The sequence below is a fragment of the Jatrophihabitans sp. genome (assembly GCA_036389035.1).
Classification (GTDB): domain Bacteria; phylum Actinomycetota; class Actinomycetes; order Mycobacteriales; family Jatrophihabitantaceae; genus Jatrophihabitans_A.
Map to the genome: position 1 here is coordinate 56,309 of DASVQQ010000039.1, position 224,272 is coordinate 280,580.

At 70.4% G+C, this 224,272-nt stretch carries 220 protein-coding genes and 2 tRNA genes (1 of these 222 only partly in view); 161 read left to right on the plus strand and 61 right to left on the minus strand.

The genetic code is table 11. The annotated features are described in order from the left end of the window. Nucleotides 1-622, plus strand: the 3' portion of a protein-coding gene (locus tag VF557_18970; GenBank protein ID HEX8082298.1) for a phenylalanine--tRNA ligase beta subunit-related protein. The gene continues 95 nt to the left of window position 1, outside the view; the window shows 622 of its 717 coding nt (coding positions 96-717); its start codon lies beyond the left edge, outside the window; its stop codon occupies nt 620-622. A 7-nt stretch (nt 623-629) separates the two neighbouring features. On the opposite strand, the gene VF557_18975 is transcribed toward VF557_18970, so the two are convergent. Continuing rightward, a complete protein-coding gene (locus tag VF557_18975; protein HEX8082299.1) occupies nt 630-1,892 on the minus strand; it encodes a PQQ-dependent sugar dehydrogenase in 1,263 nt (420 codons plus the stop codon). A 78-nt stretch (nt 1,893-1,970) separates the two neighbouring features. Here VF557_18975 and VF557_18980 point away from each other — a divergent pair, with 78 nt between their 5' ends. Next, the gene (locus tag VF557_18980) at nt 1,971-2,927 is read left to right on the plus strand and encodes a 2-hydroxyacid dehydrogenase (GenBank protein ID HEX8082300.1); all 957 of its coding nucleotides are present in this window, start codon (nt 1,971-1,973) and stop codon (nt 2,925-2,927) included. A 9-nt stretch (nt 2,928-2,936) separates the two neighbouring features. Here VF557_18980 and VF557_18985 read toward each other — a convergent pair whose 3' ends face one another. After that, nucleotides 2,937-3,338, minus strand: coding sequence for a PH domain-containing protein (locus tag VF557_18985; GenBank protein HEX8082301.1), 402 nt, complete (start codon nt 3,336-3,338; stop codon nt 2,937-2,939). A 32-nt stretch (nt 3,339-3,370) separates the two neighbouring features. Between VF557_18985 and ilvD the strand changes: the two genes are divergently transcribed. Beyond that, nucleotides 3,371-5,068 (plus strand): dihydroxy-acid dehydratase, encoded by a 1,698-nt coding sequence (ilvD, locus tag VF557_18990; protein HEX8082302.1) that lies wholly within the window; start codon nt 3,371-3,373, stop codon nt 5,066-5,068. A gap of 30 nt (nt 5,069-5,098) precedes the next feature. Here ilvD and VF557_18995 read toward each other — a convergent pair whose 3' ends face one another. Beyond that, nucleotides 5,099-5,965, minus strand: a complete 867-nt coding sequence (locus VF557_18995; GenBank protein ID HEX8082303.1) for a CAP domain-containing protein — start codon at nt 5,963-5,965, stop codon at nt 5,099-5,101. Between the two features lie 487 nt (nt 5,966-6,452). On the opposite strand from VF557_18995, the gene VF557_19000 reads away from it, so the two are divergent. The 6 genes from VF557_19000 (at nt 6,453) to VF557_19025 (ending at nt 14,128) form a co-directional block, all read left to right on the plus strand. Further along, nucleotides 6,453-8,240 (plus strand): acetolactate synthase large subunit, encoded by a 1,788-nt coding sequence (locus VF557_19000; protein ID HEX8082304.1) that lies wholly within the window; start codon nt 6,453-6,455, stop codon nt 8,238-8,240. A gap of 85 nt (nt 8,241-8,325) precedes the next feature. Next, nucleotides 8,326-8,850, plus strand: coding sequence for an acetolactate synthase small subunit (gene ilvN / locus VF557_19005; protein HEX8082305.1), 525 nt, complete (start codon nt 8,326-8,328; stop codon nt 8,848-8,850). Between the two features lie 83 nt (nt 8,851-8,933). Then, nucleotides 8,934-9,968, plus strand: coding sequence for a ketol-acid reductoisomerase (ilvC, locus tag VF557_19010; GenBank protein ID HEX8082306.1), 1,035 nt, complete (start codon nt 8,934-8,936; stop codon nt 9,966-9,968). Nucleotides 9,969-10,009: 41 nt separating this feature from the next. After that, nucleotides 10,010-11,032: a 3-isopropylmalate dehydrogenase gene (locus tag VF557_19015; protein ID HEX8082307.1), complete on the plus strand. Its 1,023-nt coding sequence runs from the start codon at nt 10,010-10,012 to the stop codon at nt 11,030-11,032. 86 nt (nt 11,033-11,118) lie between these two features. After that, nucleotides 11,119-12,690, plus strand: coding sequence for a citramalate synthase (gene cimA / locus VF557_19020; GenBank protein ID HEX8082308.1), 1,572 nt, complete (start codon nt 11,119-11,121; stop codon nt 12,688-12,690). 115 nt (nt 12,691-12,805) lie between these two features. Next, nucleotides 12,806-14,128, plus strand: coding sequence for a DUF222 domain-containing protein (locus tag VF557_19025; GenBank protein ID HEX8082309.1), 1,323 nt, complete (start codon nt 12,806-12,808; stop codon nt 14,126-14,128). Nucleotides 14,129-14,193: 65 nt separating this feature from the next. Here VF557_19025 and VF557_19030 read toward each other — a convergent pair whose 3' ends face one another. After that, nucleotides 14,194-15,216, minus strand: a complete 1,023-nt coding sequence (locus VF557_19030; protein HEX8082310.1) for a zinc-dependent alcohol dehydrogenase family protein — start codon at nt 15,214-15,216, stop codon at nt 14,194-14,196. Nucleotides 15,217-15,354: 138 nt separating this feature from the next. Here VF557_19030 and VF557_19035 point away from each other — a divergent pair, with 138 nt between their 5' ends. Continuing rightward, nucleotides 15,355-16,224, plus strand: coding sequence for a helix-turn-helix transcriptional regulator (locus VF557_19035; protein ID HEX8082311.1), 870 nt, complete (start codon nt 15,355-15,357; stop codon nt 16,222-16,224). 427 nt (nt 16,225-16,651) lie between these two features. Continuing rightward, entirely contained in the window at nt 16,652-16,804 is a 153-nt protein-coding gene (locus tag VF557_19040; GenBank protein HEX8082312.1) for a hypothetical protein, read from the plus strand. A gap of 586 nt (nt 16,805-17,390) precedes the next feature. Here the strand turns inward: VF557_19040 and VF557_19045 are convergent. Beyond that, on the minus strand, nt 17,391-17,846 hold the full coding sequence (locus VF557_19045) for a hypothetical protein (GenBank protein HEX8082313.1): 456 nt from the start codon (nt 17,844-17,846) through the stop codon (nt 17,391-17,393). Nucleotides 17,847-17,918: 72 nt separating this feature from the next. Between VF557_19045 and VF557_19050 the strand changes: the two genes are divergently transcribed. From VF557_19050 to VF557_19065, 4 genes are all read left to right on the plus strand, one after another. Beyond that, nucleotides 17,919-18,713, plus strand: coding sequence for a fumarylacetoacetate hydrolase family protein (locus VF557_19050; protein ID HEX8082314.1), 795 nt, complete (start codon nt 17,919-17,921; stop codon nt 18,711-18,713). Nucleotides 18,714-18,821: 108 nt separating this feature from the next. Then, nucleotides 18,822-18,893, plus strand: a tRNA-Gln gene (locus VF557_19055). A 62-nt stretch (nt 18,894-18,955) separates the two neighbouring features. After that, a tRNA-Glu gene (locus VF557_19060) sits at nt 18,956-19,031 on the plus strand. Nucleotides 19,032-19,173: 142 nt separating this feature from the next. After that, nucleotides 19,174-20,163: a peptidoglycan-binding domain-containing protein gene (locus tag VF557_19065; GenBank protein ID HEX8082315.1), complete on the plus strand. Its 990-nt coding sequence runs from the start codon at nt 19,174-19,176 to the stop codon at nt 20,161-20,163. Between the two features lie 59 nt (nt 20,164-20,222). Here the strand turns inward: VF557_19065 and VF557_19070 are convergent, their stop codons facing one another. Beyond that, on the minus strand, nt 20,223-20,786 hold the full coding sequence (locus VF557_19070) for a flavin reductase family protein (protein HEX8082316.1): 564 nt from the start codon (nt 20,784-20,786) through the stop codon (nt 20,223-20,225). Between the two features lie 204 nt (nt 20,787-20,990). On the opposite strand from VF557_19070, the gene VF557_19075 reads away from it, so the two are divergent. From VF557_19075 to VF557_19095, 5 genes are all read left to right on the plus strand, one after another. Further along, nucleotides 20,991-21,869, plus strand: a complete 879-nt coding sequence (locus VF557_19075) for a Gfo/Idh/MocA family oxidoreductase (GenBank protein HEX8082317.1) — start codon at nt 20,991-20,993, stop codon at nt 21,867-21,869. Nucleotides 21,870-21,957: 88 nt separating this feature from the next. Next, nucleotides 21,958-22,518, plus strand: coding sequence for an adenylate kinase (locus tag VF557_19080; protein ID HEX8082318.1), 561 nt, complete (start codon nt 21,958-21,960; stop codon nt 22,516-22,518). A gap of 240 nt (nt 22,519-22,758) precedes the next feature. Beyond that, nucleotides 22,759-23,046 carry a hypothetical protein gene (locus VF557_19085; GenBank protein ID HEX8082319.1) on the plus strand — a complete coding sequence of 96 codons (288 nt, stop codon included), beginning with the start codon at nt 22,759-22,761 and terminating at the stop codon, nt 23,044-23,046. A gap of 45 nt (nt 23,047-23,091) precedes the next feature. Further along, nucleotides 23,092-23,349, plus strand: a complete 258-nt coding sequence (locus VF557_19090; protein HEX8082320.1) for a CsbD family protein — start codon at nt 23,092-23,094, stop codon at nt 23,347-23,349. A 118-nt stretch (nt 23,350-23,467) separates the two neighbouring features. Then, nucleotides 23,468-23,746, plus strand: coding sequence for a GlsB/YeaQ/YmgE family stress response membrane protein (locus VF557_19095; GenBank protein ID HEX8082321.1), 279 nt, complete (start codon nt 23,468-23,470; stop codon nt 23,744-23,746). Nucleotides 23,747-23,934: 188 nt separating this feature from the next. Here the strand turns inward: VF557_19095 and VF557_19100 are convergent, their stop codons facing one another. Further along, nucleotides 23,935-24,654 carry an IclR family transcriptional regulator gene (locus VF557_19100; protein ID HEX8082322.1) on the minus strand — a complete coding sequence of 240 codons (720 nt, stop codon included), beginning with the start codon at nt 24,652-24,654 and terminating at the stop codon, nt 23,935-23,937. A 70-nt stretch (nt 24,655-24,724) separates the two neighbouring features. Between VF557_19100 and leuC the strand changes: the two genes are divergently transcribed. Genes leuC through VF557_19115 form a run of 3 tightly spaced genes read left to right on the plus strand, consistent with a single transcriptional unit; the run spans nt 24,725 to nt 27,684 of the window. Continuing rightward, nucleotides 24,725-26,122, plus strand: a complete 1,398-nt coding sequence (gene leuC, locus VF557_19105) for a 3-isopropylmalate dehydratase large subunit (GenBank protein ID HEX8082323.1) — start codon at nt 24,725-24,727, stop codon at nt 26,120-26,122. Nucleotides 26,123-26,135: 13 nt separating this feature from the next. Beyond that, a complete protein-coding gene (gene leuD / locus VF557_19110; protein HEX8082324.1) occupies nt 26,136-26,732 on the plus strand; it encodes a 3-isopropylmalate dehydratase small subunit in 597 nt (198 codons plus the stop codon). Next, on the plus strand, nt 26,686-27,684 hold the full coding sequence (locus tag VF557_19115; protein ID HEX8082325.1) for an HU family DNA-binding protein: 999 nt from the start codon (nt 26,686-26,688) through the stop codon (nt 27,682-27,684). The genes leuD and VF557_19115 overlap by 47 nt, the downstream gene beginning before the upstream one ends. Before the next feature lie 76 nt (nt 27,685-27,760). Here VF557_19115 and VF557_19120 read toward each other — a convergent pair whose 3' ends face one another. The 3 genes from VF557_19120 to cofC form a co-directional block, all read right to left on the minus strand. Further along, nucleotides 27,761-28,648, minus strand: coding sequence for an NUDIX domain-containing protein (locus VF557_19120; protein HEX8082326.1), 888 nt, complete (start codon nt 28,646-28,648; stop codon nt 27,761-27,763). Further along, entirely contained in the window at nt 28,645-30,813 is a 2,169-nt protein-coding gene (locus VF557_19125) for an RNA degradosome polyphosphate kinase (protein HEX8082327.1), read from the minus strand. The genes VF557_19120 and VF557_19125 overlap by 4 nt, the downstream gene beginning before the upstream one ends. 141 nt (nt 30,814-30,954) lie before the next feature. Beyond that, complete coding sequence (gene cofC, locus VF557_19130) at nt 30,955-31,587, minus strand: 2-phospho-L-lactate guanylyltransferase (GenBank protein ID HEX8082328.1); 633 nt, start codon at nt 31,585-31,587, stop codon at nt 30,955-30,957. A gap of 138 nt (nt 31,588-31,725) precedes the next feature. Between cofC and VF557_19135 the strand changes: the two genes are divergently transcribed. From VF557_19135 to VF557_19145, 3 genes are read left to right on the plus strand one after another with little or no spacing between them, the layout of a single operon-like run. Continuing rightward, nucleotides 31,726-32,460 (plus strand): lysophospholipid acyltransferase family protein, encoded by a 735-nt coding sequence (locus VF557_19135; protein HEX8082329.1) that lies wholly within the window; start codon nt 31,726-31,728, stop codon nt 32,458-32,460. After that, on the plus strand, nt 32,457-33,455 hold the full coding sequence (locus VF557_19140; protein ID HEX8082330.1) for an NAD(P)H-dependent glycerol-3-phosphate dehydrogenase: 999 nt from the start codon (nt 32,457-32,459) through the stop codon (nt 33,453-33,455). Before VF557_19135 ends, VF557_19140 begins: the two co-directional genes overlap by 4 nt. Nucleotides 33,456-33,477: 22 nt before the next feature. Further along, entirely contained in the window at nt 33,478-34,554 is a 1,077-nt protein-coding gene (locus tag VF557_19145) for a D-alanine--D-alanine ligase family protein (protein ID HEX8082331.1), read from the plus strand. 53 nt (nt 34,555-34,607) lie between these two features. Here the strand turns inward: VF557_19145 and VF557_19150 are convergent, their stop codons facing one another. Next, complete coding sequence (locus VF557_19150; protein HEX8082332.1) at nt 34,608-35,156, minus strand: DUF3515 family protein; 549 nt, start codon at nt 35,154-35,156, stop codon at nt 34,608-34,610. Nucleotides 35,157-35,239: 83 nt separating this feature from the next. Further along, a complete protein-coding gene (locus tag VF557_19155; GenBank protein HEX8082333.1) occupies nt 35,240-35,482 on the minus strand; it encodes an Lrp/AsnC ligand binding domain-containing protein in 243 nt (80 codons plus the stop codon). A 109-nt stretch (nt 35,483-35,591) separates the two neighbouring features. Here VF557_19155 and VF557_19160 point away from each other — a divergent pair, with 109 nt between their 5' ends. Beyond that, nucleotides 35,592-36,614: a thiamine-phosphate kinase gene (locus tag VF557_19160; GenBank protein ID HEX8082334.1), complete on the plus strand. Its 1,023-nt coding sequence runs from the start codon at nt 35,592-35,594 to the stop codon at nt 36,612-36,614. A 94-nt stretch (nt 36,615-36,708) separates the two neighbouring features. Here the strand turns inward: VF557_19160 and rpmB are convergent, their stop codons facing one another. Beyond that, nucleotides 36,709-36,900 carry a 50S ribosomal protein L28 gene (gene rpmB, locus VF557_19165; protein HEX8082335.1) on the minus strand — a complete coding sequence of 64 codons (192 nt, stop codon included), beginning with the start codon at nt 36,898-36,900 and terminating at the stop codon, nt 36,709-36,711. A gap of 190 nt (nt 36,901-37,090) precedes the next feature. Between rpmB and VF557_19170 the strand changes: the two genes are divergently transcribed. Together VF557_19170 and recG are read left to right on the plus strand one after the other, a co-directional pair. After that, a complete protein-coding gene (locus VF557_19170) occupies nt 37,091-38,704 on the plus strand; it encodes a DAK2 domain-containing protein (GenBank protein HEX8082336.1) in 1,614 nt (537 codons plus the stop codon). A gap of 32 nt (nt 38,705-38,736) precedes the next feature. Further along, nucleotides 38,737-40,923: an ATP-dependent DNA helicase RecG gene (gene recG / locus VF557_19175; protein ID HEX8082337.1), complete on the plus strand. Its 2,187-nt coding sequence runs from the start codon at nt 38,737-38,739 to the stop codon at nt 40,921-40,923. Nucleotides 40,924-40,932: 9 nt separating this feature from the next. Here recG and VF557_19180 read toward each other — a convergent pair whose 3' ends face one another. Both VF557_19180 and VF557_19185 read right to left on the minus strand, forming a co-directional pair. Further along, nucleotides 40,933-42,285 carry a hypothetical protein gene (locus VF557_19180; protein ID HEX8082338.1) on the minus strand — a complete coding sequence of 451 codons (1,353 nt, stop codon included), beginning with the start codon at nt 42,283-42,285 and terminating at the stop codon, nt 40,933-40,935. 87 nt (nt 42,286-42,372) lie between these two features. Next, on the minus strand, nt 42,373-42,747 hold the full coding sequence (locus tag VF557_19185; protein HEX8082339.1) for a VOC family protein: 375 nt from the start codon (nt 42,745-42,747) through the stop codon (nt 42,373-42,375). A 118-nt stretch (nt 42,748-42,865) separates the two neighbouring features. On the opposite strand from VF557_19185, the gene rsmD reads away from it, so the two are divergent. The 17 genes from rsmD (at nt 42,866) to VF557_19270 (ending at nt 62,111) form a co-directional block, all read left to right on the plus strand. Next, nucleotides 42,866-43,423: a 16S rRNA (guanine(966)-N(2))-methyltransferase RsmD gene (gene rsmD / locus VF557_19190; protein ID HEX8082340.1), complete on the plus strand. Its 558-nt coding sequence runs from the start codon at nt 42,866-42,868 to the stop codon at nt 43,421-43,423. A gap of 60 nt (nt 43,424-43,483) precedes the next feature. Further along, complete coding sequence (gene coaD, locus VF557_19195; GenBank protein ID HEX8082341.1) at nt 43,484-44,005, plus strand: pantetheine-phosphate adenylyltransferase; 522 nt, start codon at nt 43,484-43,486, stop codon at nt 44,003-44,005. After that, nucleotides 44,002-44,643 (plus strand): hypothetical protein, encoded by a 642-nt coding sequence (locus VF557_19200; GenBank protein HEX8082342.1) that lies wholly within the window; start codon nt 44,002-44,004, stop codon nt 44,641-44,643. The genes coaD and VF557_19200 overlap by 4 nt, the downstream gene beginning before the upstream one ends. 228 nt (nt 44,644-44,871) lie before the next feature. After that, a complete protein-coding gene (locus VF557_19205) occupies nt 44,872-45,339 on the plus strand; it encodes a DUF177 domain-containing protein (GenBank protein HEX8082343.1) in 468 nt (155 codons plus the stop codon). Nucleotides 45,340-45,344: 5 nt separating this feature from the next. Beyond that, entirely contained in the window at nt 45,345-45,524 is a 180-nt protein-coding gene (rpmF, locus tag VF557_19210) for a 50S ribosomal protein L32 (GenBank protein ID HEX8082344.1), read from the plus strand. 47 nt (nt 45,525-45,571) lie between these two features. Then, nucleotides 45,572-46,402 carry a ribonuclease III gene (gene rnc / locus VF557_19215; protein ID HEX8082345.1) on the plus strand — a complete coding sequence of 277 codons (831 nt, stop codon included), beginning with the start codon at nt 45,572-45,574 and terminating at the stop codon, nt 46,400-46,402. 1 nt (nt 46,403) lies between these two features. Next, the gene (gene mutM, locus VF557_19220; GenBank protein HEX8082346.1) at nt 46,404-47,273 is read left to right on the plus strand and encodes a bifunctional DNA-formamidopyrimidine glycosylase/DNA-(apurinic or apyrimidinic site) lyase; all 870 of its coding nucleotides are present in this window, start codon (nt 46,404-46,406) and stop codon (nt 47,271-47,273) included. Beyond that, a complete protein-coding gene (locus VF557_19225; GenBank protein ID HEX8082347.1) occupies nt 47,270-47,599 on the plus strand; it encodes an acylphosphatase in 330 nt (109 codons plus the stop codon). The genes mutM and VF557_19225 overlap by 4 nt, the downstream gene beginning before the upstream one ends. A 194-nt stretch (nt 47,600-47,793) precedes the next feature. Beyond that, nucleotides 47,794-47,982 (plus strand): hypothetical protein, encoded by a 189-nt coding sequence (locus tag VF557_19230; protein ID HEX8082348.1) that lies wholly within the window; start codon nt 47,794-47,796, stop codon nt 47,980-47,982. A 129-nt stretch (nt 47,983-48,111) separates the two neighbouring features. Then, on the plus strand, nt 48,112-51,804 hold the full coding sequence (gene smc / locus VF557_19235; GenBank protein HEX8082349.1) for a chromosome segregation protein SMC: 3,693 nt from the start codon (nt 48,112-48,114) through the stop codon (nt 51,802-51,804). Nucleotides 51,805-51,816: 12 nt separating this feature from the next. Next, complete coding sequence (gene ftsY / locus VF557_19240; protein HEX8082350.1) at nt 51,817-53,007, plus strand: signal recognition particle-docking protein FtsY; 1,191 nt, start codon at nt 51,817-51,819, stop codon at nt 53,005-53,007. A 75-nt stretch (nt 53,008-53,082) separates the two neighbouring features. Beyond that, nucleotides 53,083-54,126 (plus strand): L-threonine 3-dehydrogenase, encoded by a 1,044-nt coding sequence (gene tdh, locus VF557_19245; GenBank protein HEX8082351.1) that lies wholly within the window; start codon nt 53,083-53,085, stop codon nt 54,124-54,126. Nucleotides 54,127-54,153: 27 nt separating this feature from the next. Continuing rightward, on the plus strand, nt 54,154-55,398 hold the full coding sequence (locus VF557_19250; GenBank protein HEX8082352.1) for a glycine C-acetyltransferase: 1,245 nt from the start codon (nt 54,154-54,156) through the stop codon (nt 55,396-55,398). Nucleotides 55,399-55,652: 254 nt separating this feature from the next. Further along, the gene (locus tag VF557_19255; protein HEX8082353.1) at nt 55,653-57,359 is read left to right on the plus strand and encodes a hypothetical protein; all 1,707 of its coding nucleotides are present in this window, start codon (nt 55,653-55,655) and stop codon (nt 57,357-57,359) included. Continuing rightward, nucleotides 57,356-59,152, plus strand: a complete 1,797-nt coding sequence (locus tag VF557_19260) for a hypothetical protein (protein HEX8082354.1) — start codon at nt 57,356-57,358, stop codon at nt 59,150-59,152. The genes VF557_19255 and VF557_19260 overlap by 4 nt, the downstream gene beginning before the upstream one ends. Then, nucleotides 59,149-61,392, plus strand: coding sequence for an SAM-dependent methyltransferase (locus VF557_19265; protein ID HEX8082355.1), 2,244 nt, complete (start codon nt 59,149-59,151; stop codon nt 61,390-61,392). Before VF557_19260 ends, VF557_19265 begins: the two co-directional genes overlap by 4 nt. After that, complete coding sequence (locus tag VF557_19270; protein HEX8082356.1) at nt 61,389-62,111, plus strand: hypothetical protein; 723 nt, start codon at nt 61,389-61,391, stop codon at nt 62,109-62,111. Before VF557_19265 ends, VF557_19270 begins: the two co-directional genes overlap by 4 nt. Before the next feature lie 39 nt (nt 62,112-62,150). Here the strand turns inward: VF557_19270 and VF557_19275 are convergent, their stop codons facing one another. Further along, the gene (locus tag VF557_19275; protein HEX8082357.1) at nt 62,151-62,525 is read right to left on the minus strand and encodes a VOC family protein; all 375 of its coding nucleotides are present in this window, start codon (nt 62,523-62,525) and stop codon (nt 62,151-62,153) included. Continuing rightward, the gene (pepN, locus tag VF557_19280) at nt 62,518-65,094 is read right to left on the minus strand and encodes an aminopeptidase N (GenBank protein ID HEX8082358.1); all 2,577 of its coding nucleotides are present in this window, start codon (nt 65,092-65,094) and stop codon (nt 62,518-62,520) included. The genes VF557_19275 and pepN overlap by 8 nt, the downstream gene beginning before the upstream one ends. 232 nt (nt 65,095-65,326) lie before the next feature. On the opposite strand from pepN, the gene VF557_19285 reads away from it, so the two are divergent. Genes VF557_19285 through VF557_19295 form a run of 3 tightly spaced genes read left to right on the plus strand, consistent with a single transcriptional unit; the run spans nt 65,327 to nt 69,382 of the window. Beyond that, the gene (locus tag VF557_19285; protein ID HEX8082359.1) at nt 65,327-66,709 is read left to right on the plus strand and encodes an ammonium transporter; all 1,383 of its coding nucleotides are present in this window, start codon (nt 65,327-65,329) and stop codon (nt 66,707-66,709) included. After that, a complete protein-coding gene (locus tag VF557_19290; protein ID HEX8082360.1) occupies nt 66,706-67,038 on the plus strand; it encodes a P-II family nitrogen regulator in 333 nt (110 codons plus the stop codon). The genes VF557_19285 and VF557_19290 overlap by 4 nt, the downstream gene beginning before the upstream one ends. Further along, nucleotides 67,022-69,382: a [protein-PII] uridylyltransferase gene (locus VF557_19295; protein ID HEX8082361.1), complete on the plus strand. Its 2,361-nt coding sequence runs from the start codon at nt 67,022-67,024 to the stop codon at nt 69,380-69,382. The genes VF557_19290 and VF557_19295 overlap by 17 nt, the downstream gene beginning before the upstream one ends. A gap of 23 nt (nt 69,383-69,405) precedes the next feature. Here the strand turns inward: VF557_19295 and VF557_19300 are convergent, their stop codons facing one another. The 3 genes from VF557_19300 to VF557_19310 form a co-directional block, all read right to left on the minus strand. After that, nucleotides 69,406-70,329, minus strand: a complete 924-nt coding sequence (locus tag VF557_19300) for an alpha/beta hydrolase (GenBank protein HEX8082362.1) — start codon at nt 70,327-70,329, stop codon at nt 69,406-69,408. Further along, nucleotides 70,326-71,597 carry an MFS transporter gene (locus VF557_19305; GenBank protein ID HEX8082363.1) on the minus strand — a complete coding sequence of 424 codons (1,272 nt, stop codon included), beginning with the start codon at nt 71,595-71,597 and terminating at the stop codon, nt 70,326-70,328. Before VF557_19305 ends, VF557_19300 begins: the two co-directional genes overlap by 4 nt. A 498-nt stretch (nt 71,598-72,095) precedes the next feature. Then, nucleotides 72,096-72,449, minus strand: a complete 354-nt coding sequence (locus VF557_19310; GenBank protein HEX8082364.1) for an SH3 domain-containing protein — start codon at nt 72,447-72,449, stop codon at nt 72,096-72,098. 244 nt (nt 72,450-72,693) lie between these two features. Here VF557_19310 and VF557_19315 point away from each other — a divergent pair, with 244 nt between their 5' ends. The 6 genes from VF557_19315 to ffh all read left to right on the plus strand — a co-directional run bounded on the left by VF557_19315 (nt 72,694) and on the right by ffh (nt 79,409). Then, nucleotides 72,694-73,752 carry a phosphotransferase family protein gene (locus VF557_19315; protein HEX8082365.1) on the plus strand — a complete coding sequence of 353 codons (1,059 nt, stop codon included), beginning with the start codon at nt 72,694-72,696 and terminating at the stop codon, nt 73,750-73,752. Continuing rightward, entirely contained in the window at nt 73,753-74,994 is a 1,242-nt protein-coding gene (locus tag VF557_19320) for an acyl-CoA dehydrogenase family protein (GenBank protein ID HEX8082366.1), read from the plus strand. Further along, a complete protein-coding gene (locus tag VF557_19325; protein HEX8082367.1) occupies nt 74,991-76,067 on the plus strand; it encodes an LLM class F420-dependent oxidoreductase in 1,077 nt (358 codons plus the stop codon). The genes VF557_19320 and VF557_19325 overlap by 4 nt, the downstream gene beginning before the upstream one ends. Next, the gene (locus VF557_19330) at nt 76,064-76,999 is read left to right on the plus strand and encodes an SDR family oxidoreductase (GenBank protein ID HEX8082368.1); all 936 of its coding nucleotides are present in this window, start codon (nt 76,064-76,066) and stop codon (nt 76,997-76,999) included. Before VF557_19325 ends, VF557_19330 begins: the two co-directional genes overlap by 4 nt. Then, complete coding sequence (fabG, locus tag VF557_19335) at nt 76,999-77,754, plus strand: 3-oxoacyl-ACP reductase FabG (GenBank protein HEX8082369.1); 756 nt, start codon at nt 76,999-77,001, stop codon at nt 77,752-77,754. The genes VF557_19330 and fabG overlap by 1 nt, the downstream gene beginning before the upstream one ends. A 110-nt stretch (nt 77,755-77,864) precedes the next feature. Beyond that, on the plus strand, nt 77,865-79,409 hold the full coding sequence (gene ffh, locus VF557_19340; protein ID HEX8082370.1) for a signal recognition particle protein: 1,545 nt from the start codon (nt 77,865-77,867) through the stop codon (nt 79,407-79,409). A gap of 88 nt (nt 79,410-79,497) precedes the next feature. On the opposite strand, the gene VF557_19345 is transcribed toward ffh, so the two are convergent. Further along, nucleotides 79,498-80,514 (minus strand): EAL domain-containing protein, encoded by a 1,017-nt coding sequence (locus VF557_19345; GenBank protein ID HEX8082371.1) that lies wholly within the window; start codon nt 80,512-80,514, stop codon nt 79,498-79,500. A 221-nt stretch (nt 80,515-80,735) separates the two neighbouring features. Here VF557_19345 and VF557_19350 point away from each other — a divergent pair, with 221 nt between their 5' ends. The 4 genes from VF557_19350 (at nt 80,736) to VF557_19365 (ending at nt 86,105) form a co-directional block, all read left to right on the plus strand. Beyond that, entirely contained in the window at nt 80,736-82,334 is a 1,599-nt protein-coding gene (locus VF557_19350; protein HEX8082372.1) for a helicase HerA-like domain-containing protein, read from the plus strand. Then, on the plus strand, nt 82,331-83,404 hold the full coding sequence (locus tag VF557_19355; protein HEX8082373.1) for an amidohydrolase family protein: 1,074 nt from the start codon (nt 82,331-82,333) through the stop codon (nt 83,402-83,404). The genes VF557_19350 and VF557_19355 overlap by 4 nt, the downstream gene beginning before the upstream one ends. Nucleotides 83,405-83,484: 80 nt before the next feature. Next, a complete protein-coding gene (locus tag VF557_19360; protein HEX8082374.1) occupies nt 83,485-84,798 on the plus strand; it encodes an MFS transporter in 1,314 nt (437 codons plus the stop codon). A gap of 11 nt (nt 84,799-84,809) precedes the next feature. Beyond that, nucleotides 84,810-86,105: an amidohydrolase gene (locus VF557_19365; protein HEX8082375.1), complete on the plus strand. Its 1,296-nt coding sequence runs from the start codon at nt 84,810-84,812 to the stop codon at nt 86,103-86,105. Here the strand turns inward: VF557_19365 and VF557_19370 are convergent. From VF557_19370 to VF557_19400, 7 genes are all read right to left on the minus strand, one after another. After that, the gene (locus tag VF557_19370) at nt 86,060-86,476 is read right to left on the minus strand and encodes a S26 family signal peptidase (protein HEX8082376.1); all 417 of its coding nucleotides are present in this window, start codon (nt 86,474-86,476) and stop codon (nt 86,060-86,062) included. The genes VF557_19365 and VF557_19370 overlap by 46 nt on opposite strands. Continuing rightward, nucleotides 86,473-88,287: an ABC transporter ATP-binding protein gene (locus VF557_19375; protein ID HEX8082377.1), complete on the minus strand. Its 1,815-nt coding sequence runs from the start codon at nt 88,285-88,287 to the stop codon at nt 86,473-86,475. The genes VF557_19370 and VF557_19375 overlap by 4 nt, the downstream gene beginning before the upstream one ends. Next, nucleotides 88,265-88,822 (minus strand): hypothetical protein, encoded by a 558-nt coding sequence (locus VF557_19380; protein HEX8082378.1) that lies wholly within the window; start codon nt 88,820-88,822, stop codon nt 88,265-88,267. The genes VF557_19375 and VF557_19380 overlap by 23 nt, the downstream gene beginning before the upstream one ends. 1 nt (nt 88,823) lies before the next feature. Continuing rightward, the gene (locus tag VF557_19385; GenBank protein HEX8082379.1) at nt 88,824-89,372 is read right to left on the minus strand and encodes a MauE/DoxX family redox-associated membrane protein; all 549 of its coding nucleotides are present in this window, start codon (nt 89,370-89,372) and stop codon (nt 88,824-88,826) included. A gap of 51 nt (nt 89,373-89,423) precedes the next feature. After that, entirely contained in the window at nt 89,424-89,621 is a 198-nt protein-coding gene (locus VF557_19390) for a hypothetical protein (GenBank protein HEX8082380.1), read from the minus strand. Between the two features lie 164 nt (nt 89,622-89,785). Beyond that, nucleotides 89,786-89,983 carry a hypothetical protein gene (locus VF557_19395; protein ID HEX8082381.1) on the minus strand — a complete coding sequence of 66 codons (198 nt, stop codon included), beginning with the start codon at nt 89,981-89,983 and terminating at the stop codon, nt 89,786-89,788. Between the two features lie 94 nt (nt 89,984-90,077). After that, on the minus strand, nt 90,078-91,502 hold the full coding sequence (locus VF557_19400; GenBank protein ID HEX8082382.1) for a beta-glucosidase: 1,425 nt from the start codon (nt 91,500-91,502) through the stop codon (nt 90,078-90,080). Between the two features lie 232 nt (nt 91,503-91,734). On the opposite strand from VF557_19400, the gene VF557_19405 reads away from it, so the two are divergent. The 10 genes from VF557_19405 (at nt 91,735) to VF557_19450 (ending at nt 100,483) form a co-directional block, all read left to right on the plus strand. Beyond that, a complete protein-coding gene (locus VF557_19405) occupies nt 91,735-94,758 on the plus strand; it encodes a S8 family serine peptidase (GenBank protein HEX8082383.1) in 3,024 nt (1,007 codons plus the stop codon). Nucleotides 94,759-94,927: 169 nt separating this feature from the next. After that, nucleotides 94,928-95,527, plus strand: a complete 600-nt coding sequence (gene rpsP, locus VF557_19410) for a 30S ribosomal protein S16 (GenBank protein ID HEX8082384.1) — start codon at nt 94,928-94,930, stop codon at nt 95,525-95,527. After that, complete coding sequence (locus VF557_19415; protein HEX8082385.1) at nt 95,528-95,767, plus strand: RNA-binding protein; 240 nt, start codon at nt 95,528-95,530, stop codon at nt 95,765-95,767. Between the two features lie 20 nt (nt 95,768-95,787). Beyond that, nucleotides 95,788-96,333 (plus strand): ribosome maturation factor RimM, encoded by a 546-nt coding sequence (rimM, locus tag VF557_19420; protein HEX8082386.1) that lies wholly within the window; start codon nt 95,788-95,790, stop codon nt 96,331-96,333. Next, nucleotides 96,330-97,088, plus strand: a complete 759-nt coding sequence (trmD, locus tag VF557_19425; protein HEX8082387.1) for a tRNA (guanosine(37)-N1)-methyltransferase TrmD — start codon at nt 96,330-96,332, stop codon at nt 97,086-97,088. The genes rimM and trmD overlap by 4 nt, the downstream gene beginning before the upstream one ends. Before the next feature lie 179 nt (nt 97,089-97,267). After that, nucleotides 97,268-97,624: a 50S ribosomal protein L19 gene (rplS, locus tag VF557_19430; protein ID HEX8082388.1), complete on the plus strand. Its 357-nt coding sequence runs from the start codon at nt 97,268-97,270 to the stop codon at nt 97,622-97,624. Nucleotides 97,625-97,650: 26 nt separating this feature from the next. Continuing rightward, nucleotides 97,651-98,778, plus strand: a complete 1,128-nt coding sequence (gene lepB / locus VF557_19435) for a signal peptidase I (GenBank protein ID HEX8082389.1) — start codon at nt 97,651-97,653, stop codon at nt 98,776-98,778. After that, nucleotides 98,778-99,248 carry an NUDIX domain-containing protein gene (locus tag VF557_19440; protein ID HEX8082390.1) on the plus strand — a complete coding sequence of 157 codons (471 nt, stop codon included), beginning with the start codon at nt 98,778-98,780 and terminating at the stop codon, nt 99,246-99,248. Before lepB ends, VF557_19440 begins: the two co-directional genes overlap by 1 nt. After that, nucleotides 99,249-100,163 (plus strand): ribonuclease HII, encoded by a 915-nt coding sequence (locus VF557_19445; protein ID HEX8082391.1) that lies wholly within the window; start codon nt 99,249-99,251, stop codon nt 100,161-100,163. Beyond that, nucleotides 100,160-100,483: a DUF2469 domain-containing protein gene (locus VF557_19450; protein ID HEX8082392.1), complete on the plus strand. Its 324-nt coding sequence runs from the start codon at nt 100,160-100,162 to the stop codon at nt 100,481-100,483. The genes VF557_19445 and VF557_19450 overlap by 4 nt, the downstream gene beginning before the upstream one ends. A 19-nt stretch (nt 100,484-100,502) precedes the next feature. On the opposite strand, the gene VF557_19455 is transcribed toward VF557_19450, so the two are convergent. Then, nucleotides 100,503-100,640 (minus strand): YegP family protein, encoded by a 138-nt coding sequence (locus VF557_19455; protein HEX8082393.1) that lies wholly within the window; start codon nt 100,638-100,640, stop codon nt 100,503-100,505. 236 nt (nt 100,641-100,876) lie between these two features. Continuing rightward, on the minus strand, nt 100,877-102,121 hold the full coding sequence (locus tag VF557_19460; GenBank protein HEX8082394.1) for an ATP-grasp domain-containing protein: 1,245 nt from the start codon (nt 102,119-102,121) through the stop codon (nt 100,877-100,879). 456 nt (nt 102,122-102,577) lie between these two features. Between VF557_19460 and VF557_19465 the strand changes: the two genes are divergently transcribed. The 5 genes from VF557_19465 (at nt 102,578) to VF557_19485 (ending at nt 108,224) form a co-directional block, all read left to right on the plus strand. After that, nucleotides 102,578-103,879 carry an ATP-grasp domain-containing protein gene (locus VF557_19465; protein HEX8082395.1) on the plus strand — a complete coding sequence of 434 codons (1,302 nt, stop codon included), beginning with the start codon at nt 102,578-102,580 and terminating at the stop codon, nt 103,877-103,879. 136 nt (nt 103,880-104,015) lie between these two features. Beyond that, complete coding sequence (locus VF557_19470; protein ID HEX8082396.1) at nt 104,016-104,372, plus strand: YraN family protein; 357 nt, start codon at nt 104,016-104,018, stop codon at nt 104,370-104,372. Beyond that, nucleotides 104,372-105,901: a YifB family Mg chelatase-like AAA ATPase gene (locus VF557_19475; GenBank protein HEX8082397.1), complete on the plus strand. Its 1,530-nt coding sequence runs from the start codon at nt 104,372-104,374 to the stop codon at nt 105,899-105,901. The genes VF557_19470 and VF557_19475 overlap by 1 nt, the downstream gene beginning before the upstream one ends. A gap of 95 nt (nt 105,902-105,996) precedes the next feature. Further along, nucleotides 105,997-107,217, plus strand: a complete 1,221-nt coding sequence (gene dprA / locus VF557_19480; protein ID HEX8082398.1) for a DNA-processing protein DprA — start codon at nt 105,997-105,999, stop codon at nt 107,215-107,217. 32 nt (nt 107,218-107,249) lie between these two features. Then, a complete protein-coding gene (locus tag VF557_19485) occupies nt 107,250-108,224 on the plus strand; it encodes a tyrosine-type recombinase/integrase (protein ID HEX8082399.1) in 975 nt (324 codons plus the stop codon). 96 nt (nt 108,225-108,320) lie between these two features. Here the strand turns inward: VF557_19485 and VF557_19490 are convergent, their stop codons facing one another. Next, nucleotides 108,321-108,788 carry a M23 family metallopeptidase gene (locus VF557_19490; GenBank protein ID HEX8082400.1) on the minus strand — a complete coding sequence of 156 codons (468 nt, stop codon included), beginning with the start codon at nt 108,786-108,788 and terminating at the stop codon, nt 108,321-108,323. A 504-nt stretch (nt 108,789-109,292) separates the two neighbouring features. Here VF557_19490 and rpsB point away from each other — a divergent pair. The 7 genes from rpsB to VF557_19525 all read left to right on the plus strand — a co-directional run bounded on the left by rpsB (nt 109,293) and on the right by VF557_19525 (nt 116,235). Further along, the gene (gene rpsB, locus VF557_19495) at nt 109,293-110,309 is read left to right on the plus strand and encodes a 30S ribosomal protein S2 (GenBank protein ID HEX8082401.1); all 1,017 of its coding nucleotides are present in this window, start codon (nt 109,293-109,295) and stop codon (nt 110,307-110,309) included. Between the two features lie 150 nt (nt 110,310-110,459). Beyond that, nucleotides 110,460-111,284 (plus strand): translation elongation factor Ts, encoded by an 825-nt coding sequence (gene tsf / locus VF557_19500; GenBank protein HEX8082402.1) that lies wholly within the window; start codon nt 110,460-110,462, stop codon nt 111,282-111,284. Nucleotides 111,285-111,375: 91 nt separating this feature from the next. Further along, complete coding sequence (pyrH, locus tag VF557_19505; protein HEX8082403.1) at nt 111,376-112,200, plus strand: UMP kinase; 825 nt, start codon at nt 111,376-111,378, stop codon at nt 112,198-112,200. Between the two features lie 46 nt (nt 112,201-112,246). Continuing rightward, on the plus strand, nt 112,247-112,810 hold the full coding sequence (frr, locus tag VF557_19510; protein ID HEX8082404.1) for a ribosome recycling factor: 564 nt from the start codon (nt 112,247-112,249) through the stop codon (nt 112,808-112,810). Beyond that, nucleotides 112,810-114,147, plus strand: coding sequence for a phosphatidate cytidylyltransferase (locus tag VF557_19515; GenBank protein HEX8082405.1), 1,338 nt, complete (start codon nt 112,810-112,812; stop codon nt 114,145-114,147). Before frr ends, VF557_19515 begins: the two co-directional genes overlap by 1 nt. A gap of 67 nt (nt 114,148-114,214) precedes the next feature. Beyond that, nucleotides 114,215-115,312, plus strand: coding sequence for a 23S rRNA (adenine(2503)-C(2))-methyltransferase RlmN (rlmN, locus tag VF557_19520; protein ID HEX8082406.1), 1,098 nt, complete (start codon nt 114,215-114,217; stop codon nt 115,310-115,312). A gap of 89 nt (nt 115,313-115,401) precedes the next feature. Next, nucleotides 115,402-116,235 (plus strand): helix-turn-helix domain-containing protein, encoded by an 834-nt coding sequence (locus VF557_19525; protein ID HEX8082407.1) that lies wholly within the window; start codon nt 115,402-115,404, stop codon nt 116,233-116,235. A gap of 63 nt (nt 116,236-116,298) precedes the next feature. Here the strand turns inward: VF557_19525 and VF557_19530 are convergent, their stop codons facing one another. The 3 genes from VF557_19530 to ald are packed head-to-tail and all read right to left on the minus strand — an operon-like array spanning nt 116,299 to nt 119,555. Further along, nucleotides 116,299-116,988 carry a pyridoxamine 5'-phosphate oxidase family protein gene (locus VF557_19530; protein HEX8082408.1) on the minus strand — a complete coding sequence of 230 codons (690 nt, stop codon included), beginning with the start codon at nt 116,986-116,988 and terminating at the stop codon, nt 116,299-116,301. A 57-nt stretch (nt 116,989-117,045) separates the two neighbouring features. Then, nucleotides 117,046-118,443 (minus strand): FAD-binding oxidoreductase, encoded by a 1,398-nt coding sequence (locus VF557_19535; GenBank protein HEX8082409.1) that lies wholly within the window; start codon nt 118,441-118,443, stop codon nt 117,046-117,048. Next, nucleotides 118,440-119,555 carry an alanine dehydrogenase gene (ald, locus tag VF557_19540; GenBank protein ID HEX8082410.1) on the minus strand — a complete coding sequence of 372 codons (1,116 nt, stop codon included), beginning with the start codon at nt 119,553-119,555 and terminating at the stop codon, nt 118,440-118,442. Before ald ends, VF557_19535 begins: the two co-directional genes overlap by 4 nt. Nucleotides 119,556-119,746: 191 nt before the next feature. Between ald and VF557_19545 the strand changes: the two genes are divergently transcribed. Further along, nucleotides 119,747-120,313, plus strand: coding sequence for an Lrp/AsnC family transcriptional regulator (locus tag VF557_19545; protein ID HEX8082411.1), 567 nt, complete (start codon nt 119,747-119,749; stop codon nt 120,311-120,313). 25 nt (nt 120,314-120,338) lie between these two features. Here the strand turns inward: VF557_19545 and VF557_19550 are convergent, their stop codons facing one another. Together VF557_19550 and VF557_19555 are read right to left on the minus strand one after the other, a co-directional pair. Further along, entirely contained in the window at nt 120,339-121,745 is a 1,407-nt protein-coding gene (locus tag VF557_19550; GenBank protein ID HEX8082412.1) for an aspartate aminotransferase family protein, read from the minus strand. Next, the gene (locus tag VF557_19555; protein ID HEX8082413.1) at nt 121,742-122,218 is read right to left on the minus strand and encodes an Lrp/AsnC family transcriptional regulator; all 477 of its coding nucleotides are present in this window, start codon (nt 122,216-122,218) and stop codon (nt 121,742-121,744) included. The genes VF557_19550 and VF557_19555 overlap by 4 nt, the downstream gene beginning before the upstream one ends. A gap of 248 nt (nt 122,219-122,466) precedes the next feature. On the opposite strand from VF557_19555, the gene VF557_19560 reads away from it, so the two are divergent. The 7 genes from VF557_19560 to VF557_19590 all read left to right on the plus strand — a co-directional run bounded on the left by VF557_19560 (nt 122,467) and on the right by VF557_19590 (nt 129,342). Next, nucleotides 122,467-123,687 (plus strand): spermidine/putrescine ABC transporter substrate-binding protein, encoded by a 1,221-nt coding sequence (locus VF557_19560; protein ID HEX8082414.1) that lies wholly within the window; start codon nt 122,467-122,469, stop codon nt 123,685-123,687. After that, a complete protein-coding gene (locus VF557_19565) occupies nt 123,680-124,888 on the plus strand; it encodes an ABC transporter ATP-binding protein (protein ID HEX8082415.1) in 1,209 nt (402 codons plus the stop codon). Before VF557_19560 ends, VF557_19565 begins: the two co-directional genes overlap by 8 nt. Continuing rightward, entirely contained in the window at nt 124,885-125,832 is a 948-nt protein-coding gene (locus VF557_19570; GenBank protein ID HEX8082416.1) for an ABC transporter permease, read from the plus strand. The genes VF557_19565 and VF557_19570 overlap by 4 nt, the downstream gene beginning before the upstream one ends. Beyond that, nucleotides 125,832-126,710, plus strand: a complete 879-nt coding sequence (locus VF557_19575; GenBank protein HEX8082417.1) for an ABC transporter permease — start codon at nt 125,832-125,834, stop codon at nt 126,708-126,710. The genes VF557_19570 and VF557_19575 overlap by 1 nt, the downstream gene beginning before the upstream one ends. Before the next feature lie 37 nt (nt 126,711-126,747). Beyond that, on the plus strand, nt 126,748-127,764 hold the full coding sequence (gene speB / locus VF557_19580) for an agmatinase (GenBank protein HEX8082418.1): 1,017 nt from the start codon (nt 126,748-126,750) through the stop codon (nt 127,762-127,764). 4 nt (nt 127,765-127,768) lie between these two features. Continuing rightward, nucleotides 127,769-128,989, plus strand: a complete 1,221-nt coding sequence (locus VF557_19585; GenBank protein ID HEX8082419.1) for a saccharopine dehydrogenase C-terminal domain-containing protein — start codon at nt 127,769-127,771, stop codon at nt 128,987-128,989. Between the two features lie 71 nt (nt 128,990-129,060). Further along, nucleotides 129,061-129,342, plus strand: a complete 282-nt coding sequence (locus VF557_19590; GenBank protein HEX8082420.1) for a hypothetical protein — start codon at nt 129,061-129,063, stop codon at nt 129,340-129,342. On the opposite strand, the gene VF557_19595 is transcribed toward VF557_19590, so the two are convergent. The 5 genes from VF557_19595 to VF557_19615 all read right to left on the minus strand — a co-directional run bounded on the left by VF557_19595 (nt 129,339) and on the right by VF557_19615 (nt 132,526). Beyond that, nucleotides 129,339-129,626 (minus strand): DUF3892 domain-containing protein, encoded by a 288-nt coding sequence (locus VF557_19595; GenBank protein HEX8082421.1) that lies wholly within the window; start codon nt 129,624-129,626, stop codon nt 129,339-129,341. The two genes, VF557_19590 and VF557_19595, sit on opposite strands and share 4 nt — an antisense overlap. Nucleotides 129,627-129,669: 43 nt before the next feature. Beyond that, nucleotides 129,670-130,662, minus strand: a complete 993-nt coding sequence (locus VF557_19600; protein ID HEX8082422.1) for an IS1595 family transposase — start codon at nt 130,660-130,662, stop codon at nt 129,670-129,672. Between the two features lie 128 nt (nt 130,663-130,790). Continuing rightward, nucleotides 130,791-131,390, minus strand: a complete 600-nt coding sequence (locus VF557_19605; GenBank protein ID HEX8082423.1) for a hypothetical protein — start codon at nt 131,388-131,390, stop codon at nt 130,791-130,793. A 76-nt stretch (nt 131,391-131,466) separates the two neighbouring features. Beyond that, nucleotides 131,467-131,862 (minus strand): hypothetical protein, encoded by a 396-nt coding sequence (locus VF557_19610; GenBank protein ID HEX8082424.1) that lies wholly within the window; start codon nt 131,860-131,862, stop codon nt 131,467-131,469. A gap of 508 nt (nt 131,863-132,370) precedes the next feature. Next, nucleotides 132,371-132,526: a hypothetical protein gene (locus tag VF557_19615; GenBank protein ID HEX8082425.1), complete on the minus strand. Its 156-nt coding sequence runs from the start codon at nt 132,524-132,526 to the stop codon at nt 132,371-132,373. A 221-nt stretch (nt 132,527-132,747) separates the two neighbouring features. On the opposite strand from VF557_19615, the gene VF557_19620 reads away from it, so the two are divergent. Next, complete coding sequence (locus VF557_19620; GenBank protein ID HEX8082426.1) at nt 132,748-133,254, plus strand: hypothetical protein; 507 nt, start codon at nt 132,748-132,750, stop codon at nt 133,252-133,254. A gap of 125 nt (nt 133,255-133,379) precedes the next feature. On the opposite strand, the gene VF557_19625 is transcribed toward VF557_19620, so the two are convergent. Next, nucleotides 133,380-133,616 (minus strand): hypothetical protein, encoded by a 237-nt coding sequence (locus tag VF557_19625; protein HEX8082427.1) that lies wholly within the window; start codon nt 133,614-133,616, stop codon nt 133,380-133,382. 84 nt (nt 133,617-133,700) lie between these two features. Here VF557_19625 and VF557_19630 point away from each other — a divergent pair, with 84 nt between their 5' ends. Next, a complete protein-coding gene (locus tag VF557_19630) occupies nt 133,701-134,012 on the plus strand; it encodes a contact-dependent growth inhibition system immunity protein (protein HEX8082428.1) in 312 nt (103 codons plus the stop codon). Nucleotides 134,013-134,040: 28 nt separating this feature from the next. On the opposite strand, the gene VF557_19635 is transcribed toward VF557_19630, so the two are convergent. Next, on the minus strand, nt 134,041-134,310 hold the full coding sequence (locus tag VF557_19635; protein ID HEX8082429.1) for a DUF2631 domain-containing protein: 270 nt from the start codon (nt 134,308-134,310) through the stop codon (nt 134,041-134,043). Between the two features lie 119 nt (nt 134,311-134,429). Between VF557_19635 and dxr the strand changes: the two genes are divergently transcribed. The 7 genes from dxr (at nt 134,430) to VF557_19670 (ending at nt 141,715) form a co-directional block, all read left to right on the plus strand. Next, the gene (gene dxr / locus VF557_19640) at nt 134,430-135,629 is read left to right on the plus strand and encodes a 1-deoxy-D-xylulose-5-phosphate reductoisomerase (protein HEX8082430.1); all 1,200 of its coding nucleotides are present in this window, start codon (nt 134,430-134,432) and stop codon (nt 135,627-135,629) included. 145 nt (nt 135,630-135,774) lie between these two features. Further along, nucleotides 135,775-137,061 carry a site-2 protease family protein gene (locus VF557_19645; protein HEX8082431.1) on the plus strand — a complete coding sequence of 429 codons (1,287 nt, stop codon included), beginning with the start codon at nt 135,775-135,777 and terminating at the stop codon, nt 137,059-137,061. A gap of 32 nt (nt 137,062-137,093) precedes the next feature. Next, nucleotides 137,094-137,462, plus strand: a complete 369-nt coding sequence (locus VF557_19650) for an FKBP-type peptidyl-prolyl cis-trans isomerase (GenBank protein ID HEX8082432.1) — start codon at nt 137,094-137,096, stop codon at nt 137,460-137,462. A 124-nt stretch (nt 137,463-137,586) separates the two neighbouring features. Then, nucleotides 137,587-138,723 carry a flavodoxin-dependent (E)-4-hydroxy-3-methylbut-2-enyl-diphosphate synthase gene (ispG, locus tag VF557_19655; GenBank protein ID HEX8082433.1) on the plus strand — a complete coding sequence of 379 codons (1,137 nt, stop codon included), beginning with the start codon at nt 137,587-137,589 and terminating at the stop codon, nt 138,721-138,723. 58 nt (nt 138,724-138,781) lie between these two features. Continuing rightward, nucleotides 138,782-139,987 carry a GNAT family N-acetyltransferase gene (locus tag VF557_19660; GenBank protein HEX8082434.1) on the plus strand — a complete coding sequence of 402 codons (1,206 nt, stop codon included), beginning with the start codon at nt 138,782-138,784 and terminating at the stop codon, nt 139,985-139,987. Between the two features lie 100 nt (nt 139,988-140,087). Further along, nucleotides 140,088-140,939 (plus strand): GNAT family N-acetyltransferase, encoded by an 852-nt coding sequence (locus VF557_19665; protein HEX8082435.1) that lies wholly within the window; start codon nt 140,088-140,090, stop codon nt 140,937-140,939. Between the two features lie 62 nt (nt 140,940-141,001). Beyond that, on the plus strand, nt 141,002-141,715 hold the full coding sequence (locus VF557_19670; protein ID HEX8082436.1) for an HAD family hydrolase: 714 nt from the start codon (nt 141,002-141,004) through the stop codon (nt 141,713-141,715). Nucleotides 141,716-141,757: 42 nt separating this feature from the next. On the opposite strand, the gene VF557_19675 is transcribed toward VF557_19670, so the two are convergent. Together VF557_19675 and VF557_19680 are read right to left on the minus strand one after the other, a co-directional pair. Next, on the minus strand, nt 141,758-142,330 hold the full coding sequence (locus tag VF557_19675) for a DUF4439 domain-containing protein (GenBank protein HEX8082437.1): 573 nt from the start codon (nt 142,328-142,330) through the stop codon (nt 141,758-141,760). Then, nucleotides 142,327-142,872 (minus strand): hypothetical protein, encoded by a 546-nt coding sequence (locus VF557_19680; GenBank protein HEX8082438.1) that lies wholly within the window; start codon nt 142,870-142,872, stop codon nt 142,327-142,329. The genes VF557_19675 and VF557_19680 overlap by 4 nt, the downstream gene beginning before the upstream one ends. Before the next feature lie 114 nt (nt 142,873-142,986). Between VF557_19680 and rimP the strand changes: the two genes are divergently transcribed. From rimP to nusB, 9 genes are all read left to right on the plus strand, one after another. Further along, nucleotides 142,987-143,634, plus strand: a complete 648-nt coding sequence (gene rimP / locus VF557_19685; GenBank protein HEX8082439.1) for a ribosome maturation factor RimP — start codon at nt 142,987-142,989, stop codon at nt 143,632-143,634. Between the two features lie 3 nt (nt 143,635-143,637). Then, entirely contained in the window at nt 143,638-144,732 is a 1,095-nt protein-coding gene (gene nusA, locus VF557_19690; GenBank protein ID HEX8082440.1) for a transcription termination factor NusA, read from the plus strand. Nucleotides 144,733-145,251: 519 nt separating this feature from the next. Next, the gene (gene infB, locus VF557_19695) at nt 145,252-148,110 is read left to right on the plus strand and encodes a translation initiation factor IF-2 (protein HEX8082441.1); all 2,859 of its coding nucleotides are present in this window, start codon (nt 145,252-145,254) and stop codon (nt 148,108-148,110) included. A 109-nt stretch (nt 148,111-148,219) separates the two neighbouring features. Next, complete coding sequence (rbfA, locus tag VF557_19700; protein HEX8082442.1) at nt 148,220-148,657, plus strand: 30S ribosome-binding factor RbfA; 438 nt, start codon at nt 148,220-148,222, stop codon at nt 148,655-148,657. Next, entirely contained in the window at nt 148,635-149,180 is a 546-nt protein-coding gene (locus VF557_19705; GenBank protein ID HEX8082443.1) for a GNAT family N-acetyltransferase, read from the plus strand. The genes rbfA and VF557_19705 overlap by 23 nt, the downstream gene beginning before the upstream one ends. 7 nt (nt 149,181-149,187) lie before the next feature. Beyond that, entirely contained in the window at nt 149,188-150,531 is a 1,344-nt protein-coding gene (locus VF557_19710; GenBank protein ID HEX8082444.1) for an MATE family efflux transporter, read from the plus strand. A 61-nt stretch (nt 150,532-150,592) separates the two neighbouring features. After that, nucleotides 150,593-151,495: a tRNA pseudouridine(55) synthase TruB gene (gene truB / locus VF557_19715; protein HEX8082445.1), complete on the plus strand. Its 903-nt coding sequence runs from the start codon at nt 150,593-150,595 to the stop codon at nt 151,493-151,495. A gap of 147 nt (nt 151,496-151,642) precedes the next feature. Continuing rightward, a complete protein-coding gene (efp, locus tag VF557_19720; protein ID HEX8082446.1) occupies nt 151,643-152,206 on the plus strand; it encodes an elongation factor P in 564 nt (187 codons plus the stop codon). Nucleotides 152,207-152,215: 9 nt separating this feature from the next. Then, complete coding sequence (gene nusB / locus VF557_19725) at nt 152,216-152,638, plus strand: transcription antitermination factor NusB (GenBank protein ID HEX8082447.1); 423 nt, start codon at nt 152,216-152,218, stop codon at nt 152,636-152,638. A 62-nt stretch (nt 152,639-152,700) separates the two neighbouring features. On the opposite strand, the gene VF557_19730 is transcribed toward nusB, so the two are convergent. Then, a complete protein-coding gene (locus VF557_19730; GenBank protein HEX8082448.1) occupies nt 152,701-153,210 on the minus strand; it encodes a transcriptional regulator in 510 nt (169 codons plus the stop codon). A gap of 354 nt (nt 153,211-153,564) precedes the next feature. On the opposite strand from VF557_19730, the gene pyrR reads away from it, so the two are divergent. The 10 genes from pyrR to gmk all read left to right on the plus strand — a co-directional run bounded on the left by pyrR (nt 153,565) and on the right by gmk (nt 164,944). Next, nucleotides 153,565-154,224 (plus strand): bifunctional pyr operon transcriptional regulator/uracil phosphoribosyltransferase PyrR, encoded by a 660-nt coding sequence (gene pyrR, locus VF557_19735; GenBank protein ID HEX8082449.1) that lies wholly within the window; start codon nt 153,565-153,567, stop codon nt 154,222-154,224. Continuing rightward, nucleotides 154,221-155,234: an aspartate carbamoyltransferase catalytic subunit gene (locus VF557_19740; protein ID HEX8082450.1), complete on the plus strand. Its 1,014-nt coding sequence runs from the start codon at nt 154,221-154,223 to the stop codon at nt 155,232-155,234. The genes pyrR and VF557_19740 overlap by 4 nt, the downstream gene beginning before the upstream one ends. Then, complete coding sequence (locus tag VF557_19745; GenBank protein HEX8082451.1) at nt 155,231-156,565, plus strand: dihydroorotase; 1,335 nt, start codon at nt 155,231-155,233, stop codon at nt 156,563-156,565. Before VF557_19740 ends, VF557_19745 begins: the two co-directional genes overlap by 4 nt. Before the next feature lie 68 nt (nt 156,566-156,633). Further along, nucleotides 156,634-157,740 (plus strand): glutamine-hydrolyzing carbamoyl-phosphate synthase small subunit, encoded by a 1,107-nt coding sequence (gene carA / locus VF557_19750; protein ID HEX8082452.1) that lies wholly within the window; start codon nt 156,634-156,636, stop codon nt 157,738-157,740. Next, nucleotides 157,740-161,075 (plus strand): carbamoyl-phosphate synthase large subunit, encoded by a 3,336-nt coding sequence (gene carB / locus VF557_19755; GenBank protein ID HEX8082453.1) that lies wholly within the window; start codon nt 157,740-157,742, stop codon nt 161,073-161,075. The genes carA and carB overlap by 1 nt, the downstream gene beginning before the upstream one ends. Next, a complete protein-coding gene (locus VF557_19760; protein ID HEX8082454.1) occupies nt 161,072-161,962 on the plus strand; it encodes a dihydroorotate dehydrogenase electron transfer subunit in 891 nt (296 codons plus the stop codon). Before carB ends, VF557_19760 begins: the two co-directional genes overlap by 4 nt. Continuing rightward, nucleotides 161,963-162,934, plus strand: a complete 972-nt coding sequence (locus tag VF557_19765; GenBank protein ID HEX8082455.1) for a dihydroorotate dehydrogenase — start codon at nt 161,963-161,965, stop codon at nt 162,932-162,934. Beyond that, on the plus strand, nt 162,931-163,806 hold the full coding sequence (gene pyrF / locus VF557_19770) for an orotidine-5'-phosphate decarboxylase (GenBank protein HEX8082456.1): 876 nt from the start codon (nt 162,931-162,933) through the stop codon (nt 163,804-163,806). The genes VF557_19765 and pyrF overlap by 4 nt, the downstream gene beginning before the upstream one ends. Nucleotides 163,807-164,027: 221 nt before the next feature. Further along, the gene (gene mihF, locus VF557_19775) at nt 164,028-164,363 is read left to right on the plus strand and encodes an integration host factor, actinobacterial type (protein HEX8082457.1); all 336 of its coding nucleotides are present in this window, start codon (nt 164,028-164,030) and stop codon (nt 164,361-164,363) included. Further along, nucleotides 164,360-164,944: a guanylate kinase gene (gene gmk / locus VF557_19780; protein ID HEX8082458.1), complete on the plus strand. Its 585-nt coding sequence runs from the start codon at nt 164,360-164,362 to the stop codon at nt 164,942-164,944. Before mihF ends, gmk begins: the two co-directional genes overlap by 4 nt. Nucleotides 164,945-164,961: 17 nt before the next feature. Here gmk and VF557_19785 read toward each other — a convergent pair whose 3' ends face one another. Genes VF557_19785 through VF557_19795 form a run of 3 tightly spaced genes read right to left on the minus strand, consistent with a single transcriptional unit; the run spans nt 164,962 to nt 167,875 of the window. After that, nucleotides 164,962-166,356 (minus strand): NAD(P)(+) transhydrogenase (Re/Si-specific) subunit beta, encoded by a 1,395-nt coding sequence (locus tag VF557_19785; protein HEX8082459.1) that lies wholly within the window; start codon nt 166,354-166,356, stop codon nt 164,962-164,964. Beyond that, complete coding sequence (locus tag VF557_19790) at nt 166,353-166,679, minus strand: NAD(P) transhydrogenase subunit alpha (GenBank protein HEX8082460.1); 327 nt, start codon at nt 166,677-166,679, stop codon at nt 166,353-166,355. The genes VF557_19785 and VF557_19790 overlap by 4 nt, the downstream gene beginning before the upstream one ends. Beyond that, nucleotides 166,676-167,875 carry a Re/Si-specific NAD(P)(+) transhydrogenase subunit alpha gene (locus tag VF557_19795; GenBank protein HEX8082461.1) on the minus strand — a complete coding sequence of 400 codons (1,200 nt, stop codon included), beginning with the start codon at nt 167,873-167,875 and terminating at the stop codon, nt 166,676-166,678. Before VF557_19795 ends, VF557_19790 begins: the two co-directional genes overlap by 4 nt. A gap of 290 nt (nt 167,876-168,165) precedes the next feature. Between VF557_19795 and rpoZ the strand changes: the two genes are divergently transcribed. Genes rpoZ through metK form a run of 3 tightly spaced genes read left to right on the plus strand, consistent with a single transcriptional unit; the run spans nt 168,166 to nt 170,932 of the window. After that, nucleotides 168,166-168,429, plus strand: a complete 264-nt coding sequence (gene rpoZ / locus VF557_19800; GenBank protein HEX8082462.1) for a DNA-directed RNA polymerase subunit omega — start codon at nt 168,166-168,168, stop codon at nt 168,427-168,429. A gap of 31 nt (nt 168,430-168,460) precedes the next feature. Then, nucleotides 168,461-169,693 carry a bifunctional phosphopantothenoylcysteine decarboxylase/phosphopantothenate--cysteine ligase CoaBC gene (gene coaBC / locus VF557_19805; protein ID HEX8082463.1) on the plus strand — a complete coding sequence of 411 codons (1,233 nt, stop codon included), beginning with the start codon at nt 168,461-168,463 and terminating at the stop codon, nt 169,691-169,693. A gap of 33 nt (nt 169,694-169,726) precedes the next feature. Next, a complete protein-coding gene (gene metK, locus VF557_19810) occupies nt 169,727-170,932 on the plus strand; it encodes a methionine adenosyltransferase (GenBank protein ID HEX8082464.1) in 1,206 nt (401 codons plus the stop codon). 89 nt (nt 170,933-171,021) lie between these two features. On the opposite strand, the gene VF557_19815 is transcribed toward metK, so the two are convergent. Continuing rightward, nucleotides 171,022-171,759, minus strand: coding sequence for a class I SAM-dependent methyltransferase (locus VF557_19815; GenBank protein ID HEX8082465.1), 738 nt, complete (start codon nt 171,757-171,759; stop codon nt 171,022-171,024). 221 nt (nt 171,760-171,980) lie between these two features. On the opposite strand from VF557_19815, the gene VF557_19820 reads away from it, so the two are divergent. Continuing rightward, a complete protein-coding gene (locus tag VF557_19820) occupies nt 171,981-174,023 on the plus strand; it encodes a primosomal protein N' (protein ID HEX8082466.1) in 2,043 nt (680 codons plus the stop codon). 5 nt (nt 174,024-174,028) lie between these two features. Here the strand turns inward: VF557_19820 and VF557_19825 are convergent, their stop codons facing one another. Next, the gene (locus VF557_19825) at nt 174,029-174,664 is read right to left on the minus strand and encodes a M15 family metallopeptidase (GenBank protein HEX8082467.1); all 636 of its coding nucleotides are present in this window, start codon (nt 174,662-174,664) and stop codon (nt 174,029-174,031) included. A 660-nt stretch (nt 174,665-175,324) separates the two neighbouring features. Between VF557_19825 and VF557_19830 the strand changes: the two genes are divergently transcribed. Then, complete coding sequence (locus tag VF557_19830) at nt 175,325-176,677, plus strand: hypothetical protein (GenBank protein HEX8082468.1); 1,353 nt, start codon at nt 175,325-175,327, stop codon at nt 176,675-176,677. Between the two features lie 125 nt (nt 176,678-176,802). Beyond that, a complete protein-coding gene (locus VF557_19835) occupies nt 176,803-177,192 on the plus strand; it encodes a VOC family protein (protein HEX8082469.1) in 390 nt (129 codons plus the stop codon). Between the two features lie 56 nt (nt 177,193-177,248). On the opposite strand, the gene ligD is transcribed toward VF557_19835, so the two are convergent. Both ligD and VF557_19845 read right to left on the minus strand, forming a co-directional pair. Continuing rightward, the gene (gene ligD, locus VF557_19840; GenBank protein HEX8082470.1) at nt 177,249-178,259 is read right to left on the minus strand and encodes a non-homologous end-joining DNA ligase; all 1,011 of its coding nucleotides are present in this window, start codon (nt 178,257-178,259) and stop codon (nt 177,249-177,251) included. A 48-nt stretch (nt 178,260-178,307) separates the two neighbouring features. Continuing rightward, entirely contained in the window at nt 178,308-178,694 is a 387-nt protein-coding gene (locus VF557_19845; GenBank protein HEX8082471.1) for an MmcQ/YjbR family DNA-binding protein, read from the minus strand. A 78-nt stretch (nt 178,695-178,772) separates the two neighbouring features. Between VF557_19845 and VF557_19850 the strand changes: the two genes are divergently transcribed. Further along, the gene (locus VF557_19850) at nt 178,773-179,186 is read left to right on the plus strand and encodes a DUF1801 domain-containing protein (GenBank protein ID HEX8082472.1); all 414 of its coding nucleotides are present in this window, start codon (nt 178,773-178,775) and stop codon (nt 179,184-179,186) included. A gap of 28 nt (nt 179,187-179,214) precedes the next feature. Continuing rightward, the gene (gene pip, locus VF557_19855) at nt 179,215-180,174 is read left to right on the plus strand and encodes a prolyl aminopeptidase (GenBank protein HEX8082473.1); all 960 of its coding nucleotides are present in this window, start codon (nt 179,215-179,217) and stop codon (nt 180,172-180,174) included. A 77-nt stretch (nt 180,175-180,251) separates the two neighbouring features. Here the strand turns inward: pip and VF557_19860 are convergent, their stop codons facing one another. Next, a complete protein-coding gene (locus VF557_19860) occupies nt 180,252-180,713 on the minus strand; it encodes a hypothetical protein (protein HEX8082474.1) in 462 nt (153 codons plus the stop codon). Nucleotides 180,714-180,960: 247 nt separating this feature from the next. Here VF557_19860 and VF557_19865 point away from each other — a divergent pair, with 247 nt between their 5' ends. The 16 genes from VF557_19865 to VF557_19940 all read left to right on the plus strand — a co-directional run bounded on the left by VF557_19865 (nt 180,961) and on the right by VF557_19940 (nt 195,114). Then, nucleotides 180,961-181,524: a GNAT family protein gene (locus VF557_19865; protein HEX8082475.1), complete on the plus strand. Its 564-nt coding sequence runs from the start codon at nt 180,961-180,963 to the stop codon at nt 181,522-181,524. 118 nt (nt 181,525-181,642) lie between these two features. Continuing rightward, nucleotides 181,643-181,885, plus strand: coding sequence for a hypothetical protein (locus tag VF557_19870; protein HEX8082476.1), 243 nt, complete (start codon nt 181,643-181,645; stop codon nt 181,883-181,885). 104 nt (nt 181,886-181,989) lie between these two features. After that, nucleotides 181,990-183,015, plus strand: coding sequence for an ABC transporter ATP-binding protein (locus VF557_19875; protein ID HEX8082477.1), 1,026 nt, complete (start codon nt 181,990-181,992; stop codon nt 183,013-183,015). Further along, entirely contained in the window at nt 183,012-184,061 is a 1,050-nt protein-coding gene (locus VF557_19880) for a hypothetical protein (GenBank protein ID HEX8082478.1), read from the plus strand. Before VF557_19875 ends, VF557_19880 begins: the two co-directional genes overlap by 4 nt. Nucleotides 184,062-184,109: 48 nt before the next feature. Further along, nucleotides 184,110-184,793, plus strand: a complete 684-nt coding sequence (locus VF557_19885) for a hypothetical protein (GenBank protein HEX8082479.1) — start codon at nt 184,110-184,112, stop codon at nt 184,791-184,793. A 127-nt stretch (nt 184,794-184,920) separates the two neighbouring features. Beyond that, nucleotides 184,921-185,295 (plus strand): DUF485 domain-containing protein, encoded by a 375-nt coding sequence (locus tag VF557_19890; GenBank protein ID HEX8082480.1) that lies wholly within the window; start codon nt 184,921-184,923, stop codon nt 185,293-185,295. Next, nucleotides 185,292-186,938 carry a cation acetate symporter gene (locus VF557_19895; GenBank protein ID HEX8082481.1) on the plus strand — a complete coding sequence of 549 codons (1,647 nt, stop codon included), beginning with the start codon at nt 185,292-185,294 and terminating at the stop codon, nt 186,936-186,938. The genes VF557_19890 and VF557_19895 overlap by 4 nt, the downstream gene beginning before the upstream one ends. 89 nt (nt 186,939-187,027) lie before the next feature. Then, complete coding sequence (def, locus tag VF557_19900) at nt 187,028-187,591, plus strand: peptide deformylase (GenBank protein ID HEX8082482.1); 564 nt, start codon at nt 187,028-187,030, stop codon at nt 187,589-187,591. Further along, nucleotides 187,588-188,538 (plus strand): methionyl-tRNA formyltransferase, encoded by a 951-nt coding sequence (fmt, locus tag VF557_19905; protein HEX8082483.1) that lies wholly within the window; start codon nt 187,588-187,590, stop codon nt 188,536-188,538. Before def ends, fmt begins: the two co-directional genes overlap by 4 nt. Continuing rightward, complete coding sequence (locus VF557_19910; protein HEX8082484.1) at nt 188,531-190,081, plus strand: transcription antitermination factor NusB; 1,551 nt, start codon at nt 188,531-188,533, stop codon at nt 190,079-190,081. Before fmt ends, VF557_19910 begins: the two co-directional genes overlap by 8 nt. A 96-nt stretch (nt 190,082-190,177) precedes the next feature. Continuing rightward, complete coding sequence (gene rpe, locus VF557_19915; GenBank protein ID HEX8082485.1) at nt 190,178-190,882, plus strand: ribulose-phosphate 3-epimerase; 705 nt, start codon at nt 190,178-190,180, stop codon at nt 190,880-190,882. After that, on the plus strand, nt 190,879-191,958 hold the full coding sequence (gene ribD, locus VF557_19920) for a bifunctional diaminohydroxyphosphoribosylaminopyrimidine deaminase/5-amino-6-(5-phosphoribosylamino)uracil reductase RibD (protein HEX8082486.1): 1,080 nt from the start codon (nt 190,879-190,881) through the stop codon (nt 191,956-191,958). The genes rpe and ribD overlap by 4 nt, the downstream gene beginning before the upstream one ends. Nucleotides 191,959-191,960: 2 nt before the next feature. Then, nucleotides 191,961-192,647 (plus strand): riboflavin synthase, encoded by a 687-nt coding sequence (locus tag VF557_19925; GenBank protein HEX8082487.1) that lies wholly within the window; start codon nt 191,961-191,963, stop codon nt 192,645-192,647. Between the two features lies 1 nt (nt 192,648). Beyond that, the gene (locus VF557_19930) at nt 192,649-193,902 is read left to right on the plus strand and encodes a bifunctional 3,4-dihydroxy-2-butanone-4-phosphate synthase/GTP cyclohydrolase II (GenBank protein HEX8082488.1); all 1,254 of its coding nucleotides are present in this window, start codon (nt 192,649-192,651) and stop codon (nt 193,900-193,902) included. 55 nt (nt 193,903-193,957) lie between these two features. Next, on the plus strand, nt 193,958-194,440 hold the full coding sequence (gene ribH / locus VF557_19935) for a 6,7-dimethyl-8-ribityllumazine synthase (protein ID HEX8082489.1): 483 nt from the start codon (nt 193,958-193,960) through the stop codon (nt 194,438-194,440). Between the two features lie 5 nt (nt 194,441-194,445). After that, complete coding sequence (locus tag VF557_19940) at nt 194,446-195,114, plus strand: nucleotidyltransferase family protein (protein ID HEX8082490.1); 669 nt, start codon at nt 194,446-194,448, stop codon at nt 195,112-195,114. Here the strand turns inward: VF557_19940 and VF557_19945 are convergent. Next, entirely contained in the window at nt 195,093-196,514 is a 1,422-nt protein-coding gene (locus tag VF557_19945; GenBank protein ID HEX8082491.1) for a DUF1116 domain-containing protein, read from the minus strand. The genes VF557_19940 and VF557_19945 overlap by 22 nt on opposite strands. Beyond that, a complete protein-coding gene (locus tag VF557_19950) occupies nt 196,511-197,986 on the minus strand; it encodes a hypothetical protein (protein ID HEX8082492.1) in 1,476 nt (491 codons plus the stop codon). The genes VF557_19945 and VF557_19950 overlap by 4 nt, the downstream gene beginning before the upstream one ends. 82 nt (nt 197,987-198,068) lie before the next feature. On the opposite strand from VF557_19950, the gene VF557_19955 reads away from it, so the two are divergent. The 15 genes from VF557_19955 (at nt 198,069) to VF557_20025 (ending at nt 211,147) form a co-directional block, all read left to right on the plus strand. Then, a complete protein-coding gene (locus VF557_19955; GenBank protein HEX8082493.1) occupies nt 198,069-199,784 on the plus strand; it encodes a PucR family transcriptional regulator ligand-binding domain-containing protein in 1,716 nt (571 codons plus the stop codon). Nucleotides 199,785-200,010: 226 nt separating this feature from the next. After that, nucleotides 200,011-200,385, plus strand: a complete 375-nt coding sequence (locus VF557_19960; GenBank protein HEX8082494.1) for a hypothetical protein — start codon at nt 200,011-200,013, stop codon at nt 200,383-200,385. 352 nt (nt 200,386-200,737) lie between these two features. Then, nucleotides 200,738-201,076, plus strand: coding sequence for a metalloregulator ArsR/SmtB family transcription factor (locus VF557_19965; GenBank protein ID HEX8082495.1), 339 nt, complete (start codon nt 200,738-200,740; stop codon nt 201,074-201,076). A gap of 55 nt (nt 201,077-201,131) precedes the next feature. Then, the gene (locus tag VF557_19970; protein HEX8082496.1) at nt 201,132-201,620 is read left to right on the plus strand and encodes an SRPBCC family protein; all 489 of its coding nucleotides are present in this window, start codon (nt 201,132-201,134) and stop codon (nt 201,618-201,620) included. Nucleotides 201,621-201,630: 10 nt separating this feature from the next. Continuing rightward, the gene (locus VF557_19975) at nt 201,631-202,194 is read left to right on the plus strand and encodes a TIGR00725 family protein (protein ID HEX8082497.1); all 564 of its coding nucleotides are present in this window, start codon (nt 201,631-201,633) and stop codon (nt 202,192-202,194) included. A gap of 31 nt (nt 202,195-202,225) precedes the next feature. Beyond that, complete coding sequence (speB, locus tag VF557_19980; GenBank protein HEX8082498.1) at nt 202,226-203,191, plus strand: agmatinase; 966 nt, start codon at nt 202,226-202,228, stop codon at nt 203,189-203,191. A 131-nt stretch (nt 203,192-203,322) separates the two neighbouring features. Then, nucleotides 203,323-203,508 carry a hypothetical protein gene (locus tag VF557_19985; protein HEX8082499.1) on the plus strand — a complete coding sequence of 62 codons (186 nt, stop codon included), beginning with the start codon at nt 203,323-203,325 and terminating at the stop codon, nt 203,506-203,508. A 34-nt stretch (nt 203,509-203,542) separates the two neighbouring features. Further along, a complete protein-coding gene (locus tag VF557_19990) occupies nt 203,543-203,764 on the plus strand; it encodes a hypothetical protein (GenBank protein ID HEX8082500.1) in 222 nt (73 codons plus the stop codon). Nucleotides 203,765-203,766: 2 nt separating this feature from the next. Continuing rightward, the gene (locus VF557_19995; GenBank protein HEX8082501.1) at nt 203,767-204,144 is read left to right on the plus strand and encodes a type II toxin-antitoxin system VapC family toxin; all 378 of its coding nucleotides are present in this window, start codon (nt 203,767-203,769) and stop codon (nt 204,142-204,144) included. 127 nt (nt 204,145-204,271) lie between these two features. Continuing rightward, nucleotides 204,272-205,708 (plus strand): solute carrier family 23 protein, encoded by a 1,437-nt coding sequence (locus VF557_20000; protein HEX8082502.1) that lies wholly within the window; start codon nt 204,272-204,274, stop codon nt 205,706-205,708. Next, nucleotides 205,705-206,589 carry an FAD binding domain-containing protein gene (locus VF557_20005; GenBank protein ID HEX8082503.1) on the plus strand — a complete coding sequence of 295 codons (885 nt, stop codon included), beginning with the start codon at nt 205,705-205,707 and terminating at the stop codon, nt 206,587-206,589. Before VF557_20000 ends, VF557_20005 begins: the two co-directional genes overlap by 4 nt. 82 nt (nt 206,590-206,671) lie before the next feature. Beyond that, nucleotides 206,672-207,205 (plus strand): (2Fe-2S)-binding protein, encoded by a 534-nt coding sequence (locus VF557_20010; protein ID HEX8082504.1) that lies wholly within the window; start codon nt 206,672-206,674, stop codon nt 207,203-207,205. Beyond that, entirely contained in the window at nt 207,202-209,604 is a 2,403-nt protein-coding gene (cutA, locus tag VF557_20015; GenBank protein HEX8082505.1) for an aerobic carbon-monoxide dehydrogenase large subunit, read from the plus strand. The genes VF557_20010 and cutA overlap by 4 nt, the downstream gene beginning before the upstream one ends. Next, on the plus strand, nt 209,601-210,248 hold the full coding sequence (locus VF557_20020; GenBank protein HEX8082506.1) for a carbon monoxide dehydrogenase subunit G: 648 nt from the start codon (nt 209,601-209,603) through the stop codon (nt 210,246-210,248). The genes cutA and VF557_20020 overlap by 4 nt, the downstream gene beginning before the upstream one ends. Next, nucleotides 210,248-211,147, plus strand: a complete 900-nt coding sequence (locus VF557_20025) for a carbon-nitrogen hydrolase family protein (GenBank protein ID HEX8082507.1) — start codon at nt 210,248-210,250, stop codon at nt 211,145-211,147. Before VF557_20020 ends, VF557_20025 begins: the two co-directional genes overlap by 1 nt. Before the next feature lie 5 nt (nt 211,148-211,152). Here VF557_20025 and VF557_20030 read toward each other — a convergent pair whose 3' ends face one another. Then, nucleotides 211,153-211,464 (minus strand): hypothetical protein, encoded by a 312-nt coding sequence (locus VF557_20030; protein HEX8082508.1) that lies wholly within the window; start codon nt 211,462-211,464, stop codon nt 211,153-211,155. 282 nt (nt 211,465-211,746) lie between these two features. Then, complete coding sequence (locus tag VF557_20035; GenBank protein HEX8082509.1) at nt 211,747-215,325, minus strand: hypothetical protein; 3,579 nt, start codon at nt 215,323-215,325, stop codon at nt 211,747-211,749. Between the two features lie 189 nt (nt 215,326-215,514). On the opposite strand from VF557_20035, the gene VF557_20040 reads away from it, so the two are divergent. Next, a complete protein-coding gene (locus tag VF557_20040) occupies nt 215,515-216,633 on the plus strand; it encodes a TerD family protein (GenBank protein HEX8082510.1) in 1,119 nt (372 codons plus the stop codon). A 24-nt stretch (nt 216,634-216,657) separates the two neighbouring features. On the opposite strand, the gene VF557_20045 is transcribed toward VF557_20040, so the two are convergent. The 3 genes from VF557_20045 to VF557_20055 all read right to left on the minus strand — a co-directional run bounded on the left by VF557_20045 (nt 216,658) and on the right by VF557_20055 (nt 218,606). Then, nucleotides 216,658-217,089: a type II toxin-antitoxin system VapC family toxin gene (locus VF557_20045; protein HEX8082511.1), complete on the minus strand. Its 432-nt coding sequence runs from the start codon at nt 217,087-217,089 to the stop codon at nt 216,658-216,660. Further along, complete coding sequence (locus VF557_20050; GenBank protein ID HEX8082512.1) at nt 217,086-217,340, minus strand: type II toxin-antitoxin system prevent-host-death family antitoxin; 255 nt, start codon at nt 217,338-217,340, stop codon at nt 217,086-217,088. The genes VF557_20045 and VF557_20050 overlap by 4 nt, the downstream gene beginning before the upstream one ends. A gap of 180 nt (nt 217,341-217,520) precedes the next feature. Then, nucleotides 217,521-218,606: a hypothetical protein gene (locus tag VF557_20055; protein ID HEX8082513.1), complete on the minus strand. Its 1,086-nt coding sequence runs from the start codon at nt 218,604-218,606 to the stop codon at nt 217,521-217,523. Nucleotides 218,607-218,836: 230 nt separating this feature from the next. On the opposite strand from VF557_20055, the gene VF557_20060 reads away from it, so the two are divergent. The 4 genes from VF557_20060 to VF557_20075 form a co-directional block, all read left to right on the plus strand. After that, the gene (locus VF557_20060) at nt 218,837-220,936 is read left to right on the plus strand and encodes a hydantoinase/oxoprolinase family protein (protein ID HEX8082514.1); all 2,100 of its coding nucleotides are present in this window, start codon (nt 218,837-218,839) and stop codon (nt 220,934-220,936) included. After that, complete coding sequence (locus tag VF557_20065; GenBank protein HEX8082515.1) at nt 220,933-222,864, plus strand: hydantoinase B/oxoprolinase family protein; 1,932 nt, start codon at nt 220,933-220,935, stop codon at nt 222,862-222,864. The genes VF557_20060 and VF557_20065 overlap by 4 nt, the downstream gene beginning before the upstream one ends. A 230-nt stretch (nt 222,865-223,094) precedes the next feature. Further along, complete coding sequence (locus VF557_20070; protein ID HEX8082516.1) at nt 223,095-223,946, plus strand: hypothetical protein; 852 nt, start codon at nt 223,095-223,097, stop codon at nt 223,944-223,946. Between the two features lie 233 nt (nt 223,947-224,179). Beyond that, on the plus strand, nt 224,180-224,272 hold a 93-nt coding region (locus VF557_20075), incomplete at its 3' end, for a leucine zipper domain-containing protein (protein ID HEX8082517.1).

The window sequence follows — 224,272 nt, forward strand, 5'->3', positions numbered from 1 at the left end:
TGCCTGGCCAGAGGCCGAGGCGGCCCTGCGCGGTCTGGAGGAGGATCTGGCAGCTGGCAAGTGGGCGCCGTTCGGCGAGGATGACCCGCAGGTCCTGTCATGGCACGAGGCCTTCCGCAAGTTCGGCACCAACCCGCGGCGGTCTCGCTCCAGCGTGGACGCGCTCAGCCGCAGAATGGCCAAATCGGGGGTGGCCCCCCGGATCAACGGCGCGGTGGACGCCTACAACTACGTGTCCATCGGCTTCGGGACGCCCGCGGGCGCCTTCGACCTGAGCCGGCTGACCGGCGAGGTGATGATCCGGACCGCCACTGCCGGGGACACCTTCACGCCGCTGGGTGAACCCGATGTCACCGAGGAGCCCCGGCCCGGGGAGGTCGTCTACGCGATGGGCTCGCAGGTGCTCACCCGGCACTGGAACCATCGCGACTGCGACCAGACCAAGGTCGACGTCGGCTCCGATGAGGTGGTCTTCGTCATCGAGCGCATCTCGGCCGAGGCAGTGCCTGACGACGTGCTGGAGTCGGCCCAGCAGGCGCTCGTCGAGCTGGTCTCCGGGCACGCCGAGTCGGTCTCGGCGGCCACCCTGGACGCCGGGAATCCCGGCGTCACCGTCGGCTGAGCGCTGCTCAGGTGATCGGGCTGGCCTCGCCGTCCTCCGGCGAGATCCGGATCACCCGGTCATCCTCGGCGACCGGTCGACCCTGGCCGTCCCGGTTGCGGGTGGTCAGCCACAGCGCTCCATCCGAGCCGGCCACCGCCCCGGCCAGCCGGCCGTACCTGTTCTGCAGGGTGGGGTTGAACACGCCCACGTTGCCGCTGCGGCTCACGTCGCCGACCGCGAGGGACTTGCCGGTCGAGGCGGCCACGAACAGCCGGTTCGCCGCCAGCCCGCAGCCGCCGCCCCCGGCGCTGGCTGCCGGCAGCGTCTTGACCGGCGGCGCCGCGGCCGGCCCGTTGCCGGGCCAGCCGTAGTCCGCGCCGGCCTTGATGACGTTCACCTCATCGGCCGAGGCCGCGGCTCCGGGCGAGGCCGGCGAGGCGGCCGAGATGGCGATCCGCAGCCCCGAGCGCGGATCCACGCAGAGCCCGTTGACGCTGCGCAGGCCCCGGGCGAAGATCGGCGAGCTGGGCGTCGGGTTGTCGGGCAGTGGCCGGCCGATGTCGCTGGTGCGCAGGATCTTTCCGGCCAGGCTGGTGGTCGAAGCCGCCAGCGCGGGCCGGCCGGCGTCGCCGGTTCCGGTGAGCAGCGCGCCGGTGGCGTCGAAGGCGATCCGGCCGGCGTTGCCGGTCCGGCCCTTCGGGATGCCGGTGAGGATCGCCGATGGCTGCGATCCGGGGGCGAAGTGCACGACCCGGTTGTCGGTGGCAGTGCTCAGGTAGGCATAGATCAGGCCGTCCTCGGCGAAGGTCGGCGAGATCGCCAGGTCCATCAGGCCGCCGTCGCCGCTGCCGTCCACCCCGGCCAGCCGCTGGACCAGGGTGGCCGGCCGGCCCGGCACCGGCTGCACCCGCAGGATCCGGCCGGTGGTGCGCTCGCCGACCAGCGCGGTTCCGTCGGGCAGCACCACCAGCCCGGTCGGCTGGTTCAGCTTGGTCGCCACCACGCTCGGGTCACCCGCGGGCGCGGTGGTGGTCGGACCGGGCCGGGGCGCGCCCGGGGTGGAGCCGGGGACGGACGGGCTGGTGGACTCCGACGGCGCCGGCACCCCAGGCCGGGGCAACTGCGGCCTCGGGTCGTTGTTGCCCTGGTAGTTCGGCTTCGGCACCCAGGTCGGTTCACTGCCGGCCGCACCGGCCGTGCAGCCGGTGCTGACGGCCAGCGCGAGGACGGCGGCGGCGACCGCTGAACGGGTCAGCACCGCTGAACGGGTGAGGACGGTGGGCAACACCGTTCCAGTCTGCCTGCTCCGGAGCCGACTGCGGGCATCGGGCGCTCAGCTCGGGCCGGCTCAGGCTAGTTTGGTGGCGTGAGCCGACTGTGCGTGCCCTCCACCGCCGTCCGGGATCGCGGGCTGGCCATGGCCAGGCGGCAGCCGGATTCCGAGCCCGAGCTGATCCAGATCCTCGCCGACGCGGTGATCCACGAGCCGGCCAGCAAGCCGTCGGAGCGGCTGTCCGGCGTCCAGTTCTGGGTGCCGGACTTCCTGGGCGCGAACCCGGCGGTCTACCGGGAGATCGTGGCGGCGATGCCCGCACTGCGGGTGATCCAGGCGCAGACCGCGGGGGTGGACGTCCTGCTGCAGGTGGTGCCGGACGGCGTCGAGCTCTGTGACGCCCGGGGGGTGCACGGTTCCTCCACCTCCGAGTGGGCCTTGACGGCGTTGCTGTCGGTGTTCCGGGAGTTCCCCCGGTTCGAGCGGGCCCGCCAGCAGCGCCGCTGGGACTACTCGATGACCGACGAGCTGGCCGGCAAGCGGGTGCTGATCATCGGCGCCGGCGACGTCGGCCAGCAGCTGGCCCGCCGGATCACCGCCTGCGACGCGAGCCCGGTGTTCGTGGCCCGCACGGCCCGCGAGGGAGTGCACTCGATCGCTGAGCTGCCCGACCTGCTGCCCGGCGCCGATGCGGTGGTGCTGATCGTGCCCAAGACCCCCGAGACGGTCGGCATGGTCGATGCCGCGTTCCTGGCCGCGATGGGAGACGGCGCGATTCTGGTCAACGCCGCCCGCGGGCCGGTCGTGGACACCGGCGCGTTGCTGGCCGAGCTGACCTCCGGCCGGCTGCGGGCCGCCATCGACGTCGTCGACCCTGAGCCGTTGCCCTCGGACCACCCCCTGTGGACGGCGCCGAACCTGCTGCTCACCCCGCACGTGGCGGGCTCGGTGCTCGGTTTCGGTGACCGGTTTGCGGCGCTGCTGGTGGGACAGCTGGGACGCCACCTGCACGAGCAGCCGCTGCAGAACACCGTGACCGGCCAGTACTGAGCCGCCGCCTCAGCTGTCCGGACGCCGATCGGCCGTGGCCGCGGGGTCCGGTATCCGGCCGGCCCCGGCGGCGATCAGGGCGTCGAGCCTGGTACTGCGCACGCAGGGCAGCTTCAGCTGGCCCCCGCCCGAGTCGACCGCGTACACCGCTCCGGAGCGGTCCAGCCGCAGCCCGGCCAGCTCGTGCCAGCCGACCGTGTGCGAGCCGAACATCGCTCGGGCGTGCAGGCCCCGGTCATCGATCACGGTTGCGGTCCGGGCGATGTAGAGCGCGCCGGTCAGCGGCACCAGGTACACCAGGGCCAGTGGCGGGGACTGCACCACCGCCGTGCAGCACAGCGCGGTGAACGCCACGATCAGGTAGGCCAGGGCCGAGTGCTTGATCACGGTGCGCCGCATTGCCGTCGTCATGGTTGCCCAGCCTAAGTCGTAGGCTCATCGCTGTGACGACGGAACAACCCAGCAGTAAGCCACGCCACCGCAAGCCGCACTCCGGGGCAGTCACCGACGGCATCGAGCGGGCCGGCTCGCGGGGCATGCTGCGCGCGGTGGGGATGGGCGACGACGACTGGCGCAAGCCGCAGATCGGGGTCGCGTCGTCCTGGAACGAGATCACCCCCTGCAACCTGTCACTGGACCGGTTGGCCAAGCAGGCCAAGGTGGGCGTGCGGGGCGCTGACGGTTTCCCCCTCGAATTCGCCACCATCTCGGTGTCCGACGGCATCTCGATGGGCCATGAGGGCATGCACTACTCGCTGGTCTCGCGTGAGGTGATCGCCGACTCGGTCGAGACGGTCTTTCGGGCCGAGCGGCTGGACGGCGCGGTGCTGCTGGCCGGCTGTGACAAGTCGTTGCCCGGCATGCTGATGGCGGCCGCCCGGCTCGACGTCGCGGCGGTGTTCCTGTACGCGGGATCGACCCTGCCGGGCAAGTTGCACGGCAACGACGTCACCATCATCGATGCCTTCGAAGGGGTCGGCGCCTGCCTGGCGGGCAAGATCACCCGCGCAGAGCTGGACGAGATCGAGCGGGCCATCTGCCCCGGCGAAGGCGCCTGCGGCGGGATGTACACCGCGAACACCATGGCATCGGCGGCCGAGGCGCTGGGCATGTCACTGCCCGGCTCGGCCGCCCCGCCCGCCCCGGACTCCCGGCGCGACGCCTACGCCGAGCGCTCCGGCGAGGCCGTCGTGCACCTGGTGGACGCCGGCGTCACCGCGCGGCAGATCCTCACCCGGCAGGCCTTCGAGAACGCCATCACGGTCGTGATGGCGCTCGGCGGCTCGACCAACGCCGTGCTGCACCTGCTGGCGATCGCCCGCGAGGCCGAGGTCGAGCTGAGCCTGGCCGACTTCAACCGGATCGGCGACAAGGTCCCCCACCTGGCGGACATGAAGCCGTTCGGCCGGTTCGTGATGACCGACATCGACCGGATCGGCGGTATCCCCGTCGTCATGCGCGCGCTGCTGGACGCCGGCCTGCTGCACGGTGACGTCCCTACCGTCACGGGTGCGACCCTGGCCGAGAACCTGGAACTGCTGGCCCCGCAGGCGCCTGACGGCGAAGTCATCCGGTCGATGTCCAGTCCGATCCACCGCACCGGCGGCATCACCATCCTGCACGGCTCGCTGGCGCCTGAAGGCGCGGTGGTCAAGACCGCGGGTTTCGACGCCGAGGTCTTCGACGGCACCGCTCGGGTCTTTGACCGCGAGCAGGCGGCGATGGACGCGGTGGCGGCCGGCGACCTGAAGGCCGGTGACGTCCTGGTGATCCGGTGGGAGGGCCCCAAGGGCGGACCGGGGATGCGCGAGATGCTGGCGATCACCGGGGCGATCAAGGGCGCCGGCCTGGGCAGGGACGTGCTGCTGCTGACCGATGGGCGGTTCTCCGGTGGCACCACCGGGCTGTGCGTCGGCCACGTCGCGCCCGAGGCCGCGGTCGGCGGCCCGATCGCGCTGGTGGCCGACGGGGACCGGGTCGTGGTCGACATCGCCAACCGGAGCCTCGAGTTGCACGTCGATGAGGCCGAGCTGCGACGGCGCAGGGCCGAGTGGCAACCGCTGCCACCGCGGTTCAACACCGGCGTGCTGCGCAAGTACGCCCAGCTCGTCGGCTCCGCGGCCCAGGGCGCTATCTGTTAGCGGTGGCTCAGCCGCTCAGGGTTCAGCCGCTCAGCTGTTCAGCTGCGCGAAGTCCTGAGTGATCCACATCCGACCGTTCGCGGGGTCGAGGAGCACGTGGATGCCGACCGCGTTGACCGCGGGAGACAGCAGGTTCTGCCGGCGGCTGTCATCGGGTGCCTGCTCGGTGAGCATCTGCTGGTGGACTGCCAGGGCGCCGGCCAAGCCGGTTGCCCGCGTGCTGCCGACGTTCTCAGCGGTGTAGCTGCCGAGCACGCCCTGATTCGCCTGGCGGACTCCCAGCGCCGGCTCGTCGCCGATCCGGAACGCCAGCTCGTTGGCCGACGCCATCTGCTCGTTATGCCCGGCGGCGCTGCGCTGCAGTTCGGCGCTCCAGCTCAGCTCAGGCAGTCCGGCCCGCTGGCGGGCGTCGTTGAGAGCGGTGAACAGCGCCTGCGCCAGGGCGCTGGCGCTGGTTCCGGCGTCCGGCACGGTCGGAGCGCCGGTCCGTGGCGTGTGGGGCTTGCCCGACGGTTTGGCGGCCGGCCCGGCGATTGCCGCCGGCGAGGACGGCGGGGCGGCAGTGGGCGCGCTCGTGCTGGTGGGGCCGTGCTGGACCGGGATCACCGCGGGCATGGAGGCCGAGTACCCGGCAGTGCTGGCCGCGGTGGGTGAAGGACTCGGGCGGGTGGTCGAGGTTCGCGGGCGGGTCGGTGACGCGCTGGGCCGGCTGGCCCGGGTGGCGGCGCCGGCGGCCGGTGCGGGGGCGCTGGGTGGGCCGCCGGGCAGCAGCACCGCGCCGGCGAAGGTCAGCGGCCGGCGCGGGCCGTCCGAGGTCGCCATGGCCGCAACGGTGACGGCGCACACCGCGGTCGCGGCAGCCGACAACCACAGCGCTGGGCCCTGGACGGCTGGCATGCCGGAATGGTGCCATGCGCCGAGGGTGAAAGTCTGCAATGAATCGAGGTAAACCCTCATTTTGGCCGACAATGCAGCCCAATCGTCATCATTGCCGAGGTTGTGGCCGAATACCCGTCGTCACCGGTCGCCAATCCGCCGTGTTTCCTGGCTGTCCGGCCACTTGACGACGAATCACCTTGTGTTGGCTGGGTGAAGTCATGGTGCTCTCACGGTGATGGCCCCGAGCGACTAATCCCACGATCCGGGACATCGATCCCGAAATTTTGAACGGTCCCGAAAACCCGGTGTAGGGTTCCAGTTGTGCAACACCTGGTACTTATCGACTAGCGCGTCTTCTTCCGGCCATAGCCGCAAGCAGACGCGCAGACCCTTCGTGCAATCGCATGAAGGGTTTTTTGTTGCCCGAACGAGAAGTCGGACGTCCTAGTAAGCACAAAGGGGATCACAGCATCCCGAGCCGAAGCCGCCAGAAGGGGATCGAGCGATGACATCGACGCGCGACTGCGAGCAGGTCAGCGGGGCACAGTCGCTGGTTCGGTCGCTGGAAGAGGTGGGCGCCGAGGTGGTTTTCGGCATACCTGGCGGAGCGATCCTGCCCGCTTACGACCCGCTGTATGACTCCACGAGGGTTCGCCACATCCTGGTCCGCCACGAGCAGGGCGCCGGGCACGCGGCAGAGGGTTACGCCCAGGTCACCGGAAAGGTCGGGGTCTGCATGGCGACCTCTGGGCCGGGCGCCACCAACCTGGTCACCCCGATCGCCGATGCCTTTCTCGATTCGGTCCCCATCGTCGCCATCACCGGCCAGGTCCCGTTCCCGGCGATCGGCACCGATGCCTTCCAGGAGGCCGACATCTCCGGGATCACGTTGCCGATCACCAAGCACAACTTCCTGGTGCAGCACGCCGAGCAGATCCCGCAGACCATCGCAGAGGCATTTCACCTGGCCCGGACAGGGCGTCCCGGCCCGGTGCTGGTCGACATCCCCAAGGACATCCTGCAGAACCAGACGGTGTTCAGCTGGCCGCCGACCCTGGACCTGCCCGGCTACCGGCCGGTGATCAAGCCGCACGGCAAGCAGATCCGCGAGGCCGCCAAGCTGATCGCCGGCGCCCGGCGCCCGGTGCTCTATGTCGGCGGCGGCGTGCTCAAGGCCCGCGCCACCGCCGAGCTCAGGCGGCTGGCCGAACTGAGCGGCATCCCGGTGGTCACGACGCTGATGGCACGCGGGGCGTTTCCCGATTCGCATCGTCAGCACCTGGGCATGCCGGGAATGCACGGCACGGTGGCCGCGGTGACGGCGCTGCAGAAGGCGGATCTGCTGATCGCGCTGGGCGCCCGTTTCGATGATCGGGTGACCGGCCGGCTCGACTCGTTCGCCCCGCACGCGACGGTGATCCACGCCGACATCGACCCTGCCGAGATCAGCAAGAACCGGGTCGCCGACGTTCCGATCGTGGGTGACGCCCGCGAGGTGATCGGCGACCTGATCGCCGCGGTGCAGTCGGAGTACGCCACCGGCAACCGCTGCGACCTGACCGGCTGGTGGCAGGAGGTCGACGGCTGGCGACGGACCTACCCGCTGGGCTATGACGAGCCCGTCGACGGCAGCCTGGCCCCCCAGTACGTGATCGAGCGGCTGGGCAGGATTGCCGGTCCCGACACGGTGTTCACGGCGGGGGTGGGACAGCACCAGATGTGGGCGGCGCAGTTCATCTCCTACGAGAAGCCCTATACCTGGCTGAACTCCGGCGGCGCCGGAACGATGGGTTACGCGGTGCCGGCGGCGATGGGAGCCAAGGTCGGCGCCCCGGACACCCTGGTGTGGGCGATCGACGGCGACGGCTGCTTCCAGATGACCAATCAGGAGCTGGCGACCTGCGCGATCGAGGGCATCCCGATCAAGGTCGCGGTGATCAACAACGGCAATCTCGGCATGGTGCGGCAATGGCAGACGCTGTTCTACGACCAGCGCTACTCCAACACCGAGCTGGGGACCCACACGGTGCCGGGCGCGGCCGAGGCCCGGGTGCGCATTCCCGATTTCGTGAAGCTGGCCGACGCGCTCGGCTGCGTCGGCCTGCGTTGCGAGTCCGCCGATGAGGTCGATGCCACCATCGAGAAGGCGATGTCCATCGACGACCAGCCGGTGGTGGTGGACTTCACGGTGGGCAAGGACGCCATGGTGTGGCCGATGGTCGCGGCCGGCACGTCCAATGACGAGATCATCGCGGCCCGCGGCATCCGGCCCAACTTCGACTCCGGAGTGTGAATGTCATGAGCGAGCATCGCAGCCAGGCACGAGCGAGCAGCGCAGCGAATCTTGCGATGAGCGCTTGCGCGAAGAGCGGTATGTCATGAGCGTCCATACCCTGTCGGTGCTGGTCGAGAACAAGCCTGGCGTGCTGGCCCGGGTGTCGGGGCTGTTCAGCCGCCGCGGCTTCAACATCGAATCGCTGGCGGTCGGGCCCACCGAGCATCCGGAGGTCTCTCGGATGACGATCCTGGTCTCGGCCGAGGGCAATGCCCTGGAGCAGGTCACCAAGCAGCTCAACAAGCTGGTCAACGTGTTGAAGATCGTCGAGCTCGAGCCGGGCCAGGCGGTGCAACGCGAGCTGCTGCTGGTCAAGGTCCGGGCGGACGAAGGCAGCCGCAGCGCGGTGCTCGACATCGTGGAGCTGTTCAACGCCAAGGTCGTCGACGTCAGCCCGGAGGCGCTCACGGTAGAGGTCATCGGCCCGCCTGCGAAGCTGGAGGCCGTGTTGAAGATGATGGAGCCGTACGGGATCCGTGAGATGGTCCAGTCCGGCATGGTGGCACTGGGCCGCGGCCCGCGTTCGATGAGGCAGGCGGCGCTGCGGGCGGTGGAACGAGCCGGTTGACAACGCAGCACAGGATCGGATAGCTCAGCACGACAGCGGCCGTCGCCCGGACGGCTCGCCCCGAAGGAGAGGGACGCCATTTCATGGCCGTGGAGATGTACTACGACGACACCGCCGACCTGTCGATCGTGCAGGGACGCACGGTTGCCGTGCTCGGGTTCGGCAGCCAGGGCCACGCCCACGCGCTGAGCCTGCGCGATTCCGGCGTCGACGTCCGGGTCGGACTGCCCGAGGGCTCCAAGAGCTGGGGCAAGGCCGAAGACGCCGGGCTGCGGGTGCTGACTCCGGCCGAGGCTGCCGCCGAGGCCGACCTGATCATGATCCTGGCGCCGGACCACAAGCAGCGAGCGCTCTACACCGAGTCGGTCGAGCCGCACCTTCAGGACGGTGACGCGATCTTCTTCGGGCACGGCTTCAACATCCGGTTCGGTTACATCAAGCCGCCACCGAACGTCGACGTCGCGATGGTGGCGCCCAAGGGCCCCGGGCACCTGGTACGGCGGCAGTTCGCCGACGGCAAGGGCGTGCCGGTGCTGGTCGCCGTGGAGCACGACGCCACCGGCAAGGCCTTCGAGCTGGCGCTGTCCTACGCCAAGGCCATCGGCGGCACCCGGGCCGGCGCGATCAGGACCACCTTCACCGAAGAGACCGAGACCGACCTGTTCGGCGAGCAGGCGGTGCTGTGCGGCGGTGTCTCACAGCTGGTGCAGTACGGCTTCGAGGTGCTCACCGAGGCCGGCTACGAGCCCGAGATCGCCTACTTCGAATGCCTGCACGAGCTCAAGCTGATCGTCGACCTGATGTATGAGGGCGGAATCGCCAAGCAGCGCTGGTCGATCTCGGACACCGCCGAGTACGGCGACTACGTCTCAGGCCCCCGGGTGATCGACGCGCGCGTCAAGGAGAACATGAAGGCGGTCCTCAGCGAGATCCAGGACGGCTCGTTCGCCGCGCGCTTCATCGCCGACCAGGATGCCGGCGCTCCGGAGTTCACAGCGTTGCGGGCCAAGGGCGAGCAGCATCCGATCGAGGAGACCGGGCGCAAGCTGCGTGGCCTGATGAGCTGGGTGAACAGCGACGCCGACGCCGACTATCACGAGGGCACCGCCGCCCGTTAGGCGTCACCCGCGGTCAGGTACGAGCGAAACAGGGTAGATCCATGAAATTGGCTGTGGTCCCCGGTGACGGGATCGGCGGCGAGGTCATCGCGCAGGCGCTGAAGGTGCTGGACGCGGTGCTGCCTGGTGTCGAGAAGACCCGGTTCGACCTGGGCGCGATCCTGTGGCACCGCACCGGCGAGGCACTGCCGGACTCGGTGCTCGCCGAGCTGCGCCAGCACGACGCGATCCTGCTCGGCGCGGTCGGCGACCCGTCCGTGCCGTCCGGGGTGCTCGAGCGCGGTTTGCTGTTGCGGTTGCGGTTCGAACTCGATCACTACGTCAACCTGCGCCCGGCCAAGCTGTACCCAGGCGTCAGCACCCCGCTGGCCGGCCGGCCCGACATCGACTTCGTGGTCTACCGGGAGGGCACCGAGGGGCCCTACGCCGGCAACGGCGGCGCCTTGCGCAAGCACAGCCCGCACGAGATCGCGACCGAGGTGAGCATCAACACCGCCTTCGGCGTCGGGCGAGTGGTGCGGGCCGCGTTCGAAGGCGCCACCCGGCGGCCACGCAAGCACCTGACCCTGGTGCACAAGAACAATGTGCTGGTGCACGCCGGTGATCTGTGGTTCCGGACGGTGCGGCAGGTGGCTGAGGAGTACCCGCAGGTCACCGTCGCCTACCACCACGTGGACGCGGCGACGATCTACCTGGTGACCGATCCCGGACGTTATGACGTGATCGTCACCGACAACCTGTTCGGTGACATCCTCACCGATCTGGCGGCGGCCATCGCGGGCGGAATCGGCTTGGCCGCAAGCGGGAACATCAACCCGGCCAGGACCAGCCCGTCGATGTTCGAGCCGGTGCACGGCTCGGCTCCTGACATCGCCGGTCAGGCCAAGGCCGATCCGACCGCGGCGATCCTGTCAGTCGCGATGTTGCTCAGTCACCTCGGCCAGGACGAGGCGGCGGCCCGGGTGGAGGCGGCGGTGGCCGCCGATCTGAGCGCCCGCGATCCGGCCGGGCCGGGCAGCACCGATGAGATCGGCGAGCGGATCGCGTCCGCCACCGCACCCTGATCCTCGCGCGCCTGATATCCGGTCGCGCACTGATCCCAGCCGCGCCCGACCCAGCGACGCATCCCCTGTCCGGAAAAGAGACCGCCATGCTCAGCGACGACTTCCACGTCTTCGACACCACCCTGCGCGACGGCGCCCAACGTGAGGGCATCAGCTATTCGGTGACGGACAAGCTGGCGATAGCCCGGCTGCTCGACTCGCTGGGAGTCGGCTTCATCGAGGGCGGTTGGCCCGGCGCGGTTCCCAAGGACACCGAGTTCTTCACCCGGGCCGCCGGAGGTGAGTTGCTGCTGCGGCACGCCACCCTGGTGGCCTTCGGCGCCACCCGCAAGCCCGGCGTCGCGGTGGCCGAGGATTCCCAGGTGCGGGCCCTGCTCGACAGCGGCGCCCCGGTCATCACGCTGGTGGCCAAGTCCGATGTCTGGCACGTCGAACGCGCCCTGCGCACCAGCCGGCAGGAGAACCTGGCGATGGTGTCGGACACCGTCGGCTACCTGACAGCGGCCGGTCGCCGGGTGTTCCTCGACTGCGAGCACTTCTTCGACGGCTACTCCCATGACCGGGACTACGGGCTGCGGGTGCTCGAGGCCGCCGCGGCGGCGGGTGCGGACGTAGGGGTGCTGTGCGACACCAACGGCGGCATGCTGCCGATGGGCATCGCCGAGGTGGTGTCGGCGGTGTCGGCTCGCACCGGCATCCGGCTGGGCATCCACACCCAGGACGACACCGGCTGCGCGGTCGCCAACACCCTCGCCGCGGTGGCTGCCGGGGCGACTCACGTGCAGGGCACCGCCAACGGCTACGGCGAGCGGGCCGGCAACGCCGACCTCTTCTCGGTGATCGGGGGCCTGGTGTTCAAGATGGGCCTGGACGTGCTGCCGCCGGGCGCGATCGCTGAGAGCGTTCGGGTGTCGCACGCGATCGCCGAGATCGCCAACCTGGCGCCGGACACCCACGCTCCCTATGTCGGCAGTTCCGCCTTCGCGCACAAGGCCGGCCTGCACGCCTCGGCGATCAAGGCCGGTCCGGAGCTGTACAACCACCTGGAGCCGGAGCGGGTCGGCAACAGCCAGCGGATCCTGATCACCGAGATGGCCGGCCGGGCCTCGGTCGAGTTGAAGTCGGCGGAGCTTGGCGTGGACGTCAGCAGCCGGGCGGACGTGGTCGGCAAGGTGGTGGAACGGGTCAAGGAGCGCGAATCGGCCGGATGGTCCTACGAAGCCGCGGACGCCTCGTTCGAGTTGCTGGTCCGCGAGGAATTGCACACCGCGCCCACCCAGTTCACCGTCGAGTCCTATCGGGTGATCATCGACCGCCGGGAAGACGGCAGCGTGATGACCGAGGCGACGGTCAAGGTGCATGCCGGCGACCGCCGGATGATCACCACCGCGGAGGGCAACGGCCCGGTCAACGCCCTGGACCTGGCGCTTCGCTCAGCGTTGGAGGAAGTCTTTCCGAGGCTGGCGGGCCTGGAGTTGTCGGACTACAAGGTCCGCATCCTGCCGGGCAAGCACGGCACCGACGCGACTACCCGGGTGCTCATCGAGACCTCTGACAAGGCCGAGGAGTGGACGACGGTCGGGGTGCATCCCAATATCGTCGAGGCGTCCTGGCTGGCATTGGCTGACGCCGTGCGGTTCGGCCTGCTGGAGCGCTGAGACTGAGGTCGGCTGGGGGTCGGCTGGGGGTCGGCTGGGGGTCGGCTTCCCTGCTGAAACACAATCCCTTTATGTACCAGCACTATTGTCAGACCCTCCCCGTAGTGTCTGATACATGGACAAGCTGACTGACGGGGTGGCATCGGCGGCACTTGCCGATGTCGCGGGTGAGCTGTCGTCCTATCTCGGCGATGTCTCGGCCGGGCTGCTCGGCAAGCTGACCGATGCCGACGTGCTGGCCGAGCTACGAGAATTCGAGGTGCTCCGGCGCCGGCTCGCGGTGGTCGATCACGCCCTTGTCGCCGAACTCGGGCGGCGCGCGCTGGCCGGGCGGTTGGTCCTGGGGTCCACCTCGGCGCTGCTGCAGGCGGCGTTGCGGCTGTCGCCGCGCGAGGCTGGCCAGCGAGTGGCCGCGTCGCAGGTGTGCGGGCCGCGATGGGGGCTGACCGGTGAGCAACTTGAGACGCTGTTGCCCGAGGTGGCGGCTGCCCAAGCTGCCGGAATGGTGTCACCCGAACATGCGCGGGTGATCGCGGCGACACTGGACGAGCTGCCCGGCTCGGTCGACCCGTCCGAGGTCTCGAGCGCGGAGCGGCAGTTGGTGAGGGCGGCGGCGCAGCTGCGGCCTCGCCAGGTCGGCGTGCTGGGGCAGCGGATCCTGGCCCACCTGAACCCGGACGGCGTGCTCGCCTCTGATGAGGAGCACGCCCGGCACCGGACGTTCGCGCTGATCCCCGAGGCCAATGGCGGTTACCGCGCGGCTGGGCGGTTGACGCCGGCGTGCGGTGCGCTGTTGCTGTCCTGGCTGACTCCCCGTTCGGCGCCGCGACCGGCTGCTGATGCGGCTGACCAGCCCTCGTCGCTCCTCGCCGATTCCCGCAGCCATGGCCAGCGGATGCACGACGCGCTGGAAGAGCTGGCAGGACTCGCGGTCCGTCGCACCGAGCTGGCCGACTCCGGAGCGCCGGCTCAGGTGATCATCAGCATGACGGCCGACCAGCTGGAAAGCCGCGCCGGTTGGGCCGAGACCAGCTTCGGCCAGCTGATCACCGTGAGCCAAGCGCTGAAGCTCGCCGACGAGGCATCGATCAGCTTGCTGCTACGTGATGCCAGGGGAGTGGTGTTGAGCCATGGCCGGACGAAGCGAATCGCGACCCGAAGCCAGACCATTGCCCTGATTGCCAGGGATCGGGGCTGCACCTTTCCAGACTGCGACAAGCCACCCGAGTGGTGCCAGCGTCACCACCTGGTGGCCTGGGCCGACGGCGGAAGCACCGACCTGGACAACCTCACCCTGGTGTGCGGGTACCACCATCGCGAGTTCGAACGCGGCGGCTGGAGCTGTCAGATGTCTGACGGCCGGCCTCACTGGATCCCGCCCACCTGGATCGACCCCACCCGGACGCCCAGGCGTAATCACCGCATCGACAGGCACTAGCCAGCTAGGGCTGTCCGAAGATCCACCGGGTTGATCAGGGATGCAGGTGATCAGGACGCAGTCGATCAGGGACGCAGCAGCACCTTGACGGCGCGGCGCTCGTCCATGGCCCGGTAACCCTCAGCCACCCGCTCCAGCGGTAGCTCCAGGTCGAACACCCTGCCGGGGTCGATCTTCCGATCCCAGATCATCTGGATCAGCTCGGGCAGGAACCGGCGCACCGGCGCCGGTCCGCCCAGGGTGTGGATGCCGGCGAAGAACAGCTCGATGCCCGGAATCTTCACGTCATGGTTGACGCCGACGTAGCCGAGGTGGCCACCCCCGCGGGTGGCGCCAATGGCCTGCATGAAGGACTCCTGGGTGCCCACGGCCTCCACCACCGAGTGCGCCCCGAGACCACCGGTGAGCTCCTTGATCTTCGCCACGCCCGCGTCGCCGCGCTCCTCAACGATGTCCGTCGCGCCGTAGAAGCGGGCCAGCGCCTGCCGGTCGGCGTGCCGCGACATGGCGATGATCCGCTCCGCGCCGAGCTGCTTGGCCGCGAGAATCGCCATGAGGCCCACCGCGCCGTCACCGACGACCGCGACCGTCTTGCCGGGGCCGGCCTCGGCGGCCACCGCGGCGAACCACCCGGTGCCGAGCACGTCGGAGGCCGCCAGCAGCGACGGAATCAGATCCGGGTCCGGCTGTCCCGGCGTGGCGACCAGCGTCCCGTCCGCATGCGGAATGCGGGCCTTCTGCGCCTGGGTGCCACTCGTTGCCGCCACGAACTCGGCGTGCACGCATTTGGACTGGAACCCGGCCTGGCAGATCTCGCAGGTGTTGTCCGAGATCACGAACGAGCCGACCACGAAGTCGCCGACGGCGACGGTCTTCACCTGCTCGCCGACCTGCTCGACGATGCCGACGTACTCGTGCCCCATCGGAGTGTGCTCGACCGGCTCAACGCCGCGGTAGGGCCACAGGTCCGACCCGCAGATGCAGGTCGCCGACAGCCGGATGATCGCGTCCGTGGGCTCGATGATCTGCGGGTCCTCGCGCTCCTCGACACGGACTTCGCCGGGAGCGTGCATGACCACACCAAGCATGTCTTGTTCTCCATTCCATGGGTGGGACTTGCTGGCAAGAACCACTCAACTCCCCACGACTGCGGCCCGACAGGGCCGGTCTATCCAGGTCTTGGCAGGACCCCCCTCGACGCGCCAGGTCGCCGTAGCGTGGACGACATGGACAATCGGGTTGAGGTGCGTGACTTCCTGACGACCAGGCGGGCCAAGATCACGCCGGAGCAGGCGGGAGTGCCGCTCTACAGCCGGCGCAGGCGCGTCCCGGGCCTGCGCCGCGAAGAGGTCGCCCAGCTCGCCGGGGTCAGCACCGATTACTACACGCGGCTGGAGAAGGGAAACCTGGGCAGCGCCTCCGACAGCGTCCTGGAAGCGATCGCCCGCGCGCTGCACCTCGACGACGCCGAGCGGGCGCACCTTCTCGACCTGGCCCAGGCTGCCCGCGGCGGCGCGCAACCGCTCCGGCGACGCAAGCAGGCGCGGGAGCTTCGGCCCAGCCTGCAACACATGCTCGACGCGATGAGCACCGTTCCGGCGTTCATCAACAACGGCCGGCTCGACCTCATCGGCGCCAACGCCCTCGCCCGCGCCTTCTACGCCGAGGTCCTCGACAGCCCCGTCAAGCCGGCGAACTTCGCCCGCTACTGCTTCCTCGACCCCAGGGCCCGAGAGTTCTACCCGAACTGGGAGCAGGCCGCTGACACGGTCGCCGCCCTGCTGCGCACCGAAGCCGGGCGCGATCCGCACAGCCGGGCACTCACCGACCTCGTCGGCGAGCTCGCCACGCGAAGCGACGCCTTTCGCACTCGTTGGGCCGCGCACAACGTCCACGTCCACGTGACGGGCTCCAAGCTGTTCCGCCACCCCGTGGTCGGCGAACTCCACCTCGCCTTCAACACCATTCCCCTGCCGGGTGACCCCGGATTGTCGCTCACCGTCTACACCCCCGAGCCCGGGACCGGCACCGACGAGCGGCTGGGCCTGCTCGCCAGCTGGGCAGCGACGCCGGTAGCGCAAGGCGGCAGCGGGTAAGTGCCGTGTGCCAGCCAACGCATTCTTCAACCACACGAGGCCCTATGAAGCAGCCAACTCTGTACTTGATCGTCGGGCTTCCGGGGATCGGTAAGACGACCGCCGCACGACGGATCGAGGAAGAGCAAGGAGCCCTTCGCCTCACCAAAGATGAGTGGATGAAGGCCCTTTACGGCCGCGACAACCCGGTTGCGGCGTCGGATGTGATCGAGGGCCGGCTGATCCAGATCGGGATGCGTGCCCTGCGACTGGGCATCAACGTCGTCATCGACTACGGCCTGTGGGGTCGGGACGAACGGTCCGCCCTGCGACAAGCCGCAGCAGACGCGGGTGCGGCTGTCGTGATCTGCTACTTCGAGCTCACGGTCGCCGAACAGCGGAACCGCTTGGACAAGCGCCAAGCCGAAGCCTCACACAGACCTGGCCGATGTCTGACCACGAACTCGTCGAATGGGCTGCCAAGATCGACATCCCGACGCCGGGTGAACTCGACGGGAGCGAACCTATCGGTGAGCCGCCCGTTGGATTCGCGACCTGGCGCGAGTGGACCGTCTACCGCTGGCCGCCGGCCTTGTCGTGAGTACGCCGGATGCCGGAGTGAGCCAAGCAGCTGACCCCGCAGCCGCCTTCCGTGCCGCGGGAGCCGCAGACCAGACCGGTAGAGCCACAGGTCGTGTCTTCTGAACCGGTCGCGCCTTATCGCCAGTTCGAACGCGGCGGCTGGAGCTGCCAGATGACCGAGGCCAGCCCCACGCGTGCCACGTAGAACGGCAACGCCTTAGCCCTACGTTCCTAAGACGCCGATAGCATGCCTGCCTATCGGCTAATAAGGGAGTACACCTTGGCACTGGCAGGCGGGATCTTCGCCTTGGAATCGGCCCTTATGATCCTCGGCCTAGTCCAGGGCTGGGATATGTGGTTGGTCATTTTCCTTGCCGTTATGGCCCTATGGAGTCTCGCAATGTTCGTGGTGGCCCTACGAAAGCGCGCCATGCCTACCGTGAGTTCCGGCGAGACAAGCACACCCAGCTGAACCGGCTTTTACGCACAGTGCTCAACGACCGAGAACACACAGCCCCCGTCCTAGCCGCGCGGGTATTCGGTATGACAGATGGCCGCGTGCAGACCTGTCAGTTGAACAATGGATTGTTCGAATGCGGGTCTGCTCAGCGGGCGCGGGTCAAGCAGATGGCGCCGCAGCCACCGTTCGCGCTGCTGGAGCTGCAAACCAGGCCGGTAGAGCCACAGGTCGAGCCTTCCGGACTGGCGGCGCCTTGCGAGCTGACCGAGCCATCCGAACCGGCCGAGCCGTGGGCTGCGCTTCGCGAAGCGGCCGAGCCACAGGTGACGCCACTGGAGTGGGCGGCGGCGGCCAGCACCTCGTCCAGTCGCCGCTCAGCCTCGGCGGCTTCGGTCAATGACACCGAATGCCACAGACCCCACGCCACTCCGAGCAGCGCCACGGCCAGCACCGCGACGAGCAAGCCGGCCAGCTTCCAGCCGACGCCGTCCAGCGTGACCACCAGGATCGCGGCGACCAGCAGCGCCAGGCCGAGAGGCGCCAACACCAGCGCCATCCGCCGCCGCCGGGCCGGCGCTATCGCGTACAGTTCCTCGCTCACCCTTCGAGTATCCGCCATGCCCAGTCGCACCGACGCCGCAACCGCCGACCGACGACCGGTAGCCTCGGGTCCGTGCGTATCGCGAGATTTGTTCACCCCGGCGGAATCGCGTGGGGAGTGGTGGAAGCTCCGGCCACGGCCGGCGCCAACCCGCCCTTCGAGGCCCTCACCGTCGCCGTCATCAAGGACCACCCGATGGGCCCGATCGAGTTCACCGGCGAGCGCTACGCCATCGGCGACGTTCGGCTGCTGGCCCCGATCCTGCCCAGCAAGGTGGTCGCCGTCGGCCGCAACTACGCCGCGCACGCCGCCGAGTTGGGCAATGAACTTCCCGAGCGGCCGCTGATCTTTCTCAAGCCGTCCACCTCGGTGATCGGCGCCCACGACCTGATCCGGCTGCCGATCGACTCCGACCAGGTGGAGCACGAGGCAGAACTGGCCTTGGTGATCGGCCGGGTAGCCAAGGACCTGCCGCGCGAGCAGGCGCTGGGCGCCGTGTTCGGATACACCTGCGCCAACGACGTCACCGCCCGCGACCAGCAACGCGCGGACGTCCAGTTCACCCGCGCCAAGAGCCACGACTCGTTCTGCCCGATCGGGCCCTGGATCGACACCAGCTTCGACCCGAGCGCGGCACGGGTCCGGGCCCTGGTCAACGGCCAGACCAGGCAGGACGGCAACACCAGCGACATGATCTTCGACGTGGCCACCCTCGTCTCGTTCATATCCCACGTGATGACGCTGGTTCCCGGTGACGTGATCCTGACCGGCACCCCCGACGGCGTCGGACCGATCACCGACGGCGACACGGTCACCATCGCGATCGACGGCCTCGGCGAGCTCACCAACCCGGTCCGCGCACGGTAGGCCCACTGCGCCCCTGCGACAGGCCGACCCAAAGCCCGATTTCGATAGCGCGCTCGCCGTCGGGTAGAGTTCCGTCTCGGCCCGCTTGGCGACAGGTTCGGGCAGTAGTGGGGTATGGGGTAATTGGCAGCCCAACTGATTCTGGTTCAGTTAGTCTAGGTTCGAGTCCTGGTACCCCAGCGCGAAAGCTGGAAGAGCGGTTTTTGCAGCAAGCAGTACAGCGGTTAGCGTGTTCTACCTAGGGCCCCGTCGTCTAGCGGCCTAGGACGCCGCCCTCTCACGGCGGTAGCGAGGGTTCGAATCCCTTCGGGGCTACCAGTCAAGAGCCTCCGGACTAGATCTGGAGGCTCTTTCGCATCCGGGTACCACCAGTTGTGGTCGCGGCCTTCAGTGCCGCCCAGCCCCGCCGATAGGCAAAGAACCCGGGCATAGAGGTCTCGGACTTGCTGTGGAGATGCCGATGCCCCGCACCGCCCCGTTCCGTCTGCTGGCCAAACCCGTCCGGATTGCAGCCGCGCTGCTGCTGACGTCCGCGCTGAGCGGCGGTGTGCTGGTGGCCTCCGCCCCGGCCGGCACGGCCGCGGTGCCGAGCCTGAAGGCGCCGGCCGGCCTGCTCAGCCCGATCGAGCCGCTGGCCGCCTACGTGGAGCAGGTCGCCTGCCAGCCGGTATGGCGTCCGGGCACCCTGGCCCTGGGCCAGTTGCTGGTCAAGACCTATCCCAACACCAGCTTCGGCAACCCGCGCGACTGCACCGCCGACACCAGCGAGCACTACGACTCCCGTGGCCTTGACTGGATGAACTCGGTTCGCGACAAGACCCAGGCCGCCCAGGCCGCCTCGGTGATGACCTTCCTGCTCAGCACCGACCGCTGGGGCAACAAGTTCGCCAACGCCCGCCGGATGGGCATCATGTACATGATCTGGAACAACAAGATCTGGAGCACCTGGAGCGGCGGCAAGTGGGAGCCCTACCACAACTGCGCCAGCACCCCGTCGCCGGCGCTGGACAGCTCCTGCCACCGCAACCACGTGCACTTCTCGCTGTCCTGGAACGGCGCCATCGGCCGGACGTCCTTCTGGAGCCGGCACGTCTTCGCCGCCACCGACTACGGGCCCTGCCGTCCGAGTGACCTGAACTGGTCGGGCAACTACGGCACCCACAACCCCAACCGGTGCCCCCGCTACCCCCAGGTCAGCCCCCCGGCCGGATCCTCGGCGGTCATGAAGGGCCTGGTGACGTTCTCTGGCGCCACCACGTTCCCCGGCATGCGCGGCGGGCCGATCTCGGCCGTCCAGCGCGCCTTCAACAAGACGGTCACCGGGCACTACGACCTGGCCACGGTGGGCGCGGTCAACCGGTTCAAGGTTCGGCACGGCCTGCCCGCCAACGGCGTCATCGACGCCAAGACCTGGCGTGCCCTGCTGGCCTTCTACAAGCCCCGGGTCTAGCCGCTCAACGCTCGGGCCTGGTCGGACGGCTCAGCCGGTCAACCGGCCGGCTCAGCCGGTCAACCGAACGGCTCAGCCGGCTCAGGCGCGCGGTCACCGCGTTCCGGGGCCGCCGTGAGGTACCGGCCACGGCGGTGGATCAGCGGCGGTTGCTCGTCGCCGAACTCGGTGTGCACCACCTCAAGCTGCACCAGCAGCCCCCAGCCGAGCTGAACCGGTGGCCGGTCGCTGAGCCGGCACCCGGCCCAGCTGCCCGCGCCCCGCAGGGCCGGACCCCAGTCGGTCTCGGTCCACTCGGCCAGCCGGAACGGGCCGCCCGGCGCGGGCGCCACGTAGCCGAAGGCGTCGGCCAGCTGACGATGCTGCCAGCTGAGCAGCGTGATCACCGCGGCGCCGGTGCCGCGCAGCCCGTCCCACAGCTCTGACAGCGGGTCCAGGACGCCGGCGACATAGCCCGGCTCGCCATCGGCGACCAGCAGCGAGGACACCGTCAACCCGCACCACTCGTCGCCGGAGCCCGCGGTCCACAGCGTCACCGGTGACGGCAACCGGCCCCGCAGCCGCCGGATCGGGCTGCGCTCAGCCTCCGGCGGCAGGAACGGATGCTGGCCGGACATGCTCATGGCCCCAGTCTGGCACCGGGAGTCCGCAGCAGGAGTCTGGCACCGGGAGTCTGGCGTCGGCGCGCCGTGTCAACGGCTGCGTTCAAGCCGGTCAGCCACTGATGGCAGAGTTGAGGCACTGGGCGGCTGCTGGCCATCTCACGTCACATGCCAGCTGCGAGCGTCGACTCACGGCGCGGCGGGCGGCTCACCGGGGGAGCGGCGATGAGCATGCGAGTGGGGCTGGTCGGCAACGGTCACTGGGCCCGGGTCACCCATGCGGCCGGCCTGAACCGCGAACCGGCCGTCGAACTCAGCGGAATCTGGGGCCGCGACCAGGCCAAGACAGCAGCCCTGGCCGCCGAGCTGGGCGTCACCGGCTATGACGCGGTGGACCAGATGTTCGCCGAGGTGGACGCGGTCGCCTTCTCGGTGCCGCCCCAGGTGCAGGCCGAGCTGGCGTTGCGGGCTGCCCGGGCGGGCAAGCACCTGTTGCTCGAGAAGCCGATCGCCGTGTCGGTGGCTGAGGCTAACCGGCTGGCCGAGGCGGTGGCCGAGGCCGGCGTGGCCTCGGTGGTCTTCTTCACCGCCCGCTTCGACGCCGGCCAGCGGCAGTGGCTGGAGCAGATCGCGGGGCGCTCGGACTGGGACGGCGCGGCCGGGCTCTGGCTCGGCTCGGCCTTCGCGGCCGGCAGCCCCTTCGACACCCCCTGGCGCCATGACAAGGGCGGCCTGTGGGATGTCGGCCCGCACGCCCTGGCGATCCTGACCGGGGCGCTCGGGAAGATCGTCGAGATCACGGCCCGGCCCGGCCGGCGTGACCTGGTGCACCTGATCATGCGGCACGAGTCGGGAGTGAGCAGCAGTTACGCGGTCAGCATCGACACCCCTGAAGCCGCTTCGGAGGTGAGTCTCACGGTGTGGGGACCGGCCGGTCGCTCGCTGATGCCGCGATCCCCGGCCGATGCCAGCCACGCGCTCGCGACGGCGGCTCGCGAGCTGGCAGCCGCGGCCCAGAAACCGGCGCCCAGCCATCCCTGCGACGTGCGGTTGGGCAGTTCGGTGGTCCGGTTGCTCGCCGAAGCCGAACGGCAGCTCGGATGAACCTGAGCCCGAACGGCAGAAAGGGGCTGAGTCGGCAATGAGGCTGAGTCGGCAATGAGGCTGAATCCGCGATGAGGGGAGCTCCGCTGTGAGGTTGGTGATGCTGGGCGCGCCCGGTTCGGGCAAGGGAACCCAGGGTGCTCGACTGGCCGAGCGTCTTCAGGTGCCCCACATCGCCTCGGGGGACTTGCTGCGTGCCCAGGTCCGGGACCGGACGGAGCTCGGCCGGCTCATCGCCGGTTGCCTTGATTCCGGAAAGCTGGTGCCTGACGAGCAGGTCCTCGATCTGGTGCTGCCCGTGGTGCTCGCCGCCGCGGCCGGAGCCGGCGGCTACGTTCTGGACGGCTTTCCCAGATCAGTGGCGCAGGCTGTCAAAGCCGAGAGCGTGCTTGCCGAGTCCGACGCCGGTGTCGAGCGGGTGATCTTTCTCGCCGTCCCGGAGCCCGTGCTCGTCGAGCGCTTGCTGGAACGAGCCGGCGCGGCCGGGCGCAGCGATGACACCCCTGAGGTGATCGGTGACCGGCTGCGGGTGTTCCAGGCCGAGACCCGCCCGCTGATCGATCACTACCGGGCTCGCGGCCTGCTGCTGGAGGTGGCCGCGGACCGACCCGCGGAAGAGATCACGCAAGCAATCGTCACGATCCTGTAGCGATTACAACCAAGTTATGATAATCACAGTTTACAACTACAAATCGGACTGGTGTTCGACATTTCTATCGCCACAACAAGCCAGCACCGGTTAGAATACCTAGATCGGCTATACAGCCAGCCGTGAACGATTCCCGTTCAAAGCAGGTCGACGTCGCTTGCGGGGCACGCTGAGCCACTCTGGCTCGAGGGCTGGTGCCGCTGGTTGCGTTTCACCTCTTGGTTGATCACTGAGGTCCGCATGACCACACTGCCGGATACCCGAATCTCGCCGGACGGCGAGCCCGACTATCACGACCGTTCCTTCGCCGACATCGTGGAGCGCTTGTTCCGCGAATTCGAGGATCGATTGTCCCTCACCGCCATCGTTGAGGTGGTCCGGGAGTCCCGGCAGCATCTACGGGGTTCACCGGTCGGCGCGCTGCCCGAGCTGACCGAACGGCTCGCGCACGAACGGCTCGAACGACTTGTCCAAGCCGCCGCGAACGACCAGGGGCCGGCTGCTCCGTATTTGACCGTGCTGTCCTGACTGTGCTGTCCTGACTGCGAGTCCACAGACCCGGCCACTGGGCGAATGCTCCAACCAGAGCCTTCGTCCTGGCCGTTGCAAGAACCGGTGATGCCCGCTGGGTATCCCGTCGATGGTGAGGAGAATCCATTGAGTGCACTGGACAAAGCAAAGAACAAGGCCGAAGAGGTCGGCGGCATGGCCAAGGAGCGGGCAGGCGACGCCACCGGCGATGACAACTTGAAGGCTGAAGGCCAGGTCGACCAGACCAAGGGCAACCTCAAGCAAGCCGGTGAAAAGGTCAAGGACGCTTTCAAGGACTGAGTAGTTCCGTCTCGTCCCCGCCGGAGCATTCCGGCGGGGACCTGCCGTACCTGGGTGCTATCCACCCGCACGGTTCGTTCCACGTCATCACAATGTCATTCACGAAAGGAGCGTTCTCATGTTCGGTTTGATCATCACCCTTCTCATCGTCGGCCTTATCGCCGGTGCGCTCGCCAGGCTGCTGGTTCCCGGCCGCCAGCAGATGAGCATCTTCGCGACCATCCTGCTGGGCATCGTCGGCTCGTTCATCGGCGGCTTCCTGGGCTACCTGCTCTTCGGCAAGGACGGTGACGAGGGCGCCTTCCAGCCGTCCGGCCTCATCGGCTCGATCATCGGCGCGATCATCGCCCTGCTGATCTGGCAGGCCGTCGGAAACCGTCGGTCCGCCGTTCGCTGACCCAGCGGGCGGGCCGGTTGCTGATCCGTCAGCCCCGGCACACCGAGATCTGACGAAAGGGGCAGTCGCGACGCGACTGCCCCTTTCGGCTTGTCCGGTCGGCTTGTCCGGTCGGCTTCTGGCTGTTGGACGCCGGATGAGCGTGGGCCGGGATGGGTCAGACTTCGTGAGCCACGGCTTGTCGCTGGTCAGGACCGTGGCGAGTCGGGACGCGGGTCATGCAGGCGCTGAGCGGCAGCCGTCAGGATCGGGGCGAATCGCGGACCGGGCGAGCGACCCAGCCGCTCGATCGGCCCGGAGATCGAGATCGCCGCGACCACCCGACGGCCCCGGCCGAAGACCGGCGCCGACACCGACGCGACGCCGGCCTCGCGCTGACCGACGGACTGCGCCCAGCCGCGCCGGCGGACTTCGGCCAGCACCCGGTCGGTGAACTCCGCCTCCCGCAGCAGCGTGGCGACTGTCTCGGCCGGTTCCCAGGCACAGAGCACCTGCGCGCCGGAGCCTGCGGTGAGCGGCAGCCGGGCGCCCAGCGGCACCGTGGTGCGCAGGCCGGCGGCTCGCTCGGCCGCTGCCACGCAGACCCGGTCCAGGCCGTCGCGGCGGTAGAGCTGGGCACTCTCACCAGCCGTGTCGCGCACCCAGGCCAGCACCTCGCCCGCCCGTTCGAGCAGCGGGTCGGCCGCGGCCGCGGCGAGCTCGGCCAGCCGCGGGCCGGGCACGAACCGGCCGGCGGCGTCGCGGACCAGTAGCCGGTGCACCTCGAGCGCGACGGCCAACCGGTGCGCGGTCGCTCGCGGAATCGTCGTGCGTTCAACGAGTTCAGCAAGCGAGGCCGGACCGGTCGCCGTGGCGGCGAGGATGGCCACCGCCTTGTCGAGCACGCCGATCGCGCTATGCTGTCCCATAGTTCGATACTATCTTCTCATATTCTGAGACACAACGGCCCGGCCACATCCGGGTGCGCGGGGAGTGGGCATGGCCAAGACGCTGGCGGAGAAGCTCTGGGAAGGCCATCTGGTGCACAGCGCGGCCGGTGAGCCTGACCTGCTCTACATCGACATGCATCTCATCCACGAGGTCACCAGCCCGCAGGCTTTCGACGGCCTGCGGCTGGCCGGGCGTCCGGTGCGCCGGCCCGAACTGACTCTGGCGACCGAGGATCACAACGTCCCGACCACCGACATCTTCGCCCCGATCGCTGACCCGGTCAGCCGCGTCCAGGTGGAGACACTGCGCCGCAACTGCGAGGAGTTCGGCGTCACCTTGTACCCGATGGGGCATCGCGATCAAGGCATCGTGCACGTGATCGGTCCGCAGCTCGGGATCACCCAGCCCGGCATGACCATCGTCTGCGGCGACTCGCACACCTCTACCCATGGCGCGTTCGGAGCGCTGGCGTTCGGCATCGGGACCAGCCAGGTGGAGCACGTGCTGGCCACCCAGACGCTGCCGCTGGAGCGACCCAAGACCATGGCGGTGACGGTCGAGGGCCGGCTGCAGCCCGGCGTCACCCCGAAGGACGTCATCCTGGCAGTGATAGCCCAAACCGGCACCGGTGGCGGCCAGGGGCACATGGTGGAGTACCGCGGCGAGGTCTTTCGGCAGATGAGCATGGAAGGCCGGATGACCGTGTGCAACATGAGCATCGAATGGGGCGCCCGGGCCGGCATGATCGCACCGGACGAGATCACCTTCGACTACCTGCGAGGCCGCCCGCACGCCCCGGCCGGCGCCGACTGGCACGCCGCGGTGGCGTACTGGAAAAGCCTGGCCACCGATCCGGACGCTGAGTTCGACGCGGAGGTGCGCCTGGACGCCGCCGAGATCAGCCCGTTCGTCACCTGGGGAACCAACCCCGGCCAGGGAGCGCCACTGTCGGCAAGCGTTCCCGACCCGGCCGGGTACGCCGAGGAGTCCGACCGGGTCTCGGCCGAGAAAGCCCTGGCCTACATGGGCCTGGCGGCCGGCACCCCGCTGCGCGACATCAAGGTGGACACGGTGTTCGTCGGCTCGTGCACCAACGGCCGGATCGAGGACCTGCGGGCGACCGCGGCCGTGTTGCGTGGTCGCAAGGTAGCCGACGGGGTGCGGATGCTGGTGGTGCCCGGCTCCATGCGGGTCCGCGAGCAAGCCGAACGGGAGGGCCTGGACGAGGTGTTCATCGCGGCCGGAGCGCAATGGCGCCAGGCAGGTTGCTCGATGTGCCTGGGGATGAATCCCGATCAGCTCGGCGCCGGCGAGCGCAGCGCCTCGACCTCGAACCGGAACTTCGAAGGGCGGCAGGGCAAGGGCGGGCGCACTCACCTGGTGTCACCGCCGGTCGCCGCGGCCACCGCTATCACCGGGCGCCTGGCCAGCCCGGCCGATCTGTGAGGCAGGACGAGCAATGGACAAGTTCACCGTGCACACCGGCCGGGCAGTGCCGTTGCGGCGAAGCAATGTCGACACCGATCAGATCATCCCCGCCGTCTACCTCAAGCGGGTCACCAGAACCGGCTTCTCCGACGGGCTCTTTCAGGCCTGGCGGGCCGACGAGCCTGACTTCGTCCTGAACCAGCAACGCTATGCGGGCGCGTCGGTGCTGGTCGCCGGTCCGGACTTCGGCACCGGCTCATCGCGGGAGCACGCCGTGTGGGCGCTCTGGGACTACGGCTTCCGGGTGGTGATCTCACCACGTTTCGCCGATATCTTCCGGGGCAATTCGCTCAAGGCCGGACTGTTGACCGTGGTGCTGCCGGAGAAGACCGTCCAGCGGCTGCTCGATGACATCTGCGACGATCCACGGATCGAGGTCACCGTCGACCTGCCGGAGCGGCAGGTGCGCTGGCCTGGTGAGGTGCACGGGTTCGAACTCGATGACTACACCCGCTGGCGGCTGCTCGAAGGCTTGGACGACATCGCGGTGACGTTGCGCGACACCGCGGCAATCGACCGCTATGAACAAGGTCGCAGACCGTGGTTGCCGGTGGCGCGGCAGGGCTGAGCCGGCTCGGATCGCCCGCCGCGCGCCCCCGCGCGGAGTGCGGGTTCGCCGCGCGCGGTCAGATAGTGCTTGCGACACAAGCCGATTGCGTTGTTTCTGGAGCAACCACGCCTTACCGTTCCTGCGGGAGGGTTGGCCACGGTGGCCGACCGGCGTCCTGGGAGGACACGTGAACAAGGCTCAGTTCATCGAGGCGCTGGCAACTCGTCTCGGCTCCGACAAGAAGGCGGCCGGTAACGCACTCGACGCCGTGCTCGATGAGATCTACTCCGTCGTGGTCAAGGGCGAGAAGCTGGCGCTGACCGGGTTCGGCTCGTTCGAGAAGCGAGACCGTGGGGCTCGGGTCGCGCGCAACCCCGCGACCGGGGCCAGCGTCCGGGTCAAGAAGACCTCGGTGCCCGCATTCCGGGCAGGCGCTGAATTCAAGGCCGTGGTCAGTGGCGCGAAGAAGCTGCCCAAGCCGGCCAAGAAGGCTGCCGCGGCTGTCAAGGCCACTCCGGCCAGGCGAAGCGCCGCCGCCCCGGGAGGCAGCTCGGCGAGCAACGGCGCCTCGGGCGGCAACGCCACCCCCGGCAAGGCGAGCGCCACCAAGGCAACCACGAGCAAGGCAACCGGCGCCAAGGCGGCCGCTACCAAGACGGCTCCGGCGAAGTCGGCAGCCACCAAGGCAGCACCGGCGAAGCGGCCCGCCGCCAAGGCGAGCGCGTCGGGCGCCGCCAAGTCCGCACCGGCCAGCAAGGCGACCGCGGGCAAGGCGACTGCCGGTAAAGCCACTACCGGCAAGGCCACCGCCAGTAAAGCCACCGCCGGTAAAGCCACCGCCGGCAAGGCCACTGCCGGCAAGGCCACTGCCGGTAAGGCGACCGCTGCCAAGGCGACGGCCGCTCCGAACGGCGCCGGCGAGCCGGCCAAGAAGACGGCCAGGCGCGCTCCCGCCAAGCGCTCCGGCTGATCTGCTCGAGCAGGGCCGCCGTCCCCGCGGCGGACCTCCTCGCCGACCGGTGGCTTTCCCTTGCCCTGATGGACCTTCAGGTGCCGAGCCGCGGGTAGTAGTCGGCCGCGATCACGCCGCGATCAGCGATCGACAGCACCCATAACGATCCCTTGCGCGTCGGATACGGCGCGCCAGGTGCGCCGAGTTGCTTCAGCAGCGCCGGAATCGTCTCGCCCTGGCTGCAGATCACCGTCGTGCCCGGCTGCTCCAACGCCTCCCGCACGGTTGCCCGGCCGGCGTCGGGCTCCTTGTTATAAGCCTCATCCGACAACGTGGGCGCGCTGAGCACCGGCAGGCCCAGGTGCTCGGCCAGCGGCTGGACGCTCTGCTCGCAGCGCACCCGGTCCGCGGCCAGCAGCTGCCGCGGATGGAATGCCGCCAGCACCGGCACCGCCTCGCGGGCCTGCCTGCGCCCGGCCTTGTCCAGCGGCCGTAACCGGTCATCGCCGCTGAACGCGGATCGCTTGCCGGCCCTGGCATGGCGGAGCAGCAGCAGGGTCCTGGTGGGGACGGGCAGCCGGGCGAAGTCGGCCAGCACACCGCGATCGGCCGGGTAGCTCAGCTGCTGGGTCGCCTCGGCCACCGTGGCCCAGCGCAGCTGATCGACCTCGTTTCCGGCGACGTGCTCGCCGCCGCGATAGCGCATCGCCCAGTAGGAGACCCGCTTGATCGCATCGTCGCCGAACGGGTACTCCACCGAGGACAGCCGCCGGCCGACCTCGACCTCGGCGCCGGTCTCCTCCTCGACCTCTCGGACGGCAGCCAGCAGCGGATGCTCACCGGAGTGCAGCTTGCCCTTGGGCAACGTCCAATCCTCGTAGCGGGGCCGGTGCACCACCGCCACCTGCAGCCGGTCATCGTCCTGGCGCCACAACACCCCGCCGGCCGCGGGAGTGGCTTGGCCCTGGACCGTGCCGTTCACGCGCCCCGCGCGGCCAACCGCGTGAGCAGCACCTGCTGGTAGTCCACCGATCTCCCTCCGCCGCGACGCACCCACTGGTCATCGGCCTGCAATTCCCAGGCAGTGGTGTCGGGGTCGAAGGCCAGATCCAGCGTCGCGCGCAACTGCTCGGCGTTGCTGCCGGTGACCTGGGTGAGCACCTCCACCCGCCGATCGAGGTTGCGGTGCATCAGGTCGGCCGAGCCGATCCAGTACTCGGGATCGCCGTCGTTGGCCACGTAGAAGATCCGGGAGTGCTCCAGGAACCTGCCGAGTATCGAGCGCACCGTGATGTTCTCGCTCAGCCCGGGGACTCCGGCCTTGATGGTGCAGAAGGTCCGCACCATCAACTCGACCTTCACCCCGGCCGCCGAGGCCCGGTACAGCGCGTCGATCAGGGTCTCGTCCACCAGGTGATTGCACTTGATCTGGATGTGCGCGCTCTTGCCGGCCTTGGCGTTGTCGATCTCTCGCTCGATCCGCGTCAGCAGCCCCGGCCGCAGTCCCTGCGGAGCGACCAGCAGCGTCCGGTACTCGGTCTGGCGCGAGTAGCCGGTCAGCACGTTGAACAGGTCGGTCAGGTCCGCGCAGATCCTCTCATCGGCGGTGAACAGCCCCAGATCCTCGTACAGCCGCGCGGTCTTGGGGTGGTAGTTGCCGGTGCCGATATGGGCGTAGCGGCGCAGCGAGCCACCTTCCTGGCGTACCACCAGCGAGGTCTTGCAGTGCGTCTTGAGCCCCACCAGCCCGTAGACGACGTGGCAGCCGGCGCGCTCCAGCGCCCTGGCCCACTTGATGTTGGCCTGCTCGTCGAAACGCGCCTTGATCTCGACCAGCGCCATCACCTGCTTGCCGGCCTGGGCGGCGTCGATCAACGCGTCCACGATCGGCGAGTCACCGGAGGTGCGGTACAGCGTCTGCTTGATGGCGAGCACATTGGGATCGGCCGCGGCCTGCTCGATGAAGCGCTGCACGCTGGTGGCGAAGGACTCGTAGGGATGGTGCACCAGCACGTCGCCGTCGCGCAGGGTGGCGAACACCGACTTCGGCGTCTCGCCGTCGACGAAGCGCGGATGGGTGGCCGGCACGAACGGCTTCTCCTTCAACGCCGGCCGGTCCACGTCATAGACCTGCCACAACGAGGTGAGGTCGAGCAGACCCGGTACCCGCAGTACCTCTTCGGGCTGGACGTCGATCTCGCTGGTCAGCAGGTCGAGCACCTCGTCGGCGATGTTCTCGGCTACTTCGAGCCGGACCGCCGGGCCGAACCGGCGCCGGACGAGTTCGCGCTCCAGAGCCTGCAGCAGGTCCTCGTCGCGGTCCTCGTCGACCTCGAAGTCGGTGTTGCGGGTGACCCGGAAGAGGTGGTGCTGGACGATCTGCATGCCCGGGAACAGCGCGGACAGGTGCGCCGCGATCAGCTCCTCGATGGGCAGGAATCCGGCCTCCTCGGAGGTCTTGCGCACCGTCACGAACCGCGCCACGTTGTTGGGCACCTTCACCCGGGCGAACTTGTCCAGCTCGGATCCGGGCTCGCGGACCAGCACCGCCAGGTTGAGCGAGAGCCCGGAGATGTAGGGGAACGGGTGCGCCGGGTCGACCGCCAGCGGGGTGAGCACTGGAAAGATCTTGGAGTGGAAGTACTGCGTCAACTCCTGCTGCTGGTCGGCGTCCAGGTGTTCCCAGCTCAGGATCCGGATTCCCTCGGCGGCCAGCGCCGGCTCGATGTCGGAGCTGAAGCAGCGGGCATGCCGGGCCACCAGCTCGCGGCTGCGCTCACCGATCAGCACCAGCGACTCCCGGGTGGTGAGCCCGTCCGGCGCGCGGACCCCCAGCCCCATCTCCAGCCGCCGTTTCAGCCCCGCCACCCGCACCATGTAGAACTCGTCGAGGTTGCTGGCGAAGATCGCCAGGAACTTCATCCGCTCCAGCAGCGGCTGCCGCCGGTCCTCGGCCAGCGCCAGCACCCTGGCGTTGAAGTTCAGCCAGGACATCTCGCGGTTGGAGAACCGGCCCTCCGGCAGCTGGTCCTGGTCCTGGTCCGCTGGCGCAGCCGAGCCGGCCGTGGACTCTTCGGCCGTGGACTCTGCGGACTCTGCGGACTCCGGGGACTCTGCGGACTCCGGGGTGGCAAGTGTTTCGGTCATAGGGCCATTCTGCCCGCCTAAACCCGATCAGCCGACCGGTTGCCCTCGGCTGCTCGGACTCAGCCCGTTCAGACCCTTGCCGTTCAGACCCTTGCCGGTCAGACCAGCCAGTCAGACCAGCCAGTCAGTCAGACCAGCCGGTCAGACCAGGCCGGCCACCAGCTGCGAGGTCAGCATCCCGACGCCCAGTTCCAGGCACCGCCGCAGGTCCGCTGCCGAGTCCACGTCGCAGCGCAGGCTGGCCGCCGCGTCCAGCTCCCGGGCGCCGGAGGCCAGGTGCCGGCGCGCCGAGTCCGGGCCGAACAGCGGCATCAACCGCGAACGCGGCCCGGCGGCCAGCAGCGTGGTGCCGCTGCCGTCGACGTCGCGGACGAAGCTGCGCCCGACGGCCGGCGCCTGATGCAGCACCGCCAGCAGATCTGCGGCCCGCAACGCCGGCAGGTCACCGACCATCGCCACCACGCCGTCGGCCGGAAAGCGCCGGCTCAGCTCGGCAGCGGCCGCTTCCAGCGCCGGGTTCAGACCGCCGCCGGCGTCGGGAAGGATCTCGATCCCGGCCGGCAGCGCCGGAGCCGGCTGAGCGGGGTCCGGGCCGGTGACCACGAACAACCCACCCAGCAACGGATGGGTGCGCAGGGCGAGCACCGCGTCCAGGGTGTCGAGCTGGATGGCCCGGACCAGTTCGGCGTGCTGAGCCTGCTCCGAGGTGGCGGCGCGCAGCCGGGTCTTGGCCAGCGTCGAGTGCTTGATCGGAACCAGAACTCGCCATTGCACTCTCCAGATGCTGCCACTAGGGCACGGCGGTGGCAGACTCGCACCCGCCGGCGCCGCTCGCCCGGCCGTGAGCTCAACAGCAAGCAGGTGGAGGGAACTCGGTTGGCGCGACGGCACGCGGAGAAGGTGGGACCGTACATGAGGTTCGCCGTGATCCTGGTCTACCCGACGATCAGCCTGCTGTTCCGGCGGCGTTGGGCCGGCCTGGACCGGATTCCGGCAACCGGGCCTGCCATCGTGGCGGTCAACCACATCTCCTACGCCGACCCGCTGATCTTCGCCCGGTTCATCTGGGACGCCGGCCGGGTGCCGCGGTTCCTGGCCAAGATCAGCCTGTTCCAGTTGCCGTTCCCGCTGGGCCGGATCGTCACCGGGGCCGGTCAGATCCCGGTGCGTCGCGACACGGCTGACGCTGCCCAGGCGCTGCAGGCCGCCGTGGAGGCGCTGGGGCGTGGCGAGGTCGTGCTGATCTACCCAGAGGGCACCGTGACCAGGGATCCCGACTTCTGGCCGATGCAGGCCAAGACCGGAGTGGCCCGGCTGGCGCTGCTGGCGCCCGGCGTGCCGGTGGTGCCGGTGGGCCAGTGGGGCGCCCAGCGGTTCCTCGACGTCTACTCGCGCCGGTTCCGGCCCTGGCCGCGCAAGCAGGTCACGATCTGGGCCGGTCCGCCGGTGGACCTGTCCGACTTCGCCGGCAGCGCGCCGGACTCGGAGGTGCTGCACCAGATGACTGACCGGGTGATGCTGGCGATCCGTGACCTGGTGGCCGAGATCCGCGGCGAGCAGCCGCCGGCCGAGTTCTACCAGCGGCCGGTCGCCGGCCAGCTCGCCTCCCGCCCGCGACGGCGGCTCAGCGGCCGGGGCCGTCGATGACCCGCGCCGCGGTGCTGGGCTCCGGCTCATGGGGAACCGCGTTCGCCAAGGTGCTCGTCGACGCCGGCACCGACACCGTGATGTGGGCCCGCCGGCCGGAGCTGGCCCGGACCATCAGCCGCGAGCACGTCAATCCCGACTACCTGGCCGGGCTGGCCCTGCCGCCGTCGCTGCGGGCCACCGCCGACGCGGCCGAGGCATTGGACGGCGCGGACCTGGTGGTGCTGGCGATCCCGTCCCAGGCGCTGCGGGAGAACCTGGCCGGCTGGACCGACCTGATCCCGTCCGAGGCGACCCTGGTGAGCCTGATGAAGGGCATCGAGCTGGGCACCGTCAAGCGGATGAGCGAGGTGATCAGCGAGGTGGCCGGGGCCGAGGCCGCCCGGGTGGCGGTGGTGTCGGGACCGAACCTGGCGCGCGAGATCGCCCTGGAGCAGCCCACCGCGACGGTGGTGGCGTGCACCGACACCGACCGCGGCGCCCTGGTGCAGCAGGCCTGCAGCGCCCCGTACTTCCGGCCCTACACCAACATCGACGTGGTCGGCACCGAGCTGGGCGGGGCGGTGAAGAACGTCATCGCGCTGGCCTGCGGGATGGCCGCCGGAATGGGCTTCGGAAACAACACCATCGCCTCGCTGATCACCCGCGGGCTGGCTGAGACGTCCCGGCTCGGGCTGGCGCTCGGCGCTGACCCGGTGACCTTCGCCGGGCTGGCCGGGCTGGGGGACCTGGTGGCCACCTGCGCCTCGCCGCTTTCGCGCAACCGCAGCTTCGGCGAGCGGCTGGGCAAGGGCGAGAGCCTGGAGCAGGCCCAGCAGGCCACCCACGGCCAGGTCGCCGAAGGGGTGAAGTCCTGCCGGTCGGTGCTGGAACTGGCCAGCCGGCACGGGATCGACGTTCCGATCACCCGGGTGATGGACTCCGTCTGCTACGGCAGCCTCGCGCCGGTGGACGCGGCCCGGCTGCTGATGAGCCGCTCCACCAAGAGCGAGTAGTTCTCCGCTAGCCTCGCAGACCATGGCGTCACGGATACGGATCGCTGTCGTCTATGGCGGGCGCAGCAGCGAGCACCCGATCTCGGTGCTCAGCGCCGGCAGCGTGCTGGACGCCCTGGACCCGGCCAAGTACGAGGTGCTGACCCTGGGCATCACCAGGGCCGGCGGCTGGGTGCGCACCGACATCGAGCCGCGGAACTTGCAGATCGCCGGCCAGGTGCTGCCCGAGGTGGAGTCCGGCGGCGCTGACATCGCCGTGCGGCCCGGCAGCGGCGAGGTGGCCGTCTTCGACGCGGCGTCGGCGATCGCCGTCCTGGACAGCGTCGACCTGGTCTTTCCCGTGCTGCACGGGGCATACGGCGAGGACGGCACGATCCAGGGGCTGCTGGAGATGGCCGGCGTCGGTTACGTCGGCTCCGGGGTGCTGGCCAGCGCGGCGGCGATGGACAAGGCGTTCGCCAAGACCATGCTGCGGGCGGCCGGGCTGGATGTCGGGCACTACCTGGTGCTCAGGCCCGGCGAGCCGGTCGATGACCGTGAGCTGGAGCAGCTGGGCCTGCCGGTCTTCGTCAAGCCCGCCCGGGCCGGTTCCAGCATCGGGATCTCCAAGGTCCGCGGCTATGACGAGCTGCCGGCCGCACTGAAGCTGGCCTTCGAGCACGACTCGAAGGTGCTGATCGAGGCGGCCGTGATGGGCCGTGAGATCGAGTGCGGGGTGCTGCAGGACGCCGACGGCTCCGTCTCGGCCTCGCTGCCCGCCGAGATCCGGTTGCGCCCGGACTTCGACTGGTACAGCTTCGAGGCCAAGTACCTCGAGGACGCCTCGGAGTTCGACATTCCCGCCGACGTCGGCGCCGACGCCGTCCGGGCCATCCAGGACGCGTCCTGCCGGGCGTTCCGGGCGCTGGACTGCGCGGGGTTGGCGCGGGTCGACTTCTTCTTGCAGCGCGACGGCCGGCTCGTGGTCAACGAGGTGAACACCATGCCGGGATTCACCGCCATCTCGATGTATCCCAAGATGTGGGCAGAGACCGGCGTCAGCTACCCGGAGCTGCTGGACCGGCTGATCGCGACCGCGCTGAAGCAGCGCCAGGGCTGAACCGGGCGGGTCAGCCCCTCTGCGGGCGGGTCAGCTGGCTGGCGGCGGGCGGGTCAGCGGTCGGCGCTGCAGATCGGCAGCTTGGCCCCGGGATTGCCCGCCGCGTCCGAGGCGGTGCATCGCGCCGGCAGCTCCGACACCGCCGGAGCCAGCAACGGCAACGGCTGATCGGCGCCGGCCAGCACCGTGACGTCGATGTAGACGCTGCGGTCGACCGTGGTGTAGACCGTCCGGTCCCGTTGCGGATCGGGTTGCCACAGGACCGAGTTGACCTCCACCAGCTGGGCGGCCTCCGCAGTGCCGAACACCGCCGGCTTGGCGACCCCGCAGCGCACCACCACGGCCGGCTCACCCCAGGCGGCGACGAAGGAGGAGTCGGTGTCGGTCCGGCGGGGCGCCAGCTGCCCCAGCTGCACCGGCAGCTTGGCGAACACCTTGACGCAGGCGGCCTCGGTGGCGGCGTCCGGCTTCGGCGGGGCCGGCACGGTCACGGCCGGCAGCACCCCGTCCGACGGGGCCGGCTCGGGCTCATCGGAGTGCCCGGCGGTCAGCAGGAACGCCAGCACGACCGTCAGCGGGGCCGCGATCGCGGTGGCGATCACGGCTGCTCGACGTTGTGCGCGGTCGATGGTTCGTCCTCGGGTCGGGGCGACGGCGGCGCTGGCTGCCAGCGGCGATTGCCCGGCTAGATATGGACCACCGGGCAGGTCAGGGTGCGGGTGATGCCCGCGACGCCCTGCACCCGGGCCACCACCATCCGGCCCAGCTCGTCCATGCTGGTCGCTTCGGCGCGCACGATCACGTCGTAGGGGCCGGTGACGTCCTCGGCCATCGTGACGCCCTGGAGCTCGGCGATCTCCTGCGCCACCGAGGCGGCCTTGCCGACCTCGGTCTGGATGAGAATGTAGGCGTTCACCGTATCTGGCACGGCACGTCCTTTCGTCGTTGTGGCGTCGGAGCAGCTAAAACCTAGCGCAACCCGATGACAGGCCCAATGCCCGGATGCGGCTGAGGGCTCCGCTTGCCGGGCGAGGATCATGGAGCCCGCGCCTGGCGCGAACCTGGTCGTCCCGGCCGGAGGAGTACACCGCACGCACTGGAGGCTGGTCGAAATTTCTGAGCCGAGAACGGTCGCTGACCTGGGTGAGTTCGGCCTGATCCGGCGGATCACCACCGCGCTGGCGCCGGCCGAGTCAGCCCTGGTGGGGCCCGGTGACGACGCCGCGGTGCTGTCCTGCCCCGATGGGCGGGTGGTGGCCTCGACCGACCTGCTGATCGAGAACCGGCACTTCCGCCGGGACTGGTCGACCGCCAACGACATCGGCCACAAGGCGGCAGCCCGCAACTTCGCCGACATCGTCGCCATGGGCGCCCAGCCCAAGGCCTTGCTGGTCGGTCTGGCGAGTCCGCCCGAGCTGGAGCTGAGCTGGTTGGACTCGCTGCTGGCCGGCTTCGCCGAGGAATGCGCCGAAGTCGGCGCCGCGGTGGTCGGCGGCGACGTCAGCGCCGCCGACTCGGTGCTGCTGGCGGTGACCGCGCTGGGGGACCTGCAGGGCCGGGAGCCGGTGCGGCTGTCCGGCGCCAAGCCCGGCAACGTGGTCGCGGTCACCGGCCGGCTGGGCTGGGCGGCCGCCGGTTACGCGGTGCTGTCGCGGGGGTTCCGGTCACCGGTCCAGGTGGTCAACGCACACCGCCGTCCCGAGCCGCCCTACCAGGAGGGCGTCCGGGCCGCCGAGCTCGGAGCGACCGCGATGACCGACGTCTCCGACGGCCTGGTCCAGGACCTGGGCCAGCTGGCCGAGGCCAGCGGCGTGCGGATCGAGCTGCGCCGCGACGCGCTGGAGCCGGCGGCCAAGCTGCGCGACGTCTCCTCGGCGCTGAACACCGACCCGATGATGTGGGTGCTGGGCGGCGGGGACGATTACGCGCTGGTGGCGACCTTTCCCAACGACACCAGGCTGCCCGACTCCTGGAAGGTGATCGGGATGGTCAACGAGGGCTCCGGCGTGCGGGTAGACGGCCTGCGCTGGGCGCACGCCGGTCACCAGCACTTCCGCTGAGCCGCCGGCGCAAGACAACGGGCCGGCTCCCGTGAGGGAACCGGCCCGGAAAGTGCTGGGACCGCGATGGGCGCCGAGCGAGCCGGCGGCCGGACTAGCCGCGGGTGACCTTGCCGGCCTTCAGGCAGGAGGTGCAGACCGAGACCCGGCGGCGGGTTCCCGGGGCGACGATCGCCCGGACGGTCTGCACGTTCGGGTTCCACCGGCGGTGGGTGCGGCGGTGTGAGTGCGAGACGGACATGCCGAAGCCGGGCCCCTTGCCGCAGACATCGCAGTGGCTGGCCACAATGGCCTCCTCAAGATCTTGGTGGTGAAACATTCGGGCAACCGGCCAAGTGTAGCCAGCCGGGTAAGCCCGGTCCAAACCGCGGCCCGCCATAGGCCCCGGGCCGGGGCACGGACCGGACCGGCGGGGTCCCAGTAAGGTGTCGGCCACACCGCAACGCCCGGGTGTGCCGGCTGGAGGGGGGCCAAGGATGCTCGCGCTGCTCGATGCCTCGGCGGTTCGTCGCTGGTGCAGCGCGGCGGTGGAGGGCCTGGACGCCCGCCGGGGCGAGATCAATGACATCAACGTCTACCCGATAGCGGACGGCGACACCGGCACCAACCTGTCCCTGACCATGCACAGCGCCGCCGACTCGGTGGCGGCCGACCGCTCCGGCACCGTCGGCGGGGTGCTGGCGGCGATGGCCAAGGGGGCACTGCTGGGCGCCTTGGGCAACTCCGGGGTGATCATGTCGCAGATCCTCGCGGGCCTGGCCGAGGCCTTCGACGGCTGCGTGGAGGGCGACGGCCGACTGCTGGTCAAGGGACTGCGGCTGGCCAGCGACGCGGCCTACGCCGCGGTCGGCGAGCCGGTGGAGGGCACCATGCTCTCGGTGGTGCGGGCCAGCGCCGAGGCGGTGGAGAAGCTCGGCGAGTCACCGGAGCTGGCCGAGGCGGTGTCGGCCGCCGCGGCCGGAGCCGCCACGGCACTGGCCGGCACCCCGCAGCAGCTGGCGGTGCTGGCCGAGGCCGGGGTGGTCGACGCCGGCGGCTGTGGCCTGCTGGTGCTGCTGGACGCCCTGGCCGCGGTCGTCACCGGCCAGGGCTCGATGGCGCCGGTGCAGCGGGTCCCGGCCCGCAGTCGGGTAGCCCTGGAGATGGTGCGCGAGGCGGGCAGCCCGGAGTTCGGCTACGAGGTGCAGTACCTGCTGCACGCCCCCGAGACGGCGCTGCCGCCGCTGAAGGCGACGCTGGCCGAACTCGGTGACTCGTTGGTGGTCATCGGCACCGGCGACGGCCCGTACAACGTGCACGTGCACGTCAATGACGTCGGCGCGGCGATCGAGGCCGGCGTCGAGGCCGGCCGGCCGCACCGGATCACCGTGGTCCGCTTCGCCGACCAGATCGCCGCCCAGCCGGCCGGAGCCGAGCGCTCGGGCACCGCCCTGGTCACGGTGGCGCCCGGGGACGGGCTGGCCGACCTGTTCCGCTCAGAGGGGGTCTCGGTGGTCGAGGGCGCTCCGAGCGAGAGCGGGATTCCGTCCGCGCCGCAGGTGCTGGCCGAGATCCTGCGGAGCGGAGCCGCCCAGGTGATCCTGCTGCCCAACGCCTCGACGGTCCGGGCGATCGCCGAGTCGGCCGCTGCCCAGGCTCGCGAGCAGGGCGTGAGCGTGGCCGTGGTGCCCACCAAGTCGCCGGTGCAGGGGCTGGCCGCGGTCGCGGTGCACGATGAGACCCGACGCTTCGAGGACAACGTGATCGCGCTGGCCGAAGCCGCCGCCGCCACCCGGTTCGCCGAGGTCACCATCGCCGTCGGTGACTCCATCACCTACGCCGGCCGGTGCTCGACCGGGGACGTGCTGGGCCTGATCGACGGCGAGGTGGTCGAGATCGGCGCCGACATCGCCGAGGTCGGCATCAGCCTGGTGCAGCGGCTGGTGGCCGCCGGCGGTGAGCTGGTGACGGTGCTGGCCGGGGCCGACCCGGGCGCCGACGCCGCGGCGCAGGCGGTGCACAGCTACCTGCGCAGCCGGCATCCACTGGTCGAGGTGGGAGTCTTCGTCGGCGGCCAGCCACGATTCCCGCTGCTGATCGGGGTCGAGTAAGCCGTCCGGCGGCTTCTGGCACAGTGGCCCGCATGGTGACCCGCGACACCCTGCTGCGCGACGTGCTGGGCGGCAAGTCCAGCAAGGCGGTCGAGAAGGCGCTCGGGTTGAGCACGGCCGGCCAGCTGATCCGGCACTACCCCCGGCGGTTCAACGAGCGGGGCGAGCTGACCGACCTGTCCAAGCTCGTCGAGGGCGAGGAGGTGACGGTGCTGGCCGAGGTCGAGTCGACCAGCACCCGCCGGATCCCAGGCCGCAAGCTGAACATCCTCGAGGTGTCGATCAGGTCGGGACGGCACCGGGCCACGTTGAGCTTCTTCAACCAGCCCTGGCGTGAGCGCGACCTGCGGCCCGGCCGGCACGGCATGTTCGCGGGCAAGGTGACCCGCTTTCGCGACAAGCTGCAACTGAACTCGCCGGACTACATCCTGCTGGGCGAGTCCGAGAACGGGCCGGATCCGGACGGCGCCGACCCGCTGCTGCAGGACTTCGCGGGCGCGTTGCTGCCGGTCTACCCGGCCGCCGCTGGGCTGCCGTCCTGGACGATCGCGCGCTGCGTCCGGCTCGTCCTGGACAGCCTGGACCCGGTGCCCGACCCGCTGCCGGCGCCGGTCCGGGACCGGGCCGCGGTGACCGGGTTGGACGCGGCGCTGCGCCGGATCCACCGGCCCGACACGATGGCCGAGTACCACCAGGCGCGCCGGCGGCTGGCCTTCGACGAGGCATTGGGCGTCCAGCTGGTGCTGGCGCAGCGCCGGCATGCCAACGCGGCCAACCCCGCCTTGGCCCGGCCGCGGATCGCCGGCGGCCTGGTCGAGGCCTTCGACCGGCGGCTGCCGTTCGAGTTCACCGGCGAGCAGCGCCAGATCGCGGCCCTGATCGAGCAGGAGTTGGCCGCGGCGCACCCGATGCACCGGTTGCTGCAGGGCGAGGTCGGCTCCGGCAAGACGGTGCTGGCGCTGCGGGCGATGCTGCAGGTGGTCGACGCCGGCGCCCAGGCGGCGCTGCTGGCGCCCACCGAGGTGCTGGCCGCCCAGCACGAGCGCAGCGTCAACGACCTGCTCGGCGAGCTGGCCCAGGCCGGCCGGCTGGGAGGCTCGGAGCAGGGCACCCAGGTGGTGTTGCTGACCGGGTCGATGTCGACGCCGGCCCGCCGGGCGGCGCTGCTGGAGCTGGCCTCCGGCGCGGCCGGGATCGTGATCGGCACCCACGCCCTGATCCAGGACCAGGTGCAGTTCGCCGAGCTGGGCCTGGTGGTCATCGACGAGCAGCACCGCTTCGGCGTGGAGCAGCGCGATGCCCTGCGCAGCAAGGCCACCGCGCCGCCGCACCTGCTGGTGATGACCGCGACGCCGATCCCGCGGACGGTCGCGATGACGGTCTTCGGCGACCTGGAGGTCTCCGAGCTGCACGAACGTCCGGCCGGCCGGTCGGAGGTGATCACCCAGGTGGTGCCGGTCGCCGAGCACCCCACCTGGTACGACCGGATCTGGCAGCGGGTCCGCGAGGAGGTCGCCCGGGGCCGCCAGGCGTTCGTGGTCTGCCCGCGCATCGGCGAGGACGACGAGCTGGAGGACATCGGAGCGATCTCTGACGAGGAGGCCGTCCAGACGGCTTCGGTGCTGGGGCTCTACGCGGAGCTGAGCGCGGGGCAGCTGGCCGGCCTGCGGGTCGGGCTGCTGCACGGGCGGATGAGCACCGAGGAGAAGGCCCAGGCGATGACCGCCTTCGCCGCCGGCGACCTGGATGTGCTGGTGGCGACCACGGTGATCGAGGTGGGCATCGACGTGCCCAACGCGTCGCTGATGGCGATCCTGGACGCCGACCGGTTCGGGGTCTCCCAGCTGCACCAGCTACGCGGCCGGATCGGGCGTGGCGCCTATGAGGGCGTGTGCCTGATGCACAGCCAGCTGCCGCCGGGGCACCCGTCGCTGGAGCGCCTCAAGGAGGTGGCCAAGACCGCCGACGGCTTCGCGCTGGCCGAGCTGGACCTGCAGCAGCGCCGGGAAGGCGACGTGCTGGGCGCGGCCCAGTCCGGCCGCAAATCCAGGCTGAAGCTGCTCTCACTGCTGAAGGACGCGGAGCTGATCAGCTCCGCCCGGGCCGAGGCGCGGCTGGTGATCGAGGCAGACCCCGAGCTGGCCGATCACCCGGGCCTGCGGGAGTTCCTCTGGGACTCCTTCGACTCCGACCGCACCGAGTTCCTGCACAAGTCCTGATCGGCGGGGTCAGGACGCCAGCGCGAGCACCGGCGGCTGCCGCAGCATCACGTCCCTGATCCGCACCCCGGGCTGCAGCGGCCGCGACTGCCCGGAGCGCCAGACCAGCAGCTCGGTGCTGCGCCCCTGGTTCAGCGCGATGACCAGCCAGTCATCTCCCGAGAAGGTCAGCCCCGGCATCTCGGTCCCGGGCAGCTGCAACCCGCCGATGCGCTCCAGCGCCCCGGTGTCCAGGTGCAGCACGGCCACGTCGTAGGGCGGGCCGAAGCCGTCGTAGTCGACCCGCTGGCCCTCGTAGATCCGGGCCAGCGGAAAGGCCAGCTGGGTGCGGTCGGAGTTGAGCACGCCGCCGACGATCGAGGTCTCCACCGGCAGGGCGTAGTCGCGCACCGTCCGCGCGCCGGTGGCCAGGTCATAACGGTGCAGCGTGCACTTGGCCAGCGGCGAGCACGGCCGGTCTATCCACAGCAGCTCGCCGCGGTCGACCGTCAGCGTGCTCGCCCGGCCGATCCGGGGACCGAGCCGGCGGCTGGCCAGGTCGTAGCTGACCAGGGCCCCCGAGGACGGGCTGCTCCGGTCTTCGGCCGTCGAGCTGAGCCCGATCAGCCGGTTGCCCCGGATGGCGATCGGCGCCAGCCCGGGAGGCAGCCGCACCACTCCCGGACCCGGCAGCTGAGCCAGGGTGACCGGCCCGTAGGTGGCGATGTCTTCCACCAGGACGGCCCAGATGCCACCGCGGCCGTCGGGCAGCAGCGACTCGATGTGCCGGCTCCCCATCACCAGCGAGCTGCTGTCCCGGGTGATCCGCAGCACCGAACTGGTGCCGGTGTACTCGCAGGGCCGCACCAGGGCGTAGCTGGCGTCCTTGCCCGGCACGAGCTGTGACACGAACTGCCCGGACGACAGCCTGAGGCCAGGAGCCGCGGTCACCGACCTGGCGTCGAGGTCAGCGGTGTGCACCGACTGCCCGCCGACCTGGACCCGCACGCCGGTGCTGGTTCGCAGCGGGGCCGCGCTCACCTTCGGCACGAACCGCTGGACGCCGCAGGCGCCGGTTTCTTGGGGCCAGGGCTGTTGGGGGGCCGCCGGGGCGATCACCGGCGGGGCGGGCTGCCGGGCGGCCGGCGTGACCTTGCGCGCCGCGTCGCGCTCGCTGGTCACCGCCACCAGCAGAAACCCGCCGGCCACCACGCAGGTCAGCGCCGCCGCTGCCCAGCGGACCCACCGGTGGCGCGCCAGCCCGGTCAGCCGTCCGGGCAGCACCTGCCGGGCCGGCTCCGACTCGCCGGAACCGGCCAGGGACGGCTCTTCGTATTCCGCCGGCAGTACGACGAAGCTCGGCGGATCCGGTTCCTGTGCCACCGGTCAAGCATCGGCCACCGCGGGCCGTCACGCCACCAACGCGGCCGGCCGTCCAACGGCGGGCGCCAACCGGCCGGCCGGCGACAGCTAGTGCAGGAACAGGCAGAACGGGTGCCCGGCCGGGTCCAGGTAGACCCGGACGTCCGGCTGTGGCTGGTAGTCGGCCAGCACCGCGCCGGCGGCGAGGGCGTGCCGGCCGGCGAGCTCGAGGTCATCGACCTTGATATCGAGGTGGATCATCATCTGCTGCGCCGTCGGATCGGAGGGCCAGGTCGGGCGCCGGTAGACCGGCTCGGTCTGGAACGACAACCCGGCGCCGCCGTCGGGCGAGCTGAGCTTCATCCAGCCCGGCTCGTCCTGCGTGACCGGCCAGCCGAGCAGCCGCTGGTAGAAGGCGGCCAGCTCACGGGCGTCGGGGGAGTCCAGCACGACGCCGGACAGCGTCATCCGCGGTGATGGCATGTCAGTCCTCTCAGTTCGTCCACCACTCATATCGCCCGGGTGGAAAAGCTGGCAAGCGCCGGCCGGCCCAGGGATTTCCAGCACGACGACGGCGCGGCCCGGCACTACGCTGGCAACCGTGACGCGCATCGTGGGTGGTCAGGCGCGTGGCCGGCGGCTGGCAGTGCCTCCGCGGGTCACTCGTCCCACCTCGGAGCGGGCCCGGGAGGCGCTGTTCAACACGCTGCGCGGCGAGCTGGACCTGACCGGGGCCCGGGTGCTGGACCTGTACGCAGGCTCCGGGGCGGTCGGCCTGGAGGCGCTGTCGCGGGGAGCCAAGGCCGCGGTGTTCGTCGAGTCCGATCGGCGGGCAGCCAGCGTGTTGCAGGAGAACATCACCGCCCTGAAGCTGGAGGGCGCCACCGTGCACCGGTGCACGGCGACGACATTTCTCAGCGCGGTCGGGGCGGCCGAGCCGTTCGATCTGGTGTTCGTCGACCCGCCGTACGCGGTGACGACCGCCGTGATCGGCAACCTGCTGACAGCGCTGGTCTCTGACCGCTGGCTGGTTCCGGACGCGGTCGTGGTGGTGGAGCGGTCCTGGCGCGAGGCCGAGCCGCCCTGGCCCGGTGAGATCAAGGCCATCAAGCAGCGCCGCTACGGCGAGGGCTGCCTTTGGTACGGTCGCCGGGAATAGCAGTCCTCACGCCTGGTGCGACGCCCCGCAGCAGGCGCGCCCCCATCTGAAGGTGCTGAGATGAGCGCTGAGCCGATAGTCCGCAAGGTCGCCTGTCCGGGATCCTTCGACCCGGTCACCAACGGCCACCTCGACATCATCGGCCGGGCCGCCGGCCTCTATGACGAGGTCGTGGTGGCGGTGCTGATCAACCGCAACAAGTCCAGCCTGTTCACCATCGAGGAGCGGATGGCGATGCTGACCGAGGTGACGGCCGGCTACGGCAACGTCCGGGTCGACTCGTTCTACGGGCTGCTGGTCGACTACTGCCGCGCCAACCAGATCCCCGTGATCATCAAGGGGCTGCGGGCGGTCAGCGACTTCGACTACGAGCTGCAGATGGCGCAGATGAACCGCGGGCTGGCCGGCGTCGACACGGTCTTCATGCCGACCAACCCCGAGTACAGCTTCCTGGCCTCCAGCCTGGTCAAGGAGATCGCAACCTACGGCGGCGACGTCAGCAGCCTGCTGCCGGTCTCGGTGTACAAGCGGCTGCTCAGCCGGCTGGACGAGATCCACCGACCGGACGGGGAGCAGCGATGACCGACCACACCCTGGCGCGCGCCGACGAGGTGCTCACCGAGCTGACCGAGCTGATCGAGACCGCGCGGACGCTGCCGATGTCGTCCTCCTGCGTGGTGCCCCGCGAACGCACCCTGGACCTGCTGGACGCGCTGCGCGAGGTGCTGCCGCCGGAGCTGGCCGAGGCCCGGCGGGTGGTGGCCCAGCGCGATCTGACGCTGTCGGAGGCCGACCGGCTGGCCGAGGAGCAGCTGCGGCAGGCGCAGGAGCAGGCGCAGGCCACGGTGAACGCCGCCGACGCGCAGGCGCGCACCGTGCTCGACGCGGCCGAGCGGCAGGCCCAGCTCAGCGTGTCGGCGGCCGCCGAGCAGGCGCACGAGCTGGTGGAGGCCGGCCGGCGCGAGCAGGGTCAGCTGGTGTCGGCAGCCAGCGTGCACCAGGCCGCGGTGAGCGAGGCGGCCCGGCTGCGCGCCGAGGCCGAGCAGCAATGCCAGGCGATGCTGGCCGCGGCCCACGCGCAGGCCGAGTCGCTCACCTCGCAAGCGCACGAGTACGCCCACAGCACCTTGTCAGAGCTGGTGGACAACCTGCACCGACTGGCTGCCACCGCCGAGAACGGGCGCAACGCGATCAGCCAGCAACCGCCGCCGGCGATCTAGCCCCGCTGCCCACGATTTCCGCGCTGCCACGGGCTCAGGTATTCTGAACAACGGCCAAATCCATGTTTGGACCTAGCTCCACAGAATCGCCGAGAATTCAACCGGTAGAGGTCGTCAGTGAACCCGCGCAGCCCGTTCGTCCTGGATACCAGGGAAGTCGGCCGCCGAGCAGGTTCCCAACGGCAGTACCGGCGCGAGGTCGAGGCTCCTGCGCAGCTTGGCTTGGACATGATCGGGGTGCCGGAAGGCGCACTGCTCGTGGTGGACGTCCGGCTCGAATCGGTGACCGAAGGTGTGCTCGTGACCGGGTCCGTCACGGGGTCGGTCACCGGCGAATGCGGGCGGTGCCTGACCAGCTTCACCGATGATCTGGCGGTCGATTTCGTCGAGCTGTTCGCCTACCGGCACAGCGCGACGGAGGAGACCACCGATCCGGATGAGGTTCCGCGGCTCGAGGGCGACCACCTCGATCTCGAACCGGTGGTGCGCGACGCGGTGGTGCTGAGCCTGCCACTGACGCCGCTGTGCCGGCCGGACTGCGGCGGGCTGTGCCCCGACTGCGGGGAGCTGTTCGACGATTTGCCCGAGAACCACACGCACGCCCAGCTTGACCCGCGCTGGGCCGCTCTGGCCGAGCGGTTCGGCGCGACCGAGGACCCAGCACGTTCCGATAGTTCTAACCAGAGTCAGGAGTAACTGCCGTGGCCGTTCCGAAGCGGAAGATGTCGCGCGCCAACACCCGGGCACGACGCTCGCAGTGGAAGACCAGCGCCCCCACTCTGGTCAGCTGCCCCAACCGCGCCTGCGGTCAGCCCAAGCTGCCGCACACCGCCTGTGCCAACTGCGGCCAGTACGACGGTCGGCAGGTTCTCGCGGTCTGAGCCACCGCTATGACACGCACTGCTCATCAGCGCGGGGGCTGCTAACGGTGGCCACCAGGCACGCACAGACCGCTGACCCGGCCGAACTGGCCGCCGAGCTCGGGGTGCAGGTGAGTCCCGAGCTCTTCCGTCGCGCGCTGACGCACCGTTCCTTCGCCTACGAGAACGGCGACCTGCCCCACAACGAGCGGCTGGAGTTCCTCGGCGACTCGGTGCTGGGCGTGGTCGTCACCGAGTCGCTCTACCGCGCGCACCCCGACCTGGCCGAGGGCCGGCTGGCCAAGCTGCGCGCGTCGGTGGTCAACATGCGCGCGCTGGCCGAGGTGGCGCGTCAGATCGGCCCCGACGGCATCGGCAAGTACATCCTGCTGGGCCGGGGCGAGGATGCCACCGGCGGCCGGGACAAGCCCTCGATCCTGGCGGACACCCTGGAGGCGATCCTCGGGGCGATCTACCTCGAGCACGGCCTGGAGGTGGCCGCCCGGGTGGTGCACCAGCTGTTCGACCGGGTGCTGGCCGCGGCCCCCGGCTACGGCGCCGCCCTGGACTGGAAGACCTCGTTGCAGGAGCTCACCGCGGTGCGGGGGCTCGGGGTGCCCGAGTACGTGATCACCTCCGACGGCCCCGACCACGCCAAGTCCTTCACCGCGGCCGCCGTGGTGGACGGCGTCACCTACGGCATCCGGCTCGGCCGCAACAAGAAGGAAGCCGAGCAGGCGGCGGCTGAGGCGGCCTGGCGGGCGCTCTCGCCGGAACCGTCGATCGCCGAGCCGGCCGCGTCGGCCGGGCCCACGCTGACCGAAACCGCGCTGACCGAAACCGCGCTGACCGAAACCGCGCTGGCCGAACCGCGATCCAACCTGCCCACGGCCGGCTGACGTGCCCGAGCTTCCCGAGGTCGAGACCGTCCGGGCCGGCCTGGACCGCTGGGTGGCAGGTCGCACCATCGCCGAGGTGGACTCGCTGCACCCCCGCGCGATCCGCCGGCACCTGGCCGGCCCGCTGGATCTGACCCAACGGCTGGTCGGGCGCCGGATCGAATCGGCGCAGCGGCGCGGCAAGTATCTCTGGATGCCTCTGGACGACGGCCCGTCCTGCCTGATCGGACACCTGGGCATGAGCGGGCAGTTGCTGATGCTGGCCCCGGGCGCCGAACCCGGGCCGCACCTGCGCGCTCGGATCGGCTTCACCGACGCCGGCAACGAGCTGCGCTTCCTGGATCAGCGGACCTTCGGCGGACTGCACCTGGACGAGCTGGTGCCCGACGGCCCGACCTGGGTGCCGGCCGGGATCGCCCACATCGCCCGTGACCCGCTGGATGACCACTTCGACGACGCGGGTTGGATCAGTTCGGTCCGCCGTCGCAACACCACCATCAAGCGGGCGCTGCTGGACCAGTCCTCGATCTCCGGAGTGGGCAACATCTACGCCGACGAGGCGTTGTGGCGGGCCAAACTGCACGGCGACCGGCCGACCGCCGGGCTGTCCCGCCAGTCGCTGAGCACCCTGCTGGCCGAGCTGCGACTGGTGTTCGCCGAGGCGCTGCGTGCCGGTGGCACCTCCTTCGACTCCCTCTACGTCAACGTCAACGGCGAGAGCGGGTACTTCGAGCGCTCCCTGAACGCCTACGGCCGGGTCGGCGAGCCCTGCGGGCGGTGCGGGCGGCCGATCGCCCGCGCGAAGTGGATGAACCGCTCGTCCTACTTCTGCCCCAGGTGCCAGCGTCCGCCCCGCCGGACGGCGGCGTGAGCGAGCTCGAGGACCAGCGCCCGGCCGAAGGGCGCCAGGATCCGGCGAGCGGGTCCTCGGTCAGGCTGACGGCCCTGGTCTCGGGTCACGTGCAGGGTGTGGGGTTCCGCTGGTGGACCCGGTGCCGGGCGCTGGAGCTGGGCCTGGTCGGCCAGGCCGCCAACCTGCCCGACGGCCGGGTGCGGGTCAGCGCCGAAGGGCCTCGGGAGGACTGCCAGCGGCTGGTCGAGCTGCTGCGCGGCGGTGGCGCGCCAGGCGTCGTCGAGGATGTGCGGCCCCGTTTCGAGCCGGCCGAGGGCGGCTTCACCGGCTTCGTCGAGCGCTGAGATCACGCTCATAGATAGCGGTGAGAATCAAGCCCCATATCCGATCGAGCGGGATTTGTATCTAAGCCGTAACGGTGCCACCATAGGAAGGCACACATAATTGACCCACCGACCAGCTCGCCGGACGCCCGCGGCGCACCCCGTGCCGCCCGCCGCGTAGCCCGAGCGGTCGCAAGTCTGTGAAAGGTCGGAACATGGCCAGGGCGCTGTTGGGACACCTTCCCACCTCCTCAGACCGCTACCTCGTCGAAGAGGTGGCAAGGCTCAAGGGGCGGGTGCGAGCCCTTGAAGCTGAGTTGGCAGAGTTGAAGGCATCGCGGGAGTCCGATCAACTGCTCGACGAGTTGCACCGCATCACCAGCGGCGCCTCAGCGCTGGCCTGACCGCTTGCTTGCCTGAACGACCGCTTGCCTGAACCACTCCGGGCAGCCGGCGCGCTAGCCTCTGCAGCAGGCCCGACCGCTTGGCGGTGGTCGCGCCTGCCGTGCCGCCGAGCCACGTCCGGAGCCTGAGTGCATCTCAAGTCACTGACCTTGAAGGGCTTCAAGTCCTTCGCCTCGGCCACCACCCTGCGGTTCGAACCCGGCATCACCGCCGTGGTCGGGCCCAACGGCTCCGGCAAGTCCAACGTCGTCGACGCCATCGCCTGGGTGCTCGGCGAGCAGGGCGCCAAGGCGCTGCGTGGCGGCAAGATGGAGGACGTCATCTTCGCCGGCACCTCCGGCCGGCCGCCCCTGGGCCGGGCCGAGGTGACGCTGACCATCGACAACACCGACGGCGCGCTGCCGATCGAGTACGCCGAGGTCTCGATCACCCGCCGGATGTTCCGCGACGGCGCCAGCGAGTACGAGATCAACGGTGAGGGTGCCCGACTTCTCGATATCCAGGAGCTGCTCTCGGACTCCGGGATCGGTCGCGAGATGCACGTCATCGTCGGCCAGGGGCAGCTGGACTCGATCCTCTCGGCACGCCCGGAGGACCGGCGGGGCTTCATCGAAGAGGCCGCCGGGGTGCTCAAGCACCGCAAGCGCAAGGAGAAGGCGCTTCGCAAGCTCGATGCCATGCAGGCCAACCTGACCCGGCTGACCGACCTGACCGGCGAGCTGCGCCGCCAGCTCAAACCGCTGGGCAAGCAGGCCGAGATCGCCCGCCGGGCGGCCGGGGTGCAGGCCGAGCTCCGCGACGCCCGGTTACGGCTGCTGGCCGATGACCTGAGCACCCTGCGCGACACCCTGCAGGCCGAGGTGGCCGACGAGACCGCCGTCCGGCAGCGCCGGGCCGAGGTGGAGCAGGCACTGGCCGAGGCGATGGCGGCCGAGGCCGCGCTCGAGGCGGGGCTGGCCTCCGACGCCCCCGCCGTGGGGGCGGCCCAGGAGGTCTTCTTCGGGCTGTCGGCGCTGTCCGAGCGCTTCGGAGGAACCCGGCGGCTGGCCGCCCAGCGGCTGCGGCACCTGTCGGAGTTCGCCGAGCAGGAACGCCTCGGCCGTGACCCCGAGGAGTCCGAGCGCGAGGCGGCCGGGGTCCGGGCCGCCGAGCAGGAGCTGACCACCGAGCTGGCCGCCGCCCGGCAGGTGCTGCTGGACGCCGTGGCCCAGCGGCAGCAGGACGAGCGCGAGCTGGCCGACGCCGAGCGGGCGGTGCTGGCCGCGGCCAGAGCAGTCGCCGACCGGCGAGAGGGATTGGCCAAGCTGGCCGGCCAGGTCAATGCCCTGCGCAGCCGGGCCTCCGCCGGCGGGGACGAGATCGCCCGGATCGCCGCGGCCGCGAGCCAGGCCCGGGAGCGGGCCGCCGCCGCTCGCGCCGAGCTCGAGAACGCCCAGAACGAGGTCGGAGCCCTGGACCAGGGCGAGCTGGACCTGGACAGCAGCCACGAGGCGGCCCTGGCCCGCCATGCCGAGGCAGCCGAGCAGTTGCGCCAGCTCACCGAAGCGCATCGCACCGCCGAGCGGGAGCGCTCCACCTGGACCGCCCGCCGGGAGGCGCTGGCGATGGGACTGACCCGCAAGGACGGCGCCGGCGCGTTGCTGGCGGCCGGCTCCCGGCTGCCGGGCCTGCTCGGCTCCATGGCGGCGTTGCTGAGCGTCGAGCCCGGCTACGAGGCCGCGCTGACCGCCGCGCTCGGCGTGCTGGCCGACGCGGTGGTGGTCAGCTCGCCGGCCGACGCCCGCTCAGCCCTGCAGCTGCTCAAGAGCACCGACGCCGGCCGGGCCGGGCTGGTGGTGGGCGGCGCTGACCTGTCCGAGCGCTCGGCGACCGCTGAACGGCAGGACTGGCCCGCGCTGCCGGCCGGGGCGCGCTGGGCGGTCGAGGTCATCAGCTGCCCGCCGTCGCTGCGGGCCGCGGTGGAGTCGGCGCTGGCCCGGGTGGCGGTGGTGCCGGACCTGGAGGCGGCCGAGCGGCTGGTCACCGAGCACGGCGGGGTCCGGGCGGTCACCCGGGCCGGCGACGTGCTGGGCCGCGACTGGGCGGCCGGCGGGTCCTTGTCCTCGCCCAGCGCCTTGGAGGTGCAGGCCGCGGTGGACGAGGCCGACCTGCGGGCCGCCGAGGCGGCCGGGACCTTCGACCGGCTGGAGGCCGAGCTCAGCCGGCAGCGGGAGATCACCGACGGCTTGCAGGCAGAGGTCGAGGCCACCCTGGCGGCGTTGAACGAGTCCGACGCCCGGCTGAACGCGGTCGCCGAGCGGCTGGCCCAGCTGGCCCAGGCCGAGCGGTCGGCCACCGGCGAGGCCGAGCGGCTGGACCTGGCCAGGCAGGCCGCCGAGCAGGCCCGGGACTCGGACCTGGCCGGCCTGGTGGAGCTGGAGGAGCGGCTGCGGATGGCTGAGGCCGAGCCGGCCGAGCAGGAGCCACCGATCGAGGACCGCAACGCCCGCGCCGACCGGGTCGCCGCCGCCAGGCAGGCCGAGATGGATGCCCGGCTGAGCGTCCGGACCCAGGAGGAACGGGTGCGGGCGCTGGCCGGCCGGGCTGAGCAGCTGCTCCGCTCGGCGCAGGCCGAGCGGCAGGCCCGGGCCCGACAGGAAGCTGCCAGGCTGGCCCGGGCCCGGGGCGCCCGCATCGCCGCGGCGGTCGAGGCGGCCGCGACCCGCGCCCTGGCCGAACTCGACCGGGCGGTGCCGCGGGCCGTGGCGCAGCGCGATGCCATTCAGGCCGCTCGGGCCGAGCGGGAGGCCGCTCTGAAGGCGGCCCGTTCGGCGGTGCGCGAGCTGGGCGCCGAGCTGGCCCGCCTCACCGACGCGGTGCACCGTGACGAGGTGGCCCGCGCCGAGCAGCGGCTGCGGATCGAGCAGCTGGAGACCCGGGCGGCCGAGGAGTTCGGCGTCGAGGCCAGCGCCCTGTTGGCCGACTACGGCGCCGACCAGCCGGTGCCGCCGTCAGCCCAGGAGCTGGCCGAGTGGACGCTGGCCGCCGAGCGCGGCGAGGACGTGGTCAGGCCGCAGCCCGGTCCCTATGACCGCCGGATGGTCGAGAAGCGCGCCGCCCGCGCCGAGCGCGAACTGGCCCTGCTGGGCAAGGTGAACCCGCTGGCCCTGGAGGAGTTCGCCGCGTTGGAGGAGCGCCACCAGTTCCTGGCCACCCAGTTGGAGGACCTGAAGAACACCCGGCGCGACCTGCTGACGGTGGTCAAGGAGGTCGACGACCGGATCCTGGAGGTGTTCACCGCCGCCTACCACGATGTCGCGCGGGAGTTCGAGATCGTCTTCGCCACCCTGTTCCCCGGCGGCGAGGGCAAGCTGGTGCTGACCGAGCCCGAGGACATGCTGAGCACCGGCATCGAGGTCGAGGCCCGGCCGCCGGGCAAGAAGGTCAAGCGGCTGTCGCTGCTGTCCGGCGGCGAGCGCTCGCTCACCGCGGTGGCGATGCTGGTGGCCATCTTCCGGGCCCGGCCGAGTCCCTTCTACGTGATGGACGAGGTCGAGGCGGCCCTGGACGACGTCAACCTCGGGCGGTTGGTGGGACTGATCGGGGAGCTGCGGGCCAGCAGCCAGCTGATCGTGATCACCCACCAGAAACGCACCATGGAGGTCGCCGACGCCCTCTACGGGGTCGCGATGCGCGGGGACGGGATCAGCCAGGTGATCAGCCAGCGGCTGCGCGACGGGGCCGAGGAACCCGGGCGGGCCGGTGGCCGGATGGCTGGGGGCCCGGACCCGGCTCAACCAGATTCGGCTCAACCCGTGGCGGCGGTCGGTCCGGCCGGCTGAGAGACTGTCAGGGTGCTTGAATTCCTGCTGATCGCCCTTGCTCTTGTCGTTGTCGTCCTAGGCCTGGTCATCGGGCTGGTGGTGCCCCGGGGTCGGTTGGGCCGCCGCCGGGAGGTGCCGCCGCCGCGGCTGGGCCAGCCCACCGCTCCGCCCCAGGCCGGCCCGCCGCTCGGGTCGGTGGACACCCTGCCCGCGCCGCCCGAGCCGCACTCGGCCACTGCCATGCCGCAGGCGCCGACCGCTCCGCCTGCAGAGCCCACCGCCCCGCCGCTGGACGTCCCCGAGCCGACCGCCGGCCGGATGCGGCGGCTGCGGGCCCGGCTGGCCAGGTCCCAGAACGTGCTGGGACGCGGCCTGCTGGCCGTGCTGGCCCGCGACAAGCTCGACGAGGACGCCTGGGAAGAGGTCGAGGAGGCGCTGCTCGGCGCCGACGTCGGGGTGCGGTCCACCACCGAGATAGTGGCGCGGCTGCGCACCCGGACCCAGGTGCTGGGCACCCGTGACCCGGCCGAGCTGCGGGCCCTGCTGGCCGATGAGTTGGTGACGGCGCTGCAGCCGGAACTGGACCGGACGCTGCACACCATCAGCACCGGCGACGGCCCGGCCGTGGTGCTGGTGGTGGGCGTGAACGGCACCGGCAAGACCACCACCTGCGGCAAGCTGGCCCGGGTGCTGGTGGCCGACGGTCGCAGCGTGCTGCTGGGCGCCGCCGACACCTTCCGGGCGGCGGCGGCCGACCAGCTGCAGACCTGGGGCGCCCGGGTGGGTGCTGAGACGGTTCGCGGGCCCGAGGGCGGCGACCCGGCCAGCGTGGCCTTCGAGGCGGTCCGGGCCGGCAAGGACGCCGGGGTGGACGCCGTCGTGATCGACACCGCGGGCCGGCTGCACACCAAGGTCGGGTTGATGGACGAGCTGGGCAAGCTCAAGCGGGTGGTCGAGAAGCACGGCCCGATCAACGAGACGTTGCTGGTGCTCGATGCCACCACCGGGCAGAACGGCCTCACCCAGGCCCGGGTGTTCACCGAGGTCGCCGACGTGACCGGCGTGGTGCTGACCAAGCTGGACGGCACCGCCAAGGGCGGCATCGTGATCAGCGTGCAGCGCGAGCTGGGGGTGCCGGTCAAGCTGATCGGCCTGGGCGAAGGCGTGGACGACCTGGCCCCGTTCGACCCGGCGGAGTTCGTCGACGCGCTGCTGGGCTGAGATCGGGGCATCTGGCAAGCTCCCGGCAGATGGATTCGCGACGGATCCGAGGACACGGTGCGAGGGAGCAGTGCGGTGAAGGCGTTGTTCAAGTCGGCGGCCCAGCCTGGATTCGAGTTCGTCGAGCGGCCCGAGCCCGAGCCCGCCGCGGCCGAGGTGAAGGTGCGGGTGCTGCGGACCGGGCTGTGTGGCACCGACCTGCACATCGAGTCCTGGGACGCCTGGGCGCAGAGTGAGATCAAGACGCCGCTGATCCCCGGTCACGAGTTCTACGGCGAGGTGGTCGAGGTCGGGGCGATGGTCCGCGACGTCAAGGTCGGTGACCGGGTGTCCGGTGAGGGGCACATCGTCTGCGGCACCTGCCGCAACTGCCGGGCCGGCCGCCGACACCTGTGCATCCGGACGCTGAGCGTCGGCGTGCACCGGGACGGCGCGTTCGCCGAGTACGTCGTGATCCCGGAGAGCAACGTCTGGGTGCACCACGAGGACATCGAGCCGGACCTGGGGGCGGTCTTCGACCCGTTGGGCAACGCGGTGCACACCGCGCTCAGCTTTCCGCTGGTCGGTGAGGACGTGCTGATCACCGGAGCCGGGCCGATCGGGCTGATGGCGGCGGCGGTCGCCCGGCACGTCGGGGCCCGCTTCGTGGTGATCACCGACGTCAGCGAGCCGCGCCTGGAGCTGGCCCGCAAGCTGGGCGTGGACCTGGCGCTCAACGTGGGCTCCAGCGCCATCAGCGAGGCCCAGCAGGCGCTGGGCATGCGCGAGGGCTTCGACGTCGGCCTGGAGATGTCGGGCCACCCGGGCGCGCTGCCCGAGATGATCACCAACATGAACCACGGCGGCCGGATCGCGATGCTCGGCCTGCCCAGCCAGCCGATCATCGTGGACTGGGGCAAGGTGGTCACCCACATGATCACGGTCAAGGGGATCTACGGCCGCGAGATGTTCGAGACCTGGTACGCGATGAGCGCCATGCTGCAGTCCGGGGCCGAGCTCAAGCGGGCCGTCACCGCGGTGGTGACCGACCGCTACGCTGCCCAGGACTGGGCCGAAGGGTTCGCCCGAGCGCGTTCGGGCAGTGGGGGCAAGGTAGTCCTCGACTGGTCGACGGTGTGAGATTCCGGGTGGCGAGAAGGAGCTGACGTGTACGGCGCAATGCGGGATCGGGTGAATGCGGAGCTGGCCGAGATCACCTCAGCGGGGCTGCTGAAGAAGGAGCGGCAGATCGCTTCGCCGCAGTCCTCCAGGATCATGGCCGGTGACCGGCCGGTGCTCAACTTCTGCGCCAACAACTACCTGGGACTGGCCGATCACCCCGACGTGCTCGCCGCCGCCGGGCAGGCGCTCACCGACTGGGGCTTCGGGCTGGCCAGCGTCCGGTTCATCTGCGGCACCCAGACGCTGCACGTGGCGCTGGAGGAGCGGATGTCGCAGTTCCTGGGCACCGAGGCCACCATCCTGTACTCGTCCTGCTTCGACGCCAACGGCGGCGTCTTCGAGACGCTGTTCGGGCCCGAGGACGCGATCATCTCCGACGAGCTCAACCATGCCTCGCTGATCGACGGCATCCGGCTGTGCAAGGCCCGCCGGTTCCGTTACCGCAACCAGGACATGACCGACCTGCGCGCCCAGCTCGAGGCGGCCTCCGACGCCCGGCAGCGGATCATCGTCACCGACGGGGTGTTCTCGATGGACGGCTACCTGGCGCCGCTGGCCGAGATCTGCGACCTGGCCGAGCGCTACGACGCGCTGGTGATGGTCGATGACTCCCACGCCGTCGGCTTCATCGGCGAGGGCGGTCGCGGCACCCCGGAGCTGGCCGGGGTGATGGACCGGGTCGACATCCTGACCGGCACCTTCGGCAAGGCGCTGGGCGGCGGCTCCGGCGGGTACGTCAGCGCCCACGCCGAGATCGTGGCGTTGCTGCGGCAGCGCTCGCGGCCCTACCTGTTCTCCAACAGCGTCGCCCCGCCGATGATCGCCGGCGCGCTGGCCGCCCTGGACGTGCTGCAGTCCGATCCGGCCCCGCGCGAGGCGCTGCGCCGCAACGCCGAGCTGTTCCGGCGTCGGATGACCGAGGAGGGCTTCGACCTGCTGCCCGGCGAGCACCCGATCATCCCGGTGATGTTCGGCGACGCGGCGCTGGCGGCCCGGGTCGCCGACGCGATGCTCGAGGAGGGCGTCTACGTCATCGCTTTCAGCTACCCGGTGGTCCCGGTCGGCAGGGCGCGGATCCGGGTCCAGCTGTCGGCGGCGCACTCGGCCGAGGACGTCGAGGCCTGCGTGCGGGCCTTCGTCGCCGCCCAGGACGCGGTGCGGCGGCAGGCTGATGAGCCGAGCCCGGACGGCGGGGAGCGGGTCGTCGGCTCGGGGACTTCCGCCGGCTGAGACCTCGTTCGAACCACGCGGCTGGATAGCCGCGACCTCGGCCGACCATGTCCGCCTGCTGATGGCGGCTGCTTATCCGTAGGCCCAGCCGTCCTAGCAAAGTGGACAAAGGCGCCAAGCACTCTCAAGTGGCGACATTGGTTACTTAGGGTTATTGTCTGGATCGCTCTTAACCCCATTCATACAGTGCTCGCCGGCGATGACCGCCTCCCCCGTACCGGTCAGGCGAGCCCTCCCTCGGAATGAGTGATCCCATGACCACCGTCAACACCACCTGCAACGTGGTGAACAAGTCCAGCAAGGCCGTCGTCGTCCTGGACGCCTACCAGTCGGCCACCACCGTGCCGGCCTACTCGACCAAGACCGGTTACCAGCAGTCGCTCAAGGCCCTGTCGCTGTCCACCGGCGGGACCGTCCTGGCGGCCGGCGCCTCGGCCACCGTCACCCTGAATGACACCTATGTCTCCAACGGCCAGACCAAGCCCAGCTACATCTACCAGCTGCTGGTCTCCCAGCCGGCGGGCCTGTTTCCGGTGGCCAACGTCGGCGAGGTGATCGACTTCACCACCGAGACCTACCCCGACGTGGTGATCACCGATGCCGAGGCGGCCAACATGTCGCTGGGCTTCGCCTTCATGCAGAACATCATGGCCTACCCCGGCTCACAGCTGGCCACCGGTTTCGTCTCGGCGATGAACTCCGCGCAGGGCCAGAGCACCTCGACCTCGATGGTGCAGACCGTCGATGCCTACTTCAACTCCACCAAGAGCTACCAGGGGCTGGACTTCGCCAGCTACCTCGCGATCAGCACCCACATGCAGCAGTTCGCCTGGACCTGGGGCCTGGACGCCTCCGGCAACCCCGGCCGCACCTACTACCTCTACGCCGCCTCCGACGCCAACGGCGGCGGTTCCAGCTCGAGCAGCTCGGGTCAGGGCAGTGTCGTCCTCACGTTGCCGGCCAGCGCTCCCTCACCGGCGGATCCCACCGACGCCGACTCCGGCTACACCGTGACGCTGTCCGACGGCAGCAGCACCTCGCTCTCCTTCGCCAACGGGCAGTTCGTCGACAACCCCAACGTCGACATCCCGGGAATCTGCCTGCAGGGCAGCTACGCGCTCAAGAGCACCTTCACCCAGAAGTCCAGCGACAACGTGCTCTGGCCGGTGCTGATCGGGACGGTCAACGGCGTCAAGGTGATCGGGGTCAGCCAGGAACCGGCCGACGCCTTCACCAGCTGGCTCAAGAGCCTGCTGCCGACCAGCTTCGACGACCTGTTCAACGACTTCATGAAGATCATGGGTCTGGCGATGGCGATCGACTTCCTGAAGCAGAAGCTGTCGGGCAAGAAGGAGGCCCTCGACAACGACGAGGCCAACGAGAACGACGGCGAGGCGCCGAACGCCGACCAGGAGGCCGAGGCCGACGCCGGCGCCGAGCAGATCGGCAACGAGGCCCAGCAGAATGCCCAGGACGTCGCCGACCACATGGGCGCCGACGGCGGCCAGCCGCTGATCGAGGTGCCCCAGGAGGCCGCCATCCCGCAGGCGCAGGTCGAGGCCAACGTCGACCAGGTCCAGGCGCTGGACCAGGTGCAGGCCGACGCCTACCAGGGTTCGATCGACGAGTACCGCGGCCAGCTGGAGGAGCTCGCCGAGATCGGCACCCCGCCGGCGCTGGAGGATGCCGCCGGCCAGCTGATGGAGGCCAGCGACCAGCTGAGCGAGGCGCGGGTCAACAGCGACTTCAGCGACGTGTCGGCGAGCCTGACCGACGTCAACGCCAACATCAACCTCAGCGTGGAGCAGCTCGGCAGCGAGGTCAGCCAGCAGGTCCAGGACAACATCAAGGAGTCCCAGGCCGCGGCGGACGAGTACGAGGACTCCGCCGAGGCGATCGAGGACCAGTCCAGCCAGGTCGAGGAAGGCACCGAGGACTTCGAGCCGGAGTTCGCCGAATGAGCGCTCCGAGCTACGACTTCACGGTCGACAACAGCTACGGCCAGCCCGTCACGGTGTACCTGACCACCTGCCAGCCGGTCAGTGACCCACCCTCGACGGACTCCTCCGCCTACCTGCCGATCTACACCAGCCTGGGCGCCGTCGAGTCCGGCACCGGCAGCTTCAGCACCAGCGAGCCGATCGCCCGGGTGGTGATAGCGTGCTCCAGTGACGACTTCCCGCTGAAGCTGGCAGTGGTGGACGCGCTGAACCCGCCCACCCAGTCGGTCACGGTGGCCCAGGCCGACGAGGCCATCACCGACAGCTGCTGGACCTTCTACAAGTCCTTCGCCAGCCAGCCGTACTCACCGGTGGCGCTGCAGTTCAACGCGCTGGTGCTCGACAACACCGACCCCACCCAGCTCAACGCCCAGGTGGCCGCCTTCTTCAGCCAGAACGGCTACCCCGGCGTCGACTTCGGCACCTTCAGCATCGTGTCCTACTGGGCGACCAATTCCCTGTACGCCTTTCCGGGCAGCTACTACTGCTACCAGCCGCAGGTGGCGAACTCGCAGTTCATCCTGCCGACCGAGGTGTGCGCGATGCTGGAGATCGCCAACGGCAGCGCGACCTACACCCCGACCGGTGGCAGCGGCACCGCGCTGAACCTGTCGAACACCGCGCTGAACTCCGACGCCGGGGTGTCGCCGCAGGTCAGCTTCACCGGGGTGGTGCGTGACCTGACCCTGGAGGGCCAGCCCGGCGTCATCGTGATGTGCTACGTCGGCACGGTCGGCGGCACCCAGACGATCGCCCAGCCGTATCAGGACCCGCAGCTGCCGTGGTATGCCGTTGCCTACGACCTGGTCTACGGCTCGTTCGTGCTGGTGCAGTTCGCGATGGCGATGGACATGGCCATCACCATCCTCAAGGGCGCCGCCAACGGCCTGCAGTGGCTGGCCGACAACTCGTCCAAGCTGCTGGACAACGTGCGCTCGTGGGCCAATGACACCGGCGACGACGTGGCTCCGGACACCGAACTCGGGCCGGACGTGGACCCGATCAACGTCGATGTGGACGTCGACGTCGACATCGACGTGGATGTGGACATCGATATCGACATAGACATCGACGTCGACATCGATGTCGACATCGACGTGGACGTCGACATCCTGGTCATAGACGTGGACGTCGACATAGACATCGACGTGGACATCGACATCGACGTGGACGTGGAGGTGGACATCGACATCGATGTGGACGTCGACATCGACACCGATGTGGACGTCGAGCCGGGAATGGTCGACGGCCTGGTCAACTCGATCGGCAATTGGATCATGACCAAGGGACTGCCCGCGCTGCTGGAGATGGCGGTGATCAGCTTCGCCTTCGACACCGCCGGCAAGCTGCTGCAGGCATGGAAGGACGCCGACGCCAAGGCGATCGCCGACCTGCAGCCCAGGCAGTCCACCGGGCTCGGCCTGCTGATCAACTACATGCTCGATGACAGCAAGCCGGTCAGCGACCGGTGGAACACCTACGCCGACTACGTCCAGCAGGCCGGCGTCGACGGCACCAGCGCGCAGATGTCGGTCAGCACCATCTCGATGACCCAGAACACCACCGCCGACAACGCCGCGGCGGGCTGGAAGTGGTCCAGCAGTGACCAGCAGGCCGCGGTCGCCGCGATGGCGCCCTACACCGGTGCGCAGATGTACCAGGCCTTCCAGGCCCTGGGCGCCTACACCTACAACGGCCAGCCGTTGCCGGTGAAGGTCGGGGCGGCGGTCGCGATGCAGTACCTGAAGTCATGACGGCACTGCGCGAGACCACCGGCGGCGAACCGCTGCTGCACGAGGTGCCGCCGCAGGGCTACCCGAGCCGGCAGCAGCACACCGAGCGGTGGCTGGCGCTGGCGGCGGCCATCGCGGCCGAGGCGGACCGGATCACCGACTCACCCGCCGGGCCGGCGCAGCCGGAATCAGCCGGTGAGCTCACGGTGATCGGCTCCGGCATCGAAACCGTCGGCTTCAGCCGGGCCGACGAGCTGATCCTGGACGCCGCGGACAAGGTGTTCTACTGCGTGGCCGACCCGGCGACCGCGGTGTGGATCAAGGAGCGGCGGCCGGACGCCTACGACCTGTACGTGCTCTACGACGACGCCAAGCTGCGCCACGTCACCTACATGCAGATGACCGAGGCGATGCTGCACTTCGTCCGGCGCGGGATGCGGGTGGCGGCGATCTTCTACGGCCACCCCGGGGTTTTCGTGCTGTCCACCCACCGGGCGATCGCGATCGCCAGGCGGGAGGGGCACCGGGCGGTGATGCGGGCCGGCGTCAGCGCGCTGGACACGATGTGCGCCGACCTGGGTTTCGACCCGAGCCAGCCGGGGTTGATGACCTACGAGGCCACCGACATGATCGTGCGGCGGCGCCAGCCCGATCCGGCGCTGCACGTCGTGCTGTGGCAGGTCGGGCTGATCGGCGAGTTGGGCTACCGCCGGCAGGGCTTTCTCAACAGCGGGTTCTCGCTGCTGCTGGACCACCTGGAGGCGGTCTACGGCCCGGACCAGGTGGTGACCCACTACGTCGGTTCGCGCTATCCGGGAATCGAGCCGCTGATCGCCGGGCACACCATCGCCGAGCTGCGCGAGCCGTCGGTGCAGGCGAGCGTCACGGGCCTTTCGACCTTCTACCTGCCGCCGGTTCAGGTGGCGGCGGTCGACGAGCGGGTGCTGCGCGAGCTGGGACTGCTCAAGCCGGGTCAGCACCTCAAGCCCGCGGCCGGGCCGCTACGAGTGATCGACCGCTACGGCGCGCGAGAACGCAAGGCGTTCACCGACTTCGCGAAGTTCCGGGTGCCGCAGGGCTACCACTGGCAGTCCGACACCGCGGCGGCCAGGTTCGTGCTGGCGCTGCGCGACGATCCGGAGCTGCGGGTGCGCTACCAGGACGACCCGGTGGCCACGGTGCGGGGGTGGCAGGGCGGGACGCTCACCCCGCGGGACCAGGCGCTGCTGTCCAGCCGGGACGGCGGCCAGGTGCAACTGGCCGCCAAGGGCACCCGCAGCCGCACCGCGCCGGGCACGGCCCGGATGCTGCGCAGCCTGCTGGCCAGCAACTCGACCAGCCGTGACCTGGCGGTCGCCGTCAACAGGGCGGCCGAGGGCGAGCGGGCCGGCGTGCTGCGGGACTGGGCCGCCCGGCGCGGCTTCCAGATCGACCCGGCCACCCTCGGCGAGGACCTGGACCGGACCCTACGGACCACCCTGGCTCCGTGGAGTGGGCTGTACCTGGAGCCGGAGCGGAAATGGAGCGTCTTCGTGCTGGCCCGGCCCGGCAAGCCGGAACGGGATCGGGTCTATCTCAACGGCCGGGTGCTGGCCGGCGCCAGCTACTCGGCCGGGGCGATCCGGTGGAGCGATGAGACCGGCAACGGCTACCTGCAGACCGACCTGACCGCGCGCGGCGGCCGGCGGCTGGTCGGCGCCAGCTGGCCGGCCGGAGAGAGCGCGGCAAGCGGTCATCGGGTCGAGTTCAGCGCGCACCCGCTGCCGCGGCCGGCGCGGGGTGGTACGGCGCCCGGTGAGCTGAGCGGGGACTACCTGCTGCGGCTGGCCACCGAGCGCGGGCCTCAGCTGATGCGTCTCGAGGTCGGCGCCGAGCTGCGGGTGGCGGGGCAGGTCCCGGCATCGGCGCACGCCAGTGGCAGCAGCCTGCGCTGGGCCGGCGGTCCCGCCGGACTGGTCGAGGGGGAGTGCCGGGCGGTGCTGGACCCGATCACCGGCCGGTCGATGCTGTTCGGCAGCGGCCGGGCCTGCGCCGGGGGCCGCCCGGTGACGCTGACCGGCATGGCGCCGATCAGCGCGGCCGACCAGCTGCTGCTGGCCACCGAGCCCGGGCTCGGGCTGCCGGACTGGGCCTGGGAGCACCTGCTGGAACTGACCTGCCGGGCCAGCCAGAGCGGCGGGCTGTTCGTCTACAACGCCTGGCAGACGGCGGTGCTCAACCTGCGGATGCTGCGCTACGTCGTGCGGGCGGCCGGCAGGTGAGCACGCCGGTGGCCGATGACCGAGCTGACCGAGCGGACCGCCGGCCGGACGAGCCGAGGCCGGTGGCCAGCAGGGTGCGGCTGGGCTATGACACCGAGCGGTTCCCGTTCGCCATGCTGCTGCGGCGCGACGTGTTCCAGGTCCGGGCGCTGGACAGGCTGCATTCGGACGTGCTGGCCGCGCGCGAGGCGCGCGGCCAGCGGGCGGTGCTGCGGACCCGGGACAACCTGGCGGCCCGTGAGCTGGTGCAGCGGCTGCCCGACAGCTCGCCGTTCTTCCAGCTCTACCACGAGTTCATGCGGCTGGTGCTGGCTCCGGTGGCGGGCCGGTCGCTGTCGTACTCCAACCGTCCCAAGGTGCGGGTGCACTTTCCCGGCACCGCCAGCGTCAGCTCGTTCCACGCCGACGTCCCGGTGACCAAGCGGGTCGACCAGCTCAACTTCTGGCTGCCCGTCACCGACGTGCGGGGGACGGCAGCGCTGCAGCTGGAGAGCGACTACGGGGCACAGGACTACGCGCCGGTGCCCCTGCGCTACGGGCAGGCGCTGATCTTCGACGGCGGCTACCTCGGCCACGGATCGGTGCTCAACAGCAGCGAGGTGACCCGGATCAGCTTCGACATGCGGTTCGGCTACCGGGGCGCCACCACCCGGGCGGAGGGGGTCGACCTGATGAATCGCATAGTGCGCCGGCTGGATCGGCTGGCGGCCCGGTCCTGAGGATAGGCCTGGCTCGTTGAGGGTCGGTCCCGGCCGTCGCTACGGGCCGGCGACGACGCCGAGGTCCTGGTAGACCCCGAGCGGGTTGCCCCACGGGTCGGTCAGGTTGGCGAAGGCGACCAGGCCCGGCAGCACCTTGACGTCGCTGGGCTCGAAGCCCTTGGCGCGCAGCACGTTGACCGAGGCCTCGATGTCTTCGACCTGCAACCGCAGCCGGAATGAGGACGGGTTGATGTCGGTGCGGCCGGTGGACAACTGCAGCCAGGCGCCGGGTGAGATCTCCCACTCGTAGAAGTCGGGGTCCGGGCCCAGATCCGGATCGCGGCCGATCAGCGCGCAGTAAAAGGCCAGTGCCTCGTCCCGATCACCGACGTGCACGGCGACGGTCAGGCCGCGGACGTTCATCTCACTCATGAGCAGACCCTAGCTGGCGCGTTTCGCCCGCCGGTCTCAGACCCCGCCATAACGCCGCAGCGACAGCACCGCCCGGCGCAGCGTGTCGGTGCGGTCGACGAAGGCCCGCCGGACCGCCGGATCCAGCTCCCGGCCGTCGGCCAGGGCCGCCTCGGCCAGTTCCAGGACCCGCGGTGAGGCGGCGGCCACCGGGAACGCGTTGAAGACCACCCGGCCCAGCGCCCAGCCCTGCCGGTGCGTGGCGGTGGCCGGCATCTCGGTGAAGAACCGGGGCAGGTAACCGGCGGTCAGCTCCGTCTGGCCGGGCTCGAAGAAACCCTCGGCGCTGGCGTACAGCTCGTAGGCCGGGCGCTGGCTGGGCTCGGTGAGCAGCGCCCAGGTCGCCTGCTTGGCGGCCGGGTCCGGCCGCATCGCCCGGGCCCGGGCCGCGTGCAGCACCCCGGCGGCGCTCTCGTCCCGGGCCAGCTCGGCGTCGATGTCGGCTGCCGAGAGCTCGCCCAGGGCAGCCAGCCGGGTGACCAGCGCCCACCTCAGCTCGGCGTCGATCACCAGCCCGGCCGGCAGCCGCTCGTCGGCCCACCAGGCGCGCAGCCAGTCGGCGTCGTCGCTGGCGGATGCCGGCCCGGGCGGCCTCCAGCTGGGCGTCGCTGCCGGCCTCGGCGCCGGCCAGCAGGCGGTGGGTCAGGGCGGCCACCTGCGCCCGGCGGCCCGGCCGGTCCGCGGGCCTGGCGTAGTTGCCGGCCAGCTCGTCGGTGGCGAACTGCAGCAGCTCGGCGGTCACCAGCTCCACCGGCTCCTCGGCCAGCGCCGCCAGCACCATGTCCAGGGCCTGCGCCGGGTCGAGTTCGGCGTTGCGGACGGCGTCGCGGATGGCGTTGTAGAGCACCACCCTGGTCGGCGCCGCGGCGATCCGGGGCAGCAGCTCGGCGACCGGCTGCCAGCCGGCCGAGCCGAACCGGATCTTGGCCCAGCTGTCGTCGGCGCTGTCGGCCACCACCAGCCGCAGCGGCTCGACGTCGGGTGGGCCGACCCGGACGGCGTCGGAGTCCAGGGTGACCTGCTCGTCCAGCCTGGGCCGGGCCTGGGCGTCGTAGCCGGTCACCCGGATGGTGTGCGGGCGTCGGGCGGTGTCGGGCGAGATGCGGCTGAGCCACACCTCGCGGGCCGCGACGGTGGCGCCGGCCGGGGCGGTGATGCTGGCGGGACGCTGCTCGCCGGTCAGGGTGTCCAGCCCGCTGGTCCGCAACCAGCGCTGGGCCCAGCTGTCCAGGTCGAGGGCGCCGGCCTCGGTCCAGGCTGCCATCAGGTCGGCGAACTCGGCGTTGCCGAACTGGTGCCGCTCGAAGTGCCGGCGCAGGCCCGCGAAGAAGACCTCGTCGCCGAAATGGGCGGCCAGCTGCTTGAGAGCCGAGGCTCCCTTGGCGTAGGAGATGCCGTCGAAGTCGGACAGCGCCCCGGCGGCGTCGGAGGAGCCGTTGCCGGCCACCGGGTGATTCGACGGCGACTGGTCAGCGACCCGGCCCCAGTCCTTGCGGTGCAGGCCGAACTCCAGCCAGGCCAGCGCGGCCAGCCCGCCCTGCTCGCCGGCCAGGTCCGCGCACACCCGGTAGCCCATGTACTCGGCGAAGGACTCGTTGAGCCAGAGGTCGTCCCACCAGCGCATGGTGACCAGGTCACCGAACCACATGTGCGCCATCTCGTGGGTGATGGTCGAGGCCCGGTCACAGCGCTGGCCCCTGGTCGCGGCGCTGCGGAAGATGTACTGATCGCGCAGGGTGACGCAACCCGGGTTCTCCATGGCGCCGGCGTTGAAGTCGGGCACGAAGGCCTGGTGATACTCCCCGAACGGATACCGGATGCCGAACAGCTCGTGGAAGCGGTCCAGCGCCGCGGTGGTGACCCCCAGGATGTCGGCGGCCTCGGCCCGCAGGTGCGGGGCCAGCGACGCGCGGGCGTGCAGTCCCAGGGCGATGCCGTCGTGCTCGGCGGTGATCGAGGCGTAGGGCCCGGCCACCACGGTGACGAAGTAGGTGGCCAGCGGCCGGGTGCTGGCCAGGCGCCAATGACCCGGTGCTGACCGGGTCGCCGCGCCGTTGCCGATCACGGTCCACTCCGGTGGGCAGTGCACCTCGATGTCGAAGGGAGCCTTGAGGTCGGGCTGGTCGAAGCAGCCGAACCAGCGCGGCGCGGCGTCCAAAAAGGACATCGCGTACAGGTAGGTCCGACCGTCGGCCGGATCGACGTGGCGGTGCATGCCTTCGCCGTCGCTGGAGTAGGCCATCCGGGCCTGCACTCGCAGCACGTTCTCGGCCCGCAGCCCGGTCAGCGGCAGCCGGCCGTCGACGAGTCCGGCCGGGTCGAGCGGTTCGTCGTTGAGCGTCACCGACCGCACTTCGACCGCCCGCAGGTCGAGGAAGGTGCTGGCCCCGGGTTCGGCCGCCGAGAACTCGATGGTGGTGTCGGAGCCGAAATCCGGACCGTCGCCGGTCAGATCCAGGGTGATCCGGTACTTGCGGACAGTGAGAAGCGCGGCGCGCTCGACGGCTTCGACACGGGTCAGGCTGGGCATGGCCTCGAAGCTACCCGGGAACGCGAGCGCGCTTACCCAAAGTGACTGCAGGTTGTGTAAATGAGAAAGTGAAGATGCATGCATTTCGGTGGAAAGATCACCGGAATCGGCGGCGATCAAGTCGTTCACGTCACTGAAACATGCTCGCGTCCTCGGCCGTAACAGGCCCGGCTGATTCTCGTTCCAGCGCGCTGTCCTGCTCGCACCCACCCGAGAAGAAGCGGAGACCTTAGTGTCACAAGCCGTCCTCGCCGCCACCAGTTACGTGCCGTTCGACCTCGAGAACCTCAGCGGGGGCGACACGGCGTGGGTACTGGCCTCGGCATCCCTCGTCCTGCTCATGACCCCGGCGCTGGCGTTCTTCTACGGCGGCATGGTCCGCGCCAAGCACACCCTTGCCATGCTGATGCAGAACTTCGCCGCGATGGCGATCGTCAGCGTCACCTGGGTTGTCATCGGTTTCACCCTGGCCTTCGGCGGCACCGGTCGTTACATCGGTGACCTGCACTTTCTGTTCATGCGCAACATCACCGACGTGGTGCCGGCCCTGGGCGAGGCCCAGACCATGCCGACCATGGTCTTCGTCGCCTTCCAGCTGACGTTCGCGATCATCACCCCGGCCCTGATCACCGGCGCCACGGCCGACCGCTGGAAGTTCGGCGCCTTCGTCGCCTTCGTCTCGGCCTGGTCGATCCTGATCTATGCCCCGGTCGCGCACTGGGTCTTCAACGGCTACGGCTTTCTCAACCAGTCCATGCAGTCAGCGGGCAAGTTCTTCGCCCAGGACTTCGCCGGCGGCACGGTGGTGCACATCAACGCCGGCGCGGCCGGCCTGGCCGTGGCCTTGGTGCTGGGCAAGCGCCGCGGCTGGCCCCGGGAGAACATGCGCGGTCACAACATCCCGTTCGTGATGCTCGGCGCCGGCCTGCTGTGGTTCGGCTGGTTCGGCTTCAACGCGGGCTCCGCGCTGGCAGCCAACGGCCTAGCCGGCATGGCCTGGGTCAACACCAACACCGCCGCCGCGACCGCGATGCTGGGCTGGTTGATCGTGGAGAAACTGCGCTACGGCAAGCCAACCGCCCTGGGCGCGGCCTCCGGCGTAGTGGCCGGGCTGGTGGCGATCACGCCGTGCGCCGGTTTCGTCAGCGTCAGCGGCGCGCTGATCATCGGCCTGCTCGCCGGCGCCGGTTGCGCCTTCGCGATCAGCCTGAAGAACCGGCTCGGCTACGACGACTCGCTCGACGTCGTCGGCGTGCACTTCGTCGGCGGCTGGATCGGCACCCTGGCGCTCGGCTTCCTCTCCACCGACGTCACCAACCCGCTGGCCAACAACGGCATCCTCTACGGCGGCGGCGGCCAGTACGGCGGCTGGAACCTGCTGCTGCACCAGGCCGAGGCGGCTGGCGTGGTCACGGTGTTCTCCTTCGTGGGCACCTACATCATCGTCAAGGTCATCGGCCTGGTGATGCGCAACCGGGTCACCGAAGAGGAAGAGATCGCCGGTCTGGACCAGTCCGTGCACGGTGAGACCGCCTATGACTTCGGTACGCTGACCGGCTCCGGCGGCGGGCACTTCGCCCCGTCGGCGCTTACCAAAGAGAGGGTGCAGGCATGAAGCTGGTGACCGCGATCATCAAGCCCTTCAAGTTGGAAGAGGTCAAGCTCGCCCTGGAGAACCTGGGCATCCAGGGCCTGACCGTCAGCGAGGTCTCCGGCTTCGGCCGCCAGCGCGGGCACACCGAGGTCTACCGGGGCGCGGAGTACACCGTCGACCTGGTGCCCAAGGTGCGGGTCGAGGTGCTGGTGCACGACGCCGACAAGGTGGTCCAGGCGATGGTGGAGGCCGCCCGGACCGGCAAGATCGGCGACGGCAAGGTCTGGGTGACCGAGGTCGAGACCGTGGTGCGGGTGCGCACCGGCGAACGGGATGACGACGCCCTCTGAGCGCTCCGCCGAAGCGGTGCGGTCCATCAGGTCTGACCGGGCGCGGTTGCTGGCCCGGACCGACCTGGTGGGGTCGGAGCTGCGAGCCGGCCTGACCGCGATGTTCGACTCGTGGCTGGCCGGGCTGCTGCCCCCGGCGCCCGGGGTCGCGTTGCTGGCGGTCGGCGGCCTGGGACGCCGGGAACCCACCCCGTACGGCGATCTGGACCTGGTGCTGCTGCACGACGGCAAGGCTCTGGGCGCCGCGGAGACGGCCTCGGTCGCGGACTCGCTGTGGTACCCGATCTGGGACGCCGGGATGGGCCTGGACCACTCGGTGCGGACCCCGCAGCAGGCGCTCGCGGTAGCCGCCGAGGACCTCAAGGCACTGCTGGGAATGCTCGACGCCCGGCATATCGCCGGTGACCCGGCGCTGACCGGGCTGGTCCGCGAGCAGGCGATCAGCCGGTGGCGGCGCGGGGCGCAGGAGAAGGCGCCGCAGTTGCGAGAGCTGGCCCGCGGCCGGTGGAACAGTCGCGGGGACGCCTCCTTCCTGCTGGAGCCCGATCTCAAGGACTGCCAGGGCGGGTTGCGCGATTGGGTGGGACTGCGCGCGCTCGCCTCGGCCCAACTGCTGGACCTGACGCCGGCCGTGCAGCAGGCCGCCACGGTGCTGCTGGACGTGCGCGGCGAGCTGCACCGGCTGGCCGGCCGGCCGGCCGACGTGCTGCGGGCCCAGGACCGCGAGTCGGTGGCCCGGGCGCTGGGCCTGCCCGGGCCGGACGAGGTGTTGCGGGCGGTGCACGAGGCGGCCCGGACGCTGGCCTACGCCACCGACGCGGCCTGGCGCCGGGTGGCTGGCGCCGAGCGCCCGGCGCCCAGGTCGTTGCTGAGCCGGTTGCGCCCGGCGGTTGCGACCGGCCGGAGTCCTGGCGCGGCGGCCGCCCGGGTGCCGCTGGCCAAGGACGTGGTGGCCCAGGCCGGCGAGGTGGTGCTGGCCCGCGACGCCGACCCGTGGGCCGATCCGGTGCTGACCCTGCGGGTGGCCCGGGCGGCAGCGTCCGCGGACCTGCCGATCTCGGCCTACGCCCTGAGCCGGCTGGTCACCGAGGGCGCCCCGCTGCCCGAGCCGTGGCCGGCCGCGGCCCGCGAGGAGTTCGTCGCGCTGCTGGGAGCCGGCGCCCGGGCAGTGCCGGCGTTGGAGGCGCTGGACCAGCACGGCCTGCTGAGCCGGTTGCTGCCGGAGTGGGAACAGGTCCGGTTCAAGGCCCAGCACAACCCGGTGCACCTGTTCACCGTCGACCGGCACCTGATCGAGACGGCCGTCCGGGCCGGGGCGCTGGCATCCGAGGTGGCCCGTCCGGACCTGCTGCTGGTGGGCGCGCTGCTGCACGACATCGGCAAGGGCTACCCGGGGGACCACTCGGTGACCGGCGCGGCGCTGGCCGGGCGGATGGCGAGCAGGATGGGTTTCTCGGCCGCGGACGCCGCCACCGTGGCGAGCCTGGCCCGGCACCACCTGCTGCTGCCCGACACCGCCACCCGGCGCGATCTGGAGGACCCCTCGACCGTGGCGCTGGTGGTGTCGGCGATCGACGGCTCGGCCGAGCTGCTGGAACTGCTGCACCACCTGACGATCGCCGACGCCGCGGCCACCGGGCCGGCGGCCTGGAGTGACTGGAAGGCCTCGCTGGTCAGCCAGCTGGTCCACCGCGTCGCCGGGGTGCTCGGCGGCGACCGGCTGCCGGCTGCGCGACCACCGTCCGAGGCGGTGCTGCGGCTGGCCCGCGGCGGCGGGATCGAGGTGGTGATCGAGGGCGCTGACGTGCTGATGGCCGCGCCGGATGCCACCGGGCTGCTGTCCAGCGCGTCCGGGCTGCTGGCGCTGCACTCCCTGGACGTGCAGGCCGCCGACGTGCGCACGGTGGGCACGATGGCGGTCAACCGGTTCACGGTCTCGCCCCGGTTCGGTGAGCTGCCCGACCCGGCGCTGCTCAACGCCGACCTGCGCCGGATCCTGGCCGGCACGCTCGCGCTGGATGAGCGGTTGCGCGCCAAGGAACGGTCCTACCGGCTTTCCGGGGACTCCGGGCAACTGGCTCAGCCGCCCCGGCTGCTGTGGTTCGACGACGAGGCCACCGACGCCACCGTGCTGGAGGTCCGGACCCGCGATGGGATCGGCCTGCTGCACCGGCTGACCGCCGCGTTGGAGAGTGCCGGGGCCGACATCCGCTCGGCGCGCATCTCATCGCTGGGGGCGCACGTGGTCGACGCCTTCTACCTCACCGACGCCGACGGCAAGCCGCTGTCCGAGGCGCACCGGGAGCGGGTCGAACTTGGGCTGGTCCGGGCGTTGGCCGGCTGATCGGGTTAATTCTGCGCGCCGGCCTAGCTCGCGAGCTGCGCCGCGTGGGCGCAGAACGTCTGCCACATCTGCGCCGCTCGGGGGCTGAGCGCCCGGGCGCGCAGGGACGAGTGCACCAGCCCCTCACCCAGGAAGAGCTCGACCTCGGTGCCGTGTTGTCGTAGCCGTTCGGCGTACAGCCGGGCGTCCACGAGCAGCGAGTCCAGGTCGTTGCCCACGACGTATGCCGGCGGCAGGTCATGGAACTTCCCGTCGATGAGGGGGGAGACATAGGGGTGGCGGGCCTGCTCCGGATCGGGGCAGTAACACGCGGTGAAGAACTCCATCTCCCCGCCGGTGAGCAGCGGCACGTCCTCGCCGCCGCCGCGCCATCGGTGAAAGTCGAGGACCGGGCTGACCAGTGCCTGACCGCGCAGCGTCGGCCCGCCGCGGTCCCGGGTCATCATGCAGAGCACCACTGCCATATTCGCCCCGGAACTGTCGCCGGCGACAACGATCCGGCTCGGGTCAACATCGAATCGCGCAATGTCGGCGACGATCGCGCACAGGGTGTCGTAGCAGTCCTCGAGGCCGGCTGGAAAGGGGTGTTCGGGGGCCATCCGAAAGTCGATGGCTATCGTCACCAGGCCGGTGTTGGCAGCGAGTTCGGCGACGACGGAGTGCAAGGAGTCCAGCGAGCCGATGACGAATCCACCGCCTCGAATGTAGATGAGCAGGCCCCGACCGGTGGTCCGGTCCGGGCGGTACACCCGGATCAGGAGCTGGCGGCCGTTGTGTGCCACCGTCTCATCGGTGATGGTGAGTCCTGCGGGGATGTCGTAGGGAAACACCGAACCGAGGTTCTCGTAGAGTGCCCGCGCCTCTGCCAGCGGGCGGGTGTAGAAGTCCGGGGGCATGGCCTGGCTGAATCGATCGATGAACTCCTGCATTCCGGGCGCGTAATTCATCCTGCCACTGTTCCCTTCTCCGACGCGTGGACATGCTGGTCAACGGATGGTCGGCTCAGGCCGGCTCGGATTCCGCGGCGAATCAGTACGGGCAGGCATAACACGGTGCCGAGCGCGCCGACCCAGATCGCGGCTGAGAGCCCACTCAGCGCGATGGTGGCCGCGGCCAGCAGGCTGCCCAGCGGCACCATGCCCCAGCTGAGGAAGCGGGTGACGGCGTTGACCCGGGCCAGGATCTCCGGCGGTGAGGCGATCTGGCGCAAGGTGAGTCCCGTGGGGCCGAAGACACCTTCACCGAAAGCGTGCACCACGCTGCCGGCGACCAGGCCCGCCACCGAACCCAGCTGACCCGCGACCGGCATCGACACGAGACCCGCGACCGAGATGGCCGCCCCCATGACCAGGGTTCTGGGAGCACCGAGCCGTTGAACCAACCGACCGGAGACCACATTTCCCAGCGGGTAGCCGGCCGCCGCGGCGCCGATCACAATGCCTATTCCAGCCGGGCTGAGTCCGAGCACCTGCCGGCAGTAGAGCACGAGACTGGCTTCGACCGAGGTCAGGAAGAGAACGTAGATCGCGCCGCAGAGGATGACGGGTTCGAGCTGGGCGTGCCCGAAGGTGAACCGTAGCCCCACCAGCACATCGCGGTAGATCCAGCCGCGCCCACGCACTGCCACGGCCCTCGGCCGTGCCTCCCGGGCTTTTATCAACAGCAGGGTGAGAACCGAAACCGCGTAGGTGACGACGACGCTTGCCACCGCCCAGGTGACACTCGTGAGTTTGATCAGGAACCCCGCGATCGCGGGACCGGCGGCCCGCCCGACGGATTCCGAGACGAACAACCGGGCGTTACCACGGTGCAGCAGCGCGGGATCGGAATACAGCACCGGCAGGTATGAGGTGTAGGCGATCTGGAAGAACACGGTGGCGCAGCCGGCGATGGAGACCAGGGCGAGCATCCCCGAAAACGACAGGCTCCCCTGCCAACACAGGACGGCGATGGCGAGGAAGGCGGCGGCCTGGACGGTGTCGCTGACGACCATGACGCTGCGCCGCCGTAACCTCTCGACGACGGCCCCCGCAGGCAAGCCCAAGATGAGCCAGGGTCCGAACAGCGCGAAGGGCACCAGCGCTGCCTGCCCTGCGGACACCCCGAGTGTCGTGACGGCCAGCAAGGGCAGTGCCAGCACCATGAACTTGCTGCCGACGAGGCTCGTGGACTGACCTGCCCACAGCATGGCGAAATCCCAGCGCGCGGTGGGCACGGCGCCGACGGCTACTTTCAGTCCGGCCGAATGTGACACCCCGTCCACCTGCATTCCCGCCTCTCCAGAGCCCCCTGACTGCTCGCCAAGCCGCCGATCGCACGCTCGACGTCCGGGGCGCGTTGCGCGCCACGGACGCGGATGTGGCGCCCTGATGATTTCACGCTGACGGGTATGTGTGAAGAGGGGTATTAATAACATTTGCCGGTTTAGCCCAAAAACCAGGACAGCAGTCCCGTTCGCGGCTCCGCGGGCAGGGTCGCGTTGCTGGCGGTCGGCGGCCTGACGGGACCGACATCCGCTCGGCCCGGATCTCATCGCCGGGGGCGCACGTCCTCGGCGCCTGCTACCTCACCGACGCCGACGGCAAGCCGCTGTCCGAGCCGCACCGAGAGCGGGTCGAACTTGTGCTGGTCCGGGCGTTGGCCGGCTGACTGGCGTTACCAGCCGGCTCAGCCGGCCAACGTCATACCTCTTGGCTGCAGATTGGCGGCTGGGTCAGAAGCCGCAGTAGAACGTGCTGCCGTTGTTGGGCAGCAGGTCATCGCGAACCCAGCCCATCTTTCCGGTGGTGATGTTGCGCAGGTAGGACCAGGTGGCGCCGCTGCTGGTGTGGGTGAAGCAGTGGTAGTCGATCCGCTGGCCGGCCAGCAAGGAACCGATGCTGGTGCACGTGGTGCTCGAGCCGGTGCGCATGTTGGCGGCATCGGTCGTCGCGCTCACGTAGGCCCTGCCATCGATATCCGGCCCGGTCTTGCCGCAGGGCGCGTTGGCCGAGGCGGTGTTCGCGGAGCTGGTGAGCAGTGCCGCGAACAGCGCGGTGGCACCGGCAACCGTCAGTGACTTCTTCATGAAACCTCACAGTGACTAGCAGGAACGGGTCGTCCGAGACGCGGCTGACCACCGGCCGAACCAGAGAAACTGGTTGTCAGTCCTGCGGAATGCCTCGCCTGGGACGCAGAAGGTAACACCGTCGCGAGCATGCGAGGGGTGGAAATCATCGACTGGCGCGCGGGTTGCCATCCCCACGTACCGACTGGTCGGTAAAGGCAGAAATGTCTTTACCGATCAGCCGGTTGGAACCTAGGGTGGGCAAGTGACCTCGGCCGATCCGAAGCCTGACCAGCGGCAGGACGGCCCACCCGGCCTGAGCCTGAGCCGGCTGACCGGCTGGTTCGACGCGACCCTGCCTGGCCTGCGCACCGGTGAGCTGACCGCTGAGGTGATCGCCGGCGGCCGGTCCAACCTGACCTACCGGCTCACCGACGGCACGAGCACCTGGGCGCTGCGCCGCCCGCCGATGGGCCACGTGCTGCCCACCGCGCACGACATGGCGCGCGAGTTCACGGTGATCTCGGCGCTGCACGGCTCGGCGGTGCCGGTGCCGGAGCCGATCGCGCTGTGCGCCGATCGCGAGGTGCTGGGGGAGCCGTTCTACCTGATGTCCTTCGTGGACGGGGTGGTGCTCGACGACCCGGCCAAGGTCAGCGACCCCCTCGTCGCCCGGCGCAGCACCGAGGCGTTGGTCGACACCCTGGTCGCGCTGCACCAGATCGACCCGGCGGCAGTGGGGTTGACCGGGTTCGGCCGGCCCGAGGGTTTCCTGGAACGCCAGGTGGCTCGCTGGCACAAGCAGTTCCAGGCCTCCGCGCCCGAGGGCAGCGACGTCGAGGCCGAGGTGGTGCGGCGGCTGGCAGCCCGGCTTCCGGAATCGTCGCGGGCCGGCATCGTGCACGGTGACTACCGGCTCACCAACGTCCTGTTCGATCGCGACTTCACCGATGGCCGCGCCGTTCTTCAGGCGGTGGTGGACTGGGAGATGGCGACGCTGGGTGATCCGCTGACCGACGTCGGCCTGCTCTACGTCTACCACCAGCAATCCCGGGTGGCCGCTGGTGTGATGCCGGACTTCCCGGTCTCGCAAGGGTTTCTCTCGCCGGAGGAGATGGTGCGCCGTTACGCCCGGGCAACTTACCTCGACGCCGGCGCCCTGGACTGGCACATCGCGTTCGGCTACTTCAAGCTCGGCGTCATCTCAGCCGGCATCCATGCCCGCTTCCTGCAGGGCAAAACCGTCGGCGACGGCTTCGAGGTGTTCGGCGCGCTGCGCGACTCCACCCTGGCCGCCGCCCACTCACAGCTCGGAGAGCTCTAGATGGACTTTCAGCACAGCGCTCGCTCGGTCGACCTGCAGGCCGCGCTGTCGGCCTTTCTGAGCGAGGTCATCTATCCTGCCGAGGCGGAGTTTCACCAGCAGGAGCAAGAGAACCGTCAGACCGGCACCCCGTTTCGCACGCCCGCGCTGATGGCTGACCTCAAAGCCGAGGCGCGCCGTCGCGGACTGTGGAACCTGTTCCTGCCCGATGACCGGTTCGGGCCCGGGCTGTCGGTGCTGGATTACGCGCCGCTGGCCGAGCTGTCGGGACGGGCGCCGAACCTGGCGCCGGAGGCGATGAACTGCTCGGCGCCGGACACCGGCAACATGGAACTGCTGGCGATGTTCGGCAGCCAGCAGCAGCACGAGCAGTGGCTGGCGCCGCTGCTGGCCGGTGAGATCCGGTCCTGCTTCTCGATGACCGAGCCCGACGTGGCTTCCTCGGACGCGACGAACATCGCCACCCGGATCAGTCGCGACGGTGATTCCTATGTCATAAGCGGGCGAAAGTGGTGGTCCACCGGCGCTATGCGCGAGGAGTGCCGGCTGGCCATCGTCATGGGCGTGTCTGATCCGACAGCAGACAGGTACGCGCGGCACTCGATGATCCTGGTGCCGCTGGACAACCCTGGGGTCACCGTGCACCGCTCCACCACGGTGTACGGCTATGACGACGGCGCGCATGGTGGCCACGCCGAGATCGGCTTCGACGAAGTGAGGGTGCCGGTGACCAACCTGCTCGGCCCGCAAGGCGGCGGGTTCGCGATGGCGCAGGCCCGGCTCGGCCCGGGCCGGATCCATCACTGCATGCGGTCGCTGGGAATGGCCGAACGGGCGCTCGAGCTGATGGTGCGCCGGGCCTCCGAACGCGAGGCCTTCGGCGGGCCGCTGTCGGATCAGGGGGTGATCCGGGAGTGGATCGCCGAGTCCCGGCTGGCCATCGAGCAGGCCCGGCTGCTGGTGCTCAAGGCGGCCTGGCTGATCGACACCGCCGGCGTCAAGCAGGCCGCCACCGAGATCGCCGCCATCAAGGTCGCCGCGCCGCGGGCGGCCTCCTACGTGCTGGACCGGGCGATCCAGACCTTCGGCGCCGCCGGGGTGTCCGGTGACACGCCGCTGGCCCAGATGTGGGCGGGCCTGCGAACCCTGCACCTGGCCGACGGGCCTGACGAGGTGCACCTGCGCAGCGTGGCCCGGGTGGAGCTCAACCGGGCCCGCACCGGCGAAGCGAGCCGGGCATGACCGGCAGCTGGGGGGTCACGGTTCCGCTGCCCGGCCTGGAGCTGGCCGCGCACGCGGAGGTGATGCGGGCGCTGCCGGACTGGGGCTACACCGACGCCTGGTCCTCCGAGGTGGCCGGCCCGGACGCCTTCACGCCGCTGGCGCTGGCCGCGGTGGCCGAGCCCCGGCTGTACCTCGGCACCGCGATCGTGCCGGTGTTCACTCGCGGGCCGGTCCTGATCGCGCAGTCCGCGGCCGCCCTGGCCGAGCTCGCGCCGGGCCGGTTCAGCCTGGGACTGGGCGCCTCCAGCCCGGCGATCGTCGAGCAGTGGAACGGCATCGGCTTCGACCAGCCCTACCGCCGGACCCGCGACGTGCTGCGCTTCGTCAGCCGGGCGCTGGCCGGTGAGAAGGTCAGCGCGAACTTCGACACCTTCACGGTGTCCGGCTTCCGGTTGGAGCAGCCGCCGACCATGCCGGTGCCCATCCTGCTCGCGGCGCTGCGTCCGCAGATGTTGGCGCTGGCCGGCCGCGAGGCCCAGGGCGCGATCCTGAACTGGCTGGCCGCCACCGACGTCGGCCGCTGCGTCGCCGAGATCGGCAACCCGGCCAGCCGCATCGTGGCGCGGGTCTTCGTGTGCCCGACCGAGGACGCCGACTACGCCCGGACGCTGGGCCGCCGGTTGATCGCGGCCTACCTGAACGTGCCCGCCTACGCCGAGTTCCACCGGTGGCTGGGCCGCGGACCCCGGCTGGAACGGATGTGGCAGCTCTGGGAGGACGGCGACCGGGCCGGCGCGGCGCAGGCGGTGCCCAACGACGTGATCGACGAGCTGGTGCTGCACGGCAACCCGCGCAGTTGCCGGGACCAGGTGCTGCGCTACGTCGAGGCCGGCGTGCAGATCCCGGTGCTCGCGGTGCTGCCGAGCTCCGAGACGGCCGATCCGGCGGGCCTGGCGGCGGTGCTCGCCGAGCTGGGGCCGGCCGGCCTGGTGCAGTCACCGGAGGAAGCGGTCCCGGAGGCGACGCTGGAGGACGGCGACGCTGCGCAGGGCGGTTCGGCGCAGGGTGGTGCCGCGGAGGGCGGTCGGTGAGGATCGCGGGCGCGGTGATCGTGGTGACCGGCGCTGGCAGCGGTATCGGAGCAGGCCTGGCCCGCCGGTTCGTCGCCGAGGGCGCCCACGCGGTGGTGCTGGCCGACCGCGACCTCGCCGCGGCCCAGGCGGTCACGGCGCAGCTGGGCAGCCGGGCCGCCGCGGCCGGCCTGGACGTCACCGACGAGGCGGCGGTCGCCGGGCTGGTGGCCGGCGTGCTGGCCGAGCACGGCCGGATCGACCTGTTCTGCTCCAACGCCGGCCTCGCGACCGGGACCGGCCTGGCGGCCGACGCCGGCCGCACCTCCGACCCGGCCCGCGAGGTCGGCACGGCAGCGGACGACGCCTGGCAGCGGGCCTGGGAGGTTCACGTGATGGCTCACGTGTACGCGGCCCGGGCGGTGCTGCCGGCCATGATCGCGGCCGGCGGCGGTTACCTGCTCAACACCGCCTCGGCCGCCGGCCTGCTCAGCGCACCCGGTGACGCGCCCTACACCGCCAGCAAGCACGCGGCGGTGGGTCTGGCCGAGTGGCTGGCCTACTCCTACCGCGACCGTGGCATCCGGGTCAGCGTGCTGTGCCCGATGGGCGTGGACACCCCGCTGCTGATGGACGGCCTGGCCGCCGGGTCACCGGCCGCGGCGGCCGTGGCCGCCTCGGGCCCGGTGATCGGCGTCGAGCAGGTCGCCGACGCTGTCGTCGAGGCTGTCACCAACGAGACCTTCCTGGTCCTGCCGCATCCGCGGGTGGGTAAGTTCTGGGCAACCAAGGCAGCTGATGTCGAGGGCTGGCTGGTCGGCATGGCCAAGCTGGCCGGCCAGATCGGCACGGCCGACCAGATCGGCACGGCCGGCCAGACCGGCACGGCCGACCAGACCGGCACGGCCGACCAGACCGGCACGACCGCCGGCGCGAAGCAGAAGGAGCGGTAATGGCAGGAGTGCAGGATCGGGTGGCGCTGGTGACCGGCGGCGCGCAGGGCATCGGCGAGGCGATCGCGACCCGGCTGGCCGCCGGCGGCGCCAAGGTCGCGGTGGCCGACCTCAACGCCGAGGCCGCGGCGGCGACCGCCGAGCGGATCGGCGGCGGCGCGATCGGCATCGGCGCCGACGTCAGCAAGGCCGATCAGGTGCAGGCCGCGGTGGAGCGGGTGGTGGCCGAGTTCGGCGCCCTGCACATCCTGGTCAACAACGCCGGCGTGCTGCGCGACAACCTGCTGTTCAAGATGTCGGAGGAGGACTGGGACACGGTGATGGCCGTGCACCTCAAGGGCGCCTTTTTGTGCAGCAGGGCGGCCCAGGCGCACATGGTCACCGCCAATTACGGCCGGATCATCAACATGTCCTCGACGTCGGCGCTGGGCAATCGGGGCCAGGCCAACTACGCCACCGCCAAGGCCGGCCTGCAGGGCTTCACCAAGACGCTGGCCATCGAGCTGGGCCAGTTCGGGGTGACGGTCAACGCGATCGCGCCGGGGTTCATCGAGACCGCGATGACCAAGGCCACCGCCGAGCGGATCGGCACCGACATCGCCGCGATGCGCGCGGCCGTGGCGGCCACCGTGCCGGTCCGCCGGGGCGGGGTCCCCGACGACATCGCCAACACCGCCGCCTTCTTCGCGGGCGAGGAATCCGGCTACGTCACCGGTCAGGTCATTTACGTCGACGGCGGCCGCGGGCTGCTGTAGCGGGCGAGCGGCTGACTGATCCCAACCGGCTGGTCCCGTAACCTGGGTGGCGACGTTCTCCACGGACGACGACGCTGACGCGCGCTATGCGCACCTAAGGGGTTCTTCGGGTGTTCGACACACTGTCTGACCGGCTGAACAAGGTCTTCACCGGCCTGCGTGGCAAGGGCCGGCTGTCCCAGGCCGACATCGACTCGGTGGCCCGCGAGATCCGGATCGCGCTGCTCGAGGCCGACGTGGCGCTGCCGGTGGTGCGCCAGTTCATCTCCGCGGTGAAGGAGCGGGCGGCCGGTGAGGAGGTCAGCCGGGCGCTCAACCCCGCCCAGCAGGTCATCCAGATCGTCAACGAAGAGCTGATCACGATCCTGGGCGGTGAGACCCGGCGGCTGCGCTACGCCAAGAACCCGCCGACCGTGATCATGCTGGCCGGCTTGCAGGGCGCCGGCAAGACCACCCTGGCCGGCAAGCTGGCCCGCCACCTCAAGGACCAGGGCCACGCCCCGGTGCTGGTGGCCTGTGACCTGCAGCGCCCGAACGCCGTCAACCAGCTGCAGGTGGTCGGTGAGCGGGCCGGCGTGGCCGTCTATGCCCCGCAGCCGGGTAACGGGGTCGGTGACCCGGTCTCGGTGGCCCGCGATTCGCTGGACTTCGCCCGGCGCTCCCAGCACGACATGGTGATCGTCGACACCGCCGGCCGGCTGGGCATCGACACCGAGCTGATGAACCAGGCCGCCGCCATCCGCGACGCGGTGCAGCCGCAGGAGATCCTGTTCGTGCTCGACGCGATGGTCGGCCAGGACGCGGTCAACACCGCCGAGGCCTTCCGCGACGGGGTCGGCTTCACCGGCGTGGTGCTCACCAAGCTCGACGGCGACGCCCGCGGTGGCGCGGCGCTGTCGGTGCGCTACGTGACCGGCCAGCCGATCATGTTCGCCTCCAACGGCGAGAAGTTGGAGGACTTCGACGTCTTCCACCCCGACCGGATGGCCTCCCGGATCCTGGGCATGGGCGACATGCTGACCCTGATCGAGCAGGCCCAGAAGACCTTTGACGCCGACGAAGCCGAGCGGATGGCTTCCAAGATCACCAGCGGGAACCAGTTCACGCTGGAGGACTTCCTGGAGCAGCTGCAGGCGATCCGGCGGATGGGCCCGATCGGCAACCTGCTGGGCATGCTGCCCGGCGCCGGCCAGATGAAAGAGGCGCTGGCCCAGGTTGACGACAAGGACCTGGACCGGACCGCGGCGATCATCCGGTCGATGACCCCGGCCGAGCGCGATGACCCCAAGCTGATCAACGGCTCCCGGCGGCTGCGGATCGCCAACGGCTCGGGCGTCACCGTCAGCGAGGTCAACAGCCTGGTGGACCGGTTCTTCGAGGCCCGCAAGATGATGGCCAAGATGACCGGCGGGATGGGATTGCCCGGCGCCCGGCGGCCCAACAGCAACAAGAACAACCGCAAGAACAAGAAGGGCAAGAACAAGCAGGCCGGACGCGGCCCGAACCAGCCCAGGATGCCGGCTGGCCTACCCGGCGGCATGCCCGGCTTGCCGGGCGGCCTGGGCGCCAGCGGGTTCGGGGCCGGCGGCATCCCCGGGCTGCCGCCGGGCACCGAGCTGCCCGACATCTCCAAGTTCAAGTTTCCGAAAGCCTGACCCGCTGGGCCCGGCAGCTGCCGGGTCGGCGACTGCCGCCTTCGGCGACTGCCGGTTCAGCGGCCGCCAAGTCCGGCCACCGCCGCGTTCAGCGGCTGCTGGCGGTCGGGGCTGAGTTGCCCCAGGTCGACCAGTCGGCTGGCGTGCTGGTCGGCATCCCCGTCAGGTGGCCCTGCAGGGTGTCCACCCCGAGGCGGGTCAGGCAGTCCAGCTCGCTGGCGGTCTCGACCCCCTCGGCGACGACGGTGGCCCCGGAGCCGTGGGCGAACATCACCATCGCGCCGACCAGGGCGCTGCGGGAGTTGTCCTTGTCCACTCCCGAGACGATCGTCCGGTCGATCTTGATGATGTCGGGTGCCAGCGCGACGATGTGCCGGAACGAGGCGTAACCGGCCCCGGCGTCATCCACCGCCAGCCGGATGCCGTGCTCCCGCAGCCGCATCCGGGCCTCGATCAGCGGCGCGTAGTCCTCGATCGAGGAGTGCTCGGTGACCTCGAGCACCAGCCGCTCGGCCCGGATAGCCGTGGACCGGAGCTCGCCGAGCAGCGCGGTGCTGGCGAAGGTGGCGGGGGAGACGTTGACCGCGACATAGACGTCCGGCGGCAGGTTCACCGCGGAGCTGAGCGTGCTGCGCACCGCCAGCAGGTCCAGCTGCAGGGCACGGTCCACCACTTCGGCGTCGGTGAACCACTGCAGCGGGGTGATCAGCGGGTCACCGCCGAACCGGGCCAGCGCCTCGACGCCGACCACCCGCATGTCACGGGAGTCGACCACGGGTTGAAAGGCGATGGTCAGGTCACCGGTCCGGATCACCTCGTCGATCCGGCGGAACAACCGGCGCAACCGGCGTTGCTCGCCGAACTGCCCGGCAAGGACCTTCCAGAGCGCGAGGCACTGCAGCGGCAGCACCACCAGGGCCAGCAGCGCGGCGCCGACCAGCAGCCGGCCAGGGCCGTCGGTGGGGTCATCGCCGTCGAACAGCAGGACGAGCGGTCCGGTCAGGACGATCAGCAGGTCCAGGATCGTGATGATGACGAGAAGACGCCACAATCGACGGTCCGGCATCGTCGCCTCGCCCCCCGGCTTGGGCATCGTCTGGATCAACGCGTGGATACTGTTCGCGACGCCTTCGGCGCCAGCAGCAGCCTACCCGCACTGATCCACCCGGCAGTTCCAAACAGCGGTATCCGCCGGCTGCGGCCGATGCCGGCCGACCGGCCCGGCGCCGGGCCGCGACCCGGCGCCGTGAGCTGCCAGAGCTAGGCTGCCTCAGTGACCACGCCGGGTCGCCATCGTCGAAGTTCTCAGCGCCGGGGAGTGCCGCCATGGTCGAGTCACCAGCCGAAACCGCAGCAGCGATCGCGGCGGGCTACGCCTTCGACGGCGCGGCGCTGGAACTCGGATCGGTGGTGCTGGCCGGCGAGGCCCAGCCCTCGCACCGGGTGCGGATCCCGCTGAGCATGCTGACCCGGCACGGCCTGATCGCCGGCGCCACCGGAACCGGCAAGACCAAGACCCTGCAACTGCTGGCCGAGCAACTCTCCGGAGCCGGCGTGCCGGTGGTGGTGGCCGACATCAAGGGCGACCTGTCCGGGCTGGCCAGCCCGGCTCAGCCGGCCGAGCCCGGCGACCGGGTGTCCGAGCGGGTGCGCGACACCGGCGACGACTGGCAGCCGGCCGGTTTTCCGGTGGAATTCCTGGCCCTCGGCGGGCTGGGCAGCGGGGTGCCGGTGCGCGCCACCGTGACGTCCTTCGGCCCGCTGCTGCTGGCCAAGATCCTGGACCTGAACGAGACCCAGGAGTCCTCGCTCGGGCTGATCTTTCACTACGCCGACTCGGCCGGGCTGCCGCTGCTGGACCTGAAGGACCTGCGAGCGCTGATCCAGTACCTGACCTCGGAGGAGGGCCAGGACGCGCTGGCCGGCATCGGCGGCCTCAGCAAGGCCACCGCCGGGGTGATCCTGCGCTCGCTGATCACCTTGGAGAACAACGGCGGTGAGGCCTTCTTCGGTGAGCCCGAATGGGAACCGGCTGACCTGATCCGCCTCGACGACGCCGGCCGCGGGGTCATCTCGGCCGTCGAGCTGGCCGCGGTGCAGGACAAGCCGCGGCTGTTCTCTACCTTCCTGATGTGGCTGCTGGCCGAGCTGTTCTCCGAGCTTCCTGAAGTGGGTGATCTGGACAAGCCGAAGCTGGTGTTCTTCTTCGACGAGGCGCACCTGCTGTTCAGCGACGCGTCCAAAGCCTTTCTGGAGCAGCTCACCCAGACCGTTCGGTTGATCCGGTCCAAGGGCATCGGGATCTTCTTCGTCACCCAGGTGCCGGCCGATGTGCCCGACAGCGTGCTCGGCCAGTTGGGCAACCGGGTGCAGCATGCGCTGCGCGCCTTCACCCCCGACGACGCCAGCAACCTGGCCAAGGCGGTGCGCACCTATCCCAAGACGGCGCACTACGACCTGGCCGAGCTGCTCACCCAGCTCGGGATCGGTGAGGCGGTGGTCACGGTGCTGTCCGAACGGGGCGCTCCGACGCCGGTGGCCTGGACCCGGCTGCGGGCCCCGCGTTCGCTGATGGCGCCCCTGGATCCGGCCGCTCTGGCCCAGGCGGTCGCCGGCTCACCGCTGCTGGCCTCCTACGGCACCCCCATCGACCGCGAGTCGGCGTATGAGAAATTGGCCGCCCGGCTGCGGGTAGACGAGCAGCCGCCTGGAGCCGAACCGGCTGACCGCGGTGAGCCGGCTGACCGCGGTGAGCCGGCCGACCGCGCCGAACCGGCCGATTCCCAGCAGCCCTCCGGCGGCGCCGTGGCCGACGTCCTCGGCTCGACCGCGTTCAAGTCCTTCGCGCGCTCGGCGGCCACCGTGCTGGGCCGCGAGATCACCCGGTCGTTGTTCGGCACCGCCAAGCGGCGGCGGCGCCGGTGAGCGCGCTGCACCTGCGCGGGATCTTCCTGCCGGAGGAGGAGCAGCGCGATGCCTGGATCGTCGACGGCAGGTTGAGCTTCGAGCCGGTGGCGGACGCCGAGACCATCGCCACCGGCGGCTGGATCGTGCCCGGCTTCGTCGACGCGCACTGCCATATCGGCGTCACCACCGACGGCTGGGCCGATCCGGAGGCCCAAGTCGAGCAGGCGCTGCTGGATCGCGACGCCGGCGCGCTGCTGCTGCGCGACGCCGGCTCGCCGGTGGACAACACCGGCGTCCAGCGCCGTCCCGACCTGCCGCGGCTGGTGCGCGCCGGGCGTCACATCGCCCGTCCGCGCCGCTACATCCGCGACCTCGGCGTCGAGGTGGAACCGCAGGACCTGGTGGCCGAGGTGGAGCGCCAGGCGGCTCGGGGTGACGGCTGGATCAAACTGGCCGCCGACTGGATCGACCGCTCGGTCGGCGACCTGGCGCCCACCTGGCCGGACGACGTGCTGGCGGCGGCGATCGGGCGCGCGCACGAGCTGGGGGTGCGGGTGGCCGCGCACACCTTCAGCGAGCAGGCCCTGCCGGGGCTGATCAACGCCGGCATCGACTCGATCGAGCACGGCACCGGGATCACCGCCGACCTGCTGGACGAGATCGCCCGGCGTCAGATCGCGGTGGTGCCGACGCTGATCAACATCGACACCTTTCCCGAGATCGCCCAGGCGGCGCAGGAGAAGTTCCCGGACTACGCCGCCCACATGCGGGCGCTGCACCGCGATTCCCGGCAGCGGATCCGTGACGCCTTCGAAGCGGGCGTGCCGATCTACACCGGGACCGACGCCGGCGGCTCGCTGCCGCACGGGCTGATCCGCGAGGAGATCACCGCCCTGGTGCAGGCCGGCATCCCGCAGGCTGAGGTCATCGCACAGGCGTCCTGGCGGGGCCGGCAATGGCTGGGATTCGCCGGTCTGACCGAGGATGCGCCGGCCGACCTGGTGGTCTTCGACCGCGATCCCCGGCTGGACCTGGCCACCTTGTACGAGCCGCGCCGGATCGTGCTCGACGGCCGGGTCATCTGCTGACGGCGCCTGGTTGAAAGGGCGGTCGGTTGACGGGCAGTCGGTCGAAGGGCAGCCGGGTGAAAGGCGCCGGCGCGCCAACCGTGCGGCGCAGCCGCGCCATCGCGGTGCGGCGGTGGGCGATCGCGGTGGCGGTCTACCTGGTGGCGGTGTTTCACCGCACCTCGCTGGGGGTGGCCGGCCTGCAGGCGGCGGACCGGTTCAGCATCAGCGCCAGCCAGCTGAGCGTCTTCGTCCTGCTGCAGTTGGGGATCTACGCGGGGATGCAGATCCCGACCGGGATCCTGGTCGACCGCTACGGCCCCCGCCGGTTGCTGGTGGTCGCCGCCTGCACGATGGGCCTGGCCCAACTGCTGTTCGCGGTGGCCGAGAGCTATCCGATGGCGCTGCTGGCCCGGGCGGTGCTCGGCCTGGGCGACGCCCTGACGTTCGTGAGCGTGCTGCGCTTCGCCGCCGGGCAGTTCGCGCCGCGCCGGTACCCGGTGGTGGTCTCCATCACCGGCACCCTGGGCCAGCTCGGCAACGTGGTGGCGACCCTGCCGCTGACCGCGCTGCTGCACGGGGCCGGCTGGACGCCGACCTTTCTGGGCGCCGGCCTGCTGTCACTGGCCAGCGGGGCCGCGGTCTACCTGATGCTGCCCCGCGCGCCCCGGTTGCAGCGCCGGCCGCGCGAGGCCGCGGTGCTGCTGGACTCGCTGCGCGGCGTCGGGCGCCGGGTCAACGCCGCCTGGTCGCTGGCCGGCACCCGGGTCGGCTTCTGGCTGCACTTCGCGTCGATGTCGACCTCGCTGGCCTTCGCGGTGCTGTGGGGCCTGCCGTTCATGGTCGAGGGCCAGGGGTTGAGCCGCAACGCCGCCAGCACCGTGCTGCTGCTCAGCGTGCTGGTGGCCATCGCCGTCGGGCCGCCGATCGGCTACCTGACCGGCCGGTACCCGGCGACCAGGGTGCCGCTGGCGATCGGGGTCAACCTGGCCACCGTGCTGGGCTGGTACGCGGTGCTGCTCGCCTTCTCCGATCCGATGCCGTACTGGCTGCTGGTGACGCTGGTGCTGGTGATGACCACCGGCGGCCCGATCTCCTCGATCGGCTTCGCGCTGGCGCGTGACTACAACGGCCCGGCCATCGTCGGCACCGCGACCGGGGTGGTCAACGTCGCCGGGTTCGTGGCGGCGATCGTGGCCTGCCTGAGCCTGGGCTGGACGCTGGACCTGCAGGGCTCGGCCAGCCTGGGCAGCTACCGGCTGGCCTTCGCGGTGGCGGTCACGGTGCAGGCCCTCGGCCTGGCGCAGACGGTGCGCTGGTGGCTGCTGACCCGGCACTGGCTGCTGCGCGCCCAGGAAGCCGGCAAGCCGATCCCGGTGCGGATCCAGCGGCACCGTTGGGACCTCAGCCGATAGGGTCATCGTCCATGAGCCAGCAGACCGGCAGCGTCGCCATCGTCGGCGGTCACGTCGTCCCGATCGAGGGCCCGCCGGTGCCTGACGGCACGGTGCTGATCCGCGACGGCGTCATCACCGCGGTCGGCGCCAAGGTGCGGCTGCCCCGCGACGTCGAGGTGGTGGACGCCAGCGGCAAGTGGGTGCTGCCGGGCTTCATCGACGCGCACGCCCACCTCGGGGTCTGGGAGGAGGGCGAGGGTTGGGCCGGCAACGACGTCAACGAGATGACCGACCCGAACGGCGCCCGGCTGCGCGCGCTGGACGCGATCAACCCGTCCGACGAGGGGTTCTCCGACGCGCTGGCCGGCGGGATCACCTCGTGCGTGGTCAAGCCGGGCAGCGGGAACCCGATCGGCGGGCAGACGGTGGCGATCAAGACCTGGGGCCGGATCGTCGACGAGATGGTGATCAAGTCACCGGTGAGCGTCAAGAGCGCGCTCGGCGAGAACCCCAAGCGGGTCTACGGCGACCGGCAGAAGCTGCCCTCGACCAGGCTCGGGGTGGCCGCGGTGATCCGGGACGCCTTCGTCAAGGCCCAGGACTACCGGGCCAGGCGGGACGCCGCGCTGAAGAAGAAGGAGCCCTTCGAGCGCGACCTGTCCGCCGAGGTGCTGGTCAGCGTGCTGGAGCGCGAGCTGCCGTGGTGCCAGCACACCCACCGCGCCGACGACATCTCCACCGCCATCCGGCTGGCCGACGAGTTCGGCTACCGGCTGGTCATCAACCACGCCACCGAGGCCTACCTGCTGGCCGACGTGATCGCCGAGCGGGGCATCGCCTGCATCGTCGGCCCGCTGTTCCACACCCGGACCAAGGTCGAGGTGCGCAACCGCAGCCTGGCCACCGCCGGCAAGCTGGCCAACGCCGGGGTCACCGTGGCGCTGACCACTGACCACCCGGTGGTGGCGATCGACTTTCTGGTGCACCAGGCGAGCTTCGCCGTGCGGGAGGGCATGTCGCGCGAGGACGCGCTGCGCTCGATCACCATCAACCCGGCCAGCATTCTCGGCTTCGCCGACCGGGTGGGCTCGCTTGCCAAGGGCAAGGACGGCGACGTGGTGATCTGGTCCGGTGACCCGCTGGACGTCCTGCAGCGGGCCGAGCGGGTGTTCGTCTCAGGCCATCAGGTCTACCGCTACGCCGACGGCCGGGGCGTGGTCACTAACCCCTACCGGACCGGCTCAGCTACCGGACCGGCTGAGCTACCGAACCGCCTGAGCTACCGGACGCGGACCCGGCCGAGTACAGCGGTCAACGGCACGTAACCGAGGTGCCGGGAATCCTCGCTGCGAGCGGTGTTGTCGCCGGCCACCGCCAGCTGATCGGCCGGTATCACCGCAGGCAGGGCCGAGCCGGCGAACATCTCCGGGCGGGGCTCGCCCCCGACGGCCACCACCCGCTTGACCCGGTGGTCGGGATCGCCAGGGACGCCGGAACCGCTGGGAGTCCAGAAGACGATCACCTCGCCGGTCCGGTAGCGCGCTCGCCGTACCGCGATCACCCGCTGGCCGTCGAGCAGGGTCGGGTTCATGCTGTGCCCCCGGACGGTCGCCACCGTGAACCACCGGCGTGCCAGCAGCAGACCTGCGACGGACAGCCCACCGGCGAAGCCAAGGGCGCCGAGCGGGCGGTTCACGGCAGCGCCTGCGAGATCTGGTCGCCGGTGGCCAGCTGGGCGTAGCGGGCGCCGTTGGCCATCAGCTGCTGGTGGTCACCGTGCTCGGCGACCACGCCGTCGGCGATCAGGTAGATCAGGTCGGCGTCGCGCACGCCATGCATCCGGTGGCTGACGACCAGCCGGGTGGCGCCGGTCAGCGAGTGCAGCAGCCGGTTGAGCGCGGCATCGGCCGTGACGTCGAGCCGGGAGTTCGCCTCGTCGAAGATCAGGACGTCGCGGTCGGCCCGCAGCAGCGCCCGGGCCAGCGCGATCCGTTGCCACTGACCGCCCGACAGCGAGGAGCCGCCCGCGCCGTCCTCGTTCGCCCGGCGCGGGCTGAGCATCGTCTGCATGCCCTGCGGCAACCGCTCGATCGCCTCCAGCACGCCGGCCGCGGCCGCCGCCTCGCGAGCCTGCGCCGGTGTCGCGCCGGTGTCGCCGATCAGCACGTTGTCCAGTGCGGTCAGCTCGAAGCTGGTGTGGTCCTGCAGCACGCCGGCTATGCGTGCTCGCAACGAGGCCGGCTCGAAGGTCCTGATGTCGACGCCGTCCCAGCGGATCTGGCCGCGTTGCGGCTCGTAGAAGCGCAGCAAAAGGTTGACGATGCTGGACTTGCCGGCACCGTTGAGTCCGACCAGGGCGGTGAACGCGCCCGCCGGCAGCTTCAGGTTCAGCCCGCGCAGGGCCCACTCGGTGGAGCGGGGGTAGCGGAACCAGACGTCGTGGAATTCGATCGAGTCGCGCAGCGGTGGGGCCGGCTCGGTGCCCCCGGCGGCCTGGGCAGCCTCGGACAGCGCGATCAGGTCGAGGTAGCGGGCGAAGACCGCGCCGTAGATGTCGACCTCGACCAGCGCGTAGAGGATGCCGGTGATCGCGCTCTGCACGGCGAGCACCGCGGCGGTGAACAGCAGGAAGTCACCCACGCTCAGCCGGCCCTCTGCGATCTGCCAGACCACCCAGGCCGAACCGGCTCCGGCGATCACCGCGTTGAGCGAGGCGAACAGCAGCTGGCTCAGCGACTGCAGGATGGATCGGCGCACGTCCAGCTTGACGGCGATCTGCAGGTGATGCCGGAGCCGGCCCAACAGGTCGTCCTGGGCGCCGTAGAGGCGTAGGTCCCGCGCGGCGGCCGGAGTGCTGAAGAGTTCGGTGAAGTAGTCGCGCCACCGGTAGTCGACGCTGGCCAGCTCGGTGTACCGGATGGATCGCGCGGTCGTCGCACGGCGCAGCAACACCAGCGGAATGACGGTCGCCAGCAGAACGGCGAGCATCTCCGGCGAGGTGACCCAGAGCACGCCGATGAACACGCCGAGGCGCGAGACGGAGCTGAAGACCTCCACAATGGTGCTGGCCACCATCGACGGGCCGTCATGGGCTCCCTCGCGAGCCAGGCCCAACCGGTCCTGCAAGGTCGCGTCGTCCAACACCTCGGTGCCGGGAAAGCTGGCGCAGGCGCGAGCGAGTTCGGTCTCGGTGACGACCCGGATCCGGCCGGCGAGCCGGTAGGCCGGGATGCCGGCGAGCGAGTTGGCGGCCGTCGCCAGCCCGGTCAGTATCGCGATCAGGGCGGCCCAGAGCACCAGGGTTCCCACCTGCTGCCGGGCCTGCTCGTCGCCGAGGGCGTTGACGAGGTTCTTGGTCAGCACGGCGGCCGGCGCCAGCACCGAGCCGGCCAGCGTGCCGGCCAGGATGATGAGCACGAAGCTCACCGGTGAGATGCGGAACGCCAACCGGCAGGCAGCCAGGAACGCGCGTCCGGAGCTCCGGTCAGCGCGTGCGCGAAGCGGCATCGAGGCGGTCCGCAGCCTCATACATGGCGGCCGTGACGTCATGCAACCGGTGTCCGCTGGCCGTCACCCGGCCGTTCTCGACGACCATGATGACCGGGTAGACGTCCGGCCGGCCGAACGAGTCCAGCTCGTCGAAGGCGTGCGGCGCCACCACTGGCGTCGCGCCCTGCCAGGTGGCCAGGTAGGCGGTGGTGCCCTCCGGGTCGTCGGGGTCGAATTCGCCGAGCACCAGGAATGGGATCGGCACGCCGTAGTCGAGCTCGTCGATCGCCCGGTGCAGTCGCTCGCAGGTGGAGCAGCCCAGCACCACCATGGCCACCAGCGCGGTGCCGTTGAGCAGCCGTTCCGCCTCGGTGGGCCAGGGCTGCCGGTCGAGGCCCAGCTCGATTCGATGGCCGCGAGCCGGCGTGGCCACCGGCCGGGCCGGCGCCCCGTCGGCGCCGTCGCGCAGCCGACGCAGGATGCCCACGGTCAGCAGCAGGTCGATGGCGACCAGCACTGAGAGCAGGATGCAGACAGCGGTCAGAACGGCCATCTCAACCAACCTTCTCGGAAACGGCGCCGCGACCGGGCGCTGTGCCGGCGGTCGAGAGCGCGGTGTACAGGTCCGCGGAGCCGACGAACAGGACGCCGGTGATGATGCCCAGGCCGATGCCGAGCACCGACTCACCGGTGGAGCCGGCCGCTCCGCCGGCGAGCACGGCCGCACAGCCCAGCGCGGCCAGCGAACCGTTCAGTGCCAGGTGCGGCCTGGTCGGCAGCGTCGTGGAGGTGCCGAAGCAGTGGCACGCGCTCAGCCGACCAGCGCGCGCGCCGAGGGCGACACCGGCGCTGAAAACGGCGAGCAGCGCGATGGGCAGGGCGAAGCGGACCAGCGGATGGTGCGCCAACAGCAGGCCGACGCTGGCGACCGCCTCCAGTCCCAGCACCGCCGCGGCCGTGAACCGCTGTGCGGTGATCGAGCCGATGCCGAACTGGCTCAGCGACGGGGCGAAGTCATCGAAGGCCTGGGCCGACCGCGCCTTGGCGACGAAGGCGACCACGAAAACCACGAGCATCGCGGTGGCCGCCCAATCAACTATCACCGGCGTCGCCGTCTCGGCATACTTCGGTGATAGCTGATCGGCAGGATCAGCTCAGATCCCTGAGCAGGACGTGCCGTAGTCGCTGCGCGTGGGGCTGCACGACCGCCTCACGCAGTTGGCGTAGCAGTTCAGACCGTACGTGCGAGCGGCGTTGCAGCAACAGCCCTTCTCGGCGATGCACGCGCCGGCGTCGACATTGCCGAGCGCTTTGTTGGCCAGCGCGTTGCTGATCCGGACAAGAGTCCTCATACCAGTACTCCTTCGGTTGGGAGAGCAAGATCCACGATCCTGGCCTTCCTTGCAGACAGTGTCAAGGCTGGCTGAGGGGACACGGCATCGCGGTCGGGCGCGCCCTATCCGCTATCACCCGCGGCGTCACACCATGCGGGGACAAGCTGATCGGCGGGCTCAGCTCACCCGCCTGAGCAGGGCTGGCCGTACGCGCTGGTCCGGGTGGAGCACGACATCCGCACGCAGTTGGCGTAGCAGTTCAGACCGTACGTGCGAGCGGCATTGCAGCAGCAGCCGCGCTCAGCGATACACGCGCCCGCGTCGACATTGCCGAGCGCCTTGTTGGTCAGCGCGTTGCTGATCCGGACAAGAGTCCTCATACCGGTACTCCTTCGCTTGTGGAAACAAGATTTGCGAATCCTGGTCGCCGTTGCAGACACTGTCAAGGCAGGCGGATGGGACACGCCAACAGGCTTACTCCACCGCGTTGTTCTTGATCACGTCACGGAACCACCAGGCCGAGTCCTTGGGCGTGCGCACCAGGCTGTCGTAGTCCACATGCACCATGCCGAAGCGCTTGGCGTAACCCCACGCCCACTCGAAGTTGTCCATAAACGACCACAGGTAGTACCCCCGGATGTCGGCCCCGCCCTCGATGGCCGCGTGCACGGCGCGCAGATGCCGGCGGACGTAGTCGATCCGGTCGCTGTCGTGCACCTGCCCGTCAGCGCTCAGGACGTCGTCGAAGGCCGCGCCGTTCTCGGTGACCACCATCGGGATCTCGGGGTAGTCGCGGTGCACCGCCAGCAGCAGGTCGGTGAAGGCCTCAGGCACGATCGGCCAGCCCATCGCGGTGTAGGGCCCGGGCTGGGGGACCGAGTACGCCCGGTCGGTGCCCGGCCACGGCGACGGGCCGGCCTCGGCCTGGTTCGGGTCGTTCACCCAGCGGCCGGTCACCTTGGCGCTGATCTCGGCCGAGGCCGCGGCCACCCTGCTGGGAGCGTAGAAGTTGACGCCCAGAACGTCGATCGGGGCGCTGATCTCGGCCAGGTCGCCGTCGGCCACGAACGACCAGTCCGACAGGTGGCTGGTCTCGCGCAGCAGCGCCGGCGGATAGCTGCCGCGCAGCATCGGCTCCAGGAACACCCGGTTGGCAACCGCGTCGACGTGCTCGGCCGCGGCCAGGTCCTCGGGGCTGTCCGAGGCCGGCCGGACCTGCGCCAGGTTGAGGGTCACCGACACCTGGGTGCTGGCCGGAGTCAGCCCGCGCAGGACCGACACCGCCCGACCGTGCGCCAGGTTCAGATGATGGGCCACCTTCAGGGCCGTGGCGTTGTCGGTGATCCCGGGCGCGTGCACCCCCGAGGAATGGCCGAGGAACGCCGTGCACCACGGCTCGTTCAGGGTCGTGATGGTCGGCACCCGGTCGCCGAGCGCCCGGCCGATCACCTCGGCGTAGTCGGCGAACCTTCCCACCGTGTCGCGGTTGGCCCAGCCGCCGCCCTCGAACTGCAGCGCCTGCGGCAGGTCCCAGTGGTACAGCGTCAGCAACGGTGTGATGTCGCGTTCGAGCAGGCCGTCCACCAGCCGCTGGTAGAAGTCCAGGCCGGCGGTGTTCACCGGTCCCGAGCCGCCCGGGATCACCCGGGGCCAAGACACCGAGAACCGGTAGGAGGGCAGGCCCAGCGCGGCCATCAGGTCGAGGTCTTCAGCCATCCGGTGGTAGTGGTCGCACGCCACCTCGCCGGTCTCGGCGTTGCGGACCTTGCCCGGCACCTGGCAGAACACGTCCCAGATGCTGGGCAACCGGCCGTCGGCGTGGGCCGCTCCCTCGATCTGGTACGCCGCGGTGGCCGAGCCCCAGACGAAGCCCTGCGGAAAAGAAAGGCGATTGTTCATCCCTTGCCTGCTCCCTCCATGCTCGCGCCGATTTCCGCCTCATCTCGAGGGTAGGCAGTTTCGGTCCTGGGAGCGGCGTGCGCGCCAGGCAATCGGCGCATCCGCTCAGGACGGTGGGACACGGGCCGATAACACCCTAGGGACGGCTGCGCGTTCGCGTCGACAGCCGGTAGTCACCCGGATACGCTGCGCGCGGTTCGTTATTTCACATACAACTTACAAAGGGCATTACATGAAGCGCTCGCGCCTGGTTCTCACAGCGGTCATCACCACTGTCGTCTCACTGAGCGTCGGCTCGCTGAGCACCGTGGCGACCGCGCAACCCGGCGTCCCCGGCGCGACGCCCAGACCTGCCAAGACCAGCCCCGTCAAGACCAACCCGGCCAAGCCGCCCGTTCAGGCCCGGCTCGCGCACTCACCGGCCAGCATCCCGGCCGGCCGGTGGGCGGCGGGCTCGCCGCAGGTCGACCGGGTGCGCAAGCGCCAAGCCCGCCCCCAGCCGGTGATAGCCCACCTGGCGCCCCAGCTCAACCGCCTCGCGGGCGTCCCCACCCCGTCCGACATCGGCTCCGGCGTCCGGCTGGAACGCGACGGCAGGGTGCAGGTCACCGTGACCGGCCCGGCCGCGGCGGCAGCGGCCAAGGCGGTAGGCGCCCAGGTGCTGGCCAGCTTCGGCGGCGCGAGCACCGTGGCCGTGGCCCCGGCCAAGCTGCGCAGCCTGGCCGGCCAGCCCGGCGTCGACCGGGTGGCCCCGGCCGTCCGGGCGGCGGCGCAGAGCACCAGCGAGGGCGTGGTGGCCTCCGGCGCCCAGAGCTGGGCCGACAACGGCAACGTCGGCAACGGCGGGGCCGGCGTCAAGGTCGGCGTCGTCGACGTCGGCTTCAAGGGCCTGCAGGCCGCCATCGACGCCGGTGACTTCGACGACCCGGACGGCAACCCGGTGACCGTCGTCTACGAGGGCGACCAGAACCAGTGCCTGGACGACGACGCCACCGCCCACGGCACCGCGGTGAGCGAGATCGTGCACCAGATGGCGCCGCGGGCCACCCTTTACCTGTACTGCATCGACGACAACGTCGGCTTCTCCGCCGCGGCGAGCCAGATCGTGGCCGCCGGCGACATCAAGATCGTGAACAGCTCGCTGGTCTTCACCGCCGAGACCCGCGGCGACGGCTACGGGCCCCTGACCTCCTCCGAGCGGGCGGTCAAGACCGCGCGCGAGGCCGGGGTGCTGTGGATCCAGTCCAGCGGCAACGGCGCCCAGGACCACTGGTCGGGCGCCTTCGTCGACACCAACTTCGACGAGCTGGTCGACCTGCAGAACTCGGCCAGCCAGGCCGACGAGGTCGCCCTGGATCCGGATACCACCGGCAACGTGGTGCTGAGCTGGGACCAGTGGCCGGCCTCCTCGCTGCCGGTGACGCTGGCGATCAGCAAGTACAACGACAACAACCAGCAGCTCGGCGAGACCGAGTACCTGGACCACGTCCCCGGCGAGCCGCCGGTGCTGGAGATGCAGATCAGCAACACCCCGGCCGACCCCGACTACACCGGCGGTCCGAACGGCATCCGGTACTACGACATGGTGATCCTGATCGGTCAGGCCGCCCCGGCGGTGCGCTATCACCTGTACTACGGCGGCGAGGTCTACCCGTCCCACCTGAGCGGCCTCGACCCGGTCCGGGCCGCCACCGGCAGCGTGCTGGAGCCGGCCAGCTCACCGTGGGCACTGGCGGTGGGCGCGGCCTTCCGGGGCGACAACTCCCTCGAGGCCTTCTCCTCCCGCGGGCCGACCATCGACGGCAGGGTCAAGCCCGACCTGATCGGCTATGACGGCGTCTCCAGCAACATCGCCGAGGTGCAGGCCTCGCAGTTCGACGACGAGGGCAACGTGATCCCCGGCACCACCGGTTTCTACGGCACCTCGGCCGCGGCGCCGCACGTGGCCGGAGCGGCCGCCCTGGTCGCCGCCGCCAACCCGGCGATGGACGCCTCGGATCTCGAGGCCTTCCTGCAGCGGCGCGCCAACCCGCAGGGCAACCCGCCCACCAACACCGCCGGTCACGGGCTGCTCAAACTCGGCGACCCGGCGCTCAGCGGAATCCGGTCGGTGCCCGGATCGCAGTACTTCCCGTTCGCCGCGCCGAACCGGATCGTCGACACCCGCACCGGCCTCGGCGTCCGCGCCGGCCTGATGACCGCCGGAACCGCTCTGGCCGTGCCCGTTCCCAGCACCGGCGTCAACCCGGTGCCGGCGGCCGCCACCGCGGTGGTCCTCAGCCTGTCCGGCACCGGCGCCCAGGGCGGCACCTACCTGTCGGTCTACAGCAAGGTCTTCGGTGGCAACTCCACCCTCAACCTCAACAGCAAGGACGCCAACGCGACTGTGACCGCGGTCGTCAAGCTCAACTCCAGCCACGGGTTCCTGTTGCGCAACGCCGCCGCCTCGACCCACGCCCTGGTCACCGTGCTGGGCTACTTCGGGGCGCCCACGGCCACCGGCGGCCTCGGCTACGTCGCGCTGCCGTCCAAGCGGCTGCTGGACACCCGGACCCCGATCGGCACCCCGACAGCGGCGAAGCTGGCGCCCAACCAGTCGGTGACCGTGGACGCCGGCCCCGGCGGGGTGCCCGCCGACGCGACGGTGGCGGTGGTCAACATGACCGCCCTGAACCAGACCGCCGGCGGCTACCTGACCGCCTACCCGAGCGCCTCACCGGCGGTCGCCTCGGTCGATTACCGCCAGTACTCCCGGTCCAACCTGGTCGCGGTGCCCCTGGTGAACCGCAAGTTCACCGTGCAGAACCGCTACGCCAGCACCGACGCGATGATCGACATCGTCGGCTACTTCAGCCCGAACGCCAGCGGCCGGTTCGTGATCCTGCCGAACCCGACGAGGATCGCCGACACCCGGACGGGCAACGGCGGCCGCCACGGGCTCATGACGGCCAACGCGACCTTCACGCTTGACGCCGGCGGGCTCTACGGCGTGCCCTACACCGTCACCGGGCTGTGGATCGGGCTGACCGCGATCGCGACGGGCAACGGCTACCTGTCCATCTACCCCCGGGGCGCGAGCGCGCCGCACGCCTCGAACTTGGACTTCACCACCGGCCGGGTGGTGCCCAACGCCGCCATCGCCACGTTGTCGGCGCGCACCGCGACGACGCCGCCGGGCTTCAGCACGGTGAACCGGTTCGGCGGGTCCAACGTCCTGTCCGACGCCTACGGCTACTTCGTGGTGCCCGGGGCCTAGGTGGCGTCGGCGGCCTGGCAAACGTCTGGCAGAATGACTGGCTGAGTACCGGCCAGCTTTCGGACCCTCTAGCCGATCGCCGGCCAGTCCATCAGGACTACCCGCCGCGGTGTTCCCCACCCACCGGCGCTCTGGCCCGTCCCTGCACCTACTGGAGTGAACGACACCCGTGGCAACCAAGATCAAGCTCACTCGCGTCGGCAAGATGCGCGAGCCGCACTACCGCGTCGTCGTCGCCGACGCCCGCACCAAGCGCGACGGCCGGTCCATCGAGACGATCGGCGAGTACCACCCCAAGAACGACCCGTCGATCATCCGCATCGACGCCGACCGCGCCGCGTACTGGCTCGGCGTCGGCGCCCAGCCCACCGAAGCGGTGACCGCGATCCTGAAGGTGACCGGCGACTGGCAGAAGTTCAAGGGCCTGCCGGCTCCCGAGCCGATGCTGATGGCTCCGGCCAAGCCTGACAAGCGGGCCCTGTTCGACGCGGCGCTGAAGGACTCCGAGGGCGAGCCGGCCGTCGAGGCCACCACCCCGCGCAAGAAGGCAGCTCCCCGGCGGGAACAGGCTGAAGCCGCACCCGCCGCTGAAGCCGCGCCCGCCGCCGAAGCCGCGCCCGCCGCCGAAGCCGCGCCTGCCGCCGAAGCCGCGCCTGCCGCCGAAGCCGCACCCGCTGCTGAGGCTGTGCCGGCCGCGACCGACGCCGCCGCCGAGGGCACGCCGGCCGCCGACCCCGGCTCCGACGCTCCCGCCGAGGCGGGTAGCTAAGTGCTCGAAGAAGCCCTTGAGCACCTGGTTCGCGGCATCGTCGACCATCCTGACGACGTCGTCGTCGACCTGGTCGACAACCGGCGCGGCCGCCGGCTCGAGGTCCGGGTGCATCCCGATGACCTCGGACGGGTGATCGGCCGCAACGGCCGCACCGCCAAGGCATTGCGCCAGGTAGTCAACGGCGTGGGCGGCAAGGGCATCCGGGTCGACGTGGTCGACACGGACGAGGGCCGCTGACCACCGAGCCAGAGTCCACGGTGAACGGATCGACCGGCGGCGACGGCGGCCCGGATTCCCAGGTCGTCGCCGTCGGCCGGGTCGGCAAGGCGCACGGCATCCGCGGCGACGCCTTCGTCGAGCCGTGGACCGACGCGCCGGACGAGCGGTTCAGCCCCGGAGCCCGGCTCAGCACCGAACCCGCCGACCGCGGGCCGTTGACGGTGGAATCCGCGCGGCAGCACTCCGGCAAGCTGGTCGTGCACTTCGCCGGTGTCGATGACCGCAACGCGATCGAGGCGCTGCGCGGCACCGTGCTGCTGGTGCCGGCCTCGGCCCGGCCGCCCATCGAGGATCCGGACGAGTTCTACGACACCGACCTGATCGGCCTGAACGTGCGCACGGTGGACGGCCAGGCGCTGGGCCCGGTCACCGACGTGCTGCACTCGCCGGCCGGCAGCCTGCTGGCCATCGACGTCGCCGGCCGTGAGGTGCTGGTGCCGTTCCGGACCGAGTTCGTGCCGACGGTGGACCTCGCCGCCGGCATCGCCGAGGTCGACCCGCCGGACGGGCTGCTGGAACTGTGAGCGACGAGCCCACCGCCGGCGAGGCCGCGCCGGATCTACCGGTCCTGCCGGACCTGTCGGTCGACGTGGTGACGATCTTTCCGGAGTACCTTGCCCCGCTGCGCGAGTCGCTGCTCGGCAAGGCCATCGAGCGGGGCCAGGTCCGGGTGGACGTGCACGACCTGCGGAACTGGACCGACGATCCGCACCGCAGCGTCGATGACACCCCGTACGGGGGCGGCCCGGGCATGGTGATGCTGGCCGAGCCGTGGGGCCGCGCGCTGGACGAGATCGCGCCGCCGGACGCCGCCGACCAGCCGCGGCTGGTGGTTCCCGGCCCGGCCGGCCGTCCGTTCAGCCAGGCAGTGGCCCAGGAGTTGGCCGGCCAGCCGTGGCTGCTGTTCGCCTGCGGGCGTTACGAGGGCATCGACGCCCGGGTGCTGGAGTACGCCGGCCAGCGGATGGCCGTGGACGAGATCAGCCTCGGTGACTATGTGCTGTGCGGCGGCGAGGTGGCCGTGCTGGTGATCATGGAGGCCATCGCCAGGCTGATTCCGGGGGTGCTCGGCAACGCGCTCTCAGCGCACCAGGACTCGTTCAGCCCGGCCGTCGGCGGCCTGCTGGAGGCCCCGGCCTACACCAAGCCGGCACTCTGGCGCGGCCTGCCGGTGCCTGAAGTGCTGCTCTCGGGCCATCACGCCATGATCGAGCGGTGGCGTCGGGAGCGTTCGGTGGAGCGGACCCGGAGCCGGCGGCCGGATCTGCTCGGGGACTGAGCCGCGAGCCCGGTTTCTCAATCACGGGTCGTTATGGCACCCTTGAGGGGTTGCCCGGCGGCTGCTCCGCGGTCGGCTGCGGCGCACCTACAAGCCCAGACATACCCGTTCACAGTCTCGACCGAGACTCGTACGCGCCCCCGCGCGTCCGGGTCGCCACCGAAGGAAGCAGAGTCACCATGAACACCTTGCAGACGCTGGATGCCGAATCGCTGCGCAGCGACATCCCGGATTTCCGGGCCGGCGACACCCTGAAGGTGCACGTGCGGGTCATCGAGGGCTCGCGCTCCCGGGTGCAGATCTTCCAGGGCGTCACCATCCGTCGCCAGGGCGGTGGCCTGCAAGAGACCTTCACGGTCCGCAAGATCAGCTTCGGCGTCGGCGTGGAGCGCACCTTCCCGGTGCACACCCCGGTCATCGAGAAGATCGAGGTGGTCACCCGCGGCGACGTCCGGCGCGCCAAGCTGTACTACCTGCGTGACCTGCGCGGCAAGGCCGCCAAGATCAAGGAGAAGCGGGACGCGATCACCCGCTAGTCCGGATACTTCTCCTGACTCGCGAGGTGTCGAACTCGGATATGGGCTACGACGCCAACGAGCGCTCCGATCCCTCGATGTCTGCCGTGCCCAAGGACGGCGCTCCCGCCAAGGACGGCGTGCTTGCCAAGGACGCGGCTCCCGGCAAGGACGCGGCTCCCGGCAAGGACGGCGTGCTTGCCAAGGACGCGGCTCCCGGTAAGGACGCTGCTCCTGCCAAGGACGGTGGTCCGGCGGTGACCGGCGACAAGTCGACGGCTCCCGGCACGAAGGCGGCCGCGAACAAGAAGGCTGAGCGCCGACGCCACCGGCTGGCCAAGTTCGAGCTGCCGTTGCTGATCGTCATCGCGATCGGGATCGCGGTCGTGCTCAAGACCTTCGTGGTGCAGCCGTTCTACATCCCGTCCCAGTCGATGGAGCAGACCCTGCACGGCTGCCCCGGCTGCACCGGGGACCGGATCCTGGTGTTCAAGCCGGTCTATCAGGTCCGCGATCCGCATCCCGGCGACGTGGTGGTGTTCCGGGCTCCGCACGACTGGGACGAACTGGCCGGCGTGCAGCTGTCGACCAACCCGGTGCTGCGCGGCGTGCAGATGTTCGGCCAGCTGGTCGGGGTCGTGCCGCCGAGTGAGAAGGACCTGGTCAAGCGGGTCATCGCCGTCGGCGGGCAGACCGTGCGCTGCTGTGACAGCAACGGCAACGTCGAGATCTCCGACAGCGGTGCCGAGGGCCCGTGGCGCAGCCTCGTCGAGCCCTATGTCTTCGAGAACAGCTCCTGGAGCAAGCCCAAGGCGCCCGGCCTGCGCAGCGCCGACGACACCCGCAGCTTCGGCCCGGTGACGGTGCCCGAGGGCAGGCTCTGGGTGATGGGCGATCACCGCAGCGACTCAGCGGACTCGCGCTACCACTGCGGTAACACCACCGGCGGCAAGGGCTGCGATCCGATGAACAGCACGGTGGGCGTCGACGACGTGATCGGCAAGGCGGTCGTGATCGCCTGGCCGCCGTCGCGCTGGCGAACCATCGGCACCCCCGCGACCTTCAACTCGTCAGCCGCTCCGAGCTGGGGCGGCTTGCCGGCCGAGCCCGCGGCGGCGGCCCTGCTGGTCACGGCGGGGATCGGCGGCTGGCGGCGCCGGCGTCGCCGCCGGTGATGGCCGAGCTCGATCAGCCGATCGCCCGCCAGGCCGGCCGGATCTTCGTGCTCGATCGGCAGCAGCGGGTGCTGCTGATGCACGAGCGGCGCGACATCGGTTCGGACCGGTCGCACTGGATCACCCCGGGTGGCGGCGTGGAAGCCGGTGAGAGCCTGGCCCAGGCCGCGATGCGCGAGGTGTACGAGGAGACCGGTCTTCGGCTGGAGCTGGACGCCGAAGCCGAGCCGATGTATCAGGAGCGGGTGTCCTTTCACTTCGCCGGGCAGGACTTCGACCAGGTCAACTTCTACTTCCTGGTCCAGGTGTCCGGTGATCCGCCGGTGCGGCCGGCCGGGCACACCGAGATCGAGCGTCTGGTGGTGCTCGGCTACCGCTGGTGGCCGCTGGCCGAGCTGGCCGCCTCTGACGTGGAGCGCGAGCCGGTGACTATGGTCGAGTTGATTGAACGAGCACTGGCGGTGAGATAGGTGGCAACGACAGCCCGCAGAGCGCCGACCCTTCGTTACGAGCGCGAGGTGTGGCGATCGGGCGCCGGCCTGCTGGCCGCGATCGACGAGGTCGGCCGTGGCGCGCTGGCAGGCCCGGTGTCGGTCGGCGTGGTGCTGCTGTCGGCTGACACCAAGCCCGCGCCGCTGGGAGTGGCCGACTCCAAGCTGCTCACCCCGCAGGCCCGCCAGCGGCTGGTGCCCCGCATCCGGCGGTGGGCGCTGGACTGCGCGGTCGGGCACGCCTCGGCCGCTGAGATCGACCGGATCGGCGTCATCGCCGCGCTCCGGCTGGCCGCTGAGCGGGCCGTCACCCAGCTGAGCGTCAAACCGGACTGGGTGTTGCTGGACGGCAACCACGACTACCTCAGCGTCTCCGATGACGGCCTGTTCGATCGGGCCTTCGACGTGGCCGGTGACGAGCCGGACCGCTGGCGCTGCCGGGTCCCGGTCCGAACCCTGATCAAGGGCGACCTGAAGTGCTCCTCGATCGCGGCGGCCTCGGTGCTGGCCAAGACCGAACGCGACGGCATCATGATCTCACTGGCCCAGAAGTACCCGCAGTACGGCTTCGATGAGAACAAGGCCTACTCCTCGACCCAGCACTTCGCCGCACTGGTCGAGCACGGGCCCTCAGAGATCCACCGGTGCTCCTGGAACCTGCCGGGCCGGGCCGGCTGGTCGCCGTGGGCCGGCTGGGCGGGCCTGACCGAGCGGGCCAGGCAGGCTGAGATGACCGAGCTCGACGAGCTGCCCGAGCTGCTGGAGGTGCCGCAGCGAGCCCCGGCGGCAGCCGCCGCCGGGATTGCCAGCACTCCGGACTTGCCGGACAACCTGACCACCAACCACGCGATGGGTGATGATGAGCAGATGATGTCCTTGGGGATCGCCCGATGAGTGCCGAAGACCTTGAGAAGTACGAGACCGAGATGGAGCTGCAGCTCTATCGCGAGTACAAGGACATCGTCGGCCAGTTCAGCTACGTGGTCGAGACCGAGCGCCGGTTCTACCTCACCAACGACGTCCAGCTGGTGCCGCGCAACGCCGACGGCGAGGTGTACTTCGAGGTGACGATGCGCGACGCCTGGGTGTGGGACATGTACCGGCCGGCCAGGTTCGTCAAGAACGTCCGGGTGCTGACCTTCAAGGACGTCAACGTCGAGGAGCTGGAGAAGCCGGACCTGGACCTGGGCGGCAAGGGACCGTTCGGCGCCTGACGGCGGTGGCGTTCAGCCGCTAGCCCTCGTCCTCCGTGGTCGCGCCGGCGGCTCCGGCTTTGATCAGGTCGATCGCCTCACTCGCCGACCGCTTGTCGACGTACTGCTCGCTGTGGGTCAGGATCTTGCCGTTCGAGGCCACGATCCGGAACGACACGCCGCATCGGATCTGTGAAAAGGAGCTCGCCGGCCGCGTCAAGGGGGTTATTCGGTGAATCGAATATTCGTCTTCCTGTCATTTCGCTCGGGTGGTCAGGTGCCTGCAAGGTGCGCTATTGCATCGGCAACGGCCCTGCTGCCAGAAATTCTCACGCCGGGTCCCAAGCGCTCTTTCACACTTCGATCCATTCGTTCGGGAAAAGAATGGATTCGCCGGTTGATTAACTCAGCACCTCACTCCCCGCGAATGATCAGCGCCCGCTCGGCCGCGTCAAGTGCCGCGACGCACTCGGTTTCGGTCTCGGCCACCGCGGTGGCATAAGCCGCCCGGCCGAACGTGGTGCCGGCCGGCGGCGGAGACAGCACCTCGCCCGGCTCGGCCAGCGCGGCGGCCAGATCCAGCGCCGGGCAGTCCAGGTCCGCGAAGCGGATCTCCGAGACCGTGGTGTCCGGCTCGTCGACGTAGAAGAACCGCACCGCGGCGGTCCGGCTCCGGGTCGCGGTGATCGTCGGGCTGATCCCGCAGGACACCGCGGCTGCCACCGCGCCAGGCTCGATGCCGGTGGCGCACTGGCCCAGATAGGGGATCAGATCACCGCCCAGGCGGGCATTGACCTCTATCACCTTGGGGCCGGCCGGGGTCAGCTTGAACTCGGTATGGGTCATGCCGTCGGAGAAGGCCAGCGCGTCGTGGGTGTCCTGCAGGATGCGCAGCAGCTCCGGGTCGTCCAACAGCGGTTCCCGGGCCGCCACCAGGTGGCCCACCTCCTCGAAGTACGGCGGGTAGGCCACCTGCTTGTGGGCCACGAACAGCGGCAGCACCCGACCGGCGTGCACGGCCGCGTCCACGCTGATCTCCGGTCCGGTGAGGTACTCCTCGACCAGCACCAGGTCATAGCGCCAGGCGCCAGGCACCGTGGTGTCGCGGGCGAAGGCGTAATAGGCCGCCAGCTGCTCGGGGTCATCCACCCGGACCACGCCGAGACTGGCCGCCATCGCGCGCGGCTTGAGCACCACCGGATACCCGATCTCGGCCGCCACCGACAGCGCCTCGGCGGCCGAGGACACCATCACCGAGCGTGGCTGCGGCACCCCGGCCTCCGCCAGCGCGGTCCGGGTCAGGTGCTTGTCGCGGCAGCGCAGCACCATCTCCGGATCCCCGCCGGGTAACTGGAGCGACTGGGCGACCTTCGCCGCTTGCAGCACCCGCGCCTCGTCCCAGGTGAGCACCCCGTCGAACGGCGCGTGCGCGGCGGCCTGCTTCGCGGCCAGAATCATCTGCTCACCGTCGATGGTGTCCTCGAAGTCCACCACCGACCAGCCCTCGACGTACTGCCTCTCCCAGCCCGCCTCGTGTCCGATGAGCAGGTGCACCCGGTAGCGCGGCGCGATCGACGCCAGCAGGTACTCCCGGTAGGGCCGGCCGCCGGTGCCCACCACCAGCAGCCGGGGGTGGGTCGGGTCAGGGGAGCCGTTCATGCCGCTCATCTCCTCAAGGCAGCAGGCGTGAGTGCTTAAAGATTCAGCCTTGGCGTGACTGCTCCGGATCATCCTCAAGGGATGCCGATAGTGCCGCACAGGCAGCTGAACCTCGCACAGCAAAACACGGCTGAGGTCGATTGTCACTGGCTAACTGCCCGGCGCTGCCTTACCAGGAGTTCGGGGGCGCAGACGTATTGACGATCGGTGATAAGGAGGGTGAAGAGGCTATTGACGACGACGTATGCCGGAGTACTGTCGCTTCCATCGTAAGTGCCTGACGAGGCGCCCACGGGGATATCCGCTTGGCGGACTTCATTTATCGCTACCGTTCTTTCGGCATGCTCAGGTGATTTCTCGCCACAGTTCAGGTCCGGCTGAACGAGAGGTGCCACCTATGAATATCGGGTGCGGTCCGGCGCGGTTCAGCGCCGTCACCGGGTCAGCGGGTGCGCGGTGAAGCTGCTCGCCGTCGAGGCCCAGCAGTGGGCCCAATACATGTTGCCGAGATACCAGATGGCTGACGAGCTCGGCGCCGACCTGCACCTGGTGCTGGGCGTCGGTGACCCCGGCTACTGGCCGGGCCGCTGCCGGGTCGCCGGCTCGGCCTCGATCGACGCGCTGATCGCCACCGCCCGGGACTGGCACGCGCACGAGCATTTCGACGGCGTGCTCACTTTCTCCGAGATGTCGGTGATCGCCGCCGCGGCAGTCGCCGACGCGCTCGGCCTGCCCGGCATCGGCGTGGACGCTGCCGTCAACAGCCGCAACAAGTACCTGATGCGCCTGGCGCACGAGCGTGGCGGGGTGCCGCACCCGCGCTTCCGATTGGTGCCCGACCTGCCCTCGGCGCTGGCTGCCGCGGCCGAGTTCGGCTACCCGGTGATCCTCAAGCCGACGCTGGGATCGAGTAGCAGCTTCGTCTTCCGAGTCGACAACCCCGCCCAGCTCGAGCAGCGATTCGCCGATGCCAGCGAGGGGATCGAGCGAATGCTGGCGTTCCGGCTGGAGGTCCAAGGCGTGGACATCGGTCCGCAGGGCCTGCTGGTGGAGTCCTTCCTGGACGGCAACGAGCACCTGTTCGAGGCACTGGCCTGGGACGGTGAGCTGTTCATCGGCTCGGCGGTCGACCGGGTCACCATGGAGGGGGAGACCTTCGACGACGACGTGCACGTCGCGCCGTCCACGCTCAGCGACTCCCAGCTTGCCGAGGTTCACTCCGTCATCGCCGCGGCGGCCGAGGCCCATGGCCTGCGCCGCAGCACGATGCACGCCGAGATCCGGATGCACGACGGCCGGCCGCACCTGGTCGAGCTGGCCGCCCGGCCCGGCGGCGGTGAGCTGCACCTGGTCGCGCGGGTCACCGCCGACTTCTGCCCGATCCAGGCCAGCATGGATGTGGCCCGGGGCGTGCGGCCTGACGTCCATCACTACCGGCCGACCGGGGTGCACATGATGGGCACCTGTCTCATCAGCGACGCCGGCCAGCTGGAACACGTGGTGGTCCCGCCCGAGGTGAGCGAGTCCGAGCACACCCTGCGGGCCCGGATCCTGCAGCAGCCCGGCGCCACCATCCTGCGCCCGCCGGACGGCAACAACATCCTCGGCTTCCTGGTGGTGACCGGGGACTCGCACGAGCAGACCAAGCAGCGTCTGGAGGACTTCGTCGACCTGATCGAGGTCAAGATGGTCGGCGAGCCGGCGGGCCGGTGCCAGACTCCCTGGGCGCGACTGCGCCCGGCGGCGACCGCGAGCTGATCAGCCGCACCCGCGGGGAGCCGTTGCCGCTCGCGGCGACCGTCACACTGGCGGTGCCTGTCCACAGCATCGGTCGCTGTCCACATTCGTGCAGCGGAGCCCGTGCTGATGCCGTGGGCCGGGCAGGGTCAGGTCCATGCACTTCAAGGACGCGCTGGGACGCTACGGCGAAGCGATCGCCGCGCGCTGCCTCACCGACACCGGCCATCGGCTGATCGAGACCAACTGGCGCTGCGCTCGCGGTGAGATCGACATCATCGCCGCCGTCGGCCGCACGCTGATCATCTGCGAGGTCAAGACCCGGTCCTCGCTGGCTTTCGGCGAGCCGGCCGAGGCAGTCGACGAGGCCAAGGCCCGCCGGTTGCGGCTGCTGGCCGCCCAGTGGCTGGCCGAGCACCCCGGCAGCTGGGAGTCGATCCGCTTCGACGTGGTGTCGGTGCTGCGCCGGGCGCGCGGACCGGCGCAGGTGCGGCACCTGCGGGCGGCGTTCTGATGGCGCTGGCGAGCACCCTGTCGATCGCGCTGTCCGGGGTGTCCGGACGGCTGATCGAGGTAGAGGCAGACCTGTCGGCCGGGCTGCCGGGCCTGACGTTCACCGGGCTGCCCGACGTCTCGGTGCTGGAGTCGCGGGACCGGATCCGGGCGGCGGTGCTGAACTCCGGTTTCAGCTGGCCGAACAAGCGGATCACGGTGGCGCTGCTGCCGGCTGACGTCCGCAAGTACGGCTCGGTCTTCGACGTGGCGCTGGCGATGTCGGTGCTGGCAGCGGCCGGCGAGGTTTCCGCCGAGGCGGTGTCGGGGGTGGTGTGGCTGGCCGAGTTGGGTCTGGACGGCCGGCTGCGGCCGGTCCGGGGCGCGCTGCCGGCGGTGCTGGCAGCACGCCAGGCCGGGGTCCGCACCGTCGTGGTGTCACCGGGCAACTGTGCCGAGGCCGCGCTGGTGACCGGCCTGGACGTGCTGGTGGCGACCTCGTTGGCCGAGATCGTGCTGGCGCTGCGGGGCGGGACGGCGCTGGCCAGCGCCCCGGCCGACCAGCCTGAGCCGGCCGCGCCCTTGCCCGACCTGGCCGACGTGGTGGGCCAACCGGTGGCCCGCCGCGCTTTGGAGATCGCCGCCGCCGGGGCGCACCACCTGCTGCTCGAAGGAGCGCCGGGCGCCGGCAAGACCATGCTGGCCGAGCGGCTGCCCTCGATCCTGCCCGAGCTCGAGCCGGCCGAGGCGCTGGAGGTGACCGCGATCCACTCGGTGGCCGGCGTGCTGCCCGGTGGCGCCGGCCTGCTCCGCCGGCCGCCGCTGCAGGCGCCCCACCACACCTCCTCGATGGCGGCCCTGGTCGGGGGCGGCACCGGCCTGGGCCGGCCGGGTGCGGCCTCGCTGGCGCACCGCGGCGTGCTGGTGCTCGACGAGGCGGCGGAGTTCAAGCCGACCGTGCTGGACTCGCTGCGCCAGCCGCTGGAATCGGGGGAGATCGTGCTGCACCGGACCGGCGGCGCGGTCAGCTACCCGGCCCGGTTCCAGCTGGTGATGGCGACCAACCCCTGCCCGTGCGGGGCCAGCAAGGACATCGACTGCTCCTGCACCCCCGATGCCCGCCGCCGGTACCGGCGTCGGCTGTCCGGGCCGTTGCTGGACCGGATCGACCTGCAGATCCCGATCGACCCGGTCTCGCGCACCGAGCTGATGCAAGATCGAGAAGCCCGCGAGCCCAGCGCCGTGGTGGCTGCCCGGGTGGCCGGCGCCAGGGCGGCGGCACGCGAGCGGTGGGCGCCGTTCGGGTGGAGCACCAACGCCGAGGTTCCCGGGCCGGTGCTTCGCTCGCGCGGTTGGCGGCCGCCGCGCCAGGCGCTGGCCCAGCTGGACTCCGAGATCGAGCGCGGCGGGCTGAGCGCCAGGGGCTGTGACCGGGTGCTGAAGCTGTCCTGGACGCTCGCGGACCTGGCAGGCCTGGCCGGTCCCGGCTCGGCCGAGGTGTCCGAGGCGATCTGGCTGCGGACCGGCCGGGCGGCGGTGATGTCGGCATGAGCGCCCGTTCCGCAGCGGCCGGGACCCCGGGCGGGACAGTGATTGCGGGCCAGGCCGCTGCGGATCGAAAGGCCGCGAAGCATGAGCAGCTCCAGTTGGCCGGCGCCTATCTGAGCCGGGTCGCCGAGCCGGCGTCGGTGCCGCTGTGGATGTTCGTCCAGCGGCACGGTTACCTGACGGCCGCAGCCGCGATCCGAGCCGGTGACGTGCCCGCCGAGGTCGCCTCCTGCACCGAAGCGCGCCGGACCGCCGCCGATCCGGAGGCTGACCTGGCGGCGGCGCAGCGCAACGGCATCCGGCTGCTGACCCCGGCCGATGAGGACTGGCCGCATTTCGCGTTCGCGGCCCTGCAGGCCACCGCACGGCGGCGGGTGGCGCAGTGGCAGGCCGGGGTGCGGGCCCGACCTGAGCGGGGCGAGCTGATCCCGCCGCTGGCGTTGTGGGTCCGGGGCGCAGGCGAGCTCAGCGCGGTCGGCTTCCGCTCGGTCGCGGTGGTGGGCTCGCGGGCCGCCACCGCCTACGGCGAGCACATCGCGTCCGAGTTCAGCTATGGCCTGGCCCAGCGCGGCGTGGTGGTGGTCTCCGGCGGCGCCTACGGCATCGACGCGGCGGCGCACCGGGGCGCGCTGGCGGCCGGCGGCTGCTCGGTGCTGGTGTCGGCCGGCGGCCTGGACCGGCCCTATCCCAGTGGGCACCGCCACCTCTATGACCGGACCGCTGAGCAGGGGCTGCTGGTGAGTGAGCGGCCGCCCGGCAGCGCTCCGCACCGGCAGCGGTTCCTCTCACGCAACCGGCTGATCGCCGCACTCGGCGCGGCCACGCTGGTGGTCGAGGCGGCTCACCGGTCGGGCGCGCTGAACAGCGCCGGCTACGCCCGGGACCTCGGCCGCCCGGTGCTGGCGGTGCCCGGCCCGGTCACCTCGGCGATGTCGGCCGGCTGCCACCGGCTGATCCAGCGGGACGAGGAGCCGGCCCGGCTGGTGACCAGCGTCGCCGAGGTGCTGGCCTACTGCGGCTCGGCTGAAGTCGAGATGGACGCCGGGGGACCGGCTGCCGGCCGGCCGCCAGCTGCGGGCGGACCGGCCGCCGCCAGCGGACCGGCGGCCTGGCAGCACGCTTACGACAGCCTGGACGTGGTGGCTCGCTCGGTGCTCGACGGCTTTCCCGGCCGGCGGCGCAGCGTCACCGAGGCAGAGCTGTCCCGGCTCAGCGGCCAGCCGATCAGCCAGGTGATCGCGGCGCTGCCGGTGCTGCAGGGCCTGGGCCTGATCACCGCAGCCCGGGAGGGGTACCGGCTGGCCAGCGTGGCGAGTTGACCAAGGCCGGCCCCGCGCGCACTGTCAGCGGCATGACCGGGTCCTCCAGCGCCGCGGCTGCTCGCCAAGGTCACCGGCGGGTCGACGTGGCCGCGCTGCGCCAGGAGCTGGGGCCGGACCTGCTCGGGATACTGGCCGACTTCGAGCGGTTCCTGCGGCTGGAGCGAAACCGGTCCGCGCACACCGTCGCGGCCTACCTGGGCGACATCACCCAGCTGCTGCACCACCTGCGCTCCACCGGTGAGACCGAGCTGCGGGCCCTGGACCTGCGGCTGCTGCGCGGCTGGCTTGGCAGCCAGCACCAGGCCGGGGCGTCGCGCACCACGCTGGCCAGGCGAGCGGCTGCCGCCCGGACGTTCAGCACCTGGGCGTTCAAGAACCAGCTGATCGCCGCCGACGTCGCCGAGCTGCTGGTCAGCCCCCGGCCGCACCGCTCGATTCCCGCGGTGCTGTCAGCCGGTGAGGCAGGGCAGGCGATCGACTCGCTCGGCGGCGACGAGCCCGAGCAGCTGCGCGACCGGCTGGTCATGGAGTTGCTGTACGGCACCGGCATCCGGGTAGCCGAACTGGTCGGCCTGGACCTGGCCGACCTGGACCGCAACCGCCGGGTGCTGCGGGTGATCGGCAAGGGCGACAAGCAGCGCGCCGTGCCCTACGGGGTGCCGGCCGCGGACGCCCTGCAACGCTGGCTGGAGCAGGGCCGGCCGAAGTGGGCCACTCCGGCGTCCGGCCAGGCGCTGTTGCTGGGGCGGCGCGGCGGCCGGCTCGACCAGCGGGCGGCACGCCGGGTGGTCAACGAGGTCACCGCCGACCTGGCGGGCGGCTCAGGCCTGTCACCGCACGGTCTGCGACACAGCGCGGCCACCCACCTGCTCGACGGCGGCGCCGACCTGCGGGCCGTCCAGGAACTGCTCGGGCACGCCAGCCTGGCGACCACCCAGATCTACACCCACGTCTCCGTCGACCGGCTGCGCACCAGCTTCGAGCAGGCCCATCCGCGAGCCTGAGCGAGCTGCGGAGGCTCTACCCGCCTTCGGGAGGGTTCTCGCCGGCTTCAGGCGCGAGCGATCCGCCTGAGGCGGCAGAGTCGCTGAGGGCTGAGGCTAGTTCCAGGGCAGCAGCCGGACCACCCCCAGCGGCCTGAGCAACGACATCGGGTCCAGGTAGGCCTCGCCCCGGCGGGCGCCCCAGTGCAGGCACATCGCCGGCGCGCAGCTGCGGTGGGCGCCGCGCAGCACGCCGATCCGCTGGCCGGCCAGCACTCGCTGCCCGGGCGCCACCACGGCGGCCACCGGCTCGTACACGGTGCTGACGCCGTCCGGATGCACCAGCACCACCACCCCACGACCGGCCACCGGCCCGGCGAAGCGCACCGTCGCGGCACCGGCGGCCAGCACCTCGACTCCGGCCGAGGCCGTCAGATCAACCCCCAGATGACCCCGGCCGTACCGGTCAGCAGGCGGGTTGAACGGCGTCCGCACCCGCATTCCACCGCCCAACGGCGCGTGGTAGAGCGGATCGACGGATCCTCGCGGCGGGGCCGCCGCCGACACCGCAACCGGTCCCGTCACCGCAACAACCCCCGACCCCTCAACCACCCCGGCCGGCCCGCTCCGGGCGGTGGAAGCGGCCGGAGCGCTCCCGCTCGCCGCCAGGACCATCGCCACGATCGCCGCGCTCATCAGGTGCATCCGCCCACCCTGCGGGTGTAGGACGCCCGACGGCGGCTGCCCCACCAAGTTGTGGACAGCCCGACCGCCGGAACCGCAGGCTGTCCACAAGCGCCCGAGCCGGCAACGGATACCGCCCCGCCCACCCCGCTCGCCACCGCGATTGTGTGCCACAGCGGCCGGGACGCTAGACTTCCCCTGCGCCCGGTGAAAGCCGGGTGACTTCGCGTGCCCACCTGCCGATCGTCAGCAGGTAGCGGCCAACTTCGGTCCGGCTCTCACCAGCCGGCGCTGGCCGCGATACCCGGCACCAGGGTGATCGACCATCCGGTCCGATCACGACAACCGAGGCCGCGCAGCCGCCCGTCAGGGCGCCCGCGCACGAACGCAAGGAGGACGCGCCCGATGGCCGTCGTCACCATGAAGAACCTGCTCGACTCCGGAGTCCACTTCGGACACCAGACCCGGCGCTGGAACCCGAAGATGAAGCGGTTCATCTTCACGGAGCGCAACGGCATCTACATCATCGATCTGCAGCAGACGATCGGCTACATCGACCGGGCCTACGAATTCGTCAAGGAGACGGTCGCCCACGGCGGCACCGTCCTGTTCATCGGCACCAAGAAGCAGGCGCAGGAGGCGATCGCCGAGCAGTCGACCCGGGTCGGCATGCCCTATGTCAACCAGCGCTGGCTCGGTGGCATGCTCACCAACTTCTCGACCGTCTACAAGCGGCTGCAGCGCCTGAAGGAACTCGAGGCGATGGAGGAGAACGGCTGGGAGGGCACCGCCACCAAGAAGGAGCAGCTCATCCTGACCCGCGAGAAGATCAAGCTCGAGCGCACCCTCGGCGGCATCCGCGAGATGACCAAGACCCCCAGCGCGGTCTGGATCGTCGACACCAAGAAGGAGCACCTGGCGGTCGCCGAGGCGCACAAGCTCAACATCCCGGTCATCGCGATCCTGGACACCAACTGCGACCCGGACGAGGTCGACTACAAGATCCCGGGCAACGACGACGCGATCCGCAGCGCCGGACTGCTGACCCGGGTGATCGCCGACGCGGTCGCCGAGGGCCTGATGCAGCGCGCCGGCCTGGCCGCCAACGCCGGCCGCGACGAGAAGCCCGAGCCGGGCGTGCTGGCGGCGGACGAGCCGCTGGCCGACTGGGAGACCGAACTGCTCAAGCCGACCCAGGCACCCGAGGCCACCCCCGCCGCGGCAGCTGCTCCCGCAGCCGAGGCGACTCCGCCAGCCGAGGCGACCGAGCAGGCCGCGCCTGCCGCAGCTCCGGCCGAGGAAGCGGCACCTGCCGCGGCTCCGGCCGAGGAGACCGCAGCCCCGACCGAGGAAGCAGCACCTGCCGCGGCTCCGGCCGAAGCAGCCCCGGCCGACGACGCGGACGCCACGACCGCTTCCTGATAGCCGACTGCCTGAGCAGGCAACCGTCGCCGAGGGCGTCCGTCTCGACGAGGCCGGACGCCCTCGCCATGGGCGAGCCAGGCTCAGCCAGCAGCGCGGCAACCACCCTTCAGACCCACTTCGACTACACGAGAGACGGGACACCTAACGATGGCAATCAGCGCCGCCGACGTGAAGAAGCTCCGGGACGCCACCGGCGCCGGAATGATGGATGCGAAGAAGGCACTCGAAGCCGCTGACGGGGACTTCGACAAGGCCGTGGAGGAGCTGCGGATCAAGGGCGCCGGCAAGGCCGCCAAGCGCGGCGCCGAGCGCCAGACCAGCAACGGCCTGGTCGCCGCTGCCGAGAACGCCATGATCGAGCTGGCCTGCGAGACCGACTTCGTCGCCAAGAACGAGCAGTTCCAGACGCTGGCCGGCGACATCGTCGCCCACTTCGTCGGCTCCTCGGCCACCGATGCCGAGTCGCTGCTGAACGAGCAGCTGGTCGACGGCAAGACCGTGGCCCAGAACATCGAGGCCCTCAACGCGGTGATCGGGGAGAAGATCGAGCTGCGCCGGGCGGTCAAGCTCGACGGCAAGGTCGCGACCTACCTGCACCGCAAGTCCAGCGACCTGCCGCCGCAGGTCGGCGTGCTGGTCGCCTTCGAAGGCGACGACGTCAACGCCGCCCGCGGTGCGGCGATGCAGGTCGCGGCCCTCAAGGCCCAGTACCTGACCCGCGAGGACGTGCCGAGCGAGACGATCGAGAACGAGAAGCGGATCGCCGAGGCCACCGCCCGCGAGGAGGGCAAGCCCGATGCCGCGCTGCCCAAGATCGTCGAAGGCCGCCTGAACGGTTTCTTCAAGTCCGAGGGCGGCGTGCTGCTCGAGCAGTCAGCGGTCCAGGACAACAAGAAGACGGTCAAGGCCATGATGGACGAGGCCGGCGTGAAGCTCACCGGTTTCGCCCGGTTCGAGGTCGGCGCAGCCTGAGAAGCACCCTGATCGCGGCCGAGCCGTTGTCCGCGATTCGGGCCATCATGAGGCAGGATTAAGGAACGTTCGTACGACGAGAGGGGCCGTCATGACCGAGACCGGACAGGCGGCCCTTTTGTCGTCGCAGGACCCGGACATCGACCTGAGCGACGTCGCGACCACGCGCCCAGCGCCGGTCGAGGCCGTCGCCCGTCCCGAGCGCGACCCCTACCGGCGGGTGATGCTCAAGCTGTCCGGCCAGGTGTTCGGCGGCGGCGAGGTCGGCGTCGACCCGGACGTGGTGGCCTCGATCGCCCGGCAGATCGGCGAGGTCAACGACTCCGGCACCCAGGTGGCGGTGGTGGTCGGCGGCGGCAACTTCTTCCGCGGCGCCGAGCTCAGCCAGCGCGGCATGGACCGTGACCGCGCCGACTACATGGGCATGCTGGGCACCGTGATGAACTGCCTGGCGCTGCAGGACTTCCTGGAGAAGGCAGGCGTGCCCACCAGGGTGCAGACCGCGATCACGATGGGGCAGGTGGCCGAGCCCTACGTCCCCCGCCGGGCTGAGCGGCACCTGGAGAAGGGCCGGGTCGTCATCTTCGGCGCCGGCGCCGGCATGCCGTACTTCTCCACCGACACCGCCGCGGCGCAACGCGCGCTGGAGATCGGCTGCAACGTGCTGCTGATGGGCAAGAGCGGCGTGGACGGCGTCTATGACGCTGACCCCAGGACCAACCCGGACGCCGTCAAGTTCGACACCATCAGCTACGACGAGGTGCTCAACCGCGGGCTGCAGGTCGCCGACGCCACCGCCTTCAGCCTGTGCCGGGACAATGGGATGCCGATCGTGGTGTTCGATCTCGCCGACGGCAACATCGCCCGGGTGGTCCGCGGCGAGAAGATCGGCACCCTGGTCGGCCCCGAGGACTGACTGCTCACCGCCTGTCCGGCCGTAACGCAAGAACCAGGAGATTGACGTGATCGACGAGACGCTCTTCGAAGCCGAAGAAAAGATGGAGAAGGCGGTCACCGTCCTGCGCGACGACCTGACCAGCCTTCGCACCGGTCGGGCGGCGGCGAGCAGCTTCGCCCGGATCAACATCGAGTACTACGGCGCCATGACCCCGCTTCCGCAGCTGGCCTCGGTCAGCACCCCGGAAGCCCGGATGGCCGTCATCAAGCCCTATGACGCCAGCCAGCTGCAGGTCATCGAGAAGGCCATCCGCGACAGCGACCTCGGCGTCAACCCGAGCAACGACGGCAACCTGATCCGGGTGATCTTCCCGCAGCTCACCGAGGAGCGCCGCCGCGAGCTGGTCAAGGTGGCCAAGAGCAAGGGCGAGGACGCCAAGGTCTCCATCCGGGCGGTGCGCCGGCACGCCAACGACACCTTCGGCAAGCTGGTCAAGGACAAGGAGAGCGAGGTCGGCGAGGACGACGCCCACCGCGCCGAAGTCGAGTTGCAGAAGGTGACCGACAAGTACGTCGCGGCCGTGGACGACCTGGTCAGGCACAAAGAAGCCGAGCTCCTCGAGGTCTGATGACCGACAGCGTCCAACCGCCGGCTGATGAGCCGGCGCAGCCCGCCGCTGCCGGCCGGCACGGCGGAGGCGCCGGAGTGTCGGCGGCTGAGCTGATCGCCCGGTCCAAGGCCGCCTCGTCCGAGGCCGGTCCGCGGTCCTCGCGTTCTAGCCGGCGAGCAGCCCGAGCTGCCGAGGCCGCGCCGTCAGACGCCGACCCAGCCGCAACAACCGCGCCGCCGGCAACCGCAACAACCGCGCCGATCGCAACAACCGCGCCGCCGGCAGCGACCGTCGAGTCAGCCGCGCCGCCCGCTGCGACCGCGCCGCCGGACCGGCATCTGCGGGTCGTCGAGACGGCACGCTCCACCGGCTCGGACAAGCCGGCCCGCACCGGCCTGGCGCTGGTGGAGCCGCAGCGCACCGGCCAAGCGCTGACCACCGCTACGCCACACCCGCCGGAGGCCCCCAACGGCCGGCGGCCCGTCAGCCCGACCGAGGCCGCCGCGGCGTCGATCAGCACCCCCGAGATCGCCAAGCCGCCGCGCAAGAACCGTTCCGGGCGCAACCTGCCCGCCGCGATCGGCGTCGGCGCGTCCCTGGCCCTGCTCGTCGTCGCCACGCTGGCTGTCTACCGTCCCAGCTTCGTGGTCCTGCTCAGCATCGCGGTGGCCATCGGGGTGTACGAGATGGTGACCGCGGTCGGCACCGTCGAGGCGCGCCCGCCGCTGGTGCCGCTGCTGGCCGGCGTGCTCGCGATGGAGGCGGCGGCCTGGTTCCGCGGCCCGGACGGCCTGGTCGGCGCGCTGTTGCTGACCGTGCTGGGGGTGACGATCTGGCGGCTCGCCGACGGCGCGTCCGGCTACCTGCGGGACGTGGCGAGCGCCAATCTGGTCGCGCTCTACATCCCGTTCCTGGCCGGCTTCGCCACCCTGATGGCCCACGCCGACGACGGGGCCGCCCGGATCGTGCTGTTCGTTCTCACGGTGGTGTGCTCGGACACCGGCGGGTACGCGGTCGGCGTGCTGTTCGGCAAGCACCCGATGGCGCCCACCGTCTCACCGAAGAAGTCCTGGGAGGGCTTCTTCGGCTCGTTGCTGGCCGGCAGCATCGCGGGCGTGCTGATGATGGTGTTCTGCTTTCACCAGCAATGGTGGCAGGGGGCGCTGTTCGGCGTCGCGATCGTGGCCACCGCCACCCTCGGCGATCTGGGGGAGTCGATGATCAAGCGCGACCTCGGGCTCAAGGACATGGGCAAGCTGCTACCCGGTCACGGCGGCGTCATGGACCGGCTGGATTCGCTGCTGCCGTGCGCCCCGGTGGCCTACCTGCTGCTGGCCGCGTTCCTGCCCGGCTGAGGCCGCGCGACGCCCACCTCGGCCATGGCCGCCGACCAGAGCCGATCGTGGGAGAATGGAACACCTGATGACCTCGCTCCCGCTGATCTTCGACACCCCGCGCAAGGCGATGCCCCCGCGCCACCTCGCCGACCTCTCGCCGGCCGAGCGCCGGGCCGCGGTCACCGAGCTGGGCGAGAAGCCGTTCCGCGCCGACCAGCTGTCCCGGCACTACTTCAGCAGGCTGGAGAACGACCCGGCGGCCATGACCGATCTGCCCGCCGCGGTCCGGGACCGGCTCGGCGCGGCCCTGCTGCCGCCCTTGCTGACCGAGGTGCGCCACGTCGAGACCGACCAGGGCACCACCCGCAAGACGCTGTGGCGGCTGCACGACGGCACCCTGGTCGAGAGCGTTCTGATGCGCTACCGCGACCGGCTCACGGTCTGCGTCTCCAGCCAGGCCGGCTGCGGAATGGCCTGCCCGTTCTGCGCCACCGGCCAGGGCGGCCTGAACCGCAACCTGTCCACCGCCGAGATCGTCGAGCAGGTGGCGGCGGCCGCCCGGGTGGCCGCGGCGGGCGAACTGCCCGGTGGGCCGGTCCGGCTGTCGAACGTGGTGTTCATGGGGATGGGGGAGCCGCTTGCCAACTACCAGCGGGTGGTGGCATCGCTGCACCGGCTGATCGACCCGGCCCCGGCCGGTCTGGGCCTGTCGCAGCGGTCGGTCACCGTCTCCACGGTGGGCCTGGTGCCAGCCATTGGCAAGCTCGCCGATGAGGGGCTCAACGTCACGCTGGCGGTCTCGCTGCACGCTCCCGATGACGAGCTGCGCGACACCCTGGTGCCGGTGAACACCCGCTGGAAGGTGCGCGAGGTGCTCGAGGCCGCCGACGCCTACGCCGCGCGCACCGGGCGGCGGTATTCGATCGAGTACGCGATGATCCGCGACATCAATGACCAGCCGTGGCGCGCCGACCTGCTCGGCACCCTGCTGTCCGGCCGGCTGGCGCACGTGAACCTGATACCGCTCAACCCCACCCCGGGTTCGAAGTGGGACGCCTCACCCAAGCCGGTCGAGCAGGAGTTCGTGGCCCGGTTGAGCGACCATGGCGTGCCGGTGACGGTTCGCGACACCCGCGGTCAGGAGATCGACGGCGCCTGCGGGCAGTTGGCGGCCCTGGCGTGATCAGCCGGACAGGCTCGGCAGAGGAGGCTCACGCATGATTAGCCACGATGATCGCCGCAAACCGGCGCATACCTAGGTACGGTTCGCTCATGGCAGATCCGAACACCCATGTTCACGGCCTCGTGCAGCTCGGGATGACGCGCTACGAGGCGAAGGCTTACCTGACCCTGATCCAGCGGGAGAGTTACGCCGCGTCCGAGCTGGCCAACGAGGCCGGCATCCCACGCCAGCGCATCTACGACGTGCTCAACAGCCTGGTCTCGCGGGGGCTGGCCCGGGACTGGCCCGGACCGGTCACCAGGTACGCGGCCACCGACCCCGAGGCCGCCGTCGAGCGGCTGCTGGCAGTGCAACGCCAGGCCCTGGCCGGCCTGGAGTCGCATTCCACGAGCCTGGCCACCCACCTGCGCGACACCTGGTCCGCCGGCCGTCAGGAGACCGCGCCACTGGACTACGTCGAGGTGCTGCGCGACCCGGGCATGGTCGGCGCCCGGTTCCGCGACCTGCAGCGTGAGGCGGAACGGTCGCTGCTGACGTTCTCCAAGTCCCCGTACGCGATGCCGAACAACCCGCTGGGCCTGGAAGCGACCCGCCGGATCGTGCAGGCCGGCGGGGACGTCCGCTGCATCTACGAGCCGAGCATCCTGGACAACCCCGAGGTGGTCGCCGAGATCCTGGAGTTCATCAAGGCCGGCGAGGGGGCCCGGGTCGCCGAAGAGGTGCCGATGAAGCTGTGCCTGGCCGACGGGCACCGGGCGCTGTTCTCACTGACCGACCCGATCGCGGGCGCGCTGACCTCGACCAACATCCTGGTCGAGCACGCGGCGCTGACCAGCAGCCTGCAGTGCGCCTTCGAGTCGATCTGGGCGATCGGAGAACCGTTCGAGGTCGCCCTGGAACGCCGCACCCGGTCCTCGGCCTAGCCGTCCGTCGCCGCTTGCCCGGCACCGCCCTGACCGACCGTCCGTCCGGCTGCTCTAGCTGTCTTAGCTGTCCGGCTGCAGCATCCGGCGCACCGAGGGCGGCACCTCGATCCCCGGACGCAGGTCCGGGGCGTCCAGCGCCGCGGTGTAGCGGCTGACCAGGGGCAGGATCCCGGCCCAGGCCGGCCCGGCCACGTCCTCGGCCAGGTCGTCGGGCTGGTCGTCGGAGACCTTGAGGCTCCAGTCCTCGACAGCCATCCGCAGCACCAGGGTGGCGGCCAGCTCCTTGGCGCTCGGCCGGCGCACCTCGGCGACCCGGCCCGGGATCAGCGCGTCGGTGAGCAGGTCCAGGGCGCTGACCTTGTCCTCGCCCTGCAGCGCGACGCAGCGGCCGAACAGCACCGCGCTGCGGTAATGCATCGAGGACTCGAAAGCGGACCTGGCCACCAGCATGCCGTCGAGCGCGGTCACCGCCAGCGACACCGGGATGCCGGTGGCCAGCAGCCGCAACCACCGCGAGCCGGTCGAGCCGTGCAGCAGCACGTCCGGGCCGTCCGGGCTGATCGCGATCGGCAGCACGAACGGCTGGCCGTCCTCGGTGACGAAGCCGACGTGCCCGACCGGGACGTCGGCGAGCAGCCGCGCCAGCTTGGCCTGATCGGCGCCGACCCGGTCTGCCATCCGGCTCGGCCGCACCCGCTCAGGACGGCTGCCTGCCGCAGGCTCCTGGCCGTTCTCGCTGGGCCGGCTCATCGGTCCTCCTCGTTCTTCGCGCGAACGCTCACATGCTTGTCCATCGGCGATGCTCCCTCATCGGCCGAGCACCCGGTTCACGATGGCGGCCAGCCGCGACGGCCGGCCGTAGCGGTCCTCGGCCCGATCGGCCCAGCTCATCGCTCGCAGGCTGGCATTGGCGCCCAGCCAGCGCAACGGCTCGGGTTCCCAGGCTCGTGAGCGGTGACCCACCCACGGCAGGCTGGTCAGGTCGGTGTCGCGCCCCAGCGCCAGGTCGGCCAGGGTCCGGCCGGCCAGGTTGGTCGCGGCCACCCCGTCCCCGGCGTAGCCGCCGGCCCAGCCCAGGCCGGTCGAGCGGTCCAACCCGACCGAGGGATGCCAGTCCCGGGTGATGCCCAGCGGCCCGCCCCAGCTGTGGCTGATCGGCGCGTCCGCGGCGGCCGGCAGCAGCTGGGCGAGGGTGGAGCGCAGCGCGGCGAAGACCGCCGGCACCCGGTCATAGCCGGGCGAGATCCGGGACCCGAAGTGGTAGGGGGCGCCCCGGCCGCCGAACAGCAGCCGGTCATCGGCGCCGCGCTGGCCGTAGATGATCAGGTGGCGAAAGTCGGCGAAGGTCTCGCGGGCCGCCAGCCCGAGCTGGTCCCAGCTGCTGCGGGGCAGCGGCTCGGTGGCGATCATCAGCGAGTACACCGGCGCGACGCTACGCCGGTGCCCGGGCAGCCGGGCAGTGAATCCCTCGGTCGCCCGGACGATCAGCTCGGCGCGCAGGTCGCCGTGCACGGTGCGGACCCGGCCGGCCTCGATGCTCAGCGCGGCGGTCTGCTCGTACAGGCTCACGCCCAGCTCCACCACCCGGCGGGCCAGCGAGCGGACCAGCTTCGCCGGGTGCAGCGCCGCGCAGTGCGGGGTGTGGACGCCGCCCAGCACCGAGCTGGCGGCCAGCCGTCGCGAGGCGGCCCGGGCGTCGAGCAGTTCGACGTCCTCGGGGCCGAAGCCGAACGCCCTGGCCTGCTCGACCTCCTCGACGGCCCGGCGCAGCTGCGGCTGGTTGCGGGCCAGGGTGACGGTGCCACCGGCCGCCCAGTCAGCGGCCAGGCTGTCGGCTTCGATGACCCTGCCGACCTCGGCGACGGTTGCCTGCATGGCGCGGTACTGCCGGATCGCGGCGTCGCGGCCGTGCTCGCGGGCCAGCCGGGGAAGCGACACCGGGTAGAGCGCCGAGCACCAGCCGCCGTTGCGTCCGGAGGCCCCGAACCCGGCCACCTCCGCCTCGACGATGGCGATCCGCAGCGACGGGTCGGCCCGCGCGAGGTAGTACGCCGTCCACAGCCCGGTGTAGCCGGCGCCCACGATCGCGACGTCGACGCTGCGCTCACCCGGGCCGGCGGTGGCCAGCGACGGGCGAGGGATCAGCTCGTCGCCGGCCGTGGCATGCCAGAACGACAGGCCGCGATAACCGGTGGCTGAGGTTATGCGAGCACCTCGTCGATGGGACGGCTGTCATAGCCCAGCGCCTCGCCGACGTGGGGGTTGGTGAGCTCACCGGCGTGGGTGCTGAGCCCCAGGGCCAGGGCCGCGTCCGAGCGCAGCGCGTCTCGCCAGCCGAGGTTGGCCAGCTCCACCGCGTAGGGCAGCGTGACGTTGGTGAGGGCGTAGGTCGAGGTGTGCGGAACGGCGCCGGGCATGTTGGCCACGCAGTAGAACACCGAGTCGTGCACGGCGTAGGTCGGTTCGGCGTGGGTGGTGGGCCGGGAGTCCTCGAAGCAACCGCCCTGGTCGATGGAGATGTCGACCAGCACCGAGCCGGGCTTCATCCGCGACACCAGGTCGTTGCTGATCAGCGTCGGGGCCTTGGCGCCCGGGATGAGCACCGCGCCGATCACCAGGTCGGCGTCCAGCACGGCCCGCTCGACCTCGTAGGCGTTGGAGGCGATGGTCTGGCAGTGCCCCCGATAGATGGCGTCCATCTGGCGCAGCCGGGCGACGTTGCGGTCCAGCAGCAGCACCTCGGCCTGCATGCCGAGCGCGATGGTGGCCGCGTTCTGGCCCGACACCCCGGCGCCGATCACCACGACCTTGGCCGCGTAGGTGCCGGGGACGCCGCCCATCAGCACCCCGCGCCCGCCACCGTGGCGCATCAGGTGGTACGAGCCGACCTGCGGCGCCAGCCGGCCGGCCACCTCTGACATGGGCGCCAGCAACGGCAGCGAGCCGTCGGGCAGCTGGACGGTCTCGTAGGCGATCGAGGTGGTGCCGGCCTTGAGCAACGCGTCGGTGCAGTCGCGCCCGGCGGCCAGGTGCAGGTAGGTGAACAGGACCTGGTCCGCGCGCATCCGGCCGTATTCCTCGGCGATCGGCTCCTTGACCTTGAGGATCAGGTCACCGGTGGCCCAGACGTCGTCCGGAGTCGGCAGGATCTGCGCGCCGGCCGCCACGAAGTCCCGGTCCGGGATCGAGGAGCCGATACCTGCCTCGGCCTCGATGTAGACCTCGTGGCCGTTGCGAACGAGCTCGTGGACGCCCGAGGGGGTGATCGCCACCCGGTACTCGTGGTTCTTGACCTCGCGGGGGATGCCGACCTTCATGACGTGTCCTCTTCCATCGACGTTGACAGCTGATGAGACGTGCGGACCGGACAACTCCGGGCAGGCTCTGAGTCGCAACTCCGGGCGGGCTCTGTTCGCCGCTTGAGCATATGGGATAGCTAACCCCACACAATGAAGGTTTGCATGCTGGATTACTAGTGCGCTGAAGCTAATTCTGTCAGAGTGCCTATATGACCACGTCAAGTTCGGAACGCTCCGGTCGGCCTGGCATTCCGCCGAACAGCATGCGGGAGCCCGGACGGGTTCGACGCGCCGGCGGTGGCGACCGGGACGCCGATCTGGTAACCGGTCTGGACCCGGTGGATCGCGCGATCCTGCGCGCGCTCACCGCCGATGCCCGGGTGCCGAACAACGCCCTGGCCGAACAGGTCGGGGTGGCGCCCTCGACCTGCCTGGGCCGGGTGCGGTCGCTGCGCGAGCGGGGCGTGATCCGCGGCTTTCACGCCGACATCGACCTGGCCGCGGTCGGCCGGGCCATCCAGGCGATGATCGCCGTCCGCATGCAGTCACACGCCCGCAGCCACATCGCCGAGTTCGCCGCGACGGTGTCGCAGCTGCCCGAGGTGCTCAACGTGTTCTTCCTGGCCGGCGCCGATGACTTCCTGCTGCACGTGGCGGCCCGCGACACCGAGAACCTGCGCAACTTCGTCGTCGTCAACCTCAGCGGCAACCCCGACGTCGCCCTGACCGAGACCAACCTGATCTTCGAGCACATCCGCTCCGGCGCCGGCTACTGAGCGCCGGCAGCCGGCCCGGCAGCGGCTAGATCTTGTTGGCGCCCTCGGTCAGCACCGCGCGCAGGATCTGCTCGATCTCGTCGAACTCGGCCTGGCCGCAGATCAGCGGCGGCGACAGCTGGATGACCGGGTCGCCCCGGTCATCGGCGCGGCAGTACAGCCCGGCCTCGAACAGCGCCTTGGACAGGAAGCCGCGCAGCAGCCGCTCGGCCTCGTCGTCGTTGAAGGTCTCCTTGGTGGCCTTGTCCTTGACCAGCTCGATCCCGTAGAAGTACCCGTCGCCCCGGACGTCGCCCACGATCGGCAGGTCCGTCAGCTTCTCCAGCGTCGAGCGGAAGGCGTTCTCGTTGTCCAGCACCCGCTGGTTGAGGCCCTCCCGCTCGAAGATGTCGAGGTTGGCCAGCGCGACCGCCGAGGACACCGGGTGGCCGCCGAAGGTGTAGCCGTGCGGGAAGTAGGTGGTGCCCTCCAGGAACGGCTCGACCAGCCGGTCGGAGATGATGCAAGCCCCCAGCGGGGAGTAACCCGAGGTCATGCCCTTGGCGCAGGTGATCATGTCGGGCACGTAGTCGAACTTGTCGCAGCCGAACATCGGGCCGAGCCGGCCGAAGGCGCAGATCACCTCGTCGGAGACCAGCAGCACGTCGTGCCTGTCGCAGATCTCGCGGACCCGCTGGAAGTACCCCGGCGGCGGCGGGAAGCAGCCGCCGGAGTTCTGCACCGGCTCCAGGAAGACCGCCGCGACCGACTCCGGGCCCTCCATCAGGATGGCGGCCTCGATCTGGTCCGCGGCCCACCGGCCGAACATCTTCAGGTCATCGCCATAGACAGGCGCCCGGTAGAAGTTGGTGTTGGCGGCCTTGTGCGCGCCCGGCACCAGCGGCTCGAACATCGTCTTGGCCGCGGGGATGCCGGTGATCGACAGGGCGCCCTGCGGGGTGCCGTGGTAGGCGACGTAGCGCGAGATCACCTTGTGCTTCTCGGGCTTTCCGGTGAGCTTGAAGTACTGCTTGGCCAGCTTCCAGGCCGTCTCGATCGCCTCGCCGCCACCGGTGGTGAAGAAGACCCGGTTCAGGTCGCCCGGGGTGTGGGAGGCCAGCCGCTCGGCCAGCTCGATGGCCTTGGGATGGGCGTAGGACCAGATCGGGAAGTAGGCCAGCTCGCTGGCCTGCTTGGCTGCGGCCTCGGCCAGCTCGCGCCGGCCGTGCCCGGCCTGCACGGTGAACAGTCCGGCCAGCCCGTCCAGGTAACGCCGGCCCTGGATGTCATAGACGTAGGCGCCCTCACCCCGCTCGATGATCGGCACCGGCGAGTCCTGGTAGGAGGACAGCCTGGTGAAGTGCATCCAGAGGTGGTCCCGCGCCGAGGCGGAGAGCCGCTCGGCCTGCTGGCTGTCGTAGTCGGTGCTCGGTTCGAAGCTGCTGGCTGTCATGCGATACCCCAGTTGTAGGTTTGTTTCTTTAGTTTCAGGTACATGAATGTCTCGGTGCGGCGGACGCCGGCGAGCTTTCGGATCCGCTCGTTGATCAGCTCCAGCAGGTGGTCGTCGTCCACCACCACCGCCTCGGCGAGAATGTCGAACGAGCCTGCCGTCAGCACCACGTACACCAGCTCGGGAATCTCGGCCAGGGCCGAGGCCGCGCTCTCGAGGTCGCCCTCGATGTTGATCCCGATCATCAGCTGGCGGGCGAAGCCGATCTGCTGCGGATCGGCCACCGCCACGATCTGCACGGTGCCGGACTCGATCAGCTTCTGGACCCGCTGCCGGACCGCCGCCTCGGACAATCCGACCGCCTTGCCGATGCTGGCGTAGGGCCGGCGCCCGTCCTGCTGCAGTTGCTCGACGATGGCCTTGGACGTGTCATCCAACTGCGGGCGTACGGACTGGCGCCTGGAAACTGCCATGGAACGAATAGTGCAGGATAATCATACGGAATGCAAGTGAATCCGAAGCAGATCGACCTTAACAGTGGCTATATCGTGCGCTCCTAGCTACCCAGGCCCGCTGAAACCCCGCTGACCGGTCGCCGGATCGTCACGGAATTGCTGGCCCGGCCCGCGGCGAAGATGTGACCATCCGTGGCTAGCATGGCCTAGATCCGGTGCCGCCAGCCAGGCGTGTCGCACCCGATCGCCGACGAGGGAGACTTCCGATGACCGACCACCCTTCCGAGCGGGATCACGCGTGGGACCGGGCCTTCACCCGGGGACTGCTCAGCCGCCGGAGCATGCTCGCCGGAATCGGGGTCACCGGGCTGGCCAGCCTGCTCGCCGCCTGCGGCACCGAGGGCACCGCCACCAAGGCCGACCCGTCCTCGCAGGCGGCGGCGGACCGCTCGGACACCGAGAAGATCGTCAGCTGGTCCAACTGGCCGGAGTACATCGACGTCGATGACGACACCCAGGCCCGCCCCAGCCTGGATGCGTTCACCAAGCAGACCGGCATCAAGGTCACCTACACCGAGGACTACAACGACAACGACGAGTTCTTCGCCAAGGTGCAGCCGCAGCTGCGCGCCAACGCCGACACCGGCCGCGACCTCTGGTGCTCCACCGACTGGATGGTGGCCAAGCTGATCCGGCTGAACTGGGTGCAGCAGCTGGACAAGGCCAACATCCCCAACGTCAAGAACATCCAGGACACCCTGTCCGACGTCGAGTTCGATCCGGGACGCAAGTTCTCGCTGCCCTGGCAGTCCGGCTTCACCGGCATCGGCTACAACCCCAAGGCCACCGGCGGCAAGAAGATCGAGACGATCGAGCAGCTGCTCACCGACAAGGCGCTCAAGGGCAAGGTCACCCTGCTGACCGAGATGCGCGACACCGTCGGCATGACCCTGCTGGCGATGGGCAAGGACCCCGCCGATTTCACCGACGCCGACTTCGACGCGGCCATCCAGCAACTGACCGACGCCAAGGACAGCGGCCAGCTCAAGGGCTTCACCGGCAACGAGTACGGCAAGGGCCTGGCCTCCGGCGACATCGCCGCGTGCCTGGCCTGGACCGGTGACGTGGTGCAGCTCAAGGCCGACAACCCGAGCCTGGGCTACGCGCTGCCCTCTGCCGGGCACATGATCTGGTCGGACAACTTCGTGATCCCCAACAAGGCCAAGCACAAGAAGAACGCCGAGACCCTGATCAACTACTTCTACGACCCGAAGGTCATGGCGCAGGTGGTCGGCTACGTCAACTACATCTCGGTGATCAAAGGCGCCCAGGAGATCCTGGTGGCCGAGGACCCGGACGTCGCCAACAACCCGCTGATCTTCCCCTCCGAGGAGGTGCTGGGCCGGGCCCACGTCTTCCGCGGGCTCAGCGAGGACGAGGAGACCAGGTACAACAAGGCGTTTCAGGCCCTGACCACCGGTGGCTGAGCTGTTGCCGCAGGACTCCGGTGACCTGACGCTCACCTCGCTCACCAAGCGGTTCGGGCAGTTCACCGCCGTGGACTCCCTGGATCTGACAATCGCGCAGGGCTCGTTCTTCGCCCTGCTCGGCCCGTCCGGCTGCGGCAAGACCACCACCCTGCGGATGGTCGCCGGGCTGGAGCCGCCGACCCACGGTGAGATCCGGATCGGCAGCCGTGACATCACTTACGACAAGGCCTACCGGCGCCCGGTCAACACCGTGTTCCAGAGTTACGCGCTGTTCCCGCACCTGAGCGTCTGGGAGAACGTGGCGTTCGGGCTGAAGCGGCGGCGCTCGGCGCAGGTGGACAAGCAGGTCGCCGACGTGCTGGAGCTCACCGAGCTGCAGGCGCTGGCCGGCCGCAAGCCCGCGCAGCTGTCCGGTGGCCAGCAGCAGCGGGTGGCCCTGGCCCGGGCCATCGTCAACAGGCCGGCGGTGCTGCTGCTCGACGAGCCGCTGGGCGCCCTGGACCTGAAACTGCGCCGGCAGATGCAGGTGGAACTCAAACGGATCCAGACCGAGGTCGGGCTGACCTTCGTGCACGTCACCCACGACCAGGAAGAGGCCATGACGATGGCCGACACCATCGCGGTGATGAACGCCGGACGGATCGAGCAGCTCGGCGCGCCGGCCGACCTCTACGAGAACCCGGCCACCACGTTCGCGGCGAACTTCCTGGGCCAGTCCAACCTGATCCGGGCCACCGTCGAGCAGCGGCAGTCGGACTCGGTGACGGTGGCGCTGCCCCGCGGGACGGTGCGGGTGCCGGCCGGGCGGCTGCCCGGCGGGGTCGACGAGGTCTGGGTCGGCGTCCGTCCCGAGAAGATCTCGGTGCACGGCGAGACCGTGGACGGAAAGACCGTGGGCGGAAAGACCGGGTTCGGCCAGACAGCGCACGACGGAACCGGGCAGCCGGTCGCCGGGCTGAACCGCATCGAGGGCGCCGTCGTCACCGACGCCAGCTTCATGGGCGTCAGCACCCAGTACCTGGTTCGCACGCCCTGGGACCAGCAGCTGATGGTGTTCGAGCAGAACCGGGGCAACGCCGGCATCCACCGGCCCGGCGACCGGGTCAGCCTGAGCTTCGCCGCCGAGCACACCTTCGCCCTGGACGCCAACCAGGACAGCGCGGCCGGCATCGACCTCGACGGCGAGGCGCCCGGATGACCAGCGGCGCCCAGTCCAGCGGCGTTCAGGCAGTTCTCGAGCAGCCCGGCGGCGCGCGACCCGGCGCCGGCCGACCGCGCCGCCGGGTCGCCGGCGTGCCGTACTTCCTGCTGCTGCCGGGGCTGCTGTGGCTCGCGGTGTTCTTCGTGGTCCCGATGATCTTCCTGCTGTCCCAGTCGCTGCAGACCGGCAGCCTGGAGACCGGCTACCGGCTGACCTTCCGCTTCGCCACCTACACCGACGCGCTCTCGGACTTCTACCGGCAGTTCTTTCGCTCGTTCCTCTACGCCTTCCTGGCCACCGTGCTGGCGCTGCTGATCGGCTACCCGCTGGCCTATGCCATCGCGCTGAAGTCCGGCCGCTGGAAGGCGCTGCTGCTGGTGATAGTGGTGGCCCCGTTCTTCACCAGCTTCCTGCTGCGCACGCTGGCCTGGCAGACCATCCTGAACTCCGACGGCCTGGTGATGAAGTTCTTCCGCGGCACCCACCTGATCGAGCTGACCAGCGCGCTGGGCTGGACCAACGGCAGCCAGTTGCTGAGCTCGCCGCTGGCGGTGGTGACGGGACTGACCTACAACTTCCTGCCGTTCATGATCCTGCCGCTGTTCGCCAGCCTCGACCGGCTGGACCCGCGGCTGCTGGAGGCAGCCGGTGATCTGTACGCCACGCCGTTCACCGCCTTTCGCCGGGTCACGCTGCCGATGTCGATGCCCGGCGTGGTCGCGGGGACGCTGCTGACCTTCATCCCGGCGGCCGGGGACTACATCAACTCCCGGCTGCTGGGCAATCCCAACACCGCGATGATCGGCCAGGTGATCGAGGGCTATTTCCTGCGCATCAACGACTACCCGACCGCTGCCGCGCTGTCGTTCGCGCTGATGCTGACCATCCTGGTGCTGGTCTCGGTCTACATCCGCAAGTCCGGAACCGAGGAGCTGGTCTGATGGTCGAGACCCTGCCCCGGAGCCGGCCGGCCGGCCGCGCCGGCAAGCAAGGAGCCCCCGCCCGCCGCCGCAGGTCGCCCTGGGCGGTGCTGCGCGAGAACCTCGTCTGGGTGGCGGCGGTGCTGGCGCTTATCTACCTGCTGCTGCCCAACCTGGTGGTGGTGCTGTTCTCCTTCAACAAGCCCAACGGCCGTTTCAACTACACCTGGCAGCGGTTCTCCCTCGACGCCTGGCGTGATCCGTGCGGGGCGCCGGGGATGTGCGAGTCGCTGAGCCTGTCGCTCAAGATCGGGCTGGCGGCCACGCTGGTCTCGACGCTGTTCGGGACGATGATCGCCTTCGCGCTGGCCAGGTACCGCTTCCGTGGCCGCACCGGGTCCAACCTGCTGATCTTCCTGCCGATGGCCACCCCCGAGGTGGTGATGGGCTCGTCGTTGCTGACGCTGTTCGTCAGCACCGGCATCCCGCTGGGCCGGACCACCATCCTGATTGCGCACATCATGTTCTGCCTCAGCTACGTGGTGGTGACCGTCAAGGCGCGGCTGGCCGGCCTGGACCCGCGGCTGGAACAGGCGGCCGCGGACCTGTACGCCAACGAGCTGCAGACCTTCCGCCGGATCACGCTGCCGCTGGCCGCGCCCGGCATCGCCGCCGGGGCGCTGCTGGCGTTCTCGCTGTCCTTCGACGACTACATCATCACCAACTTCAACGCCTCCAACGCCTCGATCACGTTCCCGATGTACGTCTGGGGCGCGGCGGCGCGCGGAACGCCGGTGCAGATCAACGTGATCGGAACGGCGATGTTCCTGCTGGCGGTGGTCGCGGTGGCGATCGGCCAGCTGGCCGGGCGCACCCGCACCCGCGTCCGCACCCGCTGAAGTAATCCACCCGCACACGCTGGTCACTGGAGGAAGCATGGCGCGCTACGGCGCACAGTTCGGCCCCGACATCACCTTTCTGGGCGTGCCCCGATGTGACTGGGCCGACCCGGCCAGCTACTCCGACGCCGACGTGGTGATCCTGGGGGCCCCGTTCGACGGTGGCACCTCGCACCGCGCGGGCACCCGGTTCGGGCCGCAGTTCATCCGGCAGAGCTGCTACCTGGCACACGACGGCAGCCGGCCGTCGCTGGCGATGCGGGTGGACGGACTGAGGGACGACCTGGTGGTCTATGACGCCGGGGACGTGGAGCTGTTCTCCGGCGACGCCGAGCGCTCGGTGCGGGACCTGCAGGTCGCGGTGCACGCGGTGACCGCCACCGGGGCGATCCCGCTCATCCTGGGCGGCGATCACACCATCGCCTGGCCGGACGCGGCCGGCGTCGCCCAGCACCTGGGCCAGGGCCGGGTGTCGATGATCCACTTCGACGCGCACGCCGACACCGGCGACATCGAGTTCGGCTCGCTGATCGGGCACGGCCAGCCGATGCGCCGGCTGATCGAGTCCGGCGCCGTGCGCGGTGACCGGTTCCTGCAGATCGGGCTGCGTGGCTACTGGCCGCCGCCGGAGACGCTGGACTGGATGGCCGGGCAGGGCATGCGCTCCTACGAGATGACCGAGATCACCGCCCGGGGCCTGGAAGCCTGCCTGACCGAGTCGTTCCAGATCGCCATGGACGAGTGCGACGGGGTGTTCCTGTCGGTCGACATCGACGTCTGCGACCCCGGGCACGCGCCGGGAACCGGCACCCCCGAGCCTGGCGGCCTGACCGCTCGGCAGCTGCTCGACGCGGTCCGCCGGATCTGTTACGAGCTGCCGGTCGTGGGCATCGACCTGGTCGAGGTGTCACCGCCCTACGACCATGCCGACATCACCTCCTTCCTGGCCAACCGGGTGGTGCTGGAGTCGCTGTCGGCGATCGCCCGGCGTCGCAAGGACGCGGCCCAGGGCACCCGCTGGGATCCGTCCCAACCCTTGCTGGACGGCCGGTGATCGCGTGCGGCTGCTGATCCTGGGGGCCGGCGGGGTCGGCTCGGCGGTGGTCAAGATCGCGGCCAGGCGGCCGTTCTTCGAGCACGTGCTGCTGGCCGACTACGACCTCGGACGCGCCCAACGCGCCGCGGCCGCCACCGGTGACCCGCGGCTGGCGGCGGCCCGGCTGGACGCCTCGGACGAGGCGGCGATCAGCCGGCTGCTCACCGAGCACCGGATCGACGCGGTGCTGGGCGCGACCGACCCGCGGTTCACCATGCCGATCTTCCGGGCGGCGCTGGCGGCCGGCGCGCACTACCTGGACATGGCGATGTCGCTGTCACGCCCGCATCCGCAGGACCCGTTCTCCCAGACCGGTGTCAAGCTGGGTGACGAGCAGTTCGCGATGGCGGCGGACTGGGAGCGGGCCGGCCGGCTCGCCCTGGTCGGCATGGGCGTGGAGCCCGGCCTGTCCGACGTGCTGGCCCGCTACGCCAGTGACCACCTGTTCTCAGAGATCGACTACCTGGGCGTGCGCGACGGCGCGAACCTGGAGGTGCTGGACGAGGCCGGCCAGCCGATGTTCGCGCCGACCTTCTCGATCTGGACCACCATCGAGGAGTGCCTGAACCCGCCGGTGATCTATCAGGCCGGCCGCGGCTGGTACACCACCGAGCCGTTCAGCGAGCCCGAGGTCTTCGACTTCCCGGAGGGGATCGGCCCGGTGGAGTGCGTCAACGTCGAGCACGAAGAGGTGCTGTTGATGCCTCGCTGGCTCAAGGCCGGCCGGGTCGACTTCAAGTACGGCTTGGGCGCGGAGTTCATCGGGGTGCTGCGCACGCTGCACCAGCTCGGGCTGGACTCCGTGGTCCCGGTGCGGGTGGGCCAGGCCATGGTCAGCCCGCGCGACGTGGTGGCCGCCGTCCTGCCGGATCCGGCCCAGCTTGGAGACCGGATGCGCGGCAAGACCTGCGCCGGGGTGTGGGTGCGCGGCCGGGGCCTGGACGGCCGGCCCCGCTCGAGCTACCTCTACCACGTGGTGGACAACGACTGGTCGATGGCCGAGTACGGCTGCCAGGCGGTGCTGTGGCAGACCGCGGTCAACCCGGTGGTGGCCCTGGAGTTGATCGCCGGCGGCGTCTGGTCCGGGGCCGGCGTCCTCGGCCCGGAGGCCTTCGACGCGGTGCCGTTCCTGGACCTGCTGGCCGGGGACTACCAGTCGCCCTGGGGCATCCGCGAACTCTGACCTGGCCAGCGTGAGCTGTGGATAACTGGCGCTATGCGGGATGACGGACCCAAGGGTGAGGGGCGGCGGCTGTGGGCGTTGAGATAATTGGGCCGTTCAAGTCACACGCGGTGGTGGTGAACGGGTACCGGGTGCCTTACTTGGATGCCTGCCCGACCGAGGGCGGCAAGGTGCTATTGACTCTCGACAACCGCTACATGATCGAGGTTCCAGTGAGCGACCTGGACTGGCTGGTCCAGTTCATCGCCAATTGCTTGGCAGTCGGCGCGGGGTATACCTGCCATCCCGGGACAGAAGGTGCGCCGGAACCAATCCGGCGAACCGGCTACGGCCGGATGGTCGAACTCGGCTAGACGGTGCAGTTGCCAAGGTTGTCCAGGTTGTTGTTCCAGTACTTGTCGGCGTGAGAGCGCAGCGTAGGACGCCCGCACTGGGTGCAGTCGAACTTGGCGACAGTCGCGTAGTCACCGGCGTCGGAACTGCCAGTGTGGAAGTAGTGCCCTGCGTCGATCAGCGCGTAGACCTCAGCGACGGTTGGGCGGCTGTAGTAGGTGCCGTCACCGACGCCGAGCCCCACATGGGTGATGTGGCCGTGGTCGCTTTCCTGGTTGGTGCAAACGATTTCATAGTCAGTCATCGTGTCCCCCGATGTTTATGGCGACGGTCACGTTAACACCCGGCTAGAAGTCCACTTTGGCAGGCACCGGCTTGTACGGCAGTCGCCGTCCGGCGACGTTGCTGAGCACCAGGCGCATCCGGTCTGAGTCGGTGGCCTTGCAGTGGGTGTAGAGGAAGTCGAACTGGTGCAGGTAGCGCTGTAGGTGCTCCACGCTGACGTGGTGATGGGTGCCGTCCAGGGACCGCTTGAGCTGGGAGAAGTAGCCCTCGTTGAGGTTGGTGGACACGTTGCCGCGTGCGTACTCCCCGGCTGAGTGGTTGACGTACTCATGGGCGGCGAACTCGCGCGCGATCTGCTGGTAGGCGCGGGCGGAGTCGGTGTGCAGATGGGTCCGCTTGGGGTCCATCACTGCGCGGATGGCTGGCAGCAGGGACTTGGCGGTCACGTCGGCCACCACCCGCGAGTAAGCCGAGCGGGTTTCGTAGTGCACCAGCGACACCACCGGCTGCTTGTCGCTGGTGCCGTAGGCGCGGGGCCGCTCGCGGGGATCGTTGCGGTGCCGGTTCTTCGGCTCGCCACCGATCCACGTTTCATCGACCTGGACCGCGCCGCCGAGCAGGCCGGCCGGCGGGCCGAACTTCGTGGCCTCCCGGATGCGGTGCAGCATGTGCCAAGCGGTTTCGTTGGTGACCTCGTACTTGCGGGAGATCTCCCACGCGCTGATCGAGTTCTTCGACGCGGAGAACTCAAAGATCACCAGCAGCCACGTCCGGATGCTGATCTTCGTGCCGTGAAAGATGGTGTCGGTCAGCACGCTGTACTTGCGGCGGCAGTGCCCGCACTTCCAGATCCGGCGTTCGGTCGGCCTGCCGGTGCGGGTCTTACGGAGATGGCGGTTGGCGGGGTTCAGGAAGAACTGACGGCCGACCGCGCCACACTTCGGGCACGCCTCCGGGCCCTCGCCGCCCCACCTCAACCGCTCCAGCAGCAGGTAGGCGTCTGTCTCGGTCCGCAGCATCCCGGCGAGCTTCGGGATGCTAAACTCCTGTTTCATAAAGGGGATTTTGCCCTATACCCCCGACAGTTTTACGGCCGGCGAAGGTCATCGACTCTGGGCTCGCAGAGTTGGCCTGCGGCCCTCAAAGACTTCTCCGAATTGTTCAAAGCTCTCAGATCGCTGCGCTACGGTCGTCGAAACGGAGCGCCGTGGCCGACTAGCACGGGGCTCAAGCGCCGCTGTGTACGCAGTTCTTTCGACATCGAAACCGCAGCTTCCCCGTAGCCCTGTACGAGTTCCTGAGTCTTCGTTTCCGATCGTCGAAGTACAAACGAACTCAGTTTGATAAGCGTAGCTAGTAGCCAGCCACTAGGCGAGCTAGTCAATAAGTAGCGGCGCATGGATGCCTGGAAACGCGCGTCTAAGTCGTGGATGATCCTACGCTCATTTGGTGACAGTGCGGCGACGCTCGGGTACAAACGTTGACCTTGCTCCTCGGCGAAAACGCCATGGCGGGCCAAGTACTTGGCCGCGATGGCAGCACGTAGTATCGAGTAGCTTCCTGCGTGCATCGCCGCCAGATCACAACGGCGAATAAAGGCGTCGATACACGCTCCGTGTTCGATCTCGCCGTCGAGAAGCAAATCTTCAGCGCTATCCTTCAGGGCGGAGAGCTGGTTTTGAAACCCGACTTTTGCGATCGCCGGGACCTGGTAGAGGGTGATGAAGACGAGGCCGATCACAGTGCCGGCCAAGCTTACGAACATCGCGAACTGGTCAGGCATCATATCGCTTCGCCCCCCTTATCTGCAGATACCATACCGCAACCCTGCTCGTAAAGCTAACGCTGATCACACGCAGTCACCGGCTGGACCCCCTCCGCGCCTTGCGTGGCTTGGCACCAGAGCGTTGCAATCGCCGCTGCAGATCTTCATTGCGTCGCCTCAGACGCTCGTTGTCGCTCTTGTGCCGCCTGCCCCACATAAACGTACCCACATTGGTCAGAGCCAATGTTGCGCTGAAAGTGAACGAAACGTTAGCGCTGAATGAGGTTGACTTGCCGGACACGGCCTCCGCAAGCGGCACCATTGCCCAGTGGATGAACCAGCCAGCCGCGAAGATGACCCCGATCCACAACACGAAGGTAACGACTCGATCTAGGATGCGGAGCCCGAACATCACCCGAAGGCGTGGAGCAGGCGGCACCTCGGGATCAGCGAGATCCGAACCGGAGTCCTCGTCGTCAGGTTCTGTCACTTCCCCGTCCTCCGTATGCGCCTTTAGGGCGGCCTACCGCATACTGCCTGTGCAATCGCGCAGGTGCGCCGTTGAGGTATGAAGTGTGACACTGTAGCGCGACGGGGCCACACGCCCCCCGCACAACGCAGCGCAACGCGCGATTTCGTGCGACCAAACTGGTGGTGCGGGCCGACGGAGAACCTGATTCCCCGGAGCCGACAGGGGTTTCTCACCATTTGCCAATAGTGAGGGATCGGATCAGTTGTCGCAAGTAGGATGGTTTGGACGCCTTCCGGTGCTGAGGTACCAGTGGGGCTACTGGTGCCACTGGATGCGCCCGTACCCCGAGGCGGGACCGTCGTCTTCGGTCGGTTGCAGTGCGGCATCGCCATGCTGGGTCGCGTGGTATGACTGGAACACCTAGGACGCCGCAAGCGCCCGATTGGGCCGCGTCGGGAGGACACCCTGCGCCGAGTTCGGTGGCCATTCGGACGAGCCAGCTTGTCACCTCCCCCGGTTCTGCCCCTCAGTCGTCGCCTTCGTCCCGGTCGTGGTCGGGGTCTGGCGGGGGTGGGGTGGCGGTGCGGACCCGCGCCGCGTCCTCCGGTGTCAGGCGCAGCAGCGCGGTCAGGAAGTCGATCGGGCTGACCTCGCTGGTTGCCTTGTCGTCGGCGTTGCTCATACCGCCGTGCCTCCGCTTCGGACGTGTCCGTCTGGCACAGACATTACCCCCTCCCAGTCCTGTCGTAGGTGTCCTCTACCGTCACGCCGAGTGAGTTGGAAGGGGGAGGACGGGCCTAGCGGACGGGCTAGGAGCACAACCCATTGAGGCGGCCCCGGCCGGTGCGGCAAACACCGACCAGGGCCTTGATCGCACTACCTACCGGAATAGGAGTACGACCCATGCAGCACAGTAACGGCACCACCGGCCCGACCCCGCCCGAGCCGGGCGACACCCCGGACGGCTGGCAGCCGACACCCGAGCAGCCCTGGCGGCCCGTCCTCGACGGCGAGGACGGCGACAGCTACCAGTTCGACTACGGCGCGGACTGGTGCGTTGACCGGGCCAGCCACCCGCAGTTCCACGGCGGCTATCCCTCCCCGAACCATCACCGCACCGAATGCCGGTCCTACGACGGGTTCTTCGGGGCGCTGTCCGAGGACGGCGGGCCGGGCTACTTCTCGGCCTACCTAGTGCGCCCGTTCCGGTTCGGCCAGCTCGGGCACACACCCGATCAGACCCGGATGGCGATTGAGTTCGAGCCCGCCGAGGACGACGGCGGGCAGGCGTTCCGGTGCACCTTGCATCCGTCCATGATCCGCAACTTGGCCGCGTACCTCACGCACACGGCCGACGTTGACGAAGGCTGGCGACCGCCGCGCCACATGCAGCACTCGCTGACCGACTAGTCCAAGGTCGCCTCACTGGACGGCAGGCGGGGAGCAACCCGCCCGGCTGCCGTCCAGCTTGGGGACCTTGGGTCCGTCATCCCGCATAGCGCCGGATAACTCCACGCATGAGCCCAACCGATTGCCTAGCGTGCTGCGGCATGCGGACGCGAGGGCTTCGAACCGCTGACCGCGTCATCCACCTCGTTCCCGGCGGCGGATTGATGGCCCACGAAGGGCTCGACGGCGGCCACACCCTGGCCAAGCACGTCGGCAAGAGCGAGGAGTTCCTCCGCGACCGACTCGCCGCCGAACCAGGCATCAAGGCGGCATCCACGTTCCATGATCGGCAGACGGCCCGAGAGTGCCTTGTCCGGATTCATTCAAGCCACTGGAATACGCTTGGTGCTCAGACGAAGCCCGATGACAGGAATCGGTTTCCGTATCCACACTGCGATGGTGACCCGATGAAGCAGTACCCAGCCCTGGAGCAATTGCTAGGGGGTTACCTGCACGAGGATTGGGCTGATGATTATGCAGATTTTTCGCAGGCTATCGATGCCTTCGTCGAGCACCAGCCAAGTTACGCTCCCGCCGCGCCGGGCGAGATAACCCAGCTTCTCGGCGAATGCGACTCCGACGCGGTCTTGGAACAGCGCCTGGATGATCTGGGCCTCGTCTACTACCCTCCCGGCCTCGGTTGGAGCTCATACCGCAGCTGGATGCTCGCCGTCGCCAACCGGCTTGAGGAAGCGCTTCGCACATCTCCCGCCGCCTGACGGGCCAGGGCGAGGAATGAGCAGAAGCTCAACGGCGCCACTGGGTGCGCCGGCGCCGGAGGTCCCAGATCAGGCCCCAGGCCAGTACGGCCATCATGGCGATCAGCGCCACGTCGCCGGTGTCGTTGTAATGGGTCGTGGTGAGCAGGGTGCCGAGGATCAGGAAGGTGATCCAGCCGCCGACCTGGCGTCCGGTGACGAACTCGTGGTGCCAGCCCCAGTCTTCGGGGCGCTCGTGCTCCTCGGTCCGCGCGTGCTCGACGTCGGTGCCGGCGATGGGGTTGGACTCGGTTGCCACGTTCGATCACTCCTGTAACGGCGGTTCGGCGCGGTGTGCTCTTCCATCATTCTGGCACCTGGGCCGCGACTGGGGATGTCGGCGCCCCACGGCTTGCGCGGGTCGGTGAGAATGGCGCGATGAGCACTCCAGCCGGCCAGCGCCGCATCGTCCTGCTCGGCTCGACCGGCTCGATCGGTACCCAGGCCCTGGACGTGATCTCACGTGCCGGTGACCGGTTCTCGGTCACGGCCATCTGCGCCGGTGGCGCCAACCTGGAGCTGCTCGCCGAGCAGGCGCTGCGCTGGCAGGTCGGCTATGTCGGCGTCAGCACCGACGCCGCCGCGCGGGAGCTGACCGAGCGGCTGGCCGCCGGCCGGTCCGACGGTGAGCCGACGCCGCAGGTGCTCGCCGGCCCGGACGCCACAGCAGAGCTGGCCACCCTGGACTGCGACGTGGTGCTCAACGGCGTGGCCGGAGCGCAGGGGCTGCGGGCCACCCTGGCGGCGCTGCAGGCCGGCCGGACGGTCGCGCTGGCCAACAAGGAGTCCCTGATCGCCGGTGGGCCCCTGGTGCTGGCCGCCGCCGGGGCCGGCCAGCTTGTGCCGGTGGACTCCGAGCACTCGGCGCTGGCCCAGTGCCTGCGCTCGGGCAGCGCCGCCGAGGTGCGCCGGCTGGTGCTGACCGCCAGCGGCGGCCCGTTCCGGGGCTGCCGGCGCGAGGAGTTGACCGCGGTCACCCCGCGGCAGGCGCTGGCGCACCCGACCTGGGCGATGGGGCCGCTGATCACCACGAACTCGGCGACCCTGGTGAACAAGGGCCTGGAGCTGATCGAGGCCCAGCTGCTGTACGGGGTGGGCTATGACCGGATCGACGTCGTGGTGCACCCGCAGTCGATCGTGCACTCGATGGTCGAGTTCGTCGACGGGGCCACCCTGGCCCAGGCCAGCCCGCCGGACATGCGGTTGCCGATCGCGCTGGCGCTGGCCTGGCCCGACCGGGTCGAGGGCGCCGCGCCCGGGCTGGACTGGAGCCAGGCGCAGGCCTGGACCTTCGAGCCGGTGGACAACGAGGCCTTTCCGGCCATCGAGCTGGCGCGGGCGGCCGGCATCGCCGGCGGCTGCGCGCCGGCGGTCTACAACGCGGCGAACGAGGAGGCGGTGGCGGCCTTTCACAGCGGAGGCTGTGGTTTTCTCGGCATAGTCGACACCGTGCGGTTGGTGCTGGACCGCTGGCTGGCCGACGAGCACGCCGCGGCCGGGGATCCGCGTGACATCGCCGACGTCGAACAGGCGCAGCACTGGGCGCGGCGGCAGGTGGCAGCGACGCTGGGCGGCTGAGGGGCTCGATCCACCCGAGCCGGGCGGATTCTGCCAAGAGTCGCAGTTGGCCGCCGGGAACGGTCGAACAAGGCACAATTGACGCTGACGACACCGGGAACACCGTGGGGGCCGCGCAGGCGCGGTTCGAGAGGATGACACAGGCGTGCTCTACGCACTGGGCGTGATTGCCTTCGCCATCGGGCTGCTGGCCTCTATCGCCCTGCACGAGATCGGCCACCTGGTGCCCGCCAAGAAGTTCGGCGTACGGGTCACCCAGTACATGGTCGGCTTCGGTCCCACCCTGTTCTCGCGCCGGCGCGGTGAGACCGAGTACGGCCTCAAGGCCATCCCGCTGGGCGGTTACATCCGGATGATCGGAATGGTGCCCCCGCGCCCGGACGGCAGCCGGTCACGCTGGCCGCGCCGGATGGGGGAGCTGGTCGAGGAGTTCCGGGCCGCCAGCCGCACCGAGGTGACCCCGGCCGACGGCGACCGGCAGTTCTACCGGTTGACCCCGGGCAAGAAGATGATCGTGATGCTCGGCGGCCCGAGCATGAACCTGCTGATCTTCTTCATCCTCACGATCCTGCTGTACGGCCTGATCGGCCTGCGGGCGCCGACCACCACCGTCGGCTCGGTCAGCGAGTGCGTGGTCCCCAGCACCAGCACCCAGCAGACCTGCGACCCGACCAGCTCGGACTACCGCAAGTCCCCGGCCAACGGCGTGCTGCAGCCCGGCGACACGATCACCGCCATCAACGGCGCCCCGATCGAGCGATGGTCGGACGCGGTGCGGGTGATCGAGGCCTCGGCCGACACGAGGCTCACGCTGACGGTGCGTCGCGACGGCCAGCCGACCCAGCTGAGCATCACCCCGGTGACCAACACCAAGTACGCCGACGAGTCCGGCGCCACCAAGCAGGCCGGCTTCATCGGCATCAGCACCACCGAGTCCTATCAGCGGCTGACCCCTGGCGAGATCCGCAGCGTGATCTGGCAGCAGCTGGGGCTGAGCGTGAAGGCCCTCCAGCAGTTCCCCGAGAAGATCGTGAGCCTGGTGGGCACCGTCTTCCAGGGCAACCCGCGCGACCAGGAGGGCGCGGTCGGGGTGATCGGCCTGGGCCGGATCGGCGGCGAGATCGCCGACAGCGCCGAGGTGGCGGCCCTGGACAAGATCTCGATGCTGATCAGCCTGCTAGCCAGCGTCAACCTGCTGCTGTTCTTCTTCAACCTGCTGCCCTTGCTGCCGCTGGACGGCGGCCACGTGGCCGGCGCCCTGGTCGAGGCGACCCGGCGCGGGTTCGCCCGGCTGCGCAAGCGTCCGAAGCAGATCTTCGTCGACGTCGCCCAGTTGGTGCCTGTGATGTACGTGGTGGCCAGCATCCTGATCGTCTTCTCGGTGCTGGTGATGTACGCCGATATCGTCAAGCCCATCACCCTGACCAACTGAGCAACCTGACTCAGAACCTGAAGGAGAGTGCTGTGACCAAGCCAGTAGTCGACATGCCGACCGGCGAGCTGACCGGCGAGCTGCAGATCCGGGACCTGATCGAGGGCGACGGTCCGGTCGCGCAGGCCGGGCAGCAGGCGGTCGTGCACTACGTCGGGGTCGCGCACTCCACCGGTGAGGAGTTCGACGCCAGCTACAACCGCAACTCGCCGTTCACCTTTCCGCTGGGCGACGGACGGGTGATCGCCGGCTGGGACCAGGGCGTGCAGGGCATGAAGATCGGCGGCCGGCGCGAGCTGATCATCCCGCCGCACCTCGGCTACGGTGACCGCGGCGCCGGCGGCGCCATCAAGGGCGGCGAGACCCTGATCTTCGTGGTGGACCTGCTCGACCTGCGCTGACGGCGCCCGAGCCGCCATTCGCGGGCGAACACAGCACGAGGCCGGCACAGCACGAGGCCGAACACAGTGAGCAGACGATGAAGGATCGAGGAAACCCCCAGTGAGCGTTCCGGTCGCGTTGGGCATGCCAGCGGCGCCGCCGCCGGTGTTGGCGCCACGCAGGAAGTCCCGCAAGATCGCGGTGGGCTCGGTCGCCGTCGGCGGTGACGCGCAGATCTCGGTCCAGTCGATGACGACGACCCTGACCTCTGACATCAACGCGACCCTGCAGCAGATCGCCGAACTCACCGCCACCGGCTGCGACATCGTCCGGGTGGCCTGCCCCAGCCAGGACGACGCCGACGCGTTGCCCGCGATCGCCAGGAAGAGCCAGATCCCGGTGATCGCCGATATCCATTTCCAGCCCAAGTACGTCTTCGCCGCCATCGACGCCGGCTGCGCGGCGGTGCGGGTGAACCCGGGCAACATCCGCGCCTTCGACGACCAGGTCGGCGCCATCGCCCGCGCCGCGGCCGACGCCGGGGTGTCGATCCGGATCGGGGTGAACGCCGGTTCGCTGGACAAGCGGCTGCTGGCCAAGTACGGCAAGGCGACTCCCGAGGCGCTGGTCGAGTCCGCGCTGTGGGAGGCGTCGCTGTTCGAGGAGCACGGCTTTCGCGAGTTCAAGATCTCGGTCAAGCACAACGACCCGGTGATCATGGTTCGGGCCTACGAGCTGCTGGCCGAGCAGTGCGACTACCCGCTGCACCTCGGAGTGACCGAGGCCGGGCCGGCGTTCCAGGGCACCATCAAGTCCGCGGTGGCCTTCGGCTCGCTGCTGAGCAAGGGCATCGGCGACACCATCCGGGTGTCGCTGTCGGCGCCGCCGGTCGAGGAGGTCAAGGTCGGCCTGCAGATCCTGCAGTCGCTGAACCTGCGCCAGCGCAAGCTCGAGATCGTCTCCTGCCCGTCCTGCGGGCGGGCCCAGGTCGACGTCTACACCCTCGCCGAGAAGGTGACCGCCGGGCTGGAGGGCATCGAGGTGCCGCTGCGGGTCGCCGTGATGGGGTGCGTGGTGAACGGGCCGGGGGAGGCCCGCGAAGCCGACCTCGGGGTGGCCAGCGGCAATGGCAAGGGCCAGATCTTCGTCCGCGGCGAGGTCATCAAGACCGTGCCGGAGTCGATGATCGTCGAGACCCTGATCGAGGAGGCGCTGCGGATGGCCGAGGAGATGACCGCCGCCGGCGTGGGCTCCGGGGAGCCGACGGTCGCCGTCACCTGAGCCGCCCGGCGTTAATCCGTTTGTGGCCGATCGGTCCGGCGGAGCAGACTCAGGTTTCGTGGACCTAGAACTCAGACCTGGAACAACCGACGACCACGCCGAGATCCTGCGAGTGGACGGTGTCGCGTTCGGCGACCACTTCACCGAGCAGGACGCCGAGGACGCCCTGGGCGCCCAACCGCCGCAGTTCACGGTGGCCACCGTGGCGGATCAGATCGTCGGGGTCACCGGCCACTACGACTTCACCATGACGGTGCCCGGCGGCGGCGCGCTGCAGGTGCCCGGGGTCACCTGGGTGTCGGTGAGCCCGGTGCACCGGCGGCGCGGGGTGCTGCGGGCGCTGATGGACCGGCAGGTGCGCGACTTCGCAGCCCTTGGCGTTCCAGCCGCCATCCTGACCGCCAGCGAGGGCGGCATCTACGGCAGGTTCGGCTACGGTCCGGCCTCTTCGGTGCGCAAGACGGTGCTCGACCGGCGGGTCACCAGGCTCGTCCAGTCCGGGCAGAAGACCAGCGGCGAGGTGCAGGTGCTCAACGCCGAGCAGGCCCGGTCGGTGTTGCCGGAGCTGCACCGCCGCTGGCGCGAGCAGGTGCCCGGCGCGCTCAACCGGACCGAGGCCTGGTGGGACCACCTGTTCCTGGACCGCGAGCAGCACCGGGGCGGGATGAGCGCCAAGTTCTACCTGACGCACCCGGAGGGCTATGTCAGCTACCGGGTCAAGGAGCAGTGGAACGACGGCATCGCGGCGTTGCAATGCCGGATCGTCGACTACGTCATCAGCAGCACGGACGCCCATGCCGCGCTCTGGCAGGTGCTGCTGGGCATGGACCTGTTCGAGAGCATCGAGAGCCACCAGATCCCGGTCGATGACCCGCTGCCGTTCCTGGTCAACGACTTTCGGCAGGTGCGCACCACCGCGGTCAACGATGGCGTGTGGGTGCGTCCGATCGACGCGGCGGCGACGCTGGCCGCGCGCACCTACCCGGTCGAGGTCGAGGCGGTGATCGAGGTGGTCGACCCGCTGCTGGGAGACCGGCGGCTGGTGCTGGCCGGCGGCCCGGACGGCGCCAGTTGCCGACCGACCGACCGGCCGGCGCAGGCCAGTTTCAGCCTGGCCGGCCTGGGCTCGGCCTATCTCGGCGGGCACCGGCTGAGCACCCTGGCCAGGGCCGGGGTGCTGCGCTGCGACGATCCCCGGCTGCTGTCCAGGCTCGAGCTGGCGTTCTCCACCGACCGGGCGCCGTTCTACGGCACGGCGTTCTAGGGGGCCGTTCGGCAATGCCGGGCAGCTGAATGCCCGTGCTCGGACGCGCTCAACCGAGCGCCGGTGCGCCGTAGGCCCGAGCTGGCGGTACTTTTTGTGCATGACCTTGATTCAGGTCCAGCCCCGGGTGCTGATGGCTGCCGACGAGCTGGCGGTGCGGTCGCTGGTGCGGCGCGCCCCGGTGCTCAACTGCGTCGTCGGCGCCCGCGTGCAGCGTGCCCCGGACCTGAATCCCCAGCGGCTGGGCGGCTACCTGTGGGGTCTCGGGGACTCCGGTGAGCAGTTGCGGGCGGCGGCCTTCGCGGGCGGCAACCTGATCCCGGTGGGTGAGGACCTCGGCGCCCTGGAGCTGATCGCCGGCCAGCTGGCCCGCAACCGCCGCGGCTGCTCGTCGATCGTGGGCGCGGCCGAGTCGGTCGAGGCCATGTGGTCGGTGCTGTCCCGGCGTTGGGGTCCGGCGCGAGCGGTGCGGGCCAACCAGCCGTTGCTGTACGCCGACTCGCCGGCCGACGTCGAACCGGACAGCCGGGTCCGCCCGGTGCACCCGGGCGAGCTTCCCCGCTTCCTGCCGGCGGCGGTGTCGATGTTCACCGAGGAACTCGGCATGTCACCGACCGGTCAGGACGCCGGCCGCGGCTATCGGGCCCGGGTGGCCGAGCTGATCGACGCCGGCCGGGCCTTCGCCCGCTTCGACGCCCGGGGCGAGGTCGAGTTCAAGGCCGAGATCGGGGTGTTGGGCAGCGAGACGGCGCAGATCCAAGGAGTCTGGGTACGTCCGGACCTGCGCGGGCGGGGGATCGGCACGGCGGCGATGGCGACGGTGCTGACGTTGGCCCTGCAACGCGCCCCGTCGGTCAGCCTGTACGTCAACGACTACAACATCGCCGGACGCCGGCTCTATGACCGGCTCGGCATGCGCCAGATCAGCACGCTGCGCACAGTGCTGTTCTGAAGGTGACGGGCAACGCTCGTAGCGACGCTACTTCGTCAGAGCCGTGTGGTAATTCATCGAGCATGACTTTGGACGCGGTGATCTTCGACTGGGGCGGCACGCTCACCCCCTGGCACACCATCGACCCCTTCGAGTGCTGGCTGGCGGTGACCGCCGACGAGACGCAGGCAGCGGCCCTGCACGCCGCCGAGAGCAGCGTCTGGGCAGCGATCAAGGACGACGAGCACCGCAGCGGCACCTTCGACCAGATCCTGGAGCAGGCCGCGCTGACGCTGACCGAGCAGCAGCTGCGCACCTACTACCAGTGGTGGGACGCCCACAGCTACACCGACCCGGCGGTGCCGGAGCTGTTCGGGGCGCTGCGCAAGCGCGGCCTCAAGGTCGGGGTGCTGTCCAACACGACCTGGCCGGCCGCCGAGCACCAGCGGATCTTTGCCCGCGACGGCGTCGACCACCTGATCGACGGGGCGGTGTACTCCTCCGAGATCGCCTGGGCCAAGCCGCATCCGCAGGCGTTCCGGGCCGCGCTGGACGCGGTGGGCGTCACCGACCCGGCGCGGGCGGTGTACGTCGGCGACCGGCTTTTCGAGGACGTCTTCGGCGCCAACCGGGTCGGCATGCACGCCGTGCTGGTGCCGCACAGCGACATCCCGGTGGCCCAGACCACCGGGATCGAGGGCACCCCGGACGCGGTGGTGCACGAGCTGCTCGATCTGGTGCCGCTGCTCGATGGCTGGCTGGCCGGCGGGTTGCCGGCGCGTGGCCGTCCGACCTAGCGGCGCCGGACCGCTGACTACAGACCCGGGCTGGACCGCTGACTACAGGCCCGGGAAGGCGACCGTCGGGGTGGCCGGACTGAGCAGCGAGCGCCACTCGGTGGCGTTCAGGGCGGCGGTGTTCAACCCGGCCAGCGCCTGCCGCCGCAGGCTGGCGTGCGCGGCAGCGCTGAGCGCCGGACCGCCTGAGCCGTTCGCGCCGGAACCGTTCGAGCCGGTCGCGTTCGAGCCGGTCGCGCTCGAGCCGTTCGCGCCCGACGGCTTCAGGCCGGCTGCCGCGGCCAGCACCGGCGCCACCAGCAGGTAGCGGTACGCGGCCGCGCAGTCCTGTTCGAGTTCCAGCGCCCAGCGTTGGGCGTCGGCCGGCGCGGTCACCGGCTGGGCCGGGGTGTAGCTGGCTTCGGCCGGCGCCGGGCTGGCCCGCCGAGCCGCGATCTGGGCCATCAGCTCGTCGCGGGTGTGCCGGTGGCGCGCTTCCAGCAGTCGGGCCAGCCGAGCCTGGCCGGGGTCGCGCAACTCCACCCCGATCACCGGATAGCCGAAGACCGCGGCGTGCTGGGCGGCCAGCACCCGCTGCAGCGCCTGCACCACGGCGTCCTGGCCGGGGGCGGTCATGAGAGCACCTGGGCATGGCTGGTCAGGCACGCGGCGATGCTGCCCAGCAGCGGCAGCACCTCCGCGGCGTGCGCTTCGGTGGCCGGCCAGTCCAGGCAGGCCAGGGTGGTGGCAGCAGCCGCGGCCCTGCTGGCCGAGGCCAGCGCCGAGACGCTGTCCGGGACACTCGCGCCCGACGAGGGGCTGCCGGCAGGCGCGGTGGTGGCGGGCGCCGAGCTGGTGACGGGCGCCGAACTGGTGACGGCCAATCGCCAGCCCGGATAGTGCTGCAGCACCGCGCGCAAACCCTGGCCGTGCGCCGCCACGTCGGCACGCAATCCGGCCAGCGCGGGGTGCCCGGCCTGGCTCGCCAGCGCCTGGTCATAACCGGCCAGCAGGCGCCGCTGCCGGGCCAGGGCGGCGGTCAGCGCGACCGGCGGCGGTGGCGGCGGCGAGGCGATCTTGCGCTTGACGGGCCTGGTCAGGCCGAGCAGCGCGCCGCCGCCGAGAGCGGTCACCAGCAATGCCCGGTTCAACAGCGTTCTACGGGAGATGTCGGCCATGGCGCGAGCAGTCTCTCAGATGCTTGTAAGCTGGTAAGACAGCTTTCGAAGCTGGCGCGCCGGACTTCACCGGGCATTCTTGGCCATAACTGGACACCGACGGGAGCGCCCGACATGACTGCGCGAACGCCGCAACGTCAACAGCTGATCGAACTGATCAGCCCGGTCATCACCGCAGCGGGATATGACCTCGACGACCTCTCGGTGACTGCCGCCGGCCGCCGGAGCCTCATCCGGGTAAGCGTCGACGGTGACCACGGCATCGACCTCGACGCGGTCGCCACCATCTCGCGCACGATCTCCGAGGTGCTCGACGACGACAACGGCGGCGGCGTGGGCTTCGCCGGCCCTTACGTGTTGGAGGTCAGCTCGCCGGGCGTCGACCGGCCGCTGACCGAGCCCCGCCACTGGCGCCGCGCCACCGGCCGGCTGGTCACGGTGGACGTCGAGGGCCGGCCGCTCACCGGGCGGATCGTGAGCGTCGAGGACTCCGCCGTGGTGCTCGACGTCGCCGGCGCACAGCGCCGCCTGCCGATGGCCGAGCTGGGTCCCGGACGGGTGCAGGTGGAGTTCTCCCGGCCGGGCGAGCCCGAACCGGACGACGCCGATGACCTGAGCGACGTCGATGACCTGAGCGACGTCGATGACCCGAACAACGTCGATGACCTCAGCGACGTCGATGACCCGAACGACGCGGACGACGACGCCGACCTCGGCAGCGACGACCTTGATCACCACCAGAACGACGAGAAGGAGGCCTGAGCCATGGTCTCAGTGGACATCGCGGCACTGCGCAGCATCGAGCGGGAGAAGGAGATCTCCTTCGAGACCGTGCTGCAGGCGTTGGAGACGGCGCTGCTGACCGCGTACCGGCACACCAACCACCCGATGCCGCATGCGCGGGTCGAGATCGACTCCAAGACGGGCGCGGTCACCGTCTGGGCCGCGGAGTACTCAGCCGACGGCGAGCTGGTCGAGGAGTTCGACGACACCCCCACCGACTTCGGCCGGATCGCGGCGATGACCGCCAAGCAGGTGATCATGCAGCGGTTGCGCGACGCCGAGCACGAGCACACCTACGGCGAGTACTCCGGCCACGAGGGCGACATCGTCACCGGCGTCATCCAGGCCGACGCCCAGGCATCCCAGCGCGGGCTGGTGCTGGTCAACCTGGGCAAGGTCGAGGCCGTCCTGCCGCAGTCGGAGCAGGTGCCTGGCGAGGTCTACGAGCACGGCACCCGGATCAAGAGCTACGTGGTCTCGGTGACCCGTGGCATGCGGGGCCTGCAGATCACCCTCAGCCGGACGCACCCGAGCCTGGTCAAGAAGCTGTTCGCCTTGGAGGTCCCCGAGATCGCCGACGGCAGCGTCGAGATCATGGCGGTGGCGCGCGAGTCCGGCCACCGGACCAAGATCGCGGTGCGCAGCCGGGTGGAGGGGCTCAACGCCAAGGGCGCCTGCATCGGGCCGATGGGGCAGCGGGTTCGCAACGTGGTGGCCGAGCTGCACGGTGAGAAGATCGACATCATCGACTACGACGAGAACCCGGCGACGTTCGTCGGCAACGCGCTCTCGCCCGCCGCCGCCCGGGAGGTCCGGGTCATCGACCCGGTCGCCAAGGCCGCGCGGGTGGTGGTGCCCGACTACCAGCTGTCGCTGGCGATCGGACGCGAGGGCCAGAACGCCCGGCTGGCCGCCCGGTTGACCGGCTGGCGGATCGACATCCACTCCGACGCCGAGCCGGTCGAGCCCGCCGCGGCCCCTGCTGACGAATGGGATGACGAGCCGGCAGTCGACATCCGGCCGGCGCCGCGCGAATCCGATCGACTGGTGGCCGAATCCGGCGCTGGTGGGGAGTAGCATTGTCTCTGGCCGTCAGCTCGACGGTGGCCAGCTCGATGACGCGCGCGTTCTGCGTACCTGCATCGGCTGCCGCCAGCGAGCACCGGCCACCGATCTGCTTCGCGTTGTGGCGGGGCCAGCAGCGTCCACCGAGGTCGGCGGCTCTTCGAGTCCGCCGGTCCTGCCGGTCCAGGTGTTGCCGGACCCGCGACGCCGTGCCGCCGGACGGGGAGCCTGGCTTCACCCGGTCATCGGATGCATGGAACTCGCCGAGCGTCGTCGGGCGTTCGGACGGGCGTTGCGCAGCACCGCCCACCTGGACGCCACGCCGGTTCGGAAGTATGTCGAGTCGATCACCGGGTCATAGACCGGTGTTCGGGTCGTGGATTGCCCTCTTGTCAGCTCCCGCCTGACGGGTACGCAGCGAATGTGAGAAGAAGAGCTATGAGCACCCGATGAAGCGCCAGTCATGATTGCGTTTCCCACCTAAATCGGGACCGTGCGGGCTTACCGCCGGTCCTGCGACAAAGGAGTCCAGTGGCAGGCAAGGCCCGCGTACACGAGCTCGCCAAAGAGCTCGGCGTACCCAGCAAGGAAGTTCTGGCAAAGCTCAGCGAACTCGGCGAGTTCGTCAAGAGCGCATCGTCCACGGTCGAAGCCCCGGTCGCCCGGCGGCTGCGTGAGGCGTTCCCCGCCGCGGCTCCGGCTCCGGCCAAGAAGACCGCCCCCAAACCCGTACCCCAGCCCGTCACCGAGGCCGCTCCGGCCCCGGTGACCACGCCCGCCCCTGCTCCGACGCCCGCGGTGGCGCCGGTGGCCGCGCCGACTCCGATCGCGGCAAGCGCCGCGCCGGCGGCCGCGCCGACTCAGGACGGCGGCCTGGCCCGGCCGGCGGCTCCGACGCCGGCGCCCCGGCCCGGCGCGCCGCGACCCGGTGGCCAGCGAGTGGCGAACAACCCGTTCGGCGTGGGCGGCGGCCAGGCCGCGCCCCGCCCGGCAGCTCCGCGTCCGGGCGGCTCGCCCTCCGGGCAGTCCCAGATGCCGCCGCGTCCGGCCGGCCCGCGTCCCGGCGGCCCCGCCGGCGCCGGTGGTCCGCGTCCGAACCCAGGCATGATGCCGCCCCGTCCGAACCCGGGCATGATGCCCGGCCGTGGTGGCGGTCCCGGTGGCCCGGGCGGCCCAGGCCGTCCCGGCGCGCCCGGACGTCCCGGCGGCCCCGGTGGCGCCGGAGCCGGCCGTCCCGGTGGTCCCGGCCGTCCTGGTGGCGCTCCCGGAACCAGCGGCGGTTACCGCGGTGGTCCCGGCGGCGGCGCTCCCGGCGCCGGTGGCGGTTACCGCGGCGGTCCCGGCGGTGCGCCTGGTGGCGCGCCGGGTGGTGGCGGCGGTGGCGGTGGCGGTGGCGGTGGCTTCGGCCCCCGTCCCGGTGGCGGTGGTCCCGGTGGCCGGGGCCGAGGCGCTGGCACCGCGGGCGCGTTCGGCCGGCAGGGTGGCCGTCCGACCCGTGGCCGCAAGAGCAAGAAGCAGCGCCGTCAAGAGTTCGACAACATGTCGGCCCCGTCGCTGGGCGGTGTGCAGGTTCCCCGCGGTACCGGTGAGGTGCTGCGGCTGCCCCGCGGCGCGTCGCTGTCGGACTTCGCGGACAAGATCAACGCTGAGCCTGCCGCCCTGGTCACGGTGATGTTCCACCTCGGCGAGATGGTCACCGCGACCCAGTCGGTCAACGAAGAGGTCCTGCAGTTGCTGGGCGCCGAGCTGAACTACAACGTTCAGGTCGTCAGCCCCGAGGACGAGGACCGCGAGCTGCTGGAGTCCTTCGACCTGACCTTCGGCGACGACGAGGGCGGGGACGAGGCGCTGGTGGCCCGTCCGCCGGTGGTGACCGTGATGGGTCACGTCGATCACGGTAAGACCCGGCTGCTCGACGCGATCCGCAAGTCCAACGTCATCGCCGGTGAGGCCGGTGGCATCACCCAGCACATCGGCGCCTACCAGGTGCACGTCGGCCACGAGGGCGTCGACCGGGCGATCACGTTCATCGACACCCCCGGTCACGAGGCGTTCACCGCCATGCGTGCCCGTGGCGCCTCCACCACCGACATCGTGGTGCTGGTGGTCGCGGCCGACGACGGGGTGATGCCCCAGACGATCGAGGCGCTCAACCACGCCCAGGCCGCCGATGTGCCGGTCGTGGTCGCGGTGAACAAGATCGACAAGGAAGGCGCGAACCCGCAGAAGGTGCGCCAGCAGCTCACCGAATACGGGCTGGTGGCCGAGGAGTACGGCGGCGACACGCTGTTCGTCGATGTCTCGGCGCGCAACAACCTCAACATCGACGGGCTGCTCGAAGGCATCCTGCTGACCGCGGACGCGGCCCTGGACCTGCGGGCCAACCCGCACCAGGACGCCCAGGGCATCGCCATCGAGGCGCACCTGGACCGCGGCCGTGGCCCGGTGGCGACCGTCCTGGTGCAGCGCGGAACGCTGCACGTCGGTGACTCGATCGTCGCCGGCGACGCCTTCGGCCGGGTCCGGGCGATGCTCGATGACGACGGCAAGACGGTCGACCAGGCAGGCCCCGGCTCTCCGGTGATGGTGCTGGGCCTGACGTCGGTTCCCGGCGCCGGTGACTCGTTCATCGTCGTCGAGGAGGACCGGATCGCGCGCCAGATCGCCGACCGCCGGTCGGCCCGGGAGCGCAACGCCCAGTTGGCCTCCAACCGTCGCCGGATCTCCCTGGACGACCTGGACAAGGCGCTGGCCGCTGGTGAGGTTCAGCAGCTGAACCTGATCATCAAGGGTGACGTGTCCGGTTCGGTGGAAGCCCTCGAGGACTCGCTGCTCAAGATCGAGCTCAACGACGGCAACGACGAGGTCTCGCTGCGGGTGATCGGCCGTGGTGTCGGCGCCATCACCGAGAACGACATCAACCTCGCCATCGCCTCGGACGCGGTCGTGATCGGCTTCAACGTCCGGCCCGAGGGCAAGGCGCGCGAGGCCGCCGAGCGCGAAGGCGTCGATGTCCGGTACTACACGGTCATCTACCAGGCGATCGACGAGATCGAGGCCGCGCTCAAGGGCATGCTCAAGCCCGAGTTCGAAGAGGCGCAGCTGGGCACCGCCGAGGTCCGCGAGGTCTTCCGGGTTCCCAAGATCGGCAACATCGCGGGTTCGATCGTCCGCTCGGGCACCATCCGGCGAAACTCCAAGGCCCGGCTGGTCCGCGATGGCATCGTCGTCAACGAGCACCTGAACGTGGAGTCGCTGCGGCGGTTCAAGGACGACGCCACCGAGGTTCGCGAGGGATTCGAGTGCGGTATCGGGCTCGGGTCGTTCAACGACATCAAGATCGGCGACATCGTCGAGACCTACGAGATGCGCGAGAAGCCGCGCGGCTAGTAGTTCAGCCTTAGTAGTCAGCGAGGCCCACCGGTCATGCTCAGCGCCGTCCGCGGCGCTGGGCATGACCCTTCGGGGGGCCTCACACCGACAGCAAAGGAGTTCAGCCATGGCCGATTCGCCACGCTCCCGCAGAATGGCCGGTCGCATCCGGCAGATCGTCGCCTCCTACATCGAGAGCCAGATCAAGGATCCGAGGCTGGGCATGGTGACCGTCACCGACGTCAAGATCACCGGTGACCTGCACGACGCCTCGGTGTACTACACGGTGCTCGGCGACGACGTCGAACGGGCCGATTCCGCTGCCGCGCTCGAGGCCGCCAAGGGACAGATCCGCAGCGAGGTCGGACGCCAGACCGGGGTCAAGTTCACCCCGACGGTGTCGTTCTACCTCGACGAGCTGCCCCAGTCCGCGCAGCACATCGACGAGTTGCTCGCCGTCGCCCGGCAGGCCGACGCCCAGGTCGAGGCGGCCCGGGCACACGCGGTCCCGGCCGGGGACCCAGATCCCTACCGCAAGCCACGTGCGACCGACGACGAGGAGTAGCCGCGCGGACGGCGGCAACGACGGCGCCGGCCCAGTTCGTCTCCGGCCGGCCACCGAGTCCGACTGGCCGCTGATCTGGCCGTTCTGGCATCAGATCGTGGCTGCCGGCGACACCTACTGCTACGACCCGGCGATGGGCTGCGAGGCCGGTCGCCGACTGTGGTTCGGCTCGCCGCCCGACCAGGTCTGGCTGGTGACCGGCTCGGACGGCACGGTGCTGGGCAGCTACCGGCTCGGCCCGAACAAGGCCGGCCCGGGCGCGCACATCGGCACCGCCTCCTACATGGTCAGCGAGGCCGCCCGGGGCCGCGGGGTCGGCCGGGCGATGGTGTCGCACAGCCAGGCGCAGGCGAGTATGGCCGGCTACCGGGGCATCCAGTTCAACGCCGTCGCGGCCTCCAACACGCACGCGGTCACGCTCTACCTCGAACTCGGGTTCAGCGTCATCGGCACGGTGCCCGGCGGGTTCGCCCATCCCGAGCAGGGTTTCGTCGATCTGCTGATCATGTTCTGCGAGCTGTGAGCCGGCGTTGAGCAGCGATCCGGCGTTGAGCAGCCCCGAGCCGGTCGACCTCGTCGACGTCCCGACCCGCCGGATCGTGTCGCTGGCGGCCTCGGCGTTCGTGGTGCTGGCCGCCGAGCCGATGTTCCTGCTGGTCGACACCGCCGTGGTCGGGCACCTCGGCCGGGTCGAGCTGGCGGCCCTGGGCGCGTCCGGCACGGTGATGACGATGCTGACGGTGCTCGGCACCTCGTTGGAGTACGGCACCACCGGGCGGGCGGCCCGCTACTTCGGCGCCGGACGCCGCTCGGCTGCCGTGAACGAGGGCGTCCAGGCGTCCTGGCTGGCGTTGTGGATCGGGCTGCTGGCGGTGCTGGTCGGCCAGCTGGTGGCCCGGCCGGTGGTCCAGGCCATCACCGGCGGCCCGGGCCCGGTCGCCGACGCGGCCACCGAGTGGCTGCGGGTCGCCATCCTGGGTTTGCCCGGCATCCTGATCGTGCTGGCCGGCAACGGCTGGCTGCGGGGCGTGCAGGACACCCGGACGCCGGTGCGGATCGTGGTCATCGCCAACGCGCTGTCCGCGCTCGCCTCGCCGCTGCTGGTCTATCCGGCCGGTCTGGGGTTGACCGGTTCGGCGATCGCGAACGTGCTGGCCCAGTGGGTCGGCGCGCTGCTGTTCCTGCGGGCGATCCGCGCCGAGCAGGTGCCGATCGCCATGGACCGCAAGGTGATGCGCAAGCAGCTGGTGGTCAGCCGCGACCTGGTGGTCCGGGCGCTGGCTTTCCAGGCGGCCTACCTCACGGCGGCCGGGGCGGCCGGCCGGATGGGCGCGGCGGAGCTGGCCGCGCACCAGGTCGGCCTGCTGCTGTGGACGTTCATCGCGCTGCTGCTGGACTCGTTCGCGATCGCGGCGCAGGCGCTGATCGGCGCGGCGCTGGGCGGCGGGGCGGTCGCGGCGGCCAAGCGCACCGCCTGGCGGGTCAGCCGCTACGGTTTCACCGCCGGGGTGGTGTTCGCGGTGGTGATGGCGGCCGGCTGGTACCTGATCCCGGCCCTGTTCACCTCTGATGCGGGCGTTCGCGAGCAGATGCACGTGCTGTGGCCGTGGCTGGTCTGCATGATGCCGGTCGCCGGCATCGTCTTCGCGCTGGACGGCGTGCTGCTCGGCGCCGGTGACAACGCCTTCATCCGCAGCGTCACCCTGGTCGGGGCGCTCGGCGGCTTCGTGCCGCTGTGCCTGCTGGCGTTGTGGCTGGACTGGGGGCTGTCCGGGGTCTGGGCGGGCCTGGCGGCCTTCATCGGGCTGCGGTTCGTCGGGATGGTGTGGCGGACCCGGTCCGGGCGCTGGCTGGTGGTCGGCGAGCAGCGCTGACCCGCGCGCCCGGTTCGCTACCCTCTCCGCGGAACGCGGGACCCACGATGCGAAGGACGACATGGCGAAGAAGGGCCCGACCGGGCCGGGCGGGTTGATCATCGTCGACAAGCCGGCCGGCATGACCTCCCACGACGTGGTCGCCAAGGTCCGCCGGATCGCCGGCACCCGCCGGGTCGGGCACGCCGGCACGCTGGACCCGATGGCGACCGGGGTGCTGGTGCTGGGCGTGGAGCGGGCCACCAAGCTGATGAATCACCTGATCCTCACCGACAAGACCTACCTGGCCACCATCCGGCTGGGTGAGACGACCAGCACCGACGACGCCGAGGGGACGGTGCTGTCCGCTGCCTCGGCCGCCGAGCTCGACCCGGCCGCCATCCGGTCCGCGATCAGCGCCCTGACCGGTGAGATCCTGCAGCGGCCGTCCTCGGTGTCGGCGATCAAGGTGGCCGGTGAGCGGGCCTACGCCCGGGTGCGGGCCGGCGAGACGGTGGAGCTGGCGGCCAGGCCGGTGACGGTGCAGCGGTTCGAGCTGGTCAGCGAGCCGCGCCGGGCGGGGGAGTGCTGTGACCTGGATGTGCTGGTGGACTGCACCTCGGGCACCTACGTCCGGGCATTGGCCCGTGACCTGGGTGAGCTGCTCGGGGTCGGCGGCCACCTCACCGCGCTGCGCCGCACCCGGGTCGGGGTGTTCACCGTGGCGCAGGCGCTGAGCCTGGAGCAGCTGGCCGAACTGCCCGACCCGATCGCGCTGCCGCTGCCGCGGGCGATCGCGGCCACCATGCCGGTGCGCGCGCTGAGCCCGGCCGAGGCCGGCGAGCTGACGTTCGGCCGCACCATTCCCCCGGCCGGCATCGAGGGCGTCTACGGCGGAATCGCCGAGACCGGCGAGGCGGTGGCGCTGCTGCGGGAGTCCGACGGCCGCGCCCGGCCGGTGCTCGGTTTCACCCCCGCCAGTTGAGGGCGCGCCCGCCGGATGGGCGGGGACGTCCCGGGCCGGCGGCTAAACTATGCCCGAAGAGCCCGCCTGCGGTTCGCGCTCGCGGCGCGTCGGAGCTGCGCTCATCGCAGTGGAACCGATCCCATCCTTTAGGAGACGTAGCGACTCATGGCCACCACGAATGACCTGAAGAACGGCCTGGTGCTCAACATCGACGGCCAGCTGTGGACCGTCGTGGAGTTCCAGCACGTCAAGCCGGGCAAGGGCGGCGCATTCGTGCGGACCACGCTGAAGAACGTGCTGTCGGGCAAGGTGGTCGACCGGACCTTCAACGCCGGCACCAAGGTCGAGACCGCGACGGTGGACAAGCGGGCGATGACCTACCTCTACAAGGAGGGCGAGGACTTCGTCTTCATGGACGGCGACACCTACGAGCAGATGCACGTGCCCGCCAGGGTGGTCGGTGACGGCGCGAACTACCTGCTCGACAACGCCGAGGCGGTGGTCGCGGTGCACGAGGGCCTTCCGCTCTACATCGAACTGCCGACCTCGGTCGAGCTGCTGATCACCTACACCGAGCCGGGACTGCAGGGCGACCGGGCGACCGGCGGCACCAAGCCCGCCACGGTGGAGACCGGCGCCGAGGTGCAGGTGCCGCTGTTCGTCACCACCGGCGAGAAGATCAAGATCGACACCCGGGACGGCCGTTACCTCGGCCGGATCAACAGTTGAGCATCTAGCATGGCCGCCCGCAGCAAGGCCCGAAAACGCGCCGTCGACCTGATCTACGAGGCTGATCTTCGCGGAGCCGATCCGGTGACGATGCTGGCCGAGCGGATCGCGCTGGCCGACCCGCCGGTCAACGACTACACCGTCGAGCTGATCGAGGGGGTCACCGAGCACCGGGCCGCGATCGATCAGCTGCTCACCGACTACTCCGAGGGCTGGACGCTGGACCGGATGCCGGGAGTGGACCGGGCGGTCTTGCGAGTAGGGCTCTACGAGTTGCTGTGGGCGCCGGATGTGCCGGACGCGGTGGCCATCGACGAGGCGGTCGAGCTGGCCAAGCTGCTGTCCACCGACGAGTCACCCAAGTTCGTCAACGGGATTCTGGGCAGGGTGCTGCGCGATCAACTACCGGCCGGCGGCGCGAGCGCCACCTGAGGTCGCCCACCGGATGACTCAGGGGCCGGGTGACTCAGGGTCTGAGGCCCTGGTCTGAGGCCCTAGTCGAGCTGGCCGTGCCCGATCGAGCCCGGGGCCAGCACGCCCCAGCTGAGCAGCTTCTCGGTCAGCCGTTCCAGCGAGGTGTCGAACATCAGGGCCAGGGCCCGCAGGTCCTCGCCGCGGATCGAGAGCACCTTGTTGCCGTAGTCGCCACGCTGGCGCTGGATGGAGTGCGCGTAACGCACCAGCGGCGCGGCGTCCTCGGCGGGCACGTGCTGCAGCTTCTGCAGGTCGAGCACGACCTTGCCGCCGCTGTCGGCCCGGCTGCTGGGCACGCCGTCCTCGGTGGGCAGCAACTCTGAGATGGGCACGCCGTAGAACTCGGCCAGTTCGGCGAGGCGGGCCACCGACACGGCGCGGTCGCCGCGCTCGTAGGAGCCGACCACGACCGCCTTCCACTTGCCGTTGGACTTGCGTTCGACGCCGTGCAGGGACAGCCGCTGCTGGGATCGGACCGCCCTCAGCCTGGTGCCGAGCGCACGGGCGTACTCGCGGTCGCCCGGAGCCAGCCCGGCTGCCTCGGAGCCGACGCCTTCAGCGGCCGAGGCTGCGGCTACGTCTTCACCGATGGTCGGAGTGTTGTGCTCAGTCACGTCCCCGTCCTTAAACGTAAGTGGCCACGCGTGGTAGTCATTGTGGTCTGACTTATTACCCAATGTCTGCTGGTAACGCTGACTTCACAGGGTAACACTTCCACATACTGTAACCGGGTAAGCCGACACAAGCGCCCGTACATGGTTGCCATCCTTCATTCTGCTACCGTCGGTGTCTATTCGACGTCCCTTTAACGACTCGTCCTGTGAGGCGGGGAAGGGGGTCTTCGCAGCGTGCCTGCGCAGCCAAGCCCAGCAACACCCTCTCGCGTGACGGCTACCTTCACCGCACCCACCTCAGCCGGCCCGCCGAACGCAGCAACCACACCCAGCACAGCTACCACAGCTACCACACCCGCCGGGCCGCCGACAGCCTCCCGGTCAGCGGGCGCCAAGACCGTCCTGCACGCCGATGACATCTCCCGGGTGCTGGACCGGATCGCCCACCAGATCCTGGAGAAGACCCAGGGCGGTGACGGCGTGGTCCTGCTGGGCATCCCGACCCGGGGTCAGCCCCTGGCACACCGGCTGGCTGCCCGCATCGCCAGCTTCTCCGGCGTCCAGGTCGGCCTGGGCAGCCTGGACATCACCCTCTACCGCGACGACCTGCGCACCCAGGCCAGCCGGCCACTGGGGCGCACCGTCGAGCCGGCGGGCGGGGTGGACGCCAAGCTGGTGATCCTGGTCGATGACGTGCTGTTCTCCGGCCGCACCGTGCGGGCCGCGCTGGACGCGCTGACCGACCTGGGCCGCCCGCGCGCCGTGCAGCTGGCGGTGCTGGTCGACCGGGGCCACCGCGAGCTGCCGATCCGGGCCGACTACGTGGGCAAGAACCTGCCGACCTCGCCCGAGGAGCAGGTGCGGGTCAGCCTGGTCGAGACCGACGGGGTGGACGAGGTCAGCATCGTCGCGGCCGGGGGCCAGGCATGATCAGGCACCTGCTCTCAGCCGGCGATCTCGACGCGGCCAGTGCCAGCCAGATCCTGGACTCGGCCGAGCAGATGGACGCGATCCAGACCCGGCAGGTCAAGAAGCTGCCCGCGCTGCGCGGGCGCACCATCGTCAACCTGTTCTTCGAGGACTCCACCCGGACCAGGTCGTCCTTCGAGATCGCCGGAAAGTGGCTGTCGGCCGACGTGATCAACGTCAGCGCCAAGGGCTCCAGCGTCAGCAAGGGCGAGAGCCTGCGCGACACCGCGTTGACGGTCGCCGCGCTCGGGGTGGACGCGCTGGTGGTCCGGCATCCCAGCTCCGGCGCGGTGCAGCGGATCACCGAATGGGTCGACTGCCACGTCATCAACGCCGGCGACGGAACCCACGAGCACCCGACCCAGGCGCTGCTGGACGCGTTCTCGCTGCGCCGCCGGCTCGGCGAGCTGGCCGGCCGGCACATCGTCATCGTCGGCGACCTGGTGCACAGCCGGGTGGCCAGGTCCAACGTCGCGCTGCTCACCCTGCTGGGCGCGCAGGTGACCCTGGTCGCGCCGCCCACCCTGATGCCGGCGGGCGTGCACGGGTGGAACTGCGTCACCAGCTGGGACCTGGACGCGACGCTGGCCGGCAAGGTGGCCGGCGACGTCGACGCCGTGATGATGCTGCGCGTCCAGCGCGAGCGGATGGGCGGCGGCTCGGCAGGCGGTGGCCGGGCCGCGGTCGGCTACTTCCCGACCGAGCGGGAGTACGCGATCGGCTACGGCCTGAGCCCGGCCCGGCTGGAGCTGCTGCCCGAGCACGCGCCGGTGCTGCACCCGGGCCCGATGAACCGCGGCCTGGAGATCTCTTCGGCGGCGGCCGACAGCGGCCGGTCGCTGGTGCTGGACCAGGTCCGGGCCGGGGTGGCCGTCCGGATGGCGGTGCTCTACCACCTGCTGGCCGGCGCGGACGAGGCGACCGGCGCGCTGCGAGCGGCGCCGGCCGAGACGGCGGGGGCGTCCTCGTGACCGGAGCTGCCCGGCCGGCTCCGGTGCTGTTGCGCGGGGTGCGGCCGTTGGGCGGCGCGCCGGCCGACGTACTGGTGGCCGACGGGGTCATCGTCGAGGTCGGGTCCGGGCTGGAGCTACCGGACGGCGCACAGCTGATCGAGGCCGACGGCGCGGTGCTGCTGCCGGGCCTGGTCGACCTGCACACCCACCTGCGCGAGCCCGGGCGCGAGGACACCGAGACGATCGCCACCGGCTCGGCCGCGGCCGCGCTCGGCGGGTTCACCGCGGTGCACGCCATGGCCAACACCAACCCGGTCGCCGACACCGCCGAGATGGTCGAGCAGGTGGCCAGGCTGGGCGAGCTGGCCGGCCTGGTCGACGTCCGCCCGGTCGGGGCGGTCTCGCGCGGACTGGCCGGCGAGCAGCTTGCCGAGATCGCCAACATGGCGCGATCGGCCGCCGGGGTAAGGGTGTTCAGCGACGACGGCCACTGCGTCAGCGACGCCCGGCTGATGCGCCGGGCGCTGGAGTACCTCAAGCCGTTCGACGCGGTGCTGGCCCAGCACGCCCAGGACCCGCGGCTGGCCGACGCCAGCTGCTGTGCCCACGAGGGCGAGCTGTCGGGCCGGCTGGGGCTGCCCGGCTGGCCCTCGGTCGCCGAGGAGAGCATCATCGCCCGCGACGTGATGCTGGCCCGGCACACCGGCTCGCGGCTGCACGTCTGCCACGTCTCCAGCGCCGGCAGCGTCGAGGTGCTGCGCTGGGCCAAGGCCCGGGGCATCCCGGTCACCGCCGAGGTGACCCCGCACCACCTGCTGCTGACCTGTGATCTGCTGAGCAGCTATGACCCGGTGTACAAGGTGAACCCGCCGCTGCGCCCGGCCGAGGACGTCGAGGCGTTGCGGGCCGGCCTGGCCGACGGGACCATCGACGCGGTGGCCACCGACCACGCCCCGCACGCCGCGCACGACAAGGACCACGCCTTCGGCGACGCCGCGTTCGGCATGCTCGGCCTGCAGACCGCCCTCGGGGTGCTGATCGAGACGATGGTCGAACCCGGCCGGCTGGACTGGGCGGGGCTGGCCGACCGGATGAGCGTCCGGCCGGCCATGATCGGACGGCTCGCCGGGCACGGCCGTCCGATCGCCGCGGGGGAGCCGGCCAACCTCACCCTGATCGATCCGGGCGCCAGCTGGCTGGTGGAGCCGGCCAGGCTGGCCTCGCTCTCGCGCAACACCCCGTTCGCCGGCCGGCGACTGCCCGGCCGGGTGCTGGCGACCTTCCTCCGCGGCCGGGCCACCGTGCGCGCCGGCGCGGTGCAGGCCCGGCCGGCGGTGGTGTGGGCATGACCCGCTGGCAAGGGCTGGCTACCCGGCGTGGATAACGGCGATCGAGTATCGAGGACGAGGAAATTTCCATGACTGACAAGGCGATTCTGGTCCTGGAGGACGGCCGGTTCTTCAGCGGCCAGTCCTACGGCGCGACCGGTGAGACCTTCGGCGAGGCGGTGTTCAACACCGGCATGACCGGCTACCAGGAGACCCTGACCGACCCGTCCTATCACCGTCAGGTGGTGGTGCAGACGGCCCCGCACATCGGCAACACCGGCGTGAACGACGAGGACCAGGAGTCCTCGCGGATCTGGGTGTCGGGTTACGTGGTGCGCGACCCGGCCCGGCGGATGTCGAGCTGGCGGGCCACCCGGTCCCTGGACGAGGAGCTGTTGAGCCAGGGCGTGGTCGGCATCTCGGGCATCGACACCAGGGCGCTGACCCGGCATTTGCGCGAGCGGGGCGCCATGCGCTGCGCGATCTCCTCCACCGACCTGGACCCCGACTCGGTGCGCCAGCGGGTGCTGAGCTCGCCGGGGATGGCCGGCGCCGATCTGGCCGGCGAGGTCAGCACCCGCCAGGCCTACACCGTCGAGGCGATCGGAACCCGCCGGTTCACCATCGCGGCGCTGGACTACGGCATCAAGACGATGACCCCGCACCGGCTGGCGCAGCGCGGCATCACCAGCCACGTGCTGCCGGCCGACTCCAGCGTGCGGCAGGTGCTCGACACCGGCGCCGACGCGGTGTTCCTGTCCAACGGACCCGGTGACCCGGGCACCGCCGACAGCGCGGTCGCGCTGCTGCGCGAGCTGCTGGCGACCGGCACCCCGGTGTTCGGGATCTGCTTCGGCAACCAGCTGCTGGGGCGGGCCTTCGGCTTCGGAACCTACAAGCTGCGTTACGGCCACCGCGGCATCAACCAACCGGTCCAGGACCGGGCCACCGGCAAGGTCGAGATCACCGCCCACAATCACGGCTTCGCCGTCGACGCCCCGATCGATCGGCCGACTTCGACAGATTTCGGCAGTGTGGAGGTCAGCCACATCTGCCTCAACGACAACGTGGTGGAGGGGCTGCGCGCCCATGACGTCCCGGCGTTCTCGGTGCAGTACCACCCGGAGGCCGCGGCCGGTCCCCACGACGCGGCCTACCTGTTCGACCGGTTCGCCGAACTCCTGGAGAACAACTGATGCCCAAGCGCAGCGACATCCACCACATCCTGGTGATCGGCTCGGGGCCCATCGTGATCGGCCAGGCGTGCGAGTTCGACTACTCCGGCACCCAGGCCTGTCGGGTGCTGCGCAGCGAGGGCTTCCGGGTCAGCCTGGTGAACTCCAACCCGGCCACCATCATGACCGATCCCGAGTTCGCCGACGCCACCTACATCGAGCCGCTGACGCCGGAGTTCGTGGAGAAGGTGATCGAGACCGAGGCGGCGCTGGGCCACCCGATCGACGCGCTGCTGGCCACCCTCGGCGGCCAGACGGCGCTGAACCTGGCTGTCGCGCTGCACAATCGCGGCGTCCTGGAGCGGCACGGCGTGGAGCTGATCGGCGCCGACATCAACGCCATCCAGCGCGGTGAGGACCGGCAGAAGTTCAAGGACATCGTCCGGACGGTCGGCGCCGACGTCCCGCTCTCGGCGGTCTGCCACAGCCTGGACGAGGCGGTGGCCTTCGCCGAGACGGTCGGCAACCGGGTGGTCATCCGGCCGTCCTTCACGATGGGCGGCCTTGGCTCGGGGATGGCGCACTCGGCCGAGGAGGTGCTCACCCAGGTCTCGCGCGGGCTGGACGCCTCGCCGGTGCACGAGGTGCTGGTCGAGGAGAGCGTGTTCGGCTGGAAGGAGTTCGAGCTGGAGCTGATGCGCGACCGCAAGGACAACGTGGTGGTGGTCTGCTCCATCGAGAACATCGACCCGATGGGGGTGCACACCGGGGACTCGATGACCGTCGCGCCGGCGATGACGCTGACCGACCGGGAGTACCAGCAGATGCGTGACGTCGGCATCGCCGTGCTGCGCGAGGTCGGCGTCGACACCGGCGGGTGCAACATCCAGTTCGCGATCGAGCCGAAGTCCGGCCGGATGATCGTGATCGAGATGAACCCGAGGGTGTCGCGGTCCTCGGCGCTGGCCTCCAAGGCGACCGGCTTCCCGATCGCCAAGATCGCCGCCAAGCTCGCGGTCGGCTACACCCTGGACGAGGTCACCAACGACATCACCGGCGCCACCCCGGCCTGCTTCGAGCCGACCCTGGACTACGTGGTCATCAAGATCCCGCGGTTCGCCTTCGAGAAGTTCCCGGGCGCTGACCCGGTGCTCACCACGCACATGAAGTCGGTCGGCGAGGCGATGTCGATCGGGCGCAACTTCACCGAGGCGATGGGCAAGGCGCTGCGCTCGATGGAGACCAAGGCCGCCGGCTTCTTCACCAGCGCCGACCCGGATCTCGGGCTCGCGTCGACCGAGGAGCTGCTGGGCATCGCCTCGGTCCCCACCGACGGGCGGATCTATGCCATCGAGCGGGCGCTGCGGGCCGGCGCGACCGTCACCGAGGTGGCCGAGGCCACCGGCATCGACCCGTGGTTCATCGACCAGTTCGCGCTGATCCTGGAAGTGGGGCAGGAGCTGCTGGAGGCGCCGGACCTCACGGCCGAGCTGCTGCGGCGGGCGAAGCGGCAAGGCTTGTCGGACCGCCAGATCGCGGCGCTGCGCCCGGAGCTGGCCGGCGAGGACGGGGTCCGGCTGCTGCGGCACCGGGCCGGCATCCGGCCGGTGTTCAAGACCGTGGACACCTGTGCCGCCGAGTTCGCCGCCCTCACCCCGTACCACTACTCCAGCTATGACTCCGAGACCGAGGTCAGGCCGCAGCCCGACCGGGCCAAGGTGCTGATCCTGGGCAGCGGGCCCAACCGGATCGGGCAAGGCATCGAGTTCGACTACTCCTGCGTGCACGCGGTGATGGCGCTGCGCGAGGCGGGCTTCGAGACGGTGATGGTCAACTGCAACCCCGAGACGGTCTCCACCGACTACGACACCGCCGACCGGCTGTACTTCGAGCCGCTGACCTTCGAGGACGTGCTGGAGGTGGTGCACGCCGAGCGGCAGTCGGGCACCGTCGCCGGGGTGATCTGCACGCTGGGCGGGCAGACCCCGCTGGGCCTGGCGCAACGGCTCAAGGACGCCGGGGTGCCGGTGCTGGGCACCCAGCCCGAGGCCATCGACCTGGCCGAGGACCGCGGCGAGTTCGGCCGGGTGCTGGCGCTGGCCGGGCTGCTTGCGCCCAAGCACGGACTGGCCACCTCCTTCGACGAGGCCAAGCAGGTCGCCGACTCGATCGGCTACCCGGTGCTGGTCCGGCCGTCCTACGTGCTGGGCGGGCGCGGGATGGAGATCGTCTACGACGAGGCGGGCCTGTCGACCTACATCGCCAAGGCCACCGACATCGCCCCCGATCACCCGGTGCTGGTGGACCGGTTCCTCGACGACGCCGTCGAGATCGACGTCGACGCCCTCTATGACGGCGTCGACCTCTACCTGGGCGGGGTGATGGAGCACATCGAGGAGGCCGGCATCCACTCCGGCGACTCGGCGTGCACGCTGCCGCCGATCACGCTGGGCAGCAGCATCATCGAGCGGGTCCGGGCGGCCACCGAGCGGATCGCCCACCACGTCGGGGTCCGGGGCCTGCTCAACGTCCAGTACGCCTTGAGCGGTGACATCCTCTACGTCCTGGAGGCCAACCCGCGCGCCAGCCGCACGGTGCCGTTCGTGTCGAAGGCCACCGCCGTCCCGCTGGCCAAGGCGGCGGCCCGGATCGCGGTCGGCGCCACGGTCGCCGACCTGCGCCAGGAAGGGCTGCTGCCCCGCTACGGCGACGGCGGTGAGCTGCCCGTCGACGCCCCGATCGCGGTCAAGGAGGCGGTGCTGCCCTTCCACCGGTTCCGCTCACCGTCGGGGGACCTGGTCGACAACATCCTCGGCCCGGAGATGAAATCCACCGGTGAGGTGATGGGGTTGGACCGGACCTTCGGCTCGGCCTTCGCCAAGTCCCAGGCGGCGTCCTTCGGCTCGCTGCCCACCAAGGGCACGGTGTTCGTCTCGATCGCCAACCGGGACAAGCGCGCCGCGATCTTCCCGGTGCGCCGGCTCTTCGACCTGGGCTTCCGGATCCTGGCCACCACCGGGACCGCGCAGGTGCTGCGCCGCAACGGGGTGCCTGCCGAGATGGTCGGCAAATACTCCGAGGGCGCCGGCAACATCGTCGAGCAGATCCTGGCCGGCAACGTCAACCTGGTGCTCAACACCCCGTTCGGCTCGCCGGGCAACTCCGGCCCGCGGATCGACGGCTACGAGATCAGGTCGGCCGCCGTGCACGTCGGCATCCCATGCCTGACCACCGTCCAGGCGGTTGCGGCGGCGGTCCAGGGCATCGAGGAACTCATCCGCGACGAGGTGACGGTGGCCTCCTTGCAATCGCATCACCGAGCGTTGGCCAGCTGGCGAAAGGGGACCGGCCGATGAGTGCCGACGTCGAGAGCACGGCGGCGAACGCGACCGGCCCGGTGCAGGAGATCGGTGAGATCTTCGACATCACCAGGTTCGGCGACTACACCCAGCTGACGGTGGTCGCGCCCGGGGTGGCGCGTGCCTTCGCGCCGGGCCAGTTCGTGGCGGTGGCGGTCGGCGGGTCGCAGACCTCGATGCTGCTGCGCCGCTCGTTCGCGCTCTACGGGGTGAAGCCGGGCTCGGAGTTCGCCGGCACCATCCAGTTCGTGGTGGCCGTGCACGGACCGGGCACCGAGTGGCTGGTCAGCCAGCGGATCGGGGCCCGGTTGAACCTGGTCGGCCCGCTGGGAACGCCGTTTCCGATCCCCCGGGACGCGGTGCCGGCCGTGCTGGTGGGCGGCGGCTACGGCACCGCCCCGCTGCTGCCGCTGGCCGAGCGGCTGATCGGCCTGGGCAGCGAGGTCGAGATGATCGTGGGGGCCTCCCGGGCCGACCGGCTGTTCGGTGAGCTGCAGGCCAAGCGGCTGATCGGCAAGGTCACCGTGACCACCGACGACGGCTCGGCCGGCCAGTTCGGCCAGGTCACCGACCCGCTGCCCTCGGCGATCGAGCGGCTGGGTGCCGAGATCGTCTACGCCTGCGGGCCGATGGGCATGCTGGCCGCGGTCGGCGAGGTGGCCCGGGCGCACGCCATCCCGGCCCAGGTCGCGGTCGAGGAGGCGATGGCGTGCGGGATCGGGGTGTGCATGACCTGCGTGCTGCCGGTCCGCGGAACGGACGGGGTGTCGCGCTTCGTCCGCTCCTGCGTGGAGGGGCCGGTCTTCGAAGCCGGCCGGGTGCGCTGGGCCGACGTCGGGACGTTGCCGGCTGACCTGCACGGAGCTGATGGGATGGGGCGCTAGATGGTGGACCTGCGAACCTCGCTGGGGCGGCTGCAGCTGCCCAACCCGGTGTTGACGGCGTCGGGCTGCGCCGCGTCGGGCAAGGAGCTGAGCCAGTTCTTCGACCTCGCCGCACTCGGCGGCTTCGTCACCAAGTCGATCATGCTGCGGGCCCGGTCGGGCCGGGCGACCCCCAGGATGGCCGAGACGCCGAGCGGGATGCTGAACTCGATCGGCCTGCAGGGCCCGGGCATCGACGCCTTTCTGGCCCATGACCTGCCCTGGCTGCACGCCCAGGGCGCGCGGGCGGTGGTGTCGATCGCCGGCGGGCACACCGACGAGTACGTGGCGCTGGCCAAACGGCTCTACAACCACCCGGCCGACCTGATCGAGGTCAACATCTCCTGCCCGAACGTCGAGAGCCGCGGCCAGGTCTTCGCCTGTGACCCGATCGCGGCCGGCCGGGTGATTTCGGCCGTCCGGCGGGCGGCGCATCCCAACATGCCGGTGTTCGCCAAGCTGTCGCCCGACGTGACCGACATCGGACTGATCGCCCGGGCGGTCACCGACGCCGGCGCGGACGGGATCTCGCTGATCAACACCCTGCTGGGCATGGAGATCGACCTGGACACCCTGCGGCCGGTGCTCGGCGGCGGCACCGGCGGGCTGTCCGGGCCGGCGATCCGCCCGGTGGCGCTGCGCTGCGTCTGGCAGGTGCACCAGGCGGTGCCGCATCTGCCGCTGCTCGGGATGGGCGGCATCATGACCGGCCGCGACGCGCTGCGGTTCCTGCTGGCCGGCGCCTCGGCGGTCTCGGTCGGCACCGCGGTGTTCCACGACCCGACGGCGCCGGTCCGGATCCTGGCCGAGCTGGAAGCCGAACTCGACGCCCGCGGGTTCTCCTCGGTCACCGACGCGATCGGCTTCGCGCACAAGAGCCCGGAGCAGCAGGCGGCCCTGCGGAGTGGTGCCAGCCAACCGGTGTCGGCATGAATCCGGCTTCGGAGGTGACCGACCCCGAGGCGACCGCGCGGCCTGCCAGCTTCGGTCAGCGGCTCAGCACCGCGCTGGAGCGGCGGGGCTCGCTGTGCCTGGGCATCGACCCGCACGCCCAGCTGCTCGAGCAGTGGCGGCTGGCCGATGACCTGGCCTCGCTGGAGCGGTTCGCGCTGAGCTGCGTGGAGGCCTTCGCCGACCTGGCGCCGGTGATCAAGCCGCAGTCGGCGTTCTTCGAGCGGTTCGGCTCGCGCGGCGTCGCGGTGCTGGAGCGGACCATCGCCGCCGCCCGGGCGGCCGGCGCGCTGGTGCTGCTGGACGTCAAGCGCGGCGACATCGGCTCCACCATGGCCGCCTACGCCCAGGCCTATCTCGACCCGTCCTCGGATCTGGCGGTGGACGCGATCACGCTCAGCCCCTACCTGGGCGTCGGTTCGCTGGAACCGGCCTTCGAGCTGGCCGAGCGGCACGGCGCCGGGGTGTTCACGCTCGCCCTGACCTCGAACAAGGAGGGGCCGCAGGTGCAGCACGCCCGGCTGGCCGACGGCCGGACGGTGGCCCAGTCGGTGATCGACGAGCTGGCCGCGCGCAATGCCGGCGTCCAGCCGCTCGGCTCGTTCGGCGTGGTCGTGGGTGCCACCATCGGTGACTCCGTCGCGCAGCTCGGCGACTTGAACGGGCCATTCCTGGTGCCGGGCATCGGCGCCCAGGGCGGCACCGCGGCCGACGTCCGGCGGATCTTCGGTTCCAGCCTGCGAGCGGTGCTGCCGAGCGTGTCCCGGGAGGTGCTGCGGGCCGGGCCGGGACTGCCCGCCTTGCGCGCCGCCGCCGAGCGGGCCGTCGAGGACTTCCTCTTCCTACGCGGCTGAATCTCGGTCGCTGGTTACCGGATGCTCAACGATCCGGATCGTTATTGGCCGTCCCGGATCGTTATTGGCCGTCCCGGATCGTTATTGGTCGTCCGGGCGATCAAAAGTGATACGGGTCGTTTTCTCTGGGCCCGCCGGGTTGCCCGGCCATAATCCATCGGCGGCAATCTAGATGCCGCGATCCATCCGATGACATGGCCTGAGCCGGTAGCGTGGCAGGCATGCCGGAGGCTCCTCCACTCAGTGCTGAGCAGCGGGCCGGCGCGCTGGCGAAGGCGAGCGCCGCCCGGGCGGCCAGGGCCAGGGCCCGGGCCGATCTCAAGAGCGGCCGGCTCAGCCTTGACCGGCTGCTGGAGCGGGCCGACGCCGATGACCAGCTGGCCGCGATGCGGGTGACCGCGCTGCTGGCCGCGCTGCCGGGTTATGGCAAGGTGCGGGCGGCGGCGCTGCTGGCCGAGCTGCGGATCGCCGAATCCCGCCGGTTACGAGGATTGGGCCCTCATCAGCGCGCCGCGTTACTCCAACGAATCATGCAGACGGCACAATCGCAGTCATGACCGGACCAGCCGAGGACGCCATGGTGCCCGCCCGCCTCACCGTCCTGTCAGGACCGTCCGGGGTGGGCAAGGGAACCGTGGTGGCCGAGGTGCGCCGGCTGTTCCCGCACGTCTGGGTGTCGATCTCGTGCACCACCCGCAAACCCCGCCCGGGCGAGGTGGACGGGGTGCAGTACCACTTTCTCACCGACGCCCAGTTCGACGAGCTGATCGAGACCGACCGGCTGCTGGAGTACGCCACCTTCGCCGGCCACCGCTACGGCACGCCGCGCCGGCCGGTCGAGCAGCACCTGGCCGCCGGCCGGCCCACCCTGCTGGAGATCGAGCTGCAGGGCGCCCGGCAGGTGCGCGAGCGGATGCCCGACGCCCAGTTCGTGTTCCTGGCCCCGCCGTCGGAGCACGAGCTGCGCGACCGGCTGACCGGTCGGGGCACCGAGACCGGCGACGTGATCGAGACCAGGCTGACCCGCGCCGAGTACGAACTGCAGGCCCGGGACGAGTTCGACGTGGTGGTGATCAACGACGACGTCGAGCGGGCCGCCGCCGAAGTGGTGTCGCTGCTCAGCGTCCCCGTCTCCTGAGCCTGAGTTGAGCCGGGTCAGTCGACCTGCTTGGTGGCCGTCACCAGCGCGGCCAGCCCCTTCTTGGCATCGCTGAACAGCATGCTGGTCTTGGGGTCGCCGTAGAGCTCGTTGTCGATGCCGGCATAGCCCGAGGCCATCGAGCGCTTGATGACGATGATGCTGCGGGCGCGGTCGACGTCCAGGATCGGCATGCCCGAGACGGCGTTGCCGGGCCGGCGGGCGGCCGGGTTGGTGACGTCGTTGGCGCCGATGACCAGGGCCACGTCGGTGCGGTCGAACTCGGGGTTGATCTCTTCCATCTCGCGCAGCTGGTCATAGGGCACGTTGGCCTCGGCCAGCAGCACGTTCATGTGGCCAGGCATCCGGCCGGCCACCGGGTGGATCGCGTAGGAGACCTCGATGCCCCGGCTCTCCAGCAGCTCGCCGAGCTCGCGCACCTCGTGCTGGGCCTGGGCCGCGGCCAGGCCGTAGCCGGGCACCACGATCACCTTGCTGGCATAGGCCAGTTGCAGGGCCGCGTCGTCCAGGGCGATCGACTTGACCGAGCCGCCGCCGGCCGGGCCGACCTCGATTCCGGCCGCGCCGGTGCCGAACCCGCCGGCCATGATGCTGAGCACCGAGCGGTTCATCGCGTCGGCCATCAGCTTGGTCAGGATGGCTCCAGAGGCGCCGACCAAAGCGCCGGCGATGGTCAGGGTGGCGTTCTCCAGGACGAAGCCGGCCATCGCCACCGCGGTGCCGGTGAAGGCGTTGAGCAGCGAGATGACGACCGGCATGTCGGCGCCGCCGATCGGCAGCACCATGCCGATGCCGATGCCCAGCGAGGCGATCAGCACCACCGCGAGCAGCCACGGGCTGTGCGCTCCGGCGATCACCGCGATCCCGGCGACCAGCGCGCCCAGGGTCAGCACGATCGAGATCAGCCGCGAGCCGGGGAAGTTGATCGGCTGGCTCCAGTAGCCCTGCAGCTTGGCTGCCGCGATCAGCGAGCCCGAGAACGTCACGGCGCCGATCAGCACGTCGAGCACCACCGCGGTCGCGATACCGGCCGAGACGTGGCTGTCGTGCTGGTAGTCGGCCACCGCGATCAGCGCCGCCGCGCCGCCGCCGACGGCGTTGAACAGGCTGACCAGTTGGGGCATCTGGGTCATCGCCACGGCCCGGGCCGAGTACAGCCCGACCGCCGAGCCGATCAGGGTGCCGGTGCCGAGCACTATCCAGCGGGTGGAGGTCATGGTGCCGCTGTCGGACACCGAGACCAGCACGGCCACGACCGCGACCAGCATGCCGAAGGCCGACAGCTGGTTACCGCGCCGGGCGGTGGCGGGGGAGTTCATCATGTGCAGGCCGAGCACGAAGGCCACCGCGCCGAACAGCGAGGCCAGCCGGACGCCGTTGTCGACGGTCATGCGGTCTCGCCTTCCACGGCCTTCGCCGAGCCGGCCGGGATCGGGCGTTTACGGAACATCTGCAGCATCCGGTCGGTCACCGCGTACCCGCCGACCACGTTGGCCGCGCCGAAGGCGGCCGCCACGAAGGTCAGGACGTAGCCGAACGTCCCCTCGACGAACGAGGACAGGATCACCACGCCGACCAGCACCACGCCGTGGATGGAGTTGGCGCCCGACATCAGCGGGGTGTGCAGCGTTGCCGGCACCTTGCTGATCACCTCGAAGCCGACCAGCAGGGCCAGCACGAAGATCGTCAGGTTGCCGACGAATCCCTGGGTCATGACAGCTGCCCTTCACTCGAAGCCGCGCCGGCCGGGGGAGCGGTCACCGAGGCGGGAGCGACCACGGCGGCCACCGCCGGTGACACGATCTCGCCACCGTGGCTGATCACCACGCCGCGCTGGATCTCATCTTCCAGATCGATGGCCAGCTGGCCGTCGCTGACCAGGTGTTGCACCAGCGCGGCCATGTTGCGTGACAGCGCCTGCGAGGCGCTGGTGGCCATTTGGGACGGCAGGTTGGCCGCTCCGACCAGCCGGACGCCGTTGCCGGTAAGCACGGTCTCGCCGGGCACCGATCCCTCGACGTTGCCGCCGAGCCGGCTGGCGGCCAGGTCGACCACCACCGAGCCCGGCCGCATCCGGGCCACGGTGTCGGCGGTGACCAGCACCGGCGGGACGCGGCCGGGCACCTGGGCGGTGGTGATCACGATGTCGTGCCGGGCGATGTGCTCGGCCAGTTCCTGCTGCTGGGCCTGGCGTTCCTCGGCGGTCAGCTCGCGGGCATAGCCGCCCTCACCGGCCCCGGCGATGCCGGCCTTGAGCTCCAGGAACTTCGCGCCCAGCGACTTGACCTCGTCCCGGGCAGCCGGGCGCACGTCATAGCCGCTGACCACCGCGCCGAGCCGGCGGGCGGTGCCGATCGCCTGCAGCCCGGCGACCCCGGCGCCCAGCACCAGCACCGCGGCCGGCTTGGAGGTGCCGGCCGCCGTCATCAGCATCGGGAAGAACCGGTCGTAGTGCTCGGCGGCGACCAGCACGGCCTTGTACCCGGCGGCGCTGGCCTGCGAGCTCAACGCGTCCATCGACTGGGCCCTGGTCAGCGTCCGGGGGAGCCCGTCCAGGCTGATCATGGTGACGCCGCGGTCGGTGAGGGCGCGGACCAGTTCGGGGTTGGTCAGCGGCGCCAGCAGTCCCAGCCAGCCCTGCCCGGCCCGCAGCGTGCCGAGCACGTCCTCGGCGGGCGGGCCGACCGAGAGCACCAGGTCGGCCTGGGCCAGCAGCTCGCCCCGCTGCAGCAGTTGCGCGCCGGCGGCCTGGTAGGACTCGTCGTCGAACCAGGCGCCGGCGCCGGCGCCGACCTCGACCAGCACCTGGGCGCCGATCGCCTGGAGCCGCTTCACGCCGTCCGGGTCGAGGGCGACCCGGCGTTCGTGAGCAGCCGTCTCTTTCACCACCGCGATCCGCAGGGTGCTCATCCGGCGTGCCTTTCGGTTGGGTGTCCTGTGGGCGGCCTGACTACCCCGCCCAGGGCCATCGAACCGGGACGACCCGGCCGACATCGAGCAAACACTAGCGGGTCACTGAATCGATACCCGTGACCTTGCCCACAGGCGTTGCGCGGGGTCCGGTCGCAGGCGCCAGTCCGGCGCCGCGGAGTTGGTAGGATTGCCAGGACTGTGCGTGGCGTTCAGGTCGCCGACTGCCTGGGCCAGATCTTGTCGTAGCCAGCGGCGCACATGATTGACGAGAAGAATCCGAGGCTAGCGTGACCGCACCTGTGCCTGCTCCCGAAGGCATCACCAACCCGCCGATCGACGAACTGCTCGACCGGACCGGCTCCAAGTACGCCCTGGTCATCGTGGCCGCCAAGCGCGCCCGTCAGATCAACGCCTACTACAGCCAGCTCGGCGAGGGCCTGCTGGAGTACGTCGGCCCGATGGTCGAGACCGCTCCGCAGGAGAAGGCGCTGTCGATCGCGCTGCGCGAGATCAACTCTGACCTGATCGAGTTCAAGCCGTCCGAGGCCTAGGCCACGGCAACGGGTTCGCATGATGCTTGTCGTGCCCGTCGAGACCACCCGGGTGGTCCTCGGAGTCTCCGGGGGCATCGCCGCGTACAAGGCGGTGGACCTGCTGCGCAGGCTGAGCGGGTCCGGCTACGACGTCACCGTGGTGCCCACCGAGGCGGCGTTGCGCTTCGTCGGCGAGCCGACCTGGGCCGCGCTGTCGCACAACCCGGTGCTCACCGACGTCTGGACCGGCGCCGAGCAGGTGCCGCACGTCCGGCTGGGCCGGCAGGCCGACCTGGTGGTGGTGGCGCCGGCGACCGCTGACCTGCTGGCCAGGGCAGCGCACGGCCTGGCCGACGACCTGCTCACCAACACCCTGCTCACCGCCCGGGGCCCGGTGCTGTTCGCCCCCGCGATGCACACCGAGATGTGGACCCACCCGGCGACCGTCGCCAACGTGGCCACCCTGCGCAGCCGTGGCGCGGTCGTGCTGGAGCCTGCCTACGGCCGGCTGACCGGCGACGACTTCGGCCAGGGACGGCTGCCCGAACCGACCGAGATCGCCCGGCTGGCCGAGCTGCTGCTGCGCCGGCCGGACGCGCTGCGGCGGGACCTGGTGGGCCGCCGGGTGCTGATCACCGCCGGTGGCACCCGCGAGCCGCTGGACCCGGTGCGTTTTCTGGGCAACCGCTCCTCGGGCCGGCAGGGCTTCGACCTGGCCGCCGTCGCCGCCGCCCGCGGGGCCGAGGTGCACTTGGTGGCGGCCAACGTGGAGCTGCCGTGCCCGGCGGGCATCGAGCTGATCCGGGTCGGCAGCGCCGAGGAGCTACGCGCCACGACCCACGCCGCGGCCAAGTACGCCGACGTGGTGGTGATGGCCGCCGCGGTGGCTGACTTCCGACCGGCCGCGCCGGCCGAGGTCAAGATCAAGAAGACTGACGCCGCCCCGGCCCCGATCGAGCTGATCGGCAACCCGGACGTGCTTGCCGAACTGGTTCGGGCCCGCTCCGTCGGCCGGCTGAGCACGCCGGTGATCGTCGGCTTCGCGGCCGAGACCGGTGACCGGCACGCCGACGTGCTGACCCACGGCCGGGCGAAGCTGGCCCGCAAGGGCTGTGACCTGCTGGTCGTCAACGCCGTGTCCGATGGCCGGGTCTTCGGCCTGCCCGACAACGCCGCGGTGATCCTGAGCGCGACCGGACCCGAGATCGACGTCCCACTCGGTCCCAAAACCGTGTTAGCCGCAGCCCTTTGGGATGCGATCGCGGCATTGCTACCTGAGTAGACTGCCCTTGCCATCACACCCCTAGGAGCTTTTGTGAGCCGTCGTCGCCTCTTCACCTCGGAGTCCGTCACCGAAGGACATCCGGACAAGATCGCCGATCAGATCTCGGACGGAATCCTGGACGCCCTGTTGAGCCAGGACCCGGCCAGCCGGGTGGCGGTCGAGACGCTGATCACGACCGGCCAGGTGCACATCGCCGGTGAGGTCACCACCAACGCCTACGCCGACATCCCGACGATCGTCCGCAAGACCATCCTCGGCATCGGCTACGACTCCTCGCGCAAGGGCTTCGATGGCGAGTCCTGCGGCGTGAGCGTGTCGATCGGCGCCCAGTCGGCTGACATCGCCCAGGGCGTGGACACCTCCTACGAGGCGCGGGTCGAGGGCGCGGACGAGGCCGAGGACGCCATCGCCTCCCAGGGCGCCGGCGACCAGGGCCTGATGTTCGGCTACGCCTGCGACGACACCCCCGAGCTGATGCCGCTGCCGATCTGGCTGGCGCACCGGCTGGCCGAGCAGCTGACCGAGGTCCGCAAGAACGGCACCGTCCCCTACCTGCGTCCCGACGGCAAGACCCAGGTCACCATCGAGTACGTCGACGGCAAGGCCGCCCGGCTCGACACGGTGGTGGTCTCGAGTCAGCACGCCGAGGACATCGACCTCGACACCCTGCTCAAGCCTGACATCGAGGAGCACGTGATCAAGCCGGTGCTCGAGGGGCTGAGCATCGACACCTCGGACTACCGGGTGCTGGTCAACCCGACCGGCCGCTTCGTGGTCGGCGGCCCGATGGGCGACGCCGGCCTGACCGGTCGCAAGATCATCGTCGACACCTATGGCGGCATGGCCCGCCACGGCGGCGGCGCGTTCTCCGGCAAGGACCCGTCGAAGGTCGACCGCTCGGCGGCCTACGCGCTGCGCTGGGTGGCCAAGAACGTGGTGGCCGCCAAGCTGGCGAGCCGGATCGAGGTGCAGGTCGCCTACGCGATCGGCAAGGCCGAGCCGGTGGGGCTGTTCGTCGAGACCTTCGGGACCGAGACGGTGCCGGTCGACAAGATCGTCGACGCCATCAACGAAACCTTCGACCTGCGGCCGGCCGCGATCATCCGCGACCTGGACCTCAAGCGCCCGATCTACCAGAAGACCGCCGCCTACGGCCACTTCGGCCGCGAGGACGCCGACTTCACCTGGGAGCGGACCGACCGCGCCGAGCAGCTGGCCAAACTCGCCAACAGCTGATCCTTCTCTGCTTGTCGCCATTGTGCGGCCCGAACCCGCGCCGATCTCGGTCGAAACCGCGGGTTCGGGCCGCACAATGCGGTTTCCAGCTATTTGGAACAGGTGATGTGCATCCCCGAGGGTCTGGCGAGAAATTCTTCCCAGAAGCCCGCGCCGCGCTTGCGTTCGGAGTCCGGAGGGATCAGGAAAGGCTCGATCTTCCACGAGCGGAATCCCACGGTTCGGAATGCTTCCTCATACGCTTCCCAGGGCAGCCAGTAGAAGTCGAACTCCACCGTCTTCTCGCCGAGGAACAACGTGCCGCGAAGCCTTGCCCCCTCGTGCAGGGTTTCCTCCATCAGGCGGAAGGAGAACCCGTACTTGCGCTGATCGAAGACGGGCTGCGGTGGCTGCAGGATGTTGGCGATGCTCGCCACGAAGTGCTGGCCCGGCTTGAGGTTGTCGTAGGCCGTCCGCACCATCTGGCGTAGTTGATCCCGGTTCTCGGCGTAGTGCAGGAGGTAGGCGGCGGAGACCCGGTCGAACTCGCCGATCCTCCCCAGCGTCGCGGCGTCCGCGACCCGGTACTCGATTCCTATGGGCTCGGTGTCTTCTCGCTGCTGGGCCAGCGCGATCATCTGCGGCGAGATGTCGACGCCCACCACGTGCGCGGCCCCCCACTGTCTGAGGAGGCGGGTGCCCATCCCGTCGCCACAGGCCAGGTCGAGGACGGAGAGACCGGTGAGGTCACCAAGCCGGGCGCGCAGTGAGTGCCACTCGGCGTCGCGGAGCGGCACGGCGGCAGAGATCTTCTGGTAGTCGAGGGCAATCGTGTCGTACTGCGTCACGTGTCTCCCTGGGTGTGCTTGGGCGGTGCCGACGAACGTTTACCTTCGAATTTAACGCCGGAGTCCAGCCTCGCCGCCCGCCGCTCGCCTGATCGTTGGCCGCGCTGCAGGGGTTGCGTCGGCGAGTCGCCCTGCTATCGGGCCAACGATCGGCGCGTCGAGAGCTGAGCGCTGGACGTATGGGGTCGGAGAACGTCGGCCTCGGCTGGTAGGCATATGCCGTGACCGCCGACCGCACGGACGCTCCCAGCCTGCCCGGGCTGGCGGCGCGGGCGGCCGTCCGCCGGGCTCCGCGGCCGCCGCGGGACCGCCAGCCGGCTGAGCTGCTGCCGGTGGCGCGGGTGGCCGTCGACTCGCCGTTGCCGCACCTGGACCGACCCTTCGATTACCTGGTGCCGGCCGAGCTGGACGAGGTGGTGGTTCCCGGGTCCCGGGTCCGGGTGCGGTTCGCCGGCCGGCTGATCGACGGCTGGGTGCTGCGGCGGCTCGAGGCCAGCGAGCACGACGGCCGGCTGTCCTACCTGGAGCGGGGCGTCGGCGACGAGCCGGTGCTGACCGCTGAGACGGCCGAGCTGTTCCGCACGGTGGCCGATCGGTGGGCCGGCACCTTCGCCGACGTGCTGCGGCTGGCGGTGCCGCCCCGGCATGCCCGTGCCGAGTCGGCGGTGGCAGTCGAGGCCGCGGTTGCGCCTGCGGCGCCTGATCCGGACGGCTGGGCGCGCTACCGGGCCGGCGCTGCCTGGCTGAGCGGGGTGCAGGCCGGCCGGCCGGTGCGGGCGGTGTGGAACGCGGTGCCGGGGGAGGACTGGCCGGCCCGGATCGCCGAGGCGGCGCAGGCGGCGCTGGCCGGCGGTCGGGGGGTGCTGGTGGTGGTGCCCGACGGGCGCGACATCAGCCGGGTCGACGCGGCGCTGCAGGCGGCGCTGCCCAAGGGCTCGCACGTGGTGCTGAGCGCCGATCTGGGACCCGAGGCCCGTTACCGGCGGTGGCTGGCGGTGCGGCGCGGGGCGGTCCGGGCGGTGCTCGGCAACCGGTCGGCAGTGTTCGCGCCGGTGGCCGACCTGGGGCTGGTGGTGATCTGGGACGACGGCGACGACCTGCACGCCGAGCCCCGCGCGCCCTACCCGCATGCCCGCGACGTCGCCGTGCTGCGAGCCGCCGGCACCGGCGCGGCGCTGCTGGTGGCCGGCTTCGCCCGGACTGCGGAGGCGGCGCTGCTGGTCGAGTCGGGCTGGGCGCAGCCGATCGTCGCCGACCGGGCGGTGCTGCGGGCCGCCGCGCCCCGGATCGTGGCGCTGGGCGATGAGGTGGAACTCGAACGCGACCCGGTCGCCCGGTCGACCCGGTTGCCGGCGCTGGCCTTTCGAACCGCCCGGGCCGCGCTGGCCGCCGGCAGCCCGGTGCTGGTGCAGGTGCCCCGGCGCGGTTACGCGCCGACCCTGGCGTGCGCCAAGGACCGGACGCCGGCCCGCTGCCGGCACTGCTCCGGGCCGCTGGCGGCGGCGTCGCGGCAGGGGCTGCCGTCCTGCCGGTGGTGCGGCCGGCCGGCGGCGGACTGGCGCTGCCCCAAGTGCGGCGCCGACCGGCTGCGGGCGATGGTGGTCGGCTCGACCCGGACCGCCGAGGAGCTGGGCCGGGCGTTTCCGGGGGTGGTGCTGCGGGTGAGCGCCGGTGATTCGGTGCTGGCCGACATCCCGGCCGGGCCGGCGCTGGTGGTGGCGACGCCGGGCGCTGAGCCGGTCGCCCCGGACGGGTACGGCGCGGCGCTGTTGCTGGACGGCTGGGCGTTGCTGTCCCGGCCCGACCTGCGGGCGGCGGAGGAGGCGATGCGGCGCTGGGCGAACGCGGCGGCGCTGGTGCGCGGCGACGGCACCGTGATCGTCGGCGCTGACGCCTCGCTGGCGGTGGTGCAGGCGCTGCTGCGGTGGGACCCGGCCGGGCATGCCGAGCGTGAGCTGGCCGACCGGCGTGAGCTGCACTTTCCGCCGATCAGCCGGATGGCTGCCCTGGTCGGCGCGCCGGCTGACGTCGCCGAGTTGCTGTCGCTGAGCCAGCTGCCTGGTTCGGCCGAGGAGCTCGGCTCGGTGCCGGTGCAAGCTGTTCGCGGCGGCCAGCCGACCGAGCACATCCGCAGCCTGTTGCGGGTGCCGCGGCCGGACGGGGTGGCGCTGGCCGAGGCCCTGCACGCCGCGGCGGCCGTCCGATCAGCGCGCAAGTCCGGGGGAGCGGTGCGGATCATGCTTGACCCGCTTGAGTTGTTCTGACCGGACTAGGTGAGCGGGGCGTTGAGGTGCGGGCGCCTGACCCCGGAGTTTGGCCCGTTGAAGTGCCACCACTCACCTGAGTACACGGTGATCCCGCCGGAATTCATCGCCGACCGCAGCCGCGCCCGGTTGGCCTGCGCCTGCTGGCTGACCCCGTCGGTCGCGAACGCCCTAGCGATCGACGAGAAGTGGTCAAAGTCGGTGCCCATGTCCAGCAGGCAACGGCGTTGGACTCGCTGAGCGGCTGGGCATTGCCGACCGGTGGCCGCATAGGCAAGCGTGATGTCGACCGAGCGGCCGGCTACGTGGCTGGTCGCGTACGGCCCGGGCCGGGCCACCCACTGCGGGTCGGAGACGATGTCGAACATGCGCACCTGCACCGCGTGCGGCCGGTAGCAGTCCCAGAAGACGACGACAAAGCCCTCGCGCCGCAACCGGTCCGCGGCCACCTTCAAGCCGGGCGCCATCGACTCGTGCACCAGGCATCGGGCGCCGGCCGGGTACATCGGCACGCCGACGAAGTTGTTGCTGGTGGCATAGCGCAATTCGACGATCGCGTCGGGGACGACCGTCCGGATATCGACCAACCCCACCGCGCGGGCCGTGACCCCGGCCGGCGGCGCCGACGCGCTACGCGACACCGAGGGACGTGACGTCGGAGGCCGCGAGGTCGCAAGCCGCGACACTGATGACCGGGCTGTGGTGCGGGCGGGTGACGAGCCAACCGTGCCCGCCGACGACGAGCGCGCCGGGGACGAGGACGCGAAAGACGACGAGAGCGACGGCGAGGAACTAGCCGGCAGCTGCGCGTCAGCGGCGGGGCGCGAGGTGCAGCCTGCGCTGGCGGCAAGTAGCAGCAGCGCAAGCCACCACCGCCCGAACCTGATCATGGGCCCATCCTGGCGGTCTGCCGACTGGCAGGCAATTCGCCGCACAAGACCGGCGATGCCGTCAGGCCCGGAAGGCGACCGTGCGGTGCTCGCCGGCGAGTCAGGGTCGCCTGGTCATCCGGTAGGAACAGGTGCGCCAAAGGGTCGGAGCCGCGATCACATTTCCATTATTAATTAGTACATAATATACAATATTGCTGCCCGTTCGAAGCGAGGCGTGAATCGGCCAGTTGCCGGTCGCCCTCACACCCCCAAGGAGTACATGTGCGGTTCCGCGCGCCCCTCCCGTCCAGTCCTGGCCCTGCCCAGCTGCCCCGAACGTCGCTTCGCACTGCGCTGCGAGCGATGGTTCTCGCGGTGCTCGTCCTGGCGACCTTGCCGGTGATCTCAAACCAAGAGGCTCATGCCGTCGTGCCGTTGCTGACGAACACGCAGCGCCAGGCCTATCTCAACTACTACGCGCCGGTGATCTTCAAGCGCGGCAACGAGAACAACGCGCAGGAAGGCCGCGACTGGCTGACCAACTACGACTTCGACCAGGACCAGAACTTCGCGACGAACCGCGTCAACTGGCTGAAGGTGAACCAGTACACCGCCGCGTCGGCGGCCAAGGCGACCACGAGCCCGTACGCCAGGTGGCGGATCCGCCCGACCCTGTACACCTCGCTGATCGAGTACATGACCGGCAGCACCAAGTCGCTGGTGCTGCTCTACCACGTGTACAACGCGGCGGACAAGGAAGGCTCCGAGATCCACGACTGGGAGCGGATCGAGATCGTCGTGCGCAACGTCACCGGCACGCCCGGGGCAACCGGTGAGTACGTGAACACCTCGACCATCACCCATCACAGTGAGGACATCATCCGCAAGCGCGGGGACTCCGGGTTCAACTTCATGAACACCGCCACGGGCAAGCACCTGATGATCTGGCAGGCCGACGAGGCCGGCGAGGTCACGGCCACCCACGCGCACGAGCTGCGGTATTCCAACGACACCCACAGCGCGCTCATCAGCCAACCCTCGACCAACCAGGCCGAGGTGGAGATCAGCGGCAAGGACAGTGACAAGAACGTCCACTACATCTTCGTCCCGCAGTCGTCCTCGGCCGCGGTCAGCGCCTGGGGCGCGAAGCCGCTGAACTTCTCCAACGCCTCCACGTCATTCACCGGATACGACAACGAGCAGACCATCGCCTGGTACCAGACGAAGCGGCTCACCTATGAACTGCAGGACATCGCCGACATCACCCTGAGCCACTGGTCCGGCAACCCGGCCTGGTCCACGCACTGGCTGTCGAGCACGGCGGGCGACATCGTGCTGGAGTCGCCGGTCGTGAACGAGACGGGGGCGATCGATGTCCCCGCCGGACGCCAGCGCTTCCACACGCGGGCCCGTGACAACGGAAAGTCCGATCTGGACGGCGGGCGCAACGGGCAACTGCTCAAGGACTGGTTCTACGGCGCTTACTCCGCCGAGGCGGACGAGGACTGGCCCTCCACCAGCGACGACTTCGAGGCTTTCGAAGGGGTGGGCACCGACAACTCCGTGTGGACCCGTCAGATGGCCAGCGGACGCTACGACTCGCCCAACTCCTACTGGTGGCAGCATGACTACTTCGTCCACGACGGGACGGTCGACACCGACAGCACCGAGGAGAACGGCGACTGGCTGCGCGGCGCCTGGTACACCGCCGCCAACGGCGGGTTCGACGGGCGCTGGGTGCAGCTGTTCGACGACCGGCCGGGGCTTGAGCCTCCAGCCTGACATCTGGCACCAGTACGGCCCGGCTCGCGCGCAGTGCGCGTGAGCCGGGCCGGCGCCCCGGGATCGGTCGCTGCAGCCACACCGCCGCTCGCGGTGTTGTCAGACGGCTGTCCTACCTTGCGAGGATGGACATGGACTGGAAGATCGAGCTCATCTTCATCCCGGTGACCGACGTCGACCGCGCCAAGGCGTTCTACGTCGATCAGGTCGGTTTCCACGCCGACCACGACCAGCAGGTCAACGAGCAGTTGCGCTTCGTGCAGCTGACCCCGCCCGGGTCGGCGTGCTCGATCGCGTTCGGCACCGGCATCACCCAGATGACGCCGGGCAGCCAGCGCGGCGTGCAGGTGGTGGTGCCCGACGCGGCGGCGGCTCGCCAGCACCTGCTCGACCACGGTGTGCAGGCCAGCGAGGTCGACGTGCAGCCATGGGGCTCATTCGTGACCTTCGACGACCCGGACGGCAACGGCTGGGTCCTGCAGGAGCTGCCCCCGCGCATGCGACCGGCCCCGTGACCTGACGCCGGTCAGACAGCCGCTGTTCAGACAGACGCCAGTCAGACAGCCGCCGGTCAAGCAGGCGCATCCGGTGACTGGCCGGTGGCCTCGGCCGTTTCGCCAGCCGCGGTCTCGTCCGCCTCCCGGCGTGCGCGCGCCCGCCGCTTGCCCTCGTGCATGGCGGCCACCCGCGCGATCGGGATCAGCCGGCCCTCCTCGACGAGAATCTCGCTCAAAGGCTGCGGCTCCGGCATCCGCTCGGCCCACGGATCACCCGAACCCATCAGCCCGAGCGCGGTGTGCACGGTGAAGTCAGCGGGCTGGACGCTGTCGAGTTCGTCCCAGGAAAGCGGGAACGACACCGGCAGCCCAGCGCGCAGCCGCGGGCTGTACGCCGCCACCACCGTGGCCCCGCCGGCGCGGGTCGAGTCCAGAAACACCTTTCCCTCACGGTCCTCCCGGACGAACGCCGTGGTGGCCAGCGCCGGGTCCAGGCGCTCGGCGCGCACCGCCAGCGCCCGGGTCGCCGCGGCCACCTCTTCCGTCGCCGCGCCCGCGATCGGCACCATGACGTGCACGCCCTTGGCGCCGCTGGTCTTGAGCGCGCCCCGCATCCCCACCTCGGCCAGCGCCTGTCGCACCAGCAGGGCAGCGTCCAGGGCGACCCGGAACGCCGCCCCCTCCGGCGGGTCGATGTCGAGCACCAGGTGCGTCGGCCGATCGCGCTGGTCGAGCCGGAACAGCGTCGGGTGGTACTCCACGGCGCGCTGGTTGGCGAACCAGAGCAGCGTCGGGCGGTCATCGCACAGCGCGTAAGAGATCTCGCGCTTGGACGCCTCGGCCCACACCGTCACCGTCTTCACCCACTCCGGGGTGTACTTGGGAACGTTCTTCTGCATGAACGCGTCCTGGCCGCGCAGGATGCGCACCACCGACAGCGGCCGATCCCGCAGGCCCGGCAGCATCCGGTCGGCGATGGCGTCGAGATAGTCCACGAACTCACGCTTGGTGGCGCCCGCGCCGTCGAACAGCGGCTGATCGAGGTTCGTCAGCTGGACGCCGTCGCGGACGTCATCTTTGCTCATCCGCCCATCCTGCACCCACCTTGAGGCGTGGTGGCCTCCGACGCCCGGCTACCGCGCGAGGTAGCGCTGGGCCAGTGTCCGCGGCGCGCAGGCCAACCAGCCGTCGATGATCGCCTCGCGCAGCGCTGACTCCTCGGCCCTGTCGAGCTGGATGAGCACGGCGGGGTAGCCGTTGAAATGGGAGATCGTGAAGAAGCCGGCCGGGTTGGCCGCGAGGACGGCCTCCTTCTCGCTCAAGTCCGCGACCTTCACCGCCATGATCGGGCCGTCCGGCGGGGTGGCGTCACCGAACCGCTTGAGGTCGGCCTTGCTGAACGGCCGTTCCCAGGCGAATGCCTTGCCGTTGACGTACCAGGTGCGGTTGCCGAACCGCTCGCCCTCGGTCACCTCGGGCAGTTCCATCGCCAGCCGGGCAGCATCCTCGAGCGTGACCATGGCTCCACCGTAGGCCGTAGGGCCGACAACCGGGGCAAGGTGCGAGGATGCGGTGATCGCAGCTGAGGAGCCCGGACAATGACCTACGCCAAGGACCCGCGGGTGGACGCCTACATCGACGGCCTGGCCGACTGGCAGCAGGAGATCTGCCACGAGGTGCGCGACCTGGTGCACGCCGCCGACCCGGAGGTGACCGAGACGGTCAAGCGGCGCGTCCAGCCGTACTTCGTCCTGCAGGGCAACATCTGCGCGCTGCTGGCGACCAAGAACCACGTCAACGTCTTTCTCTACGACGGCGCGATGGTCGCCGACCCCGAGCACATCATCACCGCGGGCCATGACAACAAGACCGCCCGCACCGTGGCGGTCCGACCGGGAGAGCCGATCAACGCTACGGCGCTGACCGCGATGTTCTCCCAGATCATCGCCAACAACCGCGCCGGCGGCTGGCGAAAGCTCAAGCAGGCCCAAGCCGAAGCCGGCCCGAGCTGAAGCAGGCTCGAGCGGAGGAGAAAGCCACATGCAACGCCACCCAGCCATCGAGCCCTACCAGAGCGGGATGCTCGACGTCGGCGACGGGCACCGGATGTACTGGGAGGCCAGCGGAAACCCGGCTGGCACTCCGATCCTGCTGCTGCACGGCGGGCCGGGCGCGGGCAGCAATCCCGGCGCGCGCCGCCACTGGGATCCCGCGCGCTACCGGATCATCCAGCTCGATCAGCGCAACTGCGGGCACAGCACCCCACCGGCCAGTGACCCCGCCACTGACCTCTCGACCAACACCACGCCGCACCTGATCGCCGACATCGAGTTGCTGCGCGAGTACTTGGGCATCGACCGGTGGGTGCTGTGGGGCGGCTCCTGGGGCGTCACCCTGGCCCTGGTCTACGCCCAGGCCTACCCGCGGCGGGTCCGCGCGCTGGTGCTGGAGGCGGTGACCATGACCCGGCGCAGCGACGTGCACTGGCTCTACCACGAGACCGGCCGGTTCCTGCCCGAGCAATGGTTCCGCTTCCGGGCAGGCGTTGCCGAGGCCGACCGCGACGGCGACCTGGTCGCGGCCTACCACCGGTTGCTCAACCAGAGCTCAGATCCCGATGTCATGCGTCAGGCGGCCCAGGACTGGTGTGACTGGGAGGATGCCGCGCTCTCTCTCGAACCGGGCTGGCGGCCCAGCGAGCGCTTCACCGACCCGGACTTCCGGCTGCAGTTCGCCCGCATCGTCAGCCACTACTTCTCACACGGCGCATGGCTCGACGAGGGGCAGATCCTGCGCGACGCGCACCGGCTGGCCGGCATCCCCGGCGTGCTGATCCACGGCCGGCTCGACCTCGGCGGGCCGCTCGACGTGCCGTGGCTGCTGGCACGCAGCTGGCCCGACGCCGAACTGCACGTGGTCGCCGAGGCCGGTCACCGGGGCAACGAGCGCACCACCGAACTGCTGCTCAGCGCCGCCGACCGGTTCGCCGACGCCGTCTAAGCGGCAACCGCTCAGCTGCGGCGGTTCACTCAGCTGGCGATCAGCTCAGCTGCGGCGACCCCAGCGAAGTCAGGGCCTCAGGGCTGGTTGGTCCCGGCCGGGATGCGCACCGTGCGGCTGCTCTCCACCAGCACCGGCATGCCGTCTTCCTGCCGGTAGACGGTGGCGATGACCTGGGCGGTGCCCGGGTGCAGGCCGTTGCCGTAGAAGCCCATGCTCAACTGCGGGGCGGTGCCGGTGGCGGTGCAGCTGAACTCACCGACGCCCAGGGCGGTCGAGGCCACCGGATAGGTGACGCCGTCCTGGACGAGGTCCATCCAGAGCACGTAGTTGCCGGCGGGGCAGTCGCGCAGTTGGACCTGCACACTCACTGCGTCGAACAGCGGGCCGGTGCCGGTGGGGCTTCCGTCGTACAGGTAGAACGCGCTGGTCTTGGGCGCGATCTTGAGGCGGGACGCCGGCTCGGCGTTCGCGGCGGTGGGCGCCAGCAACAGCAGGGCCGCGCAGGCGGCGACGGCGCTCGACAGAAAAGTGCGCATGAGGTCCCCCGTGGAACTAGACAGATGAAGCCGAGCGCGACTGAACCGCCGAAGATCGACTGTGGACGCGACAGTACCCGTCGTGGCTGCAATGCCCAAGATGGCGGCGTTGCTCACGTCGGCACCGTTATCAAGCTGCCGTGAGCGCCGTGAGCGCCGTGAGCGCCGTGAGCGTCAGAGCGGCCGCACGCGGACTCGCCGGGTGGCTGCGCCGCCAGGAGGATGGCTACCAGGGAGGATGGTGCCCGTGACTCGCCCCGACCTGTTTCGCGACCAGCCGGTGCTCACCGGCGAGCTGGTCCGGCTGGAGCAGCTGACCGAGACGGTGCTGCCGGACTACCTGACAGCACTGGCCGATCCGGAGGTCCGGCGGTTGACCGGCAGTCACCTGCCGGTGGACCCGGCCGGAGCGGAGCAGTGGCTGTCCAGCCGGTCCCAGCAGCACGACCGCGCCGACTGGGCGGTGCTGCGCCGCTCGGATGGCGCCTTTCTCGGCGAGGCGGTGCTCAACGACTACGACCCCGACAACGCCTCGGCCAACTACCGGATCCTGCTGGCCGGCCCGCAGGTGTTCGGCAGGGGCTACGGCACCGAGGTGACCAGGCTGGTCCTCGACTACGCCCTCGACGTCGCCGGCCTGCACCGGGTCAGCCTGGGCGTCTTCGACTTCAACCCGCGGGCCCGCCGGGTCTATGAGAAGTGCGGATTCCAGCTCGAGGGCCGGCTGCGCCACGCGTTGCGCGGGGACGGGCACTGGCACGACGAGATGGTGATGTCGGTGCTGAGCACCGATCCGCGACCGGCGTCTTGACAGCCGCTGCCGACACCGAAGATGCTGTGCTGGACAGAGCAAACCGTCACAATCGCGCGTTGCACGACGCGAACGACGGCGTTCTGCATCGCGAACCAAGTAAGTGTGAGGTGTTCGCATGGCCACCGGTGAAACCGGATTCGACGATGTCTCCTACGACCTGATCTCGGTCCAGTACCACTCGCTGAAAGCCGGCCACGACTACGGCCAGTACGTCCGGGACGCATCCAACGCGGGCCGGGAAGACATCGCGGACTTCTTCCGCGAGGTCATGGAGCAGGACTCCGCGCGGGCCAAGCGCTGCCACGACTTCCTCAAGGAACTGAGCGGCAGCGAGGAGTCCGGGCCCGCGCTGACCTGAGTCGGCTGAGCTTCCGGCAGGGCCGGGTGGCGGGTGATCCTGGTCAAGGTCCCACCGTCACCGGCTGAATCCGGCATAGTCACCCCCCGAACAAGGGGGTGACTATGCCGGTCGTCGAGATCCGCGACGCGCACAAGACCTACCGTCGCTGGCGCAAGCCCGCCGAGCATGCCGTCCGAGGCCTGAACCTCGACGTCGAGGCCGGCGGGGTGTTCGGGTTTCTCGGCCCCAACGGCTCGGGCAAGACCACCACGATCCGCTTGCTGATGGGCCTGGTGCGGGCCGATTCGGGCAGCATGCGGGTGCTCGGCCATCCGGTGCCGGCCCAGCTGCCGCAGGTGATCGGACGGATCGGCGCGCTGGTGGAGACGCCGCTGTTCTTTCCGCAGTTCACCGGCCGGCGCAACCTCAGCCTGCTCGCCGACGCCAGCGCCATCGACCCGAGGCGGGTGGACGAGCTGCTGGACTTCGTCGGGTTGACCTCGCGGGCCGGCGACCGGGTCAAGGGCTACTCCCTCGGCATGAAGCAGCGGCTGGGTATCGCGGCCGCGCTGTTGAAGAACCCCGAACTGCTGATCCTGGACGAGCCCGGCAACGGCCTGGACGCTGCCGGGATCCGCGAGGTCCGCCAGCTCATCGTCCAGCTCGGCGCCAGCGGCGTGACGGTGCTGCTGTCATCGCACCAGCTCAGCGAGGTGCAGCAGGTGTGCGACCGGGTGGCGATCATGTCGCGCGGCCAGGTCATCAGCACCGGTTCGGTCGCCGACCTGCTCGCCTCCAGGACCACCGGCGACGTCCGGGTCCGGCTCGCTGACCCGGCCGGCGGCCGCGCCGTCCTGGAGCAAGCCGGCTTCTCGGTCAGCTCGCTGGCAGACGCCTGGCGGGTCAGCGGGGTCGCCGACCCGGCCGCGGTGACCAAGGCGCTCAGCGACGCCGGGCATTACCTGCAGGAGCTCAGCCCGATCGCCGCCGACCTGGAAAGCGTCTTCCTGGACCTGACGGCCGAGTCCGACCCAGCGAGCGCAGCTGCCCTGCCCGCGAACGGCGCCCTGCCCGCGAACGGCGCCTTGCCCGCGAACGGCGCTCAACCCGGCGCGGGGATCCAGCCGATGCCAGGGGGACGGTCATGACGACCCGGCCGGACACGGCCGCCCCGGTGTCGCAGACCGGTCCGCGCACCTCGGCGCCGGCCTTCGGGCGGCTGGTGCGGGCCGAGTTCCGCAGGCTGGCCGCCCGCCGGTTCACCCGGGTCGCGCTGGGCCTCAGCCTGATCGGTTACCTGATCGCGGTGGCCCTGCTCTGGAACACCCATAGCCGGACCACCCCCGCCGATATCGCCCAGGCGACCGCGCAACGCGATCAGCTGATCGTCCAGTTCACCGCCGAGACCGAGCAGTGCAGGAAGAGTGCGGCCAACGAGCAGGAGGCGCTGAACTGCGGTTCGCCGCCGACCCCGGAACAGTTTCCGATCGATCAGTTCCTGAGCACCCAGCCGTTCCCGCCCAGCGGGGTGGAGGACTTCGCGATGGCGGTGGGCGTGGCGACCGCCATGCTGGCCTTTCTGCTGGCGGCGACGTTCATCGGCGCCGAGTGGTCGAGCAAGAACCTGATCGCCTGGCTGTTCTGGGAGCCCCGACGGCTGCGGGTGATGGCTGCCAAGCTGCTGGCCGTGCTCTCGTCGGTGCTGGTCCTCGCGATGCTGGCCCAGCTGGTGTGGTTCGGCACTGCCAAGGTGCTGCTGCATTACCGCGGCCTGCCGGTGTCGTCACTGGGGCCGCAGGCCGAGCACTTCTGGTCGCACGTGGTCAATGCCCAGATCCGGGCAGCCCTGCTGGTGCTCATCACCGCGCTGATCGGCTTCAGCCTGGCCAGCCTGATGCGCAACTCGGCGGCGGCGCTGGGAGTGGCGTTCGTCTACTTCGCCGTGGTCGAGAACGTGATCCGGGCGCTGAACCCGGACCTGCAGCCCTACCTGTTCACGACCAACATCGCGGCCTGGATCGTGAGCTCGGGCATCACCGTGTACGGCAAGCAGGTGTTCAACCCGGTGGAGGGGTATGTGATGGCCAAGGAGATCCACATCTCCAACGTCCACGGCGGCGTGATGCTGCTGGTGTTCGCCGGCGTCGTCACGCTGGTGTCGCTGGCGGTGTTCGCCCGGCGCGACCTCAGCTGAGGCCGCTTCCTGCGCCGGATCACCGGACGCGGCGGGCAGACTGAGCGCATGGCTCAGGCGACGAAGGACGAACTGCGGCGGGAGCGGCTGCGTGAGTACGACGCGGCGCTGACGGCTGCCCGGTCACCGGTCGCGGTGCTGGCCCTGTTCGCCAAGGGACGGGAGGCCCGGGCCGGCGGCGAGTTGCTGGAGGAGGCCTTCGCGGCGACCGCCGTCGAGGGCGTCGCCGAGGCAGACCTGCTGCCTGCCGCGGTGTGGGTCGCGCTGCGGCACGGTGACGTCGACACCGTCATCGAGCTGCTGATGCGGATGTCGCGGACCGAGTTCGTGCTGGCCGCGCACGAGGAGCTCGACGCCGGCTACCGGCTGACCAAGGTCGAGGAGCGCCGGCCGCTGCCCGACGTCGAACTGCTGCTGTCGCAGCTGGCGGCCTTCCTGCGCGTGCCTCGCGACGTGGTGGCGATCATCTCGGGCTGGGGCGCCGATGACCCCCGCACCGCCGCCGAGATCGAGACGCTGCTCGAACAGCGGTTCGGCTCGCCCAGCGCTGGACAGCCGGCTTCGGGTGCCGTCGCGCCGGAGGTGGTTCGCGCGCCGGACGGCGGCCAGAGCGCCGGGCTGCGGATGTCCAGTGCCGAATTCAGCGCGTTGCTGAACCTGGCCCCGGAGCAACGCGCCGTCCTGGGCACCCTGGTGCGCCAGACCGAGATCACCATCACCGCGCAAGGGTGACGCTGCCCGACGTCACCTCGCAGCTGCTCCTGCCGCCCGGGCAGGGACAGGCCCACATCGACAGCTTCTTCCCGGCGCTATGGTGATTTCTATGACCTGGCTCACACACGGATCCTGAAGGAGACCGATGTCGACGTCCGAGCGCCACCCCGATTCCATACCCCCGACCAGTGAAGTCGGCCACCCGGTCGGCAGTTACCGTGAGGTCGCCGACTCGCCCGAGTTCGCGGAGCTGCGCCGGACCTTCCGCCGCTTCGTCTTCCCGATGTCCGCACTGTTCCTCACGTGGTACTTGCTCTACGTCCTGCTCTCGGTCTACGCCACCGACTTCATGAGCACCAAGGTGGTCGGCAACATCCACCTCGGCCTGGTCATCGGCCTGCTGCAGTTCGTGTCGACCTTCGTCATCACGACCGTGTACGCCCGGTGGGCCGACCGCCGGTTCGATCCGGCCGCCGCCGAGCTCGCCCGCCGCGTCCACCTGACCGAGGACGCCCGGTGAGCCCCGCGCTGCTGGCCGCCGAGGACCTCGGCTCGCCGGCCGTCAACATGGCGATCTTCGCCGCCTTCGTCGTCGTCACGCTCGTCATCGTGCTGCGGGTCTCGCGCCGCAAGGCCGGTGCGAACGAGTTCTACGCAGGGGGGCGCAATTTCACCGGCCCACAGAACGGCGTCGCGCTGGCCGGTGACTACCTGTCCGCGGCGAGCTTCCTCGGCATCGCCGGGGCCATCGCGCTCTACGGCTACGACGGGTTCCTCTACTCGATCGGCTTCCTGGTCGCCTGGCTCGTCGCGCTGCTGCTCGTCGCCGAGCTGCTGCGCAACACCGGCCGGTTCACGATGGCCGACGTCCTGTCCTTCCGGCTCGCGCAGCGGCCGGTGCGGGCGGCGGCCGGCCTGTCGACACTCATCGTCACGTTCTTCTACCTGCTGGCGCAGATGGCCGGCGCCGGTGGGCTCGTCGCGCTGCTGCTCGGCATCGAGACCAAGGCCGGCCAGGGCGTCGTCATCGCGATCGTCGGCGTCCTCATGATCGCCTACGTCCTCGTCGGCGGCATGCGCGGCACGACCTGGGTGCAGATCATCAAGGCCGGGCTGCTCATCGTCGGCGCCGCGATCATGGTCGTATGGGTGCTCAGCAGGTTCAGCTTCAACGTGTCCAGCCTGCTCGGCGCAGCCGTCGACAGGGCCGGCCCGACGGGCTCGAAGCTGCTCGACCCCGGCGCGCAGTACGGAAAGAGCGGCCTGACCAAGCTGGACTTCCTCTCGCTCGGCCTCGCGCTGGTGCTGGGAACGGCGGGCCTGCCGCACGTCCTGATGCGCTTCTACACGGTGCCCTCGGCCAAGGAGGCCCGCCGTTCGGTCGTATGGGCGATCTGGTTGATCGGCCTCTTCTACCTGTTCACGCTCATCCTCGGCTTCGGCGCCGGCGCCCTCGTCGGCCCGCAGACGATCGCGGCCGCGCCTGGCAGGGCCAACTCGGCGGCACCGCTGCTGGCCTTCGAGCTCGGCGGGACGGTGCTGCTCGGCGTCATCGCCGCCGTCGCGTTCGCGACCATCCTCGCCGTGGTGGCCGGCCTGACGATCACCGCCAGCGCGTCGTTCGCGCACGACGTCTACAACAACGTCATCAAGCGCGGGGAGGTCACCCCCGATGGCGAGGTCCGAGTCGCGCGGGTGACGGTTGTCGTGATCGGCGTCGTCGCGATCATCGGCGGCATTCTGGCCAACGGCCAGAACATCGCGTTCCTGGTGGCGCTCGCCTTCGCCATCGCGGCCAGTGCCAACCTGCCGACGATCGTGTTCTCGCTGTTCTGGCGGCGGTTCAACACCCGCGGCGCGCTGTTCAGCATCTACGGCGGCCTGATCTCGTGCCTGGTGTTGATCATTTTCTCGCCGGTCGTGTCGGGCAAGCCTGCCGACCCGGTCACCGGCAAGAGCCCGTCGATGTTCACCGACCCGTCGGTCGACTTCTCCTGGTTCGGGCTCGACAACCCGGGCATCGTCACCATCCCGCTGTCGTTCCTGCTCGCGGTCATCGGGACGCTCACCAGCCGTGGGAGCTCGACGCCGGAGAAGGCGGCCGAGATGGAGGTCCGCTCGCTCACCGGCGCGGGCGCGGAAAAGGCGACCGCCGCGCACTGAGGCGGTATGGCCGCGGTGTCGGCGCCGGTGCGCGGCGCCGGCACCGCGGCGTGAGCTGGCCGACTTTCTTCCATCCCTAGAATGGACAGGTGACCGTTCAGCCGATCCGCCTTTTCGGCGACCCAGTGCTGCGCACTCCGGCCGACCCGGTGACGGTGTTCGACAAGGAGCTGCGCAGGCTGGTCGCCGACCTGACCGAGACCATGATCGACGCCCCGGGCGCCGGGCTGGCCGCCCCCCAGATCGGGGTGGGGCTGCGGGTGTTCACCTACCGGGTCTCGGAGGAGGAGCAGGGCCACCTGATCAATCCGGTGCTGCACTTTCCCTCTGATGAGACCCAGGACGGGCCGGAGGGCTGCCTGTCGATCCCGGGCCTGTTCTTCGACTGCCGGCGGGCCGAGCATGTCGTCGCGCACGGCCAGAACTGCTACGGCGACCCGATCACCGTGGTCGGCACCGACCGGCTCTCGCGCTGCATCCAGCACGAGACCGACCACCTCGACGGGGTGCTGTTCGTCGACCGGCTCGACCCGCAGACCCGCCGGGCGGCACTGGCCGAGATCCGCAACGCCGAATGGGCGGGCCTCGCGCCGCCGGTGGTCAAGCTCAGCCCGCACGGTGGCCCTACCGGCGTGTTCGGCCAGCCTCGGTGAGGTTGCTGTTCGCGGGAACGCCTGAGGTGGCGGTGCCGTCCTTGCGCGCGTTGCTGGCGCACCCGGCGCACGAGGTGGTCGCGGTGCTGACCCGGCCGCAGGCCCGCGCCGGCCGGGGCCGCCGGCTGACTCCCTCGCCGGTCGCCGAGCTGGCGCGCCAGGCCGGGGTCGAGGTGCTCAGCCCCGACAAGCCGACCGAGGAGGACTTCGTGCGGCGACTGGCCGAACTCGACGTCGACTGCGCGCCGGTGGTGGCCTACGGCGCGTTGCTGCGCGAGCCGGCGCTGAGCATGCCGCGGCACGGCTGGGTCAACCTGCACTTCTCGCTGCTGCCGGCCTGGCGGGGCGCGGCCCCGGTGCAGCACGCCGTCCTGCACGGCGATGACACCACCGGGGCCACCACGTTCCTGATCGGGCCCGGCCTGGACGACGGGCCGGTGTTCGGGGTGCTCACCGAACGGGTCCGGCCGCACGACACCAGCGGTGAGCTGCTGGCCAGGCTGGCCGAGGCCGGCGCCCCGCTGCTGGTGGCCACCCTGGACGGCATCGCCGACGGCTCGCTGCGACCCCAACCACAATCCGGCGACGGGGTGTCCTACGCGCCGAAGCTGAGCGTGGCCGATGCCCGGATCGACTTCGGCCAACCCGCCCTTGCGGTGGACCGCCGGATCCGGGCCTGCACCCCCGAGCCCGGCGCCTGGACCACCTTTGGGGACGGCAGGCTCAAGCTGGGCCCGGCCGCGCCGGCTGCTGGGGACTTGTCGCTGGCCGTCGGGAACTCGTCGCTGACCGCCGGGGAACTGTCCATCAGCAAGAACGCGGTGCTGGTGGGCACCGCCACCGGCCCGCTCCGGCTCGGCACGGTGCAGCCGGCCGGCAAGAACCCGATGCCGGCCGCTGACTGGGCGCGCGGGCTGCGGCTGGAATCAGGTGTTCGACTTGGCTGAGAAGCCCACTGGCCGCAATCCCAACGACCCCAACCCTCGCGAGCGGCGCCAGGGCAGCCGGTCAGACCCGGCCCGGTCCTCACAGTCGGGCCGGCGGAGCAACCGGTCAGACCCGGCCCGGGCACGCAGTGGTCGCTCGCAGGGAATCAGACTCACCGGCGCCCGGCCGGTGGATCCCCAGCCACTGCGCGCGGTCCCGGACGCGGCTGACGCACCCCGCGCGGCTGCCTTCGCGGTGCTGCAGGCGGTCAGCGAGCAGGACGCCTACGCCAACCTGGTGCTGCCCAGGCAGCTGAGCGAGGCCGGGTTGACGGGCCGGGACGCCGCACTTGCCACCGAACTGGGCTACGGCACGCTCCGGGCCACCGGCACCCTGGACGAGGTGCTGCGCCGGTGCGCCAGCCGCGACCTCGCCGACATCGAGATCGCGGTGCTGAACCTGTTGCGCCTGGGCGCCTACCAGTTGCTGCGCACCCGGATCCCGACCCACGCCGCGGTGGCGACCACCGTCGATCTGGCCCGGGCCACTGGCAACGTCCGGGCGGCCGGGTTCGTCAACGCGGTGTTGCGCAAGGTCAGCGCGCGCGATTTCGACAGCTGGTGCGACGAGATCGCCGAGGGCGCCTCGCCGCTGGGCCGGCTGGCGCTGCGCTACAGCCATCCGGGCTGGATCGTGGCTGCCTTCGCCGAGGCCCTCGGCGCGGACGAGTCCGAACTGACCGAGGCGCTGGCGGCCGATGACGAGCGTCCCGAGACCCACCTGGTCGGCTGGCCGGGCCGGATCGAGCGGGCTGAGCTGGTCGTCGAGTCCGGTGGCGAGCCTGGGCCGTACTCGCCCTACGCCGTGCGGCTCAGCTCCGGCGGCGAGCCGGGCGCGCTGGCCGCCATCCAGCAGCACCGGGCCGGCGTGCAGGACGAGGGCAGCCAGTTGTGCGCCGTGGCGCTGACCGAGCTGCCGCTGACCGGCCCCGACGAGCGTTGGCTGGACCTGTGCGCCGGGCCGGGCGGCAAGGCGGCGCTGCTGGCGGCGCTGGCGGCCGACCGCGGCGCCAAGCTCACCGCCCAGGAGCTGCACCCGCACCGGGCCGAGCTGATCGCCCGGGCCACCGAAGGCTGGGACGTCGAGATCCTGGTGGGCGATTCACGCAAGCGGGAGCCCGATGACCGCGGCTATGACCGGGTGCTGCTGGATGCCCCGTGCACCGGCCTGGGCGCGCTGCGCCGGCGGCCCGAGGCGCGCTGGCGGCGTAGCCCGGCCGACCTGCCGGAGCTGCGGTCGCTGCAGGCCGACCTGCTGGCCACCGCGCTGCGACTGGTCCGGCCCGGCGGGCTGGTCGGCTACGCGACCTGCTCACCGCACCTGGCCGAGACCCGGCATCAGATCGAGCGGCTGCTGGCCGACAACAGCGACGTCGAGCTGGTCGACGCCCGGCCGGCGTTCGCGCAGGTGCCCGGCACGGACGGCTCGGCCATGGTGCAGTTGTGGCCGCACCGGCACGGCACCGACGCGATGTTCTTCGCCGCGCTGCGCCGCACCCGCTGAGGACGCCCTGGCCCTGCACCCGCAGCGGCTGAGGCCGCTGCAGGTGCGCAAGCCTGGGGCAGTTCGGCGTCGGGGGCGCCACCTAGACTCAGGAACGTGCCCGCCTCAGCCCCGGAACCCATGATCGCCCCGAGCATCCTCTCGGCAGACTTCGCCAACCTGGGCGCCGCTGCCGAGGCGGTGTCACAGGCGGACTGGCTGCACGTGGACGTGATGGACAACCACTTCGTGCCGAACCTGACGCTGGGCCTGCCGGTGGTCAAGAGCTTGCGCCGGGCCACCGACCTGCCGCTGGACTGCCACCTGATGATCGAGAACCCGGACCGGTGGGCCCCCGGCTACGCCGAGGCCGGCGCCGCCAATGTGACCTTTCACGCCGAGGCGGCCCGGGACGTGATCGGCACCGCCCGGGCGATCCGCTCGGCCGGCGCGCTGGCGGGCCTGTCGATCAAGCCGGGCACGCCGATCGAGCCGTACCTGGAGGTGCTGAAGGAGTTCGACACCCTGCTGGTGATGTCGGTCGAGCCGGGCTTCGGCGGCCAGAGCTTCATGCCCGAGGTGCTGAGCAAGGTCCGGACCGCCCGCGAGCACGTCAACGCCGGGCACCTGCGGTTGTTCATCGAGATCGACGGCGGCATCAGCGCCGACACCATCACCCAGGCCGCCGAGGCGGGCGTGGATGTCTTCGTCGCGGGATCGGCGGTGTACGAGGCGGCTGATCCGGGCCGCGCCGTCGAGTTGCTGCGCGAGCAGGCCAGGGCCGGCATGGCGCGCTGCGCCCACGCGGCCGGCCGGTTATGACCCCGACGCTGCCCAGCGACGCCGAGATCACCGCGATCCGGCTGGCCAATGACCTCGCCGCCCGGGTGGCGGGCAGGACCAGCCCGAACCCGGCGGTCGGCGCGGTGGTGCTCGACCCGGGCGGCCGGATCGTCGGCGAGGGCGCCACCCAGCCGGCCGGCAAGGAGCATGCCGAGGTGATGGCGCTGCGGGCGGCCGGCAGCCGGGCCGTCGGCGGCACCCTGGTGGTCACGCTCGAGCCGTGCAATCACCTGGGCCGCACCGGGCCCTGCACCGAGGCGGTGATCGCGGCCGGCATCATCCGGGTCGTCTATGCCGTCGACGATCCCAACCCGGTGGCCGCCGGTGGCGCGCAGCGGCTGCGCGACGCCGGGCTGCAGGTGCTGGCCGGCGTTGAGGAGGCCGAGGTGCTGCGCGGCGCGCTGGGCCCCTGGCGGCACGCGGTGACCCAGGCCCGGCCGTTCGTGACCTGGAAGTTCGCCGGCACCCTGGACGGCCGCAGCGCCGCCGCGGACGGCAGCTCACGCTGGGTGAGCAACGCGCTGTCGCGGGCCGACGCGCACGCGCTGCGCGACGTGGTCGACGCGATCGTGGTGGGCAGCGGGACCGTGCTGATGGACGACCCGCAGCTCACCGTCCGCGGCGTCCGCGGGCTGGCCAGCGACGAGCCGGCAGAACGGCAGCCGCTGCGGGTGGTGATGGACCGCCGGCGCCGGGTGCCGCCTGACGCGCGCATCTTCGACGGGGCGGCCGAGACGCTGGTGCTCGACACGGCGGTGCCGCGGTTCGCGCTGAAGGCGCTGTTCGACCGGGGGGTCCGCCACGTCCTGCTGGAGGGCGGCCCGACCCTGGCCGGCGCCTTTGCCGAAGCCCGGCTGGTCGATCAGGTGGTGGCCTATATCGCCCCGAAACTGCTGGGCGCGGGGCCCGCCGTCCTGCAGGATGCAGGGATAAAGACCATGTCGCAGGCAGTCGCGCTGGAGATCCAAGACGTGCAACGCCTGGGAGATGACCTCAGAATCACCGGACGCCCGGTCTCCTCGAATGCGGTCGAGCCAGCGCCGCGAAAGGAATAGCGATGTTCACCGGCATCATCGAAGAAGTCGGCGAGGTCGTCCAGCTCAGGTCGGCGAGCAGTTCTGCCGTGCTGCGGATCCGGGCCGCGACGGTCGGACAGGACATCACGCACGGCGCCTCGATCGCCGTCAACGGGGTCTGCCTGACCGTGATCGGCCAGCGCCCGGCCGGTCCCGACCAGGCCTCCGGCGAGCGCACCGACCCGGCCGGCCCTTCGATCCTCGAACTGGACTTCGACGTGATGGCCGAGACCCTGCAGCGCAGCGTGATCGGTGACCTGACCAGCGGCCAGCGGGTGAACCTGGAACGCGCCGCCCGGCTGGACAGCCGGCTGGACGGCCACATCGTGCAGGGCCACGTCGATGGCACCGCCGTGGTGCTGGCCCGCACTCCCGGCGAGGGGTGGGAGACCTTCCGCTTCTCGATCCCGGACGGACTGGGCCGCTACGTCGCCGAGAAGGGCTCGATCGCGGTCGACGGGGTGTCGCTGACGGTCGCCGCGGTGGGCGTGGCGGCCGACGGTACCGACTGGTTCGAGGTCGGCCTCATCCCGGAGACCCTGCGTGCGACCGCGCTCACCGACCGCGGCATGGGTGATCGTGCCAACATAGAAGTAGACGTATTAGCCAAATACACCGAACGCTTACTCACCTATGGGAGACCCACGACGACGAACGGCGGCACCTGACATGCTGGATCCGATCCACAAGGCGATCGCTGAGATCGCCGCCGGCCGGCCGGTGGTCGTGGTCGATGACGAGGACCGCGAGAACGAAGGCGATCTGATCTTCGCCGCCGAGCTCGCCACCCCGGAACTGGTCGCCTTCATGGTGCGCTACACGTCGGGTTACATCTGCGTGCCGATCACCGACGCCGACGCCGACCGGCTCGACCTGCCGCCGATGGTGCGTACCAACCAGGACAAGCGTGGCACCGCCTACACCGTCACCGTGGACGCTCGCGAGGGAGTCAGCACCGGTATCTCGGCCACCGACCGCTGCCGCACGATCAAGCTGCTGGCCGACCCCGCCGCCCTGCCGGTCGACTTCACCCGGCCCGGGCACATCGTGCCGTTGCGGGCCAAGGAGGGCGGCGTGCTGCGCCGCTCGGGCCACACCGAAGCAGCGGTCGACCTGGCCACCCTGGCCGGTCTGCGGCCGGTCGGGGTGCTGTGCGAGATCGTCAGCGAGAACAACCCGTCCGGCATGGCGCAGTCCTCGGAGCTGCGCGAGTTCGCCGACAAGCACGGCCTGGTGATGATCTCGATCGCCGACCTGATCGCCTACCGGCGCCGGTTCGAGAAGCTGGTCGAGCGCAAGGCCAGCGCCCGGGTGCCGTTGCGCTACGGCGAGTTCACCACGCACGGATACGCCGCCTCCTACGACGATCGCGAGCACGTCGCGTTCGTGTTCGGTGAGATCGGCGACGGCGAGGACCTGCTGGTGCGGGTGCACTCCGAATGCCTGACCGGCGACATCTTCGGCTCGCTGCGCTGTGACTGCGGACCGCAGCTGGACGCCTCGCTGGCCGCGGTGGCTCGTGAGGGCAGGGGAGTGGTGCTCTACATGCGCGGCCACGAAGGGCGCGGGATCGGGCTGTTCCACAAGCTGCAGGCCTACCAGCTGCAGGACGCCGGCCGCGACACCCTGGACGCCAACCTGGACCTGGGTCTGCCCGCCGACGCCCGCGACTACGGCACCGGCGCGCAGATCCTGGTCGACCTGGGGGTGCGGACCATGCGGTTGCTCACCAACAACCCGGACAAGCGCGCGGGCCTGGAGGGCTACGGGTTGTCGGTGCTCGGCACGGTACGGCTGCCCATCCACGCCAACCCGGAGAACCTGCGCTACCTGCAGACCAAGAAGGACCGGATGGGCCACGACCTGGACCTGGGGGACAGCGCGATCGACACGATTGTCACCGAGCTCAAGAGGCAGCGATGAGCGCTGCGAACCAGCCGGGCGGGCAGCCAGGCGCGGCGGACGGCGGGGCGGCGGCGTGAGCGGCCACGGAGCGCCGGCGCCGGGCGCGGTGGCCGGTGCGAGCGGGCTCAAGGTGGTGGTGCTCGCCGCCCGCTGGCACACCACGGTGATGGACGGGTTGCTGGCCGGCGCCGAGCGGGCGCTGGCCGACTCCGGGGTCAGCGATGTCACGGTCATCCGGGTGGCCGGCGCCTATGAGCTGCCGGTGGCGGCCAGCCGGGTCGCCGGCTCGGGCGTGGACGCCATGGTCGCGCTCGGGGTGGTGATCAGGGGCGGCACGCCGCACTTCGAGTACGTCTGCGGCGCGGCCACTGACGGGTTGACCCAGGTCTCGGTCAGCACCGGCGTCCCGATCGGCTTCGGGCTGCTCACTTGCGACGACGACGGGCAGGCCCTGGACCGGGCCGGGCTGCCGGGGTCCAAGGAGGACAAGGGCTACGAGGCCGCCCAGGCCGCGCTGGCCACGGCGGTCGCGCTGGCCGACTACCCGCGCCGCTGAGGCCCATGACGGCCGGGTCACTGCCAGCGGTCACCGGCATCGTGCTAGCCGCCGGGGCCGGGCGCCGGCTGGGCCGTCCGAAGGCCGATGTCGAGCTGGGCGGGCAACGGCTGGTCGACCGGGCGGTCGCCACGTTGCGGGCCGGCGGCTGCGCCGAGGTGCTGGCGGTGCTGCGTCCGGAGCAGGCCGGCGCCGCCGGCGCGAGGACGGTCGTCAACCCTGCTCCGGACCGGGGGATGGGCTCGTCGCTGCGGTGCGCGCTGGCCGAGGTGGCTGCCGACCCGCGCTCTGCGGCCTGCGTGGTGCTGCTGGCCGACCTGGTGGGGGTGCGCCCGGCGGAGGTGGCGGCGGTGATCGAGCGGCACCGGGCAGGTGCGGCCATCGTCGCGGTGCGCCGGGCCGGTCAGCGCTCGCACCCGGTTCTCATCAGCCGCAGGTGGTACCTCGAGTTCGCGGCCGCCGCGGTGGGCGACCAGGGCGGTCGGGACTTCTTCGCCCGGCGGCTGGCGGACACCAGCTTTCTCGATTACCCCGATCGGATCAGCGACATCGACACCGCCGAGGACCTGAGCCGGGCGCTGGCGGCTGAAGCGGCACAGGCGGCTGAAGCGGCACAGGCGGCCGAAGCGGCACGAGCGTCCCAGCCGCCGGATCAGCCTGGTTCGGCCGGCTGAGCCAGCTGCGCCAGGCGAGCCAGCGCCTTGGGAAAGATCTCGGCCGGCGGGGTGACCAGGCCGGCGCCCACCTGGCCGACCCCGGCCAGCCGGCCGGCCATGCCGGTGTTGATCTGCGGCAGGATCTCGGTGCGCACCACCTTGGTGACGTCGATCCCGGTCGGCGAGCCCCGGAAGTCCAGCACCGGGATCGAGTACATGGGGTGCTCGCCGACGGTGATCTCATACATCCGGCGCGAGGCCGCCAGCGCGTCGGCCACCTCGCCGCCGACGAACCGGACGATCGCCGGAGCGGCCGCCATCGAGAACCCGCCGAGGCCGGCGGTCTCGGTGATCGCCGAGTCGCCGATGTCGGGATTGGCATCGTCCGGGCCGAAGCTGCCCAGGAACAACCCGTCCGCCAGCTGGGCCGGCCCGGTGAACCACTGGTCACCCGTGCCGGCCACCTGGATGCCGAAGTCGGTGCCGTTGCGCGCCATCGCCACCACCACGGTCGAGCCCGGGATGTCGCGGGCGGCGTCCAGCGTCACCTTGCAGGCCGGCATCGCGAGGTTGAGGAAGAAGTGGTCGTTGCCGGCCATGAACCGGACCGCCTCGGCGACGTCGGCCGACGGCGCCCCGGAGTCGATCAACTCCGGCAGCAGCTCGCGCAGCAGCATCAGGGTGCCGGCCCGGTTGCGGTTGTGGGCCTCGTCGCCCATCTGCAGCATCTGGGCCAGGATCGCCTTGAGGTCGACGGGGCCGTGCCGGCGGACCGCGGTCTGCAGCAGCGGCCCGAGCACCCGCGACATCCAGCGCAGCCTGGTCAGCACCTCCTCGGAGTAGGCGCCGTAGCGAAGCACCTTGCCCAGGCCCTCGTTGAGGGTGCAGTACGCCCGCCGGCCGGTGGCCGGGTCCTCGACCACGAACACCCACATCGACGCCGACACCACCCCGGCCATCGGGCCGACCGCCGCGTGATGGTGGCACGGGTCCAGGGAGTAGCCGGCGCCGGTGGCGAACAGCCGCTCGGCGTCCTCCGGGCGCTCGACCACTCCTTCCAGGGCGGCGGCGCCCATCAGCGCCCCGCGCAGCGGGCCCGACGCGCGGGACCAGTCGATCGGCGGCCCGGCGTGCAGAAAGTCCCGGTCCGCCAGGCCCAGCGTGGCGCCGGCGGGCAGCACGTCCACCAGGTGCGCCCCGGCGCCGAAGATCCGGCTCAGCGCCTCGGCGTTGGCCGGCCGGCGGCGCGGGTCGGCCATCACCCGCGCCAGGTCAGCCGCGGTGCCCGGCATCGGCGGGCGCCAGTCGACCTCGCCGACCTCGGCGCCCTGGGCCGCCACCGACTCGGCGAACAGGCTGACCCCGGCGGTGACGAGCCGCGGCGCGGGGCCGGTGAACCGGTGGGCGTCGGCGCTCATGATCGGCCTCCAGGGGTGAGCAGGCTGAGGGCGTGCCGGGTGGCGGCGGCGTTCGAGGTGAACACCGAGGCGCCGGCCTGGTGCAGCCGTCGCGCCGATGCCTCCAGCTGCTGGGGGTCGCGGCGGGCTCCGATCAGGCTCACCACCACCGGCGCGGTCGCACCGGCCAGCATCGGCAGCAGCTCGGCCACCGGATCGGCGTGACTGCCGTGCCCGAGCAGCATGTCCAGCAGCACCACGGCAGTGTCCGGGTCGGCGAGCAGCTCGGCCAGGTGCCGGTTGCGCAGCGACGGGTCGATCATCGGATGCGCCCGGCCCTGGGTGAGCGCGTCGTCGCCGAAATCGATCATCAGGTGGCCGGGCCAGCGCAGGCCGGCATCCAGCGCCCAGTCCGGGCGCAGCGCGATGTTCGAGCGCACCTCACCCAGCTCGGCGCTGGCGATCAGCATCGCCTCGTCGCACAGGGTGCCGCCGCAGAACAGCCCGCGCAGCGCGCCGGTCCGGGGTCCGGCTGCACTGCCGCCGGCTTCGGCCACCCAGGACGGCCAAGCCGGCGCCGGCGCTGCCAGCTCGGTCAGGACGGCCTCGGTCGCCTGGGTCAGGTCGGGCTGGCCGGGTCCCAGCAGCGCGAACCGGACCGGGGTGGCCAGGCTGGCGGCGGCCTGCCGCACCCGCTCGACGACCGGCGCCGCGGGCGGCTTGGACACCACCAGGATCAGCTCGGTGCCCGGGTCGGCGTCCAGCATCCGCAGCGCGGCCAGCGTGGAGCGCCCGGCGACCTCCTCGGACAGGTCGCGCCCGCCGACCCCGAGCGCGGCGCTGATCCCGACGCCGGCGGCGTCCAGCAGGCACAGCACCTGCTGCGCTCCGGTGCCCGAGGCCGCGACCAGCCCGACGGGACCGCGGTCCAGGGTGTGCGAGAAGCCCAGGCCCAGGCCGCCGACCACCGCGGTGCCGCAGTCGGGCCCCATCACCAGCAGCCCGCGCTCGGCCGCGGCGTCCTTGAGCCGGATCTCGTCGGCGACGCTGACGTTGTCGGAGAACACCAGCACGTCACAGCCGGCGTCCAGGGCGTCCATGGCCTCGGTGAAGGCGTGCTGACCCGGCACCGAGATGAGCGCTAGCCCGGCGCCGGTCGAGGCCGCGGCCGAGCCGATGGTGCGCGGTGGCTGCTCGGCCGCGCCGGTGCCGGTAGGCCGGCGCGGTGCGCTGAGCAGCTGCTCGGCCAGCTCGGCGGCTGCCTGGGCGGACTGCTGGTCCGCGGCCCGGACGGCGATGAACAGCTCGTTGGGTGACTCGGCGCCGGGCGGCTGGAAGCCCATTCCGGCCAGCAGGTCCAGGTTGAGCTCGGTGGCCATGCCGACCAGCGCGGCCTGCACCCCGTCGGCCTGGCCGACCTGGCGGCTGACCTGCAGCAGGGTCACCGAGTCGGCGTACAGGCCTTGGCGCAGCAGCACCTGTTCCGAGCTCATCCGTGGCCTCCAGCCGGTGTCGGGTGCGTTCCACTGCCAAGCGGCCCTGGCTGGAACGTAATCAGTGAGCTACCTTCTGCCGATGGTTACAGTTGCCAACCATCAGGCTGACAACCTACGCAATCTGCCAGCGGCCGCAGCCGACGGGCTCAGTCTGGCGGAGCTGCTGAAGGCGCCGAGGCTGGCCGGCGCCGCCGTGCTGGCGGGCGGCTCCGGCCTGGGCCGGCTGGTCCGCGGGGTCAGCGTGATGGAAGTGCCGGACATCCTGCCGTGGCTGAAGCCGAACGAGCTGCTGCTCGGCAGCGCCTACGCCCTGGGCCCGGCCCCGGACGCCGCTGCCGACGCCGAGCAGGGCAGCCGGTGGCTGCAACTGATCTCTGACCTCAACGCCCAGCAGCTGTCGGGCATCGCGGTCAAGCTGGAGAGCGACGAGCTGCCGGCGCAGGTGATCGAGCTGGCCGACGAGCTGGGGTTTCCGGTGCTGCGGCTGCCCGATGAGGTGGTCTTCGACGAGGTGCTCGCCGACATCTACGGCCTGCTGCTGGACCGGCAGAACCAGTTGATGGCCCAGTCCGACGCGCTGCACCAGGTGATCGCCAACATCGTGCTCGGCGGCGGCGGGCTGCCCCAGATCGCCGACGAGGTGTCCCGGCTGCTGGATTGCGTGCTGTTGATCACCACGCCGGACGGCCGGGTGCTGGCCGACGAGGGCGCCGCCGGGCACCGCCAGGCGGTCGCGACGGGCGGGCTGTTCGACGGCAGCGGCCGGTTCCTGGTCGAGCGGCTGCCGATCGGGCTGCACCCGACGCCCGAGGAGCACGGCGGGCACATCGCGATGACGGTGATCGTGGCCGACGGCGTCGATCATGGCCGGATCGTGGCCTGCCGGCAGCAGCCGCTGCCGGCCGGAACCGTGCAGGCCCTGGAACGGGTGGCGATCGTGGCGGCGCTGACCATCACCAAAGAGCTGGCCGTCTCGGCGGTCGAGGGCAAGTTCCGGGGCGACTACCTGCGCGATGTGCTGACCGGCCAGGTCGCGGCGGACGAGCCGGTCGTGCAGCACTGCCGCTCGCTGGGTTGGGACATCAACCGCCCGATGGTGGTGCTGGTGGCCGAGCTGGACGCTGCCGAGCCCAGCAAGCCGGGGGCGCCGGCCGGGCCGTCGGTGGTGCACCGGTCCCAGCACGAGCGCTTCGTCTCGGCCTGGCAGCAGGTGCTGCGGGCCCGCGACAAGACCGTGCCGGTGGTCGGCTTCAGCCACGAGGTCGTCGCGCTGCTGCCGGCCCGCTCGGGTGATCAGGCGCGGATGGTGTCCGAGCTGGTCGCCGCGGTGTCCGGTGACCGGGGCGGGGGTCGGCAGTCCTTCAGCGCGGGCGTCTCGCGCCGGGTGCTCGAGCCGTCCCAGATCGCGACCGGCTACGCCCAGGCCCGCAAGGCGGTGTCGGTCGGCCGGCGGGTGCACGGGCCCGGCAGCGTGTCGCATTTCGACTCACTCGGCGTGCACCGGCTGCTGTCCCTGGTGCCCGACACCGCGGAGTTGAAGTCCTTCGCCACCGAGGTGCTCGGCGTGCTGGCAGGAGATGCCGCCGAGGCCGCCGACCTGCGGATGACCCTGCAGACGCTGCTGGACACCAACCTCAACGTCGCCGAGACCGCCCGGCTGCTGCATTTCCACTACAACACGCTGCGGTACCGGATCAGCAAGCTGGAACGGATCGTGGGCCCCTTCACCACCGATCCGAACCTGCGGCTGGATGTGGCGCTGGCGTTGCAGGTCGTCCAGATGCGGGGCATCTGAGCGCCTTCCATTCCGGACACCCGCCGCACGGACGCGGGTTGGCGCGTGGCAGAGGTTCCCTCGGGAGTCATGCTCGTCATAGAACCAGTCGGTGATCGCACGAGTCAGTCGAAAAGCTTATTGACTGATTCCCCGAATTCAAATTATTTTATGATGTTTCACACTCCGAAGGCTTTAACCCTATAAGCCTTACTCGAGACGAGCGAACTCATTCATGGAGGACCCTATGTGGAAACGCATTGCGCGCGCGGGCGCGACTCTTGGCGCGGTCAGTGGATTGGCGATCGCCAGTGCCGCCCCAGCCAGTGCCGACAGCCCCGAGATTTGGCATGGTGACGCCGGATACGGGAAGTTTTACAGTTACGGCGACTACTTTTACGCATGTGATCGAAAGTCCGACGGCTACGGCATCCAGGTTGAATGGTACGTGCCTGGCGGGACCGCCTATGGGAAGGTGCGGGATGGGAACGGGAACAACGGCGACTGCGTTTTCCTAAATACCAACCTTGGAGAGAACCGCTGGGCGAAAATGCAGACGTGTCTCACCAACAGCGGCTGGCTGATCAGCTGCACCGTGTGGCAAGACATCTGGACCAGCTGATTTGACTCCGCGTTACGGGCCGGCGCTAGGCCGGCCCGTGACGTTGGGTTCGAGGACGACTCAGATGAGCGCAGCACGCGGCGGGCGGTCCAGCGGTAATCACGTGCTAAGTCGGATGCGGCCGATCATCCCTGCGCGATTCCCACTACCTCGGCCCGGGAAGACGCGCTCATACCCCGAGGCAGCCCGAACTCAGCAGTCGCCCCTGCGCGCGCTCACGACGGTGCAGCGACGTCGAGTCCGTACCCCCGTACACCGGCTCGGCCGCCGGCCAAGTGAAGAGGCCGTCACTAACTTGGCATGACGTGCTAGGTCGACTTGACATATGCTCGTATGGGAATACGATTCCAGCATGGCCCGAGCGGCGACGACGGCGGACGCTTTCAACGCGATAGCCGAGGTCCGGCGGCGTCAGATCCTGGACGTCCTGGCCGGCGGCGAGCGCGGCGTCAACGACCTCGTCGAACTGCTCGGGCTGGCGCAACCGCTGGTGTCCAAGCACCTGCGGGTGCTGCGCGAGGTGGGCCTGGTGCAAGTCCGCGAGGACGGCCGCCAGCGGATGTACCGGCTCAACGCCCAGTCGCTCAAACCCATCCACGACTGGGTGAGCGGCTATGAGCGGTTGTGGTCCGAGCGCCTGGACCGCCTCGACGCCGTGCTCAAGGAGCTCAAGGAGCTCGAAGAGCAGTAGCAGTTCGAGAACAAGCAGACTCACCCGGTAGGAACTCACAGAACGGGACAGGCAGATGACAGCAGGAACAAGCAGCCGCACCGCCGTGGTGACGCTGCCCACGGACACCCAGATCCTGATCACCCGCGAGTTCGACGTGCCCAGGCGCCTGGTCTACCGGGCCTGGACGACGCCGGAGCTCATAAAGCGCTGGTGGGGCGCCGAGCGTGGCGAGGTCACCTCCGTCGAACTCGACCTCCGGGTCGGCGGCCGCTGGCGTTATGTGTCGAGGACCCACGACGGGTCCGAGTTCGGCTTCAGCGGGGAGTATCGCGAGATCGTCGAGAACGAGCGGCTGGTCGCCACCGAGGTCTTCGAGCCGGTGCCCGATCACGAGGCGCTGAACACCCTCACCCTGACCGAGCGCGACGGGCGCACCACGCTGACCGTCCTGGTCGAGCACGACAGCAAGGAATCCCGGGACGCGCACCTCAACTCCGGCATGGAACCCGGCATGCAGGACGCGTTGCGGCTGCTCGAGCAGGTCGCGGTGTCGCTGCGTTGAGCCGCATCCCGTGACCGCCGGTGAGGAAAGCGCCGCTGCCGGACCGGCCGGTTCCACGCCGGCCGGCTCCGGACCGGCCGGTTCCGCGCAGCCCGAGCAGGACCGCTACGTCGCGGTGATCGGGCCGCGGACGGCCGACCCGCGGCTGTGCCGGCTCGCCTACGAGGTCGGCGCCGAGATCGCCCGCCGGCGGGCCGTCCTGCTCTGCGGCGGGCTCACCGGGGTGATGGAGGCGGCGGCCCGCGGCGCGCGCGAAGCATCGGGGCGTTCGATCGGCCTGCTGCCGGGGCTGGATCGGCGGGATGCGAACCCGTTCCTGGACTACGCGCTGGCCACCGGGCTGGCCGAGGCCAGGGACGGGGCACTGATCACCAGCGCCGACGCGGTGATCGCCGTCGGGTGCAATCCCGGGACGCTGATAGAGATCGGCTATGCGCTGCAACGGCAACGACCGCTGGCGGTGCTGGGCGGCTGGACCGTCCTGGACGAGTCCGGGCAGCCGGTGGCCGGCTTCAGGCAGGCGCGCACCGCCACGGAGGCGGTCACGATGGTGCTCGGCCCGCCCGACGGCTGAGCCACCGATGGCCCCGCGCGATACTGGGCCAATGGCGACTGACGATCCGGTCACGAATGACGGCCCGGCGACGGTGGGGCCCCTCGACGGCGCGGTGGTCCCCAGGTACGCCGGGCTGCCGACCTTCGCGCGGCTGCCGCGTCGCGAGGACGTGCCGCGATTCGACGTGGCGGTGCTCGGGGTCCCGTTCGACAGCGGCGTGAGCTACCGGCCGGGCGCGCGGTTCGGCCCGGCGCACATCCGGCAGAGCTCGCGGCTGCTGCGCCCCTACAACCCGGCGCTCGAGGTGGCTCCGTTCGGCGTCCAGCAGGTGGTCGACGCCGGCGACCTGACGGTCAACCCGTTCGACATCGGCCAGGCGATCGGCCAGATCGAGGCCGGCGTCCGCGAGCTCAGCCAGAGCGCCAAGCTGCTGGTGCTGGGCGGTGACCACACGATCGCCCTGCCGGTGCTGCGGGCGATGCACGCCCTGCACGGTCCGATCGCCGTCCTGCACTTCGACGCGCATCTGGACACCTGGGACACCTACTTCGGCGAGCCCTACACCCACGGCACGCCGTTCCGGCGGGCGTCGGAGGAAGGCCTGCTGGACCGCGAGCACTGCCTGCACATCGGCATCCGCGGGCCGCTGTACGCCCCGTCGGACCTGAGCGACTCCTTCGACCTGGGCTTCGCCACGATCGGCTGCGTCGAGTTCGAGACCCTCGGCGTGGCCGGGGTGATCGAGCGGATGCGGGCCCGGCTGGGGGACCGGCCGGTCTACGTCTCGGTCGACATCGACGTGCTCGACCCGGCGTACGCGCCCGGCACCGGAACCCCCGAAGCCGGCGGGATGAGCTCCCGCGAGCTGCTCGCGGTGCTGCGTGGCCTGATGGGCGCCGACATCGTCTCCGCCGACATCGTCGAGGTGTCACCGGCCTATGACCACGCCGAGATCACCGGCATCGCGGCGGCGCACGTCGGCTTCGAGCTGCTCTCCGTGCTCGCCCTGGGCTGAGGGGCGCCAGCCGGCGCCAAGGCGTGCGGCCAGGCATGGAGTTGATCACCGAACCGGCCTACCGTGGATGGCGCCGCACGGCTGATCGCCGAGGCAGAGTGCAGGGACGGTCGGGCGGCGGAGGAGCTGTCATGACGGTCCACCAATGTCCGAAGTGCGAGCTGCGATTCACCTGGGTCACCGAACTCGAGGACCACTGCCGCCAGGACCACCCGCAATTCCGGCACGACTACCCGGTGCGCAAGCCGGCTGCCGCTCAGCGTCAGCAGCCGGCCGAGGAGGACACCAAGGAGGCAACCAGCACGTTCAGGGAGTAGCAAGAATGCAAGCAGTTGGCTAGCATTCTGCGACATGAGGACGCTGTACTTGCGGAACGTCCCGGACGAGGTCGTGCGACGTCTGGAGCTGCTCGCTGCCCGAGACGCCACCTCGGTGGGCGCCGTGGCCGTGCGAGAGCTGACCGAGGTCTCGCGCAGGGCGGACAATCCCGCCCTGCTCGGGTCACTGCCGGATCTGAACGTGGACATCGCGACGGTGCTTGATGACGTGGACGCCGGCCGAGCCGACCGGTGATCGTGGTCGATGCCTCGGCAGCCCTGTCGGCGTTGCTGAACGACGGTCCGGCGCGTCGATCGCTTGCCGCGGAGCAGTTGCATGCTCCGCACCTCGTCGACTCCGAGGTCGCCAGCGGATTGCGTCGCCGGGTCGCCGCTCAGCAACTCACGGCCGCCGGCGGCTGGACGGCCCTGGACCGGTGGCGGCGGCTGGGTATGACGAGATACCCCGTTTATGCCTTGCTGGACAGGGTGTGGCAGTTGCGCGACAACGTCTCGGCCTCCGACGCCTGCTACGTCGCTCTGGCAGAACAGCTTGGCTGCGCATTGCTCACGGCCGATGCGCGGCTGAGCAGAATACCCGGTGCCCGGTGCCCGATCACCGTCGTGCCGCGATAGTCCCGGCCACGCCGCCTCCTCGGACCTGCGGCGTGTCACAGCTGCCGGGTCGATCTTTGGCTCAACACTTCACCGTGTAGCGGCGCCGTGCGTGGATACCGCGCGGCCGAGAAAGCGTGGAGGCCAGATGTCTGCGTTCGGATGGAAATTGGTCTACGGCGGCAAGACGCCGCCGCCGGGCGCGGTGGTGCGTCCGGACGAGCGGTTGTCCTGGCTGCGGATGAGCGGCCTGGGCGCCCAGCACGTGGTGGCGATGTTCGGGGCCACCTTCGTGTTCCCCGCGATCATGGGGCTGAACCCGAACCTGGCCGTGATGATGTCCGGCGTCGCCACCATCATCTTCCTGCTGATCGTCAAGGGCAGGGTGCCCTCCTACCTGGGCACCTCGGCGTCCTTCGTGGCCGCGGTCGCCGCGATCCGGGCGCAGGGCGGCGATTCGGCCGACGTCACCGGGGCGATCCTGGTCGCCGGGGTGATGCTGGCCGCGGTCGGCGTGCTGGTGCACTTTGGCGGCAGCCGCTACGTGCGGGCGGTGCTGCCGCCGGCGGTGACCGGCGCCGTGGTGATGCTGATCGGCTTCAACCTGGCGACCGTCGCCACCAGCGTCTACTTCCCGGCCCAGCAGTGGATCGGCCTGCTGACAGCCCTCTTCGTGCTGATCATCACGGTGCTGGTCCGCGGCTTCCTCAGCCGGATCGCGATCTTCCTGGCGCTGGTCTTCGGGTATCTGATCAGCTGGATCGCCGACCGGATCAACGACGTGCCCAAGTGCACTGCCGAAGTCACCACCGCCTGCACGCCGACCGGCCACCGGATCGACTGGAGCGGGGTGCGCAGCGCCGACTGGATCGGCCTGCCCCAGGACATCACCAGCCCGACCTTCGGCGAGCTGACCGGCCCGCACCTGCCCGCCTTCAGCATCACCTTCATCCTGCTGGTGATCCCGTCGGTGATCGCGTTGCTCGCCGAGAACGCCGGACACGTCAAGGCCGTCTCGGAGATGACCGACGAAGACCTGGACCCCTACCTCGGGCGGGCCTTCATCGGTGACGGCGTCGGCACCGCGGTGGCCTCCTTCGTGGGCGGCTCGCCGACCACCACCTACGCCGAGAACATCGGGGTGATGGCAGCGACCCGGATCTACTCGACGCTGGCGTACTACATCGCCGCGGTGGTGGCGATCCTGTTCGGGTTCTGCCCCAAGTTCGGGGCGGTGGTGGCAGCCACCCCGGGCGGGGTGCTCGGCGGCATCACGCTGGTGCTCTACGGCATGATCGGCCTGCTCGGCGCCAAGATCTGGGTCGAGAACCGGGTCGATTTCGGCAACCCGATCAACCTGGTCCCGCTGGCCGCTGGCATCATCGCCGGTATCGGCAACCTGACCATTAAGTTCAGCGACACCTTCTCCATCACCGGAATCGCGGCGGGCACGTTGATCATCCTGGTCGGCTACCACCTGGTGCATATCCTGGCACCAAGGCTCGGCTCCGCTCCGGCGGAGAACACCGCTCCGATCACCGACACCCCGGCAGCAGGTCATCAAGGAGGTCCCAGGAAACGGTGAAGCCGTCAGCGTTCGACTACAGCCGCCCGGAGTCCCTCGACGAGGCGTTGGGACTGCTCGCCGAGGCCGGTCCGGACGCCAAGGTGCTCGCCGGCGGCCAGAGCCTGCTGCCGCTGCTGTCGATGCGGTTGATCGCACCTGCCCGATTGGTCGACGTGAATCGGCTGAGCGAGCTAGCCTACGTACGCTCCGGCCCGGACGCCGTCTGGGTCGGAGCCCTGGCACGGCACGCCGCGGTGCTGCGCGACGCCGGCGCCAGGGACCGCCAACCGCTGCTTGCCGAGGCGCTGGCGGTGATCGCGCACCCGAGCATCCGCAACCGCGGGACCTCCGTCGGCAGCCTCGTGCACGCCGACCCGTCGGCCGAGCTGCCCGCCGTGCTGTGCCTGCTGGAAGGGTCGGTGACCCTGGCCTCGACCGCCGGCCGGCGCACTGTGCCCGCGGACCGGTTCTTCACCGGCCCGCTGGAATCGGACGTCCAGCCGGGCGAGCTGGCGATCGAGGCCAGCTTTCCGGCGCGGCCGGCCAGGTCGGGCAGCGCGTTCGCCGAGGTGTCGCGCCGGCACGGGGACTACGCGGTCTGCGGGGTGGCGGTGCTGGTCGAACTCGATGAGGACCTGCGGATCACCGCCGCCCGGGCCGGCTACCTGTCGGTCTCGGCGACGCCGCTGGTGCTGGACCTGACCGCGGCGATCAGCGGACGGGCCTACGACGCCGACCTGTCCGAGGCGGCCGCCTTCGCCCGGGCCGCGGTCGATCCGGAGCCCGACATCCACGCCAGCGCCGAGTACCGCCGCCAGCTGGTCGGCGTGCTGACCGGACGGGCCCTGAGACTGGCCGCTCAGCGGGCCGCCGGCAACTCCGGCGAGGCGGCCGCATGAGTGAGGATCGCAGCGAGCGCCAGCGAGCGAGGACCGGAGCGAATTGCAGCGATGAGCGCTCGCGCGAAGAGCCGGTGATGGCATGAGTGAGGCTGAGACCAGGCACCGGATCGCCCTGACCGTGAACGGGATCGAGCGGCGGGCAGAGGTGCCGGCCCGCCGGCTGCTGTCGGACTGCCTGCGCCACGACCTGGGCCTGACCGGCACCCACGTCGGCTGCGAGCACGGGGTGTGCGGCGCCTGCACCGTGCTGGTCGGCGGCGTGGCGATGCGGTCCTGCCTGCTGCTGGCGGTCAGCGTGGACGGCGAGCAGGTCACCACCGTCGAGGGCCTGGCCGGCCCGGACGGCGCGCTGTCGCCGGTCCAGCAGGGCTTCGCCGACTGCCATGGCCTGCAGTGCGGCTTCTGCACGCCGGGCTTTCTCACCACCATCACCGCCGGCCTGGCCGAGAACCCGGACCCGACGCCCGAGCAGGCCCGCGAGCTGATCAGCGGCAACCTGTGCCGGTGCACCGGCTACCAGAACATCGTGGCGGCCGTGCTGCGCGCCGCCGAACTCGGCAAGCAGGCCGAACTCGGCAAGCAGGCCGAGCTGGGCAAGCAGGCCAAGGCATGACCACCCGGATGATGGGCGAGCCGGTGCGGCGGGTAGAGGACCGCCGGCTGCTGACCGGGGGCGGGCGCTACCTCGACGACCTGGGCGCCGACGCGGTCGAGGTGGCGGTGCTGCGCTCACCGCACGCGCACGCCAAGATCCTCGACATCGACGTGACCGGGGCGCTGGAAGTCCCCGGCCTGCTGGCCATCTACACCTACGAGGACCTGACCGGCCCGCTGGCCGACCCGTTGCCGCTGCTGATCCCGCACCCGGCGCTGACCCATGGCCGGACCCAGTACCCGCTGGCCCGCGACGAGGTGAACTACGTCGGCGAGGCGGTGGCGATGGTGGTGGCCGAGAACCGCTACCTGGCCGAAGACGCCGTCGAGCGCATCGTGGTGAGTTATGAGGTGTTGCCGCCGGTGGTCGGGATCGCCGCCGCCCGCGCCGCCGAGCGGCTGGTGCACCCGGACGTGCCGGGCAACGTGGCCGCGCACTTCGTCCAGGAGACCGGCGACGCGGCCGCCGCGATCGCCGCGGCCCCGCACCGGCTCGAGCTGGAGCTCGACATCGAGCGCTCGGCCAGCACCCCGCTGGAGGGCCGGGGCGTGCTGGCCCGCTGGGACACCGACGCGCAGCGGTTGCGGATCTGGACCTCGACCCAGACCTCGACCGGGGTGCGTGCCGCCGTGGCGGTCAAGCTGGGCCTGGACCTGGGCAGCGTGGAGGTGATCACCCCGGACGTCGGCGGCGGCTTCGGCGTCAAGATCATGCACCCGTGGCCCGAGGAGGTGCTTGTGCCGATGGCGGCCCGGGCGCTGGGCCGGCCGGTGAAGTTCACCGAGGACCGCCGCGAGCACTTCATCTCCTCGGCCCACGAACGCGGCCAGTTGCAGCGGATCGAGGTGGGCTACGACGACGACGGCCGGCTGCTGGGGCTGTCGGTGCGGTTCTGGCACGACCACGGCGCCTACATCCCGTACGGCCTGATCGTGCCGATCATCACCTCGACCCAGCTGCTCGGGCCGTACAAGCCCGGCGCCTACCGCGTGGAGTTCGAATCCCTTTACACCAACACGGTGATCGTCACCCCGTACCGCGGTGCCGGCCGGCCGCAGGGCGTGTTCGCGATGGAGCGGACGATGGACGCCATCGCGGCCGACCTGGGCCTGGACCGGGCCGAGGTGCGCGAGCGCAACTTCATCCAGCCCGAAGAGATGCCCTATGACCACGGCCTGATCTTTCAGGACGGCCGGCCGTTGATCTATGACTCCGGAGACTTCCCCGCCTCGCTGGCCAAGCTGAAGAAGCTGATCGGCTGGGACTCCTGGTCCGACTACCAGGCCCAGGCCCGGGCCGAGGGGCGTCAGGTCGGCATCGGGCTGGCCTGCTACGTGGAAGGGACCGGCGTCGGGCCGTACGAGGGTGGCCACGTCCAGGTCGAGACCACCGGCAAGGTGAAGGTCGCCACCGGCCTGACCTCCCAGGGCCAGGGTCACCAGACCGCGTTCGCCCAGATCGTCGCCGACGAGCTCGGGGTGCCGATGTCCGACATCGAGGTGGTCACCGGCGACACCCGACGTTTCCCCTACGCGGTAGGCACGTTCGCCTCCCGGGCGGCGGTGATGAGCGGGTCGGCGATCGCGCTGGCGGCCCGGGCGGCGCGCGCCAAGATCCTCAAGGTGGCGGCCGAGGCGCTGGAGGCCGAGGCCGATGACCTCGAGATCGTCGAGGGAAAGGTGCGGGTCAAGGGCAGCCCGAGCGCGGAGATCTCGCTGGGCACCGTCGCGGTGCTGTCCAACCCGCTGCGCTACGCCTTCGACGAGGCGTCCAAGGCCGCGACCCAGTTCGCGGTCGGCCATCCGGAGCTGCCGCCGGTCGGCGAGGACGACGAGCCGGGGATCGAGGGCCGCGACTACTACTCGCCGCTGCGCTCGACCTTCGCCAACGGCATGCACGCGGTGATCGTGGAGACCGACCCCGACACGGCCGAGATCAAGATCCTGCGTTACTGCGTGGTGCACGACTGCGGCACCCTGATCAATCCGATGATCGTGGCCGGCCAGGTGCACGGCGGGGTCGCCCAGGGCGTCGGCGGCGCGCTCTACGAGCGGATGGCCTATGACGAGGCCGGCCAGCTGCAGAACGCCTCATTCATGGACTTCCTGATGCCCTATGCCTCCGAAATGCCCGACGAGATCGAGATCGATCACCTGCAGACCCCGTCGCCGCTGAACCCGCTGGGCATCAAGGGCGCCGGCGAGGCGGGCGTGATCCCCGGCGCCGCGGTGTTCGCCGCGGCCATCTCCGACGCCGAGGGCTTCGAGATCACCAAGATGCCGATCTCACCGAGCGAGCTGTTCGAACTACGGTCGGCGCGCCGCGCTGCCGGCCAGCGGAAGGGGAACCGGTCATGAAGCTGGCAGGCGAGGCGGTGCTGCACGCGCCGGTCGAAAAGGTCTGGGCGGCGCTGCGCGATCCGGCGGTGCTGGTGGCGACCATCCCGGGCTGCGAGCGGTTGGTCGCCACCGGCCCGGACAGCTATGACATGACGGTGACCGCGGGGGTGGCCTCGATCAAGGGCAGCTACGCCGGCACCGTGTCGCTGACCGACCTGCCCGAGCCGAACACCTTTCTGATGAAGGCCTCCGGCGCCGGCGTCCCCGGCACGGTCAGCGCCGACGTCCGGGTGAGCCTGGCCGAAGCCGGTGAGGGCACCCGGCTCAGCTATGACGCCGAGGCCGCCATCGGCGGGGTGATCGGCGGCGTGGGACAGCGGATGCTGATCGGGGTCGCCAAGAAGCTAGCCGGTGAGTTCTTCACCGGGGTGGACGACGTGCTGACCGGAAACCGGCCGGCCGCCGCCGTCCCGGTCGAGGCTTCGGCGGAACCGGCGCGGGAAGACATGCCGGTGGTGTACCGGGATCCGGCGGTGCCTGGCCGGCAGATCGCCGGCGAGCCGAAGTCGTTCATACTGGGAGCGATCTTCGGAGCGGCCACCGCGCTGCTCGGCGTGCTGGTGGGAGCCAGGACCGCCCGCTTGAACAGGAGGTATCGCTGATGCGTGAGTTCACCGCCGCGGCCGTCCAGGTGGCGCCCGTGCCCGGCCCGCTGACCGCCGCCAGCGTGGCCGCCAACACCGCCCGGGCGATCGAGTTGACCAGGCGTTGCCACGCCGCGACCGCCGCCGAGCTGATCGTGCTGCCCGAGTCGGTCACCACCGGCTTCACCCCCGGGATCGACACCGAGCAGCTGTGGGACCTGGTCAGCGAGCTGCCGGGCCCGGTGCTGCAGCCGTTCGCCGACCTGGCCGCCGAGCTGGGCAGCCACCTGGTGCTCGGCACCTACGAGCGCGGCCCGCAACGCGGGGTGGTCTACAACGCGGCGGTGGTGCTGAGCCCCACCGGTGAGCTGCTGGGCGTCTACCGCAAGACCCACCCGTTCGGCCACGAGCGGGCCGACGGCGGCGGCTGGACCACCCCGGGCGAGGACATCCTGGTGGTGGACACCTCGCTGGGCCGGATCGGGGTGATCATCTGCTTCGACGGCGACTACCCGGAGCTGTCCCGCATCACCGCGCTGGCCGGCGCGGAGGTGATCTGCCGGCCCTCGGCGCTGCTGCGCTCGGCGGACATCTGGGAGCTGACCAACCGCGCCCGGGCCTATGACAACCACGTCTACGTGATCGGCTCGAACGCCACCGGCATCGACCCGGGCGGGGTGATCTACTTCGGCAACTCGATGATCGTCACCCCGATCGCCGAGGTGATCGCGCTGGCCTCGTCGCACGAGTGCTGGGTGTCGGCCCGGCTGGACCCCGACACCGCGATGCGCTCGCTCACCCCCGGATCATCGGTCCCGCAGACCTTCGACCACCTGGCCGACCGCAACCTGGCGCTGATCCGCAAGAACGCCGAGCGGCTGCTGGGCGAGGCCCGGACGTCGTTCAAGCTCGGCTGAGCCGCTCAGCTGGCCCGCTCGAGATGCCACCGCTCGCCGTCTGCCACCACCAGGGCGACCGTCCGTAGGAGCTGCCACTTGCCGGCCGGGCTGACCACTCGCAGCCCCAGGGTGGTGGTGCCGCTGGCCGTGACGGTGAGGGTCACTGGGAGCACCCCGCCGCCCTGCGGCACCGTGAACCGGGCCGGCTGCACGGTGAGGGGGCTGCCGGCCTGCTCCACGGTCAGGGTGGATCCGCCGAAACTGGCGATACAGACATAGGCCGGGGCGGGCGTTCGCAGTGCCCATTCACCGGAGGGCCAGTCCAGCCCGGCCACCACGCCACCGTCCGGGCCGCCGGGATCAGTTGCCTCCTTCCCGCAGTCTCGCAGCGTGAGCGGAGCACCGCTGGTCGCCGGGGTGGAGGTGCCAGACCCCGCGCTGGTGCAGCCACTGCCCCAGCACTATCGCCAGCACTGTTCCGGCCACCTTGGGCAAAGCGGACTTGCTTCGGAATGCGGCAGGCAGCCGGCCAGGCGATGAGCGAGCCTTCGCCGCGCTGTGAGCGGTCTGATCGCTGGCTGTCGTCATGGGGAAATGGCTCGGGACGAGACCGAGGACTACTTCGCCGTCGCGGGAAGCGCGAACACCAAGCGGTCCAGGGTCAGTAGCGGCGGCTCGCCGTCGCGCGGTGACAGCAAGGTAAGGCCAAAGTGCCACTCGGCGCCGTCGACGGGCGGCTTGACCTTCTCACACCAGTCTTTGAGCACGCGGGCAAGGTCACCGGCCAGCTCGGAGTGGGACAGCGCCGCCTCGGCGAAGGCCACCGACAGCTCGGTGCGCAGCCCGGGGTCGTCCGGACCTGGGGTGGTGAGCAGGTAGCTGTACCGGATCGCGACGGTGACTCGGCCGTTTGCGTTGGGTGATCGCGGGTCGAACGGCGGTTGCGAGCCGAACAGCGTGTCGAAGCAGGCCTGCAACGCCTGCTCCACGCTGGCGCCGCTCAACGCGATGTCCTGCGTCCAGACATTGGCCGGGCTCACCCTGTCGCTGGTGTGGCTCGGCAAGGCCAGCACGAAATCCGGACTGGTACGGGTGCCTGCCCGCAGCACCGCGTTGCGGGCGACCGTGACCTCGGCCCGACCTATCGACTGGGTCGCCACGCTTAAGCCCGGCCACTCCAGCCGGAAGGTGAGCGGCTGCGACGCGGCGACCGGCCGAGCCGGGGTGTAGTCGCGCTGACCGTCCAGCGCAGGTCCCGCTGTCAATGCCTCCTGCTGATCGTCACTTTCCCACGTGATCACCGGCCAGTCGCTGGCGTGTCGACCTGCGGCCGCTCGATCTCTCGTCACGACAAGCCGTTCCAGTTGCCGTTCGCCCTCGGCGTTCCACCCGTAGCCGGCTCGCAGCCGGTACTCGTGGCGCTTGTCGCCGTCCGCGCTCGCCGGGCTCGGGCCAGTGGTGCTCACGCCAGCGGCAGGGGACCTTTCGGGGTGGCCGGCCCAAGCCTCGGCGACTGCGCCGACGAGGTTGCCCAGAGTCGCCGTGGCGTTCTCGCGGACCTGCCGCGCGGTCGCGACGTCGCGCCCCTTCGGTGGCTTGGTGTTCCAGCTCAGCAGCTCCGCCAGTTGATCGGCGACAGTGACGTAACCAGCCAGTGCTTCGGCCAGCGTCGTGCCGGGTGCGCTGGCAGCGTGCGGAGCGGCGTCGGGCAGGGCAGGGTGCCAGACCGAGAGCCGCACCTCGTCGTGCGCGGCGTGCTCGTGGCTGTAGCGGACTGCCAGTGTCCAATAGGCTGCCTGGTTCAGGGTTGGCTGGCCGGGCCCTGTCCAGCTCGGCTGCGCGGAGACCTCGCTCAGTGCCGGCGGAGCAGGGCGCAGCCGTTGGGCGAGCGGCAGCTCGAGGTCGCCCAGGTCGGCGCTGACGTCCTTGGGCAGGTAGTCGCCGGCGAGCGGGCGCACGAACGACAGCGTGACCTGGCCCTGGTCGGCCGTGCCGCCATCGATCGTCAGCGAGTCGAAGACCTGGTCGCAGTGCACGGTGACGCTGGTGTCGCCGTGCCGCAAGGCGTCCTGCTGGGAGGTCTGCAGAGCGAAGGTCGACCAGCCGTCCTGCTGGCTCAGCTCAGTCGTGCTCGGCTGCGCCACACCGTTTGCCCGCACAACGCCACCGAGCCGCGCGGCCGGCGTCCGGTCCTTTCCGAATCCGGTCACGGCGACCACCGAATGCTGGACGGTGACCGAGCCGTACCCACCGGCCAGGCTGTTCCGGCAGGCCGAGGCAAGCGCCGCCCGGGCCGGTGGCAACCAGGCGGCCTCGGCGGATCCGTCAGCTTCGGCTGCCGGGGCAGGCGTCGGGGCTGGAGCCGGCGTTGGCGCCGGGTCCGGCGCCAGCACCACGGCGGCGTCGGCGGCGATCGCATCGGCGAGATCGTGCCGCACTTCCAGCAGGGCTTCGGGCGCCTGATCCCTCAGCAGGGTGGCGAACGGCGCGTCCAGGTAACGGTCCAGATCGGTCAGAAAGCGGCGCGCCCAGCGTTCGGCGTCGACGTCGTGGAAGGTCTGCTGCGTCGGCTGTCCCAGAGCGCCGAGGTCAGTCAGCTCGCTGACCGGTGTCTGAAAGTGCAACGGGGCGGTGTAGAGCGGCCGTGGCGCGAGGTACCGCGCGTCGGCGTGACCGGCCGGTGGCTGCAGCCGCACGCTGGTGATCCCCTGGCCGCCGAAGACGACGGCCCACAGGGCGTCAGCCTTGCCGGCTTGCTCAGCGCCGGCTGGCTGAGCGGTGCCTTGCCGGGGAGTGGCCAGCCGGATGCTCGGGACGGCCACCAGGCAGGCATCGACGAATGCCCCGAAGGACACCGCGTCCTGGGCGGGGGCAGGCACCACCGAGTCGACGTGCTCGACCTGCTCGACCTGCTCCACCTGCTCGACCGGCGCGGGCGTCGGCTCGGGCTCCGGCACGGGTGCTGCCTCCCGGATTCCGGCCGGACCGGTGGCTGCCGGGCGTTCCAAGCGCAGCGTGATCGCGAGTTCGAAGGCAGGCGCGGCAAACGTCCCGACAAGCTGTTCCGAGGCGGTGAGTGTGACCGGTGGTGGTGGCAGCAGCACCCGGGCGCCCGGGCGGAACAGCGGCGTCGACGCGTTGGCCGCCAGCAGCTCGGCGACCGTGTGCCGGGCCCCCGCCGCGGCGAGCCGGCGGAGCACGGCACTGAGGGTGTCGTGCCGCGCCGTGGTGACTGTCGTGGCGCCCATGCTGAGCTGCACCCTCGGCTCCAGCACGCCGAGCACCGTGGCGTTGAGGGCGGCGAAGATCTCGGACGGGCAGCCGTGCTGGGCCTGCGCCTCCGAGGCGGTCAACGGGCCGTCACCGGCCAGCACGGCGAGTGGGCGGCTGAGTGCGGTGTCAGCGGGCAGCGCCACCACACCGGGCAGCACCCAGGACGCTTCGGCGGCCAGCAGCAGCCTGCGGTTGTCCTCCAGCAGCTGCTCTGGTGTGATGCCCAGCCGGCCGGCGACCTCGGCCAGACTGCTGGAATCAGAGGGAACGGTGTCGGACGGAACGGTGTCGGACGGCTCAGTGTCGGGCTCGCTGTCGGACGGCTCGGCGTCGGACGGAACGGTGTCGGGCTCAGTGGGGCTGGCCCGGTCTACCAGAGGTTGCCCGGCAGCGAGCAGGCTGTTCAACGGCCGGTCAGCGTTAGCCGCGGCCAGGATCTGCGCCGGCACGCCATAGCTGTCCATCAGCTCCTCAAGCGTGCCAACGCTTGTCAGGTCGGGCGGCGTGACGGCTGCGGTGGCCGAGGCCAGCAGCTCGGCAGCGGCCGCGTGACGCCGTAGCGAGGACGCGCCATCGGCGACCGGTATCGCCAGGCCCGGGTTGAGCGTGCTCAGCAGTGAGACGGTGAGCCCGGGCTGGTCCAGTTGCGAGCAGATCAGCCGGTACCGAGCGGCCCGCTCGGCGGGGGTCCCGGATGGGTCGAGGGGGTCGGATGGTTCGAACGGCCCGGATGGCCCGTGCGGCCCTTGCACGGCCGGAGCCGAGACGGTGACCGACAGGCTCGGTGACTGCTCGGTGCCGTCGATCCGATACGAGCTGACCGCCCCGGGCCAGGACCGCACTCCGATCAACGGCTCAGCCGCCGCCTGCGCGGATTCTTCGGACGTGCCCATGCCGGCGGCAGAATTCAACTGCGATTTCACATGCGAACCATAGCGGCGCGCACGGGGTGCCGGCAGTGATCGCTGAACTTCGCGGCCGTCCTGTCACCGGCCGGCCAGATCCAGGCCAGGAGCTGTACGAGCCCTGTCCTCTGAGAGCCCCGTCTCTGAGAGGCCTGCCCTGCTCCTCAGAGCGTGTGTGACAGCATCTGCGGCGTGACCGAGATGCGGATGGGTAGCAATATCGCGGTGTCCGCCGCCGCGGTGCGGATGACGCTGCGCTGGTCGCAGGCGCCCGGGCCGGCTGATTTGGACCTGTCCGCGCTGCTGCTGCAGGCACATGGCAAGGTCGGCGTCGAGGAGGACTTCGTCTTCTACAACCAGCCTCGCCATCCCTCCGGCGCCGTGGCGCACCTGACCAAGTCCCAGACCGGCCAGGACTTCGACCGGATCGACGTCGACCTGGACCGGGTGCCTGCCGACGTCGCCCGGGTCATGATCACAGCATCGGTCAGCGGAGCGACCCTGGGTCAGATCTCGGGTCTGGAGCTGTCCATGGTCGACGCGCTGACCGAGCAGCAGCTGGCGCGCTTTCCCATGCAGGGAAACGCCGAAACCGCGTTTCTCTGCGGCGAGCTGTATCGCCGCGCCGGCGCGTGGAAGTTCCGTGCGATAGGTCAGGGATACAGCGCAGGCCTGGCCGGCATCGCGACCGATTTCGGCATCACTGTCGACGACGCTCCAGCGCCGCCGCCGCCACCGCCGTCGGTACCGCCACAGCCGTCAGCGCCGGCGCGGCCGTCCCCGCCGGGGGGCGGCGCGCCCGTGCCCGACCCGACGATGACGCCGTCCGCTCCGATGGCCGGAACGCCTGCGGGACCTCCCGCCACCGAGGGCGCTGCCCAGCGGACCGGGGATATCGCGAGTCAGGTGCAGGAGGCGTTCGAGCCACCCCCACCGGATGAGAAATCCCAACGACGATCGGCCGAACGCGATTTCGGGAAGGAAGCCGACGCGATCGGCAAGATCCTGTCGGCCAGCGGCGAGGTTCCGCTGGTCATCGCTTCCGACACTGCCTTCAACACCCGCGTCATAGTCGTCACCGACCAGCGAGCATTCCAGATCAAGGGCGGCAAGATCCGAAGGGAACTGGCGCACAGCCAGGTGCAGGTCACCAAGCTTCGCCCGCTCTTCGACGGCATCCTGGTGATCGTCGAATCCTTCATGGCCAATCAGGATTTTCGACCGGACGACCCTCGCCGCGAGGAGCACATCCTGCAGGTGAAGGTGGCCACGCCCGGTATCGCCAACCTCATTCGCGGCCATATCGACCGCCTCATCGGCGCCTGACGCGACCGCGACAGCGACCGCGACTCAGGGCGCGTTGGTGTCGTACGTGGCCAGTCCCAGCTTCGACCAGGCGGCCAGCAACTCCCGATCACCGGCCGCCGCGACCAGGTCATCGTCTAGGACGCTCTCGGCGGCGGCGGAGTGCACAGCGTCATAGCCTCGAAGTCCGAGCTGCTGCTCGGCCAGCGCCGCGGCCCGGACGACTGCCGGCTGGTCCACCTCCACGACATCGACCTGCTCCCATAGCTGATCGAGCAAGGTGAGCGCGCCGCGGTGCGTTCGAGTGGTGAGCCGGTTCAGCCGCCTCGCCTGGGCAAGGGAAGCCGCGGCTTCGACGTACATCAACCGGCTTGCTACGACCGTGTCGGCGTCGTCCCAGAAGCGACGGCAGGACGGGCTGCTCGGCTCGGCGATCAGCAGCGGGACAAAGGCTGAGGTGTCGAGATAGCCGATCACCGCCGCTGGTCACGGACGAGGTCAGAGACCGTTCCCCCTGCGAGCAAGGGATCGGGGGCGGGACGTTTACGGCGAGCGGCCTTGGCCACCCGGCCCTCGGCGATCAGGGTCTCCAGCCTGGTGGGCTGCCCGATCGGCACGATTCGCGCGATCGGCCGGCCATGGTCGGTCACCGTGACCGTGTGCCCGTCGTGGACCGAGGCCAGGTGACGGCTGAGGTTGTCTCGCAACTCTCTGATGCCTACGTCCATCGAAACTCCCGCCGGCGAGACTGTGGCTACAAATAGCTTATCAAGTATAGCCACACCGGCAGCCCCGCAGGCGGCCGAGCCGGTAGCCGGCCGAGCCGGTAGCCGGCCGTGCTCAGTCAACCGAGCACGGCCGGCCTTCACCGCATGATGGAACACGAACTGCGCAGGCCCGCTCGCGACTCAGTTGCGGGAGTTGTGGCTGATCAGGAATCCGGTGTTGATCGGAGCGCCGGCGTTGGTGAAGCAGTTGACGTTACGCACGATGACCTCCGAGAGGCTGTGGACCCAGAACCAGCTCAGGCCGCAGAACTCCGAGCCTCCGCCGGCCGCGGTCACCTGAACGGTGTCCGGCGGCACGGCCAGCATTGGGAACCGCACCATGGACAGGCCGACACCGCCGCTGGCGATCGTGTTGACGCCCGGGCCGGCCTGGCTGTTGAAGTTGGTCGACGGCGGGCCGAGCGGCGGGCTGTTCCACAGGTAGCCGAAGTACTTCGGCGGTATGAGTGCCCCGTACAGGGATCGCTGGTACTGGTAGGTCAGGGTGAACTGGGTGTTCAGCGGCGCGCCACCGGCGCCGAAGCAAAAGACTTTGACCTGTTGGCCGCTGCCTGAGGACGCCCAGGCGCCCACCTTGCAGCGGGCCGGTATCTGAGGGCTGACAGCGGTGGCCTGCAGGCTGCCGTCGGTCGGGCCGGGCGTGGCCAGGCCGGGGAACTTGACGAGCCACTGCCCGACGCCGGTCGGGGTCACGCTGTTCGCGACCCCTGCCGAGTTGTACTGGCTGATCAGGGCGCCGCTGGGCTGGGAGTGGACGTAGCCGAACTGCCCCGGCCCGGCGGCCGGGCCTGAACTGCTGCTGAAGATCGCGCTGAACGAGGAGGGGTCGAGCGCGCCGCCGACCCGATAGCAACTGATCAGCACCTTCTCGTCCGCGCCGGACGGGCCGAAACTGTCCACCTGGCACCAGTGCGGCGCGTTGTTGATCGCTGTCACGTGAGCTACCCCGCCAGCCGCCGCCTGTCCGGGAAAGATCACCTGGTACCGGCCGACGCCGATGACGGTCACCGTGGTCGCCGCCGGCGAGGTGCCCGAGGCCACCGGCGTGCTGCCGTCCCAGAGCACGAAGCCGAACCTGTCCGGGACGGCCGCCTGGGCGCTGCCCCCCGGACCGGCCACGGCAAGGCCGGCCGCCAGTATGGCGAGGGCGGCACCCCCTGCCCACCAACGTCGCGCTGCCAGCGATCTGAGTCTTTCAGTGATCATCCGACCCTCCGATACGGGCAATACGTACGATTGCCGTGATAGGCATCACACTCCCACGAATCGGCGCAGTGCTCCAGACACAGATAGGCATCGGTGAGGTCAGCATCCGATCTTGGAGGCGAGCCGGGGCGAGGGTGGGGCGAAGCTCGGCGGACGTGCCAAGGAAAGAGCGGTGGCTCGGGCAGTATTCGCCGAAGCAGCCGGCTGCCTACCCACAGTTGACTGCTGGCATGTCAGGGCAGCGCCGCATCCGGGTCGGCATCGACACCGGCGGCACCTTCACCGACGTGGTCGCCTTCGATGAGCAGACCGGTGAGCTGGTCAGCACCAAGATCGCCTCGACCCCGGCCGATCCGGCGCAGGGCTTTCTGGCCGGAATCGACAAGGTGCTCGACATCCTCGCCATCCCGCGCGAGCAGGCCAGCCGGGCGCTCAGCGCGGTCTGCCACGGCACCACGGTGGCCACCAACCAGCTGCTCGAAGGCAAGGTCGGGGTGCTCGGCTTCATCGCCTCCGAGGGCTATGAGTTCATCCTCGAGATCGCCCGGCAGTCGGTGCCCGACGGTTACGGCAACAGCTACTTCTGGGTGAAGCCGGAGCGGATCGTGCCGGCTGACCGGGTCCGCACCGTCGGTGGCCGGCTGGATTACACCGGCGCCGAGGTCCGGCCCTTCGACGAAGCCGGCGCGATCGAGATCGCCCAGTGGTTCAAAGGAAAGGGCATCGACACGATCGGGGTCTGCCTGCTGCACTCCTACGCCAACCCGGCGCACGAGCAGCGGATGCGCGACATCCTCGCGACCGTTCACCCCTCGGCCGTCGTCTCGATCTCGTCGGAGGTGCTGCGCGAGTACCGCGAGTACGAGCGGTCGATGACCACGCTGGTCGACGCCGCGGTCAAGCCCAAGGTGGCCGGCTACGTCGGCGCCATCACCCGCCGCCTCGACGCCCTCACCGAGGGGCATGAGGTGCCGTTCTACGTGATGAAGTCCAACGGCGGCGTGCTGTCGGCCGCCGAGGTGGTGCACCAGCCCATCACGACGGTGCTGTCCGGCCCGGCCGCCGGCGCGCTCGGCGCGGCGATGATCGCGGCCAACGCCGGCTTCGCCCAGGTGCTCACCTGCGACGGCGGCGGCACCTCGACCGACGTCTCGGTGGTCCTGGACGGCGAGCCGACGCTGACCACCGAGGGCACCGTGGGCGCCTACCCGTCCAAGATCCCGATGATCGACGTGGTGACCGTCGGGGCCGGCGGCGGCTCGATCGCCTGGATCTCGCCGGAGGGCGCGCTGAAAGTCGGCCCGAAGTCGGCCGGCGCGGACCCGGGCCCGCTGTGTTACGGGACCGGCGGCGCCGAGGTCACCGTCACCGACGCGCACCTGGTGCTGGGCCGGATACCGCCGCACCTGCTGGGCGGTGAGATCCCGCTCGACAACGCCGCCGCCCGAACCGGCCTCACCAAGCTGGCGGCCGAACTCGGGCTGGAGCTCGCGGCCTGCGCCAGCGGCGTGCTGGAGATCTCGGCCTGGAACCAGGCCAACGCGTTGCGCCAGATCACCGTCCAGCGGGGCCTGGACGTCCGCGAGTTCACCCTGACCACCTTCGGCGGGTCGGGCTCGCTGCTGCTGTGCCGGCTGATCGACATCCTCAACCTGCGCGGCGTGCTGGTGCCGCCTGACCCGGGCAACGTCTCGGCCTTCGGGCTGCTCACCGTGGACGTCAAGAACGACTACGTGCAGACCGCGGTGGCCAAGCACGCCGAGCTGGACCCGGTCGAGGTCAGCGCCAGCTTCGCCGCGCTCACCGGCCAGGCCGCCGCCGCGCTCGATCGAGAGGGCTTTGCCCAGTCGCGGCACCGGTTCCTCCGCTCGGCCGACCTGCGCTACTTCGGCCAGGCCTTCGAGGTCCGGGTGCCGGTGGCCGAAGGCGAGCTGACCCGATCGGCTCTGGAAGCCGTCGCGCTGGCCTTTCACGACGCGCACCGCGGCCTGTACGGCTATGACTTTCGCGACCAGCCCAGCCAGCAGGTCGAGTGGGTCAACCTGCGGGTCTCGGGCATCGGGCCGATCCGCCGTCCCGAGTTGCGCCGGCACGACGCGCCCGCCGGCGATGTCGAGCGGGCCCGCACCGGCACCCGCGACGTGTGCTTCGATGGCCGGCGCTACCTGCCGACGCCGCTGTACTGGCGGGCGGATCTCGGTCCCGGCGACCTGCTGACCGGCCCCGCGGTGATCGAGGAGTTCGGCTCGACCGTGCCGCTGCATCCGGGCTTCAGCGCCAGGGTGGACGACTACGCCAACCTGCTGATCAGCCGCGAGGCGACAGCATGAACGCAAGCCCACCGACCGACTCGCTGACCGCCGACCGCGGCGTGACGGTGGACCCGATCGTCCTGGAGATCGTGCAGGGCAGCCTGGCCGCCGTCGAGCAGGAGGTCGAGACGGCGATCGCGCGCACCTCCCGATCTCCGATGATCCGCGACGCCCACGACTTCCGGGCCGGCATCCATGACCGGTTGCTGCGCAAGCTGACCGGGCGCAGCTACTCCGCCCTGGTGCACCCGATCGCCAGGGACTTCCCGCTCGCCGAGATGCGTCCCGGGGACGTGTACTTCCACAACGACGTCTACCGCTCCGAGGGCGGCATCGGCCACCTGCCCGACCTGTGCGTGACGGTTCCGGTTTTCGTGCAAGGCGAAACCGGGGCTGCTGACGACGTGCAAGTGGTGGCGTTCGTGCAGGCCTTCGGCCATCACGACGACATCGGCGGCGCGGTGCCGGGCTCGATGCCCAGCTCGGCCACCAGCGTCTTCGAGGAGGGCCTGATGGTGCCTCCGATCAAGCTGTGGGATGCCGGCGTGCCCAATCGCGCCGCGCTGACCATCATGACCCGCAACTCGCGGATGCCGGACTCGCTGGCGGCGGACCTGGACGCGGAGTGCTCGGCGTGCCTGATGGGCTCACGCCGGCTGTCCGAGCTGTTCGAGCGCTACGGCCGCGGCACCGTGGAGGCGTGCTTCGACCAGATCGTCGACCGCACCACCGAGACCTACCGGCGCGAGATCCTCACCAAGATCCCGGTCGGCAGCTGGACCTGGGAGGACTACGCCGAGCACGACGGGGTGGAGCCGCCGAAGCTGCACACCCAGCGGATCACGCTCACCCGGACCGGCGCCGAAGACCCAGGTGGCGAAAGGCTGATCCTGGACTTCAACGGCACCGCGCCGCAGGCCAAGGGACCGATCAACCACTGCGGCGACTACGCCGACGGCAACTTTCTGAAGAAGTGGCTGGCGCCGGTGCTGCGCAATCTCGCCGACAGCCCCGAGCGGATGGCCGAGCTCGACGTCAACGAGGGGGTGGTGCCGCTGATCGAGATGCGGTTCCCGCCGCCCGGCACGCTGCTCACCCCGGTGTTCCCGGCGCCGACGAACGCCCGGACCTTCGTGATCCTGCGGTTGTTGGGAGTGCTGGCCGGGGTGCTGGCCAAGGCGGTCGACGGCCGGATGCCGGCCGACCAGGAGACCATCCGCTACACCGGGGTCTACGGCGAGGACACCGACGGCCGGCCGTACCTGATGCGCGAGGTGCTCGGCGGCGGCTCGGGCGGACGCTACTACGCCGACGGCGAGGACACCATTCACGTCGTGCCGGACTCGCGCAACCTGCCGACCGAGTTCACCGAATCCCGGTTTCCTTTCCTGGTCGAGCGATTGGGCCTGGCGGTGGACTCCGGCGGCCCGGGCGAGTTCCGCGGCGGCCTGGGCTACGACAAGCACATCCGGATGCTCAAGGACGGCCATTTCATGTCGATCGCGGACCGGTCGATCCTGGCCTGCTGGGGGGTCAACGGCGGCAAGGCCGGGCAGCCGTTCTCGGTCGTGATCGACGCCGGCGGGCCCAACGAGCGGGTGGTGGACGCCCTCGCCGACGCCGAGCCGGTCCGGGCCGGTGAGGTGATCCGGATCCGCACCACCGGCGGCGGTGGCTGGGGCGACCCGCTGCGGCGGGCTGCCGAGGCGGTGCTGCGTGACGTCCGGTGGGGCAAGGTGTCGGCCGCGGCGGCCCGCGCCGACTACGGCGTGGTGCTGACCGGCGCCGGTGACGAGCTGGCCGTGGACGCCGCGGCCACCATCGAGCTGCGGGCACGCCTTGCCGCGGCCAGACCGGTCGACCCACCATTCTTCGACCGCGGCCCCGGCTACGCCACCCTGTCCGGCGGCGCGGAGTCCTCCGAGTACGACCACCTAAGTCGTTAAGGGTCTCGTCTGGTACGACCCGCGCGGGGTCAGAGAAGTGATGCTGCCGCCGGGCTCGACCCGAACGTCTCGGCTCAGCGCCGACCGGGCAGGTCAGCGCTGCTATAGCGGTTCACACAGGAGCGCTCGGTCATGGATACGTGCGTCGTGGCCTTCTACGCTGGTGCCTGCTAGGTAGCCGGGCCTGCGGACGCGTGCTTTATGCATCTGCAGATGCGCGAGGCGACTACATGAACCCGGCCATTCAACTTCACGAACTTCTGTCCGATATCGTCGCCCTGCCTCCGCACGCAACGTCTTGGCTGGGGGCTTGGGCGGTTGCGATCGGCACTTCTGAGGAGACCGTGCTCGACCACATGCCCGCAGTGATCTCCCTGTACAGGGAGACCGTGAAAGGAGTGCGAGTCTCCGGAAAGAATACGAGCGCTCTACTGTGGGCAGCCCCTTATTGGCAGCGGGCAGTCATGATGAATGATGTGCGGTGGACCGGTGCGATTACAGAAAGCGGGTTCCTGCTAAGCGAAGCGCAGGTTCACGGTCTTTACGCTGCTTCGCTCGCTCTTGATGGTCCACACTTAGGGCGTGACTGGCCTGATACATCGTTGGAATTGCTAAAGGATAAGCTGGCAGACTTGAGGTCCATAGTTGACACGGAAGAAGACTTGCCTGCTGACCTTCGACTGTTTCTTCGGCAACACATCGAAAGCATGGATCAGGCAATCGACGAGTTCACCATCACGGGTGCCTGGGGTGTGTCGAGTGTCGTTGAGCGGGTTATCGCTACTGGCATTACACGACCGGACTTGTTTGAGCGCGTCACGAGGTCTAAGGCCGGGAAGCAGTTCTTAGCGCTTTTTGCGGCTTCGTCACTTTTTCTTGCAGGCTACAACGACATGGCGTATAAGATCGAGACTGCGATTTCAAACACCAAACAAATTGTCGAGACGGTTCAAAACGGGCAGCCGAAGGCCATCGAGAATAAGAAGCCTTTGGAATTGGAAAGCATACCTTCCGCTCAGGAAGGTCAATCTAACGCCGACCCGCCTTCCTTGGATTCAGGTAACCAGCACGGTGAGGGTTAGCCGGTAAGGAAAGGGCGCACCGGGTCAACCAAAGCTGGCCCGGTGGATATGTACGTTCCCGTCAGTGGGTGCGATCGCTAGGCGCTCTAGCTCGAGAGCTCTGGTGACCAACAGTAGCGGTGAGCGCTAGCTGTACTGACCACAGACGTTGGTGACGGCGTGGCTGGCTGACAAGGCGAAGACCTCCGAGTGAAGTGCGAGCTGTCGAGGAACGCACACCACCGGAGGTCTTCGTGTCCCACCGTAATGCCCCGTTGTCAGAACTCGGTCGTCTGCGCCTGGCCCGTTGTGTCGTGGAGGACGGCTGGCCGTTGCGTCGCGCTGCC

Excerpts from the sequence above, each read along its gene's own strand:
- VF557_19170 (HEX8082336.1), top strand. The coding sequence starts at position 37,091 with ATGCTCGCGCTGCTCGATGCCTCGGCGGTTCGTCGCTGGTGCAGCGCG.
- VF557_19890 (HEX8082480.1), top strand. The coding sequence starts at position 184,921 with ATGTCGACGTCCGAGCGCCACCCCGATTCCATACCCCCGACCAGTGAA.
- VF557_19000 (HEX8082304.1), top strand. The coding sequence starts at position 6,453 with ATGACATCGACGCGCGACTGCGAGCAGGTCAGCGGGGCACAGTCGCTG.
- VF557_19275 (HEX8082357.1), bottom strand. The coding sequence starts at position 62,525 with ATGAGTGAGATGAACGTCCGCGGCCTGACCGTCGCCGTGCACGTCGGT.
- VF557_19300 (HEX8082362.1), bottom strand. The coding sequence starts at position 70,329 with ATGAATTACGCGCCCGGAATGCAGGAGTTCATCGATCGATTCAGCCAG.
- VF557_19675 (HEX8082437.1), bottom strand. The coding sequence starts at position 142,330 with ATGACCGCCCCCGGCCAGGACGCCGTGGTGCAGGCGCTGCAGCGGGTG.
- VF557_19870 (HEX8082476.1), top strand. The coding sequence starts at position 181,643 with ATGGCCACCGGTGAAACCGGATTCGACGATGTCTCCTACGACCTGATC.
- VF557_19670 (HEX8082436.1), top strand. The coding sequence starts at position 141,002 with ATGACTTTGGACGCGGTGATCTTCGACTGGGGCGGCACGCTCACCCCC.
- VF557_19550 (HEX8082412.1), bottom strand. The coding sequence starts at position 121,745 with ATGACAGCCAGCAGCTTCGAACCGAGCACCGACTACGACAGCCAGCAG.
- VF557_19325 (HEX8082367.1), top strand. The coding sequence starts at position 74,991 with ATGACCGGCAGCTGGGGGGTCACGGTTCCGCTGCCCGGCCTGGAGCTG.
- VF557_20065 (HEX8082515.1), top strand. The coding sequence starts at position 220,933 with ATGAACGCAAGCCCACCGACCGACTCGCTGACCGCCGACCGCGGCGTG.
- VF557_19065 (HEX8082315.1), top strand. The coding sequence starts at position 19,174 with ATGCCCCGCACCGCCCCGTTCCGTCTGCTGGCCAAACCCGTCCGGATT.
- tsf (HEX8082402.1), top strand. The coding sequence starts at position 110,460 with ATGGCAATCAGCGCCGCCGACGTGAAGAAGCTCCGGGACGCCACCGGC.
- VF557_19960 (HEX8082494.1), top strand. The coding sequence starts at position 200,011 with ATGTGGAAACGCATTGCGCGCGCGGGCGCGACTCTTGGCGCGGTCAGT.
- speB (HEX8082418.1), top strand. The coding sequence starts at position 126,748 with ATGGCGCGCTACGGCGCACAGTTCGGCCCCGACATCACCTTTCTGGGC.
- VF557_20055 (HEX8082513.1), bottom strand. The coding sequence starts at position 218,606 with ATGATCACTGAAAGACTCAGATCGCTGGCAGCGCGACGTTGGTGGGCA.
- VF557_19850 (HEX8082472.1), top strand. The coding sequence starts at position 178,773 with ATGACCTACGCCAAGGACCCGCGGGTGGACGCCTACATCGACGGCCTG.
- fabG (HEX8082369.1), top strand. The coding sequence starts at position 76,999 with ATGGCAGGAGTGCAGGATCGGGTGGCGCTGGTGACCGGCGGCGCGCAG.
- VF557_19200 (HEX8082342.1), top strand. The coding sequence starts at position 44,002 with ATGACCGACCACACCCTGGCGCGCGCCGACGAGGTGCTCACCGAGCTG.
- VF557_18995 (HEX8082303.1), bottom strand. The coding sequence starts at position 5,965 with ATGCCAGCCGTCCAGGGCCCAGCGCTGTGGTTGTCGGCTGCCGCGACC.
- VF557_19485 (HEX8082399.1), top strand. The coding sequence starts at position 107,250 with ATGACCGGGTCCTCCAGCGCCGCGGCTGCTCGCCAAGGTCACCGGCGG.
- coaD (HEX8082341.1), top strand. The coding sequence starts at position 43,484 with ATGAGCGCTGAGCCGATAGTCCGCAAGGTCGCCTGTCCGGGATCCTTC.
- VF557_19950 (HEX8082492.1), bottom strand. The coding sequence starts at position 197,986 with ATGAGCTCGGAACAGGTGCTGCTGCGCCAAGGCCTGTACGCCGACTCG.
- nusB (HEX8082447.1), top strand. The coding sequence starts at position 152,216 with ATGGCCGCCCGCAGCAAGGCCCGAAAACGCGCCGTCGACCTGATCTAC.
- VF557_19320 (HEX8082366.1), top strand. The coding sequence starts at position 73,753 with ATGGACTTTCAGCACAGCGCTCGCTCGGTCGACCTGCAGGCCGCGCTG.
- ribD (HEX8082486.1), top strand. The coding sequence starts at position 190,879 with ATGACCCCGACGCTGCCCAGCGACGCCGAGATCACCGCGATCCGGCTG.
- VF557_20000 (HEX8082502.1), top strand. The coding sequence starts at position 204,272 with ATGTCTGCGTTCGGATGGAAATTGGTCTACGGCGGCAAGACGCCGCCG.
- VF557_19135 (HEX8082329.1), top strand. The coding sequence starts at position 31,726 with ATGAGGTTCGCCGTGATCCTGGTCTACCCGACGATCAGCCTGCTGTTC.
- VF557_19450 (HEX8082392.1), top strand. The coding sequence starts at position 100,160 with ATGAGTGCCGAAGACCTTGAGAAGTACGAGACCGAGATGGAGCTGCAG.
- VF557_19795 (HEX8082461.1), bottom strand. The coding sequence starts at position 167,875 with ATGAGCACCCTGCGGATCGCGGTGGTGAAAGAGACGGCTGCTCACGAA.
- VF557_20060 (HEX8082514.1), top strand. The coding sequence starts at position 218,837 with ATGTCAGGGCAGCGCCGCATCCGGGTCGGCATCGACACCGGCGGCACC.
- VF557_19875 (HEX8082477.1), top strand. The coding sequence starts at position 181,990 with ATGCCGGTCGTCGAGATCCGCGACGCGCACAAGACCTACCGTCGCTGG.
- VF557_19575 (HEX8082417.1), top strand. The coding sequence starts at position 125,832 with ATGGTCGAGACCCTGCCCCGGAGCCGGCCGGCCGGCCGCGCCGGCAAG.
- VF557_19295 (HEX8082361.1), top strand. The coding sequence starts at position 67,022 with ATGACGACGCCCTCTGAGCGCTCCGCCGAAGCGGTGCGGTCCATCAGG.
- VF557_19070 (HEX8082316.1), bottom strand. The coding sequence starts at position 20,786 with ATGAGCATGTCCGGCCAGCATCCGTTCCTGCCGCCGGAGGCTGAGCGC.
- VF557_19075 (HEX8082317.1), top strand. The coding sequence starts at position 20,991 with ATGAGCATGCGAGTGGGGCTGGTCGGCAACGGTCACTGGGCCCGGGTC.
- cimA (HEX8082308.1), top strand. The coding sequence starts at position 11,119 with ATGCTCAGCGACGACTTCCACGTCTTCGACACCACCCTGCGCGACGGC.
- recG (HEX8082337.1), top strand. The coding sequence starts at position 38,737 with ATGGTGACCCGCGACACCCTGCTGCGCGACGTGCTGGGCGGCAAGTCC.
- carB (HEX8082453.1), top strand. The coding sequence starts at position 157,740 with ATGCCCAAGCGCAGCGACATCCACCACATCCTGGTGATCGGCTCGGGG.
- leuC (HEX8082323.1), top strand. The coding sequence starts at position 24,725 with ATGGCCAAGACGCTGGCGGAGAAGCTCTGGGAAGGCCATCTGGTGCAC.
- carA (HEX8082452.1), top strand. The coding sequence starts at position 156,634 with ATGACTGACAAGGCGATTCTGGTCCTGGAGGACGGCCGGTTCTTCAGC.
- VF557_20050 (HEX8082512.1), bottom strand. The coding sequence starts at position 217,340 with ATGGACGTAGGCATCAGAGAGTTGCGAGACAACCTCAGCCGTCACCTG.
- VF557_20020 (HEX8082506.1), top strand. The coding sequence starts at position 209,601 with ATGAAGCTGGCAGGCGAGGCGGTGCTGCACGCGCCGGTCGAAAAGGTC.
- VF557_19115 (HEX8082325.1), top strand. The coding sequence starts at position 26,686 with ATGAACAAGGTCGCAGACCGTGGTTGCCGGTGGCGCGGCAGGGCTGAG.
- VF557_19560 (HEX8082414.1), top strand. The coding sequence starts at position 122,467 with ATGACCGACCACCCTTCCGAGCGGGATCACGCGTGGGACCGGGCCTTC.
- VF557_19880 (HEX8082478.1), top strand. The coding sequence starts at position 183,012 with ATGACGACCCGGCCGGACACGGCCGCCCCGGTGTCGCAGACCGGTCCG.
- VF557_19205 (HEX8082343.1), top strand. The coding sequence starts at position 44,872 with ATGATCGGGGTGCCGGAAGGCGCACTGCTCGTGGTGGACGTCCGGCTC.
- VF557_19350 (HEX8082372.1), top strand. The coding sequence starts at position 80,736 with ATGGTCGAGTCACCAGCCGAAACCGCAGCAGCGATCGCGGCGGGCTAC.
- VF557_19375 (HEX8082377.1), bottom strand. The coding sequence starts at position 88,287 with ATGCCGCTTCGCGCACGCGCTGACCGGAGCTCCGGACGCGCGTTCCTG.
- VF557_19035 (HEX8082311.1), top strand. The coding sequence starts at position 15,355 with ATGGACAATCGGGTTGAGGTGCGTGACTTCCTGACGACCAGGCGGGCC.
- VF557_19555 (HEX8082413.1), bottom strand. The coding sequence starts at position 122,218 with ATGGCAGTTTCCAGGCGCCAGTCCGTACGCCCGCAGTTGGATGACACG.
- VF557_19970 (HEX8082496.1), top strand. The coding sequence starts at position 201,132 with ATGACAGCAGGAACAAGCAGCCGCACCGCCGTGGTGACGCTGCCCACG.
- VF557_19310 (HEX8082364.1), bottom strand. The coding sequence starts at position 72,449 with ATGAAGAAGTCACTGACGGTTGCCGGTGCCACCGCGCTGTTCGCGGCA.
- VF557_19470 (HEX8082396.1), top strand. The coding sequence starts at position 104,016 with ATGCACTTCAAGGACGCGCTGGGACGCTACGGCGAAGCGATCGCCGCG.
- VF557_19765 (HEX8082455.1), top strand. The coding sequence starts at position 161,963 with ATGGTGGACCTGCGAACCTCGCTGGGGCGGCTGCAGCTGCCCAACCCG.
- VF557_19940 (HEX8082490.1), top strand. The coding sequence starts at position 194,446 with ATGACGGCCGGGTCACTGCCAGCGGTCACCGGCATCGTGCTAGCCGCC.
- VF557_19930 (HEX8082488.1), top strand. The coding sequence starts at position 192,649 with ATGCTGGATCCGATCCACAAGGCGATCGCTGAGATCGCCGCCGGCCGG.
- VF557_19620 (HEX8082426.1), top strand. The coding sequence starts at position 132,748 with ATGCAGCACAGTAACGGCACCACCGGCCCGACCCCGCCCGAGCCGGGC.
- VF557_19945 (HEX8082491.1), bottom strand. The coding sequence starts at position 196,514 with ATGAGCGCCGACGCCCACCGGTTCACCGGCCCCGCGCCGCGGCTCGTC.
- VF557_19365 (HEX8082375.1), top strand. The coding sequence starts at position 84,810 with ATGAGCCAGCAGACCGGCAGCGTCGCCATCGTCGGCGGTCACGTCGTC.
- efp (HEX8082446.1), top strand. The coding sequence starts at position 151,643 with ATGGCCACCACGAATGACCTGAAGAACGGCCTGGTGCTCAACATCGAC.
- ligD (HEX8082470.1), bottom strand. The coding sequence starts at position 178,259 with ATGAGCAAAGATGACGTCCGCGACGGCGTCCAGCTGACGAACCTCGAT.
- VF557_20010 (HEX8082504.1), top strand. The coding sequence starts at position 206,672 with ATGAGTGAGGCTGAGACCAGGCACCGGATCGCCCTGACCGTGAACGGG.
- VF557_20040 (HEX8082510.1), top strand. The coding sequence starts at position 215,515 with ATGGGTAGCAATATCGCGGTGTCCGCCGCCGCGGTGCGGATGACGCTG.
- VF557_19625 (HEX8082427.1), bottom strand. The coding sequence starts at position 133,616 with ATGAATCCGGACAAGGCACTCTCGGGCCGTCTGCCGATCATGGAACGT.
- VF557_19985 (HEX8082499.1), top strand. The coding sequence starts at position 203,323 with ATGACGGTCCACCAATGTCCGAAGTGCGAGCTGCGATTCACCTGGGTC.
- VF557_19665 (HEX8082435.1), top strand. The coding sequence starts at position 140,088 with ATGACCTTGATTCAGGTCCAGCCCCGGGTGCTGATGGCTGCCGACGAG.
- VF557_20025 (HEX8082507.1), top strand. The coding sequence starts at position 210,248 with ATGCGTGAGTTCACCGCCGCGGCCGTCCAGGTGGCGCCCGTGCCCGGC.
- truB (HEX8082445.1), top strand. The coding sequence starts at position 150,593 with ATGGCGAAGAAGGGCCCGACCGGGCCGGGCGGGTTGATCATCGTCGAC.
- VF557_19030 (HEX8082310.1), bottom strand. The coding sequence starts at position 15,216 with ATGCTTGGTGTGGTCATGCACGCTCCCGGCGAAGTCCGTGTCGAGGAG.
- rimP (HEX8082439.1), top strand. The coding sequence starts at position 142,987 with ATGACTGCGCGAACGCCGCAACGTCAACAGCTGATCGAACTGATCAGC.
- VF557_19515 (HEX8082405.1), top strand. The coding sequence starts at position 112,810 with ATGACCGACAGCGTCCAACCGCCGGCTGATGAGCCGGCGCAGCCCGCC.
- VF557_19530 (HEX8082408.1), bottom strand. The coding sequence starts at position 116,988 with ATGAGCCGGCCCAGCGAGAACGGCCAGGAGCCTGCGGCAGGCAGCCGT.
- ilvC (HEX8082306.1), top strand. The coding sequence starts at position 8,934 with ATGGCCGTGGAGATGTACTACGACGACACCGCCGACCTGTCGATCGTG.
- VF557_20070 (HEX8082516.1), top strand. The coding sequence starts at position 223,095 with ATGAACCCGGCCATTCAACTTCACGAACTTCTGTCCGATATCGTCGCC.
- VF557_19160 (HEX8082334.1), top strand. The coding sequence starts at position 35,592 with ATGGAGCCCGCGCCTGGCGCGAACCTGGTCGTCCCGGCCGGAGGAGTA.
- mihF (HEX8082457.1), top strand. The coding sequence starts at position 164,028 with ATGCCGGAGGCTCCTCCACTCAGTGCTGAGCAGCGGGCCGGCGCGCTG.
- VF557_19125 (HEX8082327.1), bottom strand. The coding sequence starts at position 30,813 with ATGACCGAAACACTTGCCACCCCGGAGTCCGCAGAGTCCCCGGAGTCC.
- pyrH (HEX8082403.1), top strand. The coding sequence starts at position 111,376 with ATGACCGAGACCGGACAGGCGGCCCTTTTGTCGTCGCAGGACCCGGAC.
- VF557_19090 (HEX8082320.1), top strand. The coding sequence starts at position 23,092 with ATGCTCCAACCAGAGCCTTCGTCCTGGCCGTTGCAAGAACCGGTGATG.
- leuD (HEX8082324.1), top strand. The coding sequence starts at position 26,136 with ATGGACAAGTTCACCGTGCACACCGGCCGGGCAGTGCCGTTGCGGCGA.
- rplS (HEX8082388.1), top strand. The coding sequence starts at position 97,268 with ATGAACACCTTGCAGACGCTGGATGCCGAATCGCTGCGCAGCGACATC.
- rlmN (HEX8082406.1), top strand. The coding sequence starts at position 114,215 with ATGACCTCGCTCCCGCTGATCTTCGACACCCCGCGCAAGGCGATGCCC.
- VF557_19440 (HEX8082390.1), top strand. The coding sequence starts at position 98,778 with ATGGCCGAGCTCGATCAGCCGATCGCCCGCCAGGCCGGCCGGATCTTC.
- VF557_19965 (HEX8082495.1), top strand. The coding sequence starts at position 200,738 with ATGGCCCGAGCGGCGACGACGGCGGACGCTTTCAACGCGATAGCCGAG.
- VF557_19600 (HEX8082422.1), bottom strand. The coding sequence starts at position 130,662 with ATGAAACAGGAGTTTAGCATCCCGAAGCTCGCCGGGATGCTGCGGACC.
- VF557_19760 (HEX8082454.1), top strand. The coding sequence starts at position 161,072 with ATGAGTGCCGACGTCGAGAGCACGGCGGCGAACGCGACCGGCCCGGTG.
- VF557_19260 (HEX8082354.1), top strand. The coding sequence starts at position 57,356 with ATGAGCGCTCCGAGCTACGACTTCACGGTCGACAACAGCTACGGCCAG.
- gmk (HEX8082458.1), top strand. The coding sequence starts at position 164,360 with ATGACCGGACCAGCCGAGGACGCCATGGTGCCCGCCCGCCTCACCGTC.
- VF557_19545 (HEX8082411.1), top strand. The coding sequence starts at position 119,747 with ATGACCACGTCAAGTTCGGAACGCTCCGGTCGGCCTGGCATTCCGCCG.
- VF557_19790 (HEX8082460.1), bottom strand. The coding sequence starts at position 166,679 with ATGACCCAGGGATTCGTCGGCAACCTGACGATCTTCGTGCTGGCCCTG.
- VF557_19885 (HEX8082479.1), top strand. The coding sequence starts at position 184,110 with ATGGCTCAGGCGACGAAGGACGAACTGCGGCGGGAGCGGCTGCGTGAG.
- VF557_19395 (HEX8082381.1), bottom strand. The coding sequence starts at position 89,983 with ATGAGGACTCTTGTCCGGATCAGCAACGCGCTGACCAACAAGGCGCTC.
- ispG (HEX8082433.1), top strand. The coding sequence starts at position 137,587 with ATGCCAGCGGCGCCGCCGCCGGTGTTGGCGCCACGCAGGAAGTCCCGC.
- VF557_19740 (HEX8082450.1), top strand. The coding sequence starts at position 154,221 with ATGATCAGGCACCTGCTCTCAGCCGGCGATCTCGACGCGGCCAGTGCC.
- VF557_19925 (HEX8082487.1), top strand. The coding sequence starts at position 191,961 with ATGTTCACCGGCATCATCGAAGAAGTCGGCGAGGTCGTCCAGCTCAGG.
- VF557_19460 (HEX8082394.1), bottom strand. The coding sequence starts at position 102,121 with ATGAACGGCTCCCCTGACCCGACCCACCCCCGGCTGCTGGTGGTGGGC.
- rpsB (HEX8082401.1), top strand. The coding sequence starts at position 109,293 with ATGGCCGTCGTCACCATGAAGAACCTGCTCGACTCCGGAGTCCACTTC.
- VF557_19680 (HEX8082438.1), bottom strand. The coding sequence starts at position 142,872 with ATGGCCGACATCTCCCGTAGAACGCTGTTGAACCGGGCATTGCTGGTG.
- VF557_19615 (HEX8082425.1), bottom strand. The coding sequence starts at position 132,526 with ATGAGCAACGCCGACGACAAGGCAACCAGCGAGGTCAGCCCGATCGAC.
- pyrF (HEX8082456.1), top strand. The coding sequence starts at position 162,931 with ATGAATCCGGCTTCGGAGGTGACCGACCCCGAGGCGACCGCGCGGCCT.
- VF557_19390 (HEX8082380.1), bottom strand. The coding sequence starts at position 89,621 with ATGAGGACTCTTGTCCGGATCAGCAACGCGCTGGCCAACAAAGCGCTC.
- pepN (HEX8082358.1), bottom strand. The coding sequence starts at position 65,094 with ATGCCCAGCCTGACCCGTGTCGAAGCCGTCGAGCGCGCCGCGCTTCTC.
- cutA (HEX8082505.1), top strand. The coding sequence starts at position 207,202 with ATGACCACCCGGATGATGGGCGAGCCGGTGCGGCGGGTAGAGGACCGC.
- VF557_19040 (HEX8082312.1), top strand. The coding sequence starts at position 16,652 with ATGTCTGACCACGAACTCGTCGAATGGGCTGCCAAGATCGACATCCCG.
- nusA (HEX8082440.1), top strand. The coding sequence starts at position 143,638 with ATGGTCTCAGTGGACATCGCGGCACTGCGCAGCATCGAGCGGGAGAAG.
- rbfA (HEX8082442.1), top strand. The coding sequence starts at position 148,220 with ATGGCCGATTCGCCACGCTCCCGCAGAATGGCCGGTCGCATCCGGCAG.
- ald (HEX8082410.1), bottom strand. The coding sequence starts at position 119,555 with ATGAAGGTCGGCATCCCCCGCGAGGTCAAGAACCACGAGTACCGGGTG.
- VF557_19785 (HEX8082459.1), bottom strand. The coding sequence starts at position 166,356 with ATGACCGTCGACAACGGCGTCCGGCTGGCCTCGCTGTTCGGCGCGGTG.
- VF557_19835 (HEX8082469.1), top strand. The coding sequence starts at position 176,803 with ATGGACATGGACTGGAAGATCGAGCTCATCTTCATCCCGGTGACCGAC.
- VF557_19015 (HEX8082307.1), top strand. The coding sequence starts at position 10,010 with ATGAAATTGGCTGTGGTCCCCGGTGACGGGATCGGCGGCGAGGTCATC.
- VF557_19595 (HEX8082421.1), bottom strand. The coding sequence starts at position 129,626 with ATGACTGACTATGAAATCGTTTGCACCAACCAGGAAAGCGACCACGGC.
- VF557_19230 (HEX8082348.1), top strand. The coding sequence starts at position 47,794 with ATGGCCAGGGCGCTGTTGGGACACCTTCCCACCTCCTCAGACCGCTAC.
- VF557_19085 (HEX8082319.1), top strand. The coding sequence starts at position 22,759 with ATGACCACACTGCCGGATACCCGAATCTCGCCGGACGGCGAGCCCGAC.
- VF557_19185 (HEX8082339.1), bottom strand. The coding sequence starts at position 42,747 with ATGCCATCACCGCGGATGACGCTGTCCGGCGTCGTGCTGGACTCCCCC.
- VF557_19100 (HEX8082322.1), bottom strand. The coding sequence starts at position 24,654 with ATGGGACAGCATAGCGCGATCGGCGTGCTCGACAAGGCGGTGGCCATC.
- VF557_19630 (HEX8082428.1), top strand. The coding sequence starts at position 133,701 with ATGAAGCAGTACCCAGCCCTGGAGCAATTGCTAGGGGGTTACCTGCAC.
- pip (HEX8082473.1), top strand. The coding sequence starts at position 179,215 with ATGCAACGCCACCCAGCCATCGAGCCCTACCAGAGCGGGATGCTCGAC.
- VF557_19095 (HEX8082321.1), top strand. The coding sequence starts at position 23,468 with ATGTTCGGTTTGATCATCACCCTTCTCATCGTCGGCCTTATCGCCGGT.
- VF557_19380 (HEX8082378.1), bottom strand. The coding sequence starts at position 88,822 with ATGGCCGTTCTGACCGCTGTCTGCATCCTGCTCTCAGTGCTGGTCGCC.
- VF557_19475 (HEX8082397.1), top strand. The coding sequence starts at position 104,372 with ATGGCGCTGGCGAGCACCCTGTCGATCGCGCTGTCCGGGGTGTCCGGA.
- dxr (HEX8082430.1), top strand. The coding sequence starts at position 134,430 with ATGAGCACTCCAGCCGGCCAGCGCCGCATCGTCCTGCTCGGCTCGACC.
- VF557_19990 (HEX8082500.1), top strand. The coding sequence starts at position 203,543 with ATGAGGACGCTGTACTTGCGGAACGTCCCGGACGAGGTCGTGCGACGT.
- VF557_19140 (HEX8082330.1), top strand. The coding sequence starts at position 32,457 with ATGACCCGCGCCGCGGTGCTGGGCTCCGGCTCATGGGGAACCGCGTTC.
- VF557_19255 (HEX8082353.1), top strand. The coding sequence starts at position 55,653 with ATGACCACCGTCAACACCACCTGCAACGTGGTGAACAAGTCCAGCAAG.
- ilvN (HEX8082305.1), top strand. The coding sequence starts at position 8,326 with ATGAGCGTCCATACCCTGTCGGTGCTGGTCGAGAACAAGCCTGGCGTG.
- speB (HEX8082498.1), top strand. The coding sequence starts at position 202,226 with ATGGCGACTGACGATCCGGTCACGAATGACGGCCCGGCGACGGTGGGG.
- VF557_18985 (HEX8082301.1), bottom strand. The coding sequence starts at position 3,338 with ATGACGACGGCAATGCGGCGCACCGTGATCAAGCACTCGGCCCTGGCC.
- VF557_19405 (HEX8082383.1), top strand. The coding sequence starts at position 91,735 with ATGAAGCGCTCGCGCCTGGTTCTCACAGCGGTCATCACCACTGTCGTC.
- VF557_19290 (HEX8082360.1), top strand. The coding sequence starts at position 66,706 with ATGAAGCTGGTGACCGCGATCATCAAGCCCTTCAAGTTGGAAGAGGTC.
- VF557_19145 (HEX8082331.1), top strand. The coding sequence starts at position 33,478 with ATGGCGTCACGGATACGGATCGCTGTCGTCTATGGCGGGCGCAGCAGC.
- VF557_19860 (HEX8082474.1), bottom strand. The coding sequence starts at position 180,713 with ATGCGCACTTTTCTGTCGAGCGCCGTCGCCGCCTGCGCGGCCCTGCTG.
- VF557_19025 (HEX8082309.1), top strand. The coding sequence starts at position 12,806 with ATGGACAAGCTGACTGACGGGGTGGCATCGGCGGCACTTGCCGATGTC.
- VF557_19955 (HEX8082493.1), top strand. The coding sequence starts at position 198,069 with ATGGTTACAGTTGCCAACCATCAGGCTGACAACCTACGCAATCTGCCA.
- VF557_19570 (HEX8082416.1), top strand. The coding sequence starts at position 124,885 with ATGACCAGCGGCGCCCAGTCCAGCGGCGTTCAGGCAGTTCTCGAGCAG.
- VF557_19845 (HEX8082471.1), bottom strand. The coding sequence starts at position 178,694 with ATGGTCACGCTCGAGGATGCTGCCCGGCTGGCGATGGAACTGCCCGAG.
- VF557_19605 (HEX8082423.1), bottom strand. The coding sequence starts at position 131,390 with ATGCCTGACCAGTTCGCGATGTTCGTAAGCTTGGCCGGCACTGTGATC.
- VF557_19400 (HEX8082382.1), bottom strand. The coding sequence starts at position 91,502 with ATGAACAATCGCCTTTCTTTTCCGCAGGGCTTCGTCTGGGGCTCGGCC.
- VF557_19525 (HEX8082407.1), top strand. The coding sequence starts at position 115,402 with ATGGCAGATCCGAACACCCATGTTCACGGCCTCGTGCAGCTCGGGATG.
- VF557_19265 (HEX8082355.1), top strand. The coding sequence starts at position 59,149 with ATGACGGCACTGCGCGAGACCACCGGCGGCGAACCGCTGCTGCACGAG.